Source organism: Marinobacter sp. JSM 1782161 (assembly GCF_011421605.1).
Lineage (GTDB): Bacteria > Pseudomonadota > Gammaproteobacteria > Pseudomonadales > Oleiphilaceae > Marinobacter_A > Marinobacter_A bohaiensis.
In genome coordinates, this window is record NZ_WSSA01000002.1 from 2,179,883 (window position 1) to 2,405,087 (window position 225,205).

The 225,205-nt window shown below is 63.4% G+C and carries 211 protein-coding genes and 1 other RNA gene (1 of these 212 only partly in view); 126 read left to right on the plus strand and 86 right to left on the minus strand.

Going from position 1 to position 225,205, the window contains the following annotated elements:
* The 4 genes from GQB00_RS09740 to GQB00_RS09755 all read right to left on the minus strand — a co-directional run.
* Positions 1 to 1,498 carry the 5' portion of an alpha/beta hydrolase gene (locus tag GQB00_RS09740; protein ID WP_165856068.1) on the minus strand. 68 nt of this gene lie to the left of the window's left edge, so 1,498 of the gene's 1,566 nt are visible here — the first part of the coding sequence; the start codon lies at positions 1,496 to 1,498; its stop codon lies beyond the left edge, outside the window.
* Between the two features lie 62 nt (positions 1,499 to 1,560).
* Positions 1,561 to 2,088 carry a DUF4019 domain-containing protein gene (locus tag GQB00_RS09745; RefSeq protein ID WP_165856069.1) on the minus strand — a complete coding sequence of 176 codons (528 nt, stop codon included), beginning with the start codon at positions 2,086 to 2,088 and terminating at the stop codon, positions 1,561 to 1,563.
* A 25-nt stretch (positions 2,089 to 2,113) separates the two neighbouring features.
* On the minus strand, positions 2,114 to 3,079 hold the full coding sequence (locus tag GQB00_RS09750) for a hypothetical protein (RefSeq protein WP_165856070.1): 966 nt from the start codon (positions 3,077 to 3,079) through the stop codon (positions 2,114 to 2,116).
* 38 nt (positions 3,080 to 3,117) lie between these two features.
* A complete protein-coding gene (locus GQB00_RS09755; RefSeq protein ID WP_165856071.1) occupies positions 3,118 to 4,140 on the minus strand; it encodes a radical SAM protein in 1,023 nt (340 codons plus the stop codon).
* 508 nt (positions 4,141 to 4,648) lie between these two features.
* On the opposite strand from GQB00_RS09755, the gene GQB00_RS09760 reads away from it, so the two are divergent.
* Complete coding sequence (locus GQB00_RS09760) at positions 4,649 to 5,047, plus strand: glycosyltransferase (RefSeq protein ID WP_165856072.1); 399 nt, start codon at positions 4,649 to 4,651, stop codon at positions 5,045 to 5,047.
* A gap of 12 nt (positions 5,048 to 5,059) precedes the next feature.
* Here the strand turns inward: GQB00_RS09760 and GQB00_RS09765 are convergent, their stop codons facing one another.
* Entirely contained in the window at positions 5,060 to 5,998 is a 939-nt protein-coding gene (locus GQB00_RS09765) for a LysR family transcriptional regulator (RefSeq protein WP_165856073.1), read from the minus strand.
* A 143-nt stretch (positions 5,999 to 6,141) separates the two neighbouring features.
* Between GQB00_RS09765 and GQB00_RS09770 the strand changes: the two genes are divergently transcribed.
* From GQB00_RS09770 to oppF, 6 genes are all read left to right on the plus strand, one after another.
* Complete coding sequence (locus GQB00_RS09770; RefSeq protein ID WP_165856074.1) at positions 6,142 to 7,590, plus strand: MFS transporter; 1,449 nt, start codon at positions 6,142 to 6,144, stop codon at positions 7,588 to 7,590.
* Between the two features lie 405 nt (positions 7,591 to 7,995).
* Positions 7,996 to 9,630, plus strand: a complete 1,635-nt coding sequence (locus tag GQB00_RS09775; protein WP_228276691.1) for a peptide ABC transporter substrate-binding protein — start codon at positions 7,996 to 7,998, stop codon at positions 9,628 to 9,630.
* A gap of 144 nt (positions 9,631 to 9,774) precedes the next feature.
* Complete coding sequence (gene oppB / locus GQB00_RS09780; RefSeq protein WP_111494212.1) at positions 9,775 to 10,695, plus strand: oligopeptide ABC transporter permease OppB; 921 nt, start codon at positions 9,775 to 9,777, stop codon at positions 10,693 to 10,695.
* Positions 10,696 to 10,705: 10 nt separating this feature from the next.
* The gene (gene oppC, locus GQB00_RS09785) at positions 10,706 to 11,626 is read left to right on the plus strand and encodes an oligopeptide ABC transporter permease OppC (protein WP_165856075.1); all 921 of its coding nucleotides are present in this window, start codon (positions 10,706 to 10,708) and stop codon (positions 11,624 to 11,626) included.
* 54 nt (positions 11,627 to 11,680) lie between these two features.
* Positions 11,681 to 12,655: an oligopeptide ABC transporter ATP-binding protein OppD gene (gene oppD, locus GQB00_RS09790; RefSeq protein WP_165856076.1), complete on the plus strand. Its 975-nt coding sequence runs from the start codon at positions 11,681 to 11,683 to the stop codon at positions 12,653 to 12,655.
* Positions 12,652 to 13,629 carry a murein tripeptide/oligopeptide ABC transporter ATP binding protein OppF gene (oppF, locus tag GQB00_RS09795; RefSeq protein ID WP_165856077.1) on the plus strand — a complete coding sequence of 326 codons (978 nt, stop codon included), beginning with the start codon at positions 12,652 to 12,654 and terminating at the stop codon, positions 13,627 to 13,629. The genes oppD and oppF overlap by 4 nt, the downstream gene beginning before the upstream one ends.
* Positions 13,630 to 13,696: 67 nt before the next feature.
* On the opposite strand, the gene GQB00_RS09800 is transcribed toward oppF, so the two are convergent.
* Positions 13,697 to 14,623, minus strand: a complete 927-nt coding sequence (locus GQB00_RS09800) for a glycerophosphodiester phosphodiesterase (protein WP_165856078.1) — start codon at positions 14,621 to 14,623, stop codon at positions 13,697 to 13,699.
* 558 nt (positions 14,624 to 15,181) lie between these two features.
* On the opposite strand from GQB00_RS09800, the gene GQB00_RS09805 reads away from it, so the two are divergent.
* Genes GQB00_RS09805 through GQB00_RS09850 form a run of 10 tightly spaced genes read left to right on the plus strand, consistent with a single transcriptional unit; the run spans position 15,182 to position 25,841 of the window.
* Positions 15,182 to 16,177, plus strand: a complete 996-nt coding sequence (locus GQB00_RS09805) for an EamA family transporter (protein WP_165856079.1) — start codon at positions 15,182 to 15,184, stop codon at positions 16,175 to 16,177.
* Positions 16,174 to 16,908, plus strand: coding sequence for a TenA family transcriptional regulator (locus GQB00_RS09810; RefSeq protein WP_165856080.1), 735 nt, complete (start codon positions 16,174 to 16,176; stop codon positions 16,906 to 16,908). Before GQB00_RS09805 ends, GQB00_RS09810 begins: the two co-directional genes overlap by 4 nt.
* 57 nt (positions 16,909 to 16,965) lie before the next feature.
* On the plus strand, positions 16,966 to 18,069 hold the full coding sequence (locus GQB00_RS09815) for a pyridoxal phosphate-dependent aminotransferase (protein ID WP_165856081.1): 1,104 nt from the start codon (positions 16,966 to 16,968) through the stop codon (positions 18,067 to 18,069).
* Between the two features lie 19 nt (positions 18,070 to 18,088).
* Positions 18,089 to 19,114 carry an NAD(P)-binding domain-containing protein gene (locus GQB00_RS09820; RefSeq protein ID WP_165856082.1) on the plus strand — a complete coding sequence of 342 codons (1,026 nt, stop codon included), beginning with the start codon at positions 18,089 to 18,091 and terminating at the stop codon, positions 19,112 to 19,114.
* Entirely contained in the window at positions 19,111 to 20,004 is an 894-nt protein-coding gene (locus tag GQB00_RS09825; protein WP_165856083.1) for a TauD/TfdA dioxygenase family protein, read from the plus strand. Before GQB00_RS09820 ends, GQB00_RS09825 begins: the two co-directional genes overlap by 4 nt.
* Positions 19,997 to 21,256 (plus strand): ATP-grasp domain-containing protein, encoded by a 1,260-nt coding sequence (locus GQB00_RS09830; protein WP_165856084.1) that lies wholly within the window; start codon positions 19,997 to 19,999, stop codon positions 21,254 to 21,256. Before GQB00_RS09825 ends, GQB00_RS09830 begins: the two co-directional genes overlap by 8 nt.
* A gap of 56 nt (positions 21,257 to 21,312) precedes the next feature.
* A complete protein-coding gene (locus tag GQB00_RS09835; protein ID WP_165856085.1) occupies positions 21,313 to 22,332 on the plus strand; it encodes a C-terminal binding protein in 1,020 nt (339 codons plus the stop codon).
* A 1-nt stretch (position 22,333) separates the two neighbouring features.
* Positions 22,334 to 23,344, plus strand: a complete 1,011-nt coding sequence (locus tag GQB00_RS09840) for a KamA family radical SAM protein (RefSeq protein ID WP_165856086.1) — start codon at positions 22,334 to 22,336, stop codon at positions 23,342 to 23,344.
* Positions 23,341 to 24,630 (plus strand): ATP-grasp domain-containing protein, encoded by a 1,290-nt coding sequence (locus GQB00_RS09845; protein WP_165856087.1) that lies wholly within the window; start codon positions 23,341 to 23,343, stop codon positions 24,628 to 24,630. Before GQB00_RS09840 ends, GQB00_RS09845 begins: the two co-directional genes overlap by 4 nt.
* Entirely contained in the window at positions 24,627 to 25,841 is a 1,215-nt protein-coding gene (locus GQB00_RS09850) for a hypothetical protein (RefSeq protein WP_165856088.1), read from the plus strand. Before GQB00_RS09845 ends, GQB00_RS09850 begins: the two co-directional genes overlap by 4 nt.
* Positions 25,842 to 25,888: 47 nt before the next feature.
* On the opposite strand, the gene GQB00_RS09855 is transcribed toward GQB00_RS09850, so the two are convergent.
* Positions 25,889 to 26,821, minus strand: coding sequence for an AraC family transcriptional regulator (locus GQB00_RS09855; RefSeq protein WP_165856089.1), 933 nt, complete (start codon positions 26,819 to 26,821; stop codon positions 25,889 to 25,891).
* Positions 26,822 to 27,035: 214 nt separating this feature from the next.
* Between GQB00_RS09855 and GQB00_RS09860 the strand changes: the two genes are divergently transcribed.
* Positions 27,036 to 28,121, plus strand: coding sequence for an aldo/keto reductase (locus tag GQB00_RS09860; protein ID WP_165856090.1), 1,086 nt, complete (start codon positions 27,036 to 27,038; stop codon positions 28,119 to 28,121).
* A gap of 52 nt (positions 28,122 to 28,173) precedes the next feature.
* On the opposite strand, the gene GQB00_RS09865 is transcribed toward GQB00_RS09860, so the two are convergent.
* Positions 28,174 to 29,211: a zinc-binding alcohol dehydrogenase family protein gene (locus GQB00_RS09865; RefSeq protein WP_165856091.1), complete on the minus strand. Its 1,038-nt coding sequence runs from the start codon at positions 29,209 to 29,211 to the stop codon at positions 28,174 to 28,176.
* Between the two features lie 119 nt (positions 29,212 to 29,330).
* Between GQB00_RS09865 and GQB00_RS09870 the strand changes: the two genes are divergently transcribed.
* From GQB00_RS09870 to GQB00_RS09890, 5 genes are all read left to right on the plus strand, one after another.
* Positions 29,331 to 30,263 (plus strand): LysR family transcriptional regulator, encoded by a 933-nt coding sequence (locus GQB00_RS09870; protein ID WP_165856092.1) that lies wholly within the window; start codon positions 29,331 to 29,333, stop codon positions 30,261 to 30,263.
* A 168-nt stretch (positions 30,264 to 30,431) separates the two neighbouring features.
* Complete coding sequence (locus tag GQB00_RS09875; protein ID WP_165856093.1) at positions 30,432 to 31,121, plus strand: aspartate/glutamate racemase family protein; 690 nt, start codon at positions 30,432 to 30,434, stop codon at positions 31,119 to 31,121.
* Positions 31,122 to 31,236: 115 nt separating this feature from the next.
* Positions 31,237 to 31,944 carry an HAD-IA family hydrolase gene (locus tag GQB00_RS09880; protein WP_165856094.1) on the plus strand — a complete coding sequence of 236 codons (708 nt, stop codon included), beginning with the start codon at positions 31,237 to 31,239 and terminating at the stop codon, positions 31,942 to 31,944.
* The gene (locus GQB00_RS09885; protein ID WP_165856095.1) at positions 31,941 to 32,306 is read left to right on the plus strand and encodes a hypothetical protein; all 366 of its coding nucleotides are present in this window, start codon (positions 31,941 to 31,943) and stop codon (positions 32,304 to 32,306) included. The genes GQB00_RS09880 and GQB00_RS09885 overlap by 4 nt, the downstream gene beginning before the upstream one ends.
* The gene (locus tag GQB00_RS09890) at positions 32,307 to 32,474 is read left to right on the plus strand and encodes a DUF1289 domain-containing protein (protein ID WP_111494170.1); all 168 of its coding nucleotides are present in this window, start codon (positions 32,307 to 32,309) and stop codon (positions 32,472 to 32,474) included. It begins immediately after the preceding gene.
* Positions 32,475 to 32,511: 37 nt separating this feature from the next.
* Here GQB00_RS09890 and GQB00_RS09895 read toward each other — a convergent pair whose 3' ends face one another.
* On the minus strand, positions 32,512 to 33,462 hold the full coding sequence (locus tag GQB00_RS09895; RefSeq protein WP_165856096.1) for an AraC family transcriptional regulator: 951 nt from the start codon (positions 33,460 to 33,462) through the stop codon (positions 32,512 to 32,514).
* Positions 33,463 to 33,644: 182 nt separating this feature from the next.
* Here GQB00_RS09895 and GQB00_RS09900 point away from each other — a divergent pair, with 182 nt between their 5' ends.
* Positions 33,645 to 34,478 carry an oxidoreductase gene (locus GQB00_RS09900; protein ID WP_111494166.1) on the plus strand — a complete coding sequence of 278 codons (834 nt, stop codon included), beginning with the start codon at positions 33,645 to 33,647 and terminating at the stop codon, positions 34,476 to 34,478.
* 207 nt (positions 34,479 to 34,685) lie between these two features.
* Here GQB00_RS09900 and GQB00_RS09905 read toward each other — a convergent pair whose 3' ends face one another.
* Positions 34,686 to 36,308 carry an arylsulfatase gene (locus tag GQB00_RS09905; protein WP_165856097.1) on the minus strand — a complete coding sequence of 541 codons (1,623 nt, stop codon included), beginning with the start codon at positions 36,306 to 36,308 and terminating at the stop codon, positions 34,686 to 34,688.
* A 650-nt stretch (positions 36,309 to 36,958) separates the two neighbouring features.
* On the opposite strand from GQB00_RS09905, the gene GQB00_RS09910 reads away from it, so the two are divergent.
* A complete protein-coding gene (locus tag GQB00_RS09910) occupies positions 36,959 to 37,903 on the plus strand; it encodes a homocysteine S-methyltransferase family protein (protein WP_165856098.1) in 945 nt (314 codons plus the stop codon).
* 84 nt (positions 37,904 to 37,987) lie between these two features.
* Here the strand turns inward: GQB00_RS09910 and GQB00_RS09915 are convergent, their stop codons facing one another.
* Both GQB00_RS09915 and GQB00_RS09920 read right to left on the minus strand, forming a co-directional pair.
* Positions 37,988 to 38,761 (minus strand): hypothetical protein, encoded by a 774-nt coding sequence (locus GQB00_RS09915; protein ID WP_207950654.1) that lies wholly within the window; start codon positions 38,759 to 38,761, stop codon positions 37,988 to 37,990.
* A 181-nt stretch (positions 38,762 to 38,942) separates the two neighbouring features.
* Positions 38,943 to 39,917, minus strand: a complete 975-nt coding sequence (locus tag GQB00_RS09920; RefSeq protein ID WP_228160493.1) for a porin — start codon at positions 39,915 to 39,917, stop codon at positions 38,943 to 38,945.
* 424 nt (positions 39,918 to 40,341) lie between these two features.
* Between GQB00_RS09920 and GQB00_RS09925 the strand changes: the two genes are divergently transcribed.
* The 5 genes from GQB00_RS09925 to GQB00_RS09945 all read left to right on the plus strand — a co-directional run bounded on the left by GQB00_RS09925 (position 40,342) and on the right by GQB00_RS09945 (position 44,525).
* Complete coding sequence (locus GQB00_RS09925; protein WP_111494158.1) at positions 40,342 to 41,640, plus strand: MFS transporter; 1,299 nt, start codon at positions 40,342 to 40,344, stop codon at positions 41,638 to 41,640.
* A gap of 141 nt (positions 41,641 to 41,781) precedes the next feature.
* Positions 41,782 to 42,222, plus strand: a complete 441-nt coding sequence (locus tag GQB00_RS09930; protein ID WP_165856099.1) for a copper chaperone PCu(A)C — start codon at positions 41,782 to 41,784, stop codon at positions 42,220 to 42,222.
* A 178-nt stretch (positions 42,223 to 42,400) separates the two neighbouring features.
* Positions 42,401 to 43,648 carry a sensor histidine kinase gene (locus tag GQB00_RS09935; protein WP_165856100.1) on the plus strand — a complete coding sequence of 416 codons (1,248 nt, stop codon included), beginning with the start codon at positions 42,401 to 42,403 and terminating at the stop codon, positions 43,646 to 43,648.
* Positions 43,649 to 44,182, plus strand: coding sequence for a response regulator transcription factor (locus GQB00_RS09940; protein ID WP_165856101.1), 534 nt, complete (start codon positions 43,649 to 43,651; stop codon positions 44,180 to 44,182).
* A 31-nt stretch (positions 44,183 to 44,213) separates the two neighbouring features.
* Complete coding sequence (locus GQB00_RS09945) at positions 44,214 to 44,525, plus strand: hypothetical protein (RefSeq protein ID WP_165856102.1); 312 nt, start codon at positions 44,214 to 44,216, stop codon at positions 44,523 to 44,525.
* Positions 44,526 to 44,527: 2 nt separating this feature from the next.
* On the opposite strand, the gene GQB00_RS09950 is transcribed toward GQB00_RS09945, so the two are convergent.
* Positions 44,528 to 44,923 (minus strand): DUF1090 domain-containing protein, encoded by a 396-nt coding sequence (locus GQB00_RS09950; protein ID WP_165856103.1) that lies wholly within the window; start codon positions 44,921 to 44,923, stop codon positions 44,528 to 44,530.
* Between the two features lie 131 nt (positions 44,924 to 45,054).
* Between GQB00_RS09950 and GQB00_RS09955 the strand changes: the two genes are divergently transcribed.
* From GQB00_RS09955 to GQB00_RS09975, 5 genes are all read left to right on the plus strand, one after another.
* Positions 45,055 to 45,387 carry a YnfA family protein gene (locus GQB00_RS09955; protein WP_111494148.1) on the plus strand — a complete coding sequence of 111 codons (333 nt, stop codon included), beginning with the start codon at positions 45,055 to 45,057 and terminating at the stop codon, positions 45,385 to 45,387.
* Between the two features lie 78 nt (positions 45,388 to 45,465).
* Complete coding sequence (locus GQB00_RS09960) at positions 45,466 to 45,819, plus strand: VOC family protein (RefSeq protein ID WP_165856104.1); 354 nt, start codon at positions 45,466 to 45,468, stop codon at positions 45,817 to 45,819.
* Between the two features lie 83 nt (positions 45,820 to 45,902).
* The gene (locus tag GQB00_RS09965) at positions 45,903 to 46,811 is read left to right on the plus strand and encodes a dienelactone hydrolase family protein (protein WP_207950655.1); all 909 of its coding nucleotides are present in this window, start codon (positions 45,903 to 45,905) and stop codon (positions 46,809 to 46,811) included.
* 244 nt (positions 46,812 to 47,055) lie between these two features.
* Complete coding sequence (locus tag GQB00_RS09970; protein ID WP_165856106.1) at positions 47,056 to 49,002, plus strand: methyl-accepting chemotaxis protein; 1,947 nt, start codon at positions 47,056 to 47,058, stop codon at positions 49,000 to 49,002.
* Between the two features lie 116 nt (positions 49,003 to 49,118).
* Positions 49,119 to 49,904, plus strand: coding sequence for a substrate-binding periplasmic protein (locus tag GQB00_RS09975; protein ID WP_165856107.1), 786 nt, complete (start codon positions 49,119 to 49,121; stop codon positions 49,902 to 49,904).
* A 48-nt stretch (positions 49,905 to 49,952) separates the two neighbouring features.
* Here the strand turns inward: GQB00_RS09975 and GQB00_RS09980 are convergent, their stop codons facing one another.
* The 3 genes from GQB00_RS09980 to GQB00_RS09990 form a co-directional block, all read right to left on the minus strand.
* The gene (locus GQB00_RS09980) at positions 49,953 to 51,008 is read right to left on the minus strand and encodes a quaternary amine ABC transporter ATP-binding protein (RefSeq protein WP_111494138.1); all 1,056 of its coding nucleotides are present in this window, start codon (positions 51,006 to 51,008) and stop codon (positions 49,953 to 49,955) included.
* A gap of 12 nt (positions 51,009 to 51,020) precedes the next feature.
* Positions 51,021 to 52,058, minus strand: a complete 1,038-nt coding sequence (locus tag GQB00_RS09985) for an ABC transporter permease (RefSeq protein WP_111494136.1) — start codon at positions 52,056 to 52,058, stop codon at positions 51,021 to 51,023.
* A gap of 97 nt (positions 52,059 to 52,155) precedes the next feature.
* Positions 52,156 to 53,142: an ABC transporter substrate-binding protein gene (locus GQB00_RS09990; RefSeq protein ID WP_165856108.1), complete on the minus strand. Its 987-nt coding sequence runs from the start codon at positions 53,140 to 53,142 to the stop codon at positions 52,156 to 52,158.
* 410 nt (positions 53,143 to 53,552) lie between these two features.
* Between GQB00_RS09990 and GQB00_RS09995 the strand changes: the two genes are divergently transcribed.
* The 3 genes from GQB00_RS09995 (at position 53,553) to GQB00_RS10005 (ending at position 55,184) form a co-directional block, all read left to right on the plus strand.
* A complete protein-coding gene (locus GQB00_RS09995) occupies positions 53,553 to 54,032 on the plus strand; it encodes a nucleoside deaminase (protein WP_165856109.1) in 480 nt (159 codons plus the stop codon).
* A gap of 71 nt (positions 54,033 to 54,103) precedes the next feature.
* Positions 54,104 to 54,484 carry a DUF2750 domain-containing protein gene (locus tag GQB00_RS10000; protein WP_165856110.1) on the plus strand — a complete coding sequence of 127 codons (381 nt, stop codon included), beginning with the start codon at positions 54,104 to 54,106 and terminating at the stop codon, positions 54,482 to 54,484.
* A gap of 151 nt (positions 54,485 to 54,635) precedes the next feature.
* Positions 54,636 to 55,184: a zf-TFIIB domain-containing protein gene (locus GQB00_RS10005; protein ID WP_165856111.1), complete on the plus strand. Its 549-nt coding sequence runs from the start codon at positions 54,636 to 54,638 to the stop codon at positions 55,182 to 55,184.
* Between the two features lie 64 nt (positions 55,185 to 55,248).
* On the opposite strand, the gene GQB00_RS10010 is transcribed toward GQB00_RS10005, so the two are convergent.
* The 5 genes from GQB00_RS10010 to GQB00_RS10030 all read right to left on the minus strand — a co-directional run bounded on the left by GQB00_RS10010 (position 55,249) and on the right by GQB00_RS10030 (position 63,492).
* On the minus strand, positions 55,249 to 57,348 hold the full coding sequence (locus tag GQB00_RS10010; protein WP_165856112.1) for a WD40/YVTN/BNR-like repeat-containing protein: 2,100 nt from the start codon (positions 57,346 to 57,348) through the stop codon (positions 55,249 to 55,251).
* A gap of 83 nt (positions 57,349 to 57,431) precedes the next feature.
* Positions 57,432 to 59,048, minus strand: a complete 1,617-nt coding sequence (locus tag GQB00_RS10015; protein WP_165856113.1) for a toxin-antitoxin system YwqK family antitoxin — start codon at positions 59,046 to 59,048, stop codon at positions 57,432 to 57,434.
* 28 nt (positions 59,049 to 59,076) lie between these two features.
* Entirely contained in the window at positions 59,077 to 61,395 is a 2,319-nt protein-coding gene (locus GQB00_RS10020; protein WP_165856114.1) for a hypothetical protein, read from the minus strand.
* Positions 61,396 to 61,546: 151 nt separating this feature from the next.
* Entirely contained in the window at positions 61,547 to 63,181 is a 1,635-nt protein-coding gene (groL, locus tag GQB00_RS10025) for a chaperonin GroEL (RefSeq protein ID WP_165856115.1), read from the minus strand.
* Entirely contained in the window at positions 63,178 to 63,492 is a 315-nt protein-coding gene (locus GQB00_RS10030; RefSeq protein WP_165856116.1) for a co-chaperone GroES, read from the minus strand. Before GQB00_RS10030 ends, groL begins: the two co-directional genes overlap by 4 nt.
* 241 nt (positions 63,493 to 63,733) lie before the next feature.
* On the opposite strand from GQB00_RS10030, the gene GQB00_RS10035 reads away from it, so the two are divergent.
* From GQB00_RS10035 to GQB00_RS10045, 3 genes are all read left to right on the plus strand, one after another.
* A complete protein-coding gene (locus tag GQB00_RS10035) occupies positions 63,734 to 64,330 on the plus strand; it encodes a hypothetical protein (protein WP_165856117.1) in 597 nt (198 codons plus the stop codon).
* 39 nt (positions 64,331 to 64,369) lie between these two features.
* Entirely contained in the window at positions 64,370 to 65,749 is a 1,380-nt protein-coding gene (locus GQB00_RS10040) for an aspartate aminotransferase family protein (RefSeq protein ID WP_165856118.1), read from the plus strand.
* Positions 65,750 to 65,886: 137 nt separating this feature from the next.
* The gene (locus GQB00_RS10045) at positions 65,887 to 66,516 is read left to right on the plus strand and encodes a hypothetical protein (RefSeq protein WP_165856119.1); all 630 of its coding nucleotides are present in this window, start codon (positions 65,887 to 65,889) and stop codon (positions 66,514 to 66,516) included.
* A gap of 64 nt (positions 66,517 to 66,580) precedes the next feature.
* On the opposite strand, the gene GQB00_RS10050 is transcribed toward GQB00_RS10045, so the two are convergent.
* Positions 66,581 to 67,603, minus strand: a complete 1,023-nt coding sequence (locus tag GQB00_RS10050) for an alpha/beta fold hydrolase (RefSeq protein WP_165856120.1) — start codon at positions 67,601 to 67,603, stop codon at positions 66,581 to 66,583.
* Between the two features lie 306 nt (positions 67,604 to 67,909).
* On the opposite strand from GQB00_RS10050, the gene GQB00_RS10055 reads away from it, so the two are divergent.
* From GQB00_RS10055 to GQB00_RS10065, 3 genes are all read left to right on the plus strand, one after another.
* Positions 67,910 to 68,440, plus strand: a complete 531-nt coding sequence (locus GQB00_RS10055; protein ID WP_165856121.1) for a GNAT family N-acetyltransferase — start codon at positions 67,910 to 67,912, stop codon at positions 68,438 to 68,440.
* 42 nt (positions 68,441 to 68,482) lie between these two features.
* The gene (locus GQB00_RS10060) at positions 68,483 to 68,833 is read left to right on the plus strand and encodes a hypothetical protein (RefSeq protein ID WP_165856122.1); all 351 of its coding nucleotides are present in this window, start codon (positions 68,483 to 68,485) and stop codon (positions 68,831 to 68,833) included.
* Positions 68,834 to 68,924: 91 nt separating this feature from the next.
* Complete coding sequence (locus GQB00_RS10065; RefSeq protein WP_165856123.1) at positions 68,925 to 69,713, plus strand: NPP1 family protein; 789 nt, start codon at positions 68,925 to 68,927, stop codon at positions 69,711 to 69,713.
* A gap of 37 nt (positions 69,714 to 69,750) precedes the next feature.
* Here the strand turns inward: GQB00_RS10065 and GQB00_RS10070 are convergent, their stop codons facing one another.
* Together GQB00_RS10070 and GQB00_RS10075 are read right to left on the minus strand one after the other, a co-directional pair.
* A complete protein-coding gene (locus GQB00_RS10070) occupies positions 69,751 to 70,368 on the minus strand; it encodes an MSMEG_1061 family FMN-dependent PPOX-type flavoprotein (RefSeq protein ID WP_228276692.1) in 618 nt (205 codons plus the stop codon).
* A 50-nt stretch (positions 70,369 to 70,418) separates the two neighbouring features.
* The gene (locus GQB00_RS10075) at positions 70,419 to 71,705 is read right to left on the minus strand and encodes an MgtC/SapB family protein (RefSeq protein ID WP_165856124.1); all 1,287 of its coding nucleotides are present in this window, start codon (positions 71,703 to 71,705) and stop codon (positions 70,419 to 70,421) included.
* 374 nt (positions 71,706 to 72,079) lie between these two features.
* On the opposite strand from GQB00_RS10075, the gene GQB00_RS10080 reads away from it, so the two are divergent.
* The 3 genes from GQB00_RS10080 to GQB00_RS10090 all read left to right on the plus strand — a co-directional run bounded on the left by GQB00_RS10080 (position 72,080) and on the right by GQB00_RS10090 (position 74,946).
* Positions 72,080 to 73,090, plus strand: coding sequence for a DctP family TRAP transporter solute-binding subunit (locus GQB00_RS10080; protein WP_111494100.1), 1,011 nt, complete (start codon positions 72,080 to 72,082; stop codon positions 73,088 to 73,090).
* Between the two features lie 67 nt (positions 73,091 to 73,157).
* Positions 73,158 to 73,652, plus strand: coding sequence for a TRAP transporter small permease (locus GQB00_RS10085; protein WP_111494098.1), 495 nt, complete (start codon positions 73,158 to 73,160; stop codon positions 73,650 to 73,652).
* The gene (locus GQB00_RS10090) at positions 73,642 to 74,946 is read left to right on the plus strand and encodes a TRAP transporter large permease (RefSeq protein ID WP_165856125.1); all 1,305 of its coding nucleotides are present in this window, start codon (positions 73,642 to 73,644) and stop codon (positions 74,944 to 74,946) included. Before GQB00_RS10085 ends, GQB00_RS10090 begins: the two co-directional genes overlap by 11 nt.
* A gap of 43 nt (positions 74,947 to 74,989) precedes the next feature.
* Here GQB00_RS10090 and GQB00_RS10095 read toward each other — a convergent pair whose 3' ends face one another.
* Positions 74,990 to 75,628 (minus strand): LysE family translocator, encoded by a 639-nt coding sequence (locus GQB00_RS10095; RefSeq protein ID WP_165856126.1) that lies wholly within the window; start codon positions 75,626 to 75,628, stop codon positions 74,990 to 74,992.
* A 341-nt stretch (positions 75,629 to 75,969) separates the two neighbouring features.
* Between GQB00_RS10095 and GQB00_RS10100 the strand changes: the two genes are divergently transcribed.
* The 3 genes from GQB00_RS10100 (at position 75,970) to GQB00_RS10110 (ending at position 78,620) form a co-directional block, all read left to right on the plus strand.
* Positions 75,970 to 76,176 carry a cold-shock protein gene (locus tag GQB00_RS10100; RefSeq protein ID WP_111494092.1) on the plus strand — a complete coding sequence of 69 codons (207 nt, stop codon included), beginning with the start codon at positions 75,970 to 75,972 and terminating at the stop codon, positions 76,174 to 76,176.
* Between the two features lie 184 nt (positions 76,177 to 76,360).
* A complete protein-coding gene (locus tag GQB00_RS10105; protein ID WP_111494090.1) occupies positions 76,361 to 77,326 on the plus strand; it encodes a zinc-binding metallopeptidase family protein in 966 nt (321 codons plus the stop codon).
* Positions 77,327 to 77,756: 430 nt separating this feature from the next.
* Positions 77,757 to 78,620, plus strand: coding sequence for an isocitrate lyase/PEP mutase family protein (locus GQB00_RS10110; RefSeq protein WP_165856127.1), 864 nt, complete (start codon positions 77,757 to 77,759; stop codon positions 78,618 to 78,620).
* Positions 78,621 to 78,648: 28 nt separating this feature from the next.
* On the opposite strand, the gene GQB00_RS10115 is transcribed toward GQB00_RS10110, so the two are convergent.
* On the minus strand, positions 78,649 to 79,191 hold the full coding sequence (locus GQB00_RS10115) for an SRPBCC family protein (protein WP_165856128.1): 543 nt from the start codon (positions 79,189 to 79,191) through the stop codon (positions 78,649 to 78,651).
* Complete coding sequence (locus GQB00_RS10120) at positions 79,188 to 79,523, minus strand: metalloregulator ArsR/SmtB family transcription factor (protein ID WP_323127284.1); 336 nt, start codon at positions 79,521 to 79,523, stop codon at positions 79,188 to 79,190. Before GQB00_RS10120 ends, GQB00_RS10115 begins: the two co-directional genes overlap by 4 nt.
* Before the next feature lie 559 nt (positions 79,524 to 80,082).
* On the opposite strand from GQB00_RS10120, the gene katG reads away from it, so the two are divergent.
* Positions 80,083 to 82,305, plus strand: coding sequence for a catalase/peroxidase HPI (gene katG, locus GQB00_RS10125; RefSeq protein ID WP_165856130.1), 2,223 nt, complete (start codon positions 80,083 to 80,085; stop codon positions 82,303 to 82,305).
* Between the two features lie 105 nt (positions 82,306 to 82,410).
* Here katG and GQB00_RS10130 read toward each other — a convergent pair whose 3' ends face one another.
* The 3 genes from GQB00_RS10130 to GQB00_RS10140 form a co-directional block, all read right to left on the minus strand.
* On the minus strand, positions 82,411 to 82,950 hold the full coding sequence (locus GQB00_RS10130) for a hypothetical protein (protein ID WP_165856131.1): 540 nt from the start codon (positions 82,948 to 82,950) through the stop codon (positions 82,411 to 82,413).
* 346 nt (positions 82,951 to 83,296) lie between these two features.
* On the minus strand, positions 83,297 to 83,473 hold the full coding sequence (locus tag GQB00_RS10135) for a DUF2897 family protein (protein WP_111494078.1): 177 nt from the start codon (positions 83,471 to 83,473) through the stop codon (positions 83,297 to 83,299).
* A 217-nt stretch (positions 83,474 to 83,690) separates the two neighbouring features.
* Complete coding sequence (locus tag GQB00_RS10140; RefSeq protein WP_162628723.1) at positions 83,691 to 83,864, minus strand: RSP_7527 family protein; 174 nt, start codon at positions 83,862 to 83,864, stop codon at positions 83,691 to 83,693.
* 129 nt (positions 83,865 to 83,993) lie between these two features.
* Here GQB00_RS10140 and gcvA point away from each other — a divergent pair, with 129 nt between their 5' ends.
* Entirely contained in the window at positions 83,994 to 84,911 is a 918-nt protein-coding gene (gcvA, locus tag GQB00_RS10145) for a transcriptional regulator GcvA (RefSeq protein WP_111494076.1), read from the plus strand.
* 37 nt (positions 84,912 to 84,948) lie between these two features.
* Here the strand turns inward: gcvA and GQB00_RS10150 are convergent, their stop codons facing one another.
* Positions 84,949 to 86,397, minus strand: a complete 1,449-nt coding sequence (locus GQB00_RS10150; RefSeq protein ID WP_165856132.1) for a helicase HerA-like domain-containing protein — start codon at positions 86,395 to 86,397, stop codon at positions 84,949 to 84,951.
* Positions 86,398 to 86,693: 296 nt separating this feature from the next.
* Between GQB00_RS10150 and GQB00_RS10155 the strand changes: the two genes are divergently transcribed.
* On the plus strand, positions 86,694 to 87,197 hold the full coding sequence (locus GQB00_RS10155; protein WP_165856133.1) for a DUF1993 family protein: 504 nt from the start codon (positions 86,694 to 86,696) through the stop codon (positions 87,195 to 87,197).
* A gap of 105 nt (positions 87,198 to 87,302) precedes the next feature.
* Complete coding sequence (gene yghU / locus GQB00_RS10160; RefSeq protein WP_165856134.1) at positions 87,303 to 88,187, plus strand: glutathione-dependent disulfide-bond oxidoreductase; 885 nt, start codon at positions 87,303 to 87,305, stop codon at positions 88,185 to 88,187.
* Positions 88,188 to 88,241: 54 nt separating this feature from the next.
* On the opposite strand, the gene GQB00_RS10165 is transcribed toward yghU, so the two are convergent.
* Both GQB00_RS10165 and GQB00_RS10170 read right to left on the minus strand, forming a co-directional pair.
* Positions 88,242 to 89,093: a hypothetical protein gene (locus GQB00_RS10165; RefSeq protein WP_165856135.1), complete on the minus strand. Its 852-nt coding sequence runs from the start codon at positions 89,091 to 89,093 to the stop codon at positions 88,242 to 88,244.
* Positions 89,094 to 89,195: 102 nt separating this feature from the next.
* Positions 89,196 to 90,023 (minus strand): helix-turn-helix domain-containing protein, encoded by an 828-nt coding sequence (locus GQB00_RS10170; protein WP_111494066.1) that lies wholly within the window; start codon positions 90,021 to 90,023, stop codon positions 89,196 to 89,198.
* Between the two features lie 194 nt (positions 90,024 to 90,217).
* Between GQB00_RS10170 and GQB00_RS10175 the strand changes: the two genes are divergently transcribed.
* The 3 genes from GQB00_RS10175 to GQB00_RS10185 are packed head-to-tail and all read left to right on the plus strand — an operon-like array spanning position 90,218 to position 94,173.
* Positions 90,218 to 91,693, plus strand: coding sequence for an alanine/glycine:cation symporter family protein (locus GQB00_RS10175; protein ID WP_111494064.1), 1,476 nt, complete (start codon positions 90,218 to 90,220; stop codon positions 91,691 to 91,693).
* 51 nt (positions 91,694 to 91,744) lie between these two features.
* Entirely contained in the window at positions 91,745 to 93,160 is a 1,416-nt protein-coding gene (locus tag GQB00_RS10180) for an aspartate ammonia-lyase (protein ID WP_416234156.1), read from the plus strand.
* Entirely contained in the window at positions 93,157 to 94,173 is a 1,017-nt protein-coding gene (locus GQB00_RS10185; RefSeq protein WP_165856137.1) for an asparaginase domain-containing protein, read from the plus strand. Before GQB00_RS10180 ends, GQB00_RS10185 begins: the two co-directional genes overlap by 4 nt.
* Before the next feature lie 13 nt (positions 94,174 to 94,186).
* Here GQB00_RS10185 and GQB00_RS10190 read toward each other — a convergent pair whose 3' ends face one another.
* Positions 94,187 to 94,987: an SDR family oxidoreductase gene (locus GQB00_RS10190; protein ID WP_165856138.1), complete on the minus strand. Its 801-nt coding sequence runs from the start codon at positions 94,985 to 94,987 to the stop codon at positions 94,187 to 94,189.
* A gap of 184 nt (positions 94,988 to 95,171) precedes the next feature.
* Here GQB00_RS10190 and GQB00_RS10195 point away from each other — a divergent pair, with 184 nt between their 5' ends.
* A complete protein-coding gene (locus GQB00_RS10195) occupies positions 95,172 to 95,981 on the plus strand; it encodes a substrate-binding periplasmic protein (RefSeq protein ID WP_165856139.1) in 810 nt (269 codons plus the stop codon).
* 164 nt (positions 95,982 to 96,145) lie between these two features.
* Positions 96,146 to 97,099 (plus strand): bile acid:sodium symporter family protein, encoded by a 954-nt coding sequence (locus GQB00_RS10200; RefSeq protein WP_207950656.1) that lies wholly within the window; start codon positions 96,146 to 96,148, stop codon positions 97,097 to 97,099.
* A gap of 71 nt (positions 97,100 to 97,170) precedes the next feature.
* Here GQB00_RS10200 and GQB00_RS10205 read toward each other — a convergent pair whose 3' ends face one another.
* From GQB00_RS10205 to GQB00_RS10215, 3 genes are read right to left on the minus strand one after another with little or no spacing between them, the layout of a single operon-like run.
* Positions 97,171 to 98,097 carry a DMT family transporter gene (locus GQB00_RS10205; RefSeq protein WP_165856140.1) on the minus strand — a complete coding sequence of 309 codons (927 nt, stop codon included), beginning with the start codon at positions 98,095 to 98,097 and terminating at the stop codon, positions 97,171 to 97,173.
* Positions 98,098 to 98,115: 18 nt separating this feature from the next.
* Positions 98,116 to 98,898: a 2OG-Fe dioxygenase family protein gene (locus GQB00_RS10210; protein WP_165856141.1), complete on the minus strand. Its 783-nt coding sequence runs from the start codon at positions 98,896 to 98,898 to the stop codon at positions 98,116 to 98,118.
* A gap of 4 nt (positions 98,899 to 98,902) precedes the next feature.
* Positions 98,903 to 100,144 (minus strand): argininosuccinate synthase-related protein, encoded by a 1,242-nt coding sequence (locus tag GQB00_RS10215; protein ID WP_111494050.1) that lies wholly within the window; start codon positions 100,142 to 100,144, stop codon positions 98,903 to 98,905.
* Positions 100,145 to 100,250: 106 nt separating this feature from the next.
* On the opposite strand from GQB00_RS10215, the gene GQB00_RS10220 reads away from it, so the two are divergent.
* From GQB00_RS10220 to GQB00_RS10245, 6 genes are all read left to right on the plus strand, one after another.
* Positions 100,251 to 101,174 carry a LysR family transcriptional regulator gene (locus GQB00_RS10220; RefSeq protein ID WP_204355711.1) on the plus strand — a complete coding sequence of 308 codons (924 nt, stop codon included), beginning with the start codon at positions 100,251 to 100,253 and terminating at the stop codon, positions 101,172 to 101,174.
* 145 nt (positions 101,175 to 101,319) lie between these two features.
* On the plus strand, positions 101,320 to 102,519 hold the full coding sequence (locus tag GQB00_RS10225; protein ID WP_165856142.1) for an AGE family epimerase/isomerase: 1,200 nt from the start codon (positions 101,320 to 101,322) through the stop codon (positions 102,517 to 102,519).
* Between the two features lie 58 nt (positions 102,520 to 102,577).
* Complete coding sequence (locus tag GQB00_RS10230) at positions 102,578 to 102,856, plus strand: hypothetical protein (RefSeq protein WP_165856143.1); 279 nt, start codon at positions 102,578 to 102,580, stop codon at positions 102,854 to 102,856.
* Positions 102,857 to 102,905: 49 nt separating this feature from the next.
* The gene (locus GQB00_RS10235; RefSeq protein WP_165856144.1) at positions 102,906 to 103,604 is read left to right on the plus strand and encodes a hypothetical protein; all 699 of its coding nucleotides are present in this window, start codon (positions 102,906 to 102,908) and stop codon (positions 103,602 to 103,604) included.
* Positions 103,605 to 103,671: 67 nt separating this feature from the next.
* Complete coding sequence (locus GQB00_RS10240; RefSeq protein WP_165856145.1) at positions 103,672 to 104,472, plus strand: hypothetical protein; 801 nt, start codon at positions 103,672 to 103,674, stop codon at positions 104,470 to 104,472.
* Positions 104,473 to 104,908: 436 nt separating this feature from the next.
* Complete coding sequence (locus tag GQB00_RS10245; RefSeq protein WP_111494040.1) at positions 104,909 to 105,421, plus strand: hypothetical protein; 513 nt, start codon at positions 104,909 to 104,911, stop codon at positions 105,419 to 105,421.
* 61 nt (positions 105,422 to 105,482) lie between these two features.
* On the opposite strand, the gene choX is transcribed toward GQB00_RS10245, so the two are convergent.
* Both choX and betC read right to left on the minus strand, forming a co-directional pair.
* On the minus strand, positions 105,483 to 106,430 hold the full coding sequence (choX, locus tag GQB00_RS10250; RefSeq protein ID WP_207950657.1) for a choline ABC transporter substrate-binding protein: 948 nt from the start codon (positions 106,428 to 106,430) through the stop codon (positions 105,483 to 105,485).
* A 125-nt stretch (positions 106,431 to 106,555) separates the two neighbouring features.
* The gene (gene betC / locus GQB00_RS10255) at positions 106,556 to 108,085 is read right to left on the minus strand and encodes a choline-sulfatase (protein WP_165856147.1); all 1,530 of its coding nucleotides are present in this window, start codon (positions 108,083 to 108,085) and stop codon (positions 106,556 to 106,558) included.
* Positions 108,086 to 108,230: 145 nt separating this feature from the next.
* Here betC and GQB00_RS10260 point away from each other — a divergent pair, with 145 nt between their 5' ends.
* Positions 108,231 to 109,145: a choline sulfate utilization transcriptional regulator gene (locus GQB00_RS10260; RefSeq protein WP_228276694.1), complete on the plus strand. Its 915-nt coding sequence runs from the start codon at positions 108,231 to 108,233 to the stop codon at positions 109,143 to 109,145.
* A 132-nt stretch (positions 109,146 to 109,277) separates the two neighbouring features.
* Positions 109,278 to 111,203, plus strand: coding sequence for a methyl-accepting chemotaxis protein (locus GQB00_RS10265; RefSeq protein ID WP_165856148.1), 1,926 nt, complete (start codon positions 109,278 to 109,280; stop codon positions 111,201 to 111,203).
* A gap of 31 nt (positions 111,204 to 111,234) precedes the next feature.
* Here GQB00_RS10265 and GQB00_RS10270 read toward each other — a convergent pair whose 3' ends face one another.
* The gene (locus GQB00_RS10270; protein ID WP_165856149.1) at positions 111,235 to 112,236 is read right to left on the minus strand and encodes a Gfo/Idh/MocA family protein; all 1,002 of its coding nucleotides are present in this window, start codon (positions 112,234 to 112,236) and stop codon (positions 111,235 to 111,237) included.
* A gap of 111 nt (positions 112,237 to 112,347) precedes the next feature.
* On the opposite strand from GQB00_RS10270, the gene GQB00_RS10275 reads away from it, so the two are divergent.
* The 3 genes from GQB00_RS10275 (at position 112,348) to GQB00_RS10285 (ending at position 114,210) form a co-directional block, all read left to right on the plus strand.
* The gene (locus GQB00_RS10275; RefSeq protein WP_165856150.1) at positions 112,348 to 112,614 is read left to right on the plus strand and encodes a hypothetical protein; all 267 of its coding nucleotides are present in this window, start codon (positions 112,348 to 112,350) and stop codon (positions 112,612 to 112,614) included.
* 221 nt (positions 112,615 to 112,835) lie between these two features.
* On the plus strand, positions 112,836 to 113,414 hold the full coding sequence (locus GQB00_RS10280) for a rhodanese-like domain-containing protein (protein ID WP_165856151.1): 579 nt from the start codon (positions 112,836 to 112,838) through the stop codon (positions 113,412 to 113,414).
* Between the two features lie 121 nt (positions 113,415 to 113,535).
* Entirely contained in the window at positions 113,536 to 114,210 is a 675-nt protein-coding gene (locus GQB00_RS10285; RefSeq protein ID WP_165856593.1) for a response regulator transcription factor, read from the plus strand.
* 21 nt (positions 114,211 to 114,231) lie between these two features.
* Here GQB00_RS10285 and GQB00_RS10290 read toward each other — a convergent pair whose 3' ends face one another.
* The 4 genes from GQB00_RS10290 to GQB00_RS10305 form a co-directional block, all read right to left on the minus strand.
* A complete protein-coding gene (locus GQB00_RS10290; protein WP_165856152.1) occupies positions 114,232 to 116,850 on the minus strand; it encodes a NahK/ErcS family hybrid sensor histidine kinase/response regulator in 2,619 nt (872 codons plus the stop codon).
* The gene (gene nosP / locus GQB00_RS10295) at positions 116,822 to 117,985 is read right to left on the minus strand and encodes a nitric oxide-sensing protein NosP (protein WP_165856153.1); all 1,164 of its coding nucleotides are present in this window, start codon (positions 117,983 to 117,985) and stop codon (positions 116,822 to 116,824) included. Before nosP ends, GQB00_RS10290 begins: the two co-directional genes overlap by 29 nt.
* A gap of 220 nt (positions 117,986 to 118,205) precedes the next feature.
* Positions 118,206 to 119,297 carry a porin gene (locus GQB00_RS10300; protein ID WP_165856154.1) on the minus strand — a complete coding sequence of 364 codons (1,092 nt, stop codon included), beginning with the start codon at positions 119,295 to 119,297 and terminating at the stop codon, positions 118,206 to 118,208.
* 245 nt (positions 119,298 to 119,542) lie between these two features.
* Complete coding sequence (locus tag GQB00_RS10305; protein WP_323127266.1) at positions 119,543 to 120,859, minus strand: WS/DGAT domain-containing protein; 1,317 nt, start codon at positions 120,857 to 120,859, stop codon at positions 119,543 to 119,545.
* 585 nt (positions 120,860 to 121,444) lie between these two features.
* Here GQB00_RS10305 and GQB00_RS10310 point away from each other — a divergent pair.
* On the plus strand, positions 121,445 to 122,374 hold the full coding sequence (locus GQB00_RS10310) for an alpha/beta hydrolase (protein WP_111494020.1): 930 nt from the start codon (positions 121,445 to 121,447) through the stop codon (positions 122,372 to 122,374).
* A 15-nt stretch (positions 122,375 to 122,389) separates the two neighbouring features.
* Here GQB00_RS10310 and GQB00_RS10315 read toward each other — a convergent pair whose 3' ends face one another.
* Positions 122,390 to 122,671, minus strand: a complete 282-nt coding sequence (locus GQB00_RS10315) for a polyhydroxyalkanoic acid system family protein (RefSeq protein WP_165856156.1) — start codon at positions 122,669 to 122,671, stop codon at positions 122,390 to 122,392.
* A 244-nt stretch (positions 122,672 to 122,915) separates the two neighbouring features.
* On the opposite strand from GQB00_RS10315, the gene ubiE reads away from it, so the two are divergent.
* The 9 genes from ubiE to GQB00_RS10360 all read left to right on the plus strand — a co-directional run bounded on the left by ubiE (position 122,916) and on the right by GQB00_RS10360 (position 129,190).
* Positions 122,916 to 123,707, plus strand: a complete 792-nt coding sequence (gene ubiE / locus GQB00_RS10320) for a bifunctional demethylmenaquinone methyltransferase/2-methoxy-6-polyprenyl-1,4-benzoquinol methylase UbiE (protein ID WP_165856157.1) — start codon at positions 122,916 to 122,918, stop codon at positions 123,705 to 123,707.
* Positions 123,707 to 124,354, plus strand: a complete 648-nt coding sequence (locus GQB00_RS10325; protein WP_165856158.1) for a ubiquinone biosynthesis accessory factor UbiJ — start codon at positions 123,707 to 123,709, stop codon at positions 124,352 to 124,354. The genes ubiE and GQB00_RS10325 overlap by 1 nt, the downstream gene beginning before the upstream one ends.
* The gene (ubiB, locus tag GQB00_RS10330) at positions 124,351 to 125,991 is read left to right on the plus strand and encodes a ubiquinone biosynthesis regulatory protein kinase UbiB (RefSeq protein ID WP_165856159.1); all 1,641 of its coding nucleotides are present in this window, start codon (positions 124,351 to 124,353) and stop codon (positions 125,989 to 125,991) included. The genes GQB00_RS10325 and ubiB overlap by 4 nt, the downstream gene beginning before the upstream one ends.
* Before the next feature lie 35 nt (positions 125,992 to 126,026).
* A complete protein-coding gene (gene hisI / locus GQB00_RS10335; RefSeq protein ID WP_165856160.1) occupies positions 126,027 to 126,458 on the plus strand; it encodes a phosphoribosyl-AMP cyclohydrolase in 432 nt (143 codons plus the stop codon).
* The gene (locus GQB00_RS10340) at positions 126,455 to 126,799 is read left to right on the plus strand and encodes a phosphoribosyl-ATP diphosphatase (RefSeq protein WP_165856161.1); all 345 of its coding nucleotides are present in this window, start codon (positions 126,455 to 126,457) and stop codon (positions 126,797 to 126,799) included. Before hisI ends, GQB00_RS10340 begins: the two co-directional genes overlap by 4 nt.
* 165 nt (positions 126,800 to 126,964) lie before the next feature.
* Positions 126,965 to 127,192, plus strand: coding sequence for a Sec-independent protein translocase subunit TatA (gene tatA / locus GQB00_RS10345; protein ID WP_111494006.1), 228 nt, complete (start codon positions 126,965 to 126,967; stop codon positions 127,190 to 127,192).
* 11 nt (positions 127,193 to 127,203) lie between these two features.
* Complete coding sequence (gene tatB / locus GQB00_RS10350; protein WP_165856162.1) at positions 127,204 to 127,644, plus strand: Sec-independent protein translocase protein TatB; 441 nt, start codon at positions 127,204 to 127,206, stop codon at positions 127,642 to 127,644.
* Between the two features lie 104 nt (positions 127,645 to 127,748).
* Complete coding sequence (gene tatC, locus GQB00_RS10355; RefSeq protein WP_228160598.1) at positions 127,749 to 128,471, plus strand: twin-arginine translocase subunit TatC; 723 nt, start codon at positions 127,749 to 127,751, stop codon at positions 128,469 to 128,471.
* On the plus strand, positions 128,468 to 129,190 hold the full coding sequence (locus GQB00_RS10360; RefSeq protein ID WP_165856164.1) for a 16S rRNA (uracil(1498)-N(3))-methyltransferase: 723 nt from the start codon (positions 128,468 to 128,470) through the stop codon (positions 129,188 to 129,190). The genes tatC and GQB00_RS10360 overlap by 4 nt, the downstream gene beginning before the upstream one ends.
* A 275-nt stretch (positions 129,191 to 129,465) precedes the next feature.
* Here the strand turns inward: GQB00_RS10360 and GQB00_RS10365 are convergent, their stop codons facing one another.
* From GQB00_RS10365 to GQB00_RS10380, 4 genes are read right to left on the minus strand one after another with little or no spacing between them, the layout of a single operon-like run.
* Positions 129,466 to 130,686 carry a UbiH/UbiF/VisC/COQ6 family ubiquinone biosynthesis hydroxylase gene (locus tag GQB00_RS10365; RefSeq protein ID WP_165856165.1) on the minus strand — a complete coding sequence of 407 codons (1,221 nt, stop codon included), beginning with the start codon at positions 130,684 to 130,686 and terminating at the stop codon, positions 129,466 to 129,468.
* Entirely contained in the window at positions 130,676 to 131,944 is a 1,269-nt protein-coding gene (ubiH, locus tag GQB00_RS10370; RefSeq protein WP_165856166.1) for a 2-octaprenyl-6-methoxyphenyl hydroxylase, read from the minus strand. The genes GQB00_RS10365 and ubiH overlap by 11 nt, the downstream gene beginning before the upstream one ends.
* A 12-nt stretch (positions 131,945 to 131,956) precedes the next feature.
* Positions 131,957 to 133,273 (minus strand): Xaa-Pro aminopeptidase, encoded by a 1,317-nt coding sequence (gene pepP / locus GQB00_RS10375; RefSeq protein WP_111493994.1) that lies wholly within the window; start codon positions 133,271 to 133,273, stop codon positions 131,957 to 131,959.
* Between the two features lie 19 nt (positions 133,274 to 133,292).
* Positions 133,293 to 133,883, minus strand: a complete 591-nt coding sequence (locus GQB00_RS10380; RefSeq protein WP_165856167.1) for a UPF0149 family protein — start codon at positions 133,881 to 133,883, stop codon at positions 133,293 to 133,295.
* Positions 133,884 to 134,016: 133 nt separating this feature from the next.
* Here GQB00_RS10380 and GQB00_RS10385 point away from each other — a divergent pair, with 133 nt between their 5' ends.
* A complete protein-coding gene (locus GQB00_RS10385) occupies positions 134,017 to 134,604 on the plus strand; it encodes a ZrgA family zinc uptake protein (RefSeq protein ID WP_165856168.1) in 588 nt (195 codons plus the stop codon).
* Positions 134,605 to 134,611: 7 nt separating this feature from the next.
* Here the strand turns inward: GQB00_RS10385 and GQB00_RS10390 are convergent, their stop codons facing one another.
* A complete protein-coding gene (locus GQB00_RS10390; RefSeq protein ID WP_165856169.1) occupies positions 134,612 to 135,115 on the minus strand; it encodes a DUF3299 domain-containing protein in 504 nt (167 codons plus the stop codon).
* 72 nt (positions 135,116 to 135,187) lie between these two features.
* Between GQB00_RS10390 and GQB00_RS10395 the strand changes: the two genes are divergently transcribed.
* The 6 genes from GQB00_RS10395 to GQB00_RS10420 all read left to right on the plus strand — a co-directional run bounded on the left by GQB00_RS10395 (position 135,188) and on the right by GQB00_RS10420 (position 138,847).
* The gene (locus GQB00_RS10395; RefSeq protein WP_111493986.1) at positions 135,188 to 135,886 is read left to right on the plus strand and encodes an ATP-binding cassette domain-containing protein; all 699 of its coding nucleotides are present in this window, start codon (positions 135,188 to 135,190) and stop codon (positions 135,884 to 135,886) included.
* Complete coding sequence (locus GQB00_RS10400) at positions 135,883 to 137,151, plus strand: ABC transporter permease (protein WP_165856170.1); 1,269 nt, start codon at positions 135,883 to 135,885, stop codon at positions 137,149 to 137,151. Before GQB00_RS10395 ends, GQB00_RS10400 begins: the two co-directional genes overlap by 4 nt.
* A 143-nt stretch (positions 137,152 to 137,294) precedes the next feature.
* Complete coding sequence (locus GQB00_RS10405; protein ID WP_165856171.1) at positions 137,295 to 137,501, plus strand: TIGR02449 family protein; 207 nt, start codon at positions 137,295 to 137,297, stop codon at positions 137,499 to 137,501.
* On the plus strand, positions 137,501 to 137,782 hold the full coding sequence (locus GQB00_RS10410; protein ID WP_111493980.1) for a cell division protein ZapA: 282 nt from the start codon (positions 137,501 to 137,503) through the stop codon (positions 137,780 to 137,782). The genes GQB00_RS10405 and GQB00_RS10410 overlap by 1 nt, the downstream gene beginning before the upstream one ends.
* A gap of 76 nt (positions 137,783 to 137,858) precedes the next feature.
* Positions 137,859 to 138,040: non-coding RNA, 6S RNA (ssrS, locus tag GQB00_RS10415), on the plus strand.
* A gap of 48 nt (positions 138,041 to 138,088) precedes the next feature.
* Positions 138,089 to 138,847, plus strand: a complete 759-nt coding sequence (locus tag GQB00_RS10420) for a 5-formyltetrahydrofolate cyclo-ligase (protein ID WP_165856172.1) — start codon at positions 138,089 to 138,091, stop codon at positions 138,845 to 138,847.
* Between the two features lie 108 nt (positions 138,848 to 138,955).
* On the opposite strand, the gene GQB00_RS10425 is transcribed toward GQB00_RS10420, so the two are convergent.
* Both GQB00_RS10425 and ilvA read right to left on the minus strand, forming a co-directional pair.
* Positions 138,956 to 139,108 (minus strand): hypothetical protein, encoded by a 153-nt coding sequence (locus GQB00_RS10425; RefSeq protein WP_165856173.1) that lies wholly within the window; start codon positions 139,106 to 139,108, stop codon positions 138,956 to 138,958.
* A gap of 332 nt (positions 139,109 to 139,440) precedes the next feature.
* Positions 139,441 to 140,967, minus strand: coding sequence for a threonine ammonia-lyase, biosynthetic (gene ilvA / locus GQB00_RS10430; RefSeq protein ID WP_111493976.1), 1,527 nt, complete (start codon positions 140,965 to 140,967; stop codon positions 139,441 to 139,443).
* Between the two features lie 249 nt (positions 140,968 to 141,216).
* Here ilvA and rpiA point away from each other — a divergent pair, with 249 nt between their 5' ends.
* On the plus strand, positions 141,217 to 141,888 hold the full coding sequence (rpiA, locus tag GQB00_RS10435; RefSeq protein WP_111493974.1) for a ribose-5-phosphate isomerase RpiA: 672 nt from the start codon (positions 141,217 to 141,219) through the stop codon (positions 141,886 to 141,888).
* 191 nt (positions 141,889 to 142,079) lie between these two features.
* Here rpiA and oadA read toward each other — a convergent pair whose 3' ends face one another.
* Positions 142,080 to 143,882, minus strand: coding sequence for a sodium-extruding oxaloacetate decarboxylase subunit alpha (gene oadA / locus GQB00_RS10440; RefSeq protein ID WP_111493972.1), 1,803 nt, complete (start codon positions 143,880 to 143,882; stop codon positions 142,080 to 142,082).
* Between the two features lie 15 nt (positions 143,883 to 143,897).
* Entirely contained in the window at positions 143,898 to 145,319 is a 1,422-nt protein-coding gene (locus tag GQB00_RS10445; RefSeq protein ID WP_165856174.1) for an acetyl-CoA carboxylase biotin carboxylase subunit, read from the minus strand.
* A gap of 298 nt (positions 145,320 to 145,617) precedes the next feature.
* Between GQB00_RS10445 and GQB00_RS10450 the strand changes: the two genes are divergently transcribed.
* Entirely contained in the window at positions 145,618 to 146,760 is a 1,143-nt protein-coding gene (locus GQB00_RS10450) for an acyl-CoA dehydrogenase family protein (protein WP_165856175.1), read from the plus strand.
* A gap of 26 nt (positions 146,761 to 146,786) precedes the next feature.
* Here GQB00_RS10450 and GQB00_RS10455 read toward each other — a convergent pair whose 3' ends face one another.
* Together GQB00_RS10455 and GQB00_RS10460 are read right to left on the minus strand one after the other, a co-directional pair.
* Positions 146,787 to 147,287, minus strand: coding sequence for a hypothetical protein (locus GQB00_RS10455; RefSeq protein ID WP_165856176.1), 501 nt, complete (start codon positions 147,285 to 147,287; stop codon positions 146,787 to 146,789).
* Between the two features lie 2 nt (positions 147,288 to 147,289).
* Complete coding sequence (locus GQB00_RS10460) at positions 147,290 to 147,613, minus strand: DUF883 family protein (RefSeq protein WP_111493964.1); 324 nt, start codon at positions 147,611 to 147,613, stop codon at positions 147,290 to 147,292.
* Positions 147,614 to 147,867: 254 nt separating this feature from the next.
* On the opposite strand from GQB00_RS10460, the gene ppa reads away from it, so the two are divergent.
* The gene (ppa, locus tag GQB00_RS10465; protein ID WP_111493962.1) at positions 147,868 to 148,398 is read left to right on the plus strand and encodes an inorganic diphosphatase; all 531 of its coding nucleotides are present in this window, start codon (positions 147,868 to 147,870) and stop codon (positions 148,396 to 148,398) included.
* A gap of 120 nt (positions 148,399 to 148,518) precedes the next feature.
* On the opposite strand, the gene GQB00_RS10470 is transcribed toward ppa, so the two are convergent.
* On the minus strand, positions 148,519 to 149,559 hold the full coding sequence (locus GQB00_RS10470) for a DUF2333 family protein (RefSeq protein ID WP_111493960.1): 1,041 nt from the start codon (positions 149,557 to 149,559) through the stop codon (positions 148,519 to 148,521).
* 217 nt (positions 149,560 to 149,776) lie between these two features.
* The gene (locus tag GQB00_RS10475) at positions 149,777 to 151,765 is read right to left on the minus strand and encodes an EAL domain-containing protein (RefSeq protein ID WP_165856177.1); all 1,989 of its coding nucleotides are present in this window, start codon (positions 151,763 to 151,765) and stop codon (positions 149,777 to 149,779) included.
* 271 nt (positions 151,766 to 152,036) lie between these two features.
* On the opposite strand from GQB00_RS10475, the gene GQB00_RS10480 reads away from it, so the two are divergent.
* From GQB00_RS10480 to GQB00_RS10540, 13 genes are all read left to right on the plus strand, one after another.
* Positions 152,037 to 153,650 (plus strand): diguanylate cyclase, encoded by a 1,614-nt coding sequence (locus tag GQB00_RS10480; protein ID WP_165856178.1) that lies wholly within the window; start codon positions 152,037 to 152,039, stop codon positions 153,648 to 153,650.
* Between the two features lie 262 nt (positions 153,651 to 153,912).
* Positions 153,913 to 154,353: a type II 3-dehydroquinate dehydratase gene (gene aroQ / locus GQB00_RS10485; protein ID WP_111493954.1), complete on the plus strand. Its 441-nt coding sequence runs from the start codon at positions 153,913 to 153,915 to the stop codon at positions 154,351 to 154,353.
* A 41-nt stretch (positions 154,354 to 154,394) separates the two neighbouring features.
* Positions 154,395 to 154,856 (plus strand): acetyl-CoA carboxylase biotin carboxyl carrier protein, encoded by a 462-nt coding sequence (accB, locus tag GQB00_RS10490; protein WP_165856179.1) that lies wholly within the window; start codon positions 154,395 to 154,397, stop codon positions 154,854 to 154,856.
* A 17-nt stretch (positions 154,857 to 154,873) separates the two neighbouring features.
* Complete coding sequence (gene accC / locus GQB00_RS10495) at positions 154,874 to 156,220, plus strand: acetyl-CoA carboxylase biotin carboxylase subunit (protein WP_111493950.1); 1,347 nt, start codon at positions 154,874 to 154,876, stop codon at positions 156,218 to 156,220.
* A gap of 132 nt (positions 156,221 to 156,352) precedes the next feature.
* Positions 156,353 to 157,249, plus strand: coding sequence for a 50S ribosomal protein L11 methyltransferase (gene prmA, locus GQB00_RS10500; protein WP_165856180.1), 897 nt, complete (start codon positions 156,353 to 156,355; stop codon positions 157,247 to 157,249).
* A gap of 148 nt (positions 157,250 to 157,397) precedes the next feature.
* Positions 157,398 to 158,699 (plus strand): DUF3426 domain-containing protein, encoded by a 1,302-nt coding sequence (locus GQB00_RS10505; protein WP_165856181.1) that lies wholly within the window; start codon positions 157,398 to 157,400, stop codon positions 158,697 to 158,699.
* A gap of 236 nt (positions 158,700 to 158,935) precedes the next feature.
* Positions 158,936 to 159,934: a tRNA dihydrouridine synthase DusB gene (gene dusB / locus GQB00_RS10510; protein ID WP_111493943.1), complete on the plus strand. Its 999-nt coding sequence runs from the start codon at positions 158,936 to 158,938 to the stop codon at positions 159,932 to 159,934.
* Positions 159,931 to 160,248: a DNA-binding transcriptional regulator Fis gene (gene fis / locus GQB00_RS10515; protein ID WP_111493941.1), complete on the plus strand. Its 318-nt coding sequence runs from the start codon at positions 159,931 to 159,933 to the stop codon at positions 160,246 to 160,248. Before dusB ends, fis begins: the two co-directional genes overlap by 4 nt.
* Before the next feature lie 89 nt (positions 160,249 to 160,337).
* The gene (gene purH, locus GQB00_RS10520) at positions 160,338 to 161,918 is read left to right on the plus strand and encodes a bifunctional phosphoribosylaminoimidazolecarboxamide formyltransferase/IMP cyclohydrolase (RefSeq protein WP_165856182.1); all 1,581 of its coding nucleotides are present in this window, start codon (positions 160,338 to 160,340) and stop codon (positions 161,916 to 161,918) included.
* Between the two features lie 31 nt (positions 161,919 to 161,949).
* A complete protein-coding gene (gene purD, locus GQB00_RS10525; RefSeq protein WP_165856183.1) occupies positions 161,950 to 163,242 on the plus strand; it encodes a phosphoribosylamine--glycine ligase in 1,293 nt (430 codons plus the stop codon).
* Positions 163,243 to 163,447: 205 nt separating this feature from the next.
* Positions 163,448 to 164,227 (plus strand): substrate-binding periplasmic protein, encoded by a 780-nt coding sequence (locus GQB00_RS10530; RefSeq protein ID WP_165856184.1) that lies wholly within the window; start codon positions 163,448 to 163,450, stop codon positions 164,225 to 164,227.
* Between the two features lie 75 nt (positions 164,228 to 164,302).
* Positions 164,303 to 165,880 carry a cation:proton antiporter gene (locus GQB00_RS10535; protein WP_165856185.1) on the plus strand — a complete coding sequence of 526 codons (1,578 nt, stop codon included), beginning with the start codon at positions 164,303 to 164,305 and terminating at the stop codon, positions 165,878 to 165,880.
* A gap of 63 nt (positions 165,881 to 165,943) precedes the next feature.
* Positions 165,944 to 166,591, plus strand: a complete 648-nt coding sequence (locus GQB00_RS10540; protein WP_165856186.1) for a cation transporter — start codon at positions 165,944 to 165,946, stop codon at positions 166,589 to 166,591.
* Here the strand turns inward: GQB00_RS10540 and cadR are convergent.
* The 3 genes from cadR to GQB00_RS10555 all read right to left on the minus strand — a co-directional run bounded on the left by cadR (position 166,576) and on the right by GQB00_RS10555 (position 169,564).
* The gene (gene cadR / locus GQB00_RS10545) at positions 166,576 to 167,031 is read right to left on the minus strand and encodes a Cd(II)/Pb(II)-responsive transcriptional regulator (RefSeq protein WP_165856187.1); all 456 of its coding nucleotides are present in this window, start codon (positions 167,029 to 167,031) and stop codon (positions 166,576 to 166,578) included. The two genes, GQB00_RS10540 and cadR, sit on opposite strands and share 16 nt — an antisense overlap.
* A gap of 22 nt (positions 167,032 to 167,053) precedes the next feature.
* Entirely contained in the window at positions 167,054 to 167,524 is a 471-nt protein-coding gene (gene ybaK, locus GQB00_RS10550; RefSeq protein WP_165856188.1) for a Cys-tRNA(Pro) deacylase, read from the minus strand.
* 75 nt (positions 167,525 to 167,599) lie between these two features.
* A complete protein-coding gene (locus GQB00_RS10555; protein WP_165856189.1) occupies positions 167,600 to 169,564 on the minus strand; it encodes a CASTOR/POLLUX-related putative ion channel in 1,965 nt (654 codons plus the stop codon).
* Between the two features lie 307 nt (positions 169,565 to 169,871).
* Between GQB00_RS10555 and GQB00_RS10560 the strand changes: the two genes are divergently transcribed.
* Positions 169,872 to 171,275, plus strand: a complete 1,404-nt coding sequence (locus GQB00_RS10560) for a sigma-54 dependent transcriptional regulator (protein WP_162628720.1) — start codon at positions 169,872 to 169,874, stop codon at positions 171,273 to 171,275.
* Complete coding sequence (locus GQB00_RS10565) at positions 171,272 to 172,360, plus strand: transporter (protein WP_228160490.1); 1,089 nt, start codon at positions 171,272 to 171,274, stop codon at positions 172,358 to 172,360. Before GQB00_RS10560 ends, GQB00_RS10565 begins: the two co-directional genes overlap by 4 nt.
* Before the next feature lie 43 nt (positions 172,361 to 172,403).
* On the opposite strand, the gene GQB00_RS21725 is transcribed toward GQB00_RS10565, so the two are convergent.
* From GQB00_RS21725 to GQB00_RS10590, 5 genes are all read right to left on the minus strand, one after another.
* Positions 172,404 to 173,063, minus strand: coding sequence for a hypothetical protein (locus GQB00_RS21725; RefSeq protein WP_207950659.1), 660 nt, complete (start codon positions 173,061 to 173,063; stop codon positions 172,404 to 172,406).
* A gap of 5 nt (positions 173,064 to 173,068) precedes the next feature.
* Positions 173,069 to 173,767 carry a C39 family peptidase gene (locus GQB00_RS10575; RefSeq protein ID WP_111493921.1) on the minus strand — a complete coding sequence of 233 codons (699 nt, stop codon included), beginning with the start codon at positions 173,765 to 173,767 and terminating at the stop codon, positions 173,069 to 173,071.
* Positions 173,768 to 173,814: 47 nt separating this feature from the next.
* Positions 173,815 to 174,165 (minus strand): hypothetical protein, encoded by a 351-nt coding sequence (locus GQB00_RS10580; protein WP_165856190.1) that lies wholly within the window; start codon positions 174,163 to 174,165, stop codon positions 173,815 to 173,817.
* Positions 174,166 to 174,221: 56 nt separating this feature from the next.
* The gene (locus GQB00_RS10585) at positions 174,222 to 175,325 is read right to left on the minus strand and encodes a hypothetical protein (RefSeq protein ID WP_165856191.1); all 1,104 of its coding nucleotides are present in this window, start codon (positions 175,323 to 175,325) and stop codon (positions 174,222 to 174,224) included.
* A gap of 434 nt (positions 175,326 to 175,759) precedes the next feature.
* Complete coding sequence (locus GQB00_RS10590) at positions 175,760 to 177,355, minus strand: isocitrate lyase (protein ID WP_111493915.1); 1,596 nt, start codon at positions 177,353 to 177,355, stop codon at positions 175,760 to 175,762.
* Between the two features lie 358 nt (positions 177,356 to 177,713).
* Between GQB00_RS10590 and GQB00_RS10595 the strand changes: the two genes are divergently transcribed.
* From GQB00_RS10595 to GQB00_RS10665, 15 genes are all read left to right on the plus strand, one after another.
* Positions 177,714 to 178,796, plus strand: a complete 1,083-nt coding sequence (locus GQB00_RS10595) for a PA0069 family radical SAM protein (protein ID WP_165856192.1) — start codon at positions 177,714 to 177,716, stop codon at positions 178,794 to 178,796.
* 150 nt (positions 178,797 to 178,946) lie between these two features.
* Entirely contained in the window at positions 178,947 to 180,947 is a 2,001-nt protein-coding gene (locus GQB00_RS10600; RefSeq protein ID WP_165856193.1) for an LTA synthase family protein, read from the plus strand.
* 100 nt (positions 180,948 to 181,047) lie between these two features.
* Positions 181,048 to 181,422, plus strand: coding sequence for a GtrA family protein (locus GQB00_RS10605; RefSeq protein ID WP_228160489.1), 375 nt, complete (start codon positions 181,048 to 181,050; stop codon positions 181,420 to 181,422).
* Positions 181,397 to 182,428 (plus strand): glycosyltransferase family 2 protein, encoded by a 1,032-nt coding sequence (locus GQB00_RS10610; protein WP_111493907.1) that lies wholly within the window; start codon positions 181,397 to 181,399, stop codon positions 182,426 to 182,428. The genes GQB00_RS10605 and GQB00_RS10610 overlap by 26 nt, the downstream gene beginning before the upstream one ends.
* The gene (locus tag GQB00_RS10615) at positions 182,412 to 183,881 is read left to right on the plus strand and encodes an ArnT family glycosyltransferase (protein WP_165856194.1); all 1,470 of its coding nucleotides are present in this window, start codon (positions 182,412 to 182,414) and stop codon (positions 183,879 to 183,881) included. The genes GQB00_RS10610 and GQB00_RS10615 overlap by 17 nt, the downstream gene beginning before the upstream one ends.
* 11 nt (positions 183,882 to 183,892) lie before the next feature.
* On the plus strand, positions 183,893 to 184,618 hold the full coding sequence (locus GQB00_RS10620; RefSeq protein ID WP_111493903.1) for a response regulator transcription factor: 726 nt from the start codon (positions 183,893 to 183,895) through the stop codon (positions 184,616 to 184,618).
* Positions 184,615 to 185,904 (plus strand): sensor histidine kinase, encoded by a 1,290-nt coding sequence (locus tag GQB00_RS10625; RefSeq protein WP_165856195.1) that lies wholly within the window; start codon positions 184,615 to 184,617, stop codon positions 185,902 to 185,904. The genes GQB00_RS10620 and GQB00_RS10625 overlap by 4 nt, the downstream gene beginning before the upstream one ends.
* A 479-nt stretch (positions 185,905 to 186,383) precedes the next feature.
* Positions 186,384 to 187,949 carry an ABC transporter substrate-binding protein gene (locus tag GQB00_RS10630; protein WP_165856196.1) on the plus strand — a complete coding sequence of 522 codons (1,566 nt, stop codon included), beginning with the start codon at positions 186,384 to 186,386 and terminating at the stop codon, positions 187,947 to 187,949.
* 149 nt (positions 187,950 to 188,098) lie between these two features.
* Positions 188,099 to 189,148: an ABC transporter permease gene (locus GQB00_RS10635; protein WP_111493897.1), complete on the plus strand. Its 1,050-nt coding sequence runs from the start codon at positions 188,099 to 188,101 to the stop codon at positions 189,146 to 189,148.
* On the plus strand, positions 189,145 to 190,083 hold the full coding sequence (locus tag GQB00_RS10640; protein WP_165856197.1) for an ABC transporter permease: 939 nt from the start codon (positions 189,145 to 189,147) through the stop codon (positions 190,081 to 190,083). The genes GQB00_RS10635 and GQB00_RS10640 overlap by 4 nt, the downstream gene beginning before the upstream one ends.
* Before the next feature lie 3 nt (positions 190,084 to 190,086).
* Complete coding sequence (locus GQB00_RS10645) at positions 190,087 to 191,085, plus strand: ABC transporter ATP-binding protein (protein WP_111493893.1); 999 nt, start codon at positions 190,087 to 190,089, stop codon at positions 191,083 to 191,085.
* Positions 191,082 to 192,101, plus strand: coding sequence for an ABC transporter ATP-binding protein (locus tag GQB00_RS10650; RefSeq protein WP_111493891.1), 1,020 nt, complete (start codon positions 191,082 to 191,084; stop codon positions 192,099 to 192,101). The genes GQB00_RS10645 and GQB00_RS10650 overlap by 4 nt, the downstream gene beginning before the upstream one ends.
* A gap of 52 nt (positions 192,102 to 192,153) precedes the next feature.
* Positions 192,154 to 193,068, plus strand: a complete 915-nt coding sequence (locus GQB00_RS10655; RefSeq protein WP_165856198.1) for a LysR family transcriptional regulator — start codon at positions 192,154 to 192,156, stop codon at positions 193,066 to 193,068.
* Positions 193,061 to 194,356, plus strand: coding sequence for a Xaa-Pro dipeptidase (pepQ, locus tag GQB00_RS10660; protein ID WP_165856199.1), 1,296 nt, complete (start codon positions 193,061 to 193,063; stop codon positions 194,354 to 194,356). Before GQB00_RS10655 ends, pepQ begins: the two co-directional genes overlap by 8 nt.
* A 28-nt stretch (positions 194,357 to 194,384) precedes the next feature.
* On the plus strand, positions 194,385 to 195,434 hold the full coding sequence (locus GQB00_RS10665; protein ID WP_165856200.1) for a low specificity L-threonine aldolase: 1,050 nt from the start codon (positions 194,385 to 194,387) through the stop codon (positions 195,432 to 195,434).
* On the opposite strand, the gene GQB00_RS10670 is transcribed toward GQB00_RS10665, so the two are convergent.
* The 3 genes from GQB00_RS10670 to GQB00_RS10680 all read right to left on the minus strand — a co-directional run bounded on the left by GQB00_RS10670 (position 195,421) and on the right by GQB00_RS10680 (position 199,402).
* Positions 195,421 to 196,839, minus strand: a complete 1,419-nt coding sequence (locus GQB00_RS10670) for a M48 family metalloprotease (RefSeq protein WP_165856201.1) — start codon at positions 196,837 to 196,839, stop codon at positions 195,421 to 195,423. The two genes, GQB00_RS10665 and GQB00_RS10670, sit on opposite strands and share 14 nt — an antisense overlap.
* On the minus strand, positions 196,836 to 197,678 hold the full coding sequence (locus GQB00_RS10675; protein WP_165856202.1) for a hypothetical protein: 843 nt from the start codon (positions 197,676 to 197,678) through the stop codon (positions 196,836 to 196,838). The genes GQB00_RS10670 and GQB00_RS10675 overlap by 4 nt, the downstream gene beginning before the upstream one ends.
* Positions 197,679 to 197,758: 80 nt before the next feature.
* Positions 197,759 to 199,402, minus strand: coding sequence for a hypothetical protein (locus GQB00_RS10680; protein ID WP_165856203.1), 1,644 nt, complete (start codon positions 199,400 to 199,402; stop codon positions 197,759 to 197,761).
* Between the two features lie 464 nt (positions 199,403 to 199,866).
* Here GQB00_RS10680 and GQB00_RS10685 point away from each other — a divergent pair, with 464 nt between their 5' ends.
* Complete coding sequence (locus GQB00_RS10685) at positions 199,867 to 200,655, plus strand: PaaX family transcriptional regulator C-terminal domain-containing protein (protein WP_204355708.1); 789 nt, start codon at positions 199,867 to 199,869, stop codon at positions 200,653 to 200,655.
* A gap of 13 nt (positions 200,656 to 200,668) precedes the next feature.
* On the opposite strand, the gene GQB00_RS10690 is transcribed toward GQB00_RS10685, so the two are convergent.
* The 6 genes from GQB00_RS10690 to hmpA form a co-directional block, all read right to left on the minus strand.
* Positions 200,669 to 201,442, minus strand: coding sequence for a substrate-binding periplasmic protein (locus GQB00_RS10690; RefSeq protein WP_165856204.1), 774 nt, complete (start codon positions 201,440 to 201,442; stop codon positions 200,669 to 200,671).
* 71 nt (positions 201,443 to 201,513) lie between these two features.
* Positions 201,514 to 202,302 carry a sulfotransferase family 2 domain-containing protein gene (locus GQB00_RS10695; RefSeq protein ID WP_162628719.1) on the minus strand — a complete coding sequence of 263 codons (789 nt, stop codon included), beginning with the start codon at positions 202,300 to 202,302 and terminating at the stop codon, positions 201,514 to 201,516.
* A 155-nt stretch (positions 202,303 to 202,457) separates the two neighbouring features.
* Entirely contained in the window at positions 202,458 to 204,023 is a 1,566-nt protein-coding gene (locus GQB00_RS10700; RefSeq protein WP_165856205.1) for a methyl-accepting chemotaxis protein, read from the minus strand.
* A 24-nt stretch (positions 204,024 to 204,047) separates the two neighbouring features.
* Complete coding sequence (locus GQB00_RS10705) at positions 204,048 to 204,632, minus strand: DUF6436 domain-containing protein (protein ID WP_165856206.1); 585 nt, start codon at positions 204,630 to 204,632, stop codon at positions 204,048 to 204,050.
* 316 nt (positions 204,633 to 204,948) lie between these two features.
* Positions 204,949 to 205,974 (minus strand): branched-chain amino acid aminotransferase, encoded by a 1,026-nt coding sequence (locus GQB00_RS10710; RefSeq protein ID WP_111493869.1) that lies wholly within the window; start codon positions 205,972 to 205,974, stop codon positions 204,949 to 204,951.
* 287 nt (positions 205,975 to 206,261) lie between these two features.
* Positions 206,262 to 207,482 (minus strand): NO-inducible flavohemoprotein, encoded by a 1,221-nt coding sequence (gene hmpA, locus GQB00_RS10715; protein WP_165856207.1) that lies wholly within the window; start codon positions 207,480 to 207,482, stop codon positions 206,262 to 206,264.
* A 145-nt stretch (positions 207,483 to 207,627) separates the two neighbouring features.
* On the opposite strand from hmpA, the gene GQB00_RS10720 reads away from it, so the two are divergent.
* The 3 genes from GQB00_RS10720 to GQB00_RS10730 all read left to right on the plus strand — a co-directional run bounded on the left by GQB00_RS10720 (position 207,628) and on the right by GQB00_RS10730 (position 210,933).
* The gene (locus GQB00_RS10720; RefSeq protein ID WP_165856208.1) at positions 207,628 to 208,059 is read left to right on the plus strand and encodes an RrF2 family transcriptional regulator; all 432 of its coding nucleotides are present in this window, start codon (positions 207,628 to 207,630) and stop codon (positions 208,057 to 208,059) included.
* A 118-nt stretch (positions 208,060 to 208,177) separates the two neighbouring features.
* Positions 208,178 to 208,978, plus strand: a complete 801-nt coding sequence (gene tcdA / locus GQB00_RS10725) for a tRNA cyclic N6-threonylcarbamoyladenosine(37) synthase TcdA (RefSeq protein WP_165856209.1) — start codon at positions 208,178 to 208,180, stop codon at positions 208,976 to 208,978.
* A gap of 89 nt (positions 208,979 to 209,067) precedes the next feature.
* Positions 209,068 to 210,933, plus strand: a complete 1,866-nt coding sequence (locus GQB00_RS10730) for a cation:proton antiporter (RefSeq protein WP_111493860.1) — start codon at positions 209,068 to 209,070, stop codon at positions 210,931 to 210,933.
* On the opposite strand, the gene GQB00_RS10735 is transcribed toward GQB00_RS10730, so the two are convergent.
* The 11 genes from GQB00_RS10735 to GQB00_RS10785 form a co-directional block, all read right to left on the minus strand.
* Positions 210,921 to 211,874, minus strand: a complete 954-nt coding sequence (locus tag GQB00_RS10735) for an NADP-dependent oxidoreductase (RefSeq protein ID WP_111493858.1) — start codon at positions 211,872 to 211,874, stop codon at positions 210,921 to 210,923. The genes GQB00_RS10730 and GQB00_RS10735 overlap by 13 nt on opposite strands.
* Positions 211,875 to 212,024: 150 nt before the next feature.
* Complete coding sequence (locus GQB00_RS10740; protein ID WP_323127267.1) at positions 212,025 to 212,498, minus strand: acyl-CoA thioesterase; 474 nt, start codon at positions 212,496 to 212,498, stop codon at positions 212,025 to 212,027.
* Between the two features lie 14 nt (positions 212,499 to 212,512).
* Positions 212,513 to 213,589, minus strand: a complete 1,077-nt coding sequence (locus GQB00_RS10745) for an SMP-30/gluconolactonase/LRE family protein (protein ID WP_165856210.1) — start codon at positions 213,587 to 213,589, stop codon at positions 212,513 to 212,515.
* A gap of 118 nt (positions 213,590 to 213,707) precedes the next feature.
* Positions 213,708 to 214,493, minus strand: coding sequence for an alpha/beta fold hydrolase (locus GQB00_RS10750; RefSeq protein WP_165856211.1), 786 nt, complete (start codon positions 214,491 to 214,493; stop codon positions 213,708 to 213,710).
* Positions 214,494 to 214,503: 10 nt separating this feature from the next.
* Positions 214,504 to 215,187: a DUF1722 domain-containing protein gene (locus GQB00_RS10755; RefSeq protein ID WP_165856212.1), complete on the minus strand. Its 684-nt coding sequence runs from the start codon at positions 215,185 to 215,187 to the stop codon at positions 214,504 to 214,506.
* A gap of 141 nt (positions 215,188 to 215,328) precedes the next feature.
* On the minus strand, positions 215,329 to 215,742 hold the full coding sequence (locus GQB00_RS10760) for a type IV pilin protein (RefSeq protein WP_207950661.1): 414 nt from the start codon (positions 215,740 to 215,742) through the stop codon (positions 215,329 to 215,331).
* Between the two features lie 5 nt (positions 215,743 to 215,747).
* A complete protein-coding gene (locus GQB00_RS22070) occupies positions 215,748 to 219,089 on the minus strand; it encodes a pilus assembly protein (protein WP_165856214.1) in 3,342 nt (1,113 codons plus the stop codon).
* Between the two features lie 34 nt (positions 219,090 to 219,123).
* Entirely contained in the window at positions 219,124 to 219,726 is a 603-nt protein-coding gene (locus tag GQB00_RS10770; protein WP_165856215.1) for a pilus assembly PilX family protein, read from the minus strand.
* On the minus strand, positions 219,723 to 220,769 hold the full coding sequence (locus GQB00_RS10775) for a prepilin-type N-terminal cleavage/methylation domain-containing protein (protein ID WP_165856216.1): 1,047 nt from the start codon (positions 220,767 to 220,769) through the stop codon (positions 219,723 to 219,725). Before GQB00_RS10775 ends, GQB00_RS10770 begins: the two co-directional genes overlap by 4 nt.
* Position 220,770: 1 nt before the next feature.
* On the minus strand, positions 220,771 to 221,226 hold the full coding sequence (gene pilV / locus GQB00_RS10780) for a type IV pilus modification protein PilV (RefSeq protein ID WP_165856217.1): 456 nt from the start codon (positions 221,224 to 221,226) through the stop codon (positions 220,771 to 220,773).
* Complete coding sequence (locus tag GQB00_RS10785; protein ID WP_165856594.1) at positions 221,223 to 221,726, minus strand: GspH/FimT family pseudopilin; 504 nt, start codon at positions 221,724 to 221,726, stop codon at positions 221,223 to 221,225. Before GQB00_RS10785 ends, pilV begins: the two co-directional genes overlap by 4 nt.
* A 688-nt stretch (positions 221,727 to 222,414) precedes the next feature.
* Here GQB00_RS10785 and GQB00_RS10790 point away from each other — a divergent pair.
* Entirely contained in the window at positions 222,415 to 223,458 is a 1,044-nt protein-coding gene (locus GQB00_RS10790) for an AraC family transcriptional regulator (protein WP_165856218.1), read from the plus strand.
* A 261-nt stretch (positions 223,459 to 223,719) separates the two neighbouring features.
* Positions 223,720 to 225,150, plus strand: coding sequence for a cardiolipin synthase (cls, locus tag GQB00_RS10795; RefSeq protein WP_111493836.1), 1,431 nt, complete (start codon positions 223,720 to 223,722; stop codon positions 225,148 to 225,150).
* The last annotated feature ends 55 nt before the right edge of the window (positions 225,151 to 225,205 follow it).

A 225,205-nucleotide genomic window follows, 5' to 3' on the forward strand; every position in this document is an offset into this window, starting at 1 on the left:
TAACCTCATCCAGACAGGCCTTGTCAGTTTCGGTCACCGAACGCGAACGGATCGCCTTGAAGTGATGCGCCAGGTCACGAATCCTGACAAAACGCTCTGGTCGCCCCAGCGCAGCGGCTAACAACCGAGCGTCCTCGTCGAAAACCTGCTCATCCTGTTGCCCTACGATTACCAAAGCAGGTTTCTCCAGCCTCGAAAGTAAGGCTCCCGGATCAACAGCCATCAGTTGGCGAAACCATAGGCTCTCTGACTTGAGCGGCAACACATCAGCCGGCACCGTTGCCTCGCTCCAGTCTTTCGTGTGCTGGACGTGGTAAAAAAATGCGTCTTGCTTTTCCAGCTCTTCCCGGCGCTGCGTCTCTGACACCCCAAGAGCATCCAGCTTCCTTACTGCCTGGTCCCTCATCAGGGCATCGACCGGGCGACCGGGTGCGTTGATCAGAATCACGGACGCCACAATCCGACACCTCGCGGCCAGCTCAAGCGCCATGACGCCGCCCATGGAGTGACCAATGACGTGAACCGGTCCTGTGGAGGCCAGTCTCCCATCCATGCTCTCAAGCGCCCCTTCATAGAAGGCCAACTGCTCCCGGAAATCCGGTTCGACCTTATCCTGGACATAGCGAGATTCACCATTTCCCGGCAAGTCGATTCTCAGTACGGCGACGCCTGCGTCCGCCAAACGCTGATGCATCTCGTGGTAGCCAAGGTCCATGCTTCCACAAATGCCGTACCGGTCATAGGCACCGGTTCCCCCGATAAACAGGGAAACCGCTTTAACGGAATCCCAGCCACCTGTTGGTAACAAGACATCACCGGCAATATGAGCCGCGTGCGTATCGAACACTACGGGCTCGCAGGCATAGTGCGACTGATCCGGACTATCAGCACGTGCCTCCAAAACCTGTCTTTTGCCCCAGGCAGGCACTGAGAGCGCCGTCGACCATTGAAGTCGGGTCACAACATCCTGTTTCGAAATACCGACCAGGCAACCCGCGTCATCAAAGATCAACGTCTGTCCAAACGTGTCTTTGTATGAGGCATCGGCCTGCCTCTCAACACGGTAGGCCTGCTCCACCAAACGATCACAGTTGAACAACGTCATATCGCAGACACCGTCCTGAAAGCCTACTTTTGAGAGCGTCCATGCAAAAACTGGAACCACGCTGCCAACAGAAATCACCTCGGCGCAGAAATCACCACGGCGGCCTACACCTCCCGGCAGATTGACTCGAAACTGGCCGTTGCCAAAACGAAAATGAGTCGTGCCGGAAGAAGAGTAAAAATCGATGCCGGACACCTCTCCTTGCGAGTCTAATGTCGCTTCGCAGAAATGCCTCTCCGGTAACTCATCCGGTTTTTCCAATGAGTGGATGTCTACCCAGATTGAAGCTTCACAAGGGCATTCAATCGACTCGAAACGAAGCCAAGAGCGTATCGCGATCTGACCATTGACCCTTGTCTCCGTATATATCACCAGACCTGTTTCAGGAGGCATTCTTGTTCCTGCATATCAAAAGAGAAGCACTGAGCGGACCAGCCAGGATGCTCATAGATCGATCAATACATATAGAAAGGTTTCTTACCGACAAAATAGCCAACAACTCGCCACGCACTCGCGCTCGACGTGTCTTCGGTCTTTTCGAGAGTGACTTGTTCGGTGTAAAGAAGATCGTGATTCTGGAACGTCACATCGTACTTAACGATGGCATATTCTCGATCTCCCGGCAGGTTTGGCAAGCGCTTGAATCCTCCATCAACGCCCGCAAAGATGCGATTCTCGCTAACGCCAAGCTTGGTGCGCTCCTTCATGGCCTGCTTAAACGCGTCAAAATCATATCGGTCTCGCAAGGTCTGAGAAGCCCTGTTATATAGGTTCCAAACATCCGCTCCATCCCGGACGATACGATCAAGCGCCTCGGTAACTTTCTCCCCCCGCTCAGCCACTTGGTTACGGGTCTGCTGGTCCATCCAGTAGAGATACTGCTCCTGCTGCTTGACTAGGTTCTTATCTTCCGATGATTCAGCCCAAACCACGGGTGACATAGAAACTAATACAAGTAATGCACCGGCAACGTACGCTCTCATTTGCTCATCTCCTTCCTTGTTTACTTTAGATAATTCCCTTAGACGCAACTTGGAAGAGGCGCTCCTCCAATCGCTTTTTTTCCCACGCGGTAAGATGCATGGATTTATTTTTATCAACACGTTCAATACTGATACGAATCTTATCGCGTGCCGTTTCCAAAACCTCAGCGAATGCTTTATTCACGTAAGCCTCGAAATCTTTATATCCGGCTCGACTCGCGGCCTTGGTAACAGGCGTTAATTCAGAAAGGAGTGAATCTGTGGAAACCGGCGAGACGCGACAAGTCGAGTTCCCCAAGACTGAGACGTTGACGGCTACAATAGTATTAACCGCTGCGGCAACATCCGTGACGGTCGTGACAACACTCACTGTACCTTCTGCCAGCCTCTCTAGCCGATGAATGCTGGACTGCTGATCACTAAAATACTGCAAAGTGGGAGACATGCCCGCTGACTCCCGGGGATCAATAACCCCACTCTCGATTAAACGGTCCAGCTTCCCGGAATTCTGCTCAAGAGATTTCTCCAAGCGTTTTTGAAACGTATTCTCCGTCCGGTCAAGCTTTGAATCCAATATCAAGACATCAATAAAGTCATCGAAGCGACCTTCATCCAGCAAATCTCGGTGCCTGAACGTCAACTGAAGCATCCGCATATCAAAATCTGATAACTCGAGCTCCTCCGGACTCAGGCCATAACTCGCCAAGGCCTCCCGAGGATTGGAGATAAAGTAATCACGGAGCGCCTCGTTGTTATTCAGCTCACTCCATATTGAGCTTGTCTTTACGATTTTGTCCCAATGCTCTGGCGGTATATCAAGCCGGGAAAGACTGTATTTGATAGCGTTCTTTTTCGACTCGCTCAATTCCAGATGAGTTTCAGCGACAGGTTTTACGCTGTTCGGTGAGCCATACAGCAGGTTGGCATTGGCAACGCCCGGCATGGCTGCGGACGCGATTAACCCTCTCTTGATCAGATCCCTGCGTTTCATTTCACTCTCCTTGTGCGTATCTACGCACCGACACCCCACTAACCGGTAGCAATTATCTTCTGAATGACATTGAAAGCAGCATTGGGGTTTCGGGCATCTTCAGCAAGCCGCTCATTTTCACGCTCAAATTGATGCAGCATCAGGCAGGCTTCACACTTATGGTTGATTCGATCAAGCTGAGCATTAGAGAGCCGATCTTCACCATATTTTGATTCGAGCATCTCATAAGGCCCTAAAGCACGGATCGCCAACTTACGGTAATCATCAAGCTGCGCCCTGTAGAGCGACATGAAATCCGTTTCTTCGGCACTTCCCAATATCATTTCCGGCATATATTCGAAAGTCAGACCACAACAGGAGGACACCAAATTCTTGGGCGTAACAACAAAGTTATTGAGAAGCTGATCGCATCCCCCTTTAATCGCTTCGCGGTTCTCAACCAAACCTCGATCAGAGTGCCCTTCTTTGAAATACATCCACGTATTCACCTGATATGAAAAGTTTGGATAGGAGATCAGCTGTTCGAACACATCATGCTCAAGAGCCCGCCTCACGCACTGAGACGTCGCGGTGTCTTTTTCGATCGTCAGGACTACCCTGACCCCTCGAGTCACCAATGACAGCGACGCGTTCATGACCGCATCGAGTGAGACCCACTCCTGATGTTCCACTCCCGTGCTGACATTGATCTCCAGACACCCCGCACCATGTACCCGCTCGGCTATCCGCTCGGCCTTTTCCGGATTCTTTCCCCAAAACCCATTCGTTACGCAGCGAGTCGAAAGCCCTAACTCATTGCAGTAGGACAAAGCGTCAAAAAGATCGTCGTATAACAGGAAACACTCACCACCACTGAAAACAACATGCCGGAGGCTTTGAAAAGCCTCTTGTGCTTTAAAGATGACGCCAAAGATCTGTTCGCGGGAGAGGCGCTCGGTCAAAGATGGATTAGAGCAAAAACAGCATTCTCGACAGGCCGCGTTGCATTTATAGGTTGGGAGTATCGTTAAGGTCTCAGGGCCAATACGTTCGGACAGGAGCTCAACAACGGGGCTTACCATAATCCACTCCAGACCAGTATGATCATGCCCGACACTTCAACAGCGCATAATCAGCTGGCGACATGATTATATTGGCAACGGATGAGCAATCAGGTGAGAACGGAAGGACACCATATCCACATTCCCTTGTTCGTTCCTGCAACATCCGTGCACAGGTTATCAAATGGCTAGCGTTTTAAATAAACCCTGACAGCGTAGAAGTTAAACGCAAGCCGTTAGCTCCAAATGATGCTAGCAACGCCTTTTTAGAATTACAAATTCTTGCAAAGACTCCAAAAAAGACATGTCACCATCGAGCTCACTCTGTAATTCAAAGCTAAGACGACGTTGCACTGGGCACGGCAAGCATCATCCCCTCCCAGTTTTCCGGCTTCCGAATCAAACGGAAGACGCAAACCCGACGATATACCGGACGCATTCTTGTGCAAACAGCGGAACCCATCTATTTTATGGACACTCATGACCCCCTCCGGACGGTCCAGCGCAAGGGCGTCATAGCCGTTTTAGGATGGAAGATTACGAGTACCTGAACGACAAGGGTCTGGGGGACTATTTCCACCAGGCCGAGCAAACCCGCGATATGGCCGCGGCGTTGAAGGGAGTCGACGTTGTGGCGATGCCATCTCGCTGGGAGGCGTGCGGCCTGCTGGCCATGGAAGCCCTGGCCGCCGGTGTTCCCATCATTGGCAGCGACTGCGTCGGCCTAAGAGAAGTCCTCAGGGATTCGCCGGCGCTCGTCTGTCGGGCGGGCGACGCGGAGTCCCTGAAGAACGCCCTGGTGGACCAGTTCCGCCAGGCCGGCGAGAAGAAGCTTCAGTTCAGCGACTACCAGGCCCAGGCGGTTGAGAAATTCTCGGTCAAACGGCCGGCGGCCTCGTTCCGGCGGTTGTACGAAGACCTGGCCTAGCCGCGTTCCGTCTCAGCCGTCTTTCAGACCGCCCTCCATCACCTCATTCCGGCACACGTCTTCTACCTGGCCTCTTAGCCAGCGGTGGGCGGCGTCCATCTGCTGTCGCGGATGCCACATCTGGGAAATCGTGATCCCGTCGGTTTTGACGGGCAGCTCAAACACCCACAGGGCGGCGGAGGCATCGTCGTCGCGTTCGCGGGTCAGGAACGACGCCGGCACCAGCGCGATCAGGTCCGAAGCGCGAGCGACGGAGAGCGCGGCGGGAAAGCTCGGCACCGTCGCGGCGACGTGGCGCTCCAGGCCCAGCCCGTGCAGAATCTCATCCACCGGACCCGCCGGACGACCGGAGCGAGACGCCACGATGTGGCCCCATTGCACGTATTGCGCCACCGTAACGCCCTGCCCCCGGGCCAGTGGGTGGCCCTTTCTCACCACACCGACAAACCGGTCGCGGAACAGTGCCTTGACGCGAATTTCCGGCCCCATATTGCCCACCACGCCGATGTCCAGATCGACCCGCCCGTCCCGGAGCGCGTCGGCGCTTTTTTCCGGTTTGGGCACAAAGCACAGCCGCACGTTGGGCGCGAGCGCGGCGACCCGGGCAATCAGGCTGGCGGCGAAGACGTCAACGAAGCCGTCGTTGGCGCGCAGGGTGAAGGTGCGTTGCAGGGTGGCCGGATCGAGGACGCGGGTGTCGGGCTGGAGAATACCCAGGGCGTCGAAAACCGTGTCGCGCGTGCGCTCGCGGATGGACTCGGCGTAAGGGGTCAGCACCATCCGGCGTCCGGCCCGGACCAGCAGGGGGTCGCCAGTCACCTGGCGCAGACGGGCCAGGGTCCGGCTCATGGCGGACGTGCTCAGGTCCAGACGGCGCGCGGCCCCGGCGACACTCTGCTCCGCCAGCAGCACATCGAGCGCGGTCAACAGGTTCATATCCGGCTGGTTCATGGCTTCTCCGATTCCCCAATGACGCGTCGGTACGCGTTCACTCAGATAACGCGTTTGCCGCAACCATAAAGTGCAAACGGTGCGTCTTCCGCCATCCATTCTAGCGCTTTATCCTTCACGCATTGCGAATCAGGAGGTTATCGATGGCGTTATTCTCGCAACAGCCCGGCGATGACGGATTGCCCGGGAAAGCCCGCTTGCCGGCCATGCTGGCGGTCATGATCACCACCACCATGAACGTGCTCGACGGCTCGATGATCAACATCGCCCTGCCGGGAATCGCCGCCAACCTGGGAGTGTCGGCATCGAATGCGGTCTGGGTGGCCAATGGCTACCTGCTGGCGGTGGCCATGTCGCTGGCCATTTTCTCGGCGCTGGCCACGCGCATTGGTTTCCGCACCCAGTTTGCCGGCGGGCTGATCGTGTTCACGCTGGCGTCCGCCGGTTGTGCGTTATCGACGTCACCGCCGATGCTGGTCTGCATGCGGGTGATCCAGGGAATCGGGGGCGCGGCGACACTGAGCATCGCCCCGGCCCTGCTGCGACACATCTTCCCCAACCGGTTGCTGGGACGGGTGCTGGGCATCAACGCTGTGCTGATTGCCACCTGCACCGGTGTTGCGCCGGTCATGAGCGGCTCGCTGCTGTCCGTGCTGGGCTGGCCCTGGCTGTTTGCCATCAACCTGCCGCTGGGCGTGCTGGCGGTGGTTCTGGCGATACGCTGCCTGCCAACGCCGGAACGGCGCACCGCAGCGGCCTTCGATAAATCCGGCGCCGTGCTTTCAGCGGTAATGCTGGGTGCGATGATCATGTGCGCCAACACCTTTTCGAAACAGGGCGATGCGGGCAGCGCGTCCTTTGCCCTGCTCTACGGTCTGGTCGCGCTGACCGGCGGCTGGGCCTTTGTCCGGCGACAGCAACGGGCCCCCGAACCGCTGCTTCCGCTGGAGATATTCGCCAATCGCCGCTTCTCCCTCGCGGCGGCCACGTCCATGAGCGCCTTTGTCGCGCAGGGGCTGACCTTCATTGCCTTGCCGTTTCTGTACGAAAGCGTTTACGGGTACAGCGCGTTCGTGTCGGCGCTGCTGTTTACGCCCTGGCCGATCGGCATCATCCTGGCGGCGCCCTACGCCGGCCGCCTGGCCGACAGGGTCGCTCCGGCCCTGATTTCCACCCTGGGGCTGGCGGTGTTTGCGGCCGGCCTGATCCTGCTGGCGTTCCTGCCGGAGGCGGCGGCAACCTGGGATATCGCGCTGCGCAGCCTGGTCTGCGGTCTCGGTTTCGGGCTGTTCCAGAGCCCCAACAACCGCGAGATCATGGGCAACGCCTCACGCGAATACAGCAGCTACGCGTCGGGCGTGCTGGCGATCGCGCGAACGTTCGGGCAGAGCCTTGGCGCGGCGATCATCGGTGTCACCCTGTCCCTGGCGGCTCACCTGTCCGACGCCGACACCCCCACCTCCCACCACTCATTAATGCCGGTCCAGGCGGTGCATCTGGGCCTCTGGTTTGCGGTCGCGGCGTCGATGCTGGCCATACTGCTCAGCGTCGGGCGCCTGCGTGTCAGCCTGACATCGCAGGAGGGGGCCTGAGTGCTTTCGAACACCACCCCGGAACCGAGTCCGGGGCCTGCCGGGCGCCCAAAAACGGGCCACTCCCATCCGGTCACGAGGACTGATGTTTCGTTACGGGGCGCTCGCCCTTTCCTGAAAAGCCGGCAAGCGTGGCGGGTGGATACGACCAGGGCGGGCCGCCCGGCGCCGATAGCGGACACATCGTCGGCCGGCGCCCTTACGACAGACAAACCACACTCAGATCAACACCCTGCCGGCCTATTGGCATAAAACCTGCGTTCTCGCTGCGGCATTACCGGGGGCCCGGGATGAGTTGATTTAGATGATTTCCATCCGGGTCTCCTCCCTGACAGATCGGATCTGTCATACGACACTTCGTCTTGGCACGAAGGACAATAAGCAAAGGAAAGGATGCGAGGGCATATGATGCGATTGAACCGATACGGCCTGGCCATGGCCATTCTCCTGGGCGCAGGTTTCAGCGGCGCCGTCTCAGCGGCCAACGTGCCGGAAGGCACGGCCCTGGCGGCGGAGCAGGACGTGGTGTTCAACAACCAGTCCGAGCCGGCCACGCTGGATCCCCAGAAAATCGAGGGGGTGCCGGGCACCCGGGTCACACGGCAATTGTTTGAAGGCCTGGTGATTCAGGACGACGAAGGCAACATTCTGCCGGGCGTGGCCAAGAGCTGGGACGAGAACGACGACAACACGGTGTTCACGTTCCACCTGCGCGATGCCCAGTGGTCCAACGGGGACCCGGTGACCGCCGGCGATTTCGTTTATGGCTGGCAGCGTGCGGTGGACCCGGAAACCGCATCGCCCTATTCCTGGTACATCGAGATGTCCACCATGAAAAACGCGGCGGCCATCGTCAAAGGCGACAAGCCACCCAGCGAGTTGGGCGTGACGGCCGTTGATGACCACACGCTCAAGGTCGAGCTGGATCAGCCCATCCCTTACTTCATCCGCATGCTGGCCCACACCACGATGATGCCCGCGCCCCGCAAGGTGGTCGAACAGTACGGCGACGGCTGGACCCGACCGGATCATATGGTGTCCAACGGCGCCTACCGACTGACCGACTGGGTGGTCAACGAGCGCATCGTGCTCAAGCGCAACACCGCCTACTGGGATAACGAGGATACGGTGCTGGACAAGGTCACCATCCTGCCGGTCGCCTCGGAGAATGCGGAGCTGTCCCGCTACAAGGCCGGCGAAGTCGATCTCACCGGAGGCAGTACGCCACTGGCCATCGAACACTACCGCCAGCTCAAGAAGGACATTCCCGAGCAGATCCACACCACCGGCCAGGTGGGCACCTACTACTACTCGTTCAACAACCAGAAGGCGCCGTTTGACGACGTGCGCCTGCGCAAGGCGTTGAGCTACGCGATCAACCGGGAAGTGATCACCGACAAGATCACCGGCCAGGGCGAAATCCCCGCCTACTCGTTCGTGCCCGACATCACCGCCGGCTTCACGCCGCAGGAACCGGAGTGGGCCAAGCTCAGCCAGGGCGAGCGCAACGAGAAAGCCCGGGCGCTGATGAAAGCCGCCGGCTACGGCCCCGACCACCCACTCGACGTGGAACTGCTGTACAACACGTCGGACAACCACAAGAAGATCGCCATTGCGATTGCCGCCATGTGGAAGCAGGTGCTGGGCGTGAACGTCGACCTGATCAACCAGGAGTGGAAAACCTACCTGGCCACCGAGCGCGCCGGCGACTTCGATGTGGCCCGCGCCGGCTGGGTCGGCGACTACAACGAAGCCTCGACGATGCTCGACCTGCTGACCACCGCCAACGGCAACAACTACCCCCAATATCACAATCCCGAGTACGACCAGTTGATGGCGCGATCCAAGACCATCGTCGACGAGGGCAAGCGCAACGATCTCTACGCCCGGGCCGACGCCATGCTCAGCCGGGACATGCCGGTGGCGCCAATCTTCCAGTATTCCACCACCCGTCTGGTGAAGCCCTACGTGGGCGGCTATCCCGAAGCCAACCCGGAAGACATTTTCTACTTCAAGAACATGTACATCACGAAACACTAGGCGCCTCCGCGCGTTGTGCCCGGTCGGGTCCGCACCCGGCCGGGGTTTCGTTGTATTCCGTGAAGTTGATTGTCTTCCATGACGACAAGAGGGCCGGTCGGGTCTCACCTCGCGTGAGCCGGCCGGTCTTTGAGGTGGCCATCGATGATACGTTTTGTTTTCAAGCGACTGCTCGAGTCGATCCCGACCCTGCTGATTCTGATCACGGTCTCATTCGTGCTGATGCACGCCGCGCCCGGCAGCCCGTTCTCCGGAGAACGGAATATCCCGCCGGAGATCATGGCCAACATCGAGGCCAAGTACGGACTGGATCAACCGCTCTACGTCCAGTATTTCAGTTACCTTGGCGACCTGCTCCAGGGCGACCTGGGGCCGTCGTTCAAGTACAAGGATTTCACCGTCAATGAGCTGGTCGGACAGGGATTCCCCGTCTCGGCGGAGATTGGTCTCTGGGCGTTTCTGACGGCCCTGTTCCTGGGCGTGCTGTTCGGCACGATCGCGGCCCTGCGCCAGAATACCTGGATGGACTACGGCGTGATGTCCCTAGCGATGACGGGCGTGGTCATCCCGAGCTTCGTGCTGGCGCCCCTGCTGATCCTGATTTTCGCGGTGCACTACCAGTGGCTGCCGGCCGGGGGATGGCAGGGCGGCCAGTGGATGTTCCTGGTCCTGCCGGTGCTGGCCATGGCGGCGCATTACGTGTCCTCGATCGCCCGCATCATGCGGGGCAGCCTGATCGAGGTGATGCACTCCAACTTTATCCGGACCGCGCGCGCCAAAGGGCTGCCGGCCCGTTACATCGTCTGGCGCCATGCGCTGCGCCCGGCGCTGCTGCCCGTCATTTCCTACCTGGGTCCCGCGTTCGTGGGCATCATCACCGGCTCCGTGGTGATCGAAACCATCTTCGGCCTGCCCGGCATTGGCCAGCTGTTCGTCAATGGCTCGCTCAACCGCGACTACTCCATGGTGCTGGGCATCACGGTGCTGATCGGGGCGCTGACCATCGCCTTCAACGCCATTGTCGACATCCTCTACGCCTACATCGACCCCAAGATCCGCTACTGAGTGTTCGCCTATGCACCCTAACCATCAAAACAGCCAGGCGGTCGGCCGGTTCGCCGAGCAGCTGCACACGTCGGAAGACGTCAAGGGGCGCAGCCTCTGGCAGGACGCCCGCCGCCGCTTCATGCGCAACCGGGCCGCCATCGCCAGCCTGATCATCCTCTGCGCCCTGGCGGCGCTCTGCCTGCTGGGACACTTGCTGACCGACTATGCCTACGCCGACATCGACTGGAACAACATGCAGATGCCCCCGGCGCAGGACAACGGGCATTACTTCGGCACCGACAGCCTGGGCCGGGACCTCTTCATCCGCACCCTGGTAGGCGGGCAGATCTCGCTGATGGTGGGGGTTCTCGGGGCCCTGGTGGCCATCGTGATCGGCACGCTTTACGGCGCCACCGCGGGCTACCTGGGCGGTCGCGTCGACGCGGTGATGATGCGCACCCTGGAGATCCTCAACTCGTTCCCGTTCATGTTCTTCGTGATCCTGCTGGTGACCTTTTTCGGGCGCAATATCCTGCTGATCTTCATCGCCATCGGCGCGGTGTCCTGGCTCGACATGGCCCGGATCGTCCGGGGCCAGACCCTGAGCCTGAAGAGCAAGGAATTCATCGAGGCGGCCCACGTCAGTGGCGTCCGTTCCCAGATGATCATCGTGCGCCACATCGTGCCCAACGTCCTCGGCATCGTGGTGGTCTACGCCACCCTGCTGGTGCCCAGCATGATTCTGTTCGAGTCGTTCCTGAGCTATCTCGGCCTCGGCGTGCAGGAGCCCATGACCAGCTGGGGCGCGTTGCTCAACGAAGGCTCCAAGACAATGGATGTGGCGATCTGGCAGTTGCTGTTCCCGGCGGGCTTCCTGGTGACAACGCTGTTCTGTTTCAACTTTCTCGGCGATGGCCTACGCGACGCCCTGGATCCGAAAGACCGGTAATCCTTTGCGACGTGGCCGGTCGGCCATCGCGATGTGGAAAGGAGTCCAAGCATTATGAGCCTGTTAAGCGTTAATGACCTGCAAGTGCATTTCGCCACTCCCGAGGGCGACGTAACCGCCGTCAACCGGCTGAACTTTGCCCTTGAGGCGGGCGAAACCCTGGGCATCGTGGGTGAGTCGGGGTCCGGCAAGAGCCAGACGGCGTTTGCCCTGATGGGACTGCTGGCCAGGAACGGCCGGGTGGACGGCGAAGCCGTATTCGAAGGCCAATCGATACTGGGCCTGGACCAGAAGGCCATGAACCGGATCTGCGCCGAAAAAATCGCGATGATCTTCCAGGACCCCATGACCTCGCTCAATCCCTACATGCGGGTCGGCGAGCAGTTGACGGAGGTACTGCGGCTGCACAAGGGCATGAGCCGCAAGGCCGCCTTCGAGGAGTCGGTGCGGATGCTGGATGCGGTGAAAATGCCGGAAGCCCGCAAACGCATGACGATGTTCCCCCACGAATTCTCCGGCGGCATGCGTCAGCGGGTGATGATCGCCATGGCGCTGCTGTGCCGGCCCAGCCTGCTGATCGCCGACGAGCCCACAACGGCCCTGGACGTCACCGTGCAGGCCCAGATCATGGCGTTGCTCGGTGACCTCAAGCGGGATTTCAACACCGCCATCATCATGATCACCCACGATCTCGGCGTCGTGGCCGGCGTCTGCGACAACGTGCTGGTGATGTACGCCGGCCGGACCATGGAGTACGGCACGGCCCGCCAGATATTCCACGAGCCGACTCACCCTTACACCCGGGGCCTGCTGTCCGCCATCCCACGGCTGGACACCGACCAGGTCGGGGATCTGCCGACCATTCCGGGCAACCCGCCGAACCTGCTCAACCTGCCGCCAGGCTGCCCGTTCCAGGAACGCTGCCCCGAGGTGATGGACGTCTGCCGGCGTGACGAACCGCCCCTGATGACGCAGGGCCGGCGCCAGCGGGCCTGCCACTGGCACCCGGAGAAGGAGCTGACCGCATGAACCAACTGATTCTTCAGGTCCGCGACCTCAAGGTCTATTTCAACGTGCGCGGCGAGCGACGCTGGCCCTGGTCGAAACCCCAGACCCTGAAGGCCGTCGACGGCATCAGCCTGGACCTGCACGCCGGTGAGACGCTGGGTGTGGTGGGCGAATCCGGCTGCGGCAAATCCACCCTGGCCCGGGCGCTGATCGGGCTGGTGACGTCCCGGGCGGGCAGCATCCGCTGGCAGGGCCTGGAGCTGGTAGGCCGGGATGAGACGGGCTGGCGCAACGTGCGCCAGGACATCCAGATGATCTTTCAGGACCCGCTGGCGTCCCTCGACCCGCGCATGACGGTGGGCGACATCATCGCCGAGCCGCTCAGGAGCTTCTATCCCGGTATGAGCCGGCAGGCGATCTCGGACAAGGTCCGGGCGATCATGCTCAAGGTGGGCCTGCTGCCGAACGTCATCAACCGCTATCCCCACGAGTTTTCCGGTGGCCAGTGTCAGCGCATCGGCATTGCCCGGGCGCTGATCGTGGAGCCAAAGCTGGTGATCTGCGACGAGCCCGTCTCGGCGCTGGACGTCTCCATTCAGGCCCAGGTGGTCAACCTGCTCAAGTCCCTGCAAAAGGAGATGGGTCTATCGCTGATCTTCATCGCCCACGACCTGTCGGTGGTCAAGCACATCAGCGATCGGGTCATGGTGATGTATCTGGGCCATCCGGTCGAAGCGGGAGACGGTACGGCCCTGTACGCCGCACCGCGGCATCCCTACACCCGCGCCCTGATGTCGGCGGTGCCGATCCCCGACCCGGACATCGAGCGCAACAAGGCCATCCAGTTGCTGGAGGGGGAACTGCCGTCCCCGATCGACCCGCCCTCGGGCTGCGTCTTCCGCACGCGCTGCCCGGTCGCCCGGGGCGCCTGCGCCGAGCAGGTTCCGCAACTGGAGGGCGATCACCGCCATCGGGTGGCGTGCCCTTACGTGTGACGGCGCCCCGCCGGAGAAAACCGTCGCCGGCGATTTCCTCCGGTGGTCGGGTTAAGCAACGGCGCGCTTACTCGGCAATCTCGACCAGCCGATCCGGAAAGTTGGTGAACATGCCGTCCACGCCCCAGTCCAGCAGTCGGCGCATCTGGTCGGGCTCGTTGATGGTGTAGGTGTGCACCAGCAAGCCGTTGGCGTGGGCCTGTTCGACGAAGCTGGCGTCGATGACGTCGTCGCCGTCGTAGGTCACGTTGGGTCCGACGCCCACCGCATAGTCGGCAATGGCCTGGAAGTCGGCGTCGGTGATTTCGGACGGTGCCGGGGTAACGCCCGTCCACTCGGTCAGGCCGCTGCCATCCTCGGCCGGGGAATACCACACGAGCTGCACCAGTGGGATCTCGGCGTTCAGTGAGTGTACCTGCTGCAGGCTGTCCCGGCTGAATGACTGGATCACCACTACCCCGGACTTGACCAAACCGTTGGTTTCAAGCGTCTCCACCAGCGCCCGTTGCAGGTCCGGATAGCGCTCGGGCGACTTGGTCTCGATGTAATAGCGCACGTCATCGCCGTAGCGATCGATCACCTCATCCAGGGTCAGCAACCGGGCGCCGGCATAGGCGTCGTCGGCGTGCTCAGGGTGCGCCGCGTTGAACCAGCTACCGGCGTCCAGGGCCTTCAGGGCCGCGAGATCCTGATCCTTGACCTTGCCTTCGCCGTCGGTAGTGCGGTCCAGGGTGTCGTCGTGGATCACCACCAACTCGCCGTCGGCGCTCATGTGCAGATCCAGTTCCAGGTAGTCGGCGCCCATGTCCAGCGCCTGCTCGTACGCCGGCCAGGTATGCTCCGGGGCATAGCCGCTGGCGCCGCGATGAGCAATGACCTGGAAGTCCTGCAGGGCATCGAGCTGGCGTTCGAGGGAGTCGGCCTGACTCGTCACCGGTGCGGCAAGACCCACTGCCAGAGCGAGGGCGGAGGCGTGTCGAATGAGGTGTGTCATAAGCTTCCTTGGATTGAACGTGTGTTCAATAACCTAACGCGTCAGGCAACGTATTGGCAAACGACCGTTTGAATTCGAAGCGGTTGCCGCGTTCGTCATCCTGCCCGGTACCGGGTCGGCAGGCCCTTTGCGGCCTCCCGAACACAGGTCGCGGGCCGCCTGTTCGATTACCGTCTTACGGGAACAAGTCCTTTTCTTGGATGCGCTTTATCTCGGTAGAGACTCCCCCTAGTCTGAATGAAAACCGATTGAGAGCGATTCGACGGCACATCGTTCCGCGTGTACGAAGAGCCGTTTAGGTGGAGCAACGCTCAGCCAGCTCGCTACTCAACACCTCTGCAGTGCCAACCCCAGAAGAAAGCCCGGGCTGAACGGATCACAGCCTGGGTCAAAGGCCAGAATAAAAACGGATCTCGCCAGGGATGAAGGCGACAGGTCCTCCCTCACGGCCTTGATAATCGGCTGCGCGCGTTCTCCCGCAAGCGGCCCATAACAAGAATCGATCTAACCAGTCAGCGACTCATTCACGTCATACAAGGACGTATGATCAGGTTATTTATGGACGAAAATCAGACTCACGCTCTGGACGAGCTCCCCAACGCCATTGTGTCGGCCAATACCCTTGGATGGCTCTGCATCACGGCCTACTGTCTGCTCACTGCTTTCGCAGCGGTCTGGGTGTCGGAAAGCTTCACCAGGATCGACGGCGCCACGCTGACGTTTACCACGCTGCTCGTTGCCCAGCTCTTTTTCCTCTCGTGCGCGTTCCTGAAGAAGGAAAACATCCTCCTTTTCGTGCTGGACAATAAATCCCTGATCGTGAAGTCCAATGTCCTGACCCTGTTCAGTTGGTACTTCATGTTTCTCGCCCTACAGAAAGTGGAGGCGTCCGTTGAGTCGGCCCTCTATCAGGGAATCATCCCGATGACGGTGCTGGTCTGCTCGGCCCGGGCCCAGGGGATCACGCTCAAACGCGCCCTGGGCCCGGCTTTGACGCTGCTGTTTCTGGCCTTGCTCGCGGAATCCCGCTTTTCCCTCGCCGGCATGGAGAGCAGCCACACCTCAACGATCATCCAGGGGATCGCGCTCGCCCTCATCGCCGGTGCCACCGCCGGCCTCTACGTCCATGTCACGGGGGCGGCCCATCGCCAGTGGGGCGCCACCCTGCTCCAGGTGCTGACCACCCGGTTCGTCCTGCTACTGGTCGTGACCGGTTTCCTGGGGCATGAACAATTCGCACTGGTGGTATCCAACGAAAACGGGCTGGCCTGGAAGCTGATGTTCCTGGCGCTGTCGATCGTCGTTCTGCCGGTACTGTTTCTCCAGACCTCCATCAAGAATCTCGGGGCCAGCCGGGTGTCTGTCATGACCCCTCTGGTCCCCGCTCTGGCGTTGGCGGCGGAATTCGTCATCAACCCATGGGGCCATATCACCACGCCAATTCTCGTCTTAATGGTCTGTCTTTCAGTCATCATTTCAAACGTTTGGCTGAATCACAGTGATCGACCAGGACCGGTCGAAACTCAACTAAGAGAAGAAGGGAGTTCAAGATGACGCAGCAAATCGATTCCGTCGAACTTGGCGACAAGGTTGTAAACCAGATCCAACAGAAAGTTGAGCAGTCGGGAATCAACCACAATCCGTTCTACCAGACGTTCAGAAGCACAACCCTGGACAAGCCGACGCTGAAAGACGTCTTTCAGCAGTATTACTACTACATCCGTACCTTTCCGCAAATCCTGTCCGGCCTGGCGCCACGGGTCGATGACGAAGTGATTCGACTGAAAATCTGCCGCACGGTGGTCTCCGAGCTGGGGGACGGGCACGGCGATCCTCATTTCAAGATGTTCACCGATTCCCTGAGCAGCCTCGGGGTCACGCTCGAAGACATCGACACGGTCGAACACTGCCCTGAAGCCCGCCAACTGGTGCAGGACCTTGAACGCCTGTTCCTGTCGGAACACCCCAACTACGCCATCGGCGCGCACTACGTCATCGAGGAGTTCGGCTTCCCCATGATCGTGAACCTGTACGAGGGCTTCCGGCGCTACGAGGGCTGGGAACATGAAGACTACAACTACTTCTACCTCCACATCCTGATTGAGAGCAACCACGTCGACTGGATCCAGGATGCCGTCCAGGCCGCCGTCACCGACGACGAATCCGCGGCCCAGGTTCTGTCCGGTGCGGACCAGGTACTGCAATCGCTCCAGCAATTCTGGGAAGGCCTCAATCGCATCGCACTCGGTGCCACTCAGAAAAACGAAGCCCTGAAGATCGCCTAGCACCACAGGCGGACTCACAGCACGTTCATAGTCGTTATCCGGGTTCCTGGGGGAGATATGAAAAAGCAGCTGATTTTTCACGAGATGACCGACCTCGCCAATCGAGAGGGTGCGGCCAATCTGTCTCAGGGTATACCGGTTAACGACTATGATTCTGACTGGCTCAAGGCCGTCACAACACAGTGTGACGTCAACTGGCAGTACACCAGCCCGGGCGGATCAGAGGCGCTCAGGTCCAGCGTCAGGCAACAGTATGACACGTCCTGTGAAACCGCCGTGGCCATCACATCAGGCTGCACGGAGTCCCTCGTCTGCGCGCTTCTGGCATTCAGGGCGAGAGGCGTCACCCGGGCCATTTCACTGGAGCCGTTCTACGCCTACTACCCCGGCTTTTGTGACATCGCGGGACTCGAATTCCAGCCGGTTCGAATGGACGTCAGAAACGGCCGCATCGATTGGGAATCCATCCTGGCGCTGCGCCCCGATTCGCATACGGCGCTCATCATCAATACCCCACACAACCCGTCCGGCCACGCCTTGTCGGTTGCAGACCAGCACCACCTCTGCGATTTGATCGCACAGGCCGGATGCCATGCGATCATTGATGAGGTCTACAGAGACTTCAACTACGACGGGGCCATCCCGGACTATGACCGCCTATTCAGGGCGGGGATACTCATCGCATCCTCGTGGTCGAAATCGTTTCTTGCCGCCGGCGTCCGGGCCGGTTGGCTCATAGGGCCTGAGCCGCTCATCGAGGAATGCCGGAGCATTCGGATGCATCTGTCCAACTGCACGCCGGCCATCATCGATAACGCCGTCGTTACGGTCAGCCAACGCATCCGGGACGAACAGCAGCCGTTGCGGCGACGCTATCAAGACCGGCGGGACAGGCTCTTCGAGGCCCTGACGCATGCGGGCTACGACACCGTATTGCCCAGCGCCGGCCACTTCATTATGGCAAGGCACGACGCACTGCACAGGCTGAGCGCCGAGGAGCAGTGCATCTTCCTGACCCGGAAAATCGGGGTCACACCGTTACCTCTCGATCCATTCTTTCAGGATAACGCCGAAAAATGGCTTCGGTTTTCCTTCTCCGTTTCCGACGACGTCATGACTTGCGCCACGAATCGCCTAAAGGATATGCCGCGCGATATTTGAGAAAAGGAGCTTTGGCAAAATGGACTACCTTGTTGCGGGAGCCGGCCCGGCCGGCTTGATGGAAGCACACCGCTTGAGCGCCATGGGAAAGCGCGTCTCATTGATTTCACCCCAGTGGGGCGGCGTGATGGAGTGCATGGGCGATCACTACCTGCAATCCTATTGCAGCGAACTTGAGCTCCCGGGGAGCCCGGTTCCCCTCGCCCATTTCATGACGGAGAAGACGCTGTCTCCGCGTGCCAGCCATTACATGCAGTATCTTCGGCACTACGCCGATAGCCTGCCCGTCGACAAAATCACCGACACCGTGACCGCCGTGTCCTTTGATGGCACGCACTATTCATGCGACCTGCAGCGACACGGGAAGCACGCGCTGAAAGCGCGGCACATCGTGGCTGCCACCGGCATCAAACCCAAACCCTTCCGGACCACCTGTCTGGCGGGTTGCCGCACGATGGCCTGCCTGGACGCCTACCACCACTTTTCCGACCCGACAGCCCGCCCACCGACCGAAACGGATGTCGTCATTATCGGGAGTGGGAACTCGGCCTTTCAGATTGCCCTGCTGGCAATGTCTGCGGGCTACAACGCGCACATTCTCGCGAGAACCTACCCGGGGATTTACCCCATCGAAACCACGGACCGGTTCGCACTGCGCGCCCAATCGCAGGCAACCGTCGAGAAGATCTGGAAGTCACAGACCGAGCGAACGTCGCCGGGCATTTCCTTCAGCATCTACAACAACCTGTGGCGTTCGGGCGACGACATCGTGTTCGAGATCGACCGGACCGACAACAACGTCCATATCGCGGAGGCGACGATGGCCAACACGGCGGCTTGCGGCACCCGCCGTTTAACGCGTTCGTTCAGCCGCGCGGATACCCTTTTTGTGACGGCCATCGGCACGGAACCATCGCGCCCCTTTTCCATTGATACCCACCACGACGACCGTGACCCAGCCACTAAAAGGGGCATCTACTGGGTCGGCAGTGCCGCCGACTTCCGTTCCGTCAACACCATGGTGAGCCCGAGGTACAGCGCATGAAGATCAGAAACCTGCATGCGCGGGACTTTGGGTGCGTCGTGGACGGCGTCGATCTGAGAACCGCCAGCGAGACACAGCAGCGGCAGATCAGGGATCTGGTGTTCCGTAAAAGCGTCGTTATCGTTAAAAACCAGCAGTTTGACGCGGCCGGGTATGAATCCCGGATGCGGCTCATGGGCAGCCCCGTGCCTCACGTGCTGGAGGAATACTCGCTTCCGGGTCACCGGAACATCGTGACGCTCTCGGATCATATCGACGCCCGGGGCAACTCCGGCGGCATCACCGATGGCGGTTCGTTCTGGCACTCGGATATGGCGTATTACCCGAAGCCCAACATCCTGACCGCGCTGTACGCCGTCAATGCCAGCGAGGCCAGTTCCAGCACCTACTTCATTGACCTGCAGGACGGCTGGAACATCCTGCAAAACACTCCGCTACTGCTGGACCGAATCGAGAGCGAAGCCGGGTCCAACATCGCGCAGACCGCCGTCGTACACGCGTTCGGAAATCGCCGCAAGGCCCGACAGGCCAGCCAGGCCGAGCAACCGCTCTCCGCCGATCGCAAACGGGACGTCGGCGGCACCGTGCATCCACTGGTCAGACGTCATGCGGTATCGGGAGTCGATTCACTGTTCGCGATCGCCGGCAGCGCCATGCACCTGCTCGACGGTGACCGTCAGGCTGGCGCGGACCTCCTCGACGAACTCGAGGATCTCGTCGTCAACAACGCCAATTTCATCGAGCACCGATACGAGCCCGGCGATCTGGTCATCTGGGACAACGCCTCCCTCATTCATAAAGGCAACGTCTCCAACCTAACGACGGATCCAGAGCAAGCCAGAATCCTCTGGAGAATGAACCTGGACTATACGGGAGTGAGCCATGGCTGATGCCATCATTTTTATCTCTCAATCATACCTGCAGTTTGCCACCCGTCAGACGCTGGAAATGATCAGCGATCTCACGGAAACCGTGCTGATCCTCCATGACAGCGAGACCGTCGATCCTTTCCTGAAGCCCTTTATCAAGGCCGTCCATCATGTCCCCGGCAGTCTCAACCTGAGCCTCAGGCCCGCACTGTCCCACAACGAGGTCAAAGCGCTGGTCTCCGGCTACGCCGACAGACACGGCGGCCCGGATCGCATCCGGATTTTCTGCCAGCAGGAAGACAACGTGGAACTGGCTGCGCTCATCCGCGAGGAGCTTGGAATCCCCGGCGATCGTCCCGGCCTCGTATCGGCGTTCAGGAACAAGCTCGTGATGAAGGATCGGGTCTCTCAGCACCGCCCGGAAGCCTTACCGGCCTATGCACCGTTCAATCAGGAGTTATGCCGCGCGGACCCGGCACGCTACTTTGAGCTGCTCCACACGCATTTTGGCGACAAGTTCGTCATCAAGCCGACCTCTGCCGCGGGCAGTTTCAACGTCAGCATTGTCGAGAGCTTTGACGACTTCCTGCACGCCTGGACGCTGATCAATGAGGAATCGCACGACTTCGAGTACGAGGTGAACGAGTTCATTGACGGCAAAATGTATCAGTGCGATTCGCTCGTGATTGATGGGAAGGTTTATTTCTCGGGCATCCTTGAACTCGGCTGCTCCAATTTTGATTTTGTGCAGGGCAAGCCGCTGTCGGTCTACCCCGTCACCTCACAGACGCTCTACGATCGGCTCTTCGCGTTCAACCAGGACATCATCAGCGCGCTGGGTTTCGCGAACGGCTCGACGCACCATGAAATCTTCCAGAAAAGCGACGGCAGCCTGATTTTCCTTGAGATCGCGGCCCGGGTTCCCGGCGGGCTGGGCGTGCCCTACCACGCCGCCAATAGCAGCATCAACCTTATCGACGCGAACCTGCTGCTGGCCATTGGCCGGGATATCCCCCGCACCATCGTTCCCGACATGCGGAACAACGTCATATCCGCGCTGCTGCCCGTCGGCAATGGGACCATCCGGGCCCTGAATTCCCCGGACATCGCCAGCCGCTTCACCATCGACTGGTACGTGAAGGAAGGCATGGAAGTGACGTCGCGCTCGCTTGTCGACTCGGCCGGCGTCCTGATGGCCTTCAACGACAACCCCGACATCCTGCGATCGGACTTTGAAAAGTTGCAGCAGTATGTGCCGGTCACCTGCAGTTGACCGCGTCACTCAGCAGGAAATCAAACCTCTGAAACGAGCACTAAAAAGGATTTGATGTGCAAACTCCGAACGTTCTGATCATTGATTCAGTTCCTGAAAACCATTTTGCCGAACCCGATGTCGAGCGCTCTGTGCTGGCGGGCTGCAACATCGTCCATATCCAGATAACACACATCGAGGACATCCGTCCCGATCTGATGCGTTCCGCCGATGCGGTCATCATCTGGGCAACCTTCGACACCCTCTACTTTGATAAAGCGGTGCTGTCAGAATTCACGAACTGCAAAGGCATCATCAAAGCCGCAGTGGGCTTCGACAACATCGATATCGAGGCGGCGCGCCAACTGAACATTCCGGTTTTCAACACGCCCGATTACGGGACCGAGGAAGTCGCCGATCATACGATGGCGATCCTCCTCTCACTGTCCAGAAAAATCGCCGAGTTAAACGAGCATGTTCGTGCAGGTGGATGGGACTGGGCCGTCAGTAAACCCATCAAGCGGCTCAGAGGATGCAACCTTGGCATCGTTGGCTTTGGCCGGATCGGGCAGGCCGTTGCGAGACGCGCTCAACCGTTCGGTTTGAACGTCGGTTTCTATGACCCGTACCTGCCCAGCGGCGTTGAAAAATCCCAGGGCGTCCTTCGGTTTGAAAGCCTGGATGACCTGGCGCGGGTATCCGACATCGTGTCGGTGAACAGTTCGCTCAATGCCAGCTCACAGAACCTGATCAATGACGCCACCTTTCAGGTCATGCCCGACGGCGTCATCCTCATTAACACCGCCCGAGGGGCCATCATAAATTCCGACGATCTGTTGCAAGGCATCCGGCAGAACAAGGTTGCCTACGCCGGTCTCGATGTTCTCGAGTCAGAGCCCGATATTCCCGACAGTTTCCGATCAAATCCTCGGGTTCTACTGACGCCCCACTCCGCCTTCTATTCGGAAGAGTCCTTTCTGGAGATGAGAACGAAATCCGCCCAGATGGCTCTATCCCTGCTTTCCAACAAACCCACCAGAAACCTCGTTAACAGCAGTCGACCGATCCACCTGTACACATCCGAAGAGAGACTATGATATGGACGTTATAGCGACAACAGCAGAACAGGACTCCACAGAATCCAGGTTTGCCGAGAAAGTAACTCCTTACTTACGCGATTTAATGGAGAGCAGTGAGGCCATTCGGGAGATGTACCAGCTCAATCCCGAGCTGGAGAACCTGGAAGCCGATACCAGCGTTGACCTTCTCAATGAAAAGACATCGACCCCGGTCTTTGGAACCGTCAAGAAGTACGAGGGCCAACTTCTGGCTCTGCTGTCCTACACCTGTGTATCCAACTGCCGGTATTGCGAACGTCAGGATCGAGTCGGGGTTGGTCTGGATTCTGCGGGCCGACTGACCAAGGAAAAAATCGACAACATCATCGATTACGTTGCCGGCGACGAAACGATTTACGAAGTCATCGCAAGCGGTGGCGATCCGCTCACAAACCCCAAAGGCCTTCGTTATCTGTTCGAGGAATTAAGCAAGCTCGAGCATGTCAAGGTGCTCCGCATCCACACACGGTTTCCGCTCCAGAATCCGGACAAGGTCGACCTGAAGCTGATGGCAGATTTGAGTCAGCTCCGGGAAGCGGTCTATTTCAGTCTACACATTGACCACCCTGACGAGCTGACGCCAAAAGCCATCAAGCTTATCGCGGAACTCAAAGCCATGGGTTACATCATGATCACCCAAACGGTTTTCCTCAAAGGCATCAATGACTCGGTGGAGACACTGAAAGACCTGTTCCTGAAACTGTTCGAACTGGGCGTTCGCCCCTATTACATCTATCACGGCCAGGAAGTCACATCGACCCGACGTTTCGTCATGGACCTTGACGATGAGGTCAACATCGTGACCGACCTGAGAAATCAGCTGTCAGGCCTCGCCTTTCCGCAACACGTCATCGACATACCGGGCGCATCGGGCAAAGTCGTTGTGCCGAGTAACCACTGGTCCTACGACTCGGGCAGCGTGTCCGACTTCAAAGGCAAGCGCGTTACAACATCCGACTGGAATGAAATTGCTCAAGGGAAAGGACATTGAAACCACTCTATTTTGTTCTCCAGAACATCGTCACGTTCAGGTCGGACTTCAAGAACCTTGCGAATGAGGCGCGGCACGATCTAGTCCTGATTACCGGGGAGCTGGGTCTGTCGAATCTAGGCAATGACCAGAAGAAGTTCTTCGCCGATATCGTCGTCACAGACCCGTTCGACTTCCGGTCAATCACCGAAGAGATCCACCGCTATCTGACGATCAAAACGGTAAACGACCTGAGTGACGTCCGGATTCTGTGCAACGACGAGTATCACCTCGGCACGGCTGCACACCTCCGGCAACATTTCGGCATCACCGGCGCGTTACCGGACACGATCCGTCTCTACACCAACAAGCTGGACATGAAGAAGTCGCTTGCCGCGTCCGGGATTCGCCTGCCTCACTACCTGGCTTTTGATCCGGTCACGTACAAGGCATCGCCGGCTGCATACACGCGGCACATCGAGGCGAAACTGGGTTATCCCGTATTCGCAAAACCCGTCGATTCCGCGGGCAGCGAAGGGGTCAGGAAGCTGGACTCGAGGCCCGAGCTGGAGGCGTGGCTGAGCGAGCACGAAACAACGGAGAACTACGAACTCGACGAGTTCCTCCAGGGCACCCTGTACCACATCGACGCGGTTAATGTCGGTGGCCAGAGCCGGGAAATCTTCGTGAGCGAGAACGCCTACCCCAATGCCTGCTTCCTGGAAGGGCTGCCCATGGGCAGCATCCCCATCGCTTCAGACTCGGACATGTATGCGCGGCTGGTCGCGTTCAACGCCCGAGTTGTTGAAGCCCTGGGGGGCGCTCCTTCTGGCGCCACTCACCTGGAAGTTTTCGTCACACGGAATGACGAACTCGTTTTCCTGGAAATTGCGGCGAGAGCCCCCGGGGGATGGATCCCTCAAATGCACCACAAGCGAACGGGAAACAACATCGAAGAACAGCACTTCAGGGCCCAGATGGGCGTGTATGAAGCGCCGGACTGTATAGACGGGCTGTACGCCGCCTGGATGTGGTACCTGAAAATTGAGGGTGTCAGGCTCGATGCGAGCCATCCGCTCGAGATAGAAAGCCCTTACCAGGTGGCCTGGGACGTGGGTGAGGCATCGGCCCAAACTCGTCCCGCAAGCATACGGGATAAAGTGGGGGGCATTCTCTTATGGAACGACGACCTGACCCATCTCAGACGGGATTTTTTCTGGCTTCGTGATCAGTACCGGCCCTATCGCCAGGAGCCGGTCGCCCCCGTTTCGATCGAACCGGTCCTGGCTCACGGTACAGAATCTTGAATACCCTCGGCCTGTTCCGCCTATGGCTTCCCAGCGCACTCAGCAGTGCGCTGTTAAGCATCGAACTTCCCATTATTGCGGCGATACTTTCCTATTTCCGCCCGGAGTCCTCCGCCGACTACGCGGTCGCCCTGGGGATCTTCATGTTCGCCAATTCGTTCGTGTTCCCGCTTTGCACGGTGGTCATCAAAACCAACAAATCCACCCAGTCCTTTGCTCTGGCCGCCATCGTAACGCTCCTGGTTTTTGCCATCTTCAACCTGGCGCTTGAGCTCTTCTATGCCGCGAGGTCTCCGGCCTTCCTGGAGTTGATGCATTTCTTTTCATTATCGCTTCTGGCCGTTGGCGCAAGACGGTATTTTCAGGGCGTCTGCATCCTGGAGAACAACACCCGGATTATCTTTGGCGCCTCCGCGATTCGGATTCTTTTCTCAACCATTGGCTGCTATCTGTTTATCGTCAATGGCATCACGGAGGAGTGGGCCGCAATCTATGCCCTGGTGCTGGGAGCCTACGTTGAGGCCTTCGTCCTGATCCTATCAACCCGGTTCAGCGCTCTTTCGTTCTTCGAGCCCCGGCGTTTGTCATGGAGTGAACTTTTCAGGCCCTACTACGCTTCCTTTCTGATATTTGCAGCCACCTTGACGGCCAACTTTCTGGTGGTGGTTTGCGTCCACTTTTCGGGACGGGGCGATGACGCCCTGTTTTGGTGGCCAGCCATCTTCTCGATCATCACGTTCTCATACGCCGGGCTGATTGACCTTGAAAACATTCTGATCAAAGCCTTTCACGAAAGCATCAGCGTCCGGGTCTGCGGCCTGTTCATACTGGCCTTGATCGTCGTATTCCCGGTGTCGTTCCTTCTCCTGTCCAGGGTTCTGTTGCTGACACTGCCGCTGGACGAAATATTCCATTCGGCCTTATCGAGGCATGCGACCCTGGCCGGCGTCTGTCTGGTTCCCGTATTCATTATCTTCAGGGCGGCGTTCCGGGCTTACTTCATCCATCACTCTCAATCAAAATCCATAAATGTAGCGGTCGCGACCTCACTGTTTTTCACCACGCTGTTCTACTCGTCCATCGACGTGGCATTCGCCAACCTGGATTTCCTGCTCGTGGTGTTCCTGAGCTTCATTGTTGTTGAACTGATTGTTTATCTGATCAGTTGGCAACTTCTCAATTCGGAGAGCCGGAGCAGCCGGTTGGCCTGACCGGCCAGGCGAACCAAAGGCCGCGCCGACAGGGACCGTCCGCCGCCTTACCCCTCGCTCTCAATCGCCACGTTCGACCGCATCACCGCCTTGTCCCGTCCCGGCGGTGCGCCAAACAGCTTGCGGTAGTCGCGACTGAACTGGGACGGGCTTTCGTAGCCAACCTGGTAGCCGACACTGGCCACCTCATGGGCGCTGAGCAGAAGGCGCCGGGCCTCCTGCAGACGCACCCGCTTCTGGAATTGCACCGGCGTGAGCTGGGTCATGGCTTTGAAATGCCGGTGGAACGACGCCGGACTCATGCTCGCCATCGCCGCCAGCTCCGCCACTTTGAAGGGCTGCTGGTAGTTCGCGTGCATCCAGGCGGTCACCCGACCAATGCGGGCGGTGTCACTGTCTTTCATGCCGACTTGCTGCAGGGCCGGCCCCAGCGGTGAGCGCAGCAGACGCCAGCCAATCTCCCGGCGGATCAGGGGCTCCATGACCTCGCGATCCTCCGGTTGATCCAGCAAACGGAGCAGGCGGGTGACAGGATCGTACAGGTCGTCCGGCACCGGGGCGGTCACCAGTGCCGCCTGTTTCGGCCCCCGGTAAGCCACTTCCGGGTGGGCCACCAACAGCTCGGCCATCATGGCCGGATCGATGGACAGGCTGAGCGCCAGATACGGCTTGTCGGGCGCGGCCTCCACGATGCGGGAGTTCACCGGCAGGTTGACGGAGGCGAACAGACACTCGCCCAGGCGATAGTGATACGCCGTCTCCCCGATGGCCGTCACCTTGGCCCCCTGCAGCACGATACAGAACGAGGTCTGGTACAGGGCGCGAATGGTACCGCTGGGCTGTTCGGCACGGGTCAGGCGCAAGCCGTCGATCGCGGTTTCCGGACCGTGGGCCAGCCATTGCCGCTCCACAAGATCACGGAGCTGCGTCAGGGCGGGATTGTCCGGTTGCATCGAAATGACATTGGGCTGGGCGGTCATGGGCGTCTCCTTTGCTGGTTCGATGATAGGCGTTCCGGCACGTCGCTGCAGCATGGGCCCCCCTGGTTTGCGGCCACCTTGATAGGATCGGGCAATCGCCTGCGAGTTTCCGCCAGCCCGACCCGACCCACTTCACCGTAGCATGGACCCACTGCCCTGCTCCGGCAGGTTATTCCGCAAAACCGGTTCTTTCACAACGATGAGGTGAATGGTTATGACGACACCCAATATTCCCGGATCCACCGATGACGCGCCCCTGCGCCTGCGTACGCTGGGCCACTCGGGCCTGTTTGTTTCGGAACTGTGCCTGGGCACCATGACCTTCGGCGGCGGCGACGACATGTGGGGGCTGATCGGTCAGCTGCAACAGGAGCCCGCCGACGAGCTGGTGAAAACCGCCCTGGAGGCGGGCATCAACTTCATCGACACCGCCAATGTCTATGGCGGCGGCAACAGCGAGCGCATCGTCGGCCAGTCGCTGAAAAACCTCGGGGTGCGTCGCGAGGACGTGGTCCTGGCGACCAAGGTGCTGGGCCCGATGGGCGCCGGCCCCAACGCCCGGGGCGCGTCCCGCGGCCATATCATGAACGAGTGCAAGGCCAGCCTGCAGCGTCTGCAGACCGACTACATCGACCTGTACCAGATCCACGGGTTTGACCCAGCCACGCCCATCGAGGAAACCCTGGAGGCGCTGGACACTCTGGTCCGGCACGGCCATATCCGCTACATCGGCCTGTCGAACTGGGCCGCCTGGCAGGTGATGAAAGCCGTGGGCATCGCCCGGGCCCGCCAGCTTTGTCCGATCCTGTCGCTGCAGGCCTATTACACGCTGGTGGGTCGGGACCTGGAGCGGGAAGTGATTCCCATGCTGGAATCCGAAAACATCGGCCTGATGGTGTGGAGCCCGCTGGCCGGTGGTTATCTATCGGGCAAATACGAGGGGCCGGACGCCTCCGCGGAAAACCGCCGCGCCAAGTTCGACTTCCCACCGGTGAACCGGGAGCGGGGTAGCGAGATCATCGCGGTCCTGCGCGAGATCGCCGCCGGCAAAACCCTGGGCGGGCAGTCGGTCAGTGTGGCGCAGACCGCCCTCGCCTGGCTGCTGCACCAGAACGCGGTGAGCAGCGTCATCGTCGGCGCCAAGCGGGTGGATCAGCTGCAGGACAACATCCGCGCGGCGCAGATCCGCTTCTCCGACGACGAACTGGCTGCCCTGGATGAGGTCAGCCGCTTGCCCGCCGAGTACCCGGGCTGGATGCTGGAACGTCAGGGAGAGTACCGCGCCCACATGAAAGGGTGAGGTCCGAGGCGCCCCCGGTCCCTTCCCCCGGGGGCGCCCCGACGATCGACGTCTAGAATCCCTCCAACACGATCTTGCCCACCGCACGCCCGGACTCCAGTTCGGCGTGTGCGGCCTTGAGGTTCTCAGCATTGATCCGGCCCAGGTGCTTGCCGGTCGTGGTCCGGATGTAACCCCGGTCCACCAGATCCGCGACCTGTTCGAGCAGCTCGTGCTGGGCCTGCATGTCGCGGGACTGGTGCATGGAGCGGGCAAACATGAACTCGATATGCAGCGAGAGGCTCTTGGGTTTGATCTTCATGACGTCCAGCGCAGCCGGGTCGTCGATAAAGGCGATGCGCCCGAACGGTACGAGCACATCCACGTAGCTCTCAAAGTACCGATCGGTGGCGTTGAGACTCGCCACATGCGTCACGGCCTCGATCCTGCCGGCGTCGATCAGGGCATCGATCTGCGGTTTCAGCGGCTCGCTATGATCCACGACGACATCCGCTCCCAGGTCTTTGACCCAGTTGCGGGATGCTTCCCGTGAGGCCGTGGCAATGACGGTGGCCCCGGTCAGCGTCTTGGCCAGTTGGATCAATATGGAGCCGACGCCACCGGCCGCGCCCACGACCAGAAGGACGTCGTCCGAGCTCGCCGAGGCGCCGGGCGCCTGCCGTGCCAGTTCCAGGTGTTCGAACAGCAACTCCCACGCGGTAATGGTGGTCAGCGGCAGAGCCGCGGCATCGGCATCAGACAGGCTCTTCGGTTTGTGGCCGACGATGCGCTCGTCAACGAGCTGATACTCGGCGTTGCAGCCGGGACGAGTCACGTCGCCGGCGTAGTACACCGTGTCCCCCGGCTGGAACCCGGTGACGTCAGATCCGGTGGCCACCACCTCACCCACCGCGTCCCAACCAATCACCTTGTACTGTCCCTCCTCGGCCGGCGCTCTCTGGCGGATCTTGTAATCCACCGGATTGACGGCAATCGCCTTCACCTGAACCAGTAAATCACGGCCCTCGGCCAAGGGCTGGGGCAGCTCAATATCAAACAGCGATTCCGCCTCGGTAATCGGCAGTGCCTGGGTATAGCCAATCGCTTTCATCGGGTGACCTCCTGTTTGGTCGCGAGTGTTCGAGGAATCGATGGTCGTCAGTGTGGCGCTGGATTAGACTTTCAAAAACAGCCGAATCACTGAAACATTCTCAAAAATCTTTTGACAATATGACGCTCGAAGACTTACAGGTCGTACTCAAAGTCGCCGAATTCCGCAGTATCACCGCGGCAGCCATCAGTCTGGACATGCGAACAGCCACCGCCAGCGCGGCCGTCAAACGGGTGGAAAAAGCTCTCGGGGCCGAGTTGTTCGTGCGCACCACTCGCCAACTGCGCCTCTCAGGCGCCGGCGAGAAATATCTGCCACAGTGCGAACAGGCGCTGCACATGCTTGAGCTGGCACGCCACAACATCCGGGATGATCGGGAGACGGTGGAGGGGGAACTGCGGCTGGCCGTATCATCGGACCTGGGGCGTAATCTGGTCATTCCCTGGCTGGACGAGCTAATGGCGGAGCAGCCCGATCTCAGCTTGCGGGTGAATGTCAGCGACAGCAACATCGATTTCTATCGGGATTCGGTGGACATGGCGCTGCGTTACGGCTCGCCGGACGACGCAAGCCTGTTCGGCTTCAAGATCTGCGACATCTACGGCGTGTTGTGCGCAACGCAGGCCTACCTCGACCAGCACGGCTGGCCCGGACACCCTCACGACCTGGCGCCCCACAACGGGTTGTTCTATCAGTTGCAGGACATCCCCCACGATACCTGGACGTTTACCCAGGAGGGCCAGCGGTTCAAGGTGCGCATGCACGGCAACCGCTCGTCCAATGACGGCGACCTGGTGCGTCGATGGTGTGTGGCAGGATTGGGCATCGCGGTCAAATCCTGTCTCGACATGTCAGACGACCTGCTGGCAGGCCGCGTCATCAGCATCATGCCGGAATACCAGACCCGCATGACCGAACTCTGGCTGATCTGTCCCAGTCGCCAGTCCATCACGCCGGCCGTGCGTTTGTTGAGGGACCGGCTGAGGGAAAAGTGCACCGGCATTCTGGACGAGCTAGCCCGTCACGGCCACATCAGACGCTCGCGGGGATAATGCACCCGCAGGTTGCTCCGAGAGCCTGGCGTTCCAGCAGGCAATACACGACCTGCACGTCGTCATCGCGCGCGTCCCAGCTTCCCATGCCGTTGGAGCCAAGGTACCTTGAGACCATCCGCATCCAGACGCCCCGGTGCTTTGCACCCACCCAAACAAGGAGGTCACATGAAAACAATCGGTCTGCTCGGAGGCATGAGCTGGGAGAGCACGGAGGGCTACTACCGCGCCATCAACGAGGGCGTCAAAAACGCTCTGGGTGGTCTGCACTCCGCCCGGATCGCCCTGTACAGCGTCGATTTCGAGCCCATCGAGAAGCTGCAGCACGAGGGAGACTGGGACGGCACAGCGACGATCCTCGCAGACGCGGCCCGGCGCGTGCAGGCCGCCGGCGCCGACTTCCTGCTCATCGGCACGAACACGATGCACAAGGTTGCCCCGCAGATCGAACAGGCCATCGACATCCCGCTGCTCCATATCGCCGACGCGACGGCGGAGGCGCTGGTACAGGACGGCATCAAGACGGTGGGCCTCCTGGGCACCGCATTCACCATGGAACAGGATTTCTACAAGGGCCGGCTGAGCGAAAACCACGGACTCAATGTTCAGATCCCGGACGAAGACGACCGTCAGACTGTCCACAGGATCATTTACGAAGAGCTCTGTCTCGGAACGATCAAGCCTGAATCGAAAGCCGAGTACCTGCGCATCATCGACCGGCTTGCGGACCGGGGCGCGGAGGCCGTGATTCTTGGCTGTACCGAGATTGGCATGCTGGTCAGTCAGGAAGATACCGGGGTCCGGCTGTTCGATACCACGGCGATCCATGCCCGCAAGGCGGTGGAGTACGCCCTGTAGCATGACCGTTGCGGGTGGGCCCCGATCGCTTTCGGGGCCCATGAACGTTATCGATATTGCAATCCATCCTGCGTAGCATGACCGCCATCCAGCCATAACTGCCGAGGCATCCCCAATGACACACACCGATCTGGCGGCAAAACGCTATGCCGCTTTCCTTTTCGATATGGATGGCACACTACTGAGCTCCATTGCCTCCGCCGAACGCGTCTGGGCTGAATGGGCGCGGGAGCACGGCCTCGACGTGGACGCTTTCCTGCCGACCATCCACGGTATCCAGGCCGTTGAGACGATCCGGCGCCTGGCCCTGCCGGGCGTCGACCCCGTCGCCGAAGCCGCGCGCATCACCCGGGCGGAAATCGAGAACGTGCAGGACGTCGAAGCCATCGCCGGTGCCGCCGCCTTCCTCGACAACCTGCCCGCCGAGCGCTGGGCCATCGTCACGTCCGCGCCCCGGGCCCTGGCGGAAAGCCGCCTGGCCGCCGCCGGACTGCCCCTGCCCTCGGTGCTGATCACCGCCGAGGATGTGGAACGCAGCAAACCGGCGCCGGACGCCTACCACATCGCCGCCGGGCGCCTGCAGGTCGACGCCGGCGATTGCCTGGTGTTCGAGGACGCCCCGGCCGGCATCGACGCCGGCGTGGCGGCCGGGGCCAGCGTCGTGGTGGTCACCGCCGTCCAGAGTCACCCGACGCCGGGCCAGCACCCGGCCATCGCAAGCTACGAGGGGCTGCAAGCGGTCGCGGACGATGGCGGGGTGGGCGTACAGGGCGTGCCGGGCCGGGCTTCCGTATCCAGCCAGACGGCACCGGCGCAATCATGATCAGCAAGCGCGAACAGGGCCGGATGGAGCGACGCTTGATCGCATCGCTCACCCACGCCTGCGAAGACGCCAAGCCGCTGCTCCCGGGCTTTTGCTGGCTGACCCACAGCGTCGATTACCAGCGCTTTCCCGACAGCCTGGTGGTGACCTGGGTGTTCGACAGCGATGCCAACCTGGCCAGCGCCCTGAAGAGCGACGCCGAACAGCACATACACCAGCTCACCGCCGACGCCCTGGACGAAGCCGGCGTGGACGCGGCCGACATCGCGCGCCACGTCGATCTCGACAGCGAAGAGGCCTGTCAGCGTGTGCACGGTGGCAACTGGGAGCGCCGCCTAGAGGCCAGGCCGGTGAAGCACTGAATGGCCAGCAAGATCGACAACCCCTGCCAGTCCCTGTGCCAGCTGAAGGGCGGACTCTGTACCGGCTGCGGTCGCACCAGGGACGAGATTCGCCATTGGAAATCCATGAAGCGGCCCGAGAAGATGAAGGCGTCGAAGCGGGCTGAGCAGCGGTTGAAGAAGCTGTAGGCAGCCTCAGTCTATGAGGGCGTCCCTGACAGCCGGCTCAGTGAGACGATACGTAGATGGACGGCGACTCCGGCGGCGGCAGCTCGAAGGATGAACGCATCCAGGACACCTCTTCTCGCGGCGACCGTCCAAAAAGGCGCCTGAACTCCCGGCTGAACTGCGACGAACTCTCGTAGCCGACACTCACCGATGCCGCCGCTGCGGTCATTCCGTTCCGGAACATCAGGAGTCTGGCCTGATGCAGCCGGACGCTCTTCACATACTGCATGGGCGACGTCTGCGTCACCTGCCTGAAGTGCGCGTGGAAGCTCGGCACGCTCATACGGGCTTCCTGGGCCAGCTGATGAACGTCCAGGGTGGTCGCATAGCCTGCGTGGATACGGCGGATAGCGCGGGAGATACGCCCGAAGTTGCCGTCCATATCCAACGCCGCCCGCATCGCCCCGCCCTGGGCGCCGGTGAGCACCCGGAAGTAGATCTCACGCACCATCGCCGGACCCAGAATCCGGCCGTCGTCGGGCGCGGTCATGATTTCCAGAAAGCGCTCCACGGTGGCTTCCAACGCCGGTTCCATCTCTGATGACACCATGCCGCAGGGCGCCTCCGAAGCGGGTATCCCGGCTTCCTCCAACTCGAGCAGCAGCTCTGCGGCCAGCGGTATGTTGAGGTGCAGGTAGATGGCCAGCAACGGCTTCTCGGCACTGGCGTCGGTCTCCATCGTGAACGGGACTGGAATCGACACAGCCAGATAGTGCTGGGCATCGTAGACGTAGGTCCTGTCTCCCCAATAGCCGCGCTTCCGCCCCTGGCAGACGATGACGATGCCCGGATCGTAAAGCACCGGCGTTCTGTCCAGAGGGCGGTTCGAACGCAGGAACCGCACGTCGGGCAATGCCGTCAGATTGTAACCTTCCCGAGGGGCCATAGACTCGAGCAGCGACGCCATACGTCGCGCACGCGAGTCGCCAACGGCCGGCTCGATATTCATGCACATTGCCTCCTGATTGTTCTGTGCCCTCATTCTGGGCCTTTCGGGCCGGGAGGCAATCCCGCTCATAGGAATAGGCAACAAACTCAGAAGATCTCGCGTTCGATAGCGGTACCCGCCGCTCTAGGATGCCCCCAGTTCCCGGAGGGGAGAAACGGACCATCCAAACAGAGAACAGAGCGATGCAACAGAGCAAGACGATTCTCATCACCGGTATCAGCAGTGGGTTCGGCCAGGCCCTGGCCGAGGCGGCATTGGCCGCCGGACACCGGGTCATTGGCACCGCGCGCCAGGCCAGCGCCGTTGCAGCCTTCGAGGCCCACGAATCGGGCAACGCCTATGCCCGTCAGCTTGACCTGACCGACACTCCGGCCATCGCCCGGGTCGCGGAAGACATCGAAACCACCCTCGGGCCCGTTGACGTTCTGGTCAACAACGCGGGCTATGGTCACGAAGGCATCCTGGAAGAATCGCCGACCGACGAGATGCGCCGACAGTTCGAGGTAAACGTGTTCGGCGCGGTCGAGTTGACCCAGGCACTGCTTCCCTTCTTCCGTCAGCGTCGGGCCGGACACGTCATAAACATCACTTCGATGGGCGGGTACATCACCATGCCCGGCATCGCCTACTACTGCGGGAGCAAGTTCGCGCTTGAGGGTATTTCAGACACCCTGAGCAAGGAGCTGGCACCGTTCAACATCCACGTCACCGCCGTGGCGCCCGGCTCCTTCCGGACCGATTGGGCAGGCCGTTCCATGCGCCGCTCTCCGCGGCTGATTGCCGATTACGATGAGCTGTTTGATCCCGTCCGCCAGGCCCGCCTGGAGAAAAGCGGCCAGCAGCTCGGCAATCCAAACAAAGCCGCAAAAGCCATGCTGGATATCATTGAATCCGACGCCCCTCCCACTCACCTGCTGCTGGGAAGTGACGCGCTCAAACTGGTACGGGATCGACTGGCCGGCATGGCACAGGAAATCGACGCCTGGGAAGATCTGACGGTCTCGACGGATGGTTGACTCCATGACGATCCCGGCCGTTACCGTTTGTGTTTACACACAGCCGTCTGCCCCCACGCGTTCGACCGTGCCCGGATCCCGTGATGGGGCTTTTCGGAAACGCTTGGATAGCGCCGGGATAGCACGCCCCCCTCACCCGCTGATGCGGGGCGTGCAGGACGGGCCTGGGGGACTGCGGCCACAAGCCCGTCCGCATCGACCGCCGATCTAATGCGAGCCCTGCATGCTGCTCAGTTTCTCCTCGATCGAGCTCAGGTTGAACGAGCCCGGCGACTGGCTGGGCGGGAATTCCTGCATGGTTTTCAGGAACTCCGCCGCCAGGCCCTGGATCGGCACGATGACGAACGCGTGGTCCAGCAGCCAGTCGTAATAGACGTTGGCGTTGTGCTGGGCCTTTTCGAACGGGTCCCGACGGAGATTGAAGATCTGCGGTACACGGAGCTCGACAAACGGCTCCTGCCAGACGCCGAAGGCCTCACCCCGGTTTTCCAGGAAAACGACTTTCCAGTCGTCGTAGCGGGCCGCCACCACGTTGCCGTCGTCATTGACGTACCAGAACTCCGAGCGCGGCGATGCCTCGGCGTTGCCGCTGAAGTAGTCGAGCATGTTGTAGCCGTCGATGTAGTTCTTGTAGTCGCGCCCGTCCAGGGTCACGCCGTCACGCAGCTGTTCCTTGATGTCCGCGGCGCCGGCCGCAGCGGCAAAGGTGGGCAACCAGTCTTCGTGGGAGACCAGGCCATTAAGGGTGACGCCCTCCTGAAACTCGCCGGGCCAGCGTACGAAGGCCGGCACCCGGTAGGCACCCTCCCAGTTCGAGTTCTTCTCACCCCGGAACGGCGTGTTGCCGGCGTCCGGCCAGGTGTTGAAGTGCGGGCCGTTGTCGGTGGAGTAGAACACGATGGTGTTGTCGGCGATGTCCAGCTCGTCCAGCAGGGTCAGGAACTGGCCGACGGTGGCGTCGTGCTCGATCATGCCGTCGGTGTACTCGTCGTTCCCTTTGTGGCGGTGCTCCTCCCGGACGTGGGTGCGGAAGTGCATGCGCGTACCGTTCCACCACACGAACCAGGGTTCGCCAGCATCGGTCTTTTCCTTGATGAACTCCATGGCGCGCTCGGAGGTCTCGTCGTCGACGGTCTCCATGCGCTTGCGGGTCAGCGGGCCGGTATCTTCGCAGGTCTGCTTGCCCCAGACGCCGAAACGGGGATCTTCGGTGTTGTTGGTTTCCTCGGTGGCGTAGCAGTGCAGCACACCGCGCGGACCAAACTGTTCACGGAAGGTTTTGCCGTTGGCGAGTTTCATGTCGCCGGGATAGTCCTCGTGTTCCGGCTCCTCCTCGGCGTTCAGGTGATAGAGGTTGCCGAAGAACTCATCGAACCCGTGCACGGTGGGCAGGTGCTCGTTGCGGTCACCCTGGTGGTTCTTGCCGAACTGGCCGGTGGCGTAGCCCTGGCTCTTGAGCACCGTGGCCATCGTCACGTCGGTCTTCTGCCAGCCCTCTTTCGCCCCCGGCAGACCAACCTTGGTCATGCCGGTCCGTACCGGCACGTTACCGCCAATGAACGCGGCGCGGCCGGCAGTACAGCTCTGCTGGCCGTAGTAGTCCGTAAAAGCAATGCCTTCCTCGGCAATGCGGTCGATGTTGGGCGTCGGGTAGCCCATCATGCCGTGGCTGTTATGGCTGATGTTCCAGTAGCCAATGTCGTCGCCCCACAGCACAAGGATATTCGGTTTCTCCTGCTGCGCCGCGAAGGCTGTCCCGCTTCCCAGGATCAGCAACGCGGCGATCATCGTCCACACGCGTTCCCGGCCCTTCCCTAAGTACAGATTCATAACGCCTCCAACTTTCGCTGTGAAGACGGCGCGAACTGCTCCCTCGGCCGCTATATCATGGCACCTGGCTCAGCCAGGTCGTGCTGCAAGACAGGCCCTCGCATCCGTCCCGACCGTCGCCGGGGCGCTGACGGGAATCATGCGCCCTGGGCAACGACCGGAAAATACGCGGGTGAAACACGGTTGGGCTGGACGCCCAGACGGGCAGGAACAGAGAGCGCCCAAACCGTTGTGCCCACCGAAAGGCCTTTCCTCGAAGACGTTCGACAGGCAACGGCTCGAGCCAGTCACTGGCAACAACTACAACTGCCGGATCGAAACCGGGGTGAAACGGTTCCTCAAGAAACACTTGCAGGTCTCGCATTCCAGAGTAGTGCAATCTGGTCGATGCGCAATGCTGGAGGCGCCATCAGGAGCGACGCTGCAATCAACGCGCCGCGCCGCCTGGATCGTCACGAAGAACGTCAGCGTGCGCTCCTCCGCCATTTGGAAGCGTATTCCTATAACAAAGCTGCGACTTACGCCTCCAAGTTATTTCCCCTGCGGATCACGAGTGCTGATACTGCCAGGAAGGCGCGGGATTGCAGGCACTCACGCACAGGGACGGGCAAACGATTCAGAGTCACCGGTTACCGGGAACGGAGGTGACCATGGCCAAATACCTCAACGCCCTGCCCCAGCTTTCCGGCGACGTGTTCCTGACCGACGGCGGCATCGAGACCACGCTCATTTTCCACGACGGGCTGGAACTGCCCTGCTTCGCCGCCTTCGACCTACTGCAATCGCCCCAGGGCAAAGCCGCCCTGCGCCGCTATTTCGAGACCTACGCCGCGCTGGCCCGCAAGTACGACGTCGGCTGCATCCTCGAGAGCGCCACCTGGCGGGCCAGCTCGGACTGGGGCGACAGGCTCCGTTACTCCGCCGAACAACTCGCTGAGGCCAACAGCCAGGCCATTGCCCTGCTGTATGAGGTGCGGCAAACGTATGAGACCCGACAGACGCCGATCGTGATCAGTGGCTGCGTTGGCCCCCGGGGCGACGGTTACAGCCCCGATGCGTTCATGACCGACAGCGAGGCGAAGACCTACCACCTGCCCCAGATCACCGTCTTCCGGGATGCCGGTGCCGACCTGGTGACCGGCATCACCATGACCCACACCGGCGAAGCCATCGGCATCGCCCGAGGCGCAATGGCCGTGGGTATGCCGGTGGTGTTGTCATTCACTGTGGAGACGGACGGGAAACTGCCCAGCGGCAAACCCCTGGGTGAAGCCATCGAAGAAGTGGACGAGGCCACCGGGAACGGGCCCATCTACTACATGATCAACTGCGCCCATCCCACGCATTTCATGACCACTCTGGAAACCGGAGGCGGCTGGCGGTCCCGCCTTCGCGGCCTGCGCGCCAACGCGTCGGCCAAGAGCCACGCCGAACTCGACGAGGCAACGGCACTGGACGAAGGCCATCCGGAAGAACTGGCCCGGCAATACAGTGACGTGCGCCGCCTGCTGCCCAATCTCAACGTGTTCGGCGGCTGCTGCGGTACCGACCAGCGGCATGTGGAGGCGATTTGCAGGGCGGTGCTGGCGGCTTGAGCCAGTGATCACACCATCAACCCAGGCAACAAGCGGCCGGCTCGCCAGCCGTTCCGGCTCTCCCAGCCGCCTGGGCGATATCGGTCAGGGCGGAGAATCGCCGGCGTCCTCGCCGTAATCCCTGATGAGGACACTCTGGTCGCCGAAATACGTACTGTCAGCCTTCACAACGATCTGATCCATCATGGCATGCCCGCCCAGGAAATAGCGACCTTCGACGTCAAAGGGATTGACCCGCCCCTTCCCGTACTTGCCGCCCGGCAGGTGTTCCTCCACGTAGCGACGCAGATCCACGATCTCGGAAAAATTGGAGGGGTTCACATCGTACTGGCCAATGCCCTTACTCAGCCCGGACAGGCCGCGCTCAACCTCGATCATTTCGATGACCGCATCGGCAACGGGCTGCGCCGCATACTCGACGCCGGCGTCCCTCAACGCGGCGTGGATCTGGATGCGCTCTCCCGTCGTCAATGAATCCGAGCCTTCCATGATTTCCAGCTTGCCGTCACGCAACGAGAATCCCCAATCCAGGTCCCTGACGGCTTCCGGCATACGCTCCATCGCGTCCAGGTAGCCGGCTTCCAGATCCACCGAAACGGCGGCGATGCCATGCCCATAGAGTTCCATCAGTCGGTTGTAGCGCGCATTCATGGCCTCGGGCGATTCAGATATGTACACCTTCATCTGAGGCTTGTCGTAGGTATCCGGCATCTCCGGATCCTGTTGGTGATAGATCGCCGCAGCAACCTGCTCCGCCACCTGCTCCGTGTCGATATTTCCCGTCTCGGCGACACGCGCCTGGCCGTTGTCGAACAGCTTCTGCGTTCCCAGGATCGAAGTGAGGGCGTCGATGCTCATCCTTGATGCTCCCGTGGAGTTTAATCGGTTATCGGCTGCCCGCACGGTTACTGTAGATTCGGCGATGGCGCATGCCCCGGCGTTGCCGGACCACCACCCGGTCTGTGGATGATTGATCACATAACAAAAAGCCGGGACAAGAGCCCCGGCAAAGAGTTAACTCAAGATACGGAACCGATGGTTACATCGAGAACTTGTGCTGGAAGCCCACACCGAAGGCGGTGTCTTCCAGATCACTGTCGTCGGCTTCCACCTTGGAGTAGTAAGCGAAGACCTTGCTGCCATCACCGACCTTGTAGTCGGCGCCCAAAGCCATCAGGGTCAGCTCGTCGTCGGTCTGGTCCAGGTCGTTCATACCGTACTGGGCCTTGAGCTTGAGGCGGTTGATCTTGTAGGCACCGCTGACCAGGTACGCGGTGTCCTCATAGGACACGCCACCGATGTCGTCCGAGCTTTCGGACTGCTGGAACAGGGCACCCAGTTCGAATGCGTCCATCTTCAGGCCGGCGGCGGCGCGCAGGGTATCGGCTTTCACGTCGTCGCCGTAGTCGTACAGCGTGGTCTCGACTTCGGAGTCGTATGCCAGGGCGGCGTAAAGCATGTCGTTGTCGAACACGATGGAGCTGGAGACCGAATCGGCCGGGCCGTCCTCGTCTTCGGTGCCGGCTTCCTCGCCAGGAATGACCGCCACGTTGACCGTGATCGCATCCGCGAATTCTGGTGTGGAGTACTGCACGATGTTACTCAGGCGCTCGTCGCCACCCATGATGTTTTTCAGGTCGCCTTCCAGGTCGCCGAACTGATCGACGTCGCCCTGGGCCGCCTTGAGCGGGGAATCAAACTTACCGGCAATCAGCGTACCCAGCCTGGCATGGGCAAAACCGCCGTAGATGTTGCGCTGGCTGAAGGTTTCTCCGTCCTTGTCACCGTCATCGACGGAAATCTCGAATTCCGCCTTGTACACCGCCTTCAGGTCATTTACGTCCAGGTCGAGATCGCCCTTTACGCCCAGGCGCGAGGCGTTGCTACGCAGCTCCCAGTCGTCGGCAGTGCCGTCGTCGATGTTCTCGTAGCTGACGTTCACTTTGCCGTAGACAATCGGACCGTTGTCAGCCAGCGCGACCGCGGGAAAGGTGATGAATGAACCTACAGCCAAGGCTAGCAGCTTCTTTTGCATTGTCGTGTACTCCATAATCGCTTGATTGGCGTCTATAACAGACCGGTCTAATATTGAGGACATCAATGACAGTTTCATGACCGTTTCTTGGCGATTTGGCGTCAGACACGACACGCAGGGTTCGGGGCAGGAGGCGCTATCCTAGGCGGCGGATGATGACGGGCAGGTTGCAGTTACGCGTCAGTTTGAAGCGAGGCTTGACCTGGATTTATTCGCATATTCAATGAATTAAAAACGCACATGAGAGACAGGTGGGAAATCGCGGCACTCGGAACGCGCGCCTGTTTCCGTGAATGCGCGGGCGACATACCCGTTATCACGGATTGCCGTGGCAGGCCTGGCGGCCTTTACCATACTGGGGTAGCGACCGATTTCATTCACCAGACCGGCCAGGGGAGTCTCGATGACCCGAACGGCAAAGACCCTGTCTTCGCTTATTTTCAGCATCATCCTGCTGATCGGCGGCAACGCCTTCCTGATGACGCTGCTCGGCCTGCGACTGAGTATCGAGGGCATCAGCCCCGGGGTGATCGGCTGGATTCTGGTGTTCTATTCGTTCGGTTTCGTCGCCGGGACGCTGTTTGCCGGGCGCATCATCGAACGCGTCGGGCACGTTCGCGCGTTCGCGGTGTTCGCGGCAATCCTGGCGGCGTCCGTGCTGATCTATCCGATGGCGGTGCAGGCCGGCCTGTGGGGCGGACTGCGGGCGGTCGGCGGCTTTGTCATGGCCGGGCTGATGATCGTCATGGAAAGCTGGTTCAGCAGCAAGGCGGACAACCGCAACCGGGCCAGCCTGTTTGCCGTGTACCAGATCGTCTTTTTTCTCTCGACCGCCGGCGGCCAGGTGCTGATCCGGGTCGGCGATCCGGCCGGCTATATTCCGTTTTCCCTGGCGGCCATCCTGGTGGCCCTGGCGGTGGTCCCGCTGTCACTTACGCGTCGGGAGTCACCGACGGTGGTCCGGGGCGATCGCATGTCACTCCGGCGACTTTACGGCAAATCGCCGGTGGGCACCCTGGGATCGCTGGTAGCGGGGCTGCTGATCAGCGCTTTCTACGCCATGGGGCCGGTATATGCCAACCGCATCGGGCTCAATGTGAGCCAGGTCTCCGACTTCATGGCCTCGGCCATTGTCGCGGCCATGATCCTGGCCTGGCCCGTGGGGCGGCTGTGCGATCACTTCGACCGCTACCGGGTGATGCTGGTGACGGCGTTGGTGGCCGCCGGTTGCAGCCTTGCCGTGGCGCTGATCGGCGGGCTGAACGCCTGGCTGTTGGTGATCATCGTGGGGCTGTACATGGGCATCAGCGCCACGCTCTACCCCATCGCTGTCGCCATCAGCAACGACCTGATGGACAGCCACCAGATCACCGCCGCCAGCACCGCCCTGCTGCTCAGCTACGGCATCGGCAGCTGCATCGGGCCGGTGGTCAGCTCCATGGCCATGGAGTGGCTGGGGCCGGCGGGCCTGTTCATCAGCAACGCGACGATCCTGGGGCTGTTGATGCTGTTCATGGTCGTCGGCCCGGGTCGCCGCAGGCATCCAAGCGTCGATGAGCAGGAGCACTACTACATGACCACGCCGGAGGTGGCCATCGCCATGGCCGACCTGGACCCGCGCAATCCCGATTTTGAGGAGCATCCGGCGGATGAGGAACCGCAAGCTCCGGAACCAGCGGATACGGACCCCACGCGAGATTGACGCCCCGGTGGCTGACGGTGAGAAGCGAACGGCGCCTGGGACATAATGTCGCACCGCATGGGCGTCGCCGGGGCAAGGCATTAGATTGGGCGTTGAATGTCCGGGGCCCGGCGCCCCAAAGCCCGAATCAAGGAGCCCGCAATGCACCGTCTCTCCAGAACCCTGCTGGCAGGCGCCACCGCCTTTACACTGCTCTCGCCGCTCGCCCACGCCGGCGACATCGACGTATCCGACGCCCGGGTGCGACTGCTGCCAGGGGACGTGCCCAGCGCGGGGTATTTCAGTCTGCATAATGGCTCGGACCGCACCGTCACCCTGGTGGGCGCGTCCAGCGACGCCTTCGGACAGGTGATGATGCACAAGAGCATGGAGAAGGACGGCATGGCGCACATGCACGCCGTGCCCAGCCTGGAGGTCGCGGCCGGCGAAGACATCGACTTTGCCCCGTCCGGCTACCACCTGATGCTCATGAAACGCTCGGCGCCGCTGGCCATCGGCGAACAGGTCACCATCACGCTCGAGTTCGAGCAGCACCCGGCCATGCCGGTCACCTTCGAAGCCGTCTCCCCCGCCGACATGTGAGGCCAATGGCCGGACCACAGGGCCCGGGGCCGCCCTCCACGGCTAAGGCAGCGCTGTCGGCGGATGAATATCCGGATCTCCCGGGCACAACCGCTCCAGCGCGCCTGCGACATCATGTCGCGCGCGGGGCCAACACCGGACACGCCCCTGACCGCGCAAACCGGCTAGAATGCCGGCCATGGAATGGCTCACTCAATCGCAAAGCGGCTATCGGCGCGCCTCCCGTTACCTCCTGGCCATGCGTCTGTCGGTGGTGGGGATGCAACTGGTCACCCTGGTCGTGACGCACACCGTCGTGCCGCGCTACTTCACCCTGTCGGCGCTGATGCTGTGTGCGCTCTACGCGGCGTTCTCGGCGCTGAGCTACACCTGGTTCGTGCGGCGCCCGCCCACCACCGCCTGGGTTGTCGGCGCATCCCTGGTGACCGATCTGGCGCTGATCGCCGGCTGGCTGTTGCTCACCGGTGGCTACGCCAACCCCCTGACGTCCCTGCTGCTGCTCCCCATCGCCGTGGGCATCGTGCTGCTGCCCCTGCGCCAGGGTATCGGTCTGACCCTGATCGGCATCCTCGCCTACGCGGTGCAGATGCGCTGGCCGTCATCAATGGCCGGGCACCATCACAGCGGCGATCTGGCGCAGTTGCACCTGTTGGGTATGGGCGTGGCGTTCGCGCTGACCGCCGTGATCCTGCTGCTGGTGGTGGGCGCCCTGGTCCGGCAGATCCGGGAGCAGCAGACTCAGCTGTCCCGCACCCGTGAAGCGCGGCTTCGAGACGAGCAGGTCATCGCGCTGGGGCTTTCCGCCGCCGGCGTGGCCCATCGTCTGGGCACTCCGCTGAACACCGTCGCGCTGCTGATTGAGGAAATGCGTGCCAACCGGCCCCCGCACAGCGAACGCGAAGACCTGGACCTCATGGAACAGCAGATCAACCTGTGCTGCGATCACCTCCAACAGCTTTCCGACGCCGCCGTGCAGGTCCGCTCGGCCCGCACGGAACGCATCGGCGCTGATCGCTGGATGGCCCGGCTGATGGAATCCGCCACCCTGCTGTGGCCCTCCGGCGCCATCGAGTGGCGTCGCCCCTTCCCGACGACGGCGATTGCCGTGGACGCGACGCTCGATCAGGCCATACTCAACCTGGTGGACAATGCGCTTTCCGCCAGCCCCGACTGGGTCGCGGTCAGTGTTCGGGAAACCGGGGAATCGGCGGTGGCGATCGTGGTGGAGGACCGGGGCAGCGGATCGGACCGGCTGGATGAGGCCGGCCTGGGCAACGATGTCGTCCGGTCCGAGCAGGGCCTGGGGGTGGGTCTGCTCCTCTCCAACGCCACCATCCAGCGTCTGGGGGGAACCCTTAAGGCCATATCGACACCCCGGGGTACGACCATGATCATCGAACTGCCCCACGCGCCGCACGGAGACTGAATGGACGAATCCCCCAACTGGCTGCTCGTCGATGACGACGACGCTTTCCTGCAGGTGCTGCAGCGCTCACTGAAACGCCACGGCGTGAACAGCGCCATCGCGCACACGCCGGACGCTGCCATCGTGAAAACGGCGGAGCACGTCTTCACCCGGTGCGTCCTGGACCTGAACCTGGCCGGCGAGAGTGGCCTGCGCCTGTTGCCGGAACTGCTGTCGCGCAATCCGCGCATGAAAGTGCTGGTGCTGACCGGTTACGGGAGTATTGCCACGGCGGTCGAGGCCATCCGGCGCGGCGCCGTCAACTACCTGTGCAAGCCGGTCACCGCCACGCAACTGATCGCCGGCTTCGACGAACTCAAGGCACCGCGCCCCCTGCGCGACCTGCCGCCATCGATCCAGGAGATGGAGTGGGAGCACATCCAGCGCGTGCTGAACGCCAACCAGGGCAACGTCTCGGCCACCGCCCGCGCGCTGAACATGCATCGCCGCACCCTGCAGCGCAAACTGAACAAACATTCGCTGTGGCGTGAGTAGACCGAAGCAACGCCGACCGAAGGAGAGGCCCGTGACCGACTGGTACGCCATCCCCCTGGGGGACGCCCTGCTGGCCCAGCCGCGTTTGAACGAGCTGGAGGAGACGCTGTCCGCTGTCTACCAGCGGGCCGGTCAGCCGCCGGACATGGCGGCCGGCTACCGGCACCGGTCCGGCGGTGTCCAATGTGAGTTGACGGTGTACCTGACGGCGGCGTTTCAGGCGCATCTCGGCCGGCCGGATGCGCAGTCGTGCCCGGCACCCGACGGGGAAGGGCTGGGATTTCTGGCGGGGAATCGACAGCGGCTGGACCGCGGCGCTGAACAACGCTCAACGCCCGACTGACATTACAGTTTGCCCCGCAGCGCCTCCAGTTCCCGCGTATGCGCCTCAAGCTCCGCGGTCGCTTCCTGCAGTTTGTCACGGCGTTTTTCGATCTTGTCGCGGTCGCCCTTTTCCAGGGCTTCTTCCAGCTCCCGCTGACGCTCGTCCACTTCATCCATGCTCTCGCGGAGTTCGTCCTCGGCATCTTCCAGGAGATCCTGATCGCGGCAATGCGTCTGGATGCTCGCCAGCGCCTGCTCCAGGCCGTCGACGCGGTGAGCGTTGCCCTGCTGCCGGGCGGCGTCCAGCTGGCTTTGTACGTTGGCCTCCCTGGCGTCGCACAGAGGGCCCGCCTGGATCGCGGTGGTCGTGCCCAACAACAGGAGTGTGGCAATCCATTTTCCCGGAACTCGTCGCATTCTAACGTCCTTATTCTGTCTTCGGATTTGGGCGTCAGCCATTACTAGCAGCATCACGGGGAAAATCATAGAGCCGGCACCATCGTGTATGCTCAACCGCATGACGCTCGCCCGAACCCGGAGATCCGCTGTTGCCTGAACTGAAAACCCTCGCCCTGTTCCTGGTCACCGCCCTGGCCGAAATTGTTGGCTGCTACCTGCCCTACCTCTGGCTGCGCGAAGGCCGGAGCATCTGGCTGCTGGTACCGGGCGCCCTCAGCCTGGCGGCCTTCGCCTGGCTGCTGTCACTGCATCCGACCGCGGCGGGACGAGTCTACGCGGCCTACGGCGGCGTCTACATTTTCATGGCTATCCTGTGGCTGTGGGCGGTGGACGGCATTCGCCCGACGGTCTGGGATCTGGTGGGTTCCGCCGTCGCGCTACTCGGGATGGCCATCATCATGTTTGCTCCCCGCGGTAGCTGATGGCCATTGGCAACGAGTGTTGCTCGTCTACACTGCCGGGGGGATCCATCAACAGAACGATCGCTCACGGAGGAACGAATGAAAGTCCGACGCATCATGGCCAACATCACCACAGCGGACTTCGACGCCGCCCAGGCCTTCTACGGCGACATCCTGGGGCTGGAACGGCTGATGGATCACGGCTGGTTCCAGACCTATGGATCACAGGAAAAGATGATGGTCCAGCTCAGCTTCGGCCGTGAAGGCGGTTCGGGCACGCCGGTGCCTGACCTGTCCATCGAAGTGGACGACCTCGACACCGCCCGGGCCCGATTCCAGGCCGCCGATATACCCATCGAATACGGCCCGGTCAGCGAACCCTGGGGCGTGCGCCGGTTCTTTGTCCGCGACCCGTTCGGGCGGCTGGTTAATATTCTGGTGCACAGCGACTAGCGCCCCATAACCACCCGGTTTGCACCTACACTGAAGAAGCCGCGCTTGACGGCATCCCCCCGGTCCGCATGGAGAAAGGAATCATGGCAACCCAGCATTCGCCTTCCGACGAAGCCCCCCGCCCTATTCCGCAGGAAGCCTTCGATTGGTACGACGCCTATGCCCACGGGCTGATGGATCGCCGGACCTTCATCAACAAGCTCGGTACCCTGACGGCGCTGGGCTTCAGCATGAGCGTGCTGACCTCGGCGCTGATGCCCAACTACGCTGAGGCGGAACAGGTGTCGTTCAACGACGACCGGATCACCGCGACCTACACCCTGTTCCCGTCGCCGCTGGGCCATGGCGAGGGGCGCGGCTACCTCGTAGTGCCGGATGCTCTCGCGGGAACGGCGCCGGTGGTGCTGGTGGCCCACGAGAACCGGGGCCTGAATCCATACATCGAGGACGTGGCGCGGCGCCTGGCCATCAAGGGCTACGTGGCCTTCGCGCCGGATGCGCTGTATCCGGTCGGCGGGTATCCGGGGAACGACGACGAAGGGCGCGCCCTGCAGGCCAGTCTCGACCGGGCCAGGATCGAGGAAGACTTCATCGCCGCGGCCCGCTTCCTCAGGGCCCATAAACTCAGCAACGGCAAGCTGGGCGCTGTCGGCTTCTGTTTCGGCGGTTACATCTCCAACATGCTCGCCGCCACCCTGGGCGACGACCTGGACGCCGCCGTTCCCTTCTACGGCACCCCCGCCGACGCCTCCCTGCAAAGCGGAATCCGCGCCCCGCTGATGCTGCACTTCGCCGGCCTCGACAATCGGGTCAACGCCACCTGGCCGGATTACGAAGCCAACCTGAAGACTCATGGCGTGGACTACACCGCGCACACCTACGACGGCGTCAACCACGGCTTCCACAACGACTCCACCGGCCGCTACTCGGAAGAGGAAGCGGAGCTGGCCTGGTCGCGGACGCTGGACTTCTTCGCCGAACATCTGAGCTAAGACAGCTTTCGAGCCCCGAAGCCGCCAGGACGCGGCCTCGGGCTATCCCCCAAGCCTACCGGTACTGTCCCGGGACTGCCCCATCCGGGACGCCCGCCGCCATGTGCAGAACGCCCATCACAGCCTGACTTCAACAGCCCCGCTAATTTCGATACATATTGTCAACATTTTTGGTATACCATATTACCGTAATAGCTGTAGTCTCTCTTGAGCGTTGTGTTGTCGTGCTGGAGAAGCGTGAATAATGAATATCAAGCAGAAACTGACCCTGGCCTTCTCGGTAATCGCCTGTGTGCCGTTGATCCTGGTGGCCGTATTGATTGTGATGAGCCTGCGCGACGAGGCGCGGCAGGGTTTCCTCGATAGCAGCAGCCGGGAGATCCGGCAGGTGGACAACGCCATGACGTTGTTCTTCCAGGCTATCGAACAGAATGTGAACTACCTCGCCCAGCATCCGTTGCTGGAAAACATTCATGAAGGCGGCCTCAAGCGTTACCTCGACAAGGACGCCGCGCAGCGGCCTCCCGGCGAACAGGACGCCGACATCTTCCAACTTTTCGACGAGCTGGCGCAGAGCCATCCGGCGTACGCCTACATCCAGCTGGGTGTCAGGGATGGTGGCTACCTGTTCTGGCCGGGCGGGGAGCTCAGCGACTACGATCCGCGCTCACGCCCCTGGTACCAGAGCGCCATGGCCAAACCCGGTGAAACCTTCCGCACCAACGCTTACTACTGGGCGGCGGATGACGTGTCGCTGATCAGCACGGTACGCATCTTCGGCAACGATCTCGGGCACAACGGGGGCGTGGTCAACATCGATGTCTCCCTCAAACAGCTCACCGACATCGTCAAGCAGATCAGGCTGGGCGAGAGCGGGTACCTGATGCTGGTGGAGGGCAACGGCAACGTGCTAGTGGATCCGCGCGAGCCGGACCATAACTTCAAGCAGCTCGGAGCCATCGGCGACGATTACGCGCCCCTGGTGGACGCCAAACCGGGCCTGGTGTCGCTGGAGATCGACGGCGAACGTTACATGGCCAACGTCTGGTCGTCGAACGCCCTCGGCTGGCGTTTTATCGGGCTGATCCAGCAGGATGAGGTGATGAGCAGCGCGACCCACCTGACCTGGCTGATCGTCGGCATGGCGGCGGGTCTGGCGTTGCTGTTTGCGGTGGTCGGCGCCTTCTTCGCCAATATGATCGTGCGGCCGATCCGCGCGGTGACCCAGGGACTGGAGGGCATTGCCCAGGGCGAGGGCGACCTGACCACCGACCTGCCCGTGCGTGGACGCGACGAAACCGCCAATCTGGCGGGCTGGTTCAACCAGTTCCTGGGCTCCATCCGCGACCTGGTGCAACGCATCGGCCACGCGGCCGCGCAGATCAACAGCACCTCGGATCACTCCACCGGCGTCTCGGTGAAAATGGCGGAAGCCGCCTCGCGTCAGCGCGAAGCGGTGGAGATGGTGTCCACGGCTTTCCACGAGATGGTCGCCACGTCCAACGAAGTGGCCAAGTCCTGCACCCAGGCCGCAACCTCGGCCGAAACCGGCCAGAGTCAGGCCCACGACGGCCAGCGCCAGATCGATGCGGCGGTCAGCAGCGTCGACCGACTCAGCGGCGAAATCGAGAGCTCAGCGGAGTCCATGCGCCAACTGGCCAATGAGAGCAGCGCGATCCAGTCCATTCTCGACACCATTCGCGGCATCGCCGAGCAGACCAATCTGCTGGCCCTGAACGCGGCCATCGAGGCCGCCCGGGCCGGCGAGCAGGGACGCGGTTTTGCCGTGGTGGCCGAAGAGGTTCGCTCTTTGGCAGCACGCACCTCGGACTCCACCACCGAAATCGACACCCTGCTGGGCAACCTGCTTGCGCGCACCCACGACATGGCCCAGCAAATGGACGCCAGCCTGGACGTGTCCCGGGACACGGTCAGCCAGATCAACCTCACCCGCGAGAGCTTCGAGCGCATCCGCGAATCGGTGGACGTGATCCGGGACATGAACACCCAGATCGCCACGGCGGCGGAGGAGCAGCATCAGGTGGCGGAAGACATCAACCAGCACATCAGCCACATCCACGGCGATGCCCAGCAGGTGGCCGAACTGGCCCAGGCCACCAGCGGCGATGCCAGAAGCCTGACCACGCTGTCCGACGAGCTCAACGGCCTGGTGCAGCGCTTCAGGACCTGAGGCCCCTTTCATCCGCTCCCTGAGCAACCAGGGAACGATACGGTCATCCGATCGTCGGCGCTCGCCGGCGGTCGGTCGAAACGGATTCGACAAGCCCGACCCGGAGGAACACACCCATGCCCAAAGCGACGTACCGCCCCGCCGCGACACGTCTGTCCCGCTGGCTGCGGCCGGCTTCCCTGCTGCTGGCCCTGTTGGCGGCCACGCCCACCCGGGCGGCCGTGGATTTCCACATCTTCACCGACAACTACCCGCCCTACAGCATTTCCCAGTCCGGTCAGAGTTACGCCCACAAGGCGGAGGACATCGGCGGGCTGTGTACGGATATCGTCAAAGTCATCATGGCGCGAGCCGGTTACAGCTACGCCATGAAGATCCGCGAGTGGAACTTCGGCTACAAGTGGGTCCAGGAACACGCCGACCACGCCCTGTTCTGCACCGCCCGCAACGCCGAGCGCGAGGACAGCTTCCAGTGGGTCGGCCCGCTGGCGCAAATGCGCTGGACGCTGTTTGCCGCGCCGGATTCGACGCGGACCCTGGCCGCGCTGGACGACGCCCGCGGGCTGAAGATCGGGGGCTACAAGGGCGGGATTATCAGCAAGTACCTGTCGGAGCAGGGCCTGGACGTGATTACCTCGGGTATCGACCGTCAGAACCCGTTGCGGCTGGCCCAAGGCCAGATCGACCTCTGGGCCACCGATGGTTTGACCGGCCCGTTGATTGCCGAACAGGAAGCGGGCATCACCGGGCTTCGGCCGGTGCTGTCGTTCGGCGAGACGCCTTTCTATCTCGCCATCAGCAAGCAGACGGACCCGGCCCAGGTCGCCCGCCTGCAGGAAGCCCTGGACGACGCTCGCCAGGACGGCACCGTCCAGGCGATCGAGGCACGCTACGGGCTTTGATGGCCGCGCCACACGGCCGCGATCGGACGAACCGGCCGTCGCTCGACCCTATCGGGCCTGGGTGCGTTCCTCCGAAGCGGAGGTGGGCACCAGCGCCCGGGTGAGGTCCTTCATGTCGAGGGTACCGACCGGCTCGCCGTCCCGCACCACCCGGAAGCTCAGGCTGGTGTCGCCGCCGGAGCGGCCCAGCACGGATTCCAGGTTGTCGGTCTCGACCAGGTCGCCGGCAAAGCCATCGCCGGCAGGCAGCCCCGGTGTCATCACCGAACGCACGCGCAGCACGCGGGCGCGGTTGATGTCGGAGATGAAGTCGACGATGTAGGGATCGTTCGGGTTCATCAGGATGTGCTGCGGATCGCCCTGCTGCACCACCTCGCCGTCCTTGAGGATCACCAGGTGGTCCGCCAGCTTGAGCGCCTCGTCCAGATCGTGGGTGATGAACACGATGGTCTTGTGCAGCTCTTCCTGCAGTTCCAGCAGCAGGTCCTGCATGTCCGACCGGATCAGCGGGTCCAGCGCCGAGAAAGCCTCGTCCATCAGCATGATGGGCGCGTTGGAGACCAGCGCCCGGGCAATGCCGACACGCTGCTGCATGCCACCCGAAAGCTGGTGCGGGTACTGCTCCTCGTTGCCTTCCAGCCCCACCCGGGCCAGCCAGTGGCGGGCATCCGCCTCGAAGTCACGGGTGGTGACACCGCGCACATCCATCGCCATGCCGGCGTTCTCCAGCACGGTCCGGTGCGGCAGCAGACCGAACTTCTGGAACACCATCGACATGTGCTCGCGGCGCATCTGGCGCAGCTCGTCCTGGCTTTTCTGCAGCACGTCCTGGCCGTCCGCGACGATCTGGCCGGCGGTGGGCTCGATCAGCCGGTTGACGTGGCGGATCAGGGTCGATTTACCGGACCCGGACAGCCCCATGATCACGGTGATCTCGCCTTCGCGCATATCGATGTTGATGTCGCGCAGACCCAGCACGTGATTGAAGCGTTCCTGCAGTTCGGCCTTGCCCATGCCCTTCTTGACGTGCTCCAGGGCCAGTTCCGGCTCGGCGCCGAAGATCTTGTACAGGTTCTTGATCGAGATCTTGATGTTCTCTGACACGATGATTCCTCCCTACTGCGACTGGGCGGCGTTGATGCGCGCCAGAGATGCCTTGGTCACCCGGTCCAGGATCACCGCCAGGATCACGATGCCGAGGCCGGACACCAGCCCCACACCCAGTTCCAGGTTGCGGATACCGCGCAGGACCAGTACGCCCAGCCCCGGTGCGGACACCAGCGAGGCAATAACCACCATCGCCAGACTCATCATGATGGTCTGGTTCACGCCGGCCATGATGTTGGGCAGCGCCAGCGGGATCTGCACCTTGAACAGCTTCTGCCGCGGGGTCATGCCGAAGGCATCGGCGGCCTCGATCACATCAGTGTCCACCAGGCGGATGCCCAGGTTGGTCAGGCGCACCACCGGGACGATGGCATAAAGAATGATGGCGATGCCGTAGAGCTTGGACTCGGTCACGCTGAACAGGAAGATCAGCGGAATCAGGTACACGAACGGCGGCAGGGTCTGGAGCATGTCCAGTACCGGGATCGTCAGCCGCTGCATCATGTTGCTGCGGGACATGGCGATGCCGATGGGAATACCGATGAGCACACAGATAAACGCGCAGACGAAGATAATGGAGAGCGTCTGCATGGCGTAGTCGTAGTAGTCGATGAACGACAGCAGCATGATGCTCCCGGCCACCAGCGATACCAGTTTCCAGGAACGGGTGACCACGAAAACGATGGCCATCAGCACCGGAATGACGATCCACCAGGGGGTGTGCAGCATGCCGTAGAGGGCGCCGTCCAGGGCCCAGCTCAACGGCTGGGTGATGGGGTCCAGCACGACGCTGAGGCCGTCCTTGATATTCAGGAAGCCCTGCTCCAGGCCCTGGGTCAGATCCCGGGACTGGGGAAAGGCGGAACAGGATTTGTTGAGCGCATCCATGGACGGGAACGGCAGGTCCCAGATGCTGGTGTCGGTCGCGGCTTCCTTGCCCTGGGTTTTGGAGAGCAGGTCCGCCATGGAGGTCGGCGCGCTGCTCTCACTCTCGGAACACCACTCGCTGAGCCCGAGAGACGAGAAGAGAAAATCGTAGGTTGCCATGGTGTTATGTCCGCGGACGAAGCCGCCAGATGATGGATAGGGGAAAGAGAGGAGATCGGGCGGGAGCAAAGACTCCCACCCGGTCGAACCAGCCTGATCAGTTGTTCAGCAGGGCCGACAGATTCTCGCGTGCGGAATCGTTCAGCCACTGGGACCAGGTGTCCGGGTTGTTCTGCAGGAAGTACACAGCCGCTTCCTCGCCGGACGCGCTGTTGGCATCCTTCCAGGCCAGCAGGGCACTCATCTCGCTGGTCTTGAAGTGCAGCTTGCTCAGCATGTCGGCAACGGCCGGCTCACGCTCCTTGAAGTCGGTGGTGACGGCGGTCAGGACCGGCGCCGCCGGGAACGCGGAGACACCCGGGTTCTCGGCATCCGGCGTCTGGTTGGCTTCGTGCACCTCCGGCTTGTACTCGCCCATGTCCACTTTGGTCATGTCGTACTTGCCCAGCGGCACGGTCGGGCCCCAGTAGTAGCCGAACCAGGGCTCCTGGTTCTCGTAGGCGGAGCCCATGGAGGACGCCAGGGTTTCACCGGAACCGTGGTTGAACACTTCGATGCCGGAGGACTCGAGGTCCAGGGCGCGGATCAGGTTGTCGCTGACCACACGGCAACCCCAGCCGTCCGGACAGTTGTTGAAACGGTTACCCACCAGCTCAGGATGCGCCATCACGCCTTCGATGGTTTTCAGCTCGGGATGCTCTTCGGCCAGGTAGGTCGGGATCCACCAGCCTTCAACACCACCCGGGCGCAGGACCTTGCCCAGACGCTCGATCTTGCCTTCGGATTCCAGACGGTCGAAGACCTTGCCCGTGGAGTTGACCCACAGTTCGGTGACGATGTCCGGCTCGCCGTTCTCGGCGACGGAGGTGATGGCCGGCACGGTGTCGGACGGAACCACCGACACATCACAACCGTAGCCCTGCTCCATGAGGAACTTGGCCACGTTGGTGACCACCTCGTTGGAGGCCCAGTTCATCTGGGTGATGGAAACTTCACCGCACTCATCGGCTTGCGCCAGGGACGGAAGTGCAATCGTGGGAAGAGCAGCCGCGCACAGCAAAGCCGCTTGAGTCAGCTTACGCATAGCTTGATCCTTATTTTGGAAGTTTTAGGGGACTTTTTAATCGGTTTTCAGGTGCTTCGGGATAACACAGGATGACAGGCCCGACAGACGGCCCCTGATCGTTAAACGATCGGAAACAGGGAGGGAAGTGTTGGAGGTTTTTTAAGCCTCAAAGCAAATGCCTTTCGCAAAAGTTCGCGACCAAGGTTAAGCATTTCTCATCAAGATGCAAGCGGATGGCAACATTTCGACGCCAAAAACCACAAAAAAGCAAGTGATCACTATCGCTAACAGCGTGCTTATAGCACCCTTGGCATGCCAGAATTACTTAGAACTCAAAAAATCTCCGGTGGTCCGTAAGCATTCGCTTACTTCCATGCATTCTGCACAGAGCACCATCCATGCCGGAGCCCTCTTCAACAGGAGAACGCATGATCGACAACACCGACAAAGTACATCTGCGCCGCTGCGTGGAACTGGCCACCCAGGCACTGGAAGCCGGCGACGAGCCCTTCGGCTCGGTGCTCGTCTCCGGCAATGGTGAAGTTCTGTTCGAGGACCACAACCACGTGGCCTCGGGCGACCACACGCGCCACCCGGAATTCGAGATCGCCCGCTGGGCAGCGGCGCATCTGGCACCGGCGGAACGGGCCCGAGCCACGGTCTACACGTCCGGCGAACACTGCCCCATGTGCGCGGCGGCCCACGGCTGGGTCGGCCTGGGCCGGATTGTCTACGCCAGTTCCTCCGCCCAGCTGACCGAGTGGCTGACCGAACTCGGCGTGGCCGCCGCGCCGGTGCGCCCCCTGCCGATCGGCGACATCGTGCCGGGCGTGACGACGGATGGGCCGGAGCCGGCGCTCGCCGAGGCCGTCCGCGATCTGCATCGACGCCTGCACAGGGCCGGCTGATCCCGGACCGGGAGCCCTTCGCCGTGGTATATTGGGCCACGCACCGACCCGACCGACGAGAGAGCCTCCCCATGAATCAAGAACCCCGACAGACCATCCTCGAACTCGACGGCGAGGAACGTTTCGACTACTTCCTCGACACCGTCATGGAAGAGCGGGAAATCTGGATCCTCGTCAACGGCGACAACCAGTTCCTGAAAATCGTGTCCGACGAGGACGGCGTCGCCTACCTGCCGGTCTGGCCGACCGAAGCCTTTGCCGCCGACTATGCCGCGGGTTCCGACGGACTTGTCCCGAAAAGCCTGTCCCTGCCTGAATTTTTCAGGAAATGGGTCCCCGGTCTGACCCGGGACGGCCTGGAGATCGGCGTATTTCCGGGCAACGACGGCACCCTGTGGATTGCCGAGCCGGAGGATGTGAAGAAAGACCTGCAGGATGAGATGAGCTTTTGACTCGCCCCCTGTCCGGGACCGATCCATAACAAATGTTTACAGGGTCGGCCGGGCGGGCAGCGCAGCCTTTGGATAGCATGAAGACCGGCGGCGCGCGACGCCGCCAACGAACCTGCCAAGGACGATGAGCCGCAACAACAAGGAACCCACCATGAACTGCACAAGCTGCAAACAGGGCAAACTGATCCCGAACTTTCTGGAGCCCCAACTGAGATCTCACGCCTGCAATCACTGCGGCGGCGACTGGCTGCTGGTCGAGGATTACGTGGCCTGGAAGGAAAACAATCCGGAGTTCACGGTCGCTGAGCACGCCGACTTCGAGATTGAAGATACCCAGCACGCGCTGCTGTGCCCGGCCACCGGCGCCATCATGCACAAGTACCACATCGCCAACGACAGCGACCACAAGCTGGACTACAGCCCCAGGGTTGGTGGTATCTGGATGGACAAGGGCGAGTGGACCTACCTCAAACTGGCCAACCTGGCCGGCTCCCTGAACCGGATTTTCACCGACCAGTGGCAGCAGGCCATTCGCACGCAAAGCGCCCGGGAAACCTTTGAGGACATCTATCAGGAGCGGTTTGGCGAAGACGACTACCGCAAGGCCCGCGACGTCCGTGAGTGGCTGCGCAATAACGCTAACAGGGCCGACCTGCGTGCTTACATCCTGGCCGAGGATCCCTACTCGGCGGTGCGCTGAAGCCCGGCTTCAGCACGCCCCCACAAAGTAGCCAATGGCCCGCCCGAAAGGCGGGCCCGTCCGCTCACGGCTGGGCGGGGAAAGCCGTGCGCTCCAGGGCGTACGCCTTGATCACCAGATCCTTCGGCGTCAGGCCGGAATCCGCACTCGCCAGCGTCTTGTCGATGGCATCAGCAAGCGCCGGGCGCAGGTCCCTGGAGCCGGGTTTCGGGTAGACCAGCATCACCACACTGGGGCATTCATCGTCCCCCCAGTGGCCGTAGGATGCCGAGCTGTAACGCGGCGTGGCGCCCGGCGCGAACCACTTCCAGCTGCCCTCTTCCTCACTGGCGAGGATCCAGCTCGCCTGATCGGCAACAGACAATGTCGTCCCCGTGCCTTCAAGCGCCGATACCGGCGCCTGTAACGCCATGGCGGCGGACACGACCGGCCCACTCTCGCAGCGCCGTATTTCAGGATCCAGAGTCACGCTGTACGCCTGAATAGCCGGCCCGTCGTTTGCTGAGGCAGCGTCCGCACTCTCGGGCTGCGGTTCCGCGTCAACGACTCGCAAACGGAAACGCTGCGCGCCGGTTACCTCGAAGGGCGCGTCGCTGGAGGCCAGGGCGTTCACCTGGCCGGCCAGCTCGACGGCGTTTTCCGGTGTCACCCGATCCCGGATATCGGTTTCGTCCACCACAAACGACGCGGTCGTGTAGTCCAGGCTGGTGTATACCCCCTGGTAACCGCCCTCCTCGATGCGACGCTCCAGTGCCAGGCGCTCAGGCTCGCCGAGTTCATCATAGCGGGCGGTATCCGCCGTCACGTGCAGGATGCCTCGGCGATAGCGCCCCGCCATGAGGCGCATCTCCAGGCTCCCCGACCAGACCGACTGCGCCCTGGACGGACGGATATCCAGTCGCTGTGCCAGGTCTTCCTGGAACGACGCCACCTGCTGGTAGACCCCCGGCGTCAGCAGATCCGACGCCGACGTCCCGTCCTCATCGGAGGACCGCATGGCCAGTTGCCACTGGAACCAGCGCACCTCGGATGCCTGTTCCCGGGGCCTCCCCCAGTAGCTCGGTCGATGCGCCTCCAGGCTCAGCAGATGACGGGTCAGCGGCATGGCCCGGAGCTGCCGCTTGCGGAACTGGCCGACACTGCCGGCCTCCTGACCAACGAACTCATAGCCCTCGGTCGTGCGGCGCCCCAGCCCGGCGCGTCCGGCCAGCAAGAGCGTCCCGTCAGCCAGCCGGTCCATTGCCAGAATGGCCCCCCGGGGCAGGTCCGGATCCGCATAAAAGGCCTTGGCACCGGCCATCCGGCGCATGATGACGCCGCGATTTCCCGCCAGTGCGACGGTGCCATCCCCGGTGACAAAGCCGCTGTAGAAATCGGCTTCGCTGGTCACTTCGAGCTTCTCCCAGTCATCGCTGTCGGCCAGCCGCTGGAAGACACCGCCCCCGGTGCCGTAGGCCATCAATGAGCCGTCGCCCAGCTCAAGTACCCCATACAGGGGTTCTCGGGACCAGCCCACGCTCTCAAGAGCCCACTCTCCCGTATCCGTCGAGCGGCGGAGCAGGGAGCCACCAGCCGTGGTAATGACAATGTCGCCCGAGCTGAGTTGATGCAGGCTGTAGAAGTGGCCATCGGACTGGCGGTACGTCAACGGGACCGGCGCCCACTGATCGCCTCCATCGGTGGTTGTCAGCAGGGTGCCTTCGGACCCGGCGATGTACCCCGTGTCGGGCGACGTAAACAGCACGTCGAACGCCACGAAGCCCTCGGGCAGCTCAGCCGATACGGTGACCGGTTTCCAGTTCAGGCCGGCGTCGCTGGACCGCAGGATGGTTCCCTGATGGCCCACAGCCCAGACCGTTTGCGGGTCAGCGAAGGTGACCGCGGCGAGCGTCGAGTCGGTCGGGGTGGCCACAGCCTGCCAGGTCTTGCCCTGATCGGTGGAGCGCCGGACCTGTCCGGCCTCGCCCACGGCCACCACCACGCCGCCGGCATCATCGATGTCGAAGAACATGTACGCCTGCGCCCCGTCGACGCCGGCACGCAGGCGCTCCTGAAACGTCAGTTGGGGCCGGTTGGCGTCTACGTAGGCCCGGTAGCCCAGTCCGCCGATCAGCGCGGCGACGAGCAGGGCCAGTAATGCGGTCATCCAGATTCTTGATTTCATGAAAAGCACGTCTTCCTGATGCATGAGCCATGCGCCCGCCCGGGCTGCACGGCCAGTCCCTGTTTGCAGTGATACCGTGGGCCTCAGAAGAGGCTCGACGACCGCCCCCTGTCTTCGCGCGTCATCTCGGTGACGAGATCGCCCTGACGGTAGACCTTGCGGCTGACGATGGCGCCGTCGTAGCTGGTCTGCAGCCACTCACCGTCCGGCGTCCCGTTGCTGTAGGACTCTTTCTTTTCCATCCGGCCATCGCGGCTGAAGGAGTAAAGGGCTCCGTCCGGCTCGCCGTTGACGTAATGGCCTTTCTCGATCAGGCGGCCATCGTCGGTGTAGGCCCGGAAGTCACCATGCCGCTCGCCTTGCCTGAATCCCGCCACCACGCGACGACCGTAACCGCTGACGATATCCACGTTTCCATCCAGCTCGCCGTCGACGTAATTCGCGTGCTGGACCCGCTTGCCGTCAGCGTCATAGACCGCGTAAGCACCGTGCTTCACGCCCATGCGGTAGTGGGTCTCGACCCGGGAGCCGTCAGCCCGCTCATCCACCCAGAGGCCATTTTTCCTGTCATGGACGTAGTGACCCTCCGTGGTCGCGCCATTACTGGACGTTTCCCGATACGCTCCATGCAACTCGCTGTCGACGTAATGAGCGCGGATATGGCCGTAACCGTCGCGCAGGTATAGCCCCTGGCGCCCGTTCTCATCCCGCTCGGAACGTTCGACGAGCTCGCCCGCCTCGTCGTACTTTTCCGTCAGGCGATAATCGTCCCGCTCCACCCGTCGATAGGTAAGACGGCCCTGGTCGTCGTACTGCAGATCCGTTTCGGCCAGTTCGTCTCCGCGCTCATTGCGTTTGGTGTCGATCAGGCGGGTGCGCACGCCCTGCTCGTTGTAGAAGGCATGCTCCCCCACCGGCAGCGACCGCTCACCGGCGACCCAGATTTCCTTGAGCACGCCGTTGGCGTGATACTCCTTCTGGACGCCCCGTTTGAGGCCATCGACGTACTGATACACCCGGCGCTTACGGCCATCCTTCAAGCTGACCTCTTCGCCATTGGCCTTGTTGTTCCGATACATCTTGCGGAACACCGGCTCACCCGCCTCGTAACGAACCAGCAGCCCTTCACGCTGGCCATCCTGGTAATGGGTTTCCTGGACAAGCCGACCCTGCTCATACTCCTTGACCACGCCGTCATAGCCGCCATTGCGGTAGGTGTACTCCCGGGTGACCCGGCCCTGCTCGTCAAACTCCTGGTAGTCACCGTCCTGCAGGACGCCATCCACGTAGGTTCTGTCGTACTGAAGCTGACCGTTCTGGTAGTAGGCGGCGAAGCGTCCGTCCTGGACGGAGTGACGATGCCCGCAGCCGCAGTCCTGCTGCTGTGGCTTGTAGCGACCGGACGCCCCCGGTGAGCCATCGTCGTAGTAGGTCTGGAATGCACCGATCAGCGCCCGGTTGGTCCACTCGGGATCGGGCGCAAAGCCCTCCATGGCCAGTGCGCCGTTGGCGTGATACATCGCCACGGTGTATTTCTCACCGTCCGCCGCTTTTTCCAGCGGCAGCGTGATGTAGTAGACCTGCCGGTCATTGGGATCGGCCGGGTCGTAGAAGTCTTCGGATGCATTGAGCCAGACCCGCTGGCCGGCCAAGGCCGGCAGCGCAAAGGCCAATGTCAGAAGCAGAAGCAGTAATCGCATGATTGCGTCCTTTCCATCATGTTCGGGGTTACGGCAGAGGTTCGAAAGTTGCCTGGAGGGTACGGCTTTCGCTGGCCCGGACCTGCGGCAGGGTCAGGGTCTTAACCTCCCCCCAGAAACGCAGCTGCCCAGCTTCGACCGGCTCCAACGGCTGCAGCGCCTCGCCATTGGCATTGCGCCCCACCGGCACGACCCGCACCCCGGACATCCTCGCAATGCGATCAAACTGGCGGCTTGCCGCGTTGGTGAGCTTGACGGTGCTGGGACCAACACGCTCGATCAGATCGCTTCCATCGACGTCGAGTGTCGCCATCTCGATCCGCGTCACGCAGCGAAGACTGACGTCCACAGACAGGTCATAGAAGAACAGCAGACCGTTGTCCGTGGTCAGTTGGAGGTTCGGGCCATAGCCGCGCCGATCCAGTGACAGGGTGTGACCGCGATAACGATCGGGCGCTTCAACCCGAGCCTCACAGCGGGCGGGATCATCGCCAGGCACCTTCAGCATGAGCTGATGGCGGGCGACACCATCGATCGCAGCATCCTGCATGTCCAGCTCCGGGAACGCATGACCCGATACCTGTTCCTCGGGCACCGTGCGCTGCCCCACCACGGGGCCGCCACTCGAGATGAAACTGCCATTGCGGGCAATCCAGGTCTGGGATCGGGTTTCGTGCGGGGATCGCAACAGCCGAACCGAGGCGACCGGCGACGGCGCGTCGATGGTAATCAGCTTGTCACCGTGACGGGCGACCGGACTTTTCAGCCGCAGCGCGTCGACCATGTCCACCACCAGGTCTTCGTCCGCCTCGCGGTCGACAAACGCCGGCGAGGCTCGCAGTCGCTCGAGCACGGTATTGGACGACGTATACTGGAAGCTCGGGATATCCGTACCCGCGCCATCGACAGGAACCGCCGCCAGAAACGCCCAGTCCAGTACCGGGAAGCCGTCGGGGCGCGATACCCGCAGCACTACCTGGTTGGGCTGCCAGCTTTCCACGGCCACCGTCACGCCGTCGCCCAGTGACACGGCGGCATCGCTGGGTTTGAGGGCCGCTTCGATGACCTTCCCGGGCACGTCGACCTCAACCTCCATCCTTATGCGATCAAGGGCCTGGAGCTGATCGTCGGCCAACGGATGAGCCAATAACGGCGCCGATGACTCCCCGGTGGACGACCAGCTTGAATAGACATGGCTCCGCAGATCGAAGCGCTCGTTCGGCGCGGCCTGATCGCTGACTGGCTCGCCATCGCTGTCCAGCAGACTCAGGGCCGTTACCCGCAGGGGCTCAACCATGTTCTGCAAAAGCAACTCCGACGGCACGTCCAGCCCTCTCGCTTCGCCGTCCTCCGGCGGGAACCACATCAGTTCATGGTTCACCCGATCGAGCACGTCGTCAGGCGATTTGACATCGTAGGGGGGCAGGAAATAGCGACGGGCACCCTCATCACGCAGATCCATCGGGAAGCCCAGCAGTCCCGTGCGCACGAAGTGTTCGTATTCAAAGTCGGCCCGTGAAGACGGCTGGTCATCGCGGTTGAGCTCGATCCGCGTGTGTGCGCTGACCGGCTCCTCCATAAGATGCGTCCGTACAGAGAAATCGAGCGTGGCCTGCAAAGGCCAGCCGGAATGACGCTCGAAGACAATGTAACCAACCGGCTCCGCCTTACCGCCTTCGGCCTGAGTGGTGGCGTTCACGGTAATGGCATCTTCTCCGACGTCAGCCACGGTGAACGTCATGGCGGGTATGGCGACGCTGTCGGCGTTGCCGGTCACCGCCGGCGCCTGCCATTGCAAACCGGCCTTCAATGGCTGTTCCGGCAGTCCACCATGAACCAGCTCCATTTGCGCCATGCTCTGTTTCAGTTGAACAAGCGCATCGGCCGGAACCTCGCCCTTAATCGACTCGAAGGCCTCGGTGTCGACAAACTCCGTATCACGCGCGACACCGCGTTGATCAACAGTCTCCCGCAATCCGCTCTTCAGCAGGCGAACGAGCGCTCCCCGACGACCCGAGTCATTATCGAAATCACTGGTATTCAGCACCTCACGCCCGTCATTCCGGAAGACCAGGGTTTCCAGTCCGGTCTCGACCACGAAAGTCTCCCCATTCCGCCCGGTCACGGTACTGCGGGACGAGGCGTCCAGCGTCATGTCACCGACAGGCAGACGCGCGCCCGAGCGCTCCGGCGCCAGATCAAGCTGGTAATGAAGACTGTAGGAGTGGGCTTCCCCGATGTCGGGGCTGAAGGTTAGTCTCTCGCGGCTTTGCCAATACACAAGCGCCCCCACGCCAACCGCTACGACAACGGCCAGCAGGACGCCAACGGACGTCTTCCTTGTCATCTTCCTGATTTCCTTATCGGTTCTGGATCCTTGGCGGGGACGAGTCTACACAAGCTGCCTGCCAAGGGGCAGGCGGGGGAAACCGAAACCTGGCGGCAACAACAAAAAAAGGGGCTCAGAGAGCCCCTTGAAAACTGTTTTGCGGCTGCGACTAGAAATCGTAGTCCGGCATCTCATGAGCACGGGATGCCTTTTTCTCCTCCTGGGCGTCGCTGACCATCGCTTCGGTGGTCAGCATCATGCCAGCCACGGACGCGGCGTTCTGCAGCGCGGTGCGGGTGACCTTGGCCGGGTCGAGGATGCCCATGGCGAGCATGTCGCCGTAGTCCTCGGTCTGGGCGTTGTAGCCCCAACTCACGCTGTCGTTGGCGCGCACTTTGTCCAGCACCACGCTGGCGTCCACGCCGGCGTTCACCACGATCTGGCGGAACGGCTCTTCCATGGCCCGCAGGGCGATGCGGATACCGGCCCTCTGGTCTTCGTTGACGGCGTTGAGTTCGGCCTTGCGCACCGCATCCGCAGCCCGGATCAGCGCGGTGCCGCCGCCCGGTACGATGCCTTCCTCGACGGCGGCTCGTGTGGCGTGCAGGGCGTCGTCCACAAGGTCCTTTTTCTCCTTCATTTCCATTTCCGTGGCTGCACCCACCTTGATCACCGCCACCCCGCCGGACAGTTTGGCCACCCGTTCCTGCAGCTTCTCCCGGTCATAGTCGGATTTGGAGGCCTCGATCTCCTTGCGGATCTGGGTCACGCGGGCCTCGATGTCCGGCTTGCTGCCGGCGCCGTCGACGATGATGGTGTGCTCCTTGGTGATCACCACGCGCTTGGCCGATCCGAGCTGATCCAACTGGACCTGTTCCAGCGACAGCCCGACGTCCTCGGAGATCACTTCACCGCCGGTGAGCGTGGCAATATCCTGCAGCATCGCCTTGCGCCGGTCACCGAAGCCCGGCGCTTTCACCGCGGCGGTCTTGAGGATGCCACGCAGGTTGTTCACCACCAGCGTGGCCAGGGCTTCGCCCTCGACGTCTTCGGCGATCAGCAGCAGCGGTTTGCCCGCCTTGGCGACGGCTTCCAGGATCGGCAAGAGGTCACGGATGTTGCCGATCTTCCTGTCGAACAGCAGCACGTAGGGGCTGTCCAGTTCCGCCTGCATACGGTCCTGGCTGGTGATGAAGTAGGGTGACAGGTAGCCACGGTCGAACTGCATGCCCTCCACCACGTCCAGCTCGTTGTCCAGGGATTTGCCCTCTTCCACCGTAATCACGCCACCGCGGCCGACCTGATCCATGGCCTTCGCCAGGATGTCGCCGATGGCGGTGTCCCAGTTGGCGGAGACCGTGGCCACCTGGCCGATGGCCTTGCTGTCGCTGCAGGGCCGGGCGAGCTGCTTGAGTTCCTCCACGGCCGCAACCGCGGCCAGGTCGATACCGCGTTTCAGATCCATCGGGTTCATGCCGGCGGCGACAGCCTTATGCCCTTCGCGCACGATGGCCTGAGCCAGCAGGGTCGCGGTGGTCGTGCCGTCGCCCGCCAGTTCGGCGGTTTTCGAGGCCACTTCCTTGACCATCTGGGCGCCCATGTTCTCGAACTTGTCCTTGAGCTGGATTTCCCTGGCCACCGACACGCCATCCTTGGTCACCCGGGGCGCGCCGTATCCCTTGTCGAGAATCACATTGCGACCTTTCGGCCCCATGGTGACTTTCACCGCGTCCGCCAGAGTATTCACACCCGCCAGCATGCGCTCGCGGGCGCTTTGCGAAAATTTGATGGTTTTCGTGGTCATGCCGCGTGCTCCTGCGCCTGCGCGTCTTCAATCACAGCGAGAATGTCGGATTCGCGAACGACCAGGCAGGTGTCGTCGTCCAACGTGATCCCGGTTCCGGCGAACTTCGCAAACAGCACGCGGTCACCCACCTTGACGGTCATTGGCTGGCGTTCGCCATTGTCCCGCAACGCGCCCTCTCCCACGGCCAGCACTTCGCCCTGGGTGGGCTTCTCAGCCGACTTTTCCGGGATCAGTATCCCGCCTCGGCTAAGGGTTTCGGCTTCCAGTCGACGAACAACCACCCGGTCATAGAGCGGTCTGATCTGCATTGAGTCTTCCTCCTGAACAGTGGCCCGTTCTTGGGCGGGCCAGCCCCTGAAAACAGCGTTGCCGGGATCGGCGCAATCGCCGCCCATCGAATCGCAAAATAGGTGCAGCGGAGCCGCTTTCAAGAGGCGACGACCAGGGATGTTTAAACCGTTTTTCTCTATCCGCCGTGTCGTTTATGCCTTGAATTGGCCATTGGCTGTTTTATAGTCAAAGAGAGGCCAACCGGCGGGAGGTGTCGATATGCGGGAACCGGCCGTACAAACCTTCGAGCGCACACTGGGAGACTACTTCCGGGAACGGCTGACCGATTGCGCCGACGCCCTGGAACCTCGTCCCGAGGAAGACACCCTCTGGTACGTGGGCTCGGTTCTGGCTCGCCTGGGCGATAGCCGCCAGTTGTTCAGCTACGAGGAGGGCCAGCTGGGCTTGCGCCCCCTGGCGCTGCTGTACAAGGACGCTCACGAAGCCGCCGCGGATCACGAGCGCTGCCTGATCCTGCGCCAGTTGGGCGACCAGGCCCTGTTCATCGGCGCGCTGTTCCCGGAACGCTACGCCCGCAAGGGCTTCCGGCAGGATTATTTCGTAGGCATGGGCGGTGGCGCCTACGACTACCTGGCCGACAACGCCGCCAGCGGCCGCCATGTATTCGCCGAACTGTCGGAACGCTTCGCCGCCTTTCTCGATCTTGCCGCCCGCGCCTGTACCCGCCATCCGGGCCGCAGCGCCCGGGACGTGCTGACGCTTTACCGGCAATGGCTGACCTCCGGCGACGAGCGTCTGGCCGAGCAACTGCGGGCGCTGGGAATCAGCCTGGACGACGGCCGCCAACTGCACTGACCCGGCCGCCCCGCGACCGGCCCAACGGAGCATGGAACCATGACTACCTTCGATCAGGATGTCGAAGCTCTGAAAACCTGGGACAGGACCCACGTCTGGCATCACATGACGCCCGGACAGGCCGCGGACTCGGGGCTGACGATGTTTGTCCGCGGCGAGGGGCTGACGCTCTGGGACAGTGACGGCAAGGCCTACCTGGACGCCACATCCGGCGGCGTGTGGGTGACCAACGTCGGCTACGGCCGGCGCGAGATCGCCGACGCGGTCCACCAGCAGCTCCTGGAGCTCAACTATTTCGCCGGCTCCATGGCCAGCAAGCCCGCCTCGGCGTTCGCCGGGCGGCTGCTGGACAAGATGCCGGGCATGAGCCGCGTCTACTATTCCAGCTCCGGCTCGGAGGCCAACGAGAAAGCCTTCAAGATGGTGCGACAGATCGCCCACAAGCACTACGGCGGGCGCAAGCACAAGATCCTCTATCGCGAGCGCGATTACCACGGCACCACCCTGGCCGCTCTCAGCGCCACCGGTCAGTCGGAGCGCCGCGAACAGTTCGGCCCCTTCGTGCCGGGCTTCGTGGAGTTCCCCCACTGCTGCGAGTACCGCAATCCCTACGGCGCGGTCGAGGACTTTGGGGCGCGGGCCGCCCAGGCCCTGGAAGACGTCATCCTGCGGGAGGGGCCGGATACAGTGGGCGCGGTGATCATCGAGCCCATCACCGCCGGCGGCGGCGTCATTCCCCCGCCGGCCGGCTACCTGCAGGCCGTGCGTGATATCTGCGACCGCCACGGCGTCCTGCTGATCCTGGACGAGGTGGTCTGCGGCATGGGCCGTACCGGCGCCTGGTTCGGTTACCAGCACGACGGCATCACGCCGGACATCGTCACCATGGCCAAGGGCGTGGCGTCCGGCTACGCGGCGATTTCCTGTACGGTCACCACCGAGCGCGTCTACGAGCTGTTGCGGGAAGCCGAAGGCGATCACCTGGGCTACTTCCGCGACATTTCCACTTTTGGCGGCTGCCTCGCCTCCCAGGCCGCCGCCCTGGCCAACCTGTCGATCATCGAACGCGAGGGGCTGGTGGAGAACAGCGCCCGCCGGGGCGAACGGCTGAGGGCCGGATTCCTGGACCTGGCCGGCCGCTATCCGTTGATTGGCGACGTGCGCGGCAAGGGGCTGTTCCAGGGCATCGAGCTGGTGTCGGACCGGCACTCCAGGCAACCGGTGGACGAAGCCATCCCCATGGCGATTGTCGCCAGCTGCAAGGCGCACGGCCTGCTAATCGGCCGAACCAACCGCTGCGTGCCCGGCTTCAACAACGTGCTGAACTTCAGCCCGGCCCTGACGGCTTCGGAGCAGGAAATCGACACCATAGTCGAGCGCCTGGACCGGGCCCTGCACGACGTCACATCGAGTCTGTAGGCTCCCCGGGCATTCCTCCCGCAGGGCACCTATACTGAATTTGCTGACGCTTCATGACTCCCGCCGTGTCGCCTTTCTGCCTGTCAGCGAATGGACGCCCCAGACCGCCAATGGATCCTTATAACGGGAGACTCACCATGCCCAGCCACACCCTTCGAGCGACGCGGGTCGCCACGGTCGCCTGCACTGCCATACTGCTCGCGGCCTGCGCCGGCACGCCGGACGAACCGCCCAAACCCATGACCGCCGACGTGGAAGAATCGGTCGTCACCGAGCCAGGCGTACCCGGCGGCATACAACGCCGAACGGCCCGCATCAGCGCGACCGTGAAAGCCATCGATTACAGCGAACGCAGCGTCACCCTGGTGGATGACAACGGGGGAGAAAAGACCATCACCATCGGCCCGGAAGCGGTGAACTTCAATCAGGTGGAACAAGGCGACCGGGTCAACGTGGAGTATGCCGAGGAAACCGTGGTCTTCCTGCGCGAGCTGGGCGAGATGGCCAACGACGGCGCCGCCGGCCTTGCCGCACGTGCCGAGGAAGGCGGGAAACCGGCCGGCTTTGCCGGCGCGACCACCGAGATTACCGCGCTGGTCACCGGTGTCGACCTGGCCAACCACACCGCCACGCTGATGTTTCCGGATGGCTCAGAGGCCGAGGTTCCCGTGCGCCCGGATGTGGCGCTGAGCGAGGATCAGGTGGGTCGGGAAGTGGTGATCCGGACGACCGCGGCGGTGGCCCTGTCGGTGGAAAAACAGGAATAAGCCGCTTTTTCGGGCGCCCGGACGGTCTGCTTCCCCGGTAGACCGTCCGGGCATTCATGCGGCGTTAATGCGTCGTATCCACCTCGGCCAGGCCTTCCAGCAGCGCTTCGTGGAACAGGTCCGGCTTCTGGATGTGCGGTGAGTGCCCCAGGTCCGGCCACTCCACCAGGGTCGCATCCGGAATGCGTTCGGCCGCCCGCTCGCCCAGTACCTCATAGCGCCCCAGGGTCTGGCGGACCGCATCGGACGCGCGCCCCTTACCGATCGCGGTGTTGTCTTTCTCGCCGATCAGCAACAGCGTCGGCACCTGGATCCGGTCGAACTCGTGCACCACCGGCTGGGTAAACACCATGTCGGAGGTCAGGGTCTGGTTCCAGGCGACGCGGTCGCCGTCCTCGCCGGCGTACATCCCCGCCAGCATATTGACCCAGCGATCGTAGCCCGGCTCCCAGTGGCCGACGTAATAGGTGGAACGCTGATAGTTGCGGATGCCCTCGGCGTCTTTCTTCTTCTCCGCCGCATAGCCCTCGTCGATGGGCTGGTAGGGCACGCCTTTGGCCTTCCAGTCCTCCAGGCCAATGGGGTTCACCATCACCAGCTGTTCGGTCTGCTCCGGATACATCAGGGCGTAACGGCTGGCCAGCATACCGCCCATGGAGTGCCCCATGATGGTGACGTTGTCGATGTCGAGGCTGTCCAGCAGCGCGTGGGTGTTGGACGCCAGCTGGTGGAAGCTGAACTGGTAGGCCTCGGGCTTGGTGGATTTGCAGAAGCCGATCTGGTCGGGGGCGATCACCCGATAGCCGGCATCCGTCAGCCGCTCGATGGAGTCTTCCCAGGTGGCGGCGCAAAAGTTCTTGCCATGCAGCAGTACCACGGTGCGGCCGTTCGGGTCCTCCGCCGCAACATCCTGGTAGGCCATCTGCAGATCCTGGCGCTGGGAGGTGAACTGGAACCGTTTCACCGGATAGGGATACTCAAAGCCTTCCAGCTTACCGCCGTATTCGGGCGTTTCCGTGGTTTCGGCAGCCGCCGGCATGGCGGCTCCCAGCACCAGCGCACCCAGCGAGGCGTTGACTCGTGACATCAGGGATCCGGAAAGGCGTTTATGCGAGGAGGAGGCGCTACGGTTAACGTTCATCGGCTTATCCTTCAGCTGAGAAATATGTTGTTCCGGCACCGGGATAGCCATTTCAGGCTCACCTCACGTCCGCCGGACCACGCAAGCAGTCGTTGTGACACGCATCTTTTTGACTTGTTCCATTTGGCTTTCCGCGCCAGCCCCGATAACGTTGAAAGAGACCGTCCTGCCCCGAATGGAACCTACGGCCACCTCGGGAATGATCGTCGCCGTCGCGGACGAATGACTTCCTCAATCCTTTCGCGAGCGCCCATGCGTATCGAATCCGCCACCCTGAACGATTGCCACGCCATCGCGGCCGTCCATGTCGAGACCTGGCAGGTGGCCTATCAGGCGTTTCTACCGGCCGCCTACCTCGCGTCCCTGTCCGTCGAGAAGCGGGCCGGCCAGTGGCAGGATTTCCTGACCCGTTTTCCCGGGCAACTGCTGGTGGCCCGCCGAGACGCGCGGATCCTGGGGTTCATTGCCTATGGCCCCTGCCGGGATCAGGGCGCACCCGGCGACCGCGCCGAGATCTGGTCGATCTATGTCCACCCCGGCGCCTGGTCGTCCGGCGCCGGTCGACGGCTGTGGCTGGCGGCCCTCAAGCGGCTGCGGGGCAGTGGCTACCGCTCGGTCAGCCTGTGGGTCATTGCCGGCAATGAACGGGCCATCCGGTTCTACTCCCGGGCGGGTTTCGTGGCGGAACCGGCAACGCGTGGCACCTTCGAGATTGACGGAACCACTCTGGAAGACATCCGCTACGTCTACCGGATCAATGGTGACCTCACTCTCGAACGGTGAGCGGTTCTGTTACCCTGCCGGCTGTCGTTAAAGGAGAGCGCAATGTCCGAAGCCGCCCTGAAATCCCTTTCCGATATGGCCAGCGAGGCCCACGCCCGCATCCAGCAGGCGTACCAGACCATCAACCCGGTGGTGGGCGTGCGTCGCGGCATGCGCGAGATGGGCATTCCCGCCGACGCCATGACCATCGACTGCCTGCGCACCCGCCGGCGCATCAACCTGATCCTCCACGATGAAAAGCCGGGGCTGCTGCTCTACCAGTTCTCCACCCTGGAGGAGGAAGCCGGTAACGAGTTCGAGCACATGTCGCTCACGGACGTGACGGTGGATACCCTGTACGACTGGATGCGCACCTATTTCTCCGAGGACGTGCCGGACAGTCCGACCCACTGATCGGATGCCATCCGCCTGAAACCGGATCGTTACACGCCATTGCTACCCTTCTTCGTGGGATTGATCGCCATATCACGGAGGAGGCTTGACCATGTCATCGATTCGCTTTGGGTTCCTGATACCCGCCCTGGCTCTGTCACCGCTCGCATCGGCGGATAGCTTCATCGCCCTCGAACAGGCGCTGCCCAGCGGTGCGGATGCCGCCCGCATTGCCCCGGTGTTCGATTTCGATACCGACGGCTGCCTGCCCAGCGCCGGCATCAGCCGCAGTGGGGCGCAAAACGGTGGCCTGAATCCATCCGGCAGCCTGACCGGCGGCTGCCGCGACAACAACTTCCTGGATACCTCGAACACCCTGCACCGCTATGCTTGCATCACCAGTGGCGGTTCGGAGTACTGCGGGCATTTCTTCAGCCTGTATTTCCTCAAGGACCAGATCCTCGCCGGCATCCAGAGCGGCCATCGCCACGACTGGGAGCATGCCGCGGTCTGGACCACCAACGGCGTCGTCACCCACGGCAGCTACAGCGCCCACGGCGACATGACCACCGACGCCATTGCCAACCTGCCGCAACAGAACGGGCACCTGAAGATCGTCTATCACAAGGACGGCGTGGCCACCCACGCCCTGCGCTTCGCCAAGACCGACGAAGCGGCGGAGAATCCCTACGGTTCGTTCGTCACTCCGGTGATCACCAGTTGGTACACCATGACCGGCGACGGCGTTGCCAACGCAACCCTGCGCAACAACCTGAACAGCTTCGACTACGGCTCAGCCAGCGTGCCGATGCGGGACGACAATTTCCTGGGCAACCTCAATGAGGCAAGACCGGGTGGTTATCCCGCGTTTACCGCAGCCAACGTCCAACAAACACAGTAACCAGGGAGGGAGCGCGCGGCCGCTCCCGTCTCCCCGTCTATTCCGGTGCGTTGGCGCGATCGGCGGCGATCTGGTCGTTGATCATTTCCAGCATGCCCGGGAACATCGAACGGTCTTCATGGGTCGCTTGGTCCCACAGTCCGGATTTGAGGAAGGCCCGGGCGCAGTGCAGGAACACTTCCTTCACGGTCACCTCGATGCAGGCCTTGGCCGGATTGCCGGCGCCGTCCACGGCAGGGAAGTGGCGGAGATGCTCATCGGCCACGGAGATGCGGGCGGTGCCGTTGACCCGCACGGTTTCGTTGATGCCGGGAATCATGAAGATGCAGCCGATGTCGCCGGTATCGAGGATGTTCACCAGGCTATCGAGTCGTTTGTTACCGGCCGCATCAGGGATCAGCAGGGTGTTGTTGTCCAGCACCCGGACGAATCCCGGCTCGCCGCCCCGGGGCGAGCAATCCATGGCGTCGGAACGGTCGCGGGTGGCAATGACCAGGAACGGCGCGCGCTCGATGAAGCGAATGCTGTGCTTTTCCAGCGTCCCAATCTGCTTCTGGACCGCTTTTTCCTTGGGGAAGCCGTAAAGCTCCCTGAGCTGCTGTTCCGACTCGATGTACATGCTGTTCTCCGGACCACGGGATGCGGTTGCGAGCATACCAGATCGAGCCGCCCAAGGGGCGCGCCGGACCTCACGAGCCTCAAGCCTCACCCCCGAAACACCAGGGCCGCCACCAGCCCCAGCAGCAACGACATCAACATGGGCAGCCCCACCCTGAGCGCCAGCGCCCGCGTACCGATCAGCGCGGCCATTGCGGACTTCACCAGATTGTTCACCGCCGAGGCCAGAACAATGCCAATCACCGCCGTCTGCGCCGTGATCGACGACTGCGACATCCGCGTCAGCGACAGGGTGATGGCGTCCACGTCCGCCACACCCGAGGTCGCCGCGAGCAGGTACACACCGGCATCGCCAAACCAGTCCTGCAGCCAGGTGCCGACCAGCAGGATCGCTGTCAGCAGAGCGCCAAAGAACAGCGCCGACTTGAGATCAAGCGGGTTCATGTGCAATTCGGGCTGATCCACGGTCAGGCGCTGGCGGTTGCGCACCCAGATCACCGCGGCCGGCACATACAGCGAGATCGCCATCACCGCCACCGGCAGCGTCAGGCTGGCCAGCAGTGCCGGACTGATCACCAGACAGTAGATCAGGATTCGGGGGAACATGGTGCCGCAGGCGATGAGTATGCCCGACGCCAGCTGCGGCGAGAGGGAGGCATTGTCCCGCGACTGGCGGGAAAAATGCAGGGTCAGTGCCGTAGACGAACTCAGCCCCGCAAACAGGCTGGTGAACAGGATTCCCCGGCCGGTGCCGGCGACCCGCACCGCGAAGTACCCCACGAAGGAGATGGACGCGATCAGCACCACCATCCACCAGATTTCGTATGGGTTGAGCGCCCCGCCCGGCCCCATGGAGCGGTTGGGCAGCAGCGGCAGCATCACCACGCTGATCAGCAGGAGCTTGAGCGCCGCGTCCAGTTCGCTGGCCTGGAGCTTGAGCAGCAGGTCGTGGATCTCCCGCTTGTTGTCCAGCACCAGCGCGGTGACTACCGCCGAAGCCGTCGCCAGGGTCACGTCCACCGCCACCGCCATCCCGCCAAAACAGAAGGTGAGCAACAGGCCCACCAGGCCGGTGATGCTGTAATCCGGATGGCTCTGGTTACGCCGCCAGTAAGCCACCGCGCACAAGCCGGACACGCTCAGGAAAACCACCGGGAAAATCCACGATGACAGTGCCTCCGACAGCAACGCCGCGATGCCGCCGAGCAGGCCGATCAGCGCGAAGGTGCGGATACCGGCCACACGCTGGCCGGCGTCCTTGTCCCGCGCACTCCAGCCCCGCTCCAGGCCCACCAGCATGCCCAGCATTAGCGCCACCAACAGGTGCACCGCGGTGATGTTGTCGGAGAGAAACTGGCTGGCCACCTGCTCCATGGTCGAAACCTCTCCAGTCGGGAAGGGTCTTGCTGCTGAGTATGGTACAGGCTGCTGAGAGTGGTGCAGATTGACGGACCAGCGCCCGGCCATGACCTGGTCATAATGCGCTCGAACGCCCTCACGCGGCGACTCGCAAGGCTTTCAGACGTTCTTCCTGCACTGACCCACGGAGTTATCCACAGTTTTTGTGGATGAATGTCACGGGCTGTCTGGACCACACCCAATCACCGAAACCATGCATTTAATTCACTTACTCATGCACTAACCCGCGCTTTTGCGTCCCCCCGGCCCGCTTTCTATAATCGCCTGTCGTCGCTGAAAACGGATCGCCGCACGCCGGCTGTTCCGACACCAACAAAAAGGAAAACAACATGCTCAAGCGTTGCTCCCTCCTGGCGGCCGCTGCCGCCTCCCTGCTGTTCAGTGCCGGGGCTGCGGCCCAGTACAAGGACGAATACACGGTGTCCACCGTGCTGCCTTCCGCCTTTCCCTGGGGCCAGGCCGCCGACAAGTGGGTCGAGCTGGTTCGCGAGCGTTCCGACGGTCGCATCAATTTGAAGGTCTACAGTAACTCGCAGCTGGTCTCCGGCGACCAGACCAAGGAGTTCTCCGCCATGCGCTCGGGGCTGATCGACATGGCCGTGGGCTCCACCATCAACTGGTCGCCGCAGGTCCCGCAACTGAACCTGTTTTCCCTGCCGTTCCTGATGCCGGACCACGCCGCCATCGACGCCATTACCCAGGGCGAGGCCGGTGAGGCCGTCTTCGCCGCCATCAAGAAGCGCGGCGTCACCCCGTTGGCCTGGGGCGAGAACGGTTTCCGCGAGCTGTCCAACTCCAAGCTGGCGATCGACGCGCCGGCGGACCTGGACGGACTGAAAATCCGCGTGGTGGGTTCGCCCCTGTTCCAGGACACCTTCACCGCGCTGGGCGCCAACCCCACCCAGATGAGCTGGGCCGATGCCAAGCCGGCGCTGACCACCGGTGCTGTGGACGGTCAGGAAAACCCGCTGTCGGTGTTCGATGTGGCGCGCATCGACCAGGTGGGCCAGACCCATCTGACCTTGTGGCACTACATGGCCGATCCACTGGTGTTTGCCGTCAGCAACCGGGTCTGGGGAACGTTCAGCCCGGAAGACCAGCAACTGCTGAAGCAGGCCGCCATTGACGCCGGTCAGTGGGAAATCGAGAAATCCCGCTCTGAAATCGACGATACCCTGGCCGCGATCAAGGAGCGTGGTGTAACCGTCACCGAGCTGACGCCGGAGCAACACGCCGCCTTCGTGGAGGCGACCCAGTCGGTCTACGAAAAGTGGACGCCGCGTATCGGCGAGGACCTGGTGCAACAGGCTCAGGACGCGGTCGCCAACCGCCCCCAGTAAAGCCGCTGTCGGAAGCTCGTCCGGCGCCCGTCGTTGTGGCGGGCGCCCTCCCTGAACCGGAGTCATCATGCCGTCCCGTCGTCCCAAGTTCCGGCCCGAAGCCTGGCTGGCCACCCTCGCCCTGACCGCCATCTGCGTGATCAGCCTGGGCAACGTCATCGTGCGCTACGCCACGGATGCGTCCTTTGCCTTCACCGAAGAATTTTCCGTGTTCTGCCTGGTGCTGCTGACCTTCGCCGGCGCAGCGGTGGCCGCCCGACACAACCAGCACATTCGCATCGAGCTGATCGAGCACGCCCTGCCCGCCTGGGCCCGCAAGCCGGTGTTTGTGCTGCAGTGGCTGGCCAGCGTGGTGGTGCTGGGCCTGATGACCTGGTACGGCAGTACCTTTGCCCTGCAGGAATACCAGTGGGAATCCCTCTCGCCGGGACTGGGGCTGCCCAACTGGATCTACGTCGTCTGGCTGCCCGTGCTGTCGCTGGCGATCCTGATCCGCACCACCCAGAACCTGATCGATCGCCTGCGCGGCAAAGAAGACCCGGAGGTGATCCATGAGTCCTGACTGGCTGATGATCGGCAGCTTCCTGCTGGCCCTGCTGCTGGGCATGCCGGTGGCGATTGCGCTGGGTCTGGGTGGCGCCGTCGGCATCCTCGCCGGCCTGCCCGCGGACATGCTGGGCACCTTCGGCACCAACACCTACAACAGCGTCGCCAAATACCCGCTGATCGCCATCCCGCTGTTCATCCTGACCGGGCTGATCTTCGAGCGCGCCGGCGTGGCCGCCAGCCTGGTGCGATTCGCCCAGGCCATCATCGGTCCACGCCACGGCGGTCTGACGGTAGTCGCGGTGCTGGTGTGTCTGATCATGGGCGGCATGAGCGGTTCCGGACCGGCGGATGCGGCGGCCGTGGCCATGGTGATGCTGCCGAGCATGCGCAAGGCGGGTTATCCACAGCCGTTCTCGGCCTCGCTGATCGCCGCGTCGTCGTCCACCGCGATCCTGATTCCGCCGTCCATCGCCCTGATCCTCTACTCCATCGTGGTGCCGGGCGTGGACCTGCGCGCCCTGTTCGCGGCGGGCCTGTTCCCCGGCATCCTGGCCGGTGTATCGCTGCTGGCACCGGCGCTGTACTTTGCCCGCCGGCATCGCTGGGAAGATCCCGAAACCGTCGAGCGCCCGCCCTTCTGGCCCAGCTTCAAGGCGGCGATTCCGGCACTGTTTGCGCCGGTCATCATCCTCGGCGGGCTGCGCTCCGGCCTGTTCACGCCCACCGAGGCCGCGGTGGTTGCCGTGGCCTACGGCGTGCTGGTCGGCACCCTGATCTACCGCAACCTGAGCCTGAAGAACCTGTTCGGGCTGATCGGCGAAGCGGCCGTCACCTCCGGCGTGGTGATGTTCATCATCGCCCTGGCCGGCATCTTCGCCTGGGCCGGGACGACGCTGGGTACGTTCCAGCATCTGGCCGACGCGCTACTGTCACTGTCCGACAATGGCTGGGTACTGCTGGGGTTGGTCATGGTACTGGTGCTGATCGCGGGAATGCTCCTGGACGCGGTGTCCATCTACCTGATCCTGATCCCCATCGTGCTGCCGCTGATGAACCATTTTGGCTGGAACCCGATCTGGTTCGGCATCCTGCTCGCCATGAACATCGCCATCGGCCAGTTCACCCCGCCGGTGGCAGTCAACCTGATGGTGACCACCCGTGTCGCCAACATCCGCCTGGAGCACACCCTGGGTTGGGCGTTGGTATTCATCGCCGCCATGGCCGTCAGCCTGCTGCTGGTGATGCTGGTGCCGGGCATTGCCCTGTGGCTGCCCGAGCAGCTCGGGTATGTGGTGGGCCCGTGGTAGCGGCTAGCGCTTTTCCGGCACTCCCGCCTGAAGAGCGCTCAGCTCAGCGCGGCAGACGCAACAGCGCCCCTCCGGCACCGATGAACAGGCTGCCGGTTACGCGATTGAACCAGCGCACGTGCCGGGCCTTGCTGAACCAGCGACCCATCCGCGACCCCAGCGTGCTGTAAGCAGACATCAGAGTGGTATCGATCACCAGCCAGGTCAGTGCCAGGATGGCAAACTGCCAGCCCTGGGGCTGATCCAGGGCGATAAAGCCGGGAAACAGGGCCCCGAAGAACAGCAGATCCTTGGGGTTACTGATCCCCACGGTAAAACCGCTGCGGAAAAGCTGCCCATGGGACTGGCGGGAAGCAGGCGCGGCGACCCCGGATCCCTGCTGCCACTGCGGCGCCTCGGCGGGCGCTCGCCAGCTCTGGATGCCCAGGAAAATCAGGTAGGCACCGCCAACGAACTTCAGCGCCAGGAAGGCGGTTTCCGAGGTGGCCAGAATCGCCCCCAGCCCCAGGGCAGACGCGCTCATCATAATCAACGCCGCCAGCGCACCGCCAAGCACGGTGGAAAACGCCCGCCGGTGCCCGTGTTGCAGGCCATGGCTGGCGCACAGCAGGGCTACCGGGCCCGGGAACGCAATGAGTGCGGTGATCACGCCGACATAGGTCAGCCAGGTAACCAGCTCCATGGGGCCTCCGATTCGGGAAAACCCCGAGTCTAACGCGAAACCCACCCCCACGCTCGCCCGGCAGGCTACGCGGCGAACGGGCCCGCCGGGAGCGACGCCAGATCGGGTATAGGGATTTGCCGCTGGGTTGCAAGAAAAGGTTGGCTATTTCGCAAACAGCGGGTTACAGTGCGTGACGTAGGAAAGAGTAAGCAAAGCCGTTCAAGAATAAGACGTGTCCTAGTAGTAGTGTGTCGTCCTGTTTCTGATCCCGCGTGTTCATTATTTCCCGCACCCCGCTGCATCGTCATTGAGACCATGTCCAGCAACCAAAACTTTTATTGATTTCAGGAAAGATTATTATGTCCACCACTACCGGTACCGTTAAGTTCTTCAACGAAACCAAAGGCTTCGGCTTCATCACTCGCGAAGGCGGCCCGGACGTTTTCGTTCACTACAGCGCCATTCAGGGCGGCGGTTTCAAGACTCTGGCTGAAGGCCAGCAGGTCGAGTTCACCGTGACCCAGGGCCAGAAAGGCCCGCAGGCGGAGAACGTCGTCGCGCTGTAAGCCGCCGACCTTCGCTCAAGAAAAAGGCAGCTTCGGCTGCCTTTTTTTGTGGTCATTTTTGCAGCCATAGATTTCAGCCATAGATTGTAGCCACAAGCGTCCCGCCCTCTCTCGTACATACCTTGGACACACAGCCAAAGCCCTTCCTATACTGAACTCACATCTCTCCGGGAAGCCTTTCGCCATGCGTGTTTTCGCCAATCCGGTCGGTCCGGGCTCACTCTGGTTCGACAATCTGGCCACGGCCGACGGCACACCCGTCGCCTACGATCCACAGGCCCGTGCCTTTTTGCCCATGCCGCCGTTCTGTGCCAACCGCGAGGTGATCGGTTGTAACTGGATCGCCCCCGAAGAAGGCGCCTTCTGTCGTTCCTGCGCCATGACCGTGCTGGCGCCCGATCCGTCGATCGAAGGGGCCATGGCCAACTGGGCACTAACCGAAGCGGCCAAACGCTGGGTGCTGGACAACCTGGGTCGCTGGCACTGGTTCCGGCCGGAAGACCCCGGCGTTCGACCGATGTTCCGCCTGCTGGCCGAGGGCCTGACGCCGGTGTACATGGGACACGTGGAAGGCGTGGTCACGATCAGTGTTGCCGAAGCCGACCCCGTGGTGCGCACCAGCCGTCGCGAGGCCCTGCAGGAACCCTACCGGACCATGATCGGGCACATGCGTCACGAGATCGCGCACATGCTCTGGTGGCGGCTGCATTTACGGGAAGACTTTCTGGAAGCCTTCCGGGCCATGTTCGGCGATGAACGCTCGGATTACACCGCGGCCCTGCAAAGCCATTACGAAACCGGCCCACCCGGCGACTGGCGCCAGCATTTCATCACCAGCTACGCCTCGGCGCACCCCCACGAGGACTGGGCCGAGACCGTTGCCCACCTGCTGCACCTGACCGACATCACCGACAGCGTCATCGCCGCCGGCCTGTCCTCACCGGAGGTGCCCGGTCCCAACTGGGATCCCTACGCCGAACCCGACCCCGCTCGACTGATCCATGTCGCCGCATCGCTGGCCATGGCGATCAACCACGTCAACCGCGCGATGGGTCTGTCGGATCTCTATCCCTTCGTGCTGTCCGATGCCACCCGAGGCAAACTGGCCTTTGCCCACAACTGGCTGCGCCGTGGTGCCCAGGGCCTGTGATCTGGAGACGACCGTCCCGTGCTGATCAATTTGCGGGCACACCGGCGCAAGCCTTGGGGCGCGGCGTTCCCAACCGGTCTTCACCGCACTACTCACCCAGTTATCCACAGTTTCTGTGGATACCGGTTGCCACCCGCTCCAGCTCAAGTGACCATCTGGATCACGTCGGGCGTATCCAGTACCCTGCGCGCATCCATTCAGGCCGATCATGACCCAACGGGCGCCCCGGGCCCGCTGCGCCCGGCGGTTCTGCCAGACCGCGTCGGGAACGCCACGGCGCCTCAGAGAGCCGGCAAGGTCGGAGTCCGCGCGCCCCGTTTCGCCAACGCGCTGCGCGGGCACGCTCTGTGCATTACTGCCCGGCCGGACAGACATATTCCTTTCATCACTCACCGATAAGCTGCTGACCTTTTTCAAGGAGTAAAGGCCCATGGCAACCCCGTCCCAACACGATCTCCGCAAGGACTTCCGTGCCCTGCTCGACAGCGATCGCTGCTACTACACGGCATCCACCTTCGACCCCATGTCGGCCCGCATCGCCGAAGACCTGGGCTTTGAAGTGGGCATCCTCGGCGGCTCGGTAGCCTCGCTGCAGGTGCTGGCCGCACCCGATTTCGCCCTGATCACCCTCAGCGAATTCGTCGAGCAGGCCACGCGCATCGGCCGGGTCGCCCGCCTGCCCATCATTGCCGACGCCGACCACGGCTACGGCAACGCCCTGAACGTGATCCGCACCATTACCGAGCTTGAACGGGCCGGTGTGGCGGCACTGACCATCGAGGACACACTGTTGCCGCCCAAGTACGGGCATAAGTCCACGGACCTGATTCCGGTTGAGGAAGCCATCGGCAAGATCGAGGCGGCCCTGGACGCCCGCATTGACCCGGCCATGGCGATCATCGCCCGAACCAACGCCGGGCAGCTCAGCACCGAAGAAACCATTGAACGGGTCAAGGCTTACCAGACCGCAGGCGCGGACGGCATCTGCATGGTGGGCATCGCCGACTTCGACCACCTGGAGGCGATCAGCCGGCACATTGCCGTCCCGCTGATGCTGGTGGCCTACGACAATCCGGAACTGAACGACCGCGAACGCCTGGCCGCCAACGGCGTACGCATCGTGGTGAACGGCCACGCCGCCTACTTCGCCGCCATCAAGGCCACCTACGACTGCCTGCGCGAACAGCGCGGCATCGCCGAAGGCACCCTCAACGCCACGGAACTCTCCAAGCGTTACTCCACCTTCGACGAAAACCGCGAGTGGGCGCACCGTTTCATGAACGTGCAGGAGTGATGGTACGGCCAACCAGGCAAACGCTCTCTCAGGCCGGAAGCCGCTGCTCGTAGGCCTCTTTCAGTGCCTCCACACAATCCCAGAAGGGTTCCGGTCGACGGCCCTGGGCGCGCGCCACCAGCACATCGAGGTGGGCATGCCAGCCGCTGCTGACGCTGAGCAAGGTGGATCGGTCCGGCACCCGGTGATGAGTCAGGGTCAGCAGCACCTCGCTTCCGCGGGGCTCCAGTTCAAAGGTCACACCGCCGGTACGGCCCCACTCGATCGCCAGCCTGCGAGGCGGCTCCAGTTCGGTGATCCGGCTGAGCATCCGGTGTTCCTCGCCGTAGCCGTCCGGCCGCCGACCCGGCGGATCGGTCAGTTCATCGTTGCGCCAGACAAACTCGAAAGCCTCGCCGACCGCCAGTGTCATATCGCCTGCCGCCAGCCACTGGCGGCGCAGTTCGCTGTCGGTGAGGTAGTCCCAGATCCGTTCGATCGGACCGGGCAGCAGACGCTGGATCCGCAGGGTGTTGCCATCGATCAGCGTGCCGTATGGGTCGTACCCGCTCTGGGTTGCCGTTTCGCTCATGGGTCGTCTCCTTCCCGTTGTGGCGCCCCGGACGCCTCATCTGCATCCCGCAGGAGACTCTCAAGGGCATCCAGGCGCCGATTCCAGAAGCGCTCGTACTGCGCCAACCACTCGTGAGCGCGCGCGAGTGGTCCGGGGTTGAGGTAGCAGACACGCTCCCGCCAACGCACCTCACGCCGGATCAGGCCGGCTTTTTCCAGCACCTTGATGTGTTTTGACGCCGCCGCCAGCGACATGGCAAAAGGCTCAGCCAGCTCGCTGACGGTTCGCTCCCGTTCGGTGAGCGCCGCCAGCATGCTGCGCCGCGTCGCATCACCCAGGGCATGGAACACGGTGTTCAACGGAATTTGCTCTGATTCAACCATGAGGTTAAATATTAATCAGACGACCCGATAACTCAACCATTTGGTTAAACGATTTGGTTCTTTATCCGAAGGTAGAGATAGCAATCGAAGCTTTAGCGACGGGAGACGCCTGCATCCCTGCTGCCCACGAAGGGCACAAACGTCCGTCAATGCACCCTGCCCTCCACCTCCCGGACACGACTTGAACCAGTTCATCACGGCGTGACAAGACGTCCATGAAGCCGCCCCGTCAAAACGACTGGTCTACACTGTTGGGGTTGCCACCACGCGCTACCCGCCTCCAGAAGAATCCGAAGAAAGCGGGACTCCGTAGACAGTCTGAGACTATCGCTAACTTAAATAAAAGCAAATTTGTCCTATCAAAGACTATTGCTACGTTTGTAGATGACCTGACAACGCCAAGCACGATGGTTTCAGCAGGTATTCAGTGCATCGGAAAAACAGCGGTCTGAATTTGCGACTGGGCCCGCTGTCAAAAACTGGAAAGTCGTTCGATTAACGCAGCAAGTAAAGGAGAGAGACAGCAATGAGCGAAGACAAAAAAGCTCAAGCGGCCGCCGGCGGTTGCCCCGTGATGCATGGGGCGCATACCCGTCTGGAGGACAAAGGTATGTACAACAAGGACTGGTGGCCCAACCAGCTTAACCTCGCCATCCTCCACCAGCATTCCAACAAGTCCAACCCCATGGGCGAGGACTTCAACTACGCCGAAGAGTTCAAGAAGCTCGACCTGAAAGCGGTCAAGCAGGACCTGACCATGCTGATGACCGACTCCCAGGACTGGTGGCCGGCTGACTTTGGTCACTATGGCGGTCTGATGATCCGTATGGCCTGGCACAGTGCCGGCACCTACCGTCTGGGCGACGGCCGTGGCGGCGCCGGCGGCGGTCAGCAGCGTTTCGCACCGCTGAACAGCTGGCCCGACAACGTCAACCTGGACAAGGCGCGTCGTCTGCTGTGGCCGATCAAGAAGAAATACGGCAACAAACTGTCCTGGGCGGACCTGTTCGTCCTGGCCGGTAACGTGGCCCTGGAATCCATGGGCTTCAAGACCTTCGGTTTCGCCGGCGGCCGTGAAGATACCTGGGAGCCGGAAGACGACGTCTACTGGGGCTCCGAGAAGGAATGGCTGGGCAGCGACGACCGGATCGTCGACAAGGAAAAGCGCGAGCTGGAAAACCCGCTGGGCGCGACCCACATGGGTCTGATCTACGTCAACCCGGAAGGCCCGGAAGGCGAGCCGGACCCGGTCAAGGCAGCTCACGACATCCGTGAAACCTTCAAGCGGATGGCGATGAACGACGAGGAAACCGTGGCCCTGATCGCCGGTGGTCACACCTTCGGCAAGACCCACGGTGCCGGCAGCGAAGAGCAGATGGGCCCGGACCCGGAAGCCGCGCCGATCGAAATGATGGGCATGGGCTGGAAAAGCAGCTACGGCAAGGGTAAAGGCGAAGACACCATGGGCGGCGGCCCGGAAGTCATCTGGACCCAGACTCCGACCCAGTGGAGCAACTACTTCTTCGAGAACCTGTTCGGCTATGAGTGGGAACTGACCACCAGCCCGGCCGGCGCCAAGCAGTTCGTGGCCAAGGGCGCCACGGGCGATGAAATGCCGGGGCCGGAAGACAGCTCTCCGCGTCGCGCGCCGACCATGCTGGTCACCGACCTGTCGCTGCGCTACGACCCGGAATACGAGAAGATCTCACGCCGCTTCATGGAAAACCCGGACCAGTTCGCCGACGCCTTCGCCCGCGCCTGGTTCAAGCTGACCCACCGTGACATGGGCCCGAAAGCCCGTTACCTGGGGCCGGAAGTTCCGGCGGAAGATCTGATCTGGCAGGATCCGGTACCGGCTGTGGATCACGAGCTGATCAACGACCAGGACATCGCCAGCCTCAAGAGCAAGCTGCTGGACTCCGGCATCGCGCCGGCCGACCTGATCTCCACCGCGTGGGGCTCTGCGTCCACCTTCCGCGGCTCTGACATGCGCGGTGGTGCCAACGGTGCCCGCATTCGTCTGGCCCCGCAGAAAGACTGGGCGGTCAACGAGCCGAGCAAGCTGGCCGACGTGCTGAACAAGCTGGAAGGCGTCCAGAAGTCCTTCAACGATGCCCAGTCCGGCAACAAGAAGGTCTCCCTGGCGGACCTGATCGTCCTGGGCGGCAGCGCCGCCGTCGAGAAGGCCGCGAAGGATGCCGGCTTCAGCATCGAGGTACCGTTCGCACCGGGCCGCACCGACGCCAGCCAGGACCAGACCGACGTCGAGTCCTTCGAGCCGCTGGAGCCGCAGGCCGATGGCTTCCGCAACTACCGTCGCACCAAGTTCTCGGTGTCCGATGAAGACATGCTGGTCGATCGCGCCCAGCTGCTTCAGCTGACCGCACCGGAACTGACCGTGCTGATCGGTGGCCTGCGGGTGCTGGGTGCCAACTACGGCGACTCCAAGCACGGCGTGTTCACCGACAAGGTCGGCTCGCTGACCAACGACTTCTTCGTCAACGTGACGGACATGAACCTGGAATGGAAAGTGTCCCCCACTGACGAGGACGTCTTCGAAGGTCGTGACGTCAAGACCGGCGACGTGAAGTACACCGGTACCCGGGTGGACCTGATCTTCGGATCGAACTCCCAGCTGCGCGCCCTGAGCGAAGTCTATGCCCAGGACGATGCCAAGGAGAAGTTCGTGAAGGATTTCGTCGCCGCCTGGACCAAGGTGATGAACGCGGACCGCTTCGACCTCGCCTGATCGGGTCAAGCGATACCCGGTCGCTACACCGTAGCGGCCGGGACAACGTGTGACAGGAGACCCGGAAGCCGCTGTGTCTGACGCAGCGCTTCCGGGTCTTTTTCGTTAGGCCTTACGCCGACGCAGAAGCACCCTACGCGTGGCCAACGCGACTACCCCCAACAGCGAGAGCAGCAACGGGGAAGGCTCTGGCACATCAACCGTACGCACCTTGGTCAATCCCGCAATAAACCAGTAGGTCGTACCCGTATCGAGATTCTCAACATTGGCCCCCTCGAATGGCGCCGTCCTGTCCAGGTTGTGGAAAATGTCTTCACCGGCATCCAGGAAAAACAGGTCCAGGTAGAGAAAACAGGCGGCACGGCCTGACTCGAAGCGGTGGAAGCCATTCTCGTACAGCTGGCCAACGCTTGATACCGGCTGCTCATACATCAGCGGCACAAACCCTTCCCACTCGAAATTGACTGGATCACTGACGAAGGAGGCCGACACCAGCCCACGCCGCTGGTCGTCAACTGTGAACAACCCGACCGCCTCATGGGACTCGGTCGGGTTTTCGATTCGGCTGGTGTAGGCGTAGGTGATGAGCGAGGCGCTAGCCGCTGCGGGCGCGAGCATGACCAACAGGATGAGTATTGTTTTCATGGTGCTCTCCAGTCACCTTCTCTGGCGACAGGGCGACGGGCCTGGGTGCGCGGACAGGCCGGGTGGTTGGTGTTTCGGAACCTGAACAAACAGCGGGCTGGATCCGGCAGGTCACTCAACGCCAACCGGTAATACGATTCTCAGCACGTCCATGTCTTATTCCGATGAAGACAACGCACTTTCTGCAGCAATCCGTGCGCCACCCCCAACCATTCAAAAGGTTACGGCGCCTGGCGCAAGGAGTTTGTAAAGCGGGCTGACACTTTAATCCGGCAGGGATCCTCGACGGGTGCCGGATCTTTACCTCGCTGACCAAAGCGGCTGACCGAAGAGAATGACTGAGGCGTTACCAGTCGTCCTCTTCCGCCTTGTCCTTGGCTTCCATCTCCGCCTTGCGCTTGCGAACCGCTTCAAGCTTGTCCTCAGGGATCGACGAATTACGGGCGTTGTCGCGCAGGATCAGGAGTCCACCGACCACCAGGACGATGGCGAGAACCAGAAAAAACCATCCAGTCAATGGCATGTCGCTTGCCCTCCGGTCATTGAAACCCTTCCATTCTGAACCGGGCGGTAACTTCAGGACAATGCCGTGAGGCGGAAAACGAAGAGAAGAAAACGAAGAAAAACGGAAACGTCGGAGAAAAAAGGTACAGCGGCAGGAAATCAATCGCTTGCGCCGCGCGCTTGGTGACCAGGCTTACGCCTGGCCCGCCAATCGCTGCGCAACTAAACGGGAGCCCTCAGTGGCTCGGAGACAGCTTGGAGGGCTCGACGCGGAATACGGACTTGATCTTGGCTTTCAGGGAAGAACCCAGCTTGGCCACGTATTCGCTACGCTCTTTGTGTGCCTGACGGATGTAGTGGTCTACGTCGATGTTGCCGTAGGCGTCGATTTTAACGTCGTGCTCGGACATGGTGTTGTTTCCTCCTTTGGGAAATGGGTCAATCTCTATACTGGGTATGTTAAGGATCCCGGCGCACTTGCAAAAGCGATCCTTTCTAAGCAGAATGCTGAATATATCTCATGATTAGTAGTATCCCGTATGCGCCGACTGCCCCCACTGAATGCTCTGAGAATGTTCGAGGCTTCCGCTAGAAACCGCAGTTTTGCTGGGGCTGCGGAGGAATTGTTCGTAACCGCATCAGCGGTTTCCCACCAGATCAAGACGCTTGAAGAATATTTGGGTGTCTCACTGTTCAGCCGGAGCAAGCGCAAGGTGGAGCTCACCCCCGCCGGCGAGCAGTACCTGACCTCCATCAAGCACGCACTGGACGAAATCGAGATGGCCACCCAACGGGTGACCGCCAGCGACGAGACCAACGTGGTGCGGATCAGCGTGGCGCCCAACTTCCTGACCCGCTGGCTGATGCCGCGCATGACCCGCTTCCAGGAGCTGTACCCGGATATCGAACTGCAGATCAACGCGTCGATGGGTCTGCTGGACTTCAACCGCACCAGCACGGATATGGCGGTCTACTTCGGCAACGGCGAGTGGAACGACATCGAGGTGCACTTCCTGCGCAAGGTCATGCTGATGCCGGTGTGCAGCCCGAATCTGGCGAACGGACGCTTTCCCCTGGCGACACCGGGCGACCTGCGTCACCACACGCTGATCTCGGTCAGCAAGCGCACCTGGGAATGGGAGGACTGGCTGCAACAGGCGGGCGTGGAGTTCCTTACCCCCAAGGGCAGCCTGCAGATGTCCAGCGGGCAACTCGCCACGGCCGCGGCCCAGGAGGGACTTGGCGTCGCCCTGGCGGACAGCACGCTCACCTCGCGGGAAATCAAGCAGGGGCGCCTGGTCGTCCCATTCGACATCAAGCTCGACACCCACAAGGCGTTCTATCTGGTCTACCGCAAACACCGCCCGCTCACCACCGGCATGAAGGCCTTCAAGGAATGGCTGATGAACGAAATGCAGGGGGCCGCCGAGGATGAGGCATCCGCACCAGCAAGCTAGGGCTCGGGGCCGGCCTCCACACACCCAACGACACTGATCAGCGCCGGGTCTTCAGCATCTGCTTCAGGAACTGCACCAGGAAACGGCTGAACTGAGTGGCGAAGCTGCGCAGGAAACTCTTGGTGAAGGCCTCGGCCGGACTCTGCCGGCGACTGCGTTTCAGGCTGGCCTCTTTCTCCGGCTCCGCTTTGCCCGAGGTCTCCTTGGCCAGGGTCTCACGGCGCTTTTTCAGGCGCTCGTGAGCGCTGTCGCGATCGACGGCCTCGCCATACTTCGACGCCAGTGGCGACCCATCGCGCAACGCCGCCAGGGCTGCATCGTCCACCGGGCCGATCCGGCTGCGCGGCGGGGCGATCAACGTTTTCTGCACCACCGCAGGCACGCCCTGCTCGTCGAGCATGGACACCAAGGCCTCCCCCACGCCCAGTTCCGTGATCACCCGCTCGGTGTCCAGCGCCGGGTTGGCACGGAACGTCTGGGCCGCGGCTTTGACCGCTTTCTGATCCCGGGGCGTGTAGGCGCGCAGCGCGTGCTGGATGCGGTTGCCGAGCTGGCCCAGCACGCTGTCCGGAATATCCGCCGGCGACTGGGTGACGAAATAGATGCCAACGCCCTTGGAGCGGATCAGCCGCACGGTCTGCTCCAACTTTTCCAGTAACGCCGGCGGTGCGTTATCAAACAGCAGGTGGGATTCGTCGAAGAAAAACACCAGCAGCGGCAGGGGCTGGTCGCCACGCTCGGGAAGCTGCTCGAACAACTCCGCCAGCAGCCACAGCAGGAAGGTCGTGTAGACCCGCGGCTGCATCATGAGCCGACGACCGTCGAGCAGGTTCACCACACCCCGCCCGCCGGACTGAGCCATCAGGTCATGGATGTCCAGCGCCGGCTCGCCGAAGAACACCTCACCGCCATCCGTTTTCAGTACCAGCACACGGCGCACGATCGCCCCCAGGCTCTGGGGCGACAGGCTGCCGTATTCGCTGCTGAGGGAGCGCCGGTGTTCCAGCATCCAGTTCAGCACCGCTTCCAGATCCGGCAGGTCCAGCAACGGCAGTGATTGCTTGTCCGCGTAATCGAAGGCCAGGTGCAGCAGGCCAGTCTGGGTATCGTTCAGCTCCAGCAGGTTCGCCAGCAGGGCCGGCCCCATGTCCGCCACCGTGGTGCGCACCGGCTGGCCGCTCTCGCCGAAGATGTCCCAGAGGCGTGTGGGCGCACCGTCCGGCGCCCAGTCGTCGATGCCGATGCGCTGGAGGCGATCGTCCACATGGACGTTACGGGATCCGGGCGCGGAAATGCCGCTCAGGTCGCCCTTGATATCAGCGCTGAATACGGGCACACCAAGCCGCGAGAAACCCTCGGCCAGCACCTGCAGGGTGACGGTCTTGCCGGTACCGGTCGCTCCGGCCACCAGACCGTGGCGGTTGGCCATGGCGCCGAGCAGCCGCTGCTGCTGACCGTCCGCCGAGCCGATCAGGATATCGCTCATGACCCGTGTCCCTGCCGGTGTTGGTCACCGGCTGCAGGCTTTTGAGAAGGGGGTCTCTTGATTTAAGGCCAGCCCCCGGGATTAGGCAACCACGCCGTGCCGTACGTCGCGTGCGACTGAGGCGAGACACCTCACCGCACCACAAGACTGATCATTTTTTAACCAGCTCTGAGTAAGCCGGATGCCAGGCCGCCCGGCACGACATCTCCTCGCCTTGCTCACAATGTTATCCACTGAAACTGTGCAAAACCGCTCGCACCGGGCCACAATGGCCTGAAAAAGGAGCACCAACGAGTATGGATATCGATCTGAAACAGCTGCTCCGGGACTACCTGGAGCGACTGGACGGGATACTGGAACGGGTACCGGAACCGGTTTTCCACAAGCGCCTGGCGGAAGATATGTTCTCGCTGGGGATGAACGCCCGGATTAGCGCTAACTTCAGCCTGCGAGGCTACTGCCCGCTGGTGGGCCAGGCGATACCGGATTTTGGCAGCGCGGGCGAAAGCAAGGCGGAGATCCGGAAGCAACTCCATGACACCCTCGAGTACCTCGCCAGCCAGCCGGATGTCACCACCCTCGACCGTGCCATCCAGTTGACCGATCGCGCCGGCCTGGAGGACATCACCCTGCCCCAGCCGGCCTTTATCCACAGCTACATCCTTCCCAATGTCTATTTTCACCTGAGTATGGTCTACGCCATCGCGCGGCTGCATGGCGCTCCCCTGGGCAAGGGCGACTTCGACGGCCTGCATCGCTATCCCGCCGGATTCCGGTTCGTCCCGCCGTCCACATCGTGAACGACCGGGCTCCATCGTTCGTATCCCTTCATCGTCAAATCAGCAACTTGTGCCTTTCACCCTTTCATGGGCACCATGAGGCCTTTAACGAACGCGAGACGACCTATGAGCGACAACGCCTACACGCCCCCGAAAGTCTGGACCTGGGAAAACCAGAGCGGTGGCAAGTTCACCAGCATCAATCGCCCCATCGCCGGCCCGACCCACGACAAAGACCTGCCCGTCGGCCAACATCCGTTGCAGTTGTATTCACTGGCCACGCCCAACGGCGTGAAGGTGACGGTGATGCTGGAGGAGCTGCTGGAGCGGGGCATCGCCGGCGCGGAGTACGACGCCTATCCGATCCGCATCATGGAGGGCGACCAGTTCGGCAGCGGCTTCGTCGACGCCAACCCGAACTCCAAGATCCCCGCCCTGGTGGACCACAGCATGGACCCGCCGCTGCGGGTCTTCGAGTCGGGCAGCATCCTGCTGTACCTGGCGGACAAGTTCGGTGCGTTCATCCCTGAAGACGTGGCCGGGCGCACCGAGTGCCTGTCCTGGCTGTTCTGGCAGATGGGCAGCGCGCCCCTGCTGGGCGGCGGCTTCGGCCACTTCTACGCTTACGCGCCGGAGAAACTGGAATACCCGATCAACCGCTACACCATGGAGGTGAAGCGCCAGTTGGACGTGCTCGACCGCCAGCTCGCCAAACACACCTACATCGCCGGCGAGGAGTACACCATTGCGGACATGGCGATCTGGCCCTGGTACGGCGCCCTGGTGAAGAACAAGGTGTACGATGCGGCGGAGTTCCTCGATGCCGGCAGCTACACCCACGTGGTGCGCTGGGCGGATCAGATCGCGCAGCGCCCGGCGGTCCGGCGCGGGCGCATGGTGAACCGCACCTGGGGCGAACCCAGCCAGCAGTTGCACGAACGGCATGCGGCGGAGGACTTCCAGACCCGCACCCAGGACAAGCTGAACCCGGAAGAAGCGGAAAAGGCGTAAGCGGCTACCGGAACCGCAGGACGGCGCCCCGTAAGGCGCCGTCCGCTTACCGGATCAGATTTCCCGGGTCAGCCGGGACATTTTCTTTTCCACATCCTCGACCTGCTCGCCCCACTCTTTCTGGTAGCGCTCAAAAGCCTGCCCCAGCCGGTGCAACTGCATCTGCACTTCCGCCAGCGCCTTGCTGCCGTCGGCCACGGCCCGGGCATTCGGCTCGTCGTCGAGACGCTCGCGGTTCTCTTCCAGCCGGATCACCGCTTCGTTCAGGGTGCGACGGTCCTGCGGTGATGCGGACGGATTATCCTCCAGCGCGTCGTTGAGGGACTCGGACAGGGCGTCCATCGCCTCTTCCAGTTGCTCGGCGAAGGCTTCCATTTGCTCGTCAAAAGCCTCGTCTGCGTCGGCCATGCGCTGTTCCAGTTGCCTGGACATCCGCTCGATATCGGCGGCCGCCTGGTCCGAGGATTCCGAGAAACTGGAGCGGAAGCGCTCGCCGATGTCCTCCAGGCTACGCATCATCTGGTCGAACACCGGGCGCTCGGTCAGAGACTCTTCGGTTTCGGCATAGTCCACGCGCCAGTCGCCGTCGCGGCGCACGAGGAAGGTGGTGCTCTCCAGCGGCTCGTCGCGGCCGGTTTCCAGACCCTCGAAACGGGTGACGATGCGGGCTTCGTCGCCGTCGATCACCACACGGCCCCGGGTCACGACGACGCCCTGCCAATCCTCGCCGAAACCATCGAAGGCGCTCTCGTCCTGCAGCGTGGACCACTCGGCCACGTCGTCGGCATCGCCGTTCTGGACGGATTGCCAGAACGCGTCGCTGACGTCCTGTGGCGTTTCCGGACCGCCGCACGCGGTCAGGGCCAGGGCGCTGGCCAGCGCCAGGGAAAGAGGTTTCAAAGGCATGGTGTCTACAGTCTTGTGGGTTATTGAAAGCCGCCATTTTAACGGCTGCGCCGTGACGCCAACACTACCGTTCGTTAATCGCGGCTACGATTGAGCGCGCCTCTAATGACGGGCGCGGAACAGGGTCTCCCCCGGCGCCATGGTATTGTCGACGGCGTCCAGGATGGATTGGTCGATGGCCGGGCTTGCGATGTCGTACAGACCGCACAGGCGCAGGGCGCTGCGCAGTGCCACGTTGGGGCCCAGGTACTCGTAGAGCACCCGCGCACAACAGGGCATGCGCTCGCTGTTGTCGGACACGCCGATCTTCACCCCGGTCAGGCGCGTGACCCGGTTGCGGAAACTGGGAAAGAGGATGGTCTGGGTGATCTCGTGGCGATTGAGGGTTTCGTAGTCCACCAGGAACAGCCGGTCGGTGAGCAGGTGCGCCACGCCCTGGTAGCGGTTGTGGCACGGCGGTTCCCCGGCCCTCGGCTGCATTCGCTCGGTGCGCTGGAACACCACCTGGCCGTCTTTCGCCTCCAGGCAGACCAGGTTACGCAGTAGCTTGCCCGGCGCCGACATGGACAGGTAATACTCAAAGTAGTAGCCCAGGTAGCGGCTCAGGTCGTCGCGATTGGCCTCCCCCAGCCGCTCCAGGTGATCGCTGACCGTCGACACCTCGGCCTTGCGCTGCCCGGCGCGCGGTCGCACCTGCACGAGGCGTTCGAACTGGTGGTGCGGGAGCTGGATATCCGCTACATCCACCCCGAAGAACTCGCACAGCCGGCGCAGAGTGTTCGCCGAGGGCATGTGCTGGCCGCTCAGGTAGCGATTGAACTGGGGGCGGTTGAGATTGAGACGGCGACAGACTTCGGCAATCGACTTGTAGTAGCTGCACAACAGGCGCAGGTTCTGCGCGAAATCCTCGTGAAGACCCGCTTCGTTCATACCCGCCACCTTTGCCCGTCCGTCAATGAGTCGGCGCCGCTGACCGGCGCACCGCACCAGACCGCACTGACGCAATCCGGTGCGAGTATCGCGCCAAAGTGCGCCACAGTGCCGCCAGATCGCAAAATTCTATCAGCCCGGCGGGGTTGTTTAAATGCAACCGCTGTTACAAGAACAATCTCCGGAGAGGCACTATGTTGGAATTCCTCAATGATCTGCTGTGGGGCAAGGTACTCATCGCCCTGCTGCTTACCGTCGGTATCGGCTTCAGCGTCGCATCGCGCTTTGTCCAGTTCCGCTATTTCGGCCGCATGTTCCGTATCCTGGGCGCCAGTCAGGCGTTCCAGAAAGACCGCCACGGTCACCTGAGTTCGTTCCAGGCGCTGCTGCTGTCGGTCGCCGGACGCGTCGGTGGCGGCAACATCGCCGGCGTGGCGGTGGCCATTACCCTGGGCGGCCCGGGTGCCGTGTTCTGGATGTGGGTGGTCGGCCTGATGGGCATGGCCACCAGCTTCCTCGAGTGCACCCTGGCCCAGACCTACAAGCAATCGGAGCCGGACGGCACCTACCGCGGCGGCCCGGCGTTCTACATCGCCCGCGGCCTGGGCAAAAAATGGGGCTGGATGGCCGGCCTCTACTCAATCCTGCTGTTGGCGACCTTCGGATTCGGCTTCACCGCGCTGCAGTCCTACGCAGTGGCCACCTCGGTCAACGACGCCTTCAGCATTCCGGTGCTCTACACCGGCCTCGCCCTGGCGGCCATCGTGGCGCTGATCATCTTCGGCGGCGTCAAGCGCATCGCGCGGGTCTCGGAAGTGCTGGTCCCGGTGATGGCGGTGGGCTACCTGGCCGTCGCCCTGATCGTGCTGGGCCTCAACATCGAGCGCATTCCCGACGTGGTGATGCTGATCGTCAACAGCGCCTTCGGCCTGGAGCCGGCCGTCGGCGGCGGCATCGGCGCGGCGATCATGATGGGCGTCAAGCGCGGCCTGTTCTCCAACGAAGCCGGCCTGGGCAGCGCGCCCAACGTGGCGGCGGTCGCGTACGTGCCACACCCGGCCAACCAGGGCATCGTGCAGGCGTTCTCCGTCTTCATCGATACCGTGATCATCTGCTCGGCCACCGCGTTCATCATCCTGCTCAGCGGCATCTACGACCCGGCGGGCATGGGCGACGTGGAGGGCGTGCCCCTGACCCAGGCCGCCCTGGCGAGCCACGTGGGCGACTGGGGCCGGAGCTTCGTCAGCATCGCGCTGCTGCTGTTCGGGTTCAGTACCATCCTCTACAACTACTACCTGGGCGAAAACAGCGTGAACTTCCTGAGCACCGCCAATCGCGCGCTGGCCAACGGCTTCCGGGTGGCGGTGATCGCCCTGGTCTGCTGGGGCGCCACCACCGACCTGGGTACGGTGTTCGGCTTTGCCGACGTGACCATGGGCCTGCTGGCGCTGGTCAACCTGATCGCCCTGATCGCCCTGTTCAAACCAGGTCTGCGCATCCTGCGTGATTTCGACCGACAGCTGGCCGACGGCATTGAACAGCCGGTATTCGAAGCCTCGAAGTTTGCCGACATGAACGTCGACACCCGCGCCTGGGACCTGGAACCCGAAGACGTGGAACGGGTTCGCCAGCGAGGCGGCAGCGCCGCGCCCAGCGAAGCGTCCAGCTGATTTTCCGGGCCCGCCTGGCGGGCCCTTTCCCCTCCCCGTGATTCCGCAAGGATACAAACCGCCATGACGACGCGCATTGAACACGACCTGCTGGGGGACCTGGCCGTCCCGGCCGAGGCCTGGTACGGCATCCAGACCCAGCGCGCTCTCGACAACTTCGCCATCACCGGCGTGCCCATCAGCCATTTCCCGGCGTTCATCCGCGCCCTGGCGATGGTGAAAAAGGCCGCCGCCCTGGCCAACCGGGACCTGGGCGCCCTGGCCGAAGTGAAAGCCGACGCCATTGTCGCCGCCTGCGACGACATCATCGCCGGCGGGCTGCACGACCAGTTCGTGGTGGACCTGATCCAGGGCGGCGCCGGCACCTCGACCAACATGAACGCCAACGAGGTGATCGCCAACCTGGCCCTGGCCAAGCTCGGTCACGCCCGGGGCGAGTACCATCACCTGCATCCCAACGACGACGTCAACCGCTCCCAGTCCACCAACGACGCCTACCCCACGGCCGTGTGCCTGGCGGTGCAGTTCTCCGCCGAACCGCTGGAGCGGGCGATCCTGCGCCTGAAATCGTCGCTGGAGGCGAAAGGCCGCGCGTTCGCCGACATCGTCAAGATGGGCCGCACCCAGTTGCAGGACGCAGTGCCCATGACCCTGGGCCAGGAGTTCGAAGCCTTCGCCGTCAACCTGGGCGAGGACGTGGACCGGCTGCACGAAGTCTGCCAGCTGCTGTGCGAGGTAAACCTCGGCGGCACCGCCATCGGCACCGGCATCAACACCCACCCGCGCTACCAGGCGCTGGCGGTGAACTATCTGGCCGAGGTGTCCGGCAAGCCCATCGTCTCCGCCAGCAATCTGGTGGAAGCGTCCTCGGACATGGGCGCTTTCGTGCTCTTCTCCGGCATCCTCAAGCGCTTCGCCGTGAAGCTGGGCAAGATGTGCAACGACCTGCGCCTGCTCTCCAGCGGCCCGCGCACCGGCCTGGGCGAGATCCGCCTGCCGCCGCGCCAGCCCGGTTCGTCGATCATGCCGGGCAAGGTCAACCCGGTGATCCCGGAAGCGGTCAACCAGACCGCCTACCAGGTGATCGCCAGCGACCTGGCGGTAACCCTGGCGGCCGAGGCGGGCCAGCTCCAGCTCAACGCCATGGAGCCAATGATCGTCTACAACCTGCTCAACGCCATGAAGATGCTGGAAGCCGCCTGCACCATGCTCGACGAACGCTGCATCCAGGGCATCGAGGCCAACGTCGATCAATGCGCCCGCCATGTGGACAACAGCATCGGCATCATCACCGCGCTGGTGCCGCACATCGGCTACGCCAACGCCACCCGCATCGCCTCCCAGGCGCTGCATACGGGCACCACGGTGCGCGAGCTGGTGCTGGGCGAGGAGTTGCTGGACGAGACTACCCTGGACCGGCTGCTCAGCCCCCAGGCCATGCTGTCTCCGGCTGCGGTGACGTCATGAGCCGCCGGGTACTGGTGCTTTACTGCGGGGGCACCATCGGTATGGTGCCGTCGCTGGAAGGCTATGTGCCCCAGGCTGGCTTCGGCGATCGGGTGCGGGCCGAGCTGGCGGGCGTCGCCGGCCAGCTGCCGGACTACGATCTGTTCGAGCTGGACCAGCTGATCGACAGCGCCAACCTGACACCCCAGGACTGGTCCGGCATTGCCGGCATGCTGCTGGCCCACTGGGCAGGCTACGACGGTTTCGTGCTGCTGCACGGCACCGACACCATGGCCTACACCGCGGCAGCACTGTCCTACATGCTGCTGGGGGCGGACAAACCGGTGATCCTGACCGGCTCGCAAATTCCCCTCGGTCAGCCGCGCAACGACGCCCTGGACAACCTGACGTCCGCCCTGATGCTGGCCGCCAACCCGGCCATCGCCGAAGTCTGCATCTATTTCCGCGGCAAACTGCTGCGGGGCAACCGGGCGCGCAAGGTCAACAGCACCGCGTTCGAGGCGTTTGACTCCCCCAACGCGCCGCCACTGGGGCAGTTGGGCATCGAACTGACCCTGCGTGACGACCTGCTGCTGGCGCCGGGACAACCGGATTTCCGCGTGCCGACGTTCGATCCGGCTGCCGTGGTGATGCTGGGGCTGTATCCGGGCATCCCGGCCCGGCTGGTGGAAGCCGCCCTGGACGACCCGCGCGTGCGGGGTCTGATCCTGGTGAGTTACGGCGTGGGCAATCCGCCGGACGGCGACGAGGCGCTGATGGCGGCGCTGGGCCGCGCCATCGAGCGGGGCGTGATCGTGGTCAACCTGACCCAGTGCCAGCAGGGCCCGGTGTGCCAGGGCGCCTACGCCACCGGGGCAACGCTCAACCGGCTTGGCGTGGTGCCCGGATACGACCTCACCCCGGAGGCCGCCTTCGCCAAGCTGCATTTCCTGCTGGCGTTGGACTGGCCCAGCGAGGAGATCCGCGACGTGCTGCCGCTGCCCCTATGCCAGGAATGCAGCCTGGCGCCGTGACGAGGCGCCCAGGTCACTCCTCGTAGATCATCCTGCGGGTCATGCCGCCGTCGATCACCAGGTTCTGGCCGGTGACGAAGCCGGCCTCCGACGAAATGAGGTAGGCCACGGCCGCGGCAATGTCGCCGGCATGCCCCACACGACCGGCCGGATGCTGGCGGTGATCGGCGTCACTCAGCGGCTCCAGCGACTCCGGTGCGCCGGCCTGCTGCCCACGCACGTCGATCCAGCCCGGACTGACGGCATTGACCCGCACGTCCGGCCCCAGGCTGACCGCCAGGGCGTGGGTCAGGGCAACCAGGCCACCCTTGCTCGCGGCGTAGGCTTCGCAATCAGGCTCCGACTGCAGGGCCCGGGTGGAGGCGACGTTGACGATGGCACCACCGGCTTTCCGCAAGTGAGGCACCGCGTGCTTGGCGGTCAGGAAGGCGCCGGTCAGGTTCACGTCGATGCGCCGCTGCCAGTCCGCCAGCGCCAGTGTCTCAATCGCGCCGGTAAACGGGTCGGCGATGCCAGCGTTGTTGACCAGCGCATCCAGCCGGCCACCCCAGGCCACGGTTTCCCGTATCACTCGCGCGACGTCGCTCTCGCTGGCCACGTCGGCCACGAGCGCCAGCAGCTCCGACGACTCTGACTGCGACGCGAAAGCGGTTGCCGCGGTTTCATCCACGTCACAGATCGCCACCCGCCAGCCTCGGGCCAGCAGCTCGCCCGCCACGCCCTGGCCAATGCCCTGGGCACCGCCGGTGACCAGAACGACCGGTTTATCACTGCTGAATGTTCGCGGCCCTGTCGCCGTTGCCTGCTCTGCCATCGCCATTACCCTCTGACCTCTGTGTACGGGTTGCAAATGGTAGCGGCGACTGTCCGACAGCGCGAGTCCGACGGGCATACCGACCGCCTGTCAGGTCGCCCCTGGCGTACTATGCTGTAAGAATGCCTGGCTGCCGGGACCTCGTCCTGAAGCGCCAGAGCCTACGTTGTGGAGGTCGTCCATCATGGCGCTGATCCGCTGCTTTCAACTCCTGATGCTGTTGGGCACGCTGCTGTTCCAGGCCACCCTCGCCCCGGCCGCACTCCAGGGTGTGAAAACGCTTCGCTTTGCCTCGATTCCAGACAACCCGCTGGACGAAGTCGGCGTCCTGTTGATCCGCACCATTTACGACCAGCTCGATATCGAAGTGGAGATCCTGGACATCCCGCCGGCACGGGCCCTGACCCTCTTGCGACAGGGGCATCTCGATGGCTCGCTGGCGCGCCCGGAAGGCTTCGAAACACGGGTGGACGTGGCTGTCCCGGTGCCGGTACGGCTGTCCCAAGTCCAGGTGGTAGGCTTTGCCCGGGCTGATCGTCTCGCTCGACTGCAGACCGCCTCGACCATGCCCCTGCGCGTCGGCCTGCTCCTGGGACTGCCGCCTCACATGAACACCGCAGCGCACCTCCACCCGGTTGAAGCACACACCAGTCGCCAGTTAATGGCGATGGCCGACAAGGCGCACGTGGATCTGGCCCTCGATGTCGACGTGGTCGGCGCACATGTCATTCGCGAGGACCATCTGGCGAACCTGCGTATCGTGACCACGCCGCTGCGACGGATTGATGTCTACCATTTCCTCCACCAGCGACATGAAGCCCTGGTGCCCCAGGTGGCGCGGGTCATGACCGAGTTGCAGGAGGACGGCACACTCGAGCGAATGCACCAGGCCTTTCGCGAGCGCCTCGATATGGACACCATCACACTGCCCAAGGAAGACCTGTTGTCCGCTCGCCAACTCCAGCTCGATCTGATGGCCGAGTCGGCGGAATAACACCGCGTTTCGGCGCTCCGCGACCAATCATGAGGAAAATGAACTATCGGGGCAGACCTTGCCCCCGCATCTGTCGTACCCTGTCGCCCACAATCAGAACCGCTACCGGGCGGGAAGAACCGCTCTCAAGCGGCGCTGTCTTCCGCGACAAACCAGGATTCGTCATGCCAATATTCGAACGCATCAACCAACTGTTCCCCATCTGGGCGATTCTGCTGGCCGCTCTGGCCGCCTGGCAGCCCAGCTTGTTCGCCGATTTTGCCTTCATGATCAAGACCCTGCTGGCCATCATCATGTTTGCCATGGGGCTGACCCTGTCCAAACACGACTTCCTCGGCGTCTTGCGCGCTCCGCTACCCATCGGTATCGGCGTGATCCTGCAGTTTACGGTGATGCCCCTGGCTGCGCTGTTCGTGTCCTGGTTCCTGCGCCTGTCGCCGGAGCTGACCATCGGCATGGTCCTGGTGGGCGCCACGGCCGGCGGCACCGCGTCCAACGTGATCACGTGGCTGGCCAACGGCCACGTGGCGCTGTCAGTGTCCATGACCCTGACCTCCACGCTCATATCGGTGGCCGCCACGCCGCTGCTCACGGCCCTGCTGGTCGGGCATACGGTGGACGTGCCGGTCGCCGGCATGTTCATGAGCATCGCGCAGTTGGTGATCGCCCCGATCGCGCTGGGCGTGATCATCCACCACTTCCTGGGGCGGCAGATCAAACAGGTGGAACCGGCCCTGGCGACACTGGCCATGGCCGCCATCGTGTTTATCATTGCCATCGTGGTGGCCCTCAACGCCGACAAACTGTCCACGCTGGGCCCCCTGGTCATTGTGGCGGTGGTGCTGCACAACTTCATCGGCCTGGCCGGCGGCTACGCCGTGGGCCGCGGTCTGGGCTTCGATCAGCGGGTGGCGCGGACCATCGCCATCGAGGTGGGCATGCAGAACTCCGGTCTGGCCGTCGCCCTGGCCAACCAGTTCTTCACCGCCACCGCGGCGCTGCCGGGCGCCCTGTTCTCGATCTGGCACAACGTGTCAGGCTCGGTGCTAGCCGGTTTCTGGAAACGCCGACCAATCCGCGACGAGACCGGCGATACGGCATCGGAACCCGCAGCCTGACGATCACTCCATGAAAAACGGCGCCCCCGGTTACCCGGCGGCGCCGTTTTTTATTGCGGGCCAGATGCCGGTCAGCCGGTCGTCGAGTTGAGCCCCGCCATAACCGCACGCGGGGAGCGGCGGGTGCGCGGCAGGATCGAGTACAGGGCGGAGAAGATGATCAGGCCACCACCGAGCCAGCCGGACACGGCGATGCTTTCCCCCAGCCACCAGACCGCAAACAGCGCCCCGAATGCCGGCTCAGTACCCATCAGCAACGACACCCGCGTAGGAGCGATGTTGCGGGCGCCATAATTCTGGGCGAAGAAGGCGAATACGGTGCAGAACAGCACCAGGTAACCGACGATCAGCCAGAAATCCGTGGTCATGGGCAGCCCGCCTACCTCGCCGGGGTCGAACGCCAGCAGGATGGCCAGGGCGCCGAAGCCCACCACGCCGGACTGGATACCGGTCAGGCTGAGAGTGGAGATCTGCTTGCCAGCGGTGACCTTCTTGGTGACCGTCACCATGAAGGCACGCAGGATGGCGGCGCCCAGGATCAACAGATCACCCAGGTTGAAAGCCACGTCGCTGCCGGTAGTGAGCATCGCCACGCCGATGAACGACAGACCCGCCAGCAGGAAATTGTCCCCCGCTGGTCGCCGACCGAACACGAGCCACTCGGTGAATGGCGTGAACAGCACGCACAGGCTGATCAGGAACGCGGCGTTGGCCGCCGAGGTGTGGGCCACGCCGTAGGTTTCGCAGATGAACACCAGGAACAGGATTGCCCCGGTCGGCAGTCCCACCCGCCAGTCGCGCCCGCCACCGCTGCGGTATTCCCGGATGAACACCGGCAGCAGGGTCAGGAAGGTGGCGAGGAAGCGGATGGCGATAAAGCCCATCACAGAGTAGAACAACAGAGCCTGTTTCGACAGGCCGTAACTGGTTCCCCAAAACGCTGCGACCAGCAACAGCAGGCCCTCAGCGACGGGTAGACCGCGCTTGGTTGTGGACATGGTGAGTTCCTTCCCCTGTTAGTCGAACGCCTCCATGCGCTCGAATGCAATGACGAGCACGTCGCGGTAGGACGGCCGTTCGTTATCCAGTGCGTATATTTCCGAGACCTCGTGCATGGTGCGCTCGTCATCGGAGAGCACCATGTCCATGGCATCAGTCAGCATCACCGACGCCAGGGTCTCGCCGTCGTTGGTGGTCAGCCGGGTGGTCCCCCCGGCGATGTTGCGCCGGGCCACCATCATCGAAGCGATGTAGGTGACGCCGTCCCGGTGCAGCCCTTCCGGTGTCGGCTTGCCGGGAACACCGTTGGACCCGGTAATGCGGTAGGGATGCAGGCGGATGCACCAGTTGGACTCATAACCGTCGGCAGCGGCGTAGATCCGCGCCATGGTCAGCAGCAGGCGCTCCAGAATCGGGCTTGCAACGAACGTCTGCTCAAGCGGATCGAAGTACCGCTGGAATCCGCCGTTAAGGCTGTTGACGCTCAACGGCTGCATGTACGGCTGGTGCGGCAGCAGGTGCAGGCTGTCGTCCTCCGCCCGGTATTCGAAGCGGCCGTATCGCCGGTAGCGATAACGGCCGTTGTCCCCCATATAGGTATCCTGCGTGAGCCGGTCCCAGCAGGCGGCGAAGCTCTGCCATTCGGCATCGTTCTCGGCGGCGGTGTCGTAGACGCCCAGCACGCTGCCCAGGACCCGGCCGGGAATCACCGCGTAGTCCTGGGCGATCAGGTCAGCGGCGGAGGCTTCGGTAACGATAGTCGGTTGCGCCAGGGGCGGTTGAATCTGATGCGCGGTCATAGGATCACGCTCCCATTGCCAGTCGTGTGGCTTCCGGCAGTTCCTCGGTCTCCGGCTCGGCGTCGCGCAGCGAGCGGGCACTCTGGGTGGCGGCGGTCTGCTGTTCCCAGCTGTCGCGCTCGGTCAGGTAAAGCGGGCAGACCGCTTCGATGGATTCCACAGTCAGGGCGCCGGCGCTCAGGTTGTAGCGCACCTTGCCGGAAACGTTCTGGGCACTGCGCAGCATGAACTGGTCGATGGCCGCACGCAGGGTGCCGAACCAGCGGCCTTCCACCGCCTCGCGTACCCAGAGCTGCTCGAGCGAGGTCTTCTCGCGCAGCAGTTCATAGCCGTGTACGGCCGACTCCAGGTGCCGATAGGCGTCCATCAGGGTCTGGGCCGCCGGCGCCTCGCGCACTTCCAGCACTTTCTCGCCGCCGCGCAGGTGCTCCAGCCCCGAGAACCGGCCGATGCCATAGGCGCCCACCACCTGGTTGAGGTGGCTGATCAAGGCCACCGGGTCCATGCTGCCGTCATTGACCGCGACCGGCACGCCACCGTCGAAGGTGATCGACAGGCGGTGGTCGCTGCTTTCAAGCTGGCGCTCACGGTCGCGGCGGGTCCAGTGATAGAGATGCTCGGGAACGGAGAAGTCTTCCGGGTTTTCCAGCACACCGGACTCGAATTCGCGGCACCAGAGATTGGAATCGCCGCTGACAATGCGCTGCTCGAAGGACATCAGCCCCACCGACTTGAGTACCCGACTCTTGTCGGCGCGGCTGATGGCGCTGTATTCATAGGGCGAACCGTAATAGCCGTTGAAGCCGAGCTGCTCAATGGCTCCGTTAAGCCGGCGCAGGCTGTTCTGGGACTGGGTGGCGGTGTGTACGATGGCGCCCGCTCCCACCGATTCGGCAATGTCCACCGCGGCCCGGGCGATGAACGGCCTCGACAGGGACGAGCTGACCGGGAAGGTATTGAGGTAGCGGGCCTGGGCCCGGATCGCCGGCAGCAGGGCGTCCCGCGCAAAGGTGCGCTTGAGGTCGACGATGCGCAGTTTGGCGTTGAAGGTCTTGGCCACATGGTGCAGGGCGGCGATATCGACCTCGTCCCCCAGGTCGATGGCCACAGCGGTGACGGACACACCGCGATCGCGCAGCAGCTTGAGCAGGTAAGTGCTGTCCAGCCCGCCGCTGAAGAGGGTGACCACGTGGTCGACCCGTTCACACACAAAATCCAGATCCATTACGCTACGCAGGTTTTTCATCGGTGATACATCCCCGTATGAATTTCATGGTGTTATTGGATACTTGTATGCTAACTAACGGGGTGGGCGCGGATTAGCCCGGATCGCGGTAAAGGAGTTGTGCACAGTGAGTGCAAATCGAGTGATGTCGATCATGCAAGACGTGGTGGTGTTCGTGACGGTGGTGGAAACCGGGTCCTTCACCTCCGCCGCCCAGAAGCTGGGCTCCACGCCATCGGCGGTCAGCCGTCAGGTCACCCGACTGGAGGATGCGCTGCAGCTCAAGCTGCTGGAGCGCTCCACCCGCAGCCTGCGCCTGAACGCCACCGGCGAGAAGGTGTTCGATCACTGCAAGGCGGTGCTGGATTCCGCCCACGACGTGCTGGACATCGCCGAGCAGGCCCACGGCGTCCCCCACGGCCGGCTCAAGATAGGCGTGCCCAAGGCCTTCTGCGCCCAGGTGCTGCGCCATTGCGTGCCGCCGTTCCTGCGCGAATATCCGGACGTGGAGGTGCAACTGGTCGTGACCGACCGCACCCTGGACCCCCATTACGATGACGTGGACGCCGTGGTCACCATAACCGACTCCCCCATCGAGGGGCTGGTGGCGGCGCGGCTGGGGTACGTGCGTTCGTTGCTGTGCGCCACACCGGAGTACCTCGCCGAGCACGGCGTGCCGGAGCATCCCGCCGACCTGGAGCGCTTCGAATGCCTGGCCCTGGGGGAAACCGTCAACGACAACGTCTGGACGTTCAGCCAGGGCGACGAAACCGTGACCGTGGAAACCCGCGGCCGCTACATCGTCAACCACACGGAGATCCGCATGGACGCCGTGCTAAACGGCTTCGGCATCGGCATCTTCCCGGAGTTCACGGTCAACACCCAACTGCGCAAGGGCACGGTGGTGACGGTGCTGGAGGACTGGAACGTGGAAGGCCGCTACCAGGGCAGCGTCAACCTGCAATACCCCCGGTCCCGGCATACCGCCCCGAAACTGCGCGCGTTCGTCGATTTCGCCAGCCGCTACTTCGCCGAGCACCACCTGGTCTGAGAGACCGGGCGCCCGATGGGCCGGCACGATAGCTGACCTGAGTCAAAGGCCGGCCCCGTGCCCGGCCATCATCCGTTACCATGGCTGTGGACGTTCCGCCGTCCGCAACGCAAACCAACAAAAAGACCGCCAGGAAGCACACAGCATGCCCCCAACACCCGATTTCCGCTCTGCCGACTTTCTCATCGATCACATCCGCGACACCCTGGCCTTCTACGAAGACCGCTGCCTGGATCCTGACGGCGGCTTCTTCCAGTATTTCCGCGACGACGGCCAGGTCTACAACCGCCACCACCGCCACCTGGTCAGCTCGACGCGCTTCGTTTTCAACTACGCCATGGCCGGCCACTTCTTTAACAATCCGGCCTACCTGGAGCGAGCGCGGCACGGTCTGGCCTATCTGGAGCAGGCACACTGGGACCCGGTAAACCAAGGCTACGCGTGGACCCTCGACCACCAACGGCCGGAAGACAGCACCCGCCACTGCTACGGCATGGCCTTTGTGCTGCTGGCCTACGCCACCGCCTACGCGTGCGGCATCGAGGACGCCCGCGCCGGCATCGACAAAGCCTATGACCTGATGGAAAACCGCTTCTGGTTGCCGGACGACGGCCTCTACGCCGACGAAGCCAGCGCCGACTGGTCCACCCTCTCGCCCTATCGCGGCCAGAACGCCAACATGCACACCTGCGAAGCCATGCTGGCCGCCTATGAGGCCACCGGCGAGGCCCGCTTCCTGGACCGCGCCCATACCCTGGCCCGCAACATCTGCCAACGCCAGGCCGCCCAGGGGGACGGACTGATCTGGGAGCACTACGACGCCCAGTGGCGCATCGACTGGGACTACAACCGCGACGACCCGCGCCACCTGTTCCGCCCCTGGGGCTTCCAGCCGGGCCACCAGACCGAGTGGTCCAAGCTGCTGCTGATTCTGCATCGCCACCGTCCCGAGGCGTGGATGGTGGAACGTGCCCGCGAGCTGTTCGATCGTGCCCTGGCGGTGTCCTGGGACGAAGCTCACGGCGGCATCGTCTACGGCTTCGCGCCGGACGGTTCGGTGTGCGACGGCGACAAGTACTTCTGGGTCCAGGCGGAAACCTTCGCCGCGGCGGCGCTGCTGGCCGAAGCCACCGGTGACGACGCCTACTGGGCCTGGTACGAGCGCATCTGGGCCTACGCCTGGGCACACTTCATCGACCACGAATACGGCGCCTGGTATCGGATCCTCACACGCGACAACCGCGCCTACTCGGACGAGAAGAGCCCCGCCGGCAAGACCGACTACCACACCATGGGCGCCTGCTACGAGGTGATCCGGACACTGCGTGGAGCACAACGGCCTTGAGCCATGACGGCAATTAGGGGACATTAAGGGAAATTCGAGGAAATCCGGAAAAGGTGTCATGAAAGATCGGGTAAGAGCGCTGTTCTCGCCGCTGCTGAACGCCATGGACAACGGCCAGCAACCGCACAACTATCGGCCGTCCCACCGCAAGATCCTGCTGGTGATGAGCCTGCTGTTCTTCATCCTGTCGGCGGGCTCGGTGTTCTTTGCGGTTCTCGCCGGCTCGCCAGCGGCACTGATCCCGATCCTGTTCTTCTTCGGCGTCAGCCTGGTCTGTGCGGTGGTGGGCTGGGTCGGCAGCGATGCCGCGGTGGCCCGCATCTGGGGCAACAAGTAGTGAACAGACCCATAGCGCACACCGGACAACCGCAACGGACCCGCACGACATGCTGAAAACCGCACTGCACGACACCTGGGTGTTCTTCAAGCGTCACTATGTGGCGCTGGCGCTGATCATCCTGCCCATCGTTATTCCCATCGACCTGTTCCACGCCCTGTACAACAGCATGCTGGCCAGCGACACCTTCGTGCTGTCGGAGCAGGCGCTGCCGCTGATCGTCGCGTTTGCGGCCTACCCGGTCTATGCGGTGGCGGTGGTGTTCTACATCCACGGCGTTATCCACGGCGAACCGAAAGACACCCGGACACTCTGGCAAATGGGTCTGAAGTACTGGGTGCCTTTCGCCGTCCTCAGCGCAATCCTGGGTGCCGCCGTGGTGGCCGGCCTGATCCTGATGGTCATTCCGGCCATCATTGTGGCGATCAAGTACGCCTTCGCCGAGTTCGACCTGCTGCTCGATGGCGACAAGCCCCTGGACGCCCTGAAGAACAGTTGGGGGCAAACCGCCGGCTATTTCTGGATCCTGCTGGGCGGCTTCGCCCTCATCTCCCTGGCCATCTACACGCCCTACTACATCATCGGCTCACTGGTGATCGGACACGAGCCGCTCTATACCCTGGTCAGCACCGTCCTGAGCATCGCCTTCTCGGTACTCAGCTCGCTGTACACCATCTTCGCCTTCCGCATCTACGATTTCGCCCGCCAGGTCCAGGCTCCGGTGACGACACTGGAAGACGACATCTGAGGTGACCCGGCAACCCCAGGGCCTGCCTGCTATGGTTAAAGGCAGGCCCATCACTCATGGAGTTGCCATGGCGGTCCTTTCCAGCGAATCCGGTTCCGATAGCGTTCTCTCCCACGGCGCCCGGCATTACCTGCTGCTACTGCTTCCCAGCCTGATCCAGGACATCGAGCGGCTCGGTCTGCGCAACGTCATCGCCCACGCCAGTCTCGACCAACACGACGTCACCAGCCTCTACTTCGAAGCCCGCTCCATCGCCCGCCTGCTGCCGGAACGGCCCGAGGCGGTCGATTCCGAACTCTGGCCCGACCTGGTCCAGTGCGCCCAGTTGCTGACCCTGCTGGTCAACGAGACCGCCCGCGAGGAGCTGGCCCGCACCCGACGCCAGGCCATCAACCGTTTCCTGCCCGAGGCGCGCCAGCAGGTGCGCTCCGCGGCCGACCACCCGGGCGGCTCGGTCGATCTGCGGCTGGCCGGGCTGTCACGCGACGGGGCCAGCGCCGAGGACACCTGCCTGGAAGCCATCCGCCTGGACCGGCAGCGGCGCTTCGAGGGGCTACGGGCACTGACCACCGACGGCCTGACGCACCACCAGGCGGCCATCGTCGAGGGTGCCCTGCACTACGTGCGCGACGCCATGGCCCAGCCGCCCCAGGCCACCGGCGCCCTGGATCTGCTGATCAGCCTGTGCGATCTGTTGCGCCGCCTGCAGGGCGCGGACAGCGAGCCCGAACCGGACGCGCCGCCACCCCGGATCAACACCGCCAACGTGGTGATGGGATTGGGCAACATCCTGTACGCCTGCGAACTGGGACTGCGACGAAGCGCGCCCCAACCGGGACAGCGCCGGGACCGCACGGGCGGGGATTAAATTTTCGTAACCCGGTCGACCGTCGAGAACGACAACGGCCCCTCACCCCAAACGTGACAGTCGGTTATCTCCGTCAGCCCCATATCGAGCCAACCTGTCCACTCAGGCAACGGATCTTCGCGATCGGTCGCCTGGGTGGATACCGACTTTTCCCAAGACTCCCCGTACTTGGCGCTCTCGCCTCACGCCAGGCCCGACAGCACGGCCGTATCCGTAAAACGTGACAGGTTGACCCGACCGTATCCGGACACGCGCACGTCAAGGCACAAAACGCGCAACGGCGCGAATTACAGCTGTGGAGGTTACATTAATATTCCCGCCAGGCTGACCTACGCTCAGCGTAGGAAAGCAACGGTGTTGTACCCGGTTCGCCGGGAGAGAAAACGTTGCCGCAACGCGGTGAATCGCCGCTCGCCAACACCTGGAGGACAACGCCATGCAGTGGAAAACTCCCATCGTCGTTTTGTGTCTGGGTCTGGCGCCAACCCTGGCGCTGGCCGAACCGCAGACCGGCGACCGCCTGTTTACGCTGACCGGTTCCGGTTCCAGCGATACAGACTTCGACAACAATACCGCGGCCTTCAGCTTCGACCTCGGTCAATTCTTCACCGACAACACCGCCATGGGCCTGCGTCAAAGCGTCGGCTTCTCCGATACGTCGGACAACTCAAGCTGGAGCGGGGCCACCCGGCTGTTCGCCGACTACCATTTCGATGCTGATGAATGGCAGCCGTTCGTGGGCGCCAATTTCGGCGGGATCTATGGGGACGATGTGGACGAGACGTTCTTTGCCGGCCCGGAAGCGGGGGTGAAGTACTACGTCAAACCCAAGACGTTCATCACCTTCCAGACCGAGTATCAGGTCTTCTTCGATAGCGCCAGCGACGCCGACGACAACTTCGACGACGGCGCCTGGGCCTACAGCGCCGGTATCGGCTTTAATTTCTAGCCAACCCGCCTGCACGACGCCGGGCCCCGATAGCGGGGCCCGCTTTCCCCCAACCGGGCGTTTATAACCCCAGCGAATCGCGTACCGCCGGAAGCCCCGCCTGGCCATCGACGGTGGTCACACCGTCCAGCCATTCGGTCAGTACCCCGGGGTTGGACTTCAGGTAGGCGCTGGCCGCGTCGCCCGCGTCCTCACCGTCATTGAGCACGGCACCCATGATGCCGCTCTCCATGTCCAGCGTGAACTGCAGGTTGCCCAGCAACTGGCCCACGTTGGCGCACTCGTCACTGTAACCGTTGCGGGTCAGGGTATAGACGGTGGCGCCGCCGTAGTTGGGGCCGAAGTAATCATCGGCGCCGGACAGATACACCAGATCGCGCCCCAGGTTCATGGGGTGTGGTTCCCAGGCCAGGAACACCACCGGCTTGTCGCGGCGCTCGGCGCGGCTGACCTGGCTGAGCATGCCCTGCTCGCTGGATTCCACCAGCTTCCAGTCACCCAGCCCATAGGCGTCCTCGTCGATCATCTTCTGGATCAGGTTGTTGCCCGCCGCACCGGGTTCGATGCCGTAGATGCGATGATCGAAGGCCTCGGCATGTTCATCCAGGTCGGCGAAGCTGCTGACACCGGTCTGTTCCTTGACGTAGGCCGGTACCGCCAGGGTGAACTTGGCCCCCTCCAGGTTGGCCCGGACTTTCTCGTAGCCCCCCTCGTACTGCTTAGCGAAGTTATCCTGGGCCGGCATCCAGTTGCCCAGGAACACGTCAACGTCCTCGCTCTTCAGGGATTTAAAGCCAATGGGCACCGACAGCAGGTCCACCTGGGTGTCGTAGCCCAGCCCCTGCAGCAGCGTGGTGGTGATGGCGTTGGTGACGTTGATGTCGGTCCAGCCGGGATCGCTGAACTGCACGGTCCGGCATTGCTCGGGAACCGCCGCCTGGGCGGAGGTCGCTGCGGCGCAGACGCCGGCCAGCAGGAATGTGGTCAGTCGCTTCGGGGAATTGGTCATCGTGCCCATGACTCCTTTATCTGTGTCGTTATCAGGTCTGTCTCGTTATCCGTTCTGTATCGTTATCGATTCCGAGCCGTTCCCGGTCGTGTGTCGCTCACGATCCGGCGCAAGGCCGGCCTGCCTCATTTGACCCGGGGAAACCGCGAACGGGCTTCCAGATCCCCCAGGTCCAGGGTGTTGCGCATGTACTGGACGCTGGCATCGACCCAGGGCTGGTGATCCCAGGGGGTGATCCGTCCCTTGCTCAGGGCACTGGCCACCAGCCGGCGCCGACGCTGGCTTTCCAGCACATCCTGGTGGATGGCGTCCATGTCCCAGCGTTCCGCCGCTTCCGCACGCAGGGATTGCAGGGTCTCAGCGTGGGCCGGATCATCGGCCAGATTGGTCCGCTCCTGCGGGTCCCGGGCCAGGTCGAACAACTGGTCCGGATCGCTCGGGCAGCACACGTATTTGTAGTCGCCGCGGCGGATCATCATCAACGGCGCCACGGTACCCTCGCCCATGTACTCGCCAATCACCTCGTCGTGCCCGCCCTCACGCTGCAGGTGCGGCATGAGGCTGCGGCCGTCCAACGGCACCGCATATTGCCCGTAGTCGCCGCCGCTCGCCATGTCCACGAAGGTGGGCAGCAGATCCATGGTGGACACGCTCTGGCTGACCCGGCCGGGTTTGAAACGCTCCGGGGCGTGCACGATCAAAGGCACCCGCGCCGACCACTCGAACCAGCTCATCTTGTACCAGAGATCGCGCTCGCCAAGCATGTCACCGTGATCGCCGGAGAACACGATGATGGTGTTTTCGTCCAGACCGGTCTCCCTGAGGGTGTTGATCAGCTTGCCGATCTGGTCGTCCACGTAGCTGATGGCGCCGAAATAGGCGCGCCGGGCGCGGCGGATGTCCTGCTCGGAAAACTCGGCGGTATCGGCCTGGTACAACGCCCGCAGACGTTTGGAATGGGGATCGCGCTCGGCATCGCCCAGGCGCACCGACGGCATGGGAATCTCGTCGTCCGAATAACGGTTCCAGTATTCCTCGCCAATGGTATAGGGATCGTGGGGATGGGTCATGGAGACGGTCAGGCAGAATGGGCGCTCGTCGCGGGTGCGGGCCTGGTTGTACAGGTAACGCTGGGCGTGGAACACCACTTCGTCGTCGAAATCCAGCTGGTTGCTGCGCACACAGGGCCCCGCTTCCTGGACCGAGGACATGTCGTGGTACCAGGTGGGACGGCTCTCGTCGCCGTCCCAGTTCACCGCCCAGCCGAAATCCGCCGGGTAGATATCGCTGGTCAGGCGGTCCTCGAAGCCGTGCAACTGGTCCGGCCCGCAAAAGTGCATCTTGCCGGACAGGGCCGTGCGGTAGCCCAGCTCACGCAGATAGTGGGCATAGGTGGGCATATCCGCGCGCAGCTCCGCGGCGTTGTCGAAGGCTCCGATCCGCGACGGCCGCTGACCGGTCATCAGCACGAAGCGCGACGGCGCGCACAGCGGGCTGTTGCAGTAGGCGGAATCGAACACCACGCCACCCTCGGCCAGGGACTGCAGGTGCGGCACCTTGACCGGCGAATCGCCGTAGATCGGCAGCACCGGCGCCGCCATCTGGTCGGCCATGAGAAACAGGATGTTGGGCTGGGAAGCGGTTTTCTGGGACATACGACCTTATCTGGGCTGGAGACTTGCGCGGTTGAAGGCGTTGCTATCAACCAGATTAATAGGAGAAAAGGAATTGACCCATGTTGCGCCCCACCCGCCGGGCTGTAAACTGATCCCAAACTAATGACAAACATTAGACCAGCTTATGCCAGATACCCAACACCTGCCGCCCCTGGCGATGCTGCAGGCCTTCGAGGCCGCCGCCCGCCTGCGCTCGTTCACCGCCGCCGCCCGGGAGCTGGGCTCCACCCAGTCCGCGGTCAGCCAGCATATCAAACGCCTCGAAGCAGACATCGGCACGCCGCTGTTCCAGCGTATTCACCGGGGCGTGCAACTGACCCGCACCGGCAGCAGCCTGCACCGGGGGATTGCCGAGGGACTGACCACCCTGGCCGAAGCCTACGAGCGCTCGCGCCAGCTCGCCCGTAACGACGTCATCAACGTCGCCACCGACTACGCCCTGGGCACCTACTGGCTACTGCCCCGCCTGGCCGGCTTCCGGCGCGCCCATCCCTCCGTGGACGTGCGCCTGGTCACCGGGCAACGGCCCGTCACGCCAGACCAGGCGGACGTGGACATTGCCCTGATGTTCGGCAACGGCTACGAGATGAGCGCCCCGACCCGCCTGCTGTTCGGCGAATCGGTGGTGCCGGTGTGTGCACCGGGGCTGCTGCAAGGCGGCGACGCGACCGCATCCCTGGCCGACCTGCCACTGCTGCAACTGGAGGCAGACAGCGCCCCGTGGTTCGACTGGCCGACGCTGTTCGAGCACCTGGGATTGCCGGGACCGCCGCCGGAGCCTGCATTGATCTTCAACAACTACACCCTGTTGCTGCAGGCCGCACTGACGGGCCAGGGCGTGGCCATCGGCTGGTCACCGTTTGTGGAGCCTCTGCTGGAGAACGGCGCCCTGACGGCCCTGGTAGACACCCCGATCCGCTCGGACAACGGCTACCAGATCGTCTTTCCCGGCAGTCAGGCCATGGATCCGCTGGTGCTGGAGTTCGTGGACTGGCTCGAAGCCGAGGGGCGACGCACGGAGGGCGATTCCATGGCCTGAGCCGGCGAGCAAAAATTACACAACAACGTGTAAAGTTTTCCGGCGCCAGGTCGTTAAGCATGCTGTAAAGAATTCAGTCAGTAAGCCCCCCTGTCCGCAAGGATTGAGCCGTATTGCGCCGGAGCCGTGTCCATGTCTGTAAAGAAGAAATTTTTCCTCGCCATTACCTTGCTGATCTCCGTCGTGGTGATCGCCGGGGCCATTTTCACCATCGTGTCCCGCGACCATGAACTGACCAACACCGCAGAGAGCCAGGCATCGGATGCCCGCCAGCGGGTCGTTCGCCTGCTCTCGGTCACCGACTCGATCATGATGGATCGGGTCAAGAGCAGCATGCAGGTACTGATCAAGCGCGGCGAAGCCATCGGCTCCCCCGGCCTTGGCAAAGACACCCGGGTGGGTGACCGCACCGTGCCGCAACTGTTACTGGGCAACCAGGGTATGGCCAACCACTTCGAGCTGGTGGACGACCTGACGCAGGACATGAAGGGCACCGCCACCCTGTTCGTCTACGACGGCCAGAACTACGTGCGCGTTTCCACCAACGTGAAGAAGGACGGCGGCCAGCGCGCCACCGGCACCATCCTCAACCCGGACGGCGGTGCCTTCCGGGCCATCGAATCCGGCCAGGCCTTCTACGGTCAGGTGGACATCCTGGGCAATCCCTACCTGACCGGTTACGCACCGATGCGCAGCAGCGCCGGCCAGGTGGTGGGCATCTGGTACGTGGGCTACTCCGCCGACATGTCGATCCTGGCGGATGCCATCGCCGGCTCCCGGGTGCTGGAGAAAGGCTTTGTGACGCTGGTGGACGACAAGGGCCGCGTGCGCATGCACTCGGACAACCAGACCGATGAAACCGTGCAGGCCGCACTGGCCAGCAACAACGGCGACTGGGTCAAGGTGGAAACGCCGTTCACGCCCTGGGGCTACACCGTCGTCTCGGCCTATTCCGCCGAGGAGCTGACCGACACCATCACCGCCGACTCCATCAGCATTGCGTTGGTGATCGCCGGTGTCGGCGCCCTGCTGATTCTCGCCATCCACCTGCTGATCACCGCCGTCATCACGCGCCCGCTGAACCAGATGATCGGCGCAGTCAACGACATCGCCGACGGCGAGGGCGACCTGACCATCCGCTTCAACGCCACCAGCCGGGACGAGTTCGGACAGATGGCCAACGGGTTCGACAAGCTCCTGGCCCGGGTACAGGACACCATTCGCGATGTGGGCCACTCGTCCCGCGAAGTGCTGGAAGCCTCCCAGGGGCTGGTCCAGGTGGCGGAGGACTCCAGCCAGTCCATCGCCCGGCAGACCAGCGACACCCAGCACGTGGCGTCCTCGATGCACGAAATGTCGCTGACCGCCCAGAACGTGGCCGAGAGCGCGTCGGTCGCCGAGGAGGCCGCCAAGGGCGCCGAAGACGACGCCCGTTCCGGCCACACGCTGGTGCAGGAAACCATCCGCACCATCGAACAGCAGACCCAGACCATCGCCGAATGCGCTGAAGCCGTGGCGGAACTGGATGAGCACAGCGAAGCGATCAGCAGCGTGCTGGACGTGATTCACTCCATCGCCGAGCAGACCAACCTGCTGGCCCTGAACGCGGCCATTGAAGCGGCCCGGGCCGGCGAACACGGACGTGGTTTTGCGGTGGTCTCGGACGAGGTGCGCATGCTGGCTACCCGGACCCAGAACTCCATCGACGACATCCGCGGCCAGATCGAGCGACTGCAATCCGGCGCCAAAGGCGCCTCCCAGAAGATGGACGCCACCCGCGAACTGGCCGGCACTCTGTCTTCCAAGGCGCAGGAATCCGGCGACGCCATCACCCAGATGCGCGAGGCGGTCGCCCGCATTTCCGAGCGCAACACCGACATCGCCAGTGCCGCCGAGGAACAGAGCCAGGTGGCCGACGAGATCAACAACACCCTGGAGCGCATCCACAACCACGCCCAGGAAACCTCCTCCCAGGCGGACCGGACCCGCGCCGCCAGCCAGGAGCTGATCGCGTTGGCCGAACGACTGCAGAAGGAACTGTCGAGCTACAAGGTCTAGTCAGGGCGGCCGGGCGTGTTGGAACCGTCGCCTACAGGAACGGGTACACCACGCCCCCTTCCGCCAGAATCTGGTCGATCACCCGGGCGGTGGTGAGGGTATCTGCCCACGGGATGACGTCGTTCTGCAGGTGGCCCGCGCGGATATCCGCCATTGCCGCCTCGATCTGGTACTCGAAACCGTTCATCCGGTGTGGGTGGTCGGCCCGCACCGGCTCGCCGTCGAGGGGCGTCAGGGTGGCACGCGTGCTGGCCCAGAACGGCCCGTCCACATCGATTACCCCGCCCTCGCCTTCGATACGCAGACTGTTATCGCGCCCGGCCAGGAAGCTGGCGGTAAAGGCGCTGACCGCCTCGCCGTAGTGCAACAGCGCGGAGGTACGCACGTCGACATCGGTCGCGCCCTTGAGCACCGCCGCCTGCACGCGATCCGGTCCACGCTCGAAAATGAAGTTGGACAGCGCTATCGGGTAGACGCCCATATCCAGGGTCACGCCGCCCGCCTGGTGGATGTCCCACAGCCGGTCGGCGGGATTGAACGGCACCCGGAAGCAGAACGACGACTGCACCGTGTGAACCGGCCCGATCGCGCCCGCCCGCAGCCAGTGGCGGACGTCCTGCCACACCGGCAGGAAGCGCGACCATAGGGCCTCCATCAGGAACACCCGGTTCGCCTGGGCCAGCCGGAACAGCTCCGCCGCCTCCCGGGCGGTCACCGCCAGCGGCTTCTCACACAGCACCGGTTTGCCCGCGTGAAGGCAGGCGCGAACCCATTCCGCGTGGAAGCGGTGCGGGTTGGCGATGTAGACGGCGTCGATGTCCGGGGCCTGGATCAGGGCGTCGTAGTCGGGGTAGACCTGAACGCCGGGGTGATCGCGGCGGTAGTCTCCGGCAAAGGATTCGGCCCGCTCGGGCTGGCGACTGGCCACGCCGGCCAGTTCCGCGTCGTCGATCACCGACAGGGCGCGGGCGAAGTTGTGGGCAATGCGGCCCGGGGCGATCACGCCCCAGCGGAATGGTCGCGGTGCGGTCATGGACGACAGTCTCCCTTCCGGGTTCGCAGCCTGTCCGCGATGCGGGCGTCAGGCCGATTCAGGCGTTACAATGAGGCTTTCCAAATTAGCACACCATCATCCGGGAACCCCATGAGTACCGACGCCAAGGCCCAACTCGCCGCCATCAACAAGAAAGTCCTGAAAATGCACCTGATTACCGCGCCGGCCAACATCGCCCTCGGCCTGGGGCTGTTCAGTCTGTTCGTATCCGACCCGGGCAGCGTGTTCCCGTTCATGAGCAATCCGGCGGTCGGCTACGGCCTGCTGATCGTCGGCGGTATCGCACAGCTGATGGCCATGGGCAAACTGTTTCCCCTGCTGAAAGAGAAGCAACGGCTCAAGCAGCTGGTGCGCTGAGCGCCCGGCCTCCGGGCCATCCACGCCCCTACTACTTTAGTGCCTGTTTTTTGGTGCCATGGTCGCATTCAATGACGCGGCGTCATGGCGTGTAATGTTGGTCAATACAACAAGAAGCCGCCTGATCCGGCACCTGACCGCCCGTCTTCCATGGATAGCCGCCCCTCACTGGATGCCGGGGCCGCCGATCAGCGGCACGACCAACGAGACGAGGTCCAGCCATGTTCAGGTCTCCGTGGAACCTGACGCTGCTATCCAACCTGGCGCTGCTGATGGCCCTGGCGCTGCCGGTCAACGCGGACACCACGCCAACGCGCGACACCGGGCTGTTCTCCGCAGACGGCTTCCGCCTGGATCGCTACCGCAGCCCCACACCGGCCAAGGCACCCGGCGCCACCACGGTGGATACCGCCGCCCTGCAGGCACTGCTGGAACGCCACGCCGACCTGGTGCTGATCGATGTAATCAACGTGGAATACCGCCACCAGCGGTTTCTGCAGGACCAGCCCCACCCGAGCATTCCCAACGCCCATTGGCTGCCCAACACCGGCAAGGGCCAGCTCGAGCCCCGATGGCAGCGCTACCTGATGGACAACCTGGCGCGCCTGACCGGCGAGCGTCCGGACCACCCGGTGGCGGTCTTCTGCAAGTCCGACTGCTGGCTGTCCTGGAACGCGGTCAAACGCCTGACCGAAGCCGGCTACCGTAACGTCTACTGGTTCAAGGACGGCATCGACAGCTGGATAGGCGCCGGCCTGCCCACGCGTGCCGCCACGCCCGTCCCACCCACGCAATCATGAGGAGGGCATCATGACGTCCCCACTCGATCTGGCCACACCGGAAACCGCCGCTATGGGTTATGCTAAAGCGGAGTCCGATCCGGACAAACACGACACAATAAAAGAGCGAGCTGCCGACGGCATGGAACCCGCCTACAAGATCCTGATTGCCGACGACCACCCCCTGTTCCGGGAAGCGATCACCAGCGTGATCCAGTCCGGCTTCCAGGGTAGCGACGTGGTGGAAACCGATGACCTGGACACCGCCCTGGCCATGATCCAGGACCAGGACGACTTCGACCTGATCCTGCTGGACCTGAACATGCCGGGCATGAATGGCCTCAACGGCCTGATTACCCTGCGCAACGAGGCGCCCACGATCCCGGTGGTCATCGTCTCGGCCGAGGAAGACAAACAGGTGGTGCTGCAGGCCATCACCTACGGTGCGGTGGGCTTTATCACCAAGTCCTCGCCCCGCGCCCAGATGACCCAGGCCATCGAGCAGATCCTGGCGGGCAACGTCTACCTGCCGTCGGACATCATCCGCACCGGCAAGGACAGCTCGCGCCGCCACCGGCACGACGAGAACAACCTCTCGCCGGAACTGCTCAACTCCCTCACCCGCCGCCAGCTGCTGGTACTGGAGCGCATGTCCAAGGGGGAATCCAACAAGCAGATCGCCTACAACCTGAACATCGCCGAAACCACGGTCAAAGCCCACGTGTCCGCCATTCTGCGCAAGCTCGGCGTACACAACCGGGTGCAGGCGATCCTGTCGGCCAGTGATATCGATTTCAATCAGTACCTGAAGCGATAAACCGTACCCGAGGCCGGGCCGTCACGGACGGCCCGGTTCGTTCATCAATACGTGATGCAACACACTGCGCAGTTTGAGCGGCTTCACCGGCTTGTTGATCAACTGGTAGCCCAGCTCGCGGATATGATGCTTGAGTTCGTTGGTGTAGTTGGCGGTGATCATCACCACCGGTACGTTGTCGGCGCGTTCCCGGTGAATCGCCAGCACCGCTTCCACACCGTTCTCGTCGTTATCGAGGTGGTAGTCCGCCAGGATCGCATCCACCGGCGCCGACGGGATGTCCAACTGCCCGGCCAGATCGGCGAGGGACACGGCCGTCATCACCTCACAGCCCCACCCTTCCAGCAGCGTGCGCATGCCATCGCAGATCGCCCGGTCGTTATCGATGACCCAGATGCGGCCGCCGCCCAGCGACTGCCCTTGCGGCACCCGAGAGGCCGGCAGGCCCTGCTGCTCCGGCCGTAACTGACCGAGCGGCACTTCCACGGCAAACAGCGACCCGCGCCCCTCCACGGAGCGCACGGTGATGCGGTGATCGAGCATGCGCGCGATCTTGTCGACGATCGCCAGCCCCAGGCCCAGCCCCTTGTCCTGGGGCGCGCCGGCGGGGCGAATGCGTTTGAACTCCTGGAAGATCTCGGAGAGCTTGTCGGCGGGAATGCCCGGGCCGGTGTCCCAGACCTGCAACTCAACCGAGTGTCGACGCCGGCGGCAACCCAGCAGGATCGAGCCGCTGCCGGTGTAGCGGATGGCATTGGTGAGGAAGTTGCGCAGGATCCGCGCCAGCAGCTGGGAGTCCGATGCCACGACGGCCGAAGACGCCACGAAACGCAGCTCGACGCCCTCGCCCAGGGCCATCTGCCGGAATTCCCGCGCCAGGTTGTTGAGCAGGTCGCGCAGGTCGAAGGCATTGACGTCCGGCTGGATCACGCCGGCATCCAGCTTGGAGATATCCACCAGCGTACCCAGCAGGTTCTCCACGTCGTCCAGCGACGTGCTGACCGAGCGTACCAGGCCTTCCGTTCGCGGACCGAAAGCCTGTTCCATCAGCGAGCTGGTGAACAGCCGCGCGGCATTGAGCGGCTGCAGCAGGTCGTGGCTGACCGCCGCCAGAAACTTGGTCTTGGACAGGTTGGCGCGTTCCGCCTCGGCCTTGGCGTCGCGCAACCGGGCCTCGATCGCAGAACGCTCGCCAATCTCCTGGCGCAGCTGGTCGTTGAGCGACGTCAGCGCCGAAGTGCGTTCCTTCACCCGCTGTTCCAGGTTGTCGTAAGCCTGTTGCAGGGCCAGGGCCGTGCGCCGGCGCTCGGTGATGTCGCGGATCAGCACGAAGAACCCGTTCACCACGCCCGACGGGTCACGGTTGGGCACATAGGAGCGCAGCATGTAGCGCTGCTCGCCCCGGGCGTTGGTTTCCTCAAACTCGAAGGTGACGCTGTGACCGGCCAGCGCATCGCGCACGTGGGGCAGCAGGCGGGCGTAGAGCGCGGCATCGTGCACGTCGTGCAGGGGAAGCCCCAGCGGCGAGCGACCGCCACGGCCGTACCAGGCCTCATACACCTTGTTGCAGAACTGCACCGTCAGATCGGCGCCGACGTAGGCAATCAGCGCCGGCACGTGGTCGGTCACCACCCGCACCCAGCGCTCGCTCTCGCGCAGGGTTTCGGCGTAGCGGTGGCGTTCGGTGATGTCGGTGTAGGTGTTGACGTAGCGTCCGTCCGTCATGGCGTGGGTGCGGATCTCCAGCACCCGGCCGTCGCGCTGGTGATGCTCCAGGGCGTGGCACGGGTGGCCCTGGCTGTCGACACTGCCGGGCATCAGCAGCGGTGTTTCCGACAGGGCCAGGAGGCGCTCGAATGACGTCTCACGGCTGACCTGCGCGGCGTCCAGTCCGGTCAGTTCGACAAAGCGGTGATTCCAGATCTCCGGGCGACCCTCGTCGTTGACCAGCACCACGCCCTGGGACAGATTATCCACCGTCGACTGCAACAGGCGCGACTTCTCGGCCAGGGCCCGCTCGCGCCGTTCATCCTCGCTGTTCTTGACGTCGGTGATGTCGGAATAGAGGATCACCCGCCCGCCTTCCCGGGTCGGATGCTCGCTGACCTGCACCCAACGGCCGTTGGCCAACCGGTAGACCGAACCGCCGGACTGATTGTCGCGGTGTTCCTCCACCACCAGCCCGGTTTCCAGGGCCAGACGCTTGACCTCGGCGATGGAGATGCCCGGCCGGATGGCGTCGCCCCGGTCCTGCCAGTAGCTGCGAAAGCGGCGGTTGGTGAGCACGAGCCGGTGCCGCTGATCGAACAGCACGAACCCGTCGCCAATGCTCTCGATGGCATCCCCGAGGCGCTGGCTGGCGGTCTCCGCCTCTTCCCGCGCTGCGTTCAGGGCACGATTGCTGGCCTTGAGCTCGGCCATCGCCAGATTGAGGGCTTCGGTGCGTTCGCGCACCTGCTCGGCGAGCGTGACCGAATGCTCGAACGCGGCGTAGGGTGCCGGCTTGTGGGCGCTATTGGACTCCACGCGGGTGATCAGCGCGTCACGGATGGTGCGGAGGCGGCCATTCTCGGCCTCCAGTTCGGCGATGCGCCGGTCGCGCGCGTCGGTTTCAGCGGGAAGCGTGAGCGGGCTGGCCAATGACCACTCCTGTGAACGTCTGGTTGATGTGCATACCGTCGAACTGCTCGCCGTAGGTGTTGAATCCGATCACCCGATGCTCCCGCAGGAACGCCGAGGCTTCATCCACAAAACCGGAGAACTCCGCCTCCGCCCGGCGCAGAAAGCAGTCACACCCGATGGTCAGCAACGGCGGCCCCACCTCATGCTCGGCCTGGGCCAACTGCTCGCCGAGGTTGGCCAGCAGCGGCCCCGGGCGCATGGCGGTCAGCACGATGCCGGTTTCCACGGCGCAGTAGAAAGTCAGGCTGCCGTCGTCGTGCCCCCGCTGCACCGAGCGCACGAAATACTGATCGCCAATGCGCACCGCCAGCGGGCGCAGGGCGAAGATGCGGCGATCCAGCTCGTCGACGCGCACGCCGGCCGAACGGGCATAGGCCGCCGCCGCGGGCTCAGCGTTGAGTTCGTAGACCCGGCGCGCACCGGTGTCGGCACGGGTCACCACCAGCTTGTCGTCTCCCGCACGCATGTGGTGGGTGGAGAACACCTTGAAATCCAGCGGCGTGTTGATCATCAGAACAATGGCCGCGCTGGTATGGAAAGTGCCTTGGAAATAGACGTGGGTGTTGGCCAGGCGCTCGTCGTCCCCGGCGGATCCGCCGAAATGCGGAATGCTGCCCAGTGCGGCGTTGAGGGTGGCCAGCACCAGCTCCTCCCGGCTCGACAAGCCATCCAGCAGGGTGATGGCAAAAGTGTGGCCTTTGACCGGCGCCAGGGAGGCTTCACGGAAGGTCGCCAGCAGGCTGTCCACCAGTCCCTGGGCGTCCTGCAGGCTGAACGGCTCCAGTTCGCCGATCAGGGCGCAGTCCACGGAGAAATAGCGGCGATCAAACCCGATGGCGGTGATGCAGCCCCGACCGTAGCCCTGCGGGGTGATTTCGCCAGCGGAGGTGCAGCCGGTGACCTGGACCTGCGGAAACACATGCTCCAGCGCGATGCCCAGCCGGGCCAGATCGTATTCGGCGGAGCAGAAGAAGAGCACGCAGGCCAGATCGGCGTGGTAGAGCTGGCTCGCCAGGCTGGTCGCCGCCAGTTGGGGATCGCGCGCATCGGAACTGGCCACGCGGACCGGCGCGACCGAAGTGACTGGCAGCATGCTGGACGACTCGCTATCAGAGATTGTTGTCCCCGATTCTACGCGTCTGACCCACTGGGCCAATTCGACTTCAGTGCTCTCACGCTGTCGGCTCAGTCGCACATAGGCCATTGATTTTCATGCCCCATCCGGAAGTCGGGAAGACCGGCCCCGGAAGACCGGCGGCAAAGCAACACTTTGGTCGTAGTCAGACGCCGGCGTCCCTGCCGGTGCCGGCCGATCAGAACAGCACGACCGCGCCTACGGCGATGGTGTCCGCGTCGATGGTTTTATCCCCGGTCGACTGGGTGGTCTGCTCGAACAGGTTGTATTCAGCCACCAGCTTGAAGTTGCTGTTGATGTCGTGGAACACGCCCACCGAGGTGTTCTCGGTCTCGAAATCCGCCACGTCCGAATCGGTCTCGCCGTAGGACAGCACCAGCTTGGTCGCGCCCAGCGTGTAGGCACCTTGCAACAGGAAGCCGTCCGCGCTCTCCTCGGCCAGCGCCGCTGGCTGGTTGGTGATCAGCACCGGCGCGTCGCCGTCGGCATTGAAGCCGGAGGCCCCCAGTGTCAGCCCGGCCACCGCCGCTTTCAGCCCGTAGCCCACCGCCTGTGACGTGACCTCATCACCGGTGCTGTCGCTTTCAGACGTCTGATAGCGCCCGTTGACCCAGGCGGTCAGATCGACGCCGCCCAACGCCATGGTGTAGGTAATCTCCGACTCGAAGCGCGGCGCTTCCTCGTAGCCGTCGGCACCGGAGGTGGTCGCCGGGTCGAGCACACCGGCGGCGATCCTGAGCCCGCCCAGGTCCGGCGAACGGTAGGTGATCTGTGCCGTGGGCGTGGGATAGGCGTAACCAGCGCGGATGTTGCCAAAGGACACACCGCCCGGCGCGCCCGGCGAACCAAAGCCCATCAGGATCTCGTCCAGGAAGATGTTGTTGCGGGAGTACAGGCCGAAGTCCTTACCGATCAGCACCTGACCAAAGTCCCCGTCCACCGTGGCGTAGAACTGCCGCACGTCGATGGCGGTGTCGGTGGGCGAATCCAGGCTGTCGTTGATGGTGGTCCAGAACGACGACCGGCCGCCCAGGGTCAGGTCGCCCATTGCCTTGCTGAAATTGAAACCGATGGTGTTGGGCAGGAAGCCCATCTTGACCCGCGACTGGCGCACGTCTGACACCTGGTCGTCGCGGTTGACGTAGAAGGCGTTGAAGTAGCCGTCCACGGAAAAGGTGGTGCCGTCCTGGTCATACAGGTCGATGGCGGCATGGGCGCCGCCCGACAGGCTGCCGGCAACCGCCAGCGCTAACAGTCTCTTATTGTTCATACGAGCCCCCGATCTTTTGTTGTCAGGGGCGCTGGCGGGTGAGAAACCGGCGCCCCCTGCGGATCGGGAGAAGCACCGAATGGATTGCGTCAGTCGCTCCTCCCCGGCACGAACCGGCGTGCCGAGGGGGTATCGTCAGCCAGGGAGGACAACGGCTGAATGCGCCATGAGCGCTGATTTGAGCGTATTTTGGAAGGATCGCCCCGGCTCGCCACTTTGGCAGTAAGCCCCCGGGGTCGAAGGACCTATTGCCAGTCCTGCAGGGCCTGGACGCAATCGTCCAGGAACGGACGGGGATCAGGCAGCACCGCCTCGTCGGCCACCACACCGAACTGCACCTGGCCGGCGTAGCTGACGACGCTCACCCCCAGCCCAATATCGCCGGACTGGGGCACCCAGAACATCTGCTCACGCACCCGGCAGCCGGCCAGGTAACGAGGTTCGGCGCTGCCGGGCACGTTGGACACCACGGCGCTGGCCTTGCGGCAGAACAGGTCGGCGACCGATTCCTGCCAGTGTTTGGGCAACAGCCCCGCCGAACACATCAGGCCCCAGGAGATGCCCGGCTGCCAGGAGCGCTTGAGGCGGCGGGTTTCGTGCTTGATCCGGTACAGCCGCTCCAGCGCGCTGTCGGCGTCCACCGGCAACGGCACGAAAACGGTTCCGAACAGATTCCCCAACTCGCCGGGCTCCGGCTGCACCGCGTCCGGCAGCAGGCCGCGAATGTCCACCGGCACCGCCGCATGCAGCATCACCTCGTCCAGGTCGAGGGCGTCGTGTTCCAGCTGTTGCCTTAGCGCGCGGGCAACACAGGCCAGCAGGACGTCGTTGATCTTGCAGTTGGTCTGCCCCGCAATCGTGCGAAAAGCCGCCAGAGGCACCGGCGCGGACCAGCAGCACTGGCGCCGCCCCAACAGACCGGGCTTGAGTCGGGTGTCGGTATCTTCGGCCTCCAGAATGTACTGGCTCAGTTCGTTGACCAGCTTCAGGCCGTTCCAGGCCACGCGCTCCAGCTGCTGGCGTCGGGCTCCGCTTCCTGCCTCAGCGTCACCGTCCAGACCATCCACCGACCCCGACTCGGCCAGCGTCACCTGGTTCTGCAGCCACTCCCAGCCGGCGCCGAACCAGCGCGCCGACGAGGTCACCCGGCCGGCGCTGTCGGGCAGGCTGGGCAAGGCGTCGGGAACGGAGGTGGTCAGGGCTTCGAACAGATCGATCAGGGACAGGCCGTCGGCGTAGCAGTGATGCAGCCGCAGCAGCAGCGCCGCACCGCCCTGGGCACGGGGCAGAAGCCAGAAGCACCAGCGCGGGCGGTAATCCGGTAACGGCTGATTGAGGCGGGCGGACACCCAGTCGCGCAACTGGGCCTCATCCAGCACCTCGGGCTCCACAAGCAGGTGGTGGCGCAGGCGGAACAGCTCGTCCTCTTCCCAGGTCCAGAAGCCGCCTTTGCGAACGGGCATGCAGCGAAAACGGGCCACGCGCAGCCAGTGGTTCTCCAGGAAATGCTTGAAGACGGGGGCGGTCAGGCCATCAACCCGCAGCAGGACGGTGATGGTCATGGGGTTATCGGGAGCATCCATGGAAAGCCAGGCGGCATCAACCGGAGACAGTAAACTGGATTCCGCGTGGCTCAATGTCCAACTTCCCTTATCAGTCAACGCCCCGGGTCCAACAGGCAGGGCCTCCAACGGCGAGGTGGCATTCCCATGACAAAGGCCGCATTGTGCCAGACATGCACAACCCACTCCACTGACCCGCAGGAGCGCCTCGGGCGTCGTCCGGGCCGCAGCGCTCGGCCCATGCTGTCCGTTCCCTTTACAGCCTGGAGCGCAGACCGTACAAAATTTTACCCACGGGTACGCCCGTCTCATTATGCTGGGAGACAGTCGACCATGCGCTGGCGTTATCATTACGGGCCAACGCAGAACGTCGACTTTAGTCGTAATACATGACTAACACGCTGATTCTTCATGCTATAACGACGTATGACTGAAATGGCGCAGCGAAGGGGGTAATCCGCGCCAATACACATCACGAATAATAGACGTAGAAACATTCGGGATACGTCACGGAACGATAATAAAGCGGTGGCCTGGCAGCGATTATGCAGGGCACATCGCATCACCCGAATGGGGAGGCCAACCATGAAAGCCAGTCACGTCCGCAAGCTGATCAAACCGATCGACAGCGCCTATTCGGAGATGTTTTCCGGACGGGTCTACCGGGTCGGCAAGGGCGCCGTTTCGGTGCGCAACCACAGCGGTGAGGCCGAACAGACGGTGATCGGCGTGCACGGCTTCCTCGAGAACCACTGTTATTTTACCCAGGCGTACGAGGCCCCCACCACCGAACTGATCCTGCTGACCTGCAGCAACTATCACATACCGGTCAGCGGCGTGACGCCGGAAACCCCGATCTGGGAAGTGCCGATCAAGTACCTGGAAGGTACCATCGAATACGACGCCTGCATCCTCAACCAGGCGCTGGCCAACCTGCCCTCATCCGACCGCATTCGCGTACACGGCCACTCCCGCGGCGGCGCCGTCGTGCTGGAAGCCGTGCGCCAATGGCCGGAACTCTATGAAAATGTGGAAGTGGTGCTGGAAGCCCCCGTCCTGCCCCAGGGCAAGCTGCACGCGCTGGTGACCACCCTGCTGGAGCCGGTCAGCCACGGCATGTGGCCCTGGATCATCCGCTTGATCAACACCGCGCCGTCATCGGCCTACGGCCAGACCTTCTTCGGCAAGATGAACCCGCGCAAGAAGCAGTTGCTCAGCCACCTGTTCTCCGCCACCCGCGATCACCTGACCATCGTGCGCAACATCGAGAACATCATGGCGTGGATGGAGAAGACGCCGACCGACATCTACCAGCAGGTGCGCCACGGCACCTTCCTGATCCCGCAGGTGGACCGCATCCTCGACCGCGGCGCCATGCTGCGCAGCGCCCAGCAGAGTCCAACCACCATGCGCATCGTCGAGACGGAGTCGCCCAGCCACTTCATTACGCTCGACAGCAAGGAGTGGATACCGTCGCTGGAGAGCCTGCCCCAGGCGTCCTCGGGAACCGCCTGAGACGACGCCGGCGAATCAGGCCTGGGCGATCAGCTTGTCCAGCTGGCCGTTGATTTCCTGTTCGAAGCGGGACTTGAACGGCCGCAGCATCATGCCCAGTTCCAGGTGCACCTGCAGTTCGTCCGGCGTCACGTTGAGATGCCCCTTCACCCCACTGCGTTTGAATTGCAGGGTATCGCCCTCCCAGCTGTAGTTCACATCGAACTGCTGAGACAGCTCCTGCGCCAGCTTTTCGGCGGCCTCGCGCGCATGATCGTGGTCAAGAGAGTGGCGACGGTTGATATCGATGCTGGACATGCCTACCCCGGAGTCTGGTGATGGATAATACGCCGGCCATGCCTCACGCACGGACCGGATTCCACTGGGCAGTTTAAGGCTTTCCCCGTCTCGCGCAAGCAAGCCGGATCTGCCCGTTGTGCCCAATATCGGCCCGCGTCGCTTGTAGCGAGCGAACGGACGGTTAGAATACAGGATTGGTCCGCCCACACCGGCCTGAACCGCCGCTCCGGACCGCCCTCATTTCGGCACGGGAACACCGCTCATGACTGATCCGCAGACCACACAATCCGCCCCTGAACCGACCCGCAGCGGCGACGAGACCACCGACTTCGGCTACCGCCAGGTCCGGCGGAACGAGAAGGCCGGCCAGGTGGCCGAGGTCTTTCACTCAGTGGCCGGCAAGTACGATCTGATGAACGACCTGATGTCGATGGGCATCCACCGCCTGTGGAAACGCTTCACCATCGAACTGAGCGGCGTGCGCGCCGGCCACCAGGTGCTCGACATCGCCGGCGGCACCGGCGACCTGACCATGAAGTTTGCCGACCTGGTGGGGCCGTCGGGCAAGGTGGTGCTGGCGGACATCAACGCCTCCATGCTGCAGGTGGGCCGCGACCGCCTGACCGACCGCGGTTACGTCGGCAACATCGAATGCGTGCAGGCGGACGCCGAGCACCTGCCGTTTCCGGACAACACCTTCAACGCCGTCAGCATCGCCTTCGGCCTGCGTAACGTGACCGACAAGGACCAGGCCCTGCGCGACATGTGCCGGGTGCTGAAACCGGGCGGCAAGCTGATGGTGCTGGAGTTCTCCAAGCCGTCCAACCCGTTGCTGAGCAAGGCGTACGACATGTACTCCTTCAACGCCCTGCCGCTGATGGGCCAGCTGATCGCCGGCGACAGCAGCAGCTACCAGTACCTGGCCGAGTCGATCCGCATGCACCCGGACCAGGAGACCCTCAAGGGCATGATGGATAACGCCGGGTTCGTCCAGACCCGCTACCACAACATGACCGGAGGCATCGTCGCCCTCCACGTGGGAGTCAAACCCTGATGTTTCCCGGCCCGACCCTGCAGGCGGCGATGACCCGGGTCGTGGAGGCGGCCCTGGAGCAAGCGCTGGCGCTGGATCCCGCGGGCCGTCAGGGATTGCTCGGCGCCCTGGACGCCCCCGTGCTGTTTCGTTTCGAGGGCATTGGCCTGCACCTGTCGCTGCGCGCTGTGGCCGGCCGGGTACAGGTCGGCAGCACTGCCCCGGAAGACGCCGCCATGATTGTCAGCGGTCCGCCACTGGCCTTCGCCGCCCTGGCCCAGGGGGACCCGGCGGTATTCAGTGAGCAGCGCCTGCGGGTGGACGGCGACATGGGCCGGGCCCACGCCCTGCAACGTGCCCTGGACCGGCTCGATCCCGACTGGGAAGCCGCCCTGGCCCGCTACACCGGCGACGTGCCCGCGCACTTTATCGGTCGTCGCGTGCGCGGCGCCCTGCACTGGCAGAAGCAGGCCTTCGCCTCGCTCAACGCCAACCTGGACGAATACATCCACGAAGAAAGCCGCACCCTGCCCGGTCGCAACGAGTTGTCCGCCACCTTCGACGACATCGACCGCACCCGCCTGCAGGTGGACCGGCTCGCCGCCCGGATCGAGCGCCTGCAAGCGCAGCTCGATGCCGATACAACCTCGCCGTCGGAGCCCTCGTGACCCGTCTTCAACGCTTCTTCCGTATTGCCTGGGTTTTCAGCAAGTACCGTCTCGATGAGTTCCTGCCGGTGGCCGAGCTGCCCGCACCGCTGCGCCTGCTGCTGATACTGGCGCCCTGGCACTGGTTCCCGGTCGGCAACCGGCCGCGCGGCGAGCGCCTGCGCCTGGCGCTGGAGGAACTGGGCCCCATTTTCGTCAAGTTCGGCCAGATCCTGTCCACCCGGCGCGACCTGTTGCCGGATGACATGGCCCTGGCGCTGCAGCAGCTGCAGGACCGGGTGCCACCCTTCCCCGGCCGCGAGGCCCAGGCCATCGTCGAGCAGTCCCTGGGGCAGTCGGTGAGCCAGCTGTTCCAGACGTTCGACAGCAACCCCATGGCCTCGGCTTCGGTCGCCCAGGTGCATGCCGCCACCCTGCACAGTGGCCAGTCGGTGGTGGTCAAGGTGATCCGGCCCGGCATCGAGCGGGTGATCCACCAGGACATTGCCCTGATGCGCATGCTGGCCCGACTGATCGAACGGGCCTGGGCCGACGGCCGGCGCCTGCGCCCGGTGGAAGTGGTGGCCGACTACGAGCAGACCATCTACGACGAGCTGGACATGCAGCGCGAGGCGGCCAACGCCAGCCAGCTGCGCCGCAACTTCGACGGCTCGACCCTGATCTACATCCCGGAAGTGTTCTGGGACTACACCACCGCCAAGGTGCTGGTGCTGGAACGGGTGGGCGGCATCCCGGTGGCCGACACCGAGGCGCTCAACAACGCCGGCGTCAACATGAAAGTGCTGGCCGAGAAAGGCGTGGAAATCTTCTTCACCCAGGTGTTCCGGGACAGCTTCTTCCACGCCGACATGCACCCGGGCAACATCTTCGTCGACGCCAGTAATCCGCAGGACCCGCGTTACATCGCCATCGACTTCGGCATCGTCGGCACGCTGGCGCCGGAGGACCAGAGCTACCTGGCGCGCAACCTGCTGGCCTTCTTCCGCCGCAACTACCGCCAGGTGGCGGAACTGCACATCCAGTCGGGCTGGGTGCCGGCCCACACCCGGGTCAACGAGTTCGAGGCGGCCATCCGCACGGTGTGCGAGCCCATTTTCGAGCGGCCGCTAAAGGAGATCTCCTTCGGCCACTTCCTGCTGCGCCTGTTCCAGACCGCCCGGCGCTTCGAGATGGAAGTCCAGCCGCAGCTGGTGCTGCTGCAGAAGACCCTGCTCAACGTCGAGGGCCTGGGGCGCCAGCTCTATCCTGACCTGGATCTGTGGAGCACCGCGCAGCCGTTCCTGGAGTCCTGGATGCGCCAGCGCATCGGCCCACCGGGCATGATCAAGAGCCTGCGCGAACACCTGCCGTCCTGGCTGGAGCAGTCGCCGGAAATGCCGCAACTGGTGCACGATGCGCTGCTGCGGGTGCGCGACCTGGATCGCACGGCCTCCACCGATCACGCTACACTGAAGGCCCTGCAGGACGCCGAGCGCGCGCGCCGGCGCAGTTTTCGCCGTACCGTGCTGGCGCTGGCCTGTCTGGGCGGTGCCTGGCTGACCACCCAGCCGCTGGGCTGGACCTCGCTGGAATCGATACCGACCCAGGGCTGGATCCTGATTGCCGCCGCCGGCTGGCTGCTCGTCGGCCGGCGCTGACCGCGCCCCAACTGACTTAACCGGACTGGAACCCCATGCAAGACACCGCTTCTAACCCATTGCCCGAGGACTGGCTCGATGCCATCAAGTGGGACGACCAGGGCCTGGTGCCCGCCATCGCCCAGGACGCCGCCAGCGGCGATATCCTGATGATGGCCTGGATGAACCGTGAAGCCCTGGCCCTGACCGCCCGCGAGCAACGCGCCATCTACTGGTCCCGCTCACGCGGCAAACTCTGGCGCAAGGGCGAGTCCTCCGGCCACGTGCAGCAGGTCTCGGAAATCCGTCTCGACTGCGACGCCGACGTGATCGTGCTCAAGGTCGACCAGTTGGGCGGTATCGCCTGCCACACCGGCCGGCGCAGCTGCTTCTACCGGCGCCTGGAAGACGGCCAGTGGGTCAGCGTGGAGCCGGTCCTGAAAGATCCCGATGCCATTTACGGCGACAGCGGAGGCACTTCCTCATGAGCAATACCTCCAACGATGTACTGGGCGAGCTGGCCCGGGTCCTCGAAGCACGCAAGTCCGCCAGCCCGGACAGCTCCTACGTGGCCAGCCTGCACCACAAGGGCCTGAACAAGATCCTGGAAAAAGTGGGCGAGGAGTGCACCGAAATGCTGCTCGCCGCCAAGGATGCCCAACAATCGGGCGAGACCGACGAGCTGATCTACGAGACCGCCGACCTCTGGTTCCACTCGCTGGTGGCCCTGTCCCACCTGGGTCTGGGCCCGAAGGCGGTGCTCGATGAGCTGGCTCGACGCTTCGACCTTTCCGGGCTGGACGAGAAAGCGGCACGAAACTCGCAATAAAACCGCAACATAGAGGCATTAGTGTCTCAGCAGCCTGATACGCTTACCGCCATGCACAGCGCGGGTTGACCACCGGGGCATCCGACCACGCCCCGGACACTTCCCAAACCCGCACGCAGGTAGCGTACAATCGGATTAACAGTAACGAGACACGAGGGCTCGGAAATGGGTATCAGCATCTGGCAACTACTAATCGTTCTGGGCATTGTCGTCCTGCTCTTCGGAACCAAGAAACTGCGTAACATCGGGACCGACCTGGGTGGCGCTGTCCGTGGCTTCAAGAAGTCCATGGCCGACGAGGATCAGAAAGACACGCTCGATCACGACAAACAGAGCAACGTCTACGAATCCACCAGCACCTCTGAAACGTCCGACAAGAAAACCCAGGGCTGAGCCGAACCGACATGTTCGATATCGGCTTTCTTGAGCTGCTGATCTGCGGCGTCATCGCCCTGCTGATCCTGGGGCCCGAGCGCCTGCCCGGCGCGGCCCGGACGGCGGGGCAGTGGGTCGGCCGCACGCGTCGCCTGGTGCGCCAGTTCACCAGCGAGCTGGACCGCCAGGTGAAAGCCGACGAGCTGCGCGAAAAGCTGCGCAAGGAAGGCGGCATCGACCTGGATGGCGTGGAAAAGAACGTGCGCGATGGCATCGCCAAGGCCCGCGACTACGAGCACCTGATCCTGTCCGACGAGGAAAAGCGCAAGCTCGAGTCCGCCCCCCGTTCGCGGGAAGAGGCGCTGCAACAGAGCCAGACTGCGACGGCCGAAGTTCCCCCTGACCAAGCATCGGACAACCGCGATCCCCACGCCGACACCCCACAGGCCGCACCGGACAACCGTACATGACGTCCCGCCCATCAGGAGATGCCGTGTCCTCCGCTGAACAGGACAAACTCGATACGCCGTCACCCGCCAACGACGGCTCCGGTGGAGACGACGATCAGGCGGAAATGTCGCTGATCGACCATCTGCTGGAGCTGCGCAATCGCCTGCTCAAGGTGGTCCTGGCGGTTCTGGTCTGTTTCGCGGCGATCTACCCCTTCGCCAACGAGCTCTACCTGTGGCTGTCCCAGCCGCTGCGCGACCTGCTGCCGGAAGGCCAGGTGATGATTGCCACCGACGTCACCTCACCCTTCTTCGCACCGCTCAAACTGGCGCTGGTGGTGGCGGTGTTCGCGGCCATTCCCTACATCCTCTACCAGGTCTGGAGCTTCATCGCGCCGGGCCTGTACCGCCATGAGAAGCGGCTGGCGTTTCCGCTGCTGTTCTCGTCGGTACTCCTGTTCTACCTGGGCGCGGTGTTCGCCTATTTCGTGGTGTTTCCGCTGGTGTTCGGCTTCTTCACCAGCATCGGTCCGGAAGGCATTTCCGAGATGCCGGACATCAGCAGCTACCTCACGTTCGTGCTGAAGATGTTCTTCGCCTTCGGCGTGGCGTTCGAGATCCCCATTGCCGTGATCCTGATGATCCTGGCCGGCATCACCACGCCCGAGGATCTGGCCGCCAAACGCCCCTACGTGGTCGTCGGTTGCTTCATCATTGGCATGCTGCTGACCCCGCCGGACATCATCTCCCAGACCCTGCTGGCCCTGCCCATGTGGATTCTTTTCGAGCTGGGCATCCTGTTTGGCCGGCTGGCCCGTCGCCCGGAGACGGCTGACGACGCATCATGAACCTGGGGCTCCTGTTTGACGACGACTTCGTCGCCGAAGACCGCGTGGTGCTGCGCGACCGCCGGCGCAATCATCTGGCCGGCGTGCTCAACGCCGAAGTCGGCGACCGCATCCCCTTGGGGCGCGTGGATGGCCTGATGGGCCACGGCGAACTCATCCACCTGGATGATCGCGAAGCCCACCTCACGGTACACCTGGATACGCCACCGCCGGAGCCCCTGCCGCTGAGCCTGGTACTGGCCATGCCGCGACCCAAGATGCTGCGCCGGGTGCTGCAGACCTGCGCCAGTCTGGGCGTCAAGGACATCTGGCTGATCAACGCCTACAAGGTGGAAAAGAGCTTCTGGCAGACCCCCTGGCTGCAGGCGGAACACCTGCGGGAGAACCTGACGCTGGGCCTGGAGCAGGCCCGCGATACGCGCCTGCCTGAAGTCCACATCCGCCAGCGCTTCAAACCGTTCGTGGAAGACGAGTTGCCGGGACTGATGGCCCGGCGTCCGGGACTGATCGCGCACCCCGGCACCGACACGCCCTGCCCCACGCATCTGTCAGAACCCGCCACCCTGTGCATCGGCCCCGAGGGCGGTTTCATTCCCTACGAAGTGGACAAAATCATCGAGGCGGGTGCCGAAGCGGTTCATCTGGGATCCCGCATCCTGCGCGTGGAAACCGCGGTGCCGGTGTTGGTGAGCCGGCTTTATGATGGGTGTTTGTATTAGGGCGAATTGAGGCGGCGATGAGGTTCGAGCGGGCACTTCCTGCCATGAGAGGGCATTGTCGGAATACGCGGCTTTCGCAGTCTTACGGTCTTCGAGACGTCAAAGTCGGGCACCTTACGGCGCCTCCGAAGCTAAAGCGTCGGCTGCATTTTCCAGACAACTCGAGCATGTAGCCGACGCTTCAGCTTCGGAGCAGCCCATCGGGCTGCGGGCTGCCTGTTTGCAGCGATCGACTTGAAGCCAGCCGCCACCAACCGAAGCGACAGACAACGCCTTTATTCCAACCCCATCGCCTGGGCCGCCAACCGGTTCTTGAGCGGCCCGGCCTCATCCAGCCAGCGCATACCGGCGTTGCGCACCCAGCGCAGCGGCAACTCATCCCTCGCGAACAGCTGCTTGAAGCCTTCCATTGCCGCCATCATCGCCAGGTTCTCGCCCTTGCGGCGGCGCTGGTAGCGCGACAGCATCATGGGTTCATCGGCGGGCAACCCCGCATCGCGGGCCCGTCCCAGTTCGTCCAGCAAGGCGCGCACGTCGCCGTAGCCCAGGTTCACACCCTGGCCCGCCAGCGGGTGGATGGTGTGGGCCGCATCACCAATCAGTACCAGACCCGGGCGCACATAGTCCTTGGCGTGACGCTGGCGCAGCGGAAAAGCATGGCGTCTGGAGACCTGTTCCACCGCACCGAGACGCCGTTCGATGGCGGCCTCCAGCTCGGCGGCAAAGGCGGCGTCGTCGAGCGCCATCAGGCGGCGGGCCTCGGCGGTATCCTGGGACCAGACGATGGAGCTGTAACAGCGGTCCCCCGCCTCGTTTGCCAGCGGCAGGAACGCCAGCGGGCCGGTCGGCGTGAAACGCTGCCAGGCGGTGTGATCGTGACTCTGGGTGGTTCTGACGGTGCAGACGATGCCCTGCTGGTCGTAGTCCCACTCACGGGTGGGCAGGCCGGTCCACTGGCGCAGACGGGAATTGGGACCGTCCGCCGCAACCACCAGCGCCGCCTGCAGGTGGCGGCCGTCGTCCAGGCGGATGCCGCGTTCGTGACCTTGCTCCCACCAGCCGCTAACGGTCACGCCATCGATCAGCTCGATGTCGCTGTCCATCACCGCGGCCATCAGGGCCTGTACCAGGATACGGTTCTCGACAATGGCGCCCAGCGCCAATACGCCCAGCTCAGCCGCCTCAAAGCGGATTCGGCCGGTGCCATCGCCGTCCCAGACGTCCATATGCGCATACGGGCAATGGCGCCGGGCGGTTACCGCCGGCCAGACACCCAGCTCGCTGAGCAGGCGCTGGCTGGCCAGCGCCAGGGCACTGACCCGGGGTTCGAAAGCGTCCACGCCGTCGGCCGGAGCCAACGCCTCCGACCAGACCGAACGGGGCTGGCTTTCCACCAGCGCGACCTGCCATCCCTGCCGGGCCAATCCCAGGGCAGTCGCTGCGCCGGTCATGCCGCCGCCGACCACCAGGATGTCGAAGTGCTGTCTAGCGCTCATCGCCAATCCCTCTCGTAAAGCGCCCCAGCCCCATGGCACGACGGGCGAACCAGCGGCGCGCGCCCGGGACCAGGTCGAGCCCCACCAGACCGGCGTCGCGGGCCGCGGCCAGGGTCCGCGAACGGGCCCCGAACACCTGGATCAGGCTGTCGGAAAAGCGGACGGTTTCCTGCCAGTCGCGGCGGTGCTCGTCCTGATACGCCTGCAGCACGCCCAGGTGCCCGAGCGGCGTGCCGGCCGTGTCGGCCTTCTCAAACTGTTCCACCAGCCCCATCAACCCGCGCAGCGCCAGGTTGAATCCCTGACCGGCGACCGGATGCAGGGTGTGGGCGGCATTGCCCACCAGCACCATGCCCGGGCGTACCGCTTCCGGCACGGTGGTCAGCTTCAGCGGGTAATGACTGCACTCGCCGATGCGGGTGAAGCGCCCCTGGCGCCAGCCAAAACGGGCCTGCAGCAGGGCCAGGCGGTCGGCGTCGGAGCCGGCCAGCACCTGCTCCAGGTCGTGGTCGTTCAGGGTCCAGACCAGCGCCGAGTCGCAGGCGGCCGCGCCCGGACGCCCCCGAGGCAGGAGCGCCATGGGACCGGCGTCGGTGAACCGCTCGTACGCGGTGCCGGCGTGGGGCTGACGGGTGGAGACGTTGGCAATCAGGGCGTGCTGGCCGTAGTCGCGGGTATCGGCGCGGAAGCCAAGACGCTCGCGCAAGCCGGAACGGCCACCGTCGGCGACCACCACGCATTGGGCGGTCATGGTCGCGCTGTTCCCGTTCGTGTCCAGTGTCGCGCTGACGCCGGACGGCCGCGGTGTCACGTCCATCACCCTGGCCGGTGCCCGCCAGTGAACCTGCGGCCGCTCGGCCAGCGCCTGCATCAGCGCCAGCCCCATCAGCCGGTTATCCACCACGTAGCCCAGGGCGTCCTGGCCGTGCTCTTCCGCCGCCAGGCGGGTGGCGCCGAAGCGACCGCGATCCGAGACGTGGATATGGCGGATGGGCATGGCCCTGCCGGCCAGTTGCGGCCACAGGTCGAGGTCGTCGTAGATCAGCCGCGAGCCCCAGGCCAGTGCCGTGGAGCGGGCATCGTAACTGGGCTGGTAGGCGTCCGGCGTGGCATCAGTGGCCAGCGGATAGGCCTCCACCACCGTGACGCGCCGATGCGGCAATCGCCGGGACAGGGCCAGCGCCAGGGTAGCGCCCGCCAGGCCGCCGCCGGCGATCAGCACATCGGTATCGAACGGGGACGCGGCCGGTTCGCTCACGGGCGTATCTCCTTATTCGGCCATCAGCGCTTCAATCTCGTCGATGCGCTTGGGCACGGCGTCGGTCAGCACGCGGCAGCCCTCTTTGGTGACCACCACGTCGTCCTCGATGCGGATGCCAATCCCGCGCCACTGTTCGTCCACCTCGGTGTTATCCGGAGCAATGTAGAGGCCGGGTTCGACGGTCAGGGCCATGCCCGGCTCCAGCACGCGCCAGGCGTCGCCGATGCGGTAATCGCCCACGTCGTGGACATCCAGCCCCAGCCAGTGACCGGTGCGGTGCATGAAGAACGGCCGGAAGGCTTCCTGCTCCAGGGCTTCCTCCAGGTTCAGCCCCTTGAGGATGCCCAGGTCGATCAGGCCCTGGGTCAGCACTTTCAGCGCCGCCTCGTGCGGATGGTTCCAGTGGTTGCCCGGCTTCACCGCATCGATGGCCGCGTACTGGGCCGCCAGCACCACTTCGTAGACCGCCCGCTGGGGATCGCTGAAGCGGCCGCTGACCGGGAAGGTCCGGGTAATGTCCGAGGCGTAGCACTCCAGCTCGCAGCCCGCGTCGATCAGGACCAGATCGCCGTCCCTGAGCGGCGCGCTGTTCTCGATGTAGTGCAGGATGCAGCCGTTGGCGCCGCTGCCGACGATGGACGGATAGGCGGTGGAGCGCGCGCCGTGCTCCATGAAGGTATGGTTCAGGGTCGCTTCGAGGTTGTACTCGTAGCCACCCTGCCGGGCGCGCTTCATCGCATTACAGTGGGCCTCGGCGCTGATCTCGCCGGCTTTCGCCATGACCTTGATCTCGGCCGGGCTCTTGAACAGGCGCATGTCGTGCAGGGTATGTTCCAGGGCCACCAGTTCGCCCGGCGGATTGGCGCCGGTGCGCACCTTGCTGCGGATGGTCTTGACCCAGTCCATCACCTGACTGTCGAAGGTCTTGTCCTTGCCCAGTGGGTAATAGACGCGGCTGCGGCCTTCGATCATGCCCGGCAGGATGTCGTCGATGTCGGCGATGGGGAAGGCGTCGTCGAAGCCATAGCGCTCGATGGCCCCTTCCTGCCCCACGAGGAAGCCGTCCCAGAGTTCCTTGGCGGGATCCCGCTCGCGACAGAAGAGCACCGATTCGCCGTGCTCGCGCCCCGGGATCAACACCAGCACCGCTTCCGGTTCACCGAACCCGGTGAGGTACTGGAAATCGCTGTCCTGGCGGAACGGGTGCAGCACGTCGCGGTTGCGGACCCGCTCCGGGGCCGCCGGCACGATGGCAATGCTGTTCTCCGCCATCTGCTCCATGAGCGCCTGGCGACGGGCGGCAAATTCTTTGATCGGCATCAGCATAATCGGTACTCCGGCAATCTCAGTGCAGGGTCTTGTCCGCTGGGGGTTCGGGGGCGTTGAATTCGGTAAAGACGGTCAGCACCCCGACGCGGACGTATTCCATGATCTCGTTGAACTGCTGCTCGCCTTCCTCGCTGTCTTCCTCACCGGCGGCGACCTGGCTGATGGCGACCATGTCTTCCACCAGCTCGCGGACTTCACCGGTGGCCTCGCCCAGCGCCTGGCTGGCCTCGATCGCCATACCTTCCAGGAAGCCGCGCACCCAGGACGACAGCGCCTGCAGGCGCTCTTCCAGAGCGTAGTCGTCTTCCGGCAGCAACGGCTTGAAGCTGAGGTCGGACGCTTTCAGCGCTTCGAGGGTCACCTCGTAGGCCGTATCCAGGAAGGTCGACAGCTCTTCGGAGGACTCCGCCGCTTCCGGGGCGATGCCCATCTGCTCGCTGGCGCCTTCGCGCCACTGTTTGCGATCCAGCCGTCCACCGGCGGCCAGGCGTCCACACAGGACCCCGTGCAGCTCCGACGGGTGGCTGAACGCCTTGAATTGGGTGAACAGGTTGGCCCAGGTCTCGAACTCACCGAGGGCCGGTGTCATGGTCGTTTGCTCAGTCATCAATCAACAATCGGTGGATGCATTTGAAGGCCCCTATCCTAGCACTCGGGGGCGGCAAACACATCGCCGCGCGGCTTGACGTTATCCGCGGATGCAAATACGTTATAACATAACTATTCAAAGGAGATTCCGAATGCCCTCGTCGCGCTGGCTTGCCGCCACCCTGTTCAGCCTTCCACTGTCCTTATCCACCCAGGCCGCCGAGGGACTGGGCGCCCATGTTCACGGCCAGGCCCAACTGCAACTGGCCATCGAGGGATCGTCGGTGGAGCTGCTGCTGGACTCACCGGCCTACAACCTGGTTGGCTTCGAACACGCCCCCCAAAACGACGCGGAGAAGGCCGCCCTGGCGGACACCCGCCACTGGCTCGAGCGGACGCCGCTTCTCGCCGGTGCCGACTGCCAACTGAAGACCGCCTCGGCCAGTCACACGCTGGCAGAGGCTGAAGAAGCGTATCACGACCACGCCGAAGCCCATGGCCATGAGCACGAGCACGAGCACGAGCACGAGCACGAGCACGAAGGAGAGCATGACAGCCATGGCGAGTTTGAAGTCATCCAGCGTCTGAGCTGCGACGGCTCAGTGGCGTCCGCCAGCCTGACCACCCCCCTGTTCGAGCGGTTCAACGCCCTGCAGCGCCTGGACGTGCAATGGGTGGACGATCAGGGCCAGGGCGCTCAGGTCCTGACCCGCGAGCGCCGGGCGCTGTCGATGGAGTAGCGCGTCGTCAGCCTTCGTAGGGGACGATTTCCAGGGCGTCCATGGCGTAGGAGGAATCCCCCACTTCGGTCTCGGTCTCCTCAATGCGCAGCACGCCCTTGACCCAGAAGGGGTCGTACAGCGCTTGGACCTGGAAGCCTTCCTCGTAGGTGACGTGGATGATCTGGTTGGGCGGGGGTGGCGGCACGTGGATGCAGGCCCCGTAGTAGGGCACCAGGAAGAATTCGTAGATGCGCTGATCGTTGTCGACCTTGAGCGGCACCACGAAGCCGGGAATGCGGACCCTGCGATGATCGTATTCCGGCACCGTGCGACCGGTCATGATCTCGTCCGGCAGAGTCACGGGGCCGTTGCCCTGGTGCTCGATTTCGGGCAGATTTTCCAGCAGTGCAAGATCCTCGGCGGGCATCAGGTCCAGCCAGTCCACCTCCGGCCAGGACTCCTCCGCCGACACCGGCTGACCAACGGCCAGCAGGAGCGCCACCACCAGGGAACAAAACGCGCGCAACATGGGTAGAATCCTCAAGCATCGATTGAAGCCGATCATACACGGCCCCCATCCAACCACAAGGGATGTAACATCATGACCGCCCGCCCCCGGCCACCGCTGATCGAGGCACTGGACCTGAGTTACCGCTGGCCCGGCACCGAGCGCGCGCTGACCTTTCCCGACCTGCTGCTGGCACCGGGCGAGCACCTGTTCCTGCGCGGCCCCAGTGGCAGCGGCAAGAGCACCCTGCTGGCGTTGCTGGCCGGTCTGAGCCTCCCGGACGACGGCGTCCTCCGATTGGGCGACCGCGCTCTCCCCGAACTGAGCCGCCGCGCCCGGGACCGGCTGCGGGCGGATCGCATGGGCGTGATTTTCCAGCAGTTCAACCTGGTGCCTTATCTGAGCGTGGTGGATAACGTCACCCTGCCCTGCCGGTTGTCGAAAACCCGCGCCGGTCGCGCCCGGCCCGATCCGCAGCGGGAAGCGCGGCGACTGCTGACGGCGCTCGACGTGGACGAGGCGCTCTGGTCACGCCCGGTGACCCGCCTCAGCGTGGGGCAGCAGCAGCGGGTCGCCTGCGCCCGGGCCCTGATCGGACAGCCCGACCTGGTGCTGGCCGACGAGCCCACGTCGGCGCTGGATGCCGACAATCGCGACCGCTTCATCGAACTACTGATGCAACAGTGCCGGGCCAGCGAGACCGCGCTGGTGTTTGTCAGCCACGATCGCGCCCTGGCGAGCCTGTTCGACCGGAGCCTGGATCTGGCCCGCACCCCGGAGGCCGCCGCATGAGCCCCGTGCATTTCCTGTCCCTGGCGCTGTCCAGCCTCTGGCACCGGCGCGGCCTGCTCGGGCTGGTGGTGCTGACGCTGACCCTGAGCGTGACGCTGATGCTCGGCGTCCAGTACCTGCGCACCGAGGTGAAAGACACCTTCAGCCGCACCATCAGCGGCACCGACCTGATCATCGGCGCCCGCGCCGGCCAGCTGAACCTGTTGCTGTACACCGTGTTCCACATGGGCGATGCCACCAACAACATCCGCTGGAGCACCTTCGAGACGCTCGCCGACGACGAGCGCATCGACTGGCTGGTGCCCATTTCCCTCGGCGACAGCTACGAAGGCTACCGCGTGGTAGGGACCAGCGAGGCGTTCCCGAAGCATTTCCGCTATGGCCGGGACCAGCGGTTGGCCCTGCACCAGGGCGCCTGGTTCAGCGACCTGTTCGACGTGGTGCTGGGCGCCACCGTCGCCCGGGAAACGGGCCACGGGCTCGGCGACCGCATCACCCTGGCCCACGGTACCGGCAGCGTCAGCTTCATGAAGCACGACACCATGCCGTTCGCGGTGTCCGGCGTCCTCGCCCCGACCGGCACCCCGGTCGACCGCGCGGTCTACATCAGCCTGGCGGGCATGGAGGCCATCCACGTGGGCTGGCAGGCGGGCATCCCGATTCCCGGGCGCACCCCCAGCGCGGATGCCGTGCGCGAGCGGGACCTGACGCCGGACGCCATCACCGCCGCCTACGCCGGCATCGGGCGCAAGGTGCTGACCTTCCAGGTCCAGCGCGCCATCAACGAGTCTGACCTGGAGCCGCTCAGCGCTATCCTCCCCGGCGTCGCCCTGAGCGAGCTCTGGCGCCTGATGGGCCAGTTCGAGAAGGCCCTGGTGCTGCTCAGCGGCTTTGTCGTGGTCATCAGTCTGGTGGGCCTGATCGCCGTGTTGCTGGCGATCCAGCGCCAGCGCCAGCGGGAGATCGCCATCCTGCGGGCGGTGGGTGCGTCGCCATTACTGATTGCCGGCCTCTACGCCCTGGAGTGCGTACTGCTTGCGCTGCTCGCCTGCGCCCTGGCGCTGCTGTTTGGTGCCGTGCTGCTCCAGGCGCTGGCGCCCTGGCTGCTGTCCCATTGGGGCATTGCCCTGAGCCTGCGCTGGCCCGACTCGCAGGAATGGCTGCTGCTCGGCGCGGTCCCGGTCCTGGCGTTGCTGGTCTCTCTGGCCCCGGCCTGGCAGGCCTACCGCGGCAGTCTCAGCGAAGGCCTGTCGGAGAGCGCCTGAGCAGGCGGTCACAAATGGCCCGCAAAGATGACGGGACGGCAAGGTCTGCAAATTGACCCCCCTTAAGGCCCCATTTATAGTTGGTGAGGTAACTCACGGATTCCCCCCAGAATCCTGATTCTTCGCCCGGGAAGTGAAACGCCATGGATCAGTCTGAATTGCAGGCTCTTGCCGACAAGGTGGACCGCCTGATTGCTCGTTGTGAGAAGTTGGAGCAGGAAAACGCTTCCATGCGTCAGATGCAGGATGACTGGAACCGCGAACGCGCCCAGCTCATGCAGAAGAACGACCTGGCCCGCAACAAGATTGAAGCGATGATCGGCCGCCTCAGGGCCCTGGAGCAACACTGATGTCGGACACCCCCACCACGGTCGAAGTCAGCATCCTCGACAAGTCCTTCCTGGTCGCCTGCCCGGACGACGCCCGGGACGAACTGAAGGAAGCCGCCCGCCACCTGGACAGCAAGATGCGCGAGATCCGCGCCAGCGGAAAGGTCTTTGGCACCGAGCGGATTGCCGTTATGGCGGCACTCAACATCACCCACGAGCTGCTGCAGCACAATCTCTCCGATAAAGCGGCCCGTATCCTGGAACAGATGGACCATCGCCTGGACGACGCTCTGGGCGAGTGAGCGGACATAGGCCCGGCATCAGGATTATCCGAAGTCGGGTTTGCATCCACACCGGGTAAAGCCCTTATAATGAGTCCACTTCCTGGGTTGTTCGCTGGTCGGATACGTCCTCGAGCCGATGCGCAATACCTAGGTGGCTACTTCAGGGCATTGTGAGCATGTCCCCCACGCAGGGGAAAGCCTAATGTGTCACAGCGGCCACCACCTTGAACTTTTGGGTTCAAGGGCCACATCCGATAACGGCATCCCGGGAAGCTTTATTTTTCTCGCCTGAATGCGCCATCGCTTCCACCACACGCGTTACGAATGGCCGACACTGTGACCCGATTTCCCACCCCCGTCCCGGCAAGCGCCAACCGCAGACAGCTCCGCCGCACCCTGCGCCAGCGCCGACGGGCCCTGTCCGACAGCCAGCAACGGGCCGCCGCCCGGGGTCTGATCGTTCAACTGATGCGCTATTTCGGCCTGTCCCGGGCCCGCCATATCGGCCTGTATCTGCCCAACGACGGTGAAGTCGATCCACGCGCGTTTATCGAACAGGCACGCCGACGCCGGCTGAGCGTTTATTTGCCGGTCCTGCACCCGGTGCTGGGCAACCAGCTCTGGTTCTATCGCCTGGACCCGCGCACGCGATTGCGGCGCAATCGTTTCGGGATTCCCGAGCCCGCCAGGCGCAACGCGCCCCGCCGCGCGCCTTGGGCATTGGACGCGGTGCTGATGCCGCTGGTGGGCTTTGATGATTGTGGCGGCCGGCTGGGTATGGGGGGCGGCTTCTACGACCGGACCTTTGCCTTCAAACGGCAGGCGTACGCGCGACCGCCGGCGCTGATTGGCCTGGCACACGACGAACAGGAAGTGGAAAGCCTGCCGGTGCAGACATGGGACGTGCCCATGTCCAGGGTGATCACCCCGACGCGGCAGATTATCTGTCAACAGCAGGCTTCGGGAACCGGAAACGTAGCCGGAAAAACGGGAGTTCAACGCCACCCCCGACTGCGCTTTGGGCGCTACCCATGGGCCGACAGACGTCAGGGTCGACGGCGTCTCGGCCGGATACCGCGTTAAACGTGCTCCGGGGTCGGCAAGGACGGGATAAGCAGAAGCAGGATAGGGAAACGTCGAATCGAGGCGCCGCCACGCTCACCGCACGTGCGCCTCGCCACTCGTTCGCCTTTATTCGTCGGCTGAAGACAGCAATGACGGGTTGACGACGTCCGCCGCCCGCGACTTGGGCTCAGACGCGTGCAGCGTTGTCAGCCCCGTGACCGCAAGGCCAATGACGAAAATAAAAACGAGCGCCCGGATCATGTCAGGCTTTCGTTCCATGGTATTGCATCCCCCAATATCAGCGGCTTTGGTACCGCTTTCGTATTCTGTTTTGGTCGTTCCTGATCAGCGCTGCTGCCCCAACCGGTCGCCGCTCGGATGATGACAGATGGGCCATTTGGACCCATTGTAAATCCTCACGACAATCAGTTGGTTATTTTTTATTCGAAGAATTGTTGTAAATAGTATCAGCTAACTTCCCGAATACAATTTATTACAGATTACAGAATGTTTAATTGCTGACCGGTGAGGTCCGCGCCCACTCCAGCCCATAAAAACGGCCGGAATCCTCGGATCCCGGCCGTCTGGTATACCCGCTTGCCAATCCGGCCTCAGTGGTTCCCGTTCCCCAGGAACAGCCGGTAAGCCTCGTTGTCGGTCACGTTCTCGTAACGGAAGCCCACCTTGTCCAGCATCTGGGTAAAGGCCCCGATCTCGTGGTCCTCCACCTGGGCACCCATCAGCACCCGGCTGTAGGCCGCACCGTGATTGCGGTAATGGAACATGGAGATGTTCCAGCGGGTGCCCAGGGACATCAGGAACTTGAGCAAAGCCCCGGGTCGTTCCGGGAACTCGAACTGGAACACTTTCTCGTTGTTGATGTGCGGCGCGTGGCCGCCCACCATGTGGCGGATATGCTGCTTGGCGATGTCGCTGTCGGTCAGATCGATGACGCCGTAACCGCCGTCCCGCAGGTCCTCGACAAGCTCCTCGCGACCCAGGCCACCGGACTGGATCTGGATGCCGACGAAGATGCGGGCCTCGTCGCCGTCCGAGTAGCGGTAGTTGAACTCGGTGATGCTGCGCTTGTGCAGGGCGTTGATGAACGACTTGAAGCTGCCCGGGCGCTCGGGAATGGTCACCGCGAGGATCGCTTCGCGCTGCTCGCCGATTTCCGTGCGCTCGGAGATGTAACGCAGCCGGTCGAAGTTCATGTTGGCGCCACTGAGAACCCCCGCCAGGTTCTGCCCTACGACTTCCTCGCGCTGGACGTATTTCTTGATGCCCGCCACCGCCAGGGCCCCGGCCGGCTCGCAGATGGAGCGGGTGTCGTCGAACACATCCTTGATGGCGGCGCAGATTTCGTCGGTGGAGACGGTCACCACCTCGTCCACGCACTCCTTGCAGATGTCCCAGGTGTTCTTGCCGATCTGCTTGACCGCCACGCCGTCGGCAAAGATGCCGACCTCATCCAGAACCACCCGCTCGCCAGCGGCCAGCGCCGCCTGCAGGCAGTTGGAATCTTCCGGCTCCACGCCGATGACCCGGGTCTCCGGACGCAGGTACTTGATGTAGGCCGCCATACCGGCCATCAGGCCACCACCGCCCACCGGAATGAACACGGCGTGCAGGGGTTTTGTGAACTGCCACAACAGCTCCATGGCCACCGTACCCTGGCCGGCGATCACATCGGGATGGTCGTAGGGCGGGATGTAGGTCAGCCCCTGCTTGTCCATCAGTTCCTGGGCGTGGGCGGCGGCCTCGTCGAACGCGTCACCCTTGAGCACCACCTTGGCACCCCGGTCGCGCACGGATTTGACCTTGATCTCCGGCGTGGTCTGGGGCATGACGATCACCGCCTTGATGCCCAGCTCCTGCGCCGCCAGTGCCACGCCCTGGGCATGGTTGCCGGCGGAGGCGCAGATCACGCCCTTCTCCCGCTCTTCCTCGCTGAGATGGGCAATTGCGTTGTAGGCGCCACGGCACTTGAACGAGAACACCGGCTGCAGGTCTTCGCGCTTCAGAATAATGTGATTGTTGAACCGCTTGGACAGGTTACGGGCATGAGTCAGCGGCGATTCAATCGCCACATCGTAGACTCGGGCATCGAGTATTTTCTTGATGTAGCGCTGTGGCATGGTGGCAATTCCCTTCTCTGGGTCGATGAAACAACGGTCCCTGACAGACCTTTCGGGTGGGTGAAAACCCTCAAGTCTACGGAGTTTGGCGGTTTGGCGTCCAGCGTTAATGCCCGGCCGACACGACGCGGGTCAGCTGGCCCTGTATGGCCTGCCGTCACACCGTTATACTGGAGGCCATTTCATCGTCAGCGCCCATGGCGACATCGAAGACAAATCCGACACCGAAACGAGAGCATCGAGAGCACTATGACCCAGGACGAACTCAAGAAGGCGGTTGCCCAGGCGGCCATCGACACCATTCGCCCGAAGCTGGATCCGGACAGCGTGATCGGCGTCGGCACCGGCAGCACCGCCAACTTCTTCATCGACCTGCTGGCCGAGCTGAAAACCGAATTCGACGGCGCGGTCGCCAGCTCCGAAGCCACCGCCGAGCGCCTGAAGAGCCACGGCATCCCGGTCTACGATCTCAACGCGGTGTCCGGCCTGGAGTTCTACATCGACGGCGCCGACGAAACCAACCCGCACCTGGAGCTGATCAAGGGCGGCGGCGCGGCCCTGACCCGCGAGAAGATCGTGGCGGCGGTCGCCAAGACCTTCATCTGCATCGCCGACGACTCCAAGAAAGTGGACATCCTGGGCGAGTTTCCGCTGCCGGTGGAAGTGATTCCCATGGCCCGCAGCCATGTCGGCCGCGAGATCGTCAAACTGGGCGGCGACCCGGTCTACCGCGAGGGCGTGACCACCGACAACGGCAACATCATCATCGACGTGCACAACCTCAGCATCGCCAACCCGATCGAACTGGAAACCAAGCTCAACCAGATCGTCGGCACCGTGACCAACGGTCTGTTCGCGCACCGGCCGGCGGATATCCTGCTGCTGGGGACCAAGAATGGGGTGGAGACGGTGAAGCGGTAAGGCGACCGCCGTCCGGGTAAGAGTCGACCCGGGCGCCGTTGGCGCCTCAGAAGCCAAAGCTTCTGCTACATGCTCGAGTTACGGCAAAATGTAGCCGACGCTTTGGCTTCGGAGCAGCCCACGGGCTGCCCCACCCCCCACAAAAAAGCCCGGCCGAAGCCGGGCTTTTTCACGTCGGGTCAGCGAACCACTCAGGGCTCGATTTCCATCAGGACTTCGGACGGGGTCACCCGGTCGCCCTTCTTGATGAACACGCCAACCACCTTGCCGGAGATCGGGGCTTTCACCTCGGTTTCCATCTTCATGGCTTCGATGATCAGCACCGGCTTGCCGGCCTCGACGCTGTCGCCCTCGCCCACCAGGACGTCGACGATGTTGCCCGGCATACTCGTGGTCACGTGGCCTTCCTTGGAGGCCTTGCCGCGACCGGAGCCACCGCCGCCTTCACGCTCGAAGCCGCCCAGGGATTCCAGACGGATTTCTTCGGGAATGCCGTCGACGGTCATGAAGAAGCGCCGCTCGTCATCGCCGGACGGGCTGACACCGGTGACATTGACGTCGAACGTCTCGCCGTGAACCGTGATCTTGAACTCGGTGGACACCGAGCCGGCGCTGGCGGCTGAAGGCTTCGGCTCCAGCGGTTCCGGCTTGAGGGTGCCGTCCTTACGCTGCTGCAGGAACTCGCGCGCCTGGTCCGGGAACATAGCGTAGGTGAGAATGTCCTCTTCCGACTCCGCCAGGTCGCCAATGTCGTCCTTCAGCGTGTGGAACTCGTTCTTGAGCTGGTTGGCCGGACGTTCTTCGATCAGCTCTTCGTTACCCACGGCGCGCTTCTGCAGATCGGCGTTGATCTCGCCCGGGGCGGCACCGTACCAGCCCTGCAGGTACTTCTTCACCTCGTTGGTGATGTTGTCGTAGCGCTTGCCGGACAACACGTTGATCACCGCCTGGGTGCCCACGATCTGGGACGTCGGCGTAACCAGCGGCGGGTAGCCCAGGTCCTTGCGCACGCGCGGGATCTCGGCGAACACGTCGCGGATCTTGTCCAGCGCGCCCTGCTCCTTGAGCTGGTTGGCCAGGTTGGACATCATGCCGCCCGGCACCTGGGACAGCAGCACCGCGGTATCCACCCCGTTGTACTCGCTCTCGAACTGATGGTACTTCTTGCGCACTTCGCGGAAGTGGCCGGTCAGCTCGTCCAGGGTTTCCAGGTCCAGATCCACCTCATAACCCGCTTCCTTCAGGGAGGCGACCAGCGACTCGGTGGGCGGGTGGCTGGTACCGCCGGCAAACGCGGACAGCGCGGTATCGATGTGGTCCACACCGGCTTCGATCGCTGCCCACTGACACATGGAGGCCATGCCCGACGTGTAGTGGGAGTGCAGGAACACCGGCAGGCTCAGCTCTTTCTTCAGGGCGCTGACCAGGTCGGCGGTGGCGGACGGGGTTAATAGACCGGCCATGTCCTTGATGGCGATGCTGTCCACGCCCATGTCGGCCATCTGTTTGGCCTGCTTGAGGAACTTCTCCGTGCCATGCACCGGGCTGACGGTGTAGCAGATGGTGCCCTGGGCATGCTTGCCGGCTTTCTTGACCGCCTTGATGCTGGTTTCCAGGTTACGCACGTCGTTGAGCGCGTCGAAGATGCGGAACACGTCGATGCCGTTGTCCGCCGCCTTCTGGCAGAAGGCCTCGACCACGTCGTCGGCGTAGTGGCGGTAGCCCAGCAGGTTCTGGCCGCGCAGCAGCATCTGCAGGCGGGTGTTGGGCAGGGCCTTGCGCAGCTGGCGCAGGCGTTCCCAGGGATCTTCCTTGAGGAAGCGCACACAGCTGTCGAACGTGGCGCCGCCCCAGCATTCCAGGGACCAGTAACCGGCCTTGTCCAGCTTGTCGCAGGCCGGCAGCATGTCCTCGGTGCGCATGCGGGTGGCAATCAGGGACTGGTGGGCGTCCCGCAGGATGACGTCAGTGATTTCGATTTTACGCTTGGTCATTAGTTCAGACTCCCATCAGATTCCGGCCTGGGCGGCAATCGCGGCGGCCACGGCGGCGGCCAGCGATTCCGGTCGCTTCTTGATGCTGTAGTTGATCAGCTCCGGGTGGGCTTCCACGAACCCGGTGTTGAACGAAGCTGCCCTGAACTCGGGGTGGTTCAGGATTTCCAGGTAGTAGGGAATGGTGGTCTTGATCCCGTAGATGCCCATGTCTTTCAGGGCGCGCTGGGAACGGTCCAGCAGCTCTTCCCAGTCCATGGCGCTGACGATCAGCTTGGCGCACATGGAGTCGTAGTAGGGCGGGATCTCGTAGCCGGTGTAGATAGCCGCATCGGTCCGCACACCGGGGCCGCCCGGTGAATAGTAGCGAGTGATCTGGCCAAAACTCGGCAGGAAGTTGTTCTTGGGATCCTCGGCGTTGATCCGGAACTGGGCGGCGTAGCCGCGATAGCTGATGTCTTCCTGCTTGAAACGCAGTTTTTCACCGGCGGCAATGCGGATCTGCTCCTTGACGATGTCCACCCCGGTGATCTGTTCGCTGATGGTGTGTTCCACCTGCACCCGGGTGTTCATTTCCATGAAGTAGAAATCGCCGTTATCGGCCAGCAGGAACTCCACCGTACCGGCGTTTTCATAGCCGGTTTGCTTGGACACACGCACGGCCAGGTCACCGATGTATTCTCGCTGTTCGTCGTTCAACTGCGGCGACGGGGCCAGTTCGATCAGCTTCTGGTTGCGGCGCTGGATGGAGCAGTCACGCTCGTACAGGTGGATGGCGTTGCCGAAGCTGTCGGCCAGGACCTGTACCTCGATGTGACGCGGATTGACGATGCACTTCTCCAGGAACACGTCGGCGCTGCCGAAGGCCTTGGTGGCTTCGGAGATTACCCGGTCGTAGTTCTGGCGCAGGCTCGCCTCGTCGTCGCAGCGGCGGATGCCGCGGCCGCCACCGCCGGAGGTGGCCTTGAGCATCACCGGATAGCCCAGGTCCGCAGCCTGTCTGACCGCGTCCTCGACGTCCGTGAGGTTGTCTTCCGAGCCCGGTGTGACCGGCACGCCCGCCTTGATGGCGGTCTGGCGCGCATGGGTCTTGTCACCCATGGACGCAATCACGTCGGCGGCCGGCCCGATGAAGCGGATGCCCCGCTCCTTGCAGACTTCCGCCAGCGTGGCGTTCTCGGACAGGAAACCGTAGCCGGGATGCAGGGCATCACAGCCGGTCTCCACCGCGAGGTTCACGATGTGATGGGGATTGAGGTAACCCGTCAGGGGATCGGCACTGATGCAGTGCGCTTCGTCCGCCTTTTTGACGTGTAAGGAATAGCGGTCGGCTTCCGAATAGATTGCCACGGCCTTTACGCCGAGTTCCTGGCAGGCGCGGGCAATCCGGACCGCAATCTCACCGCGGTTGGCGATGAGGACTTTCTTTATAGTCATCTGTGGTGCTCCCTGTCATTCGTCAGGAAGTGGGATGAAAGGCCACCTTGGCCATCCCGCCCCGAAGAGCCACCCCAAGGGCGGGTGTACGTACTTTAACGCACGAATATTGTACACACGCTAAAGCGGCGGAACACTCTAGCCGCCGCTCGACGGCCCTACCAGACCAGACTTGACCCACATCAGGTTTCTTACCAAGCGCTTGCTTGGTTCTGATTGATCAGCGACACTGCATCTGTTTCCGAAATCAATGCCGATCCCGACCCTACTTGGACAACAAAAAACGGACGGATACGCCATGGACACCGACTATTTCAACGACACCCACAGACAGGTCCGCGACAGCGCCCGCCGGTTCGTGGCCACCCACATCCTTCCACACATCGACGAGTGGGAAGAGCAAGGCGAGTTCCCGCGGGAGGTGTTCCGCCTGGCAGGCGATGCGGGCCTGCTCGGGGCCGGTTACCCGGAAGCCCTGGGCGGTCACAGCGAGGGGGATGTCTTTCTCAAGGTCGTGATCAGCGAAGAGCTGATGCGCTCCACCTCCGGCGGCCTCGCTGCCAGTCTGGGATCGCTGGACATCGCCCTGCCGCCGCTGGTGCGCTGGGGGCGACCGGAACTGCGTGACGCCATCGTGCCGCCGGTGTTGCGCGGCGAGAAAATCATGGCCCTGGCGATTACCGAACCGGGCGGCGGCTCCGATGTGGCCAACCTGAGCACGCGCGCCGTGCGCGACGGCGACCACTACGTCGTCAACGGCAGCAAGACCTTTATCACCAGCGGCCATCGGGCGGATCACTACACGGTGGCGGTACGCACCGGCGAGGCCGGCCACGGCGGCATCAGCCTGCTGCTGGTCGACCGGGACACCCCTGGCTTCAGTCGCGGCCGCCACCTGCAGAAAATGGGCTGGTGGGCCAGCGACACGGCGGAGCTGTTCTTCGAGGACTGCCGGGTCCCCGCCGACCGGCTGATCGGCGACGAGAACGCCGGCTTCCCGGCCATCATGTCGAACTTCCTCAGCGAACGCCTGATGCTGGCGGTGATGGGCTACATGGGCGCGCAGCTGGCGCTGGAGGCAAGCCAGGAATACGTCCGCCAGCGCGAGGCCTTCGGCCGGCCCCTGAGCGGCTTCCAGGTCACCCGCCACAAACTGGTGGAGATGGCCACACAGGTCGACATCGCCCGCGAATACACCTACCGCTGCGCCGCCCTGATGCAGGCGGGCAAGAACCCCATCCGGCAGGTGGCCATGGCCAAGAACTTCGCGGCCGAGGTGTGCGAGTCGGTGACCCGCGAGGCGATCCAGTTGCACGGCGGCATGGGCTACATGCGCGAAACGGGGGTCGAGCGTCTGTACCGCGACGGCCGGTTGCTGGCCATCGGCGGCGGCACGACGGAGATCATGAAGGAACTGATCGGCAAGCAGATGGGACTCTGAGCGGCCACCCGGGCCGCTCGGGGGATTTACTGGGGATCGTTGGCCGACAGGTCGTCGTCCGCCGGTGCGTCGTTCTCCGCCTCACCGCCGTCGACGGCGTTAGCGGCCCGAATCATCGCCAGCCCACTCTGCAGCAGAAACTGACGCAGACGCGGGTCCGCCTGGCCGGCGACCCCCACGGCAAAGGCCGCCACGACCGACTCCCAGGGGTTCTCGGCGATCAGGCGACGCAATCGCGCCACCATCGAGCCGCCGCTTGCCCGGCCGGTTTCGCCGGCCGCGGCGCGCAGGGGGCCTCGAATCATGCGGTAGAAGAACAACGCCAGCAGCGCGAAGCAGACACCGCCGGTCATACCCCAGGCACCCGCCTCGCCCACCCAGGGAGACAGCCCCAGAATGGCGGCGTGCCACACCATCACCAGACCGCCAATCAACAGGGCGCCCAGCAGCATGAGCCCCAACAGGGCTCCCAATACCGCGGCAACCGCCTTGCGCAGCAGCGCCTGAACTTCCGGACCGGCCAGCAAACCTAGCGATCCATCAACTTGCCGACCAGCAGACCTACCAGGAACACGATCAGCACGCTGAGGAACGGCCGTTCCTCAATCTTGTGTTCGACGTCATGAATGGCCTTGTCGCCGGCCTCCTTCGCGCGGTTGAACACCTCGTCACCTCGCTCGCGGGCATGGCGCAGGGCTTCCCGGCTTTCCCGACGGATCTCGTCGCGCAGACCGCTGATGTTGCTTTTCTGATTCTCGGAAAAAGCTTTGGTGAGCTTGGCCAGGTCTTCGCGCAGGAGCTGGATGTCCTCCTTGACCCGACGGTAATCGTCCTGGGGGGATTGAGCTTCCATGAAGGAATCTCCTTGTCGGAATGTGTCCTGTACCGGCCGTCACGCGACCGGTCCGTTGATCTGACACGCCACCCGGGCGACTCACAGCCGCCGGGAGAAGACAGATCATTTCAATGTAGCACAGTGCCCCACGCCAACATGACGATACGGCAAGGTGGCAGGGCCCAACTATATTTCACCCGTCGGGACCGACAGGTATAATCCGTGACCATTCACTGGAGCCATTCCATTCACGACTGAAAGAAGGACGCCTCATGAACTTCGACAACATCCCGCCCGGGAAGAATCCGCCGGAAGACATCAACGTGCTGATCGAGATCCCGGCCAACGCGTCGTCCCCGATCAAATACGAAGTCGACAAGGACATGGGAGCGGTCGTGGTTGACCGTTTCATGGCCACACCGATGTTCTACCCGGCCAACTACGGCTTTATCCCCAACACCCTGGCCGACGACGGCGATCCGCTGGACGTGTTGGTGATCACGCCGTACCCGGTCATGCCGGGCTGCATCATTCGCTGTCGTCCGGTGGGCGTCCTGAACATGGAAGACGAAGCCGGCGGCGACGCCAAGCTGGTCGCCGTTCCGCACGACAAGGTGACCAAGCAGTACGCCGATGTGCAGGACGTCGAGGACATCCCGCAGCTGCTGAAAGACCAGATCCAGCACTTCTTCGAGAACTACAAGGACCTCGAAGCCGGCAAGTGGGTCAAGGTCCAGGGTTGGGACAATGCCGCCGCGGCCCGTGCCGCCGTGGACGCATCGGTTGCCGCCTACAAGAAGTAAGCGGTCGCTGACACCGGCCGCCGAGGCCGGGCATAAAAAAGGCAGCGCACCCGATGGGTCGCTGCCTTTTTTGTAGGTCCGCAAACGGTTTCGCGCCAACAAACGGGAACGCGGTCGCCGTCAGCCCTGGCTCAGCAGTTCACGCAGGTCGATGATCGCCGAGTTGGCGCGCGCCAGGTAGGACGCCATGGTCAGAGAGTGGTTGGCGAGGATGCCGAAGCCACTGCCGTTCAGGACCACCGGGCTCCACATGTCCTTCTGCGATCCTTCCAGTTCGACGATGATCTGGCGCACACTGACCAGTGCGTTCTTGTCCCGCAGCACGTCGCGGAAGTCCACTTCGATGGCGCGGAAGATGTGCAGCAAGGCCCAGGCGGTACCGCGCGACTCGTAAAAGACATCATCAATCTCAGTCCAGGGCGTCGACACCGACGGCACCTCATCGGACGTAGCCGCCTCCGGCAGTTCTTCCATGTTTTCGTTGACGCTCTGCTTGCCGACGCTCTCGCTCAGGCGGCGGGACAGGCTGCCCAGACGGGTCTCCAGATCCGCCAGCCAGTTGTTGAGGTTATCGGCACGGGCGTAGAACTGCGCCTTGGGCCCGCTGGGGTCGGACAGGCGATTGAGGTAACGCTTGAGGGCCGCGATACCACGACGGTACTCCGACTCGGTGGACGGAATCGCCCAGCTGTTGTTGTCGAAGTGCAGTTGCGGTTCGGCCACGGTCAGATCCGGGTCCTCCGCAGACTGACTCTGGGAACGGCTGATATCCTTGCGCAGCGCCCGCGACATGTCACGCAGCTGCACCAGCACACCGTATTCCCAGTGCGGCATGTTATCCATCCACAGGCCCGGGGGCGCAACGTCGTTGGTGATGTAACCGCCCGGCTTGTCGAGCAGGGTCTCGGTCATGTGGATCAGGGTGGAGGTGGTGGTAAAACCGGTCACCAGTTCCCGATTCATGGCCTCTGCCCGCTGACGCGCCTCGTCGCGTACCGAGTAGGGATCCGGCTCACTGCTCCAGTACATGCCCAGGACAATGGCCACCAGCAGATAGAGCACCACCAGGATCAGCAGGAACTTGGCCACCTTGCCGCCGCCCAGATAGTCCTGAAGATCCTCGGTCCGCTCCCTGAAAAAACGTCTGGTGCCGCTCAGCATAGTTGTCCACCCCGTTTCATTCGTGTCTTTCCTCCTTAATACCGCACCCCGGGTGCGCTCGGGGCACGACCTTCGACAGCCGGCGCCCCTGATAAACGTTGTATTGGATGGCATCGCCAGGGCCATCGACAAAGGTGCCCTTACCTTGCCGGATTGTCATGCCCTCCGCAATTGGCGCTGGCTAACGGCGACCTCGAGCAGAGCTATGCGCAACGCGTCACAGCGTCGCTGGCGGCAGGTTCTCGTCCGGACGGGCCAAATGATAGCCGCTGCCGCCGTCCACACCGATCTGGGTCACCAGTTGCCACTCCGATGCCGTCTCCACGCCGGCCACGAACACTTCCACGCCGCGACTGTGGGCGATCGGCACGATGGATTCGAGGTAGAAACGGTTGTCGGCGTGGCTGTCGATGTTGTGGATAAAGCTCGGATCAATCCGCATGGCCTGGAACGGCAGGTTCCGCAGGTAACTGAACGGGATACCGCCGACCCCGAAGTGATCCACCAGCACTTTCACATCGTGTCGCCGCAGCAGTTTGACGCAGGCCCCCACGTCCGCCCGGTGATGATGTACGGCGTCTTCCGGCAGATAGATCCACAAACGCGACAGCAGCGCCTGCCCCTCCGCCTGCAACAGGTCGCCCAGGCGCTCGCGGAAGCTGCGTTCGGCGATGGACGACGTCCCCAGGGTCACCCCAAAGGCCAGCAGCGGGTGCTGCTTGAGCAGGGCCAGCACCCGGCGCAGAACCAGGTCGTCGAGCTGGGCCATCAGACGGAAGCGTTCGGCCATGGGCAGGAAGACCCCGGCAGCGACCCACTGACCGTCCACCTGCAGGCGGGACAGGACGTGGTAATGATGCACCCGGTCGTTTCCGGTGTACTGGATCGACTGGAACAGCAGCTTGACCTGCTCCGCGTCCAGGGCCGCTTCCAGCTGCAGCCGCCACTGGTCAATGCCCAACTGCACCGACTGGGCGGTATCGAACACCTTGCGATTGGTCTCGTGGGACATCTGCGCCTGGCGCAGGGCCTCATCGCTGGCGGACAGCAGATCCCGCGCGCTGGCGACATTGACGTCGGCCACCGCCAGCCCGGCGTGCACCGCCACTTCCCGGCCCTCGCTGCGGTCGGCGTAGATGCCGTCCAGGGTTTCCAGCAGCTCATCGACCCAGAACTCCGCATCCACCAGCGCCGCCCCCGGCAGGAACAGGGCAAACTCGGCCCCGGCCCGGCGCCCGGCAAAGCTGCCCGGATGCTGGCGCAGAAACGCCAGCAGGGCTTCGGCCATTTCCTTGAGCAGCGCGTCGGCCGCCTTGCGCCCGTGGAAGCGGTTCACCTTGTCGAAGGCCGCCAACTGGACCAATACCAGCACGCCAAGACGGCGGGATTCGTGGCTTTCCACCACCACCCGCAAGCGCTGTTCGAAGGCCGAGCGGCTGGCCAGCCCGGTAAGGCGATCCTCGTTGCTCATTCGGCGCAGGTGCTGGATCAGCTTGCCCTGCCCCTCGAACAGGGCGCCCAGGTCGTTGGTCATCTGATTCATGGCGGAGGTCACCCGCGCCAGTTCCCGGGTGTTGGCCTCCGGCGCCCGGTAGCGGAAATCGCGGTTGCGAATAGCCTGGGCCTGTTCTTCCAGCCCCGCCAGCGGACGCAGCGCGCGACGCAAGAGATAGAAGAGCGCCACTAGCGAAACACCACCGATGACCAGAGCCCCCAGCGCCAGCCGCCGCGTCATACGCCACAGATCGCCGTACCCCAGCCCCGGGTGGCTCACCACTTCGACGTAGCCCAGCCGCTGCCAGCCCCGCACCACCTCGGCGCGTTTGAGGAAGCGTTCCTCGGGCAGATCGGTCAGGCTGATGAACCAGTCCGGCGCCCCCGGCACCCGCAGACGGTCGCGGCGGGAAATCTCAAAACCCGACGCCGTGTTGACGTAACGGATGGACAGGTAGCGGCCGCTGTCGAAGGTGGCATCGATCAGGGACGACGAGGCCACTTCGTCACGCCCGTCGATGGCGTTGGACAGAGACAGGCCCACCGCCACCGCGCCGTCGTGGGCGTGGCCTTCGAGCTGGTCGGCGATATAGCCGCGAAAACCGGCCGTACCGGCGACCAGGCTGGCCACCATCAACAGCAGGATCAGCCCGCTGGTAAACAGCAACAGCAGCAGTTGCAGAGAAATGATTCCACGGCGTGTTCTACGCATTCCCTAGCCAGCCCCCTGGCGTGGATCATCCGGAATTGACCCCCGGCGTACCGGGCTATCACAAACATTTACACAGCGTCACCTACGCCGACAACATAAAACACTATAGACTCTTCCGGGAGCCTTTGATGGCTCTACAATCACAACGATGTCATTGCGATAGGAACGCATCGCAACATTGGGAACCAGATTGTCCAGGAAGACGCCGCGGGCTTGTGCCCACTTCCGGACCTTGAGCCCACTTCCGGAAAAGTGACAGGCCAGAGATTCAATGACAGACGATAATCAAAAGGAAAAGCTCAAACAGCACTTCGCCCGCCGCGTTACCACTCAGGCAAGAGTCGTCCTCGACACCTGGCAGAAAGTCCGGGAATCGGACGACGTCGCCGCGACCTTCCACCGGGACCTGTCCGCCGCTACCGACAAGCTGGTTCGCTACGCCCAGCGTTTCGACATGGACAAGCACGCCAATGCCGGCGAAACCCTGCTCGGCATCCTGCAGCGCTGGGCGCCCGACAGCCCGCTTTCCGATGAGGTCCGCGAGGCATTGCAGGGCGCCATGGACGAGCTCAGCCAGTGCACCCAGCGCCGCTCCGACCAGGGTTTGACCGAGGCGCCTCGCACCTATCTGCGCACGCCGATCTACGTCGCCCTGTGCGAAACGGAAATGGCCCAGCGACTGATCAAGCAACTGGAATTCTTCGGTTTCCGCGCCGAGGCGTTCGAGGACGCCGACAGCCTGATGGACGCCTGCAGCCGCCACAAGCCGGAAACCATCCTGATGGACGTCAATTTCGGCGACGCGCCCCTGGCCGGCATCGCCACCGTGGAGAACCTGCAGGAGCGTCACGACACCCCGATCCCGGTCATCTTCATGAGCGAGGCGGACGGCAGTATCGAGACCCGGCTGCGGGCCTCCCGCTGCGGCGGCGAGGAATTCTTTCACCCGTCGGTGGATCCGGGGCAGTTGATCGAGAAGATCGAAACCTATACCCACGGCAACACGGTCGAGCCTTACCGGGTGCTGGTCCTGGACGACTCCCGGGCCCAGGCCAAGTTCATGGAGAACGTGCTGACCCGCGCCGGCATGACGGCCCACATCATTACCGACCCGCTGCAGATCATCCACGCGCTGGAAGAGTTCTCCCCCGAGATCATCGTGCTGGACATGTACATGCCCGGCTGCACCGGCATGGAGATCGCGCGGGTCATCCGCCAGCAGGACCGCCTCCACAGCGTGCCCATCATCTACCTGTCGGCCGAGGACGATGTCTCCAAGCAGCTCCACGCCATGAGCCTGGGCGGCGACGACTTCCTCACCAAGCCGATCGATCCCAAGCATCTGATCGCCACCATCCACAACCGTGGACGGCGGGCCCGTTCGCTGCTGGCGCTGATGATCCGCGACAGCCTGACCGGCCTGTTCAACCATACCCACACCCTGCACCTGCTGGACCAGGAGATCGTCCGCGCCAAACAGAAGGACCAGCCGCTGTGCTTCGCCATGCTGGACATCGACTACTTTAAGAAGATCAACGACAGCTACGGCCACCCCATTGGTGACCGGGTGCTGCGCAGCCTGTCGATGTTCCTCAAGCAACGCCTGCGCAAGACCGATCACATCGGCCGCTACGGTGGCGAGGAGTTCGCCCTGATCCTGCCGGACACGCGGGAAAGCGACGCCAAGAACGTGATCAACGAAATCCGTGAGCGTTTCGCCGAGCTGCGCCAGCCCGCCGGCAGCCAGGAATTCAACGTCACCTTCAGTTGCGGCGTTGCCACCTGGCAGGGGGAAAGCGCCCAGGCCCTGTGCGAACGCGCCGACCAGGCGCTCTACGAGGCCAAGCGCCTGGGTCGCAACAGCGTGGTTTCAGCCACCGACTAGTCTCTCTCCAGGGCCACCGCACAGCCGGTGGCCCGAACGCCTTCCATCCGGCGCGCATCCCTTACAACGACCCACTATGAAACCAACGTCTTATGGACGATGCCGCCAGCCTTGACAACAATGTCGTCAGACTCGCCCGGAGCGTCCCGGCGAATTGTCAAAAATTGTTGATGTCATTGGCTATACTGGTCATGATCACGGCAAGTTGCTGCTATATGCGGCGATCCTGTCCGAAAACAAGCCAAATGCAAGGTTTCTTTCCATGGCCACGATTCTCGTGCTGCACGGCCCAAACCTGAACATGCTGGGTGTCCGCGAACCGGACGTCTACGGCCACGAAACGCTTAATGACATCAACGAGCGCCTGCACCGCCAGGCCAGTGCGGCCGGCCACCACCTGCTGCACCTGCAATCCAATGCCGAGTACGAATTGATCGACCGGATCCATGAGGCCCGCCAGGAAGGGGTGGACTACATTCTGATCAATCCCGCGGCCTTCACGCACACCAGCGTGGCGCTGCGCGATGCTCTGCTGGCCTCGGATATCCCATTCATCGAGGTGCACCTGTCCAACGTGCACGCGCGGGAACCCTTCCGTCATCACTCCTACTTCTCGGACGTGGCGACGGGTGTGATTTGCGGCCTCGGCAGCCAGGGCTATGACCTGGCGCTCCAGGCCGCCCTGGCACGACTGAACGGTTAATTTCGACGAACGCTGTCATTTCATTTCGACGAGAACAGATTATGGACATTCGCAAAGTAAAGAAGCTGATCGAACTGATCGAGGAATCCGACGTTGAAGAGCTGGAGATCCAGGAAGGCGACGACGCCGTCCGGATCACCCGCCGCCGTGCGCACGCCGAAGCCGCACCGATGATGCCGGCCACCTATTCCGCGGCACCGGCTCCCGCCCCGGCGCCACAGGCCGCCGCCGAAGCGCCGTCGGCGGCTCCGGCCGACGACACCCCGTCCGGGCACCGCGTGCGCTCGCCGATGGTCGGCACCTTCTACCGCTCGCCGTCCCCGACCGCGAAGGCCTTCGTCGAAGTGGGACAGACCGTCTCCGCCGGCGACGTGATCTGCATCGTCGAAGCCATGAAAATGATGAACCAGATCGAAGCCGACAAGAGCGGCAAGATTGTCGACATCCTCGTTGAGAATGGGCAGCCGGTTGAGTTTGACCAGCCCCTTTTCATTATCGCCTGATCAAAGACGACTGACCCATGGCCATGATTGAAAAAGTCCTGATTGCCAACCGGGGCGAGATTGCGCTTCGCATCCTGCGCGCCTGCAAGGAACTCGGCATCCGTACCGTTGCCGTGCACTCCCAGGTCGACCGGGATCTGATGCACGTCCGCCTGGCGGACGAATCCGTCTGCATTGGCCCGAACAGCGCTAGCGAAAGCTACCTGAACATTCCCGCCATCATCAGCGCCGCCGAAGTCACCGACTCGGTCGGCATCCACCCCGGCTACGGCTTTTTGGCGGAGAACGCCGACTTCGCCGAGCAGGTGGAAAAGAGCGGGTTCCACTTCATCGGTCCCCGGGCGGAAACCATCCGCCTGATGGGCAACAAGGTCTCCGCCATCAACGCGATGGTCAAGGCCGGCGTGCCCACGGTGCCGGGCTCCGACGGCCCCATCACCGAGGACGACGAGCACACCCTGAAAACCGCACGCCGCATCGGCTACCCGGTGATCATCAAGGCCGCTTCCGGCGGCGGTGGTCGCGGTATGCAGGTGGTGCACTCCGAGGCGTCGCTGCTCAAGAGCATCCAGATCACCCAGTCCGAGGCCCGCAACGCGTTCGGCGACCCGACCTGTTATCTGGAAAAATACCTGGAGCGCCCGCGCCACGTGGAAGTCCAGGTACTGGCGGACACCCACGGTAACTGCATCCATCTGGGTGACCGTGACTGCTCCATGCAGCGCCGCCACCAGAAGGTGATCGAGGAAGCCCCGGCCCCCAACATCGATCCCGAAGCCCGGGAGAAGACCCTGGAGGCCTGCGTCCAGGCCTGTAAGGAGATCGGTTACGTCGGCGCGGGCACCTTCGAGTTCCTGTACCAGGACGGCCAGTTCTACTTCATCGAGATGAACACCCGTGTCCAGGTCGAGCACCCGGTGTCGGAGATGGTCACCGGCGTGGACATCGTCAAGGAGCAGCTGCGGGTGGCCAGCGGCCTGCCGCTCAGCTACACCCAGGACGACATCAAGGTGACCGGCCACGCCATGGAATGCCGCATCAACGCCGAGGACCCGAACACCTTCGTTCCCAGCCCCGGCCAGGTGAAGCACTTCCACGCCCCCGGCGGCAACGGCGTGCGGGTCGACTCGCACATGTATAACGGCTATTCGGTCCCGCCCTACTACGATTCCCTGGTGGGCAAGCTGATCTCCTTCGGCGACGATCGCGAAGTAGCCCGGCTGCGCATGCGCAACGCCCTGGACGAACTCGTGGTGGAAGGCATCAAGACCAACCAGCCGCTGCATCGGCGCCTGATCCTTGATGGCGGTTTCAAGAACGTGGAATTCACCATCCACTACCTTGAAAAGCTGATCAAGGAATAACGACCGGGCAAGTAAGAGTTGTGCTCCGTCAGCGGGATGTATACGGTTGCAGCGCCCCGGCGCTTTGCTGCAAGGCAACGGGGCGCGGACAGACCCACTGACATCGATCATCTCATTTGACGGAGCCCTAGTATGCGCTGGATCCAGGTGCGTGTCCCTTCCGACCCGGAACACGCCGATCTGTTGGAGGACATCCTCATGGAGGCGGGGGCTGACGCCGTCACCATGGAGGACGCTGCCGACCAGCCTCTCTACGAGCCGGACCCGGGCAGCACGCCCCTGTGGGGCAGCACTCGGGTCACCGGCCTGTTCAACGCCGACATCGGCATCGACGCCATCCGCTCGCTCATTGCCAACGCCTACCACCAGCAGACCCAGCAGGAGCTGGGCGAGATCGAAGTCTTGCTGCTGGAGGACAAGGACTGGGAGCGCGCCTGGATGGACGATTTCCAGCCCCTGCGCTTCGGCAAGCGCCTGTGGATCGTACCCAGCTGGCACGACGTCCCCGATGTGGAAGCCGCCAACCTGATGCTCGACCCGGGCCTGGCGTTCGGCACCGGCACCCATCCCACCACCGCCCTGTGTCTGGAATGGCTGGACGGACAGGCCATGGAAGGCACCCAGGTGACCGACTACGGCTGCGGCTCCGGCATTCTCGGCCTGGCCGCGCTGCTGCTGGGCGCCAAGCACGTCATCGGCGTCGACACCGACCCGCAGGCCCTGGAAGCCAGCCGCGACAATGCCCGGCGCAACAGTGTCGAGGACAGCAAACTCGACCTGTACCTGCCCGGTCAGGACCCGGACACCCAGGCCGACGTCCTGCTGGCCAACATCCTGGCGCAGCCGCTGATCGGCCTGGCCGGGCGTCTTGCCCAGCTGGTACGGAACGGCGGCGACATCGTGCTCTCCGGCATCCTGTCGGACCAGGCGCGGGAGGTCATGGAAGCCTACGAGCCCTGGTTCGTGATGGACGAGCCGGTCGAACGGGAAGACTGGGTACGCCTCACAGGACGGCGTCGCGACAGGTGACGCCGAAAGGCTGACCGACTACACTGTGGCCCTCATGGTTTCTGCGGGGTTAACCCCGCAGTGAGGCGCCGACAGGACCGGGGCCTGGATCGGTCTCGGGCCGCCCTGGACAGGGATGCCGAGCCGCTACCTGCGACAGGAACAGAGGATGAGCCAGAGCAGTACGCTGACACGTTGCCCCCATTGCGATACCCGGTTCCGGGTTACTGAAGAACAGCTCGGCATTGCCCGCGGCAAAGTCCGCTGCGGTAACTGCATGGAAGTGTTCAACGCCCTCGAACACAGCGAATCCGGCCTTGAGGGCGGCACCCCCTCGTCACCTCCCAAACAGGACACGTCCACGTCGACCGCCTCCGGCAGCCGCTTCCAGGAGGAAGAGGAGCTGATTTTCGAGGACGACCCGGAAGAGGACGCCGCCGAGGGTAATTACGCCGGCACCAAGACCGCCTTCGACGAAGACGAGCTCAGCGACAGCTTCCTGAACTTCGACGAAACCCGCGATCATGGTTTTGACGACGATGAGGACGCACTCAAGTCGGACGTCGACGAAAGCTGGGCGGAAGCCATCCTCAACGAGAACGAATCCTTCCGTGCACCGGGCAAAACCCAGCCCCAACCCGAGCCAGACCCCGAAGCCGAGCTGAAATCAGGCCTGACGGACCTGCCGGGCGCCAGCGAGGAAGAGCCTTTCTCCCGCCGTACCCGTTTCGATACACCAGCCCCGGACCAGCCTGCCGCCGGCCCGGGCGACGCCATCGCTTTCGAACCGTCGGCGCCTGACTTCAAACGGCCGGCACCCGCCGAGCCCGAACAACCGACACCGCCGCCGGCCGCCAAGCCACATCCCGACACCGACGACGCGGCGGAAGACGAACCGCTTGCCGCGACCCGTCGCCTGGGAGAAAACACCTCCCCCTATGGCGACCTGCGCTCCGAACCCATCGCCATCGCCCAGGACGGCGGTTCCTGGAAACGCAAGACCGTATGGACGCTGGTTGTCCTGCTGCTGGTGGGCGGCCTGGTGTCCCAGATCACCTACTTCCAGCTGGATCGCCTGTCGAGCATCCCCGAGCTGCGTCCCTATTACGAAACCGGGTGCGAGCTGCTGGGCTGCGAACTGCCGCCGCTGGTCGCCATCGATCGCATCCAGAGCCAGAAGCTGGTGGTGCGCACCGACCCCTCTCAGCGCGACACGCTGGTGGTGGACGCCGTACTGGTTAATCAGGCCGGTTTCGAACAGCCCTTCCCCAACATCGGCCTGACCTTCTCCAACCTCAACGGTGACGTGGTCGCCCAGAGCCTGTTCGAGCCCGACGAGTACCTCTCGGGCGAGGCCGAGCAGATGAACATGATGCCCAGCCGCACCCCCATCCGGATTTCCATCCAGATCCGCGATCCGGGCCGTGACGCCGTCAACTACAACCTGACCTTCATCGCCCCCGCAAAGTAACGTCACCGTTTTACAACGGACGCTTGCAAGCCACCGCTTGCGTCGCGCACCGGCCTGGGGCACACGTCCCGGGCCGGTCAGCGAACGCACCTCATCGCTGAAAAGTCAACCAGATAGCACGAAAAATAATCACTTTTTTGGGGGAATTACCCCTTCAATCACGGCAGGGTCGGGGGTATCATTGTCGCCCCTTGAGAGCTGGTTGACTTTTAACCAGATCAAAGAGGTGCGAGCAGATGTTACCTGAAGCGAAGATCGGTCCCTACACACTCCCCAACTCGCTGATCGTTGCGCCAATGGCGGGTGTGACCGACCGGCCCTTCCGCTTGCTATGCCGCCGGCTGGGAGCCGGCCTGGCCGTGTCCGAGATGGTGATTGCCGACAGTCGGCTGTGGCATACCCGCAAGTCCCGGCTGCGCCTGGACCATGCCGGCGAGCCGGAACCACGCTCCGTGCAGATTGCCGGCGGTGACGCCGAGATGCTGGCCAATGCCGCCCGTCTCAACGTCGAAAACGGCGCCCAGATCATCGACATCAACATGGGCTGCCCCGCCAAGAAAGTCTGCAACAAGGCAGCCGGATCGGCCCTGATGAAAGACGAGGCGCTGGTCCGCGACATCCTGGAGGCCGTAGTGGCGGCGGTCGACGTCCCGGTCACCCTGAAGATGCGCACCGGCTGGGACCGGGATCACCGCAACGCTCCGGTGATTGCTCGCATGGCACAGGACGCGGGCATTCAGGCCCTGGCCATTCACGGTCGCACCCGGGCCGACGCCTACAAGGGCGAGGCGGAGTACGACACGATCGCGGCGGTCAAGGCGGACGTCGACATCCCGGTCTTTGCCAACGGCGACATCGATTCCCCGGAAAAGGCACGCGACGTGCTTCAACACACCGGGGCCGATGGCCTGCTGATCGGACGCGCGGCCCAGGGCAGCCCCTGGATATTCCGGGAAATCGGGCACTTCCTGAGCACCGGCCAGCACATGGCGCCGCCGGCCATGGAAGAAGTGGAAGCCCTGCTCCGGGAGCACCTGATCGCACTGCACGGGTTCTATGGCGACCCGATGGGCGTAAGGATTGCCCGCAAACACGTGGGCTGGTACCTCCAGTCTCACGACGAGGACAAGCAGTTCCGCCGGCACTTCAATCAGCTTGAAGACGCCCAGGCGCAACTCGACAGTATCGAACAGTACTTTTCAGGCTTACGAAATGGAGAGGTATTCGCAGCATGACCGCTGAGACTTTGGCCAATGAACAGACCGCGGCCCCCAAGGGCGAGGGCAACCAGACCCTGCAAACCCTGGGACAGAACGGCAGCACCGTCACCCTGCGTGACAGCGTCGAGGTAGCCCTCAAGAACTACTTCGAACAACTCGACGGCGCTCCCGTCACCGACGTGTACCAGCTGGTGCTGAGCGAGGTGGAGGCGCCGCTGCTGGAGCAGGTCATGCGTTACACCCGTAACAACCAGACCAAGGCTTCGACCATGCTGGGGCTCAATCGCGGCACCCTGCGCAAGAAGCTCAAGCAGTACGGTCTGCTATAATCGCTTAACCCGATTCGACGAGGGCCTCCGGTAAACACCGCGCGGCCCTCATTTCGTTCAGCCCCCCGGAAAAAGTTTCTGAAACCACCATGGCAAAACAGGCTCCCACCCCGATCCGTCGCGCTCTGATCAGCGTTTCCGATAAAACCGGCATCGTCGAATTCGCCCGCGCCCTGAGCGCCCGCAACGTCGAACTCCTCTCCACCGGCGGCACCTTCCGCCTGCTGAAGGACAACGGCATCGCCGTGACCGAAGTGTCCGACTACACCGGCTTCCCCGAAATGATGGCCGGCCGCGTCAAGACGCTGCACCCGAAAGTCCACGGCGGCATCCTCGGCCGTCGCGGCACCGACGACACGGTCATGGACGAGCATGGCATCAAACCCATCGACATGGTGGTGGTCAACCTGTATCCGTTCGAACAGGCCGTCGCCAAGCCGGACTGCGATCTGCCCACGGCCATCGAGAACATCGACATCGGCGGCCCGACGATGGTGCGCGCCGCGGCCAAGAACCACGACGACGTCGCCATCGTGGTCAACGCCTCGGATTACGACACCGTGCTTGAGGAACTGGAGAGCGGCAACGGCAGCCTGGGCTACGACACCCGCTTCGACCTGGCAGTCAAAGCCTTCGAACACACCGCCGGCTACGACGGCGCTATCGCCAACTACCTGGGCGGTCGCACCCGCGACAACGACAACCCGGATTTCCCGCGCACCTTCAACAGCCAGTTCGTCAAGGTGCAGGACATGCGCTACGGCGAGAACCCGCACCAGCGCGCCGCCTTTTACGCCGAGCGCAACCCGGTCGAGGCCTCGGTCGCCACCGCGACGCAGCTGCAGGGCAAGGCGCTGTCCTACAACAACGTGGCCGACACCGACGCCGCGCTGGAATGCGTCAAGCCGTTCGCTGATCCCGCCTGCGTCATCGTCAAGCACGCCAACCCGTGTGGCGTGGCCATCGGCAGCGACATCCGCCAGGCCTACGACCTGGCCTTCGCCACCGACCCGACGTCCGCCTTCGGCGGCATCATCGCCTTCAACCGCGAGCTGGACGCCGAAACCGCGAAAGCCATCATCGACCGTCAGTTCGTGGAAGTGATCATCGCCCCGAGCATCGCCGCCGAAGCCGTCGACATCGTCGCCGCCAAGAAGAACGTGCGCCTGCTGGCCTGTGGTGAGTTCGGCGCCGAGCGCGAGAAGGCCATGGACTACAAGCGCGTCACCGGCGGCCTGCTGGTGCAGGATCGCGACCTGGGCATGGTCTCCATGGACGATGTCAAAGTGGTCAGCGATCGTCAGCCCAGCGAGGAAGAGCTGAACGACCTGCTATTCGCCTGGGAAGTGGCCAAGTACGTCAAATCCAACGCCATCGTCTACGCCAGGGCCGGCCGCACCATCGGCATCGGCGCCGGCCAGATGAGCCGCGTCTACAGCGCCAAGATCGCCGGTATCAAGGCCGCGGACGAAGACCTGGAAGTCGCCGGATCGGTGATGGCGTCCGACGCCTTCTTCCCTTTCCGGGACGGCATCGATGCGGCCGCGGCGGCCGGCATCAAGGCGGTGATCCAGCCGGGTGGCTCCATGCGTGACCAGGAGGTCATCGACGCCGCCAACGAGCACGGCATCGCCATGGTCTTTACCGGCATGCGCCACTTCCGCCACTAAACGCCATCATTGAGCGAACAGGACCGTTAACATGAACATTCTGATTATCGGCAACGGCGGCCGGGAGCACGCCCTGGCCTGGAAAGCGGCGCAGTCGCCCAACGCGGACAAAGTGTTCGTCGCACCGGGCAACGCCGGCACCGCCCACGAGCCGAACCTGGAAAACGTCGCCATCGACGTGATGGAACTGGACAAGCTGGCCGACTTCGCCGCCGCCAACGACGTCGGGCTGACCATCGTCGGCCCCGAAGCACCGCTCGTCGCGGGCGTGGTCGATCTCTTCCGCGAGCGCGGGCTGCGCATTTTCGGCCCGGACCAGGGCGCCGCGCAGCTGGAAGGCTCCAAGGCCTTCACCAAGGATTTCCTCGACCGGCACGCGATCCCCACCGCCGCCTACGCCAACTTCACCGATGTGGATGAAGCCCTGGCCTACGTCCGCAAGCAGGGGGCGCCGATTGTGGTGAAGGCCGACGGTCTGGCCGCCGGCAAGGGCGTGATCGTCGCCATGACCCTGGACGAGGCCGAAGACGCCATCCGCGACATGCTGGCGGGCAACGCCTTCGGCGACGCCGGCAGCCGCGTGGTGATCGAGGAATTCCTGGACGGCGAGGAAGCCAGCTTCATCGTCATGGTGGACGGCCAGAACATCCTGCCGATGGCCACCAGCCAGGACCACAAGCGCGTCGGCGACGGCGACACCGGCCCCAACACCGGCGGCATGGGCGCCTACTCCCCCGCGCCGGTGGTCACCGACAGCGTCTACCAGCGCATCATGGACGAGGTCATCCGCCCGACCGTGGACGGCATGGCCCAGGAAGGCCACCCGTACACCGGTTTCCTGTACGCCGGGCTGATGATCGACGCGAATGGGGCTCCCAAGGTGATCGAGTTCAACTGCCGCTTCGGTGACCCGGAAACCCAGCCGATCATGCTGCGCATGCAATCGGATCTGGCGGAACTGTGCAGCGCTGCGGTGGACGGCCAGCTTGACCAGTGCGATTCCCAGTGGGATCCACGCGCCTCGGTCGGCATCGTGCTGGCCGCCGGCGGCTACCCGGGCAGCTACGAGAAGGGCAAGGTCATCTCCGGCCTGCCCCAGGGCGAGACGGACGGCGAGAAAGTCTTCCACGCCGGGACCCGACTCGATGGTACCGACGTAGTGACCAGTGGCGGTCGCGTGCTGTGCGCCACCGCGCTGGGCGAGAGCGTGACCGAGGCCCAGCAGCGTGCCTACGCCCTGGCCGCGACGATCGACTGGGACGGCGCCTTCTACCGCAAGGACATTGCCCACCGAGCCATCGCCCGGGAGCAGCAGAGCCAGTAAGCGCAACAGGCCCGGTCCGTGACCGGGCTTTTTTTTGCCTCGATGTACCGTCCGGAAAGATGAGCCCCGGGACACTCGATACCTGCACTAGAAAACTTTCTCTCGGTTTATATACTGTCACCGGAGTGACCGTTTCGGGATGAGGATTATCGCCAGAGTTGTCGTTTCAGGATGCGGCCGGAGTCGTCGCTTTAACCGGTGGTCTGTGCAACGGTCCCGCATGCTGTTGGGCGCCGTCCTGCTGATGGCCCTGTCACCGCTGCGGGCGGAGACCCTTCATCTGGTGGCCGACAACTGGTGCCCTTTCAACTGCCCCGCCAACAGCTCCGACCCGGGGTTCCTGGTGGAGGTGGCACAACGGGCCCTGGCACTGTCCGGTTACCAAGTGGAATACCAGACGCGCCCCTGGAGCCGGGCCATCGCCGATGTCCGACAGGGCCGCTTCGACGCCCTGGTCGGCGCCGGCGAAAAAGACGTTCCGGATTTCGTGTTCCCCGACGCCCCGCTGGCTATCGCGCGCCACACCATCTATACCCTGCCGGATGCCGGCTGGACCTACGCCGGCGAGGATGACCTGCACGACATCAAACTCGGCGTGATCGACGACTATTCCTACGGCGAACTGATGGACCGTTACATCACCCCCAACCGCCGCGACGATACCCGACTGCTCATCCTCAACGGCCAGAACATTCTGGGCCGCTTCATCGACATGCTGAAACTGGGGCGCATCGATGCGTTTGTCGAGGAGGAAGCGGTCCTGCACTATTTCGCTGAGCGCATGCCGACCCCGGTACGCCTGCGCGACGCGGGGGTCGTCCACCGTGAGCCCATCTACATCGCCTTCTCCCCGGCCCTCGACCATTCCCGCGAGCTGGCCCGGGCTCTGGATAACGGCGTCCGGGCGCTGCGCCAGTCCGGAGCCCTGGATCGCCTGGCCAGCCGCTATGGGGTGACCCCCGGCACACCGGAAATGGGGGAATAACCCTGGCAGGGCTGGCGTGATCCTGTAACAATCAGCCCGATGTGAACATTGCGCAGGGATATCGCAAGGCCGAGCATGACCGAAGCCATCTGGATCTTTTTTGCATTCACTCTCGGATTGCTGGCGCGGGGAGCCGGCCTGCCGCCGCTGGTCGGCTACCTGGTGGCCGGATTCACGTTGCACGGCGTCTCCGACGAGCTGGGCATGGACACCGAGAGCAGCGAGATCCTGGAGCACCTGGCGCACCTGGGGGTGCTGCTGTTGCTGTTCACCGTCGGCCTCAAGCTGAAGTTCCGCTCGATCCTGCGCCCGGAGGTCATCGGCGGCGGCCTCATCCACTTCGCCATTACCTGCCTGATCTTCATGCCCGGGCTGTACCTGCTGCTGGACATCGGGAGTCAGGAAGCCCTGCTGCTGGCCATTGCCCTGTCCTTCTCCAGCACCGTGCTGGCGGCCAAGGTCCTGGAATCCAAGCAGGAACTGCGCGCCTTCCACGGCCGCGTCGCCATCGGCATCCTGATCGTGCAGGACCTTATAGCGCTGGTGGTGATGAGCGTGACGTCCGGCAACACGCCGTCCGGCTTTGCCGTGCTGGTGTTCGCCCTGCCCCTGCTGCGCCCCCTGCTGTTCCGACTGATGGACGCCTCCGGCCACGACGAGCTGCTGGTGTTGCTGGGCCTGATGCTGGCCCTGGCCATTGGTGGCATGGGCTTCGAGGTGGTGGGTTTGAGCTCCGAACTGGGAGCCCTGCTGATGGGCGCCCTGCTGGCCAAGCATCCACGGGCGGTGGAGCTGTCCAACTCCCTGTGGAGCGTGAAGGAAGTGTTCCTGGTGGGCTTTTTCCTGCAGATCGGCATGAGCGGCCTGCCGGATGATCACGCCCTGCTGTTCGCGGTGATCGCGGCACTGCTGATGCCGCTCAAGGGCATCCTGTTCTTCGTCCTGCTGCTGGTGTTCCGGCTGCGCTCGCGCAGCAGTTTCCTGTCCAGCCTGCTGCTGGCCAACTACAGCGAATTCGGCCTGATCCTGGCCAGCGTGGCCCTGCCTCAATGGCTGGTGCCGCTGGCGGTGACGGTGGCCCTGTCGTTCGTGCTGTCGGCGCCGATCAACCGGCTGGCCCACCCGCTCTACGCCCGTCTGGCCCGCTACATCGATCCGCTGGAAAGCAGCAAACGTCATCCCGACGAGCAACCGGTGTCCCTGGGCGACACCCGCGTGCTGGTGATCGGTATGGGCCGGACCGGCACCGCCGCCTACGAGGAACTGCGCCAGACCGAGTCCCGGCTGATGGGCCTGGATTCCGACCCGGCCCGCCTCAAGGGCCACCGCGAAGCCGGGCGCAACGTGTTCTTCGCCGATGCCGAGGACTACAACTTCTGGCAGCACCTGGACATGCCCGGGCTGGAAGCGGTGATCCTCTGCCTGCACGACATCGAGGGCAAGAAGATCGCCGCCAGACGGCTACGCGAGCGTGGTTTCGACGGTTTCATCGCCGCCCATACCCTGCACGAAGACGAGGTGGCGCAGATCCGCGACGCCGGAGCCGACGATGCCTACCTGACCATGAGCGAAACCGGCGTGGCGCTGGCCGGGCACGTCAATCACCACCTCAATTCCGGCAGCCGTACGCCACTTCCCGAAAGCCTCGGCTGAGACACTTGACCTTGTAGTCGTTATAGGGTTTTTAATACCGCTTCCGTTCACCAACAGGAAGCGATGATGGCCGATTGCTGTGCCCCCACCTCTCCGGGCAACAACCCGATCTTTCGCCGGGCGCTGAAAATTGCGCTGGCGGTGAACCTGACCATGCTTGTGGTGGAACTGGTGGCCGGTGCCACCTCCGGTTCCACGGCGCTGCTGGCTGACGCCCTGGATTTCTTCGGTGACAGCGCCAACTACATCATTTCACTGGCGGTGCTGGGGCTGGCGCCGCTCTGGCACACCCGGGCGGCAATGCTCAAGGGCGCCACGCTCCTGCTGCTGGGGCTGGGCGTGTTCATCTACACCGCCTGGCAGATACAGCACGGCCGCATGCCCGAGCCAATCACCATGGGCGTGGTCGCGGTAGCGGCCTGCATCGCCAACCTGGGCGTGGCCCTGATGCTCTATCGTTTCCGGGACGGCGACGCCAACATGCAGTCGGTGTGGGTCTGCTCGCGCAACGACGCGGTTGGCAATCTGGCGGTGCTGTTCGCGGCTCTCGGGGTGTTCGGGACCGGCACGCCCTGGCCGGACCTGCTGGTGGCGGGCATCATGTCGGGGCTGTCAGTTTCCGCCGGGGTGCGCATCCTGATCAGCGCCCGGGCGGAACAGCACCAGCGGCGCGGCGGCGGCTGCAGCGCGGGTCATCAGCCCGGCCGATGACCGTGGCTGCCGGGGACATGGCTGTCACCGCTGTCCTCGGCGGGCGGCTCCATGCGGTCCAGCTCATTGAGTATCCCGCAATCCCGGGCCGCCACATCTTCCCCGCACTGCTGCTGGATCACTTCCAACTGCCGGGCCAGTTGGTTCAGCTCGGCAATGCGTTCGCGCACGTGCTGCAGGTGATCCGCCAGCAGCGCATTGGCCTCACCGCAGCGGGCCTCGGGATTTTCCCTCAGCTCCAGCAGGTGGCGAACCTCGTCCAGGGTCATGTCCAGCGAGCGGCAGTTGGCGATGAAGCGTAGCCGGTCGACGAACGCCACGCCGTAATCCCGGTAGTTGGCGTCGCTGCGATCGGGTGACGGTATCAGCCCGATCTTCTCGTAGTAGCGGATAGTCTCCTGGGAAAAGCCGGTCTTGCCGGCCAGCACGCCGATACGCATGATTCGTTTCCTCCCGGTTCACTCAGTCCTGGCCGATTGGCGCCAGGCGGCCACCGGTCAGTTGCAGCAGGTCCGCCGGCGTGAGTTCGATTTCCAGCCCGCGCCGGCCGGCACTGACGTAGATGGTGTCGAAATCCCCGGCGCTGCTGTCGAGCACGGTGGGCAGTCGTTTCTTCTGCCCCAGCGGGCTCACCCCGCCCAGCACGTAGCCGGTCGCCCGCTCCACGTCCCGCGCTTCGGCCATCACCGCGCGCTTGGCTCCGGCCGCCTTCGCCAGCTGCTTCAGGTTGAGGCGCCCGATGACCGGCACGATGCCCACCGCCAGGGTCTTGCCGTCGAGCTGGACCACCAGGGTCTTGAACACCCGGGCCGGGTCCTGGGAGAGCTTCTCCGCCGCTTCCTCACCGTAGCTGTCCGCCTGGGCGTCGTGTTCGTATTCGTGTATCTGAAACGGGATCTCGGCCTTGCGGGCCTGGTCGATGGCGGGGGTCATCGGGACAGCTCCAGTTCTCAGTCAACAAGCGTTTGGTAAGACCGCGTCATTAGAGACCACGGGATCCATGGCAACTCAGGTGCGCCCGAGCACAACGATCAGGTCGCCCGGCTGCAGCGCCAGTGCCGCGCCCCGCTCGGGATTGAGCTCAAGCATGGCGCCATCCGCATCGGGGCGGGCGCGCAGGACACCCAGCGCGGTTTCGCCGTGGGCTCCGGCCAGCCGTTCGACGACGGTAAAATCCGGGCGTGGCGGCAACGCGTAATCCGACGGTGGCCGGAACATGATCTCAGCCCCGCCCGGCGTGAACAACTCGTCGAGGACCACACGCACCTCGCGCCGCAGGGCGACCTGGGCCAGCACGTGGCTGAGGATCATGGGGCTGACCAGGGTTTCGCTCTGGTTGGTCACCAGCAGCGTTTCGTTGTCCGGATCGCTGAGTTCCAGGATCACCTGCGGTGGGTTGGCGGCGTCGGCCAGCACTTCCTGCAACTGCAGATAGCCCATCATGGTGCGGGCGTCCGCCTCCTCGCCCGACCCCAGGCGGTCGCTGCTCAACAGCAGGATGCTGTCGTAATCGGCCGGGGACAGGCGGCGCAGCACTTCCTCAACGGCAAAGTCGGCCTCGATCTGACGGTGGGTGACGACGCTGTCCTCCCCCAGGTACTGGCGGATCGCGGTTTCCCGTGTGGCCGGCGCGACGATCGACACCAGGTCGGCGTGGAACCGGTGTTCCGGATAACGCGCCAGTTCCGCCAGCAAGGCCGGTACCCGCTGGTTCCAGCCCAACACCAGCAGACGGTGCTCCGGACCGGACTGGAGTGCCGGCAGGTCGCTGGCCGCCGAGCGCTCGATCGGCGCCAGCGAGACCACGCGCTGGCCCTGCTTGTCCCGCTGCGGCTCGGTATCGCTGTAGTCCCGGGCCAGGATGATCAGGCGGTCCTCGTCGCGGATGCACGTGGACGACGGCGCATTGAGCCGCACATCCCAGCCGTCACCCCGCGGCTGCAGCAGCCCCAGGACAATGGCGTCGGGGCAGCTGCGCGCCAGCTCCGCCAGGGTGTCGCCCTCGGCAATATCGCCGGAGCGCACGTAGATGTCGTTACCGTGGCGCGCGGTGAGCAGCTCGTTGCAGACTTCCGACAGCCCCGGGTGCAGCAGTGTCTGCACCAGCAGGCGGCTGATGATGGCGTCGCTGGAGATGACTTCCAGCGGGCCGGGATAGGCGCGTTCCGCCACAGCCTGCTTGCGCAGGTCCTCGATCTCCGCCACCACGTATGGCAACGGCTGGTGCAGGTACTGGGCCTGGGACGCCATCGACAACAGGGCCTTGACGGTCTCCACGTCGGAGGACACGACGCTGTCGGGATTGTAGGTCCCCTCGCTGGGCACGATCACCGCCGCCGCGCTGAGGCAGGCCACCCGGTGCAGGGCTTCCGGCTGCAACGGCGAGCCCGAGCGCAGCACGATGTCCCGTGCCTTGCGGCCGATCTCGCGTTCATTGCGCAGGCTCAGCACCTGCTCGGCCGACACTTCCTCGGACAGGATCACCAGCCGCAGGCGCCGCGCCGCGTGCTTGGCGAGGAAACGGCGGACACGGCCGGTCGAGGCGAGTAACTCCTGGATCAGCGGTACCGTGCGGCTGTTCCACCCCAGCACCACCACGTGATGGCGCAGGGTCACCGGCGTCAGCCCCCGCTCCAGGTCCGTCATGCGGGCAATCAGTGAACGGGTCAGGATGGCCACCAGCGTACCCATGAACACCACGTAGCCGGTGACGGTGAGAACCGTCGACACCAGCCGCCGCCAGCCGCCCTCGTCGTCCCCCAGGTAACCGGGATCGGTCAGGCGCAGAAAGGCCCACCAGATGGCATCTCCCAGGTTGTCGAACGACGCCGATCCGGGCCAGACCAGGAGGCCGCCGATCAGGGAAATCAGCCCGATTCCGATACCTACCACCAGCAACTGGAACAGCGCGCCTTTCACGAACTGGCGCTCGACGATGTACTTCACCCGGTCGAGAAACGGTAACGGCAGCATGCGAGATCCCTTTCAGCAATAAAAATCATGATGTTGGCAAATGGAGAAGCGGTCAAGCCGCTCCGAATCTGTGACAGGTCTGTCGACAATATTTACGGGCCCGCCTGGCGAGACGCTCACCCACCCCGGCAAGTTACCGATTCAACGCGTTTTTTCCGGTTGGCACCGAAAATGCTCAATCCCCTGAACGACGTCCCGGGAAGCCACGGGCTGTAAGGCATCCTGACTGCGCCGCCAGCCGCAGCGAAACGTCGTCAACAACAAGGCCGGACCACCGGCATTCATGCAGGATCAGGGAATCCAGGGCATGACCGTAGAACGCGAGCTGATCTGGCTCTCACCAGGGGGCCGGCTGCCAACGACATTCACCGAACTGGCCCGGCACTGGATCATTCATCCGGTTGACCTGGGCCAGCCACCGCGACGCCGGCCCAGTGCGCTGCCACGGGTCCGGGTGGGCGTGATCGACCTGGGTGACGTGGGCGATCCATCCGCCCTGGATCTGGAAGACTGGATCGAGACGCTCAGCCCCGCGCACTGGATCAGCCTGCTTCCTTCTCCGCCGGACCAGAACAGCCTGCTCAGCGACATTGTCGCCGGCTATTGCACCGACTACCACACGCGCCCCTACGACCTGCGCCGGCTCGACGTCACCCTGGGCCACCTGTGGGGCATGGCGCGACTGATGGCGCTGCGCCAGCACAGCCGTGTGCGAGGCAATTTCGAGGAACAGGCACTGGACGGGGAGTCGCCCGCCATTGTCGAGACGCGGGCTCTGCTGCGGCGCATCGCCCAGACCACCGAACCGGTGCTGATCCTGGGCGAGAGCGGCACCGGCCGCAATACCGCAGCGCACTTCATCCACGATCATTCCGACGCCCGTCAGGGGCCTTTCGTGCTGGTCAACTGCGCGGCCCTGCCGCCGACGCTGACCCAGAGCGAGCTGTTTGGCCACGAGAAAGGCGCCTTCACCCATGCCCTGAGCGCCCGGGCCGGACGCATCGAACAGGCGGACGGCGGCACCCTGGTGTTGAGCGATATTGACGAGTTGCAGCTGGAACAGCAGTCCACCCTGCTGCGTTTCCTGCAGGAGAGCGTGGTGGAACGCCTGGGCAGCCACAATCCGCGCCGGGTTCGGGTGCGCGTCATCGCCACCACCACCCACCCGCTGGAGCAACGGGTCCGGGAGGAGCAGTTCCGCGCCGACATCTTCTACCGCCTGGGCAACCTGCAGGTCCAGCTACCGCCCCTGCGCGACCGGCTTGAGGATCTGCCGTTCCTGTGCAACACCATCCTGCGCCACGCCCACCGGCTGAGCCCGCACAAGACCCGTCGCCTGTGCGAGGACGCCATGGCCTGCCTGCTGACCCACAACTGGCCCGGCAACCTGCGCGAACTGCACAACCGGCTGCAGCGGGCGGTGCTGCTGAGTGAGTCCGACACGATTACACCGGAGGACCTGGGTCTGTGCTCCCGGGACAATCCCGAGCAGCCGCGCACCCAGCTGTCCCTGGAACGCTTCCGGGCAAGGGCGGAGCGCGAAGCGATCACTTACTGCCTCAACATCGCCAACCACAACGTCTCTGCCGCGGCGCGCCTGCTGCGGATTTCCCGACTCTCGCTCTACCGACTCATGGCCAAGCACGGAACCGCCCACGAGTCGTCGTCGACGCGGCGCGAGCCGGTTCATCGCAAAGGAGGTCATCCATGAAGCATTATGCCCCGGCTCGCGCGCGCTACCAGCCAAGACCGGCATCGGCCCTGGTTTCGGTCATCGCCTGCAGCAGCCTGCTCGCATCCGCCGTTATGGCCCAGACAACGCAGGAAGAGAAAGAGGAAGCCGAAAGGGTCAACGAGAGGGCCAGCGAGATCGCGTCCATCACCACCGACCGGGGGATCGTCACCCGGGCGGGCAAGTTCGTCATCGAGCCGGCCTTTTCCTACGCCAACAGCAACTCCACGGTGGTGGCCATCGAGGGCTACACCGTGATCCCGGCCCTGCTGGTGGGCCTGATCAACGTCACCGAAGTGCAACGCGACATCTTCGTCGGCGCGGTGACCATGAAGTACGGCATCACCAGCCGCCTGGAAACCACGCTGCGCGTTCCCTATCTGCAGATCGACGAGGACCTGCGCGAGCGGGCCGCGTTCCAGGGAACGCCCGTCGACACCCTGACCGAGTCGTCCGGCGAAGGACTGGGCGATGTGGAGGCCACCATCCGCTACCAGTTCAACGACGGCCTCGAAGGCTGGCCCTACCTGATTGGGACCTTCCGGGTACGGGCGCCCACCGGCGAAGGCCCCTACGACGTGGACCGCCGGGTGCTGGAGGACAGCCAGGGCAACCCCATCGGCATCGCCTTTGCGGAGCGCCCCACGGGCTCCGGTTTCTGGGCGTTCGAGCCGGGTCTGTCGTTCATCTACCCGTCGGATCCGGCGGTGCTGTTCGGCAACCTCAGCTACACCTGGACCCAGGAGGAGGACGAAGGTTTAGAGAACGGCGGTACCATCGATCCGGGCAACATCGTGCGCTTCGGTTTCGGCATGGGCTTCGCTTTCAATGAGCGCACCTCGTTCAGCCTGGGCTACGATCACTCGGTGATTCCCAAGACCGACGTGGAGTTCGACAATGACCTGAACAACGCGGTGTTCGACCGCATTCAGGTGGGCTCGCTGTCGTTCGGGCTGTCGCAGCAGCTGACGCGCGACACCAGCCTGAGCGTGTCCGTCAGTGTGGGAGTGACGGAGGAAGCCCCCACCACGGAGCTGACCCTCAAGTTGCCGATCGCGTTCTAGGACCCCTTAACACGGTTGCATCCGGGCGGAAAAACAACCCCGGCTAGCGCGCCGGGGTCTGCAGGAACTGATCGCCGAGGACTTCGGGCAGATAGCTCGGAAGCCCCACGTTCTTCAGCTCGATGTTGAGGGACTGGAGGTTCTGGATAACGCGATCGTTGACGTCGTTCTGGATGCGCGTCATCCAGGCGCCGCTGCGCAGGTCGCTCGCCGCGATCGAGGCCGGACTGGCATTGATCACCGGCCCGGCGATCACGGTCGATCCGGAACCGGACGACACCGGGCTGCCGGTGCTCCCGGACGGCGAACCGGAACTCCCCGATGAGCCGCCGGAAGAGCCACTTCCGCCGCCCGCGACGGAAGGCACGTTCACCTCCGGCACGTTCACCCGCACCTGCTCGATGCTCGGCACCACCGGCCCCTGGTTGAGCCGCTGGTTCAGGTTATTGATCATCAGCCGGTTGACCACTTCGATCTGACCGTCGATGGCGACAATCTGCTCCAGCCCGATCGAGATCTCCAGGTTACCCAGTTGGAAACCGCCGCGCTGCTGGTCCAGTTCCGGGTTGTCCAGCGGCGACAGCCCCTGGCTCCATTGCGTTGCGGCCAGTACCGGCGCGGTACCGGCAAGCCCCAGCAACAGCAGCGCCAGTGCCGGGCCCGCACCACCAGGCCTGTTCCTGTCGTGATCCTGTCTTGCCATGTCGATCACCATTCCACACCCAGCGGAGCAAACATCACCGGCCCGCTTCGGGCCGTTTCTCCCGGTGCATTGTGTTGTCGAATAGGGGCCCGGGCGACCTTGTGCCATTCCTGCTCCCGGTTGAATCGGGCCCGTCCCTCGCTGAGGTGGCTTCGGATGACGAATGCGATGCCGTCCCAGCGCTCGTTGAACGCATCAAGTGTGAGCACTTTCAGCCCCCTGGCGGGATCCCCCACCAGGACCTCTCGATCCGAAATGCCCTTGACGATGACAAAGTGTCGGAAGCCGTCCATATCCAGCAGGACGATCAGCGGAATCCGCACCTTCTCCCGGATGTCCGCCAGCCCCATGCGGAAGCCGTCCGCCTGGAATCCCTGGTGTTCCAGGTAGCGTTTCATATCCAGCATGGAGAATCCCTGCTGCCGAACCTTTTCCTCATCGGCCAGTTCCAGCATCGAGCGAAACACCGTCTGCTCGCTGACCGGGTGGTCGTAGTGGTAGGTCAGCAGCGACGCCAGCGCGGCGGAACCGCAGCTGAAGTCGTACTGCTGGCGAATCACGGTCAGGTAGCGGCGTTCCTGGAAACTCATCACCTTGACCGGCATATCACCGCCCAGTCCGGGCAACCGGACGGTGCCGGCATCGACCATGGGGACCGCGACGACCAGCCCGGCCCAAAGCGCTGTGGCAGTCTTGATCCCCATGGCACTCACTCCTGCCGGACGTTGGATTGGGTCTTGCGTATTGTGGACTACTGATTGATCAGCACGTTGATCTGCATGCTGTCCTGGATCACCACATGGTTACCGGTGTTCTGGATCACCGTCGCGACACCGCTCATGTTCTGGAACGCGTTGTCCGAGATTGAGTTGTCGCCGGTGTTGACCGGTCCGTTCAGGACGTTATCGGCCACCACGGCGCTCTGGTCGGTGTCGTTCACCTGCCACTGGAAAGGAACGCCCTGTCGGCCGTTCGATTCCTGGAGCTGATCGGTCGACAGTGCCTGGCCGCCAAACAGGACGTCCTCGGCACTGGCCAGCGAACTCAACAGCGGCAGAACCATCCAGAGTGCGTGCCGGGTATAACGCAGTCTTTCCACCATGGCTGCACCTCCTGGAAAGCGGGGTCACGCCCATACCGGGGCGTGACCCGAGCCGCTTACTGACCGGTAGTCAGGTTGGACATGACGCTCACGTTGGACTGAGTCACGCTGCCGTTGCCGGCATTCTGCGAGAAGGCGCCCACACCGGTGAAGTTGGCGGAACCACCGGAGATTTCATTGTGGTGGGTCGCTGTGGTGTAGGAATGCTTGCCGTTGGCATCGCCGTAGGTGGTGGTCACACCGGATACGCTGCCGTCCAGATCCGCATTATTGAGAAACACATGCAGGTTCAGCTCGGCCATGCTGTTATCCGAGTTGTCCGACATATCGTTACCGCTATCGGATACGTTGAACGAGTCGTTGGTCGAATTGTCGTTCCCCGAATCGTTCGTCGAATTGTCGTTTCCACTGTCGGCGGTGCTGTTGTCGTTACCGCTGTCGTTGGTGGAATTGTCGTTGCCACTGTCGGCGGTACTGTTGTCGTTACCGCTGTCGTTGGTGGAGTTGTCGTTGCCACTATCGTTGGTACTGGCATTGGTATTGGCGCTGTTGTCGTTGCCAGAGTCGTTAGTGGAGCTGTTGTTGCCGCTGTCGTTGGTGCTCGCATCGTTAGCGGAGTTGTCGTTGCCACTGTCAGCCACGTTGGTGCTGTTATCCGAACTGTCATTGGCACTGTCGTTGGTGCTGGCGTCGTTCCCCGAGTTGTTGGTGGAACTGTTATTGCCGCTGTCATTGGTGCTGGCATCGTTGGCAGAATTGTCGTTCCCGCTGTCCGCAACGTTGGTGCTGTTGTCATTACCGGAGGCATTGGTGGAACTGTTATTGCCACTGTCATTGGTGCTGGCATCACTGGCGGAATTGTCGTTACCGCTATCAGCAACATTGGTACTGTTGTCGTTGCCCGAATCGTTGGTGGAGCTGTTGTTCGCGCTGTCCGCCACATCGATACTGGCATCGTTGGTGGAATTGTCGTTACCGCTGTCGGCGGTACTGTTGTCATTACCTGAGTCAACGTTGCCGGAATGGTCGTTGTTGGCAATGGAAGTATCGTCCGCATTGGTGTTCGGGTCACCATCGCCACCCTGATCGGCCAGAGCCGCACCGGAAAGGCCCAGACTCATTGCGATCGCCAACGCCAGCAAACTTTTCTGTGTATTCATGATGTCTTTCCTTATGTCTGATTGCTGAATCACTGGATCTACGTCGTCGCCACCTCCATCCAAGAGTTGCGGCAGACCAGGACGCATGACCCGCGAAAAGCATCCGAGCGATTCGCGTGCCAACCTGCCCAAGAAGTTACAAGCATCTGAATTTAAAGATATAAAACGGGAACCCCAAAGACAGGGCCGGACGGCAGCGGCGTCAGTTGTTCCGTGGATGGAACAGGTCGCCGACGACGCCGAACGGTGTTTTCGTGAACCGACGGGAATTCAGGGAGTTAGAGGAAGCGCCGTTTGTATCCCAGCCTGACGCTGACGGTGTCCTGTCTCACCGGCATACAACAACCGGACACAAAAAAGCCCCGCTAGAAAGCGGGGCTCTGAGGGATCACCCGGCCGGGCAGCGCCGCGACCGGGATGACCGAACCGTTCGATTAACCGAACTGGTTCATGGTGTTGTCCTTACCACCGGCCTTCAGGGCGGCGTCACCGGCGAAGAACTCTTTATGGTCGTCACCGATGTTGGAACCCGCCATGTCCTGGTGCTTGACGGTGGCGATGCCCTGGCGGATCTCCTTGCGCTGAACACCACCCACGTAGGCCAGCATGCCTTCGTCACCGAAGTAGCCCTTGGCCAGGTTGTCGGTGGACAGGGCCGCGGTGTGGTAGGTCGGCAGCGTGATCAGGTGGTGGAAGATACCCGCTTCAGCAGACGACTTGCGCTGGAAGTCGCGGGTCCACTCGTCGGCCAGTTTGCCCAGCTCGGTGTCGTCGTACTCGGCGCTCATCAGGCCGGCGCGGTCGTAGGCGGACACATCCTTGCCTTCTTCCTGCCAGGCGTCGAACACCTGCTGACGGAAGTTCAGGGTCCAGTTGAAGGACGGGCTGTTGTTGTAGACCAGCTTGGCGTCGGGCACCACTTCGCGGATGCGGTTCACCATGCTGGCGATCTGGCCCACGTGCGGCTTCTCGGTTTCGATCCACAGCAGGTCGGCACCGTGCTGCAGGCTGGTGATGCAGTCGAGAACCACACGGTCTTCGCCGGTGCCCGGCTTGAACTGGAACAGACCGGACGCCAGACGCTTGGGCTTGACCAGCTGACCGTTCTGCTTGATCACCACGTCGCCGTTGTTGATGTCCTCGGCCTTCTCGATGACGTCGCCATCGATGAAACTGTTGTACTGGTCACCCAGATCGCCCGGCTCTTCGGTCACGGCGATCTTCTGGGTCAGGCCAGCGCCCAGGGAGTCGGTACGGGCCACGATGACGCCGTCGTCGATGCCCAGCTCCAGGAACGCCAGACGTACGGCGTTGATCTTGGAGATGAAGTCGGCGTGGGGCACGGTCACCTTGCCGTCCTGGTGGCCACACTGCTTCTCGTCGGAGACCTGATTCTCCAACTGGATGCAGCAGGCACCGGCTTCGATCATCTGCTTGGCCAGCAGGTAGGTCGCTTCGGCGTTACCGAAACCGGCGTCGATGTCGGCGATGATCGGCACCACGTGGGTTTCGTGATTGTCGATCTGCTCCTGGATATCAGCCGCCTTGGCGGTGTCACCGGCGGCCTTGGCGTCTTCCAGGCCGCGGAATAGGTGGTTCAGCTCCCAGGAGTCCGCCTGACGCAGGAAGGTGTACAGTTCCTCGATCAGGCTGGAAACCGCGGTCTTCTCATGCATGGACTGATCGGGCAGCGGACCGAACTCGGAGCGCAGGGCGGCCACCATCCAGCCGGACAGGTACAGGTAGCGACGCTTGGTGGACCCAAAGTGCTTCTTGATGGAGATCAGCTTCTGCTGACCGATGAAACCGTGCCAGCAACCCAGGGACTGGGTGTACTGGGCCGGATCCCTGTCGTAGTTCGCCATGTCTTCGCGCATGATCTTGGCGGTGTACCTGGCGATATCCAGACCGGTCTTGAACTTGTTCTGGGCACGCATGCGAGCGGCGTGCTCCGGGTTGATACCTTCCCAGCCCTTCATCTTTTCCTTGAGGGCTTTAATGGCCTCAATGTCTTGATTGTACTGTGACATGGTCGTTCCTGTTTTATCTGTTGATGAGCCTGAGCGTCACCCGCCGACCGGAACCGAACTGCATGGCGGGTGACGATGTTGGCCATTCTACGAACGTCTAAAATATCATTGAAATTTATATTGTGTATTTTCGATATTTCTTTCATGAATACAGAATACGGCATTACAAACTCATGATTATTCGGCAGTTAGTGAGAAACACGACACATTTCACCGCAATGACAAAATACTTGCAGTGCTCGCCAACGGTGGTTAAGGTTTAGTCAAATACTGTATATTTAAACAGTAACGACGAATCACGCGTTCACCGGTTCCAGTGCGCTCCACTTCCAGGAAAACCGGTCACAGGAGAAAGCCCATGCGAACCCGCGGCACCGGCTACAACCCCCACAATCGCTTCCAGCCCCTCACCTCCGACCGGGACCAGGACGACGGCTGGTACCACGATCCGGACGACATGCTCTGCCCGGACAGCGTCGCCACCCGGGTGGTCGACGAGCAGGTGCGCTCGATCATCAGCCACAACCAGTCTCCGGATGTGCCCTTCGACCAGTCCATTAACCCCTATCGCGGCTGCGAGCACGGCTGCGTGTATTGCTTCGCGCGCCCTACCCACGCTTACTGGGACCTGTCACCAGGGCTGGATTTCGAGACCCAGCTGATCGCCAAACCCAACGGCGCGCAACGGTTGCGCGAGGCCCTGGACAAACCGGGCTATGTTCCGAGCCCCATCGCCCTGGGCGTGAACACCGACGCCTACCAGCCGCTCGAAAAACAGCGCCGCCTGACCCGGGAGCTGCTCAAGGTACTGCGCGACTACCGGCACCCGGTGTCGATCATCACCAAGGGCGCGCTGATCCTGCGTGACCTGGACATTCTCGCGGAGATGGCGGCCGACGGTCTGTGCTCGGTGCGTGTCAGCCTGACCACGCTGGACAACGATCTGAAGCGGAAAATGGAGCCCCGCACCGCCGCGCCGGCCACGCGCCTGAAAATGATTCGCGAGCTGTCCGGCGCCGGCATTCCCACCGGCATCATCCTGGGGCCGGTGATTCCCTTCATTAATGATGCGGAAATCGAATCCATTCTTGAGGCCGCCGCCCACAGCGGCGCCAGCCGAGCCAGCTGGATCATGCTGCGCCTGCCGCTGGAGATTCATGAGCTGTTCGAGGACTGGCTATTGCGTCACTTCCCGGACCGCGCCCGCCACGTGATGAACCGCATCCGCGACCTGCGCGGTGGCAAGGCCTACGACAGCCGCTTCGGCCATCGCATGCGGGGCCAGGGCATCTACGCCGACCTGATCCGTCAACGCTTCAACCGCAAGGCCCGGAAACTGGCACTCAACCTGCACGAAGCGGAGCCCCTGCGCACCGACCTGTTTCGCCGGCCGGGCGGCGAACAGCTGGATCTGATTCCGGTGACGAATCTCAATCACTGACGCCCGCCGCCGGCCGGCGGCGGATTGACCTTTTCTTGATGTTTGCCTGACATCCGCCTGATTCCCCCTTCCCTATCCTGTCTGGCCATTGTCGGTCCGAGCCCTCGCAACAGACCGCACTCACTCTGAACACCACTGACAGGAAAGCTCATGCCCGTATCGGAACGTAGCGGTCTGCCGCGCCGTTTTTATGGTTTGATCCGCTGGTCCGGCGCCTACGCGCCTCTGCTGGGTCTGTTTGTTCTCATACTGTTTATCGAAGGCCTGTCCCGGATGGGGCTGACGCTGTGGCAGGCCGACCGGGTCATGGACACTCCCATCGGCGCGACGATCCTCCTGCATGGGCTACGCGTCGACACCATCGTTGCCAGCCTGGCGGTGGCCGTTCCGCTGCTGCTCCTGCCGCTTTTAGGGCACCGGCACACCTGGACTCTGTGGAAGCGGTTTACCATGGTCTGGGCGCTCGCCATGCTTCTGGTCATCCTGTTCATGGAACTGGCTACACCCACATTCATCGCCCAGTACGACGTACGCCCCAACCGCCTGTTTGTCGAGTACCTCAAATACCCAAACGAGGTGTTTGCAACGCTCTGGCATGGCTTCCGCATACCGTTGATCGTCGGCTTGGTGCTGTGCACCGGGCTGGCCGCCCTATGCGGCAGCCTGTTCCGGCCCTGGCTGGCGGAAAGCCGAGCGCCGCGTTACGGGCGGACCTTGCTGGCCTGGCCGTTCGTTGTCCTGGCGGTCTTTATGGGGATTCGCTCGACCACCGATCACCGGCCGGCCAATCCGGCCATGTTCGCACTGACGTCCGATGCCCTGGTGAATTCGCTAATCCTCAACTCCACCTGGTCGGTGGCCTACGCCGTTTACAATCTGAGAAACGAGATCCAGGCGGATGAACGCTACGTGGCGCTAGACTCACCAGAAGCTATGCTCGACGAAGTTCGTAGCGCCCCGTGGCTGGCTAACCACCACTTCTCCTCGACAGATCGCCCAACTCTTCATACCCAGGAGGCCACCCGGCAGCGTAAAAAACCGCTCAACCTGGTGATCGTGCTCGAAGAAAGCCTGGGCGCTACCTACGTCAAATCCCTCGGCGGCCAGGCGGACACGCCGCAACTGGAGCGCCTCAAACAGGGCGGCTGGTGGTTCGAGAATCTGTACGCGACGGGAACCCGCTCGGTGCGGGGTATCGAAGCGGTCATCTCAGGCTACCTGCCCACACCGGCGCGCAGCGTAGTCAAACTGTCGCTGGCGCAAAACCACTTCTTCACCCTGGCCGGGCTGCTGCAGGCACACGATTACGACACGGGCTTCATCTATGGCGGCGAAGCCCACTTCGACAACATGCGCAGCTTCTTCACGGGTAACGGCTTCGAACACATCGTCGATCAGGCCGACTACGACGATCCGGTGTTCACCGGCAGTTGGGGCGTCAGTGACGAGGATCTGTTCAACCGGACCCATCGTGAACTCAAGGCCCTCAACAAACAGGACAAACCTTTCTTCCGCCTGGTGTTCTCATCGTCCAACCACAGCCCGTTCCAGTACCCGGATGGCCGCATCCAGCTCCACGGCACACCCAAGAACACCCCGGCCAACGCCGTTCGCTACGCGGATTACGCGCTCGGCCAATTCATTGAGCAAGCCCGCGAGAGCGACTACTGGGACAACACGGTGTTCCTGATCGTGGCCGATCACGACGACCGGGTCTGGGGCAACGAGCTGGTTCCCATAAAGAACTTCCACATTCCCGGCCTGATCCTGGGCGCGGACATCAAACCCAGGCGGATCCAGACCCTCGCCAGTCAGATCGACATGGCGCCCACCCTGCTCTCCCTGATCGGGCTGGACAGTACGCACCCGATGATCGGGCGTGACCTGACCCGGAATACCGACGTGCCGGGCCGAGCCATGATGCAGTTCTACGACTACTTCGCCTGGATGGACAGTGACCACAACGTCACCATCCTGAGGCCGGATCAGGCGCCCCTGGCCGGTCATTACGATCCAGCGTCCGGCGAGACCCGATACACCGATGCACCGCCGGCGCCAGCGGATGTCACGCGGGCACGGGCTCATGCCCAGTTGCCCCTGTGGCTGTATCGCCAGCAGAAATACGGCCTACCGGAAAAGGCCGGGCTTTGATGCGAGCCTGACATTTCCTGAACACGTCCATGACCACCGTATCGCTAGAGTAAGCCCCGTGAGAGCAGACACCGCAGACCGGCCTCCGCGCCTGAGACAAGTGACCGGATTCCTGGCCTCCGGCGGCCTGGCCACCGCCCTCCATTGGTCGGTCATGGCTGGCCTGTGGGGGCTGGGCGTGGCTCCTGCGCTGGCCACCGCCACCGGCAGTGCCGCCGGCGCCGGTGTCAATTACGGCCTGCAGCGCCGGCTGGCCTTCGGCGTGGCGAGCCCTCACCGCCGCGCCCTACCCCGCTACCTGCTTTCCTGCTCACTGGCCTGGTTGAGTAACGTGCTGTTGTTCGCCTTCCTGCACAGCGTCGCGGCTTGCCCGGTCGCGCTGGCGCAGGTGGCAACAACGGCCCTGGTCACCGGGCTGAATTACTGTCTCTACCAGAGGTTTGTCTTCCATGAGTCGTTTCCCTCCGTCCGTTAAGACGGGACAAGCGCATGCGTCCCTGGTTTCCATCGTGATCCCGGTGTTCAACGAGCGCCCGGGCCTGCCGGCCTTGCTGGATCACCTCCAGCCGGTGCTGGCCCGGCTGCCGCTGGCCGCCGAGATCGTCTTTGTCGACGACGGCAGCCAGGACGGCAGCGCCGAGTTCCTGATCGACGCAATCCGCAAGCGGCCCGCACTTCGACTGGTCCGGCTGAGTCGCAACTTTGGCAAGGAAGCCGCTCTGACGGCAGGTATTGAGCACGCGCGGGGCGACGCGGTGATCATTCTCGACGCCGACCTGCAGGACCCGCCCGAGCTGATCCCGGAGATGGTGTCGCGCTGGCTGGCGGGAACCGATGTGGTGTTGATGCAGCGGCGTTCGCGACACGGAGAATCCTGGTTCAAGCGACTCTGCGCCTACGGCTACTACCGTCTGCTGAACCGGACCTGTCAGTCGCCGATTCCCGTCGACACCGGCGATTTCCGGTTGATGAGCCGCCGCGCCGTGGACGCCCTGCTGTCCCTGAACGAACGCAACCGCTACATGAAGGGTCTGTTCGCCTGGGTCGGCCTGCCCACCGAAGTGATGACCTACGATCGCAATCCGCGCTCCGCCGGCACCTCCAAGTGGAATTTCCTGGGTCTGTTCGGTCTGGCGCTGGAGGGGCTGACCTCCTTCTCCGTCGCCCCGCTACGCTGGGCCACCGGGATCGGCCTGATCGCGGCGACCCTGGGCGCCGTGTTCGGACTCTGGATCGTGGTCAAGGCGGCCCTGCTGGGCGATGTCATCGCCGGTTATCCCTCACTGGTCGCCATCATCACCTTCCTTGGCGGCATTCAACTGGTCGGCATCGGCATCGTCGGTGAATACGTGGGCAAGACCTACATTGAAAGCAAGCAGCGACCGATCTACATAACCCGGGACGTGATCGGCCAAGGTGGGTCCGCTCCCGACGCCATCCGTCCATTCAGAGAGACACCGCGTCATGTTCAGGTCAGTTAGTCCCTGGCTGTGGGCCCTCGCGGCCATCCTGTTCAGCCGCCTGCTGGGCATGGCCCTGTTTCCCCTGGTGGACACCACAGAGCCCCGCTACGCCGAGATCGCCCGACTGATGGCGGAGACCGGCGACTGGATCACGCCCTGGTTCGAGCCGGGCGAGCCCTTCTGGGGGAAGCCGCCTCTCTCGTTCTGGGCCCAGGCGGCTTCGATCAAGCTGTTCGGCGTCAGCCCGTTCGCCATTCGTGTGCCGTCCTGGCTTGCCATGCTGGGAGTGCTTTATCTGACCGGTCGCCTGGCCCTCGCCCTCACGGACCGGGCGACCGCCCGCTGGTCGGTTCTGATCCTGGCATCCATGGCGCTGAGCTATGTCAGCGCCGGCGCCGTCATGACCGACCCGTTCCTGACCCTGGGCACCACGCTGAGCCTGGTCAGCTTCGCCCTGGTCAACCAGGGACAGGAGCGGATCTGGCGCTGGTTTTTCTTTCTGGGCCTGGCTATCGGCCTGTTGGCGAAGGGCCCACTGGCACTGGTGCTGACCGGACTGCCGATCGGCGGCTGGCTGTTGCTGCAGGGCCAGTGGCGCGCTCGGCTTCGCGCCTTCCCCTGGCTGACCGGCACCTTACTCACCGCCGCGCTGACGCTGCCCTGGTATATCCTGGCGGAGCTGAAAACCCCGGGGTTCCTGGACTACTTCATCGTCGGCGAGCACTTCCGTCGCTTTATCGATCCGGGCTGGACCGGCGATCTCTACGGCTCCGCCCACGACCAGCCCAAGGGCATGATCTGGGTGTTCTGGCTCTGGGCGTCGTTTCCCTGGGGATTGCTGGCACTGGGCCTGATGGCCAGTTACGGCTTCCGCCTCTGGCGTGACGGCGGCCGCACGCGCAAACGGGCCCAGCCACCGGTCCGGTTCCTGTGGCTGGCCACCCTGGCGCCGATGGTTTTCTTCACGCTGGCCGGTAACACCCTGTGGACCTACGTTCTGCCCGCGCTGCCGTTTTCAGCCATCCTGCTGGCTCGGGAGCTTGTCCCCAGGCTGGCCGACCGCAAAAGCCGCTGGCGATCCGGGGCCCGGGCACTGACCGCTACCGTGCCGGCGCTCATCGCGGTCGTGGCCCTGGCCAGCCCCGCGTTGGTAGAGCATCTGAAAACCGAGAGACCGCTGGTACGCGTCTATACAGAGATCCAGCGGCCCGGAGACAGCGCGCTGCTCTATCTGGACGAGGTGCCCTTCTCCGCGCGCTACTACAGCCGCGGTCTGGCTCGGGAAACCACACTGGCAGGGCTGACGCGAATGCGACAGAATCGGGGCTACGCGCGCTACCTGGTCGCGGTGCCCAGGGATGAACAAGCGTTATTCACCGCCAGGTTCCCGACCGCCCGTCCGGTCCGGGGCGCCAGTCAACGCTACGTTCTGTTGTCCTTGCCCGGCAACGCAACGGCCCGTAAGAGCTGATCAGAAGCACCATGTCATCACCCACTGCCACGCCCAGCCTGCGATTGCTGATCGTCGAGGATCAGATCGATCTCGCCGAGAATCTGTTCGAGTTTCTCGGCGACGAGCGCTACGACCTGGACTTCGCCGCCGACGGTCTCACCGCCCTCCACCTGCTGTCGACCAACGAGTACGACGTGGTGGTGCTCGACCTGATGCTACCGGGCGTCTCCGGCTTCGAGATCTGCCGCCGCATCCGCCGTGACCTGCAGTGCGCCACCCCGATCATCATGATGACCGCCCGGGGCGCGCTGGCCGACAAGGAACAGGGGTTCGAGGATGGTGCCGATGACTATCTGGTCAAACCGTTCGAGCTGCGCGAACTGCAGCTGCGCATCGACGCCCTGCATCGGCGTTTCACCGCTCGCAAGCCCGGGCTTGGCGCCGGACCGGTGCGCTTTGATCCAGGCACCCTGACGGTGGAGTTACATGGGCAGCGGGCCGAGCTGACCGGTATCCCCGCGCGCCTGTTCGAGTTGCTGATCCGGGCCTATCCCAACTTCCTCAGCCATGACGCCCTGAGCGATGCCATCTGGGGCGAGGCGGCAGCTGAGAGCGACGGTCACACCCTGCGTACCCATATCTATTCCCTGCGCCGTACCCTCCAGGGCACACTGGGCCACGCCCTGGTCAAGACGGTCTACGGCCGGGGTTACCGGATCGTGCCACCCGACGCCGAGGAGCCGTCCGCGCCGTGAGACGTTCGCTGGCGACACGCCTCTTCCGAAACCTGTTTGCCGTTAGTCTGGTCACGGCCCTGCTGTCCATCGGCGCCATCGAAGTCTTCTATGAAGACATGGAAGACACCATCCTCAGTCTGGAACTGACCGAGGAGCAGGCCTATTTCCGCAAACATATCCAGGGCAATTCGGTGCAGCAATGGGACACAGCGCGCCTGAAGGCGATTTTCCTGCCGGCCGGCGCCCCGGAAGACGCGCTGCCGGACTATCTCAAAGGAAAGCCGGCACCCTATTCCGGTGAGCTGGAGCTGACCGAGGCCACCTACCTGGTTCTGGTGGAGCCGGTCGATAACCCGCCGGGCCACCTCTACCTGTCACAGGACATTTCCATCATGGAAGGCCAGGAGTTGCTGTCCCAGCTCACCGTCCTGGGCGTGCTGCTGGGTATGGCGCTGATCGGATTCGTGCTGTCCCGTCTCAGTGCCCGCCGGCTGGTCCATCCACTGCGCAAGCTGACGCAACAGATCCAGGCCACGGAACCGGCCAAGACCATGCGGCGGCTGGAAACCGAATACCAGGACACGGAGTTCGCCGATATCGCCGGGGCTTTCAACCGCTTCCTCGATGCCCTGGAGGCCTTCGTCGACCGGGAGAAGTCGTTCGTCAAGCTGGCCAGTCACGAATTGCGTACGCCCCTGGCCGTGATGAGCGGCGCGCTGGAAATCATCGAGAAGCGCAACGCCCTGTCCGAAGCGGACCAGCGCACGCTGGCCCGTATCCGACGGGCGGCCAACGACATGCAGGCCGACGTCAACGTCCTGCTCAAGCTGGCGCGCGGTCACGTCGACAGCGATGAGCCGGAACCGGTCAGTCTCGCCCGGATCACCCGGGACACCATGGCGGACCTGGAAAACAGCCAGTCGGACCAACCGGACCGCCTGCGTTTCGATGCCGCCGGCGATCAGACGCTGATGACCGACCCTCCGCTGTTGCGCATGCTTATCCGTAACCTCCTGCAAAATGCCCTCAAGCACACACGCGGCCCGGTGGATATCGAGCTGCTCGCCGATGGACTGCGCATCACGGACTACGGCCGGGGCCTGCCCAGAGACGTCAGCGAACGTCTGGAAAACAATATTTCCAGACGAGAGCGACGCATGCAGGAGAGTAACTTTGGCCTGTTGCTGGTCCAACTCATCTGTGAACGCCAGGACTGGCAGCTCGACATCGTCGGATCCGGCCCGGGCGGCACCACCATGGACGTCCACTTCGGCGCGGATCAACTCACTCCCGCTTGCAAATGAACCGCGTCCAGGACCTGCACGGCGGCGAGACGCTTGATCCGATACCGGTGCAGCCCCTGGACTGACCGCCACATCGCCCCAAATGCGATTCATTCTCACAAAAGAAGCGCGATCAGGACGGTAAAAATCACGAAAACATTACCATTTGCTGCGAATCGACCTGGTGCACCCTCGCCTCGCCATAGCGCACTGCGCTGGTTTCAGCCTGCCAGAAACATGCCTAATCCTATGTTTTTAAATAAATTTAATAATGCTGTCCGACAATCCCCGGATTGACTCCATTCGGTTCATTCACCCCGCGAATAAGCGCATGTCGTTTTTTCGATTGCTCACTGCCCGACCAGTCACTACTTTCTACAGCCACTGCCATCCGTATTAACCGCAGATGGTACGACGCAGATAGCATCAAGGAGCTCCCAAAAGCTCCCAAGAAAAAACCAATAAACTCCCAGAAAAAGACCGACAGGAAACGCTACGCTATGAAACGACTCCTCACAGCCTGTGTGAGCTGCCTTGCTCTGGCCGGCGCACCGATGGCGGGCTCCGCCGCGGAGGCCGACAAGGAACTGAAGCTGGCCTATGACGCCGACCCGGTGACGCTGGACATCCACGAGCAGCTTTCCGGCGGCATTCTGCAGCTGTCGCACATGACCTTCGACCCGCTGATCCGCTGGACCAAGGACCTGGAATTCGAACCGCGCCTGGCCAAGAGCTGGGAACGCATCGACGACCGCACCATGCGCTTCCACCTGCGCGAAGGCGTCAAGTTTCATTCCGGCAACACCCTCACCAGTGAAGACGTGAAGTTCACCTTCGACCGTCTCAAGAAGAGCCAGGACTTCAAGGCCATCTTCAAGCCGTTCAGCGAGCTGAAGATCGTTGATGACACCACCTTCGATCTGGTCACCAACAAGCCTTACCCGCTGCTGCTCAACGCCGCCACCTACATCTTCCCGATGGACAAGGCGTTCTACACCGGCGAAGACGATAACGGCAACGACAAGGGCGCGATTTCCAAGCAGGGCAGCACTTTCGCCTCGCGCAACCAATCTGGCACCGGCCCCTACGTCGTCACTTCCCGCCAGCAGGGCGTGAAGGTCGAGTTTGACCGTTTCGACGACTACTGGGATACCGAATCCCCGGGTAACGTGGGTCACATCACCCTGACCCCGATCAAGGAAAACAACACCCGCGTTTCCGCCCTGCTGTCCGGCGGTGTGGACTTCATCGCACCGGTGCCGCCGACCGATCTGGAGCGGATCAAGCGTGATCCGAAGACCGATCTGGTCACCATGAGCGGCACCCGCATCATCACGTTCCAGATGAACCAGGAGCGCGTTGAAGCCTTCAAGGACAAGCGCGTGCGTCAGGCCATCGCTTACGCCGTCAACCAGGAAGGCATCGCCGCCAAGATCATGAAAGGCTTCGCCACCCCGGCCGCCCAGCTGTCTCCGACCGGCTACCAGGGCCACGTGGACAGCCTCAAGCCGCGCTTCGACGTGGCCAAGGCCAAGGAGCTGATGAAGGAAGCCGGTTACGAGGACGGTTTCACCATCACCATGATGGCGCCGAATAACCGCTACGTGAACGACGACAAGATCGCCCAGGCGGTTGCGGCCATGCTGGCGCGCATCAACATCAAGGTGGATCTCAAGACGCTGCCCAAAGCACAGTACTGGCCCGAGTTCGACAACCGCGCCGCCGACATGATGATGATCGGTTGGCACGCGGACACCGAGGACTCCGCCAACTTCTACGAGTTCCTGACCATGTGTCCGGATGCCGACAGCGGCAACGGCCAGTACAACGCCGGCAACTACTGCAACCCGGAGCTGGACAAGCTGGTTGACCAGGCCAACGTCGAGACCGATCTGGACAAGCGCGCCGCGCTGCTGCAGAAGGTCGAGCAGGGGCTGTACGACGACGCCGCTTTCGTCCCGCTGCACTGGCAGGATCTGGCCTGGGCCTCGAAGTCCAACGTGAAGATCGAGCCGATCCTCAACGTGATGAACTTCCCCTACATCGGCGACCTGGTCGTCGAATAAGCGGGGCCTGACACGGAAGCCGGGCCCTTGGCGGCAAACGCCTCCAGGGCCCGGTTTTTGTATTCGTAAACAAGAAATACCCCCAAGTAACCCGGAACGCCAAGGGCCACAAGCCCGACGCGATCCAAGCCAGCTTTCGGTGTAACCCCATGTTAGCTTTTTTGGTGCAACGAATTGGCCAGGCTCTACTGGTCATGTTCGTGATCAGCGTGATCAGCTTCGCCATCCAGGATGGCCTCGGCGATCCGCTCCGACAGATGGTCGGGCAGTCCGTGTCCGACGCCGAGCGGGAACAGCTCCGCGAGGATCTGGGCCTGAACGATCCTTTCCTGGTGCAGTACGTCCGTTTCGCGACCAACGCGGTCCAGGGCGACCTGGGCACGTCCTATTTCTACGGGAAACCCACCCTCGACGTGATCCTGGAGCACCTGCCGGCGACGCTGGAGCTGGTCATCGCCGCCAGCCTGATGATCGCCTTCCTGTCGGTCCCCATCGGGGTCTACGCCGCCATACGCCCACGGGCCTGGCTGTCGAAATTCTTTATGGGCGTGAGTACCGTCGGGATTTCCATCCCGGTCTTCCTCACGGCCATCGTGCTGATCCAGCTGTTCTCCATCGGCGTGACGGTGACCTGGTTTCCGTCGGACACCGGCTGGGGGCAATGGCTCAACGACTTCTTCTCCACTGACGGCGGCATGCCGTCCTACGGCCGCGGTGACGAACTGACGCACCTGTTCGGCACCTGGGAATCCAACTTCTTCTCCGGCACGGGGCTGCTGCACCTGCTGCTGCCGGCGGTGTCGCTGGCGTCGATCATGCTGCCGCTGTTCATCCGCCTGATCCGCGCCGAGATGATGGAAGTGCTGCAGAGCGACTACATCCGCTACGCCCAGGCCAAGGGCGTTTCGCCGCGCCGAATCAATTTCCTGCACGCCCTGAAGAACACCATGCTGCCGGTCATTACCGTCGGCGGGGTGCAGATCGGCATCATGGTGGCCTACACCATCCTCACCGAGACCGTGTTCCAGTGGCCGGGCGTGGGCCTGATGTTCCTGGAGGCCATCACCCGCAGCGACATCCCGCTGATCGTCGCTTACCTAATGGTGGTGGGCCTGGTCTTCGTCATCACCAACACCGTGGTTGACCTGGTCTACGGCCTGGTGAACCCGACCGTAAAACTGACAGGTAAGAAGGCATGACCACAGCAACCGCAAACGCATCCCGCTGGAGCCGGTTCCGGGAATCCTTCCTCTGGTACAGCTTCAAGCGCGACAAGATCGCCATCGTCAGTTTCATCGTGTTCGTGGTGATCGCCGCCGCCGCGTTCCTGGCGCCGCTGCTGGCCCCGCACGATCCCTACGATCTGGCCACCATCAACATCATGAACTCGGAGCTGCCGCCCGCCTGGCTCGACGGCAGCGACCCGGCGTTCCCGGTGGGCACCGACTCCCAGGGCCGCGACCTGCTCTCAACGATCCTGTACGGCACCCGCGTGTCCCTGCTGATCGGCTTCGGCGCCGTGATCCTGCAGGCAGCCCTGGGCATCCTGTTCGGTCTGCTGGCCGGCTACCTGGGCGGCAAGGTCGACTCCATCCTGATGCGCATCGCCGACGTGCAGCTGTCGTTCTCCACCCTGATGGTCGCCATCATCGTTGGTGCCGTGTTCAAGGCCAGCTTCGGCAACCTGATGTTCGGCGAGATCGCCATCTACATGCTGATCCTGATCATCGGTCTGGCGGAATGGCCGCAGATCGCCCGCACCGTGCGTGCCTCGGTGCTGGCCGAAAAGAAGAAGGAATACGTGGACGCGGCCAAGGTGATGGGCTTCCGCACCAACCGCATCATGTTCCGGCACATCCTGCCCAACACCCTGTCGCCGATCTTCGTCATCTCGACGGTGCAGATCGCCAACGCGATCATCTCCGAGGCGGCGCTGTCGTTCCTCGGCCTGGGCATGCCGGAAACCCAGCCGTCGCTGGGTTCGCTGATCAAATCCGGCTTCGATTACATCCAGAGCGGTTCCTGGTGGATCACGCTGATTCCCGGCCTGGTGCTGGTGGTCCTCGTGCTGGTCATCAACCTGTTGGGTGACTGGCTGCGTGATGTGATGAACCCGAGACTGTACAAGGGGTAAACCATGGCACTGCTGGAAGTTAAGAATCTCGATGTCCGCTTCGCGGTGCGTGGCGGCGACCTCAAGGCCCTGCGCAAGATCAGCTTCTCCCTGGACAAGGGCGAGCGGCTGGGCCTGGTGGGGGAATCCGGCGCCGGTAAATCCGTCGCGGCCTTCTCCATCCTCAACCTGATTGCCCGCCCCGGCTACATCGCCGGCGGCGAGATCCTGTTCGAAGGCCGGAACCTGGCGACCATGAGCGAGCGCGAACTGCGCAAGATCCGCGGCCATCGCATCGCCATGATTTTCCAGGACCCGATGATGACCCTGAACCCGGTGCTCAGCATTGGCACCCAGATGGTGGAGGCGCTCAAGGCGCACCGCCGCATCAGCACCCGGGAAGCGCGCCAGATCGCCCTGGACCGCCTCAAGCAGGTTCAGATCCCGTCCCCGGACAAGCGCCTGGACCAGTATCCGCACGAGCTGTCCGGCGGCATGCGCCAGCGGGTGATCATCGCCATCGCCCTGCTGCTGGACCCGGAGATCATCATTGCCGACGAGCCCACCACGGCGCTGGATGTCACCATCCAGGCGGAAATCATGGCCCTGCTGCTGGAGCTGTGCGAGCAGCGCAACGTGGCCCTGATGCTGATCACCCACGACCTGGGCGTGGTGTCCCAGGTGACCCAGCGCATGCTGGTCATGTACGCCGGTCGCATCATCGAACAGGGACCGACCAAGGAAATCATCAACGACGCCCAGCACCCCTACACCCAGGGGCTGATCAACGCCCTGCCGCAAATGGGCGAACCGGGGCGTCGCCTGTACCAGATCCCGGGCGCCATGCCCTCGCTGAACCGGATACCCACCGGGTGTCCGTTCCATCCGCGCTGCCAGTTCGCCACCGATCTGTGCAAGCAGGAGATGCCGGACTACGTCACCTCCGGCAACGTCGATGTGGCCTGCCATGAAGTGCGCAAGCTGATCGAAGAAGAGAAACAACAGCGGGAGATGAGCTCATGAATGCCGAGGCCAAGCCCCTCGTCGAAATCCGGGATCTGGAGAAACGCTTCGACCTGTCCGGCAACTTCCTGGAGCAGTTGCGTTTCCGCAACGGCCGCTTCGAGCGGCACCAGGAATTCGTCCACGCCATCAACGGCGTCAATCTGGACGTGCAGAAGGGCGAAGCCCTGTGCGTGGTGGGCGAATCCGGCTGCGGCAAGTCCACCGTGGCCCGCACCGTGATGGGCCTGCTGTCGCCGAGCGGCGGCGAGATCCACTACGATGGCCAGCGCATCGACGATCTCGACGGTAAGGACGTATTGCCCTATCGCCGCAAGATGCAGATGATTTTCCAGAATCCTTACGCGTCGCTGAATCCGCGCATGACGATCCAGCAGACCCTGGAGGAGCCGATCCGGTTCCACCATCCGGACTGGTCGAAAGACACGATTCGCGACAAGGTGCATGAGGTCATGCACTCGGTGGGCATCGACCCGGACTGGGGCAAGCGCTTCGGCCACGAGTTTTCCGGCGGCCAGCGCCAGCGCATCGCCATCGCCCGGGCCCTGGCGGTGGATCCGGAGTTCATCGTCGCCGATGAGCCGATTTCGGCGCTGGACGTGTCCATCCAGGCGCAGGTACTGAACCTGCTGATGGACGCCCAGGAAGACCGCGGCCTGACGTACCTGTTCATCACCCACGACCTGTCGGTGGTGGAACACTTCGGTACCCGGGTGGCCGTGATGTACCTGGGCACGGTGTGCGAACTGGCCGATACCAAGACGCTGTTCGACAGCCCGCGCCATCCGTATACCCAGGCGTTGCTGTCGGCGATACCGCGGCTGGAGGACGATCGTCCGAATCACATCCGCCTGCACGGCGAGGTGTCGACGCCGGTCAACCTGCCGTCGGGCTGTGTGTTCCACGGTCGCTGTCCGTACGCCAACGACCGCTGCAAGACCGAGGTGCCCAAGCTGATCGTCTCAGACGCCGGCAGTCAGGTGGCTTGCCATGCCGTCGAGGAAGGCCGTCTATAGTGTGGATTAGCCGAAATCGCGACGCGAACACTTAGACGCAGGTAACCCTGGCATGGAAGTACGCTGGTTAGAAGACTTTATGGCGCTGGCCCGGACGCAGCATTTTTCCCGCGCGGCGGAAATGCAGCACGTCAGCCAGCCCACGTTCAGCCGGCGCATCAAGCTGCTTGAAGAAGCCATGGGCTCCACGCTGATCAACCGCCAGACCCTGCCGCTGTCGCTGACGCCGGCGGGTCAGGTGTTCCTGGAGATGTGCGAACGCATCACCCGGGATGTGCGCGACACCCGCGAGCGGATCACGTCGCTGGAGGCCGACGCCGCCACGCGGATCAGTGTGGGTTCGACCCAGGGGCTGTTCTCCCACTTTTTCTCCGGGTGGGTGGAACGCACCGGCATGCGCGACCGTATCGAGATCAACCTCAAATCCACCAACTGGGTGGGCGAGGACTTCCTCGACGCGCTGGACAACGGCGACGTGGACATGGTGCTCTGCTACTGGCACGAGGACCTGCCCTGGCGTTCGCGGCTGAACGCCGACCGTTACGAATGGCTGACCCTGGCACAGGAACGGGTCACGCCGTTCACGATCAGCCAGGACAACGGCGAACCGCGGTTTTCACTGCCCGGCACCCAGGAACAGCCGGTGCCCGTGATCGCCTACCACGCGCGCGGCTTCCTGAAATCCGCCATCCTGGCGCACCTGGCGCGCACCCAGCCCCAGGCACATCTGCTGCCACTGAACGAAAACAGCCATTCCGCCAGCGTCAAGGCGCTGCTCAAGCAGGGCTTTGGAATGGGCTGGCTGCCCTACCGGATGGGCGAGAAAAGCGAACACTTTGGCCAACTGGTCCGCGCCGGTGACGAGCGCTGGGACGTGTTTGTGGATATCCGGCTGATCCGACTGCGCCAGCCGCGCTCGGAAGACACACTCACTCTCTGGAACGAACTGGTCAACCAATATGTCTGACTCCCGCATCGACGCCCTGCAACTCGAACACATCGAGCACCTGCAGGCCGCCTACGCCGACATCCTCAACCAGCACGGTTACGACGCAATCCTGATCGGCTCGGGCGCTGCACCGATGCGTTATGCCGACGACCAGGCCCACCATCACCACGGTTACGGCCATTTCCTGCACTGGACCGGCCTGGCCGGCACCGAGCACAGCTGGCTGCTGGTGGACAAGGACGGCGGAGCCCGGCTGTTCCTGCACACGCCGGTGGATTTCTGGCACGCCACCGCCAGCATCCCCGACGCGCCCTGGACCCAGCGCATCGACGTGACCGGCCAGCCGGGCCCGGAGGCGCCGGACATCGACTACCCCGAACGTCTGGCCGTCATCGGTGACCCAGCCCAGGTGAGCGATGTAAAAGGCGACCTCAACCCGGCCACCCTGCTGTCTGCGCTGGACAACCTGCGCGTCGCCAAGACGCCCTACGAAGTCGCGTGCATCGATCACGCTAACGCCATCGCGGCAAAGGGGCACGAGGCCGCCCGCGAGGCTTTCCTCGCCGGCGCCAGCGAGTTCGAGATCAACCTGGCCTACCAGCAGGCCACCGGCCAGCGCGAAGCCCTGGCGCCGTACCACAGCATCATCGGTCTGAACGATCACGCCGGCATCCTGCACTACCAGTATTACGACACCCGCTCGCCGGCGCGCCCGCGTAGCCTGCTGATCGACGCCGGCGTGCGCTATCGCGGCTACTGCTCGGACATCACCCGCACCACCGCCGCTCCCGGCGAGAACCGCTTCCAGGCGCTGATCGGCGGGCTGGAATCCCTGCAGAAACGGCTGTGTGAGGCGGTGGCGCCCGGCGTGGACTACATGGAACTGCACCGGCGCTGCCACCAGGGGATCGCCGCCCTGCTCAAGGCCAGCGAGCTGGTCCACACCCTGGACGACAACGCCATCGTTGAGCGCGGCATTACCCGCGCCTTCTTCCCGCACGGGCTGGGGCATTTCCTGGGCATCCAGGTGCACGACGTCGCCGGCAAGCCGCGTCCGTCCCCCGAAGACCACCCCGCCCTGCGTCTGACTCACTGCCTCAAGCCGGGCATGGTGGTCACCATCGAGCCGGGCCTGTACTTCATTCCCTCGTTGCTGGAACCGGTACTCGACGGCCCCGACGGCCAGTACCTCAACCGCACCCTGATTGACGAGCTCAAGGGCTGCGGCGGTATCCGCATCGAGGACAACGTGCTGGTCACGGAAGCCGGCGCGCGCAACCTGACCCGAACCCACCTGCCCGTCTGATTCGAACGAGGATCGACAAGGAGCCACCATGCCGCACCACGAACAGTTCGCCAGTGATAACTACGCCGGTATCTGCCCCGAAGCCATGGACTACATGGCCCGCGCCAACGAGCGCGACGCCAGCGCCTACGGCGAGGACCCGTGGACGCAGATGGCGGCGGACCGCCTGCGCGAGACGTTCGAGTCGGACTGCGAGGTGTTCTTCGTATTCAACGGCACGGCGGCCAATTCCCTGAGCCTGGCGGCCATGTGCCAGTCGTTCCACAGTGTGATCTGCCACGAACTGGCGCACGTGGAAACCGACGAGTGCGGCGGCCCGGAGTACGCCTCCAACGGCTCCAAACTGCTGGTGGGCGACGGCCCCAACGGCAAGCTGACGCCCGAGAGCATCGAGCGGATGGTGACCCGGCGTACGGACATTCACTACCCCAAGCCGCGGGTCATTACCCTCACCCAGTCCACCGAGGTGGGGACGCTCTACAGCATCGAGGAACTGAAAGCGATCCGCGAAGTGGCGGACCGCTACGGCCTGCGCATCCACATGGACGGCGCCCGCTTCGCCAACGCCGCCGCCGCGCTCGACGCCACACCGGCCGAGATCACCTGGAAGTCCGGCGTCGACGTGCTGTGTTTCTCGGGCACCAAGAACGGCCTGGCCGTCGGTGAAGCCATTCTCTTCTTCAATCGCCAGCTGGCGGAGGACTTCGAGTGGCGCTGCAAGCAGGCCGGGCAGTTGGCTTCCAAGATGCGCTTCATCTCCGCGCCCTGGTGCGGGCTACTGGAAAACGACGCCTGGCTGAAGAACGCCGCCCACGCCAACGCCTGCGCCGCCCGATTGGAAGCCGGCCTACAGCAACTGGACGGCATCGAACTGTGCTTCCCGCGCCAGGCCAACGCCGTATTCGTGGACCTGCCGCAATCGGTGCAGACGGCCCTGCGCGCCAAGGGCTGGCACTTCTACACCTTCATCGGCGGCGCGGCCCGCTTCGTCTGCTCCTGGTCCAGCACCCTGGACCGCGTCGATGCCCTGGTAAGGGACATTGGCCTGGCCATCGCGGCCGGCGTCAGTTCTGACTGATGCTCGCCCCCTGCCCGGCATCCTGCACCACGTCCAGCATTCGCTCACGCCGGTCCGGATAGGCCGGATGGGTGGACATGGGCCGGCGCAGGCTGCTTTTGCCGGACGACAGTTCGTCGACGTAGGCGTCGATCGCCGCTTCGCCAACCGCATGGCCGGATACCGCCATGCGCACCGAGCAGGCATCCGCCTGTAGCTCCTGGTTCTGCGAGTAACCGGCGATGGCACCGCGCAGGATCAGCAGTTTCTCCACGACCGCCTCGGAGGGTTTCCCTTCGGCCGATAGCAGGCTCTGGAGATCGTCCGTGGTCTCTACCACGTCCACCAGCCGCGCCTGCAATTCCCGGGTGGTATGGCGCTGCACCACGTGGGCCACCTCATGGCCGATGATCAGGTCCGCGTGGTTGGTGTCGAAAACACCACTGTTAACGTACAGGTAGCCCCCCGGCAGCGCTTCGGCGTTGACGCTTTCGTCATCCACCAGGAACAGCTGGAAGGTATAGGGCTGCTCCTGGTCGATGCCCGCCAGCACCTGCTCCAGCACGGCGTCGGCCTGCTCGTAGAGTGACCGCACCCGGCGCCGCTTGTTGTCGCGACTGAGGATCAGACCGGATTGCGCCAGGCGTTCCTCATGCAGACGTTCGCCATAGGCCAGCTCCAAATCCAGCGGCAGCCAGTTGGCTTTCTTGGCGCTCTCCCTGGCCTCGTCGAGCTCGATCGCGTTGGCCGGGTCCACCGAATCCCCGGCCAGCAGGGCATCGCTCAACCCCGACACATAACCCCCAACGCTCTGGCGCACAAAATCGAAGTTGCTTTGCAGCTCGAATGGCGCCACCAGGTGGCGGCAAAGCCGGTCGTCCGCCGTCAGCATCCCCTCATAGCTGTTGTATTCCGACGCGGTGAGTTGGTTGAGGTTGTTCAGGTGGGCTATCTGGCACTGCCGCTCCCACAACGTGACATACTCCGGCGGCCGCCCGGATCGCGGCGAGGCCTGCAGGGCCTGGATCAGCGCCGGCGTGGCTCGCGGGTCCAGGGTCATGTCGTTGACCGCCTGGAAGTGGCAGATGGCGTGGCGCGTGTTCTCGCCGGAAATACCATCCGCGCTGCCGGCGCTGTAGCCGCGGGCATTCAGGAGTTGCTGCGCCTGGCGGGTCAGACTGGCGGTATCCACCGCTTCCGGACGATCCGTGGGCGACGGGGTCTCTGGCTGCGGTTGCGCCGGCGCCGACCTTGCCGTTACGGCGTTATCGGCGGCGTTGGCGTTATCGCCCGACTGGCCGGTGATGGTGTCGCCCGCATCCTTCAGCGCCTTGCCGATATCGTCGAACAACCCGGCCTGCAAAGGCCCGGCCAGGGACAACAGACCGGCCAGCCCAAGGCTGCGGTATGGCATCGTCCGTTTCATCGTGCGCCTCCGTCAGCGAGGTAGCGACGCGCGGCCTGCTCCATGTCGAAATTGTACTGCCACTCCCGGGCCTTGGCGGCCTGCAGCAGGGCCTTCATCCGCGGCGACAGCGTCTCGTAGCCCTCCACCGCCTGCAGCTCCTCCTGAAACAGCGCCTGGTCCTCCGCATAGGCGATGGCAAATTCGCCCCGGTAGGTGCGCCCGTCGGCCCGGACTGTCCAGGCGTAATCGGTTTCGAACTCGAAGTGCTCGGCGGGCACGCGAACCGCGCCATCAATCACCGGCTGTTCGTAAAGGGTGTCGCCGCTCTCGGATATCAGGGTGAAATCGCTGTATTGCCGGTGCTGCTCGTAGTCGGGCCGGATCACCAGTTCCCGCTTGGGTTTGAGCACGCTGCCGGACGGGAAGAATTCCAGCCTGTCGCCGCTGTCCAGACGCTTGCCGCCAAAGGCCGTGGCGCGTACCGAGGCCACCAGATAGGACAGCCAGCCGCGCACATCGCCCTCACCCGCCATCAATTCGCTCAGGGATTTGCTGTCCCCGGCCGCAAGGTCAACGCAGTTCTCCGTATCCGACGCCCCCGGTTCGCACAGGATGGCCAGCGTATCCACGGCCCGTACCTGTGGGTCTGAAGTACCCGACGCGCACTGTGCTCCCTTGGCACCGGCGAGCGGGTCCTCCGTATCGATCCGGTCACCGAAAACGGCGCTGCGAACGCAGCCGGCATCCGGGTCGGTTAGCTCGACAGAGCCTTCGATCACCACCAGCTCCAGCGCCTGCGAGGACGCTGCGGCCAAACCTGCGAGCACCAGGCCCGTCAGAGTCACTATCGATTTCATGCTGTGATCTCCATGTCATCGTGAGTCATTCCATGCCGAGCGGTGAGTGTCGTTTTGGATTATGGGTATTTTCTGAAGCTCTACTGAACGATAAGCCAGAGGGCGTAACCGACAAGCAGCCAGTAACACAGGCGACGCGCCCATCGATCCAGTCGTGCCGATGCTCTCGCGTTCAATGCCGCGTCCAAGACAGCGCGACCCCGGTCCTGCCACCACGGCCTGATCGCCGCCTGGTCGCCCCGAATCATGAGCTTGCCGATGCGGCCATCCCCGATTTTCGCCATCATCGACTGCATCCTCGGCGATAGGGACGGCCCCCGGCTACCGGCGGGTCCGACCAAAGCCGGGTGCGGGCGATCAAGACGTTCCAGATAGATGTCCAGCATCACGCCGGCAACGATCGGTCCGGGATGAACCAGAACGTTCCAACATATCAGGATCCAGTAGGCGACCAGGCAAAACAGAACCAGGCCCACCAACGGGGCAAGCAGGTTGGCACCGAGCCACACAATATTGGGGCTCCGGACATACTGCTCCTTGATCAAAACCAGTCCGATGGCAATCAAGACACCCAGCACCAGATCCAGCAAAAGACCCCAGAGTGGCGCCAGGTCACTCACCGGTTTCAGAATCGACAGGTACGCCGCCAGGTGAACCCGGCTGCCGGGCACTTCACGCCCCATCATGTGAAACACGTCCGTCACGCCGTAGCGGCTGCCGATCATGAGTAGCTGGCCGTCCATCGGTTTGCCGGTGACGCCGGAATCGACGGGCTGACCATCGAGCGTCACGGTGAAATCCCCTCCGGGCTCGCGGGCGTCCAGTCGGAGGGTGGGCATATCCAGCTCGCCGAAGCGCCTGAAGTTCAGCGTCGCCAGGTACGGCTCCAGACGGCCACGGGACAGGAAAACAGCGGATGCGGTATTGAGGAATGTCCGGTCCAGCAATTTGCCGACCGACGCGTCTGGCGACGAACACTGAGGATGGGAGGTTCCGAAACGAGGCACGGCGAACAGCTGCTCCAGCTGCGAACGCTGCGTCTCGAGAAACGCACAGGCCGCGCCAGCGGTGTCGGCGGCCTGATTAATGCGCCTGGGCCAGACACTCGCGCTAAACCGGCAGCGCACCGGCTCGCCGGTATCGTGTACCGCCTGACAGATCGCGTGGGCAAAGCTGGACGGCGTATCCAGGTAGTGCAACACACCGCCATCTTCGACAATGAGATTGGCCAGCCCGAAGTAGAGGTTGTCGACATCCGCCAGCTCGTTCACCCACTCGATTTTTCGGTCGAGAGCCATGTCCGTGCTGACCGGTTGGGGCAGCAACAACACGGTGGGCACCCGCGGCGCAATGGCCTTGAGCGTACAGGTCAGATCGCAGGCCGGCGTGGGACGAAACGGATCGTCAGTGGGGTTGGGCGACAGGTCGAGATCGATCGCGATGACGCCGGGAACGCCCAGTTGCCCGCCGATCCCGCCTTCCGGATCGGTCAGCGAAAGCAGCAAGTCGCGCAAATGATAGCGACTGAGCGGCGACTGCTGGTTGAAAACGCGCTCATAGGCCCGCTGATCAATTTCCAGCGTGAAGAGTCGTGGCGAATCGGCGTCTTGATGCCCCGATTCGGCGTCGGGTAACCAGCCTGCGCGCTCAAGGCTCACCGCAGCGAACCCCAGCGTCACGTTCTGGATACGATCGAGCCACTGGAAATGGGCGGCAATGACCACCAGGCAGGCCACCAGGAGTGTGCCCGGAAAAACCTCCCCAACCCGCTGCGTCAGCCAACGGAACGCTGATGGTCTCGCCATAGAGACTCCCGGCGCTATCCGGGTCGGCATCCGGTCGTACGGGACGGGCCCTCGCACGGCATCACGGAGCGTTCAACGAATCGATACTTTGATGAAGAAAACAGGCAGGAGTACATGACGCCGCATCCTTGCTGTGAAAATCAAGAGTCCGGAAACGAGATACCTGATACAGCAATTAGGCAACAGCACTGCATGAAGTGTTAGGCGACACTCGCAAGCCTGTCAACTTGATTCATTCCAAGCGGAGGACGCGACCCGGGTCTCATTCCGCCACTCTTCCACTAACGGCGAAATGCCCGTGTTTTGGTTAGCGTGGTAACATTTCAGGCTAGACCGTCGGTTGGCGGCGCCCTGTCATGCGGAAGGATTGAGAGAAGTATCCGGTGAAACCCAAGCCCCAGCGTCTGATCATGAACCTGATGACGGCCATGGATGACGATGTCCTTCCGGTTCGAATCGCCATCAACATCTGCGAGCTGTTCGGTGTGACCAGCAACAGCACGCGGGTCGCCCTCACTCGCCTGTGCTCAGAGGGACTGATCGAGTCCAGCGGACGCGGTCTCTACCAGCTCACCGATCGCGCCCACAAGCTCAGTGACGACGTGCGGGGCTGGCGCGCCTCCCTGGAACGTATCCGGCCCTGGACGCAGCACTGGGTCGGCGTTCATCTCGGCAACCTGCCCCGCAGCGACAAACCCGCCGCGCGCCGACGGTTACGGGCCCTGGAAATCAACGGTTTCCGCGAACTCAGCCGCGACCTGTTCGTCCGCCCTGACAACCTGACCGGCGGCGGCGCGGCGATCCGGGAACGGCTGTATCGTCTGGGGCTGGAGTCGGAAGCGCCGGTGTTCGCACTCTGCGATCTCGACGAGGAGCGCGACCGTCAGGCCCGCAACCTCTGGGACCGGGACGCCCTGGAGCAGGGCTACCGCGACGGCGCCCGGCAGCTGGATCAGTGGCTCAAGCAGGCCGACGTGCTGGAACCGGAAGCGGCGGCCCGGGAATCCTTCGTGCTGGGCGACCGGGCCATCCGTCGCATCGTCTTCGACCCGCTGCTGCCGGACGAGCTGATCGACACTGGGGCCCGCCGGCGGTTCGTCGACACCCTGATCGAGTTCGACCGAACCGGTCATGCCATCTGGCGGCAACTCTACCGGGTCAGTTCCGAATAGCGGCGATCGCGCCTCAGGAATCGGGTGTGCTGGCCTCGTCAGGATGAGGGGCCGCGTAGTCGCGCATCAGGCGCACATATTCCTTTGAACCGCGAAACCTGCGTATGGCGCGATCGAAGGCATGCACCAGCTCCGGGTCGGTGGTCGGTGCGAACATCAGGTAGACACTCCCCTCGCTGATCGGCTTGACCGACGCCGAAAGCTGGTCGGCAATGCCCAGGCGGTGGGCTTCGTGCCAGCCTACGGCGCGATTGACCATGAAGGCATCCACCCGGCCCAGCAGTACCATGTTCAGCCCGGCCCGGATATCCCGCACTTCCTCACGCTCGAACTGGGGCGCAGACCAGACATCCCGGGTGTAGGAGTAGCCGGCCGACAGACCGATGGTCAGCCCCTCCAGACTGTCAAAATCCTCGTAGACCAGCGACGAGCGGCGATCGGAAAACAGCACGGTCTCACTGTAGGCCAGGGGTTCGGCGGGATACAGGAAAAGCTGCCGGCGCTCGACGGTCATACCCGCACCCAGCACGGCATCGGCCTCGTTGCGGGCCACCAGGTCCAGTGCCCGTTTCCAGGGAACAAAACGCAGGCGCGGCTCGTACCCCATCCGTGTCAGCACGGCCTGGGCAACCGTCCACAAGGGGCCGGTGGGTTTGCCGTCCCGTTGCTCCACCAGCGGCGGCCAGGGTTCGGTCACCAGTTCGAGCACTTCGGCCCGCACGGTCCCACCGCTCCCCCACACGACAAGGGCGAGGATCAGGCAACGGGCGCTCGAAAACTTGAACATACGGCGTTCACCCTTGGGACGAAAAGCCACGAGTTTACCAGCAATTGCGATCGCACGACCCAAGCCGTGATCTAGGAACGCAGGGTGTAGACCCGGTCCTGGTCACGACCGGCAATCTGCTGGGGCAGGTTTTCATTGTCGAAACTGTACCCCAGCAGACGAATGTCCTCGGCATACACCTCCGCCACGATATCCCGGGTCTCGGGGGTGTAGAATTCCGTGTAATGCGCCGTCTCTCCGCGGTTGAGCATCGGCAGCGAGGCGCTTGCGCCGAGCCGTGCCGCCACCTGGCGGAAATCCTGCTCGATGTTCTCCACGAAACCGACGAAATCCAGCTTCACCATCTCGCGCCGATCCAGCATGAAATGATACTGCGGGCAGAACGGCGTCCACTTGCGGACGTTGCGACGCGTCAGCCAGCGCCGTACGAAAGTCTCGAAGTCCCCATGCGGCTTCAGTTCCTGCTCGTACAGGCGCCGGTCCGTCGCGCTGCCGCCGCCGTCACGCAACGACGCGTAGATCGATACCAGCCGGTCCCAGGGATTGCGCACGAACGCGAACTTGAAATACTCCGCAACGCAGCGCGGCTCGAAGATGTTCAGGTACTGCTCCAGCGTGGTGTGGCCGCCGGACAGGTTGCCGAACAGGGTCTGGCTGATCGCCATGCCGGCGCAACGGGGAACCTGCACAAAAATCGCACGCTGGCGGTCGAACGGCCGAAACGAGTAACCCTGGGGCGACTCGTCCTGGCGCAGGCGCTGTGCTGCTTCAAACGCGCCCTTTTCCTTGAGCCGATAATCCCAGCGTTTGAGTTGAAGATAAAGTTGCGGCGGCAGCTTTTCCCAGATGTCGTGCTTCATGGCCATATGTCCCTATGCGGCGGGTCCCTCAAGTAACGACCAGGACCTCCTGTCCCGGTGTTATTAGGATAACGCCGAGAGCGAGCACTTACAGTGGGGCCACTGGCGACAGAGCGACGCCGCCGTCATGTCGCGACGACGTGAGCCGCCGGCCTCTACAGGGAGAATCGGGTGGACTGGTGCAGGAGTTTCTCGGCAAGCCGGCGCAGACGGCCGCTCACATCCGCCAGGTGATGGACCTCCCCGCGGCTGGCCAGGATATCCCGGCGAATCGCCAGGACGCTGTTGTCACCGGCTTCCATAACCGCACGCTGGTGAGCCGCCGCCTCGGCGGTCTGGCGATTGGCCAGGTTGATGCGCTCCACGCCGTCGGCAATGGTCGCCAGGCGTTCGGCTAAGCCATCGAAGACCTCCACCGTGTCCCGGGTGGCGTCGCGACTGTCCGCCATGGCCGCGTCCGCTGCCTTGGCGGCGGTTTGCAGCTCGTCGATCATGGACTGGATTTCCAGCGCCGACTGCTGGGTTTTCTGGGCCAGCGAGCGAACCTCGTCGGCGACTACGGCAAAGCCGCGCCCCTGTTCGCCGGCCCGCGCCGCCTCAATAGCCGCGTTCAGAGCCAGCAGGTTGGTCTGCTCGGCAACCCCGGTGATCACGTCCAGAACGCTACCGATGCGGTAGCTGTCGCGGGTCAGCTGATCCACCCGGTCGCCGCCGCGGTCAATGCTGGAGGACAGCCGGTCGATGACCGGTCGGCTGCTGTCGATGGACATCGTCGCCTCACGGGCGGCACCGTCCACGCTGTCGGCCGCTTCGGCCGCGTCTCGGGCACTCTCGGCCACCTGCTGGACGGCCGCGGTGGCTTCGCTGACCGCCGACGCCGCCTGCTCGGTATCCGCCTCCTCGGTGCGGAAATTGGAAGCCAGCCCTTCCGCCAGCCGCTCCATCTCCGAGCTGGTGGCATCCAGTTGCCCGGTGACATCCTGTGTCTCCCGCAGCACCGTCCGGGTCTCACTCATGACCGCCTGCAAGGCATGGCCCACGCGGCTGCCCGGCGGCCGCTCCGTTCCCCGCAGGTCAATGCGGTCGCCCCCCTGCAACAGGCTGCCCACAGTGGCATAGACTTCTTCCGTTTCCACCGCCTCGCGCCGCAGTTTGATCGCCATCACCACCAGGATCACCGACTCAAACACCACATAGGCGGCGTGCAAGAGCACGATCTCCAACCCGGTATTGGCCTCGAACACGTAGACCGACCACACGCCGGCCACCTGCAGGTAATTGAATACCAGGTGATGCACCGCGATCACGCCCGCAGCGGCGACGATGGGCAGCCAGTCCCGGTAATACAGCAGAAACGCCAGCAGCATGAAGATCCCGAAGTGCATCTCGATCATGCCGTGGGCCTGGTGGATATGCAGCGCCGACAGGATCATGAAGCCGGCGCCGAATCCCACCCGCGACAGCCGACTGCCCGGGCTGAGCCACGCCAGGGCGACTGGCACCACCAGCGCCGGCACACCGAACCAGAACAGCGCCAGCCAGGTGTCGTGCCACCCGGCCAGTGCCACGGCGTAAAGCAGCAGAAGCGCACTGACACCGGCCATGAGGCGATCCGCCTGGCGACGCTGGCGGTCAAGGCTGTAGAGCGTGTCCGACGAACGCTCGGCGGCAGCCGCCGCTGGTGCGGACGTAGAGATATCCGGGCGCAGGATCGTATCCATACGAGATTCTCCTGGTACGTGGTCTCAGGTCTTCCGGTGCCGGATCGCACAGAAGCAGCCCAGGGCCACCTCATTGATCCAGGGTGTCACGGATTCATGGTTCCGGAGCCGGCTCAGTTCGTCTTCCACGAAGTTGATGCCGCTGCCACAGGAGGGGCCGCTCGAATAGGGGCCGAAGTACAGCAGTTGGCCTCCAGGCCCAAACAGCGCCGCCGCCGGGACCGCCGAAACCAGCTGCCATAACGCTGGCAGCTTGCGTCGGTCCACCGCTTCACCGAGGTCCGGGACCGCGGCGTCGGCCGTCGGTGGCAACGCCTGGATCACGGCAAGATCGGACCGACTGTATTCCGCCCGCAAGCGCCTCAGGTGGTCTCGACTGGCGTCGTCGCAGCGGCAACCCGGCTGCGAGAAATGCACCAGCGTGACGCCGCCCGGCTCGACCCCGGTCGCCGTCGGCGCGGCGCTCCAGGCCCGTTCCAACTGCTTTCGCAATGCCTCCGGAAGGACGGTTTGCGAGGCATTCGCCCCGGGGTAAGGCTGCAGGTATTGAGACTGATACCAGCCGTAACCCACCGCCGAGCCGCCCAGCCAGGTCAGCAGTAACCCCATACCGATCCATCGCCGCCAGCCGTCCATGGAACTCCGAAAAAGTCGCAAAACCAACTATTGACTGTAGCAGGATGCGCCAGGCTCGGCGGGAAAGTCTGTATAGAAAACGTTACAAGAATGATGCGGTGTTCATTTTTCTTGAAAGAAAAGAAAGCCGCCGCATCGGGCATTAACGCCGGCCGAAAAGCGCCTTGCAGTGCACCGGTTGGATCTGGCCGCCGGAGCGTCGAAGAACGGACGTGCGACGGTAAGGAATAAGGGCGGGAGAGATGAAACCCGGCGCCGCAGGGGCACCGGGTTCAGAAGGAGACGGGGATCAGCTCAGCCAGCCGAAACGGTCCGGAGTCTGGCCGGATTGCAGCGCGCGCAGGGCCTCGCTCAGCTTGCGGGTGTTGGGGCCCACGCCGCCGTCGCCGACCGGGTAGCGGGTATCGCCGTGGACGAAGGCGCCCACGCCGGACAGCACCGCCGCGGTGCCGGACAGGGCCGCCTCGCCGGTCTTGATCCATGCCTTCACCTCGTCGACGGTGAAGTCCCGCTCGACGACCTCATAGCCCAGGTCCCGGGCCAGGGTGATGATCGAATCCCGGGTGACGCCGTGCAGGAAGGAGGGATCCAGCGGCTTGGTCAACAGACGGTTGTCGTCGATCAGGAAAAAGTTGGAGGCACCGGTCTCCTGCACGTCACCGCCGGGGCAGAACAGGACCTGGTCAGCGTCGTATTCGGTCCGCGCGCGGTTCACGTGGCGCAGGGCCGCAGCATAGTTGCCACCGGTCTTGGCCTGGCCGAAGCCCGGCGTGCTGCGCATTTCCTGGTCCTCGATGAGGATCGTCAGGCCCTTGCCGCCGGCGAAGTAGTCACCCACCGGCGACGCCAGGATGTAAACGAGCGCTTCGGCCGACGACGCGCCGGCCGCACCGATGTTGGCTTCGGTACCGATCAGCGTGGGCCGCAGGTAGAGCGCGCCGGGCGCCTCGGGAATAATATCCCGCGCCAGCTCCACCACTTCGCGGATCATCGCCTCAACCATCTCCGCCGGCGGCTGCGGCAGACACAGCAGGGCGGCGCTGCGCTGGAAGCGGGCCACGTGCCGTTCGAGCCGGAAAATACGCACATCGCCGTCCGGCATGCGGTAGGCCTTGAGCCCCTCGAAACAACTGCTGCCGTAGTGCAGCACATGGGACGCGGGATGCAGAGGCAACGGACCCACCGGTACCGTTTCCACTCCCTGCCATTGTCCGTCGGCGTAACGCGCGAGCGTCATCTTCTCGGCGAACTGGGTACCGAAGGGCGCGGGCGCCGCGGCGGTCTGGGAAGCGGTATCGGAAGCAACCTCTGTCATGAAATGGTCCTCAATGCTGCGGGAGTAACGGAATTGACCTGGGAGGGGGTCACGGAGCCTCTATTCAGCTCCTTGATAGCAACCTACCATTATCAACGCTTGCCGGACAGTGGCAATGTCCGCAATTTTCGCCGCTCCGGTTGCCCGGATCAAGGATTAACCAACCGTTCTGCAATGAGGCGTCGACGCCCCGTCGACCATCGCCGAGCGCGACTCCCGGTATCCCCTCATCCGGGCAGCCCGTTGCAGGCCGCCCGGATGGCGCTCAAGCCGACGACTCGTCGCCCTCAGGCCAGCGCCTGGGCCGGACCGAAAAACTCGTAGTGCTGGTCGGCCTCGGGCACCGCGCGCGCCTTCAGCAGCTGCCGCACCTGCTGCAGCATCGGCGTGGGTCCGCAGAAATACCAGGCGGCGTAGGCATCGCCTACCAGTTCGTCCAGCAGCGGGGCATCGATGAAGCCCGTGCTCTGGCAGCGACCGGCTTGCAGATCGCCGTCCAGCGGGGCACTGAACCGGGCATGCAGCCGCAGGTTGTCGTAACGCTGTGCCAGCTCGGCCAGCTCTCCAGCAAACGGCTGGACCGCGCTGTTCAACGCCGCCTGGATGAACACCACCGGGCGCGCCGCCGGGGAGGCCTCCAGCGCCACCGTCAGCATGGACATCAGCGGCGTGATCCCCACGCCACCGGCGATGAAGACCAGCGGCTTGTCCGCCGGTTCGGGCAGCGTCAGGGTGAACTCGCCAGCCGGCGGCGCCACTTCGAGGCTATCGCCCACGTTGATGTGGTTGTGCAGGTAGTTGGACACCACGCCGGCCGGCACGTCGCCCTGCCCGGCTTCGCGCTTGACGCTGATACGGAACCAGGGCTCGCCGGGCCGGTTGGACAGGCTGTAGTTACGCAGGGTGGTGCCGCCGTCCGCCGTGGGAATACGTACGGTCAGGTATTGTCCCGGCACGTGGGGCGCCAGCACGCTGCCATCCGCCGGACACAGGTAGAAGGACTCGATGTTGTCGCTGCAACGCTCACGTTTCTCCACCAGGAAGCATTTGAAGCCCTGCCAGCCGTAGGTGTCTTCCTGTTGCTCGAAGATCTGCCCCTCGCGCTGGATGAACAGATCCGCCAGTACGCCATAGGCTTCCCCCCAGGCGTTGATGATGTCGTCGGTCGCCGCCTCACCCAGCACCTCGCGGATCGACGCCAGCAGGTTCTCGCCCACGATCGGGTAATGCTCCGGCTTGATGCCCAGGGACACGTGCTTCTGTGCGATCAGCTCCACCGCCCCGGCCAGGGCCGACGGGTTATCGATGTGCTGGGCGTAGGCGCAGATGGCACCGGCCAGCGCGCGCTGCTGGGTGCCCGCCTGCTGGTGCGCCGGATTGAAGAAGGCCTTCACTTCCGGGTTGTGCTCGAACATGCGCTGATAGAAGTGGCGGGTCAGGGTCTCGCCGTGTTCCTGCAGGACGGGAATGGTTTGCTTGACGACATCGACGGTGGACTGGCTGAGCATGTCTGGACTCCTTGTGTCATAAGGCGGCGCAGGCCGGGCGTCAGTACGCTGATCGCCATCGGGGCCGGAGCCTTGCTTAAAGCGGTATTTTACTTACCACTTTAAATAGGCATATTATTTACCAAATTAATCAAGGTCAATAGGCATGCAGCTCACCGCGCATACTGATTACTCCCTACGCCTGCTCATCTTCATGGCCGTGAAGCGGGACGACGAGCCGGCCACGGTGCAGGATGTGGCCCTGCACTACGGCATTTCCGCCCACCATGTCGCCAAGGTGGCACGCACCCTGGTGCAGTTGGGCTACCTGAAAAGCCACCGCGGCCGCGGCGGTGGACTGGAACTGACGCGGAAGCCGGCTGAGATCAACATTGGCGCGGTGGTACGCCAGACCGAAAACCTGCGCCTGCTGGAATGTTTTGGCCCGGACTCCACCTGCCCCATCGAACCCGGCTGTACCCTCAAAGGCGTGCTCGGGGAAGCGTTACAGGCCTTCATCGACGTGCTTGACCGCTATGTGCTGGCGGATCTCGTGGACAATCGCCAGGAGCTGCGCCAACTGCTGGGCCGCCGCTGAATCGCCATACAGTCAGCCTATCCCCACGATTCGGGTTTTCCCTGACCTCCCCCCGGTGTCCCGGACGAATCGGTCAGGTACAATCGCGCTCTGATTTGAACGCAGCCAGAGACGGGTCATGAGCACAGACGATTACAGCTTCCGCTTCGGTGGTATCGAACGGCTCTACGGGCGCACCGCACTTCAGGCATTCCGGGGCAGCCACATGGCCGTGGTGGGCCTGGGCGGCGTCGGCTCCTGGGCGGCGGAGGCGCTGGCCCGCAGCGGCATCGGGCGCATCACGCTGATCGATATGGACGACGTCTGTGTGTCCAACACCAACCGCCAGCTGCATGCCCTGGCCGGCCAGTACGGCCAGACCAAGACCGACGTCATGGCGGAGCGGCTGAAGGCCATCAACCCGCAGCTCGACGTGGTGGTTCACTTCGGCTTTCTCACCCCCCGCAACGTGGCGGAGCTGGTGGGCGACGACCTGGACGGGGTGATCGACGCCATCGACAGCGTCAAGGCCAAAGCGTCGCTGATCGCCCACTGCAAACGCCGCAAGATCCCGCTGGTCTGCGCCGGCGGCGCGGGCGGCCAGATGGACCCGACCCAGATCCAGGTCAGCGACCTGTCGCGCACCACCCAGGATCCATTACTGGCCAAGGTGCGTAATCTCCTGCGTCGGGAGTACAACTTTTCCCGCAATCCCAAGCGCCGCTTTGGCATCGAAGCCGTCTATTCGCTGGAGCAGTTGACCTATCCGTCCGGTGATGGCGAAGTCTGTCTGCAGAAGCCGGACACCAGCGGTCCGGTCAGACTGGACTGTGCCTCCGGCTTCGGAGCGGCCAGCCCGGTCACGGCGACCTTCGGTTTCGTCGCGGCGTCGCGGCTGCTGAACCGCCTGGCACGAAAATCCCGGGAGGCCAGCGCCTGAGTATGGCTACAGAAGTGTAACGACATGACTGTGACTACACTGTAGGCCAGGACTTCCCGTCGACCCACTGGAATGGATCACCCTTTTCTATGTCTGCGAACATCGTTCTCCTGCTCGCGAGCATTGGCGTCATATCGCTGTTCTGCCAATGGCTGGCCTGGCGCGTGCGCATGCCGGCCATCCTTTTTCTGCTGGCCGGCGGGATTGCGGCTGGCCCCTTGCTGGACTGGCTCAACCCCCAGGCGCTGTTCGGTGACCTGCTGTTCCCGCTGATCTCCCTGGCGGTGGCGGTCATCCTGTTCGAAGGCAGCCTGACCCTGCGCTTCTCCGATATCAAAGGTCACGGCCGCATGGTGCGTAACCTGGTGCCTGTGGGCTCGATCGTCACCTGTACCATCGGCACCCTGGCGGCGCACTGGGCGCTGGATATCGACTGGGAAATCGCCCTGCTGTTCGGCGCCATCGTTGTGGTAACCGGGCCGACCGTGGTCGCCCCGCTGCTGCGCTCGGTCAAGCCTGCCGCCAAACTGGCCAACATCCTGCGCTGGGAAGGCATCATCATTGACCCGGTGGGCGCACTGCTGGCGGTCCTGGTGTTCGAGGGGATCGTCTCCTGGGGCCAGGGCAACGTGTTCGGCCATTCGCTGTATATCTTCGCCAAGACGCTGTTCATCGGCATCGCCCTGGGTGCCCTGTCCGGCTGGCTGACCGGCATCGCCCTGCGCAAGCACCTGGTGCCTCAATACCTGCACAACGCCGGCACCCTGACCTTCATGCTCGGGGTCTATGCCCTGTCGAACGAGATGGCCCATGAGTCCGGGCTGTTGACGGTCACTGTGATGGGTATCTGGATGGCCAACATGAAGCAGGTGCCGATCGAGAGCATCCTGGAGTTCAAGGAATCCCTCAGCGTGCTGCTGATCTCGGCGCTGTTCATCATCCTCGCGGCGCGGGTCGAGTTCAGCGCCATCGCCGAGCTGGGCTGGAGTCTGGTGGCCGTACTCGCGGTGCTGATGTTCGTGGCCCGGCCGATCAGCGTGTTCCTGTCCGCCATCGGCACGTCTCTGAACTGGCGGGAGAAGCTGTTCCTGAGCTGGGTGGCACCCCGCGGGATTGTTGCCGCCGCCGTATCCGCGCTGTTTGCCTTCCAGCTGCAGCGGGTGGGGTACGAGAGTGCCGGCGTGCTGGTGCCGCTGGTGTTCATCGTCATCATCGCCACCGTGACCCTGCAGAGCCTGACCGCACGGCCCATCGCCACCCTGCTGAAGGTCGCCCAGCCGGCGGATTACGGCTTCCTGATCCTCGGCGCCAACGGCGTGGCCCGGCAGATCGGCCGCGCCCTGCAGAAGATGGACGTGCCGGTGGTGCTGACCGACACCAACTGGGAGAACGTGCGCCAGGCGCGCATGGACAACCTCAACGTCTATTTCGGCAATCCGGTGTCGGAGCATGCCTCCACGCACCTGGACCTGACCGGCATCGGCAACCTGCTGGTGATCTCGCCCTACAAGCAGCTCAACTCACTGGCCACCTACCATTTCCTGGACTGGTTCGGCGGCGGCAGTGTCTACAGCCTGTCAGAAGGCGATCAGGACCAGAAGGCGCGGCACCAGACCGCGGAAAAGATCCAGCAGACCCGCGGCCTGTTCGGCGATGTCAGCTACGCCAAACTGGCCAGCATGGTGAGCAAGGGCTATACGGTGAAAACCACCCAGCTGTCGGAGGCCTTCACCTTCGACGACTACAAGGCCCAGTACGAGCAGCAGGCACTGCTGCTGTTCATCATCGACCCACGTGACCGCATCCAGGCGGTGACCAACCAGACCAATATCAAGGTGGACAAGGGCTGGGTCCTGGTCAGCCTGGTGCCGCCCCAGCCGCCGAAGGAGCGCAAGGAGAAGGAATCCGGACCGGAGCCGGTCGGTCAGGCAGCGCCGGAGCCTCAGCGGGCCTGACAGTCCAGCACCAGCTTGCCGCGCACGTGGCCGGTTTCCAGCCGGCGGTGGGCGGCAGCGGCCTCGGCCAGGGGGAAGGCCTCGTCAATGTGCAGGCGCACGTCGCCGTCTTCAATCAGCTCGGCGATTTCCTCCAGGTGGAAGATGTCCGGCCGCACGGTCATGCCATGGGCCTTGAGCCCCATGTTTTCCGCTTCGGTGATGATGGGATCGGCGGTAACGGTGGGAATGGTCACCAGCACGCCCTGTTCCGCCAGGGTGTGCAGGGAGCGCTTGCCGGTATCGCCCCCCACCAGGTCCAGCACCAGATCGAGCCCGTAGCAGGCGTCGACGAAATCGTCCGAGGTGTAGTCGATCACCTCGTCCGCCCCCAGGGTGGCGAGGAAATCGGCATTGGCCCCCGACGCCGTGGCAATGACGTGGGCGCCGCGGGCGCGGGCGAACTGCACGGCCAGGTGACCGACGCCTCCGGCCCCGGCGTGGATCAGCACCTTGTCATCGGCCTTGAGCTGGCCCATCTCGAACAGTCCCTGCCAGGCGGTCAGGGCCGCCAGCGGTAAGGCGCCAGCGTCGATCAGCGGCAGCTCCTCGGGCACCAGGATCAGCTCGTCCGCCCTGGCCAGGGCGTACTCGGCGTAACCGCCGCCCTGGGTCGGGAAGCCAATCATGCCCATCACCCGGTCGCCGGCCGCCAGGGTGTGGACGCCCTCGCCCACATCGGTGACCGTACCGGCCACGTCGTAGCCCGGCGTCCAGGGCAGCGCATCCTTGATCTGCTGGGCGGCGAAGCCCAGCCCCTTGCGGGTTTTCCAGTCGATGGGATTGAGACCGGCTCCGGCCACCCGGATGCAGACTTCACCGGCCGCCGGAACCGGATGTTCCGCCTCCGCCAGCTTCAGCTCATCAGCCTCCCCAAAACGCTCATAGACGATGCGACGCATGGTGACATTCTCCCTGGGCTGCACAGTGGCGGCACCGGTTCTCTGGATCGGGTTCAGGATCGACAACGTTTCAGGGTCGTCTCGGGGTCCGGGAGCCGGTTTCCAGCAAGCTTAGCAGAATCGCCACGGAACGCGCCCTGCCGCGGCTTGCTATTCGTCAACCGGCTCATCCACGCGCACAACAGCGTGACCGAGCAACTCGCCGTATTCCTTGGGCACCCGCGCCGGCCGCTGGGTCTTGAGATCGACGCAGGCGTGTGTAGACAGGGCGCGCACCAGGCACTTGCCGTCGGACACCCGCATCAGCTGAAACCGACGGGCAGACCGGAAACGACCGTCAAAGTCGACCAGCCAGGTACCCAGCAGCAGGTGCTCGCCTTCGTTGGCGGCGGCCAGGTAGTCAATCTCCGTGCGGGTGATGGCCATGGCCTTGCCAGTGGCCTCGTGACGCTCCCAGGTCATGCCCAGGCTTTCGATGTGGGCCCAGCTGACCTCTTCCAGCCAGCGCACGTAGACCACGTTGTTGGCGTGGCCCAGACGGTCCACATCCTCGGGCTGCACCGTGATCGGCAGGATGAACGGATCAGGCAGATCCCAGTCGATCAGTTCGGGAACGTCGATCACTCTTATTTCTCCTCTTACAGGGCGGGGATGGCTTCCATGGGCAGCCGTCCAATGCGGTTATTGTGCAGGGTCCCGAAATACAGCCGGTCCAGGTGCGGCTCCACCGAGGTGATCTCGGTCAGATAGCGCCCGCCCGGATCTTGCAGGCTGGTCAGGATCTTGCCGTCTTCATCCAGGGCCAGCACCAGGCCGTAGCGTTCAACCGGCGGTTGCAGGCTGTCCGGTAGCTTGGCCACCTGCTCCTTGAGCCAGGGATAGGGATTGATCCAGTCGATAAAACGGTTGCGCGGCGACGGCAGCGCCAGCCAGAAACGTCCCTGACTGTCCGCCGACACGCCGTCCGGAAAGCCCGGCAGGTTATCGATGAACACCTCGGCGGTGCCGGCGTTGCGGCCGGTCAGCCAGTATCTCAGCACCCGGTATTTCCAGGTTTCATTGACCAGCAGGAAACTACCGTCCTTCGACACCGCCACGCCATTGGCAAAATGGAGGTTGCGCAGCAGTACATCCGTCTTGCGGGTGGCCGGGTTATAGCGCAGCAGGCGGCCGTGGGGCTGCATTTCCAGCAGGTCGAGCCGGTACTGGGACTGGTTGAAGCGGGAGCTGGCGTCGGTGAAATAGATCATGCCGTCCGGGCCGATGTCCACATCATCGGTGAAACGGAACGGGAGCCCCTCCGCCTCCTTCGATAGCGTGCGGATGTTGCCGGAAGGCGGATCGATGGACAACAACCCCTTGTAGGCATCAGCGACGATCAGATTGCCGTTGCGGTCGAATTCCATGCCCAGCGGCCGGCCACCGGTGCGGGCCCAGGTCTCCACCCTACCGTCGGGCCATACCCGGACGATGCGACCGTCCTGGGTGCCGCCGTAGACCCGGCCGGCGGAGTCCACGTCAACGTCTTCCGGGCCCTCCACCTGGCCCACGCCCAGCAGTTCGGACAGACGCAGGATCTGGTTGGGTGCGGCGGCACCGTTCAGGCCAGGCGCCGGAGGCGGTGTCCAGGCATGACTGTCGACCGGTGAAGGCGTCAGCAGGAAACCGCCGATCACCAGGAACACCACCACACACAACGCGTAGATCCACCGCATGCCGTCTCCTTCCAATGCGCCCAGGGAAAAGGCGGCCGCCCGGGCCGCCCTTTTTTACCCTAGCAAAATCCCGCCACGGGCTCGACGCGTCAGCGCCGCCGTCCGTCGGGCGCCATGATCAACGGGCGTCGAATTCCCCGTCCAGGAAACGGCTGCAGAGATTGGCGAACAGGTCGGGCTTCTCCGCGTGCAGCCAGTGGCCGGTGCCGGGAATGATGCGCAGGCTGGCCTGCGGGAACAGGCGCGCCACGATGTCCTGGTGCTGGGTCTGGATATAGCCCGAATCGCCGCCCTTGATGAACAGGGTGGGTCCCTCGAAAGGCCCTTCGGCGGAGGGGCCGGCGGCGATCTGGTCGTAGTGGCGTTCGATCACGTCCAGATTGAGGCGCCAGGTGAAGCCACCGTCAGCATCGCGCACCAGGTTCTTCAGCAGGAACTGGCGGACCGGCGCCTCGGGCACAGCCTCGGCCAGGGCCTTGTCGGCGGCACCGCGGGAGGCGATGGTGGTCAGGTCGAGCCCGCTCAGACCGTCGATAATGGCATCGTGGTGCGGCGGGTAGTCCACCGGCGCGATGTCGGCGACGATCAGCCGGTCGATCCGGTTGGGATGGGCCAGCGCCAGTTCCATCGCGGTCTTGCCGCCCATGGAGTGGCCCAGGACCGAGGCGCTCGCCAGGCCGGCGCTGTCCATGTAGCGTTTGACGTCGTCGGCCATGGCCGGGTAGCCCATGGCGTCGGTGTGCGGCGAGCGTCCGTGATTGCGCAAATCCAGCGCGTGGATCTGCCAGCGGTCGGACAGGCGCTGGGTAATGCCGCCCAGGTTTTCCAGGGAGCCGAACAGGCCGTGCAGTACGATCAGGGGGTCGCCCTCACCCACCACACGGTGGTGCAAATCCAGGCTCACGAATGTCTCCTTATAGCCAGGCGCGGAGTTCTCCCAGCGCCGTCGAATTGAGGAGGTAGGATACCTCATGTTGCATCGCCAGTTGCTGGACGTCGCCGGCCAGGGCATCCAGGTTGTCCACCTGGGGGCTCAGCGCCGAGTAGTCCGACACATAGCCCCACATGTGCTGCAAGGCGTTGCGGATGCCGCCTTCCGGCGGCGCAATACGGGCCGCATTGACCAGTGCCAGCCAGAGCCGCTCCATGGGCGCGCTGCGCGCCGCCACCTGGCGTCCGAAGCTGTGATAGGCCTGGCGATTACGCGCCAGCAGGCTGTACTTGTAGCTGGCCCAGAGCTCGTGGTCGTTGCGCGGCAGCCGGATGCGTCCCTTGCGCCCGAGTTCGCCACGGGTCTGGATAAACAGGATTTCCTCGGCCAGCGCCGGCGCCTGCAACGGCGGCCAGATAATCGCCTCACCGGAGACCTTGACCACGCCGGGCACCGCCTGCCCGCGCAGGCTCATTTCCACCATCAACTGGTTGAGGCGCAGGGCCAGGGCATCCTCGTGCCCGCGCCACTCCTCCGGTACGCGCTCGTCGGCACCGCGCCCCCGACTGTCCCCCACCAGTCCAACCAGCAGGCGGGTCTGTTCCGACAGCAGGTCATCGTCCAGAAAACCGGGATCGAGGTTCAATACGCGATTGGCGATAGACAAGAGGAGCAGCTCCCTGAAGGTTGGGTAACAAGAAAAAAAGAGACGCCGCCGCAGGCCGGCGGCGCCTATTACTTACACCAAGTGGGGCGTCAAAAACAATCTGAAGGGAAAAATCAATGCGAGACAGCTCGCGGCGCGAACCTACCAGCAGTCGTCGGAATCGGCACCCCGCACGCTGGCCTGGGTCAGTGTGAGCGTACCGCACTCATCGTCCGCCTGACCGGCCTTGGGCGTAGCCGACAGGGTATAGGCGCGCTGGCTCAGGGAGTCGTCCACGAACGCGAAGTCGTAGAAGCTGTCGAGGCCGCTTTCGGTGGTGCAGCCCAGACCGGGCAAGGTGTTGGCCGTGCCGTCACCGGCCTGGTCGTAGCGCATCTGGGTGGAGCGGAAGCGCTCCATGTACTGGCTGAACTCAACCAGGCAGGACTCGGCCTGGGTACGCCGGGATTTCTGCACGTACTGCTGGTAGTTGGGCCAGGCGATCGCCGACAGAATGCCGATGATGGCCACGGCAATCAGCAGCGACATCAGGGTAAAGCCGGCCTGTTTCTGCATCACTCTCATTCTTCAATCACCTCGCCCCAGGAAATACGTTCGGTGCCGGCGTCACCCGAGGAGGACGGGGCCACACCGATGCTGTTGTCGGACGTGGATTCGTCCTGCCACTTCATGGTGTCGTCAATGAAGGTCGGCGTGCTGGGCGTGCTGCCGGTGGACAGTCCCGACACCACCAGCCCGTTGACCAGATCGTTCTCATCGATCACGCCGTCGCCGTTGATGTCGTAGTAGGACTCGGTCAGCGAGGCGCCGGTGTAGGGATCGACCGACATGACAAAACCGTCCCCGGCCGGGTTGCAGCTGTCCGCTTCGGGAATCAGCGTGGTGCCGATCAGCACGCCGCTCTGTACGGTGTTCGCCAACACCATACGCTCGCCTTCGGCAACGCCATTGACCGCGAGATCCATGTACCAGCCGCGCTGGCCGTCCATGTCGCCGTCGCTGGCTTCGGACACGCTGCGCACGGTGTACGAGTCGGTGGTGGTTTCGGTGTCGATGGTGCGCTCGGTCAGCTCGTCGCGGGAGCCGATGGCGCCGTCTTCCGGCATCAGGCCATACCAGCTCTGGATCTTGCCGTTCTCGGTGCTGGTGATGTCCTCGCTGGACAGGTACTTGCCGGTACCAAAGAACAGCCAGAGTTCTTCATCGTCGCTGTAGGCGCCCGTCATGTCGGCGGTGATGGGCTGGGCGTTGCCGCTGTCGTCGACGGCGCTGAAAATCAGCTCCGGGGCGGCACTGGTGTCGGTCAGGTCGAACTGCCAGACGTTGCCCAGGTAGTCGCCGGCGTAGGCCACGTCGGACAGGGAATCGGCGGTGTCGTCGCTGTCCCACACCAGCGGGCCGGCCAGGCCGTTGGGGGCGGTGTCGCTGCCCTCGCCGGTGTCGATGGCGGTCACCGTGCCGTCGGCGACGGCGAACAGCAGCAGTTGGGCGGTGGCGTCGGTGCTGTTGTAGCCGTTGCCGGCGACGATCACCCAGTCGCCGTCCTGCAGCTTGGCGATGACCGGCGCGCCGATGGCGTTGCCCAGGGCCGCGCTGTCGTCGACTTCCCAGAGGACGTCGTCGGCACTGAAGTTGTCGGGATCGGTGACGTCGAGCGCGAACAGCGACTGGCCGCCACGCCCGGTGGAACCGACCAGCACCGTGTGCCAGGCATCGTCGAAATACACGTCCGCCGACACCAGCGTGCCATCCATGAAGTACTGATGGTCGTAATCGGTATCCGCCAGGCTGCTGACGCCCTTGAGGGCCGCGCTGCGAGGCATGTAGGCGAAGAGTTCCTCGCCGCTGTCGGCGTCGAAGGCGTGCACCAGACCATCGTTGGCGCCGATGTACACCACCGGCGTGCGGTCGGCGTAGGTCTGGGCGAAGCTGACGTGGGTATCCGCCTCGTCCCAGCCGGTGTCCTCATACTTGTCTTCGTCCGGCGGTCCCACATACAGCGGGGAGGAATGGACGATGTCGCCGATCACGGTATTGGAGCGGGTGCGATAGCTGCCGCCGTTGACCACTTCATTGCTGGCATCGCCACGCAGGTAGGCCAGGGTGTCCTCATCGCCCAGGGCCGCCTGCAGGTCGCTGTCCAGGCTGTCCCAGACTAGCTCGGCACCGGCCAGGCCGTCACCGCTGTCGATGGTGGTGAACAGCTGCCGGTCGGCGGCGTCCGGCACGGTGGCGGACCAGGCCCTGGTGTCGGTGTTGCCGTCGTCGTCCAGGGTCCAGGCGCTCAGGTAACCGCTCCAGTCGCCGGACTTGTAGCTGGCCTTGTAGATGCGGGTGTCCTCGGTCAGCGTCGAGCTGTTTTCGGACAGCGCCGTGCCCGAGCCGGTGTGGGACTGGATGTCCGCCAGCGCCGATTTCAGCCCCTCGGCAAACTCCGTCGGGCTCTGCGCCGAATAGAAGCCGCCACGACTGTTCACGCCCGCGTGCAGCAGGTCATCGATCTTGCCGGCGTTGGAGCTGGTGGATGTCCAGTCGATGTCGGCACCCGTGTCGATGGCGTCGAACGCCTCCTCGGAGTCGACGTTGCCCTCCACGCCCAGACCAATGCCCAGCGTCACCATATGCTGCCAGAAGGCGGGATCGTCATCGGAGGTGGGCACGTCGTTGGCCAGGGACGTCATCAGGTCGTACTTCCAGTAGTACATGGCGATGTCCGCCAGGTTGTCGCTGGCGCTGAACCGGAACGGCGAGACCGCTTCGTAGGTGTAGCTGTCACCGTCGTCGCTGGTGATGGTGGGGCCGCCGTTGTTGTCGTTCTCGCTGGTCGCGGCCGAGTTGGTCGCGGTGTCGCCGTTCCAGTAGCCATCGGTGGTCAGGATGGTGAAGTTCTGGCGACAGGACAGGATCTCGCTGGACGTATCGCCGGGATCGTCAAAGTAGGGCTCGCTGGTGGTGAAATATTCCCCGGCGGCCCCCAGGGCCCGACGCAGCGGCGTGCCGTAGCTGTAGCCGGAGGTCTGGGCGAACAGCCAGTCGTAGAAGTCGGCCTTGCTGGCGGAGAAAGCCTCCACACCGCTGCTGATGGTGTCGTCGTCATTGATGCGGCCATAGCCCAGACGGTAATCGTCTTCCATGTTCTGGAAAGCGATGCTGATCCCCGCCTTGGCGGTCATCAGGCGGCTGCGGTAGTAGGTGTACCAGTTGGCGACGTTCTGCATCTCGTCTTCGTCGTCGGTATCCACGAAAACCTGGTCGTAGCAGTCGTCATCCGAGTGATAGCCATTACAACCGCTGTTGCTCGAATCCCACACGTAATAGGAAAACGGATAGGTGGTCGTCGTACAGGAGCTGCTACTGCCCCCCCGGCCGCCTCCGCGACCGCCGCCCCAGCCGCCACCAGACGACTCACACTCGGACTCGGACGTCCATTCGCTCAGATCCACGGTGGAGTCATCCGCGTCGGTAGAGGTGGAGGCACTGCCGCCGGAATCCTCATAGGCGTAATAGCCGTCGATCAGGGCCGCGTTGAAGTCCGCATCCCCCAGGCTGTTACCGTCTGCGTCCACCGGCGCAGTGTAAGTCGAGTCCGGATTGTAATAGAGCACGTTGTAATCCGGTGACTGGCAGCCCGCCGAGACGTTGGAATTAAGCAGCCCGGTACCGGGATTGATCACCTTGGAACCATCGCTGTAGGCGGAACTGCAACTGGTGTCCTCGGGCATGGCGTCCTCAAGCATGGAGCCGGAATCGTCCAGGATAAAAACGATGTTCGGCGCCAGCGGATCGGTCACCAGCACCGGTTGGTCGTCAATGGTGATATCGGCGCGGGCGCTGACGGCCAGCACGGCCAGCGCCATACCCACGCCATAGCGCAGTTTGTGCAGGATCGCTGCTGTGTTCACGGTGGACTCCCTACGGGTGGTGTCTCGGTTCTGCCTAGAGCGTGCGTTTGACGTAGGCCTGGAGCACCACATAGGCACGCCCCTCGGTCTCGTCGCTGTCCGGGTCGGCGCTGCGCGCGGTAATCCGGTAGACGTATGCGGTGCTGCTGTCGCTGGTGGAGCTGCCGTACTGGTTGCTGGTGGCGTTGCGCGAGGCGCTCTCACTGGACGTGTCGTCGGCGACGGTCGCCACCCGGTCGATGACGTACTGGGGCGTCAGCGCCAGATCGCTGACCGCATCGCTGTCGTCGACGCTGACCCAGCCCGGCGAATCGCTGGCGCGGCCATCGTCGGCGTCGCCCAGCTCGTTGGCGGGGATCGCTTCGCAGAAGTTGTCCTCACAGTCGTAGACGCTGCCGCTGTCGCCGGCACCGTCGTAGTCGAAGTCCGCCACCACCGCCTGACCGGCGCGCAACGCGGATTCGGCGGCCTGGAAAGCCAGATCCCGGTCGTAGAAGTTGCCGGACATCTGCTCTTCGTTCTTGGTCATCTGGGCACCGGCCAGACCGATGATCAGGATGACCGCCAGCAGGATCAGGGCGATCAGCAGGGCCGCGCCGTTCTGTCGCGACGGCGGCGTATGGGGTCGGCGTGTCATGGCAATCGGTTCCTGAGTGTGACCACGTGGGTATAATTGCGGGTGATGTCGTCGGCGCCGTTCGTGCCAACACCGGCGTCTGAGCGCGCCAGGGTCAATCCCAGTTTGACCGCCACGACATCGCCCCAGTCGCCCACCTCCGCGGCATCCTCGTAGTCGGTATCGCCGTCCTCCAGATACTGGATGCCGAGTGCACTGACCGAATCCACCACCTCCCGGGTCACTTCGCTGCCGTTCTCCAGCGCCACGCGGTAGAGGGAACGGCCTTCCGGCGTCGAGCAGTCGTCGTCGCGGCCGTTGCAGCCCAGGTACCAGGCGGTGGAATCGAAGCGGGCGAGCAGGCTGTTCTCGTCGTAGCTCTTGGTGGTGCCGCTCCCGCCGCAGGCCACGGACACGCCCAGGCCCTGGGTGCAGTTGCCCGGCGTCAGGCCGCTGGAGGCCAGATGCTGAACCGTCGTGCCGGTACTGGCCGGCCCCGACATCTGGAAAATGCTGGCCTGGTCGAAATCGCACACCAGCAGGATGTCGCCCTGCTCGAACGGGTGATCGCTGCTGTTGAGGGTCAGGGTCGCCGCATCGGTGTCGTGGGACACCACGCTCAGCGGGTGGCTGCCGGTGGCGGTGATCCAGATGGCATCGGAGCCGGACAGGCGTTGCGCCTCGCTGTCACCAAACCCGGCACCGTCGAAATCATCCTCGCCGTCGAATCCTTCCAGCCCGTCGCCGAAACGGGCCCACCAGTCGTTGCTGGTGCCGCTTTCGGTGTTGTCGGCGCTGTTGTTGAGCACGTTGGCGATATCGATGTCGGTGCCGCAGGGGATTTCCCCCGCCCGGCGGATATCCCGCGACATCAGCTCGAAGGCGAAACGGGCGTTTTCCTGGATGCGCCCCATGGCGCGATTGGATTCGTAGACCTGGGAATTCATCAGAAAAGCCCCGGTGACCGTGCCAATGATGATCAGGCCAATCACCAGGCTGATCATCAGCTCGATGAGGGAAAAGCCGCCCTGGCTCGCCGCACGGTGGGAACGCGAATGGTTCATCTCAGATCGCCCCCACCAGCGACACCGTGGTCGCGTCGTCCGTTTCTTCGAGGCTGGAGACGTCCTCCCAGCGCACTTGCACCGTACAGCGGCCATCGTCGTCGCACGCAATACCGCCGCAGGCACCTTCCCCCAGCAGATCGTCGATTTCATCGACCCAGTTGGCCAGGTCGGTCTTGGCCAGACCGGACACGCCGCCGGGCACCGAACAGGTTTCGCCACTGGCCGCCAGCGTCATGTCGTACCCGGCATCCACCGCCACATCACGGTTGGCGCGCAGGCGGTCGAGAATGGAATAGGACAGCATCACCGCCGAACTACGCAGCATCGCGGTCTGGTTGCTGCGCAGAGTTTCCAGATTGAGCTTGGCCACGCCCAGCAGGCCGATGGCCACGATCAGCATGGCAACCAGCACCTCGATCAGACTGCTGCCACGGCTCCTGCGCATCGTCTTCATCCGCAGCCTCCTTCATCGATATGGGCCTGCCCCACCAGGGTGTAGGTGACGCAGCGCTGGTAATCGCCGGAGGTCACTTCGAAGGTGCCGGTGGTCGAGGCTTCACCGGTGGCGGAGAATGTCAGGTTGGCGGCACTGGCGGTGATGCTCAGGTCGTTGCCCGGTGCGGACCAGACTTCCGACGCGCTGGTGATGGCGCCGTTGCCGGCCCCCACGATCCAGCCACCGCTCCAGTCGGCGGACGCCGCCGCACAGCCGCTCCCGGCCGCATCGACCGGGCACAGGGTGGTTCGGGTACGGCCTTTCATGGCCTGGTCCCGGGCCAGCGCCAGGGCATTGACCAGCCCCAACGTAGCGGTCCGGCCACGGCTGTTCTCGAAAAACGCGCTGAAGGCGGGCACCGCGACCGAGGCGAGGATGGCAAACACCGCCATGGCCACCAGCAATTCGATCAGGGTGAATCCGCGCTCGTGCGTGGTGTACCCGGGGTTCCGGTTCATGTCGATCAATCTCGCTCTGCTCGCCTGCGGGTTCACAGCCGTTGCGTCTGTGGACACGGCAAACACGTCCCGCTTCAGGAATAGGGATCAGGTCGTGAAATCAGTGGCTGTGCCATGAGGGGATCAGGAAGCGGGAGACAGCTCTGAAAGGGGCAGAGAGCGGCCGAACGACAACAACAAGACCAGACTTCGGTCCGACGGCAACCCGCCCTGACCCTGACTCATAACAATTCGGTACCGGATCGATGGTGCCACCGGCCTGCGTTAAGTTGTCTTCGGATAATGAAAAGTTTCTGTAAAGAAGCGCAGGCGCAAGGCCGGACTGTGATGCAGATCACGGGGCGTCATGCCGGGCGAATCGGGCGACTGACCGGGTCGGGCGTTATATTGGCAGATGTGGGGAAAGTCAGCGGGCAAAAAAATGGCCGCCTTGCGGCGGCCCATGTGCGAAGGGATCAGCAATAAAAGATGCTATTGAGATAGTCCTTGAGCGCCTCGCAGTTGCGACGCTCCAGCTCCGTATGAGGTACAAAGATTTCCAGATCCATCTCAATCACCTCCAGACCATGTCGGTCAACCCATGAATTCAATAACAGAGTAGCTCGCAACGCGTGGGTCGGCGTTGACACTCCGTCCCAACTGTTTGACATTTGGTAACACCATAACGACAAGATGCGATCCCGGAGTCATGCCCCACACCGCCCGGACGAAGCCCGACACCCCCCGCCAGGAACCCCGAGTCGCGGCTTCCACGGCGCTCGGTCTGGTGCACTACCTGAACACCCACGAGGCGCTGGATCAGCCCGCCGTGGAAACCCTGCTGGGCCTGTCGCTGACGGAGCTGGCCAGCCCCGACCTGCGGTTGCCCGCCTGCACCCACTACGCACTCTGGACACTGGCCGAGCAGGCGACCGGCGACCCGGCCATCGGTCTGCACATGGGAGAGATCGTCGACCCGGATCGGATGGGGCTGCTGGGCCATGTGTTCTTCAATTGCGACACCCTGGGCGATGCCATTACCCAGTACGTGCGCCTGCACCAGCTGATCAACGAAACCGTGCACCTGAGCTTCACCTGCCGCGACGAATTGGCAATCCTCACCTGGCAGGCGCAAGACCCGGCCCATTACTGTCGCCAGGACATGGACCGGACCCTGTCCGCCACCGTCAACCGCGCACGCTACTTCATCCACCCGCAACTGGACATCGCCTGGGTGCAGGTGGCCCATGAGGCTCCCGGCTACGACGACGAGTATCGGCGCATCCTCGACTGCCCGGTGCATTTCGGCGCGCCCGCCATGGCCCTGGCGTTCAGCGACCGCTACCTGACCCGGCCCATCCCCCACCGCAATCCCTACGTGCACTCGGCCATGCTCAAGCAGGTCAACACCCTGCTCGCACGCCTGCAGACACGGCGCCGTTTCAGCCGCAAGGTGCGGCGCCTGATCTCGAAGCAGATGGCCAGCGAGCGCATCGACGCCGACAGCCTGGCGAACCAGCTCCACATGAGCCGCCAGACCCTGTATCGTCGGCTCAAGAAGGAAGGCATGAGCTTCCAGGAACTGGTCGAGCACGTACGCAAGGACAAGGCACTGCGCTACGTGGCGTCGGACCGTTACGCCCTCGGCGAGATCGCCTTTCTTCTGGGCTTTTCCGAATTGAGCGCCTTCAGCCGCGCCTTCAAGCGTTGGACCGGGGAATCCCCCGCCCAGTACCGGGCCCGCCACCTCTAGTATCCCGTCAGGTTAATGCGCTAATTGACTGCGCGTCGCTGGAGGTTCTGGACAAGGCGCCCGTTCGCCGGCATGGTGGTTCCATATCACGAACCTTCAGCCACTCGCCCTTCGGGAGCCCCTGAGAGACCGCACGGCTGCGTTGCAGTGACTTGACTGGAGCCACCAAACCGGCATCCCCACGCCTTGCTGTCCGATCTCTCAGGGGCTCAGTCGATTAGCGAATTAACCAGACGGGACACCAGGGAGTTGTCTTAGCGAATGTGGGATCTGTCGTTTCTCCCCTTCCTGCTGCTGGGCGTCTATAGCCTGGCGCTGTTCTGCGTGTTCCGCATCCTGCTCAATTACCGCACCGCCCAGGGCGCCATCGCCTGGATCGTGGCGCTGATGGCGTTTCCCTACATCACCCTGCCGCTGTTTGTGCTGTTCGGCCGCAACCGGTTCGCCGGCTATGTCCGCGCCCGGCGCTCGGGCGACGAAGCCCTCAACCAGCTGCTGTCAGTGTTCGAGAACGAAGAGCGGCTGACCCGCATTCCCGACGCCAAGGATCCCAGCCCGGAACTGCGCGTGCTGACCAAACTGGTGAACCAGCCGTTCAGCCGGGGCAACGCCTGCACCCTGCTGCGCGACGGCAAGGCCACCTTCGAGGCCCTGTTCGAAGCCATGGAAAACGCCCGCGACTACATCCTGCTGGAGTTCTACATCGTGCGCTCCGACAAGGTGGGCCAGCGCATCAAGGCGATCCTCAAGCGCAAGCTGGCGGAAGGGGTGCGGGTGTATTTCATCTACGACGATATCGGCAGCGTCTGGCTGCCGCGCAATTACCTCAAGGAACTGACCACCGCCGGAGCGCGGGTGGCGGCCTTTGGCGACGGCAACGTGCGGCGGCGGCGCTTCCAGATCAACTTCCGCAACCACCGCAAACTGCTGATCTGCGACGGCCGCGTCGGCTTCGTCGGCGGCATCAACCTGGGGGACGAGTACCTGGGCACGCTGACCAACCATCTGGGCTGGCGCGATACCCATTGCGGCATCACCGGACCGGCCGTGCTGGGCCTGCAACTGGCTTTCGTCGAGGACTGGTACTGGGCCGCCAACGACCTGCCGCGACTGAACTGGACACCGCAGGTGGACCCGCACTCGGACCAGGAAGTGCTGGTCTTCCCCACCGGCCCGGCGGACCGCTTCGACACCGGCACCCTGTTCTTCCTCAACTGCATCAACAACGCCCACGAGCGGATCTGGATCACCTCGCCCTACTTCGTGCCCGACATCCAGGTGGTCAACGCCCTGCTGCTGGCCGCCCTGCGCGGAGTCGACGTGCGCATCCTGATCCCGGAAAACCCGGACCACATGCTGGTGCGGCTGGCCGCTTATTCCTATCTGGTCCAGTCCACCAAGGCGGGCATCGGCATCTACCGCTACCAGCCGGGATTCATGCACCAGAAAGTGGTACTGGTGGATCACCGTTACGCCGCCGTCGGCACGGCCAACCTCGACAACCGGTCCATGCGCCTCAATTTCGAGGTGGGCGCGCTGGTGACGGACCAGGCCTTCGTGGACGATGTGGAAGCCATGCTGGAAGACGATCTGGCCCAGTGCCGGCCCATGACCGCTGACGACTACAGCCAACGCTCACTTCCCTTCCGTCTGGCCTGCCGGGCGGCTCGCCTGCTGGCGCCCGTGCTGTGAGGCACGTCCCGGGGCCGCTTGCTCGCCGCCCGGGGTGACTTGCAGTTCTGCAACA

What these genes read in the sequence shown, in the direction of transcription:
- GQB00_RS10635 (WP_111493897.1), top strand. Translation starts at nt 188,099, where the DNA reads ATGTTAGCTTTTTTGGTGCAACGAATTGGCCAGGCTCTACTGGTCATG.
- GQB00_RS10135 (WP_111494078.1), bottom strand. Translation starts at nt 83,473, where the DNA reads ATGCCATTGACTGGATGGTTTTTTCTGGTTCTCGCCATCGTCCTGGTG.
- GQB00_RS10190 (WP_165856138.1), bottom strand. Translation starts at nt 94,987, where the DNA reads ATGGCAGAGCAGGCAACGGCGACAGGGCCGCGAACATTCAGCAGTGAT.
- cls (WP_111493836.1), top strand. Translation starts at nt 223,720, where the DNA reads ATGTGGGATCTGTCGTTTCTCCCCTTCCTGCTGCTGGGCGTCTATAGC.
- GQB00_RS10210 (WP_165856141.1), bottom strand. Translation starts at nt 98,898, where the DNA reads ATGACCGCGCATCAGATTCAACCGCCCCTGGCGCAACCGACTATCGTT.
- GQB00_RS10060 (WP_165856122.1), top strand. Translation starts at nt 68,483, where the DNA reads ATGTCCGAAGCCGCCCTGAAATCCCTTTCCGATATGGCCAGCGAGGCC.
- GQB00_RS09970 (WP_165856106.1), top strand. Translation starts at nt 47,056, where the DNA reads ATGAATATCAAGCAGAAACTGACCCTGGCCTTCTCGGTAATCGCCTGT.
- GQB00_RS10665 (WP_165856200.1), top strand. Translation starts at nt 194,385, where the DNA reads ATGCCGCACCACGAACAGTTCGCCAGTGATAACTACGCCGGTATCTGC.
- GQB00_RS10470 (WP_111493960.1), bottom strand. Translation starts at nt 149,559, where the DNA reads ATGCTGAGCGGCACCAGACGTTTTTTCAGGGAGCGGACCGAGGATCTT.
- GQB00_RS10175 (WP_111494064.1), top strand. Translation starts at nt 90,218, where the DNA reads ATGTTGGAATTCCTCAATGATCTGCTGTGGGGCAAGGTACTCATCGCC.
- GQB00_RS09810 (WP_165856080.1), top strand. Translation starts at nt 16,174, where the DNA reads ATGACGCAGCAAATCGATTCCGTCGAACTTGGCGACAAGGTTGTAAAC.
- GQB00_RS10280 (WP_165856151.1), top strand. Translation starts at nt 112,836, where the DNA reads ATGTTCAGGTCTCCGTGGAACCTGACGCTGCTATCCAACCTGGCGCTG.
- GQB00_RS10310 (WP_111494020.1), top strand. Translation starts at nt 121,445, where the DNA reads ATGAAAGCCAGTCACGTCCGCAAGCTGATCAAACCGATCGACAGCGCC.
- GQB00_RS09820 (WP_165856082.1), top strand. Translation starts at nt 18,089, where the DNA reads ATGGACTACCTTGTTGCGGGAGCCGGCCCGGCCGGCTTGATGGAAGCA.
- GQB00_RS09765 (WP_165856073.1), bottom strand. Translation starts at nt 5,998, where the DNA reads ATGAACCAGCCGGATATGAACCTGTTGACCGCGCTCGATGTGCTGCTG.
- GQB00_RS10130 (WP_165856131.1), bottom strand. Translation starts at nt 82,950, where the DNA reads ATGAAAACAATACTCATCCTGTTGGTCATGCTCGCGCCCGCAGCGGCT.
- accC (WP_111493950.1), top strand. Translation starts at nt 154,874, where the DNA reads ATGGCCATGATTGAAAAAGTCCTGATTGCCAACCGGGGCGAGATTGCG.
- GQB00_RS10400 (WP_165856170.1), top strand. Translation starts at nt 135,883, where the DNA reads ATGAGCCCCGTGCATTTCCTGTCCCTGGCGCTGTCCAGCCTCTGGCAC.
- prmA (WP_165856180.1), top strand. Translation starts at nt 156,353, where the DNA reads ATGCGCTGGATCCAGGTGCGTGTCCCTTCCGACCCGGAACACGCCGAT.
- GQB00_RS10390 (WP_165856169.1), bottom strand. Translation starts at nt 135,115, where the DNA reads ATGTTGCGCGCGTTTTGTTCCCTGGTGGTGGCGCTCCTGCTGGCCGTT.
- fis (WP_111493941.1), top strand. Translation starts at nt 159,931, where the DNA reads ATGACCGCTGAGACTTTGGCCAATGAACAGACCGCGGCCCCCAAGGGC.
- GQB00_RS09940 (WP_165856101.1), top strand. Translation starts at nt 43,649, where the DNA reads ATGGACGAATCCCCCAACTGGCTGCTCGTCGATGACGACGACGCTTTC.
- GQB00_RS10195 (WP_165856139.1), top strand. Translation starts at nt 95,172, where the DNA reads ATGGCGCTGATCCGCTGCTTTCAACTCCTGATGCTGTTGGGCACGCTG.
- gcvA (WP_111494076.1), top strand. Translation starts at nt 83,994, where the DNA reads ATGCGCCGACTGCCCCCACTGAATGCTCTGAGAATGTTCGAGGCTTCC.
- accB (WP_165856179.1), top strand. Translation starts at nt 154,395, where the DNA reads ATGGACATTCGCAAAGTAAAGAAGCTGATCGAACTGATCGAGGAATCC.
- GQB00_RS10170 (WP_111494066.1), bottom strand. Translation starts at nt 90,023, where the DNA reads ATGAACGAAGCGGGTCTTCACGAGGATTTCGCGCAGAACCTGCGCCTG.
- GQB00_RS10630 (WP_165856196.1), top strand. Translation starts at nt 186,384, where the DNA reads ATGAAACGACTCCTCACAGCCTGTGTGAGCTGCCTTGCTCTGGCCGGC.
- GQB00_RS10565 (WP_228160490.1), top strand. Translation starts at nt 171,272, where the DNA reads ATGAAGCATTATGCCCCGGCTCGCGCGCGCTACCAGCCAAGACCGGCA.
- GQB00_RS09885 (WP_165856095.1), top strand. Translation starts at nt 31,941, where the DNA reads ATGATCAGCAAGCGCGAACAGGGCCGGATGGAGCGACGCTTGATCGCA.
- GQB00_RS10020 (WP_165856114.1), bottom strand. Translation starts at nt 61,395, where the DNA reads ATGACAAGGAAGACGTCCGTTGGCGTCCTGCTGGCCGTTGTCGTAGCG.
- GQB00_RS10730 (WP_111493860.1), top strand. Translation starts at nt 209,068, where the DNA reads ATGTCTGCGAACATCGTTCTCCTGCTCGCGAGCATTGGCGTCATATCG.
- GQB00_RS09860 (WP_165856090.1), top strand. Translation starts at nt 27,036, where the DNA reads ATGACGACACCCAATATTCCCGGATCCACCGATGACGCGCCCCTGCGC.
- GQB00_RS10445 (WP_165856174.1), bottom strand. Translation starts at nt 145,319, where the DNA reads ATGACTATAAAGAAAGTCCTCATCGCCAACCGCGGTGAGATTGCGGTC.
- GQB00_RS10595 (WP_165856192.1), top strand. Translation starts at nt 177,714, where the DNA reads ATGCGAACCCGCGGCACCGGCTACAACCCCCACAATCGCTTCCAGCCC.
- GQB00_RS10560 (WP_162628720.1), top strand. Translation starts at nt 169,872, where the DNA reads ATGACCGTAGAACGCGAGCTGATCTGGCTCTCACCAGGGGGCCGGCTG.
- GQB00_RS09985 (WP_111494136.1), bottom strand. Translation starts at nt 52,058, where the DNA reads ATGGCAACCTACGATTTTCTCTTCTCGTCTCTCGGGCTCAGCGAGTGG.
- GQB00_RS21725 (WP_207950659.1), bottom strand. Translation starts at nt 173,063, where the DNA reads ATGGCAAGACAGGATCACGACAGGAACAGGCCTGGTGGTGCGGGCCCG.
- GQB00_RS09770 (WP_165856074.1), top strand. Translation starts at nt 6,142, where the DNA reads ATGGCGTTATTCTCGCAACAGCCCGGCGATGACGGATTGCCCGGGAAA.
- purD (WP_165856183.1), top strand. Translation starts at nt 161,950, where the DNA reads ATGAACATTCTGATTATCGGCAACGGCGGCCGGGAGCACGCCCTGGCC.
- GQB00_RS10285 (WP_165856593.1), top strand. Translation starts at nt 113,536, where the DNA reads ATGGAACCCGCCTACAAGATCCTGATTGCCGACGACCACCCCCTGTTC.
- GQB00_RS10710 (WP_111493869.1), bottom strand. Translation starts at nt 205,974, where the DNA reads ATGACAGAGGTTGCTTCCGATACCGCTTCCCAGACCGCCGCGGCGCCC.
- dusB (WP_111493943.1), top strand. Translation starts at nt 158,936, where the DNA reads ATGTTACCTGAAGCGAAGATCGGTCCCTACACACTCCCCAACTCGCTG.
- GQB00_RS09910 (WP_165856098.1), top strand. Translation starts at nt 36,959, where the DNA reads ATGGCCAAATACCTCAACGCCCTGCCCCAGCTTTCCGGCGACGTGTTC.
- GQB00_RS10045 (WP_165856119.1), top strand. Translation starts at nt 65,887, where the DNA reads ATGCCCAGCCACACCCTTCGAGCGACGCGGGTCGCCACGGTCGCCTGC.
- GQB00_RS10575 (WP_111493921.1), bottom strand. Translation starts at nt 173,767, where the DNA reads ATGGGGATCAAGACTGCCACAGCGCTTTGGGCCGGGCTGGTCGTCGCG.
- GQB00_RS10555 (WP_165856189.1), bottom strand. Translation starts at nt 169,564, where the DNA reads ATGCTGCCGTTACCGTTTCTCGACCGGGTGAAGTACATCGTCGAGCGC.
- ppa (WP_111493962.1), top strand. Translation starts at nt 147,868, where the DNA reads ATGAACTTCGACAACATCCCGCCCGGGAAGAATCCGCCGGAAGACATC.
- GQB00_RS09775 (WP_228276691.1), top strand. Translation starts at nt 7,996, where the DNA reads ATGATGCGATTGAACCGATACGGCCTGGCCATGGCCATTCTCCTGGGC.
- GQB00_RS10100 (WP_111494092.1), top strand. Translation starts at nt 75,970, where the DNA reads ATGTCCACCACTACCGGTACCGTTAAGTTCTTCAACGAAACCAAAGGC.
- GQB00_RS10600 (WP_165856193.1), top strand. Translation starts at nt 178,947, where the DNA reads ATGCCCGTATCGGAACGTAGCGGTCTGCCGCGCCGTTTTTATGGTTTG.
- GQB00_RS09905 (WP_165856097.1), bottom strand. Translation starts at nt 36,308, where the DNA reads ATGAATCTGTACTTAGGGAAGGGCCGGGAACGCGTGTGGACGATGATC.
- GQB00_RS10055 (WP_165856121.1), top strand. Translation starts at nt 67,910, where the DNA reads ATGCGTATCGAATCCGCCACCCTGAACGATTGCCACGCCATCGCGGCC.
- GQB00_RS10395 (WP_111493986.1), top strand. Translation starts at nt 135,188, where the DNA reads ATGACCGCCCGCCCCCGGCCACCGCTGATCGAGGCACTGGACCTGAGT.
- GQB00_RS10410 (WP_111493980.1), top strand. Translation starts at nt 137,501, where the DNA reads ATGTCGGACACCCCCACCACGGTCGAAGTCAGCATCCTCGACAAGTCC.
- GQB00_RS10200 (WP_207950656.1), top strand. Translation starts at nt 96,146, where the DNA reads ATGCCAATATTCGAACGCATCAACCAACTGTTCCCCATCTGGGCGATT.
- GQB00_RS10770 (WP_165856215.1), bottom strand. Translation starts at nt 219,726, where the DNA reads ATGACACGCCGACCCCATACGCCGCCGTCGCGACAGAACGGCGCGGCC.
- GQB00_RS10155 (WP_165856133.1), top strand. Translation starts at nt 86,694, where the DNA reads ATGGATATCGATCTGAAACAGCTGCTCCGGGACTACCTGGAGCGACTG.
- GQB00_RS10185 (WP_165856137.1), top strand. Translation starts at nt 93,157, where the DNA reads ATGAGCCGCCGGGTACTGGTGCTTTACTGCGGGGGCACCATCGGTATG.
- GQB00_RS09880 (WP_165856094.1), top strand. Translation starts at nt 31,237, where the DNA reads ATGACACACACCGATCTGGCGGCAAAACGCTATGCCGCTTTCCTTTTC.
- GQB00_RS10275 (WP_165856150.1), top strand. Translation starts at nt 112,348, where the DNA reads ATGAGTACCGACGCCAAGGCCCAACTCGCCGCCATCAACAAGAAAGTC.
- GQB00_RS10480 (WP_165856178.1), top strand. Translation starts at nt 152,037, where the DNA reads ATGACAGACGATAATCAAAAGGAAAAGCTCAAACAGCACTTCGCCCGC.
- GQB00_RS10450 (WP_165856175.1), top strand. Translation starts at nt 145,618, where the DNA reads ATGGACACCGACTATTTCAACGACACCCACAGACAGGTCCGCGACAGC.
- GQB00_RS09830 (WP_165856084.1), top strand. Translation starts at nt 19,997, where the DNA reads ATGGCTGATGCCATCATTTTTATCTCTCAATCATACCTGCAGTTTGCC.
- GQB00_RS09750 (WP_165856070.1), bottom strand. Translation starts at nt 3,079, where the DNA reads ATGAAACGCAGGGATCTGATCAAGAGAGGGTTAATCGCGTCCGCAGCC.
- oppF (WP_165856077.1), top strand. Translation starts at nt 12,652, where the DNA reads ATGAACCAACTGATTCTTCAGGTCCGCGACCTCAAGGTCTATTTCAAC.
- oppB (WP_111494212.1), top strand. Translation starts at nt 9,775, where the DNA reads ATGATACGTTTTGTTTTCAAGCGACTGCTCGAGTCGATCCCGACCCTG.
- GQB00_RS09855 (WP_165856089.1), bottom strand. Translation starts at nt 26,821, where the DNA reads ATGACCGCCCAGCCCAATGTCATTTCGATGCAACCGGACAATCCCGCC.
- GQB00_RS10035 (WP_165856117.1), top strand. Translation starts at nt 63,734, where the DNA reads ATGCGGGAACCGGCCGTACAAACCTTCGAGCGCACACTGGGAGACTAC.
- GQB00_RS10270 (WP_165856149.1), bottom strand. Translation starts at nt 112,236, where the DNA reads ATGACCGCACCGCGACCATTCCGCTGGGGCGTGATCGCCCCGGGCCGC.
- GQB00_RS10340 (WP_165856161.1), top strand. Translation starts at nt 126,455, where the DNA reads ATGAGCAATACCTCCAACGATGTACTGGGCGAGCTGGCCCGGGTCCTC.
- hmpA (WP_165856207.1), bottom strand. Translation starts at nt 207,482, where the DNA reads ATGCTCAGCCAGTCCACCGTCGATGTCGTCAAGCAAACCATTCCCGTC.
- GQB00_RS10700 (WP_165856205.1), bottom strand. Translation starts at nt 204,023, where the DNA reads ATGGATACGATCCTGCGCCCGGATATCTCTACGTCCGCACCAGCGGCG.
- GQB00_RS10645 (WP_111493893.1), top strand. Translation starts at nt 190,087, where the DNA reads ATGGCACTGCTGGAAGTTAAGAATCTCGATGTCCGCTTCGCGGTGCGT.
- ilvA (WP_111493976.1), bottom strand. Translation starts at nt 140,967, where the DNA reads ATGCCACAGCGCTACATCAAGAAAATACTCGATGCCCGAGTCTACGAT.
- GQB00_RS09840 (WP_165856086.1), top strand. Translation starts at nt 22,334, where the DNA reads ATGGACGTTATAGCGACAACAGCAGAACAGGACTCCACAGAATCCAGG.
- rpiA (WP_111493974.1), top strand. Translation starts at nt 141,217, where the DNA reads ATGACCCAGGACGAACTCAAGAAGGCGGTTGCCCAGGCGGCCATCGAC.
- oppC (WP_165856075.1), top strand. Translation starts at nt 10,706, where the DNA reads ATGCACCCTAACCATCAAAACAGCCAGGCGGTCGGCCGGTTCGCCGAG.
- GQB00_RS10650 (WP_111493891.1), top strand. Translation starts at nt 191,082, where the DNA reads ATGAATGCCGAGGCCAAGCCCCTCGTCGAAATCCGGGATCTGGAGAAA.
- GQB00_RS10745 (WP_165856210.1), bottom strand. Translation starts at nt 213,589, where the DNA reads ATGCGGTGGATCTACGCGTTGTGTGTGGTGGTGTTCCTGGTGATCGGC.
- GQB00_RS10080 (WP_111494100.1), top strand. Translation starts at nt 72,080, where the DNA reads ATGCTCAAGCGTTGCTCCCTCCTGGCGGCCGCTGCCGCCTCCCTGCTG.
- GQB00_RS10205 (WP_165856140.1), bottom strand. Translation starts at nt 98,097, where the DNA reads ATGTCCACAACCAAGCGCGGTCTACCCGTCGCTGAGGGCCTGCTGTTG.
- GQB00_RS10580 (WP_165856190.1), bottom strand. Translation starts at nt 174,165, where the DNA reads ATGGTGGAAAGACTGCGTTATACCCGGCACGCACTCTGGATGGTTCTG.
- GQB00_RS10245 (WP_111494040.1), top strand. Translation starts at nt 104,909, where the DNA reads ATGCAGTGGAAAACTCCCATCGTCGTTTTGTGTCTGGGTCTGGCGCCA.
- GQB00_RS10590 (WP_111493915.1), bottom strand. Translation starts at nt 177,355, where the DNA reads ATGTCACAGTACAATCAAGACATTGAGGCCATTAAAGCCCTCAAGGAA.
- GQB00_RS10540 (WP_165856186.1), top strand. Translation starts at nt 165,944, where the DNA reads ATGATGGCCGATTGCTGTGCCCCCACCTCTCCGGGCAACAACCCGATC.
- GQB00_RS10005 (WP_165856111.1), top strand. Translation starts at nt 54,636, where the DNA reads ATGAACTGCACAAGCTGCAAACAGGGCAAACTGATCCCGAACTTTCTG.
- GQB00_RS10460 (WP_111493964.1), bottom strand. Translation starts at nt 147,613, where the DNA reads ATGGAAGCTCAATCCCCCCAGGACGATTACCGTCGGGTCAAGGAGGAC.
- GQB00_RS10030 (WP_165856116.1), bottom strand. Translation starts at nt 63,492, where the DNA reads ATGCAGATCAGACCGCTCTATGACCGGGTGGTTGTTCGTCGACTGGAA.
- GQB00_RS10325 (WP_165856158.1), top strand. Translation starts at nt 123,707, where the DNA reads ATGTTTCCCGGCCCGACCCTGCAGGCGGCGATGACCCGGGTCGTGGAG.
- GQB00_RS10535 (WP_165856185.1), top strand. Translation starts at nt 164,303, where the DNA reads ATGACCGAAGCCATCTGGATCTTTTTTGCATTCACTCTCGGATTGCTG.
- GQB00_RS10095 (WP_165856126.1), bottom strand. Translation starts at nt 75,628, where the DNA reads ATGGAGCTGGTTACCTGGCTGACCTATGTCGGCGTGATCACCGCACTC.
- GQB00_RS10075 (WP_165856124.1), bottom strand. Translation starts at nt 71,705, where the DNA reads ATGGAGCAGGTGGCCAGCCAGTTTCTCTCCGACAACATCACCGCGGTG.
- GQB00_RS10615 (WP_165856194.1), top strand. Translation starts at nt 182,412, where the DNA reads ATGTTCAGGTCAGTTAGTCCCTGGCTGTGGGCCCTCGCGGCCATCCTG.
- GQB00_RS10585 (WP_165856191.1), bottom strand. Translation starts at nt 175,325, where the DNA reads ATGAATACACAGAAAAGTTTGCTGGCGTTGGCGATCGCAATGAGTCTG.
- GQB00_RS09760 (WP_165856072.1), top strand. Translation starts at nt 4,649, where the DNA reads ATGGAAGATTACGAGTACCTGAACGACAAGGGTCTGGGGGACTATTTC.
- GQB00_RS10760 (WP_207950661.1), bottom strand. Translation starts at nt 215,742, where the DNA reads ATGCAGAAACAGGCCGGCTTTACCCTGATGTCGCTGCTGATTGCCGTG.
- GQB00_RS09875 (WP_165856093.1), top strand. Translation starts at nt 30,432, where the DNA reads ATGAAAACAATCGGTCTGCTCGGAGGCATGAGCTGGGAGAGCACGGAG.
- pilV (WP_165856217.1), bottom strand. Translation starts at nt 221,226, where the DNA reads ATGAAGACGATGCGCAGGAGCCGTGGCAGCAGTCTGATCGAGGTGCTG.
- nosP (WP_165856153.1), bottom strand. Translation starts at nt 117,985, where the DNA reads ATGCTGCCAGTCACTTCGGTCGCGCCGGTCCGCGTGGCCAGTTCCGAT.
- choX (WP_207950657.1), bottom strand. Translation starts at nt 106,430, where the DNA reads ATGACCAATTCCCCGAAGCGACTGACCACATTCCTGCTGGCCGGCGTC.
- katG (WP_165856130.1), top strand. Translation starts at nt 80,083, where the DNA reads ATGAGCGAAGACAAAAAAGCTCAAGCGGCCGCCGGCGGTTGCCCCGTG.
- GQB00_RS10265 (WP_165856148.1), top strand. Translation starts at nt 109,278, where the DNA reads ATGTCTGTAAAGAAGAAATTTTTCCTCGCCATTACCTTGCTGATCTCC.
- GQB00_RS10475 (WP_165856177.1), bottom strand. Translation starts at nt 151,765, where the DNA reads ATGCGTAGAACACGCCGTGGAATCATTTCTCTGCAACTGCTGCTGTTG.
- ubiE (WP_165856157.1), top strand. Translation starts at nt 122,916, where the DNA reads ATGACTGATCCGCAGACCACACAATCCGCCCCTGAACCGACCCGCAGC.
- GQB00_RS10380 (WP_165856167.1), bottom strand. Translation starts at nt 133,883, where the DNA reads ATGACTGAGCAAACGACCATGACACCGGCCCTCGGTGAGTTCGAGACC.
- GQB00_RS10300 (WP_165856154.1), bottom strand. Translation starts at nt 119,297, where the DNA reads ATGAACAATAAGAGACTGTTAGCGCTGGCGGTTGCCGGCAGCCTGTCG.
- GQB00_RS09930 (WP_165856099.1), top strand. Translation starts at nt 41,782, where the DNA reads ATGCACCGTCTCTCCAGAACCCTGCTGGCAGGCGCCACCGCCTTTACA.
- GQB00_RS10150 (WP_165856132.1), bottom strand. Translation starts at nt 86,397, where the DNA reads ATGAGCGATATCCTGATCGGCTCGGCGGACGGTCAGCAGCAGCGGCTG.
- pepP (WP_111493994.1), bottom strand. Translation starts at nt 133,273, where the DNA reads ATGCTGATGCCGATCAAAGAATTTGCCGCCCGTCGCCAGGCGCTCATG.
- GQB00_RS10050 (WP_165856120.1), bottom strand. Translation starts at nt 67,603, where the DNA reads ATGTCACGAGTCAACGCCTCGCTGGGTGCGCTGGTGCTGGGAGCCGCC.
- GQB00_RS10260 (WP_228276694.1), top strand. Translation starts at nt 108,231, where the DNA reads ATGCCAGATACCCAACACCTGCCGCCCCTGGCGATGCTGCAGGCCTTC.
- GQB00_RS10720 (WP_165856208.1), top strand. Translation starts at nt 207,628, where the DNA reads ATGCAGCTCACCGCGCATACTGATTACTCCCTACGCCTGCTCATCTTC.
- GQB00_RS10365 (WP_165856165.1), bottom strand. Translation starts at nt 130,686, where the DNA reads ATGAGCGCTAGACAGCACTTCGACATCCTGGTGGTCGGCGGCGGCATG.
- GQB00_RS10785 (WP_165856594.1), bottom strand. Translation starts at nt 221,726, where the DNA reads ATGAACCGGAACCCCGGGTACACCACGCACGAGCGCGGATTCACCCTG.
- GQB00_RS09865 (WP_165856091.1), bottom strand. Translation starts at nt 29,211, where the DNA reads ATGAAAGCGATTGGCTATACCCAGGCACTGCCGATTACCGAGGCGGAA.
- GQB00_RS10305 (WP_323127266.1), bottom strand. Translation starts at nt 120,859, where the DNA reads ATGACCATCACCGTCCTGCTGCGGGTTGATGGCCTGACCGCCCCCGTC.
- aroQ (WP_111493954.1), top strand. Translation starts at nt 153,913, where the DNA reads ATGGCCACGATTCTCGTGCTGCACGGCCCAAACCTGAACATGCTGGGT.
- GQB00_RS10385 (WP_165856168.1), top strand. Translation starts at nt 134,017, where the DNA reads ATGCCCTCGTCGCGCTGGCTTGCCGCCACCCTGTTCAGCCTTCCACTG.
- GQB00_RS10405 (WP_165856171.1), top strand. Translation starts at nt 137,295, where the DNA reads ATGGATCAGTCTGAATTGCAGGCTCTTGCCGACAAGGTGGACCGCCTG.
- betC (WP_165856147.1), bottom strand. Translation starts at nt 108,085, where the DNA reads ATGTCCCAGAAAACCGCTTCCCAGCCCAACATCCTGTTTCTCATGGCC.
- GQB00_RS09890 (WP_111494170.1), top strand. Translation starts at nt 32,307, where the DNA reads ATGGCCAGCAAGATCGACAACCCCTGCCAGTCCCTGTGCCAGCTGAAG.
- GQB00_RS10240 (WP_165856145.1), top strand. Translation starts at nt 103,672, where the DNA reads ATGGCGGTCCTTTCCAGCGAATCCGGTTCCGATAGCGTTCTCTCCCAC.
- tatB (WP_165856162.1), top strand. Translation starts at nt 127,204, where the DNA reads ATGTTCGATATCGGCTTTCTTGAGCTGCTGATCTGCGGCGTCATCGCC.
- GQB00_RS10690 (WP_165856204.1), bottom strand. Translation starts at nt 201,442, where the DNA reads ATGTTCAAGTTTTCGAGCGCCCGTTGCCTGATCCTCGCCCTTGTCGTG.
- GQB00_RS10360 (WP_165856164.1), top strand. Translation starts at nt 128,468, where the DNA reads ATGAACCTGGGGCTCCTGTTTGACGACGACTTCGTCGCCGAAGACCGC.
- GQB00_RS10670 (WP_165856201.1), bottom strand. Translation starts at nt 196,839, where the DNA reads ATGAAACGGACGATGCCATACCGCAGCCTTGGGCTGGCCGGTCTGTTG.
- GQB00_RS10655 (WP_165856198.1), top strand. Translation starts at nt 192,154, where the DNA reads ATGGAAGTACGCTGGTTAGAAGACTTTATGGCGCTGGCCCGGACGCAG.
- GQB00_RS09925 (WP_111494158.1), top strand. Translation starts at nt 40,342, where the DNA reads ATGACCCGAACGGCAAAGACCCTGTCTTCGCTTATTTTCAGCATCATC.
- GQB00_RS10735 (WP_111493858.1), bottom strand. Translation starts at nt 211,874, where the DNA reads ATGCGTCGCATCGTCTATGAGCGTTTTGGGGAGGCTGATGAGCTGAAG.
- GQB00_RS09800 (WP_165856078.1), bottom strand. Translation starts at nt 14,623, where the DNA reads ATGACACACCTCATTCGACACGCCTCCGCCCTCGCTCTGGCAGTGGGT.
- GQB00_RS09755 (WP_165856071.1), bottom strand. Translation starts at nt 4,140, where the DNA reads ATGGTAAGCCCCGTTGTTGAGCTCCTGTCCGAACGTATTGGCCCTGAG.
- GQB00_RS10315 (WP_165856156.1), bottom strand. Translation starts at nt 122,671, where the DNA reads ATGTCCAGCATCGATATCAACCGTCGCCACTCTCTTGACCACGATCAT.
- GQB00_RS10000 (WP_165856110.1), top strand. Translation starts at nt 54,104, where the DNA reads ATGAATCAAGAACCCCGACAGACCATCCTCGAACTCGACGGCGAGGAA.
- GQB00_RS09870 (WP_165856092.1), top strand. Translation starts at nt 29,331, where the DNA reads ATGACGCTCGAAGACTTACAGGTCGTACTCAAAGTCGCCGAATTCCGC.
- groL (WP_165856115.1), bottom strand. Translation starts at nt 63,181, where the DNA reads ATGACCACGAAAACCATCAAATTTTCGCAAAGCGCCCGCGAGCGCATG.
- GQB00_RS10230 (WP_165856143.1), top strand. Translation starts at nt 102,578, where the DNA reads ATGAAAGATCGGGTAAGAGCGCTGTTCTCGCCGCTGCTGAACGCCATG.
- GQB00_RS10225 (WP_165856142.1), top strand. Translation starts at nt 101,320, where the DNA reads ATGCCCCCAACACCCGATTTCCGCTCTGCCGACTTTCTCATCGATCAC.
- GQB00_RS10425 (WP_165856173.1), bottom strand. Translation starts at nt 139,108, where the DNA reads ATGGAACGAAAGCCTGACATGATCCGGGCGCTCGTTTTTATTTTCGTC.
- purH (WP_165856182.1), top strand. Translation starts at nt 160,338, where the DNA reads ATGGCAAAACAGGCTCCCACCCCGATCCGTCGCGCTCTGATCAGCGTT.
- GQB00_RS10675 (WP_165856202.1), bottom strand. Translation starts at nt 197,678, where the DNA reads ATGAAATCGATAGTGACTCTGACGGGCCTGGTGCTCGCAGGTTTGGCC.
- GQB00_RS10215 (WP_111494050.1), bottom strand. Translation starts at nt 100,144, where the DNA reads ATGAAAAACCTGCGTAGCGTAATGGATCTGGATTTTGTGTGTGAACGG.
- GQB00_RS09895 (WP_165856096.1), bottom strand. Translation starts at nt 33,462, where the DNA reads ATGAATATCGAGCCGGCCGTTGGCGACTCGCGTGCGCGACGTATGGCG.
- GQB00_RS10070 (WP_228276692.1), bottom strand. Translation starts at nt 70,368, where the DNA reads ATGCTCGCAACCGCATCCCGTGGTCCGGAGAACAGCATGTACATCGAG.
- GQB00_RS10090 (WP_165856125.1), top strand. Translation starts at nt 73,642, where the DNA reads ATGAGTCCTGACTGGCTGATGATCGGCAGCTTCCTGCTGGCCCTGCTG.
- GQB00_RS09990 (WP_165856108.1), bottom strand. Translation starts at nt 53,142, where the DNA reads ATGCGTAAGCTGACTCAAGCGGCTTTGCTGTGCGCGGCTGCTCTTCCC.
- GQB00_RS09975 (WP_165856107.1), top strand. Translation starts at nt 49,119, where the DNA reads ATGCCCAAAGCGACGTACCGCCCCGCCGCGACACGTCTGTCCCGCTGG.
- GQB00_RS09825 (WP_165856083.1), top strand. Translation starts at nt 19,111, where the DNA reads ATGAAGATCAGAAACCTGCATGCGCGGGACTTTGGGTGCGTCGTGGAC.
- GQB00_RS10140 (WP_162628723.1), bottom strand. Translation starts at nt 83,864, where the DNA reads ATGTCCGAGCACGACGTTAAAATCGACGCCTACGGCAACATCGACGTA.
- GQB00_RS09935 (WP_165856100.1), top strand. Translation starts at nt 42,401, where the DNA reads ATGGAATGGCTCACTCAATCGCAAAGCGGCTATCGGCGCGCCTCCCGT.
- GQB00_RS10015 (WP_165856113.1), bottom strand. Translation starts at nt 59,048, where the DNA reads ATGCGATTACTGCTTCTGCTTCTGACATTGGCCTTTGCGCTGCCGGCC.
- tatA (WP_111494006.1), top strand. Translation starts at nt 126,965, where the DNA reads ATGGGTATCAGCATCTGGCAACTACTAATCGTTCTGGGCATTGTCGTC.
- GQB00_RS10165 (WP_165856135.1), bottom strand. Translation starts at nt 89,093, where the DNA reads ATGCCTTTGAAACCTCTTTCCCTGGCGCTGGCCAGCGCCCTGGCCCTG.
- GQB00_RS10010 (WP_165856112.1), bottom strand. Translation starts at nt 57,348, where the DNA reads ATGAAATCAAGAATCTGGATGACCGCATTACTGGCCCTGCTCGTCGCC.
- pepQ (WP_165856199.1), top strand. Translation starts at nt 193,061, where the DNA reads ATGTCTGACTCCCGCATCGACGCCCTGCAACTCGAACACATCGAGCAC.
- GQB00_RS10620 (WP_111493903.1), top strand. Translation starts at nt 183,893, where the DNA reads ATGTCATCACCCACTGCCACGCCCAGCCTGCGATTGCTGATCGTCGAG.
- GQB00_RS10235 (WP_165856144.1), top strand. Translation starts at nt 102,906, where the DNA reads ATGCTGAAAACCGCACTGCACGACACCTGGGTGTTCTTCAAGCGTCAC.
- GQB00_RS09995 (WP_165856109.1), top strand. Translation starts at nt 53,553, where the DNA reads ATGATCGACAACACCGACAAAGTACATCTGCGCCGCTGCGTGGAACTG.
- hisI (WP_165856160.1), top strand. Translation starts at nt 126,027, where the DNA reads ATGCAAGACACCGCTTCTAACCCATTGCCCGAGGACTGGCTCGATGCC.
- GQB00_RS09900 (WP_111494166.1), top strand. Translation starts at nt 33,645, where the DNA reads ATGCAACAGAGCAAGACGATTCTCATCACCGGTATCAGCAGTGGGTTC.
- GQB00_RS10420 (WP_165856172.1), top strand. Translation starts at nt 138,089, where the DNA reads ATGGCCGACACTGTGACCCGATTTCCCACCCCCGTCCCGGCAAGCGCC.
- ybaK (WP_165856188.1), bottom strand. Translation starts at nt 167,524, where the DNA reads ATGACCCCCGCCATCGACCAGGCCCGCAAGGCCGAGATCCCGTTTCAG.
- GQB00_RS09915 (WP_207950654.1), bottom strand. Translation starts at nt 38,761, where the DNA reads ATGAGCATCGACGCCCTCACTTCGATCCTGGGAACGCAGAAGCTGTTC.
- GQB00_RS09745 (WP_165856069.1), bottom strand. Translation starts at nt 2,088, where the DNA reads ATGAGAGCGTACGTTGCCGGTGCATTACTTGTATTAGTTTCTATGTCA.
- GQB00_RS10065 (WP_165856123.1), top strand. Translation starts at nt 68,925, where the DNA reads ATGTCATCGATTCGCTTTGGGTTCCTGATACCCGCCCTGGCTCTGTCA.
- GQB00_RS09965 (WP_207950655.1), top strand. Translation starts at nt 45,903, where the DNA reads ATGGCAACCCAGCATTCGCCTTCCGACGAAGCCCCCCGCCCTATTCCG.
- GQB00_RS10505 (WP_165856181.1), top strand. Translation starts at nt 157,398, where the DNA reads ATGAGCCAGAGCAGTACGCTGACACGTTGCCCCCATTGCGATACCCGG.
- GQB00_RS10775 (WP_165856216.1), bottom strand. Translation starts at nt 220,769, where the DNA reads ATGAACCATTCGCGTTCCCACCGTGCGGCGAGCCAGGGCGGCTTTTCC.
- GQB00_RS09805 (WP_165856079.1), top strand. Translation starts at nt 15,182, where the DNA reads ATGGACGAAAATCAGACTCACGCTCTGGACGAGCTCCCCAACGCCATT.
- GQB00_RS09950 (WP_165856103.1), bottom strand. Translation starts at nt 44,923, where the DNA reads ATGCGACGAGTTCCGGGAAAATGGATTGCCACACTCCTGTTGTTGGGC.
- GQB00_RS10110 (WP_165856127.1), top strand. Translation starts at nt 77,757, where the DNA reads ATGGCAACCCCGTCCCAACACGATCTCCGCAAGGACTTCCGTGCCCTG.
- GQB00_RS10115 (WP_165856128.1), bottom strand. Translation starts at nt 79,191, where the DNA reads ATGAGCGAAACGGCAACCCAGAGCGGGTACGACCCATACGGCACGCTG.
- oadA (WP_111493972.1), bottom strand. Translation starts at nt 143,882, where the DNA reads ATGACCAAGCGTAAAATCGAAATCACTGACGTCATCCTGCGGGACGCC.
- GQB00_RS10705 (WP_165856206.1), bottom strand. Translation starts at nt 204,632, where the DNA reads ATGGGGTTACTGCTGACCTGGCTGGGCGGCTCGGCGGTGGGTTACGGC.
- cadR (WP_165856187.1), bottom strand. Translation starts at nt 167,031, where the DNA reads ATGCGTATCGGCGTGCTGGCCGGCAAGACCGGCTTTTCCCAGGAGACT.
- GQB00_RS10085 (WP_111494098.1), top strand. Translation starts at nt 73,158, where the DNA reads ATGCCGTCCCGTCGTCCCAAGTTCCGGCCCGAAGCCTGGCTGGCCACC.
- GQB00_RS10610 (WP_111493907.1), top strand. Translation starts at nt 181,397, where the DNA reads ATGAGTCGTTTCCCTCCGTCCGTTAAGACGGGACAAGCGCATGCGTCC.
- GQB00_RS10695 (WP_162628719.1), bottom strand. Translation starts at nt 202,302, where the DNA reads ATGAAGCACGACATCTGGGAAAAGCTGCCGCCGCAACTTTATCTTCAA.
- oppD (WP_165856076.1), top strand. Translation starts at nt 11,681, where the DNA reads ATGAGCCTGTTAAGCGTTAATGACCTGCAAGTGCATTTCGCCACTCCC.
- tcdA (WP_165856209.1), top strand. Translation starts at nt 208,178, where the DNA reads ATGAGCACAGACGATTACAGCTTCCGCTTCGGTGGTATCGAACGGCTC.
- tatC (WP_228160598.1), top strand. Translation starts at nt 127,749, where the DNA reads ATGTCGCTGATCGACCATCTGCTGGAGCTGCGCAATCGCCTGCTCAAG.
- GQB00_RS10040 (WP_165856118.1), top strand. Translation starts at nt 64,370, where the DNA reads ATGACTACCTTCGATCAGGATGTCGAAGCTCTGAAAACCTGGGACAGG.
- yghU (WP_165856134.1), top strand. Translation starts at nt 87,303, where the DNA reads ATGAGCGACAACGCCTACACGCCCCCGAAAGTCTGGACCTGGGAAAAC.
- GQB00_RS09960 (WP_165856104.1), top strand. Translation starts at nt 45,466, where the DNA reads ATGAAAGTCCGACGCATCATGGCCAACATCACCACAGCGGACTTCGAC.
- GQB00_RS10640 (WP_165856197.1), top strand. Translation starts at nt 189,145, where the DNA reads ATGACCACAGCAACCGCAAACGCATCCCGCTGGAGCCGGTTCCGGGAA.
- GQB00_RS10790 (WP_165856218.1), top strand. Translation starts at nt 222,415, where the DNA reads ATGCCCCACACCGCCCGGACGAAGCCCGACACCCCCCGCCAGGAACCC.
- GQB00_RS10105 (WP_111494090.1), top strand. Translation starts at nt 76,361, where the DNA reads ATGCGTGTTTTCGCCAATCCGGTCGGTCCGGGCTCACTCTGGTTCGAC.
- GQB00_RS09815 (WP_165856081.1), top strand. Translation starts at nt 16,966, where the DNA reads ATGAAAAAGCAGCTGATTTTTCACGAGATGACCGACCTCGCCAATCGA.